The 230,686-nt window shown below is 55.7% G+C and carries 219 protein-coding genes, 4 tRNA genes, 2 rRNA genes, 1 other RNA gene, 3 pseudogenes and 1 riboswitch; of the genes and pseudogenes, 113 read left to right on the top strand and 116 right to left on the bottom strand.

Annotation, left to right across the window (positions count from 1 at the left end; all coding sequences use genetic code 11):
• Positions 1-94: 94 nt before the first annotated feature.
• On the top strand, positions 95-1,135 hold the full coding sequence (gene mgrA, locus BV390_RS08510; RefSeq protein ID WP_032697563.1) for an L-glyceraldehyde 3-phosphate reductase: 1,041 nt from the start codon (positions 95-97) through the stop codon (positions 1,133-1,135).
• A gap of 39 nt (positions 1,136-1,174) precedes the next feature.
• On the opposite strand, the gene BV390_RS08505 is transcribed toward mgrA, so the two are convergent.
• The 3 genes from BV390_RS08505 to exbB all read right to left on the bottom strand — a co-directional run bounded on the left by BV390_RS08505 (position 1,175) and on the right by exbB (position 2,967).
• A complete protein-coding gene (locus BV390_RS08505; protein WP_032690698.1) occupies positions 1,175-1,669 on the bottom strand; it encodes a TIGR00645 family protein in 495 nt (164 codons plus the stop codon).
• Positions 1,670-1,803: 134 nt separating this feature from the next.
• Entirely contained in the window at positions 1,804-2,229 is a 426-nt protein-coding gene (gene exbD, locus BV390_RS08500) for a TonB system transport protein ExbD (protein WP_032690697.1), read from the bottom strand.
• 6 nt (positions 2,230-2,235) lie between these two features.
• Positions 2,236-2,967 (bottom strand): tol-pal system-associated acyl-CoA thioesterase, encoded by a 732-nt coding sequence (gene exbB / locus BV390_RS08495; protein ID WP_032690696.1) that lies wholly within the window; start codon positions 2,965-2,967, stop codon positions 2,236-2,238.
• A gap of 251 nt (positions 2,968-3,218) precedes the next feature.
• On the opposite strand from exbB, the gene metC reads away from it, so the two are divergent.
• Both metC and yghB read left to right on the top strand, forming a co-directional pair.
• Positions 3,219-4,406, top strand: a complete 1,188-nt coding sequence (metC, locus tag BV390_RS08485; protein ID WP_032698770.1) for a cystathionine beta-lyase — start codon at positions 3,219-3,221, stop codon at positions 4,404-4,406.
• 130 nt (positions 4,407-4,536) lie between these two features.
• Positions 4,537-5,196 (top strand): DedA family general envelope maintenance protein YghB, encoded by a 660-nt coding sequence (gene yghB / locus BV390_RS08480; protein WP_032690694.1) that lies wholly within the window; start codon positions 4,537-4,539, stop codon positions 5,194-5,196.
• 62 nt (positions 5,197-5,258) lie between these two features.
• Here yghB and BV390_RS08475 read toward each other — a convergent pair whose 3' ends face one another.
• Positions 5,259-6,158 carry an AraC family transcriptional regulator gene (locus BV390_RS08475; RefSeq protein ID WP_032690693.1) on the bottom strand — a complete coding sequence of 300 codons (900 nt, stop codon included), beginning with the start codon at positions 6,156-6,158 and terminating at the stop codon, positions 5,259-5,261.
• 196 nt (positions 6,159-6,354) lie between these two features.
• Between BV390_RS08475 and yqhD the strand changes: the two genes are divergently transcribed.
• On the top strand, positions 6,355-7,518 hold the full coding sequence (gene yqhD / locus BV390_RS08470; RefSeq protein WP_032690692.1) for an alcohol dehydrogenase: 1,164 nt from the start codon (positions 6,355-6,357) through the stop codon (positions 7,516-7,518).
• A 144-nt stretch (positions 7,519-7,662) separates the two neighbouring features.
• Complete coding sequence (gene dkgA / locus BV390_RS08465; RefSeq protein ID WP_032698769.1) at positions 7,663-8,490, top strand: 2,5-didehydrogluconate reductase DkgA; 828 nt, start codon at positions 7,663-7,665, stop codon at positions 8,488-8,490.
• Between the two features lie 114 nt (positions 8,491-8,604).
• Here the strand turns inward: dkgA and BV390_RS08460 are convergent.
• The 6 genes and pseudogenes from BV390_RS08460 to BV390_RS08435 all read right to left on the bottom strand — a co-directional run.
• Positions 8,605-10,856, bottom strand: a pseudogene (locus tag BV390_RS08460) (YgiQ family radical SAM protein); the annotation flags it as partial.
• Between the two features lie 33 nt (positions 10,857-10,889).
• Complete coding sequence (gene ftsP, locus BV390_RS08455; RefSeq protein WP_032690690.1) at positions 10,890-12,302, bottom strand: cell division protein FtsP; 1,413 nt, start codon at positions 12,300-12,302, stop codon at positions 10,890-10,892.
• Between the two features lie 85 nt (positions 12,303-12,387).
• A complete protein-coding gene (plsC, locus tag BV390_RS08450; RefSeq protein ID WP_004867743.1) occupies positions 12,388-13,125 on the bottom strand; it encodes a 1-acylglycerol-3-phosphate O-acyltransferase in 738 nt (245 codons plus the stop codon).
• A 321-nt stretch (positions 13,126-13,446) separates the two neighbouring features.
• The gene (gene parC, locus BV390_RS08445; protein ID WP_032690689.1) at positions 13,447-15,708 is read right to left on the bottom strand and encodes a DNA topoisomerase IV subunit A; all 2,262 of its coding nucleotides are present in this window, start codon (positions 15,706-15,708) and stop codon (positions 13,447-13,449) included.
• A 121-nt stretch (positions 15,709-15,829) separates the two neighbouring features.
• The gene (locus tag BV390_RS08440; RefSeq protein WP_047663509.1) at positions 15,830-16,699 is read right to left on the bottom strand and encodes an AraC family transcriptional regulator; all 870 of its coding nucleotides are present in this window, start codon (positions 16,697-16,699) and stop codon (positions 15,830-15,832) included.
• A gap of 72 nt (positions 16,700-16,771) precedes the next feature.
• Positions 16,772-17,179, bottom strand: coding sequence for a YgiW/YdeI family stress tolerance OB fold protein (locus BV390_RS08435; protein WP_032690687.1), 408 nt, complete (start codon positions 17,177-17,179; stop codon positions 16,772-16,774).
• A gap of 151 nt (positions 17,180-17,330) precedes the next feature.
• Between BV390_RS08435 and qseB the strand changes: the two genes are divergently transcribed.
• From qseB to BV390_RS08415, 4 genes are all read left to right on the top strand, one after another.
• Positions 17,331-17,990, top strand: coding sequence for a quorum sensing response regulator transcription factor QseB (gene qseB / locus BV390_RS08430; RefSeq protein ID WP_032690686.1), 660 nt, complete (start codon positions 17,331-17,333; stop codon positions 17,988-17,990).
• The gene (qseC, locus tag BV390_RS08425; protein ID WP_032698766.1) at positions 17,987-19,327 is read left to right on the top strand and encodes a quorum sensing histidine kinase QseC; all 1,341 of its coding nucleotides are present in this window, start codon (positions 17,987-17,989) and stop codon (positions 19,325-19,327) included. The genes qseB and qseC overlap by 4 nt, the downstream gene beginning before the upstream one ends.
• A 104-nt stretch (positions 19,328-19,431) precedes the next feature.
• The gene (locus tag BV390_RS08420; RefSeq protein WP_032690684.1) at positions 19,432-20,013 is read left to right on the top strand and encodes an NAD(P)H-dependent oxidoreductase; all 582 of its coding nucleotides are present in this window, start codon (positions 19,432-19,434) and stop codon (positions 20,011-20,013) included.
• A 35-nt stretch (positions 20,014-20,048) separates the two neighbouring features.
• A complete protein-coding gene (locus tag BV390_RS08415; RefSeq protein WP_004867760.1) occupies positions 20,049-20,363 on the top strand; it encodes a putative quinol monooxygenase in 315 nt (104 codons plus the stop codon).
• Positions 20,364-20,433: 70 nt separating this feature from the next.
• On the opposite strand, the gene parE is transcribed toward BV390_RS08415, so the two are convergent.
• Genes parE through nudF form a run of 5 tightly spaced genes read right to left on the bottom strand, consistent with a single transcriptional unit; the run spans position 20,434 to position 24,838 of the window.
• Positions 20,434-22,329 (bottom strand): DNA topoisomerase IV subunit B, encoded by a 1,896-nt coding sequence (gene parE, locus BV390_RS08410; RefSeq protein WP_004867763.1) that lies wholly within the window; start codon positions 22,327-22,329, stop codon positions 20,434-20,436.
• A 30-nt stretch (positions 22,330-22,359) separates the two neighbouring features.
• On the bottom strand, positions 22,360-22,935 hold the full coding sequence (gene yqiA, locus BV390_RS08405; RefSeq protein ID WP_004867764.1) for an esterase YqiA: 576 nt from the start codon (positions 22,933-22,935) through the stop codon (positions 22,360-22,362).
• The gene (gene cpdA / locus BV390_RS08400) at positions 22,935-23,762 is read right to left on the bottom strand and encodes a 3',5'-cyclic-AMP phosphodiesterase (RefSeq protein WP_032697553.1); all 828 of its coding nucleotides are present in this window, start codon (positions 23,760-23,762) and stop codon (positions 22,935-22,937) included. The genes yqiA and cpdA overlap by 1 nt, the downstream gene beginning before the upstream one ends.
• Before the next feature lie 24 nt (positions 23,763-23,786).
• Positions 23,787-24,209, bottom strand: coding sequence for a DUF1249 family protein (locus tag BV390_RS08395; RefSeq protein WP_004867771.1), 423 nt, complete (start codon positions 24,207-24,209; stop codon positions 23,787-23,789).
• Positions 24,206-24,838 (bottom strand): ADP-ribose diphosphatase, encoded by a 633-nt coding sequence (nudF, locus tag BV390_RS08390; protein WP_032690681.1) that lies wholly within the window; start codon positions 24,836-24,838, stop codon positions 24,206-24,208. The genes BV390_RS08395 and nudF overlap by 4 nt, the downstream gene beginning before the upstream one ends.
• A gap of 195 nt (positions 24,839-25,033) precedes the next feature.
• On the opposite strand from nudF, the gene tolC reads away from it, so the two are divergent.
• The 3 genes from tolC (at position 25,034) to BV390_RS08375 (ending at position 28,515) form a co-directional block, all read left to right on the top strand.
• The gene (gene tolC / locus BV390_RS08385; RefSeq protein ID WP_032690679.1) at positions 25,034-26,506 is read left to right on the top strand and encodes an outer membrane channel protein TolC; all 1,473 of its coding nucleotides are present in this window, start codon (positions 25,034-25,036) and stop codon (positions 26,504-26,506) included.
• Positions 26,507-26,677: 171 nt separating this feature from the next.
• Positions 26,678-27,349, top strand: coding sequence for a DUF1190 family protein (locus tag BV390_RS08380; RefSeq protein ID WP_004867777.1), 672 nt, complete (start codon positions 26,678-26,680; stop codon positions 27,347-27,349).
• A gap of 5 nt (positions 27,350-27,354) precedes the next feature.
• On the top strand, positions 27,355-28,515 hold the full coding sequence (locus BV390_RS08375; protein ID WP_032690677.1) for a glutathionylspermidine synthase family protein: 1,161 nt from the start codon (positions 27,355-27,357) through the stop codon (positions 28,513-28,515).
• A 48-nt stretch (positions 28,516-28,563) separates the two neighbouring features.
• Here BV390_RS08375 and ygiD read toward each other — a convergent pair whose 3' ends face one another.
• Positions 28,564-29,355 carry a 4,5-DOPA-extradiol-dioxygenase gene (ygiD, locus tag BV390_RS08370; protein WP_085396806.1) on the bottom strand — a complete coding sequence of 264 codons (792 nt, stop codon included), beginning with the start codon at positions 29,353-29,355 and terminating at the stop codon, positions 28,564-28,566.
• Positions 29,356-29,549: 194 nt separating this feature from the next.
• Between ygiD and zupT the strand changes: the two genes are divergently transcribed.
• On the top strand, positions 29,550-30,320 hold the full coding sequence (gene zupT, locus BV390_RS08365; RefSeq protein WP_032697551.1) for a zinc transporter ZupT: 771 nt from the start codon (positions 29,550-29,552) through the stop codon (positions 30,318-30,320).
• Between the two features lie 57 nt (positions 30,321-30,377).
• Here zupT and ribB read toward each other — a convergent pair whose 3' ends face one another.
• Positions 30,378-31,031 (bottom strand): 3,4-dihydroxy-2-butanone-4-phosphate synthase, encoded by a 654-nt coding sequence (gene ribB, locus BV390_RS08360; RefSeq protein ID WP_085396804.1) that lies wholly within the window; start codon positions 31,029-31,031, stop codon positions 30,378-30,380.
• 105 nt (positions 31,032-31,136) lie between these two features.
• A riboswitch (FMN riboswitch) is annotated at positions 31,137-31,288 on the bottom strand.
• Between the two features lie 120 nt (positions 31,289-31,408).
• Here ribB and ubiK point away from each other — a divergent pair.
• Positions 31,409-31,678 carry a ubiquinone biosynthesis accessory factor UbiK gene (gene ubiK / locus BV390_RS08355; protein WP_004867791.1) on the top strand — a complete coding sequence of 90 codons (270 nt, stop codon included), beginning with the start codon at positions 31,409-31,411 and terminating at the stop codon, positions 31,676-31,678.
• A 31-nt stretch (positions 31,679-31,709) separates the two neighbouring features.
• Here ubiK and glgS read toward each other — a convergent pair whose 3' ends face one another.
• From glgS to BV390_RS08330, 4 genes are all read right to left on the bottom strand, one after another.
• Positions 31,710-31,919, bottom strand: coding sequence for a cell surface composition regulator GlgS (gene glgS / locus BV390_RS08350; protein WP_046853439.1), 210 nt, complete (start codon positions 31,917-31,919; stop codon positions 31,710-31,712).
• Between the two features lie 262 nt (positions 31,920-32,181).
• Positions 32,182-33,615 (bottom strand): bifunctional D-glycero-beta-D-manno-heptose-7-phosphate kinase/D-glycero-beta-D-manno-heptose 1-phosphate adenylyltransferase HldE, encoded by a 1,434-nt coding sequence (hldE, locus tag BV390_RS08340; RefSeq protein ID WP_015585701.1) that lies wholly within the window; start codon positions 33,613-33,615, stop codon positions 32,182-32,184.
• A gap of 58 nt (positions 33,616-33,673) precedes the next feature.
• A complete protein-coding gene (glnE, locus tag BV390_RS08335; RefSeq protein WP_162180067.1) occupies positions 33,674-36,511 on the bottom strand; it encodes a bifunctional [glutamate--ammonia ligase]-adenylyl-L-tyrosine phosphorylase/[glutamate--ammonia-ligase] adenylyltransferase in 2,838 nt (945 codons plus the stop codon).
• Positions 36,512-36,532: 21 nt separating this feature from the next.
• Positions 36,533-37,831 carry a CYTH domain-containing protein gene (locus BV390_RS08330; protein ID WP_032697549.1) on the bottom strand — a complete coding sequence of 433 codons (1,299 nt, stop codon included), beginning with the start codon at positions 37,829-37,831 and terminating at the stop codon, positions 36,533-36,535.
• A 214-nt stretch (positions 37,832-38,045) separates the two neighbouring features.
• Here BV390_RS08330 and BV390_RS08325 point away from each other — a divergent pair, with 214 nt between their 5' ends.
• Positions 38,046-38,666, top strand: coding sequence for a TIGR04211 family SH3 domain-containing protein (locus BV390_RS08325; RefSeq protein ID WP_085396802.1), 621 nt, complete (start codon positions 38,046-38,048; stop codon positions 38,664-38,666).
• Between the two features lie 61 nt (positions 38,667-38,727).
• Positions 38,728-39,969 carry a multifunctional CCA addition/repair protein gene (locus tag BV390_RS08320; RefSeq protein ID WP_032690670.1) on the top strand — a complete coding sequence of 414 codons (1,242 nt, stop codon included), beginning with the start codon at positions 38,728-38,730 and terminating at the stop codon, positions 39,967-39,969.
• Positions 39,970-39,996: 27 nt separating this feature from the next.
• Here the strand turns inward: BV390_RS08320 and bacA are convergent, their stop codons facing one another.
• Complete coding sequence (gene bacA, locus BV390_RS08315) at positions 39,997-40,818, bottom strand: undecaprenyl-diphosphate phosphatase (protein WP_004867807.1); 822 nt, start codon at positions 40,816-40,818, stop codon at positions 39,997-39,999.
• Positions 40,819-41,026: 208 nt separating this feature from the next.
• Positions 41,027-41,420, bottom strand: a pseudogene (gene folB, locus BV390_RS08310) (bifunctional dihydroneopterin aldolase/7,8-dihydroneopterin epimerase).
• 230 nt (positions 41,421-41,650) lie between these two features.
• On the opposite strand from folB, the gene plsY reads away from it, so the two are divergent.
• A complete protein-coding gene (plsY, locus tag BV390_RS08305) occupies positions 41,651-42,271 on the top strand; it encodes a glycerol-3-phosphate 1-O-acyltransferase PlsY (protein ID WP_032697633.1) in 621 nt (206 codons plus the stop codon).
• 213 nt (positions 42,272-42,484) lie between these two features.
• A complete protein-coding gene (locus BV390_RS08300) occupies positions 42,485-43,951 on the top strand; it encodes an MFS transporter (protein ID WP_085396801.1) in 1,467 nt (488 codons plus the stop codon).
• A gap of 67 nt (positions 43,952-44,018) precedes the next feature.
• Here BV390_RS08300 and BV390_RS31455 read toward each other — a convergent pair.
• Positions 44,019-44,105 (bottom strand): annotated as a pseudogene (locus BV390_RS31455) (short-chain dehydrogenase); the annotation flags it as partial.
• Here BV390_RS31455 and BV390_RS08295 point away from each other — a divergent pair.
• The 8 genes from BV390_RS08295 (at position 44,095) to BV390_RS08260 (ending at position 50,828) form a co-directional block, all read left to right on the top strand.
• Positions 44,095-44,919 carry an urease accessory protein UreD gene (locus BV390_RS08295; RefSeq protein WP_032697546.1) on the top strand — a complete coding sequence of 275 codons (825 nt, stop codon included), beginning with the start codon at positions 44,095-44,097 and terminating at the stop codon, positions 44,917-44,919. The pseudogene BV390_RS31455 and the gene BV390_RS08295 sit on opposite strands and share 11 nt — an antisense overlap.
• Positions 44,920-44,928: 9 nt before the next feature.
• Positions 44,929-45,231 (top strand): urease subunit gamma, encoded by a 303-nt coding sequence (locus BV390_RS08290; protein ID WP_004867816.1) that lies wholly within the window; start codon positions 44,929-44,931, stop codon positions 45,229-45,231.
• Between the two features lie 9 nt (positions 45,232-45,240).
• Positions 45,241-45,561 (top strand): urease subunit beta, encoded by a 321-nt coding sequence (locus tag BV390_RS08285; RefSeq protein ID WP_032697545.1) that lies wholly within the window; start codon positions 45,241-45,243, stop codon positions 45,559-45,561.
• Positions 45,554-47,257: an urease subunit alpha gene (gene ureC / locus BV390_RS08280; RefSeq protein WP_032697544.1), complete on the top strand. Its 1,704-nt coding sequence runs from the start codon at positions 45,554-45,556 to the stop codon at positions 47,255-47,257. Before BV390_RS08285 ends, ureC begins: the two co-directional genes overlap by 8 nt.
• A 9-nt stretch (positions 47,258-47,266) precedes the next feature.
• The gene (gene ureE / locus BV390_RS08275) at positions 47,267-47,767 is read left to right on the top strand and encodes an urease accessory protein UreE (protein ID WP_032690664.1); all 501 of its coding nucleotides are present in this window, start codon (positions 47,267-47,269) and stop codon (positions 47,765-47,767) included.
• Positions 47,768-48,442 (top strand): urease accessory protein UreF, encoded by a 675-nt coding sequence (locus BV390_RS08270; RefSeq protein ID WP_046853435.1) that lies wholly within the window; start codon positions 47,768-47,770, stop codon positions 48,440-48,442. It abuts the gene before it with no gap.
• Positions 48,443-48,450: 8 nt separating this feature from the next.
• A complete protein-coding gene (gene ureG / locus BV390_RS08265; protein ID WP_032690662.1) occupies positions 48,451-49,065 on the top strand; it encodes an urease accessory protein UreG in 615 nt (204 codons plus the stop codon).
• Positions 49,066-49,220: 155 nt separating this feature from the next.
• Positions 49,221-50,828, top strand: coding sequence for a purine-cytosine permease family protein (locus BV390_RS08260; RefSeq protein WP_032690661.1), 1,608 nt, complete (start codon positions 49,221-49,223; stop codon positions 50,826-50,828).
• 42 nt (positions 50,829-50,870) lie between these two features.
• Here BV390_RS08260 and tsaD read toward each other — a convergent pair whose 3' ends face one another.
• A complete protein-coding gene (gene tsaD, locus BV390_RS08255) occupies positions 50,871-51,884 on the bottom strand; it encodes a tRNA (adenosine(37)-N6)-threonylcarbamoyltransferase complex transferase subunit TsaD (RefSeq protein ID WP_004867835.1) in 1,014 nt (337 codons plus the stop codon).
• Positions 51,885-52,233: 349 nt separating this feature from the next.
• Here tsaD and rpsU point away from each other — a divergent pair, with 349 nt between their 5' ends.
• The 3 genes from rpsU to rpoD all read left to right on the top strand — a co-directional run bounded on the left by rpsU (position 52,234) and on the right by rpoD (position 56,366).
• Complete coding sequence (rpsU, locus tag BV390_RS08250) at positions 52,234-52,449, top strand: 30S ribosomal protein S21 (protein WP_001144069.1); 216 nt, start codon at positions 52,234-52,236, stop codon at positions 52,447-52,449.
• Positions 52,450-52,625: 176 nt separating this feature from the next.
• Positions 52,626-54,371 (top strand): DNA primase, encoded by a 1,746-nt coding sequence (gene dnaG / locus BV390_RS08245; protein WP_085396799.1) that lies wholly within the window; start codon positions 52,626-52,628, stop codon positions 54,369-54,371.
• 150 nt (positions 54,372-54,521) lie between these two features.
• Entirely contained in the window at positions 54,522-56,366 is a 1,845-nt protein-coding gene (gene rpoD, locus BV390_RS08240; protein ID WP_032690659.1) for an RNA polymerase sigma factor RpoD, read from the top strand.
• A 100-nt stretch (positions 56,367-56,466) separates the two neighbouring features.
• Here rpoD and mug read toward each other — a convergent pair whose 3' ends face one another.
• Positions 56,467-56,973 carry a G/U mismatch-specific DNA glycosylase gene (mug, locus tag BV390_RS08235; RefSeq protein WP_004867844.1) on the bottom strand — a complete coding sequence of 169 codons (507 nt, stop codon included), beginning with the start codon at positions 56,971-56,973 and terminating at the stop codon, positions 56,467-56,469.
• Positions 56,974-57,097: 124 nt separating this feature from the next.
• Here mug and BV390_RS08230 point away from each other — a divergent pair.
• A tRNA-Ile gene (locus BV390_RS08230) sits at positions 57,098-57,173 on the top strand.
• A gap of 686 nt (positions 57,174-57,859) precedes the next feature.
• Here BV390_RS08230 and BV390_RS08225 read toward each other — a convergent pair.
• The 3 genes from BV390_RS08225 to BV390_RS08215 form a co-directional block, all read right to left on the bottom strand.
• Complete coding sequence (locus tag BV390_RS08225) at positions 57,860-58,183, bottom strand: DUF1889 family protein (protein ID WP_072000068.1); 324 nt, start codon at positions 58,181-58,183, stop codon at positions 57,860-57,862.
• Between the two features lie 235 nt (positions 58,184-58,418).
• Positions 58,419-60,344 carry a dihydroxyacetone kinase operon transcriptional regulator DhaR gene (gene dhaR, locus BV390_RS08220; protein WP_032690655.1) on the bottom strand — a complete coding sequence of 642 codons (1,926 nt, stop codon included), beginning with the start codon at positions 60,342-60,344 and terminating at the stop codon, positions 58,419-58,421.
• Between the two features lie 94 nt (positions 60,345-60,438).
• Positions 60,439-61,536, bottom strand: coding sequence for a glycerol dehydrogenase (locus tag BV390_RS08215; protein ID WP_032690654.1), 1,098 nt, complete (start codon positions 61,534-61,536; stop codon positions 60,439-60,441).
• Between the two features lie 595 nt (positions 61,537-62,131).
• Here BV390_RS08215 and dhaK point away from each other — a divergent pair.
• From dhaK to BV390_RS08190, 4 genes are all read left to right on the top strand, one after another.
• A complete protein-coding gene (dhaK, locus tag BV390_RS08205) occupies positions 62,132-63,202 on the top strand; it encodes a dihydroxyacetone kinase subunit DhaK (RefSeq protein WP_085396797.1) in 1,071 nt (356 codons plus the stop codon).
• Positions 63,203-63,212: 10 nt separating this feature from the next.
• Positions 63,213-63,845 carry a dihydroxyacetone kinase subunit DhaL gene (gene dhaL, locus BV390_RS08200; protein ID WP_032690652.1) on the top strand — a complete coding sequence of 211 codons (633 nt, stop codon included), beginning with the start codon at positions 63,213-63,215 and terminating at the stop codon, positions 63,843-63,845.
• Positions 63,846-63,855: 10 nt separating this feature from the next.
• Complete coding sequence (gene dhaM, locus BV390_RS08195) at positions 63,856-65,277, top strand: dihydroxyacetone kinase phosphoryl donor subunit DhaM (protein ID WP_085396795.1); 1,422 nt, start codon at positions 63,856-63,858, stop codon at positions 65,275-65,277.
• 90 nt (positions 65,278-65,367) lie between these two features.
• Positions 65,368-67,020, top strand: a complete 1,653-nt coding sequence (locus BV390_RS08190; RefSeq protein WP_064385157.1) for a glycerone kinase — start codon at positions 65,368-65,370, stop codon at positions 67,018-67,020.
• A gap of 111 nt (positions 67,021-67,131) precedes the next feature.
• Here BV390_RS08190 and BV390_RS08185 read toward each other — a convergent pair whose 3' ends face one another.
• Entirely contained in the window at positions 67,132-67,905 is a 774-nt protein-coding gene (locus BV390_RS08185; protein ID WP_046853431.1) for a siderophore-interacting protein, read from the bottom strand.
• A gap of 237 nt (positions 67,906-68,142) precedes the next feature.
• Between BV390_RS08185 and BV390_RS08180 the strand changes: the two genes are divergently transcribed.
• Together BV390_RS08180 and ygjG are read left to right on the top strand one after the other, a co-directional pair.
• Complete coding sequence (locus tag BV390_RS08180) at positions 68,143-68,706, top strand: PadR family transcriptional regulator (RefSeq protein ID WP_032690648.1); 564 nt, start codon at positions 68,143-68,145, stop codon at positions 68,704-68,706.
• 265 nt (positions 68,707-68,971) lie between these two features.
• Positions 68,972-70,351, top strand: a complete 1,380-nt coding sequence (gene ygjG, locus BV390_RS08170; RefSeq protein WP_168185411.1) for a putrescine aminotransferase — start codon at positions 68,972-68,974, stop codon at positions 70,349-70,351.
• Between the two features lie 133 nt (positions 70,352-70,484).
• Here ygjG and BV390_RS08165 read toward each other — a convergent pair whose 3' ends face one another.
• From BV390_RS08165 to lsrA, 8 genes are all read right to left on the bottom strand, one after another.
• Positions 70,485-70,964 carry an Hcp family type VI secretion system effector gene (locus tag BV390_RS08165; protein WP_032690646.1) on the bottom strand — a complete coding sequence of 160 codons (480 nt, stop codon included), beginning with the start codon at positions 70,962-70,964 and terminating at the stop codon, positions 70,485-70,487.
• A 198-nt stretch (positions 70,965-71,162) separates the two neighbouring features.
• Positions 71,163-71,876, bottom strand: coding sequence for a hypothetical protein (locus BV390_RS08155; RefSeq protein ID WP_085396794.1), 714 nt, complete (start codon positions 71,874-71,876; stop codon positions 71,163-71,165).
• Positions 71,877-72,194: 318 nt separating this feature from the next.
• Entirely contained in the window at positions 72,195-72,488 is a 294-nt protein-coding gene (lsrG, locus tag BV390_RS08150) for a (4S)-4-hydroxy-5-phosphonooxypentane-2,3-dione isomerase (protein ID WP_032690643.1), read from the bottom strand.
• Positions 72,485-73,372 carry a 3-hydroxy-5-phosphonooxypentane-2,4-dione thiolase gene (gene lsrF / locus BV390_RS08145; RefSeq protein WP_004867885.1) on the bottom strand — a complete coding sequence of 296 codons (888 nt, stop codon included), beginning with the start codon at positions 73,370-73,372 and terminating at the stop codon, positions 72,485-72,487. Before lsrF ends, lsrG begins: the two co-directional genes overlap by 4 nt.
• An 11-nt stretch (positions 73,373-73,383) precedes the next feature.
• Positions 73,384-74,397: an autoinducer 2 ABC transporter substrate-binding protein LsrB gene (lsrB, locus tag BV390_RS08140; RefSeq protein WP_032690642.1), complete on the bottom strand. Its 1,014-nt coding sequence runs from the start codon at positions 74,395-74,397 to the stop codon at positions 73,384-73,386.
• Positions 74,398-74,521: 124 nt separating this feature from the next.
• Positions 74,522-75,499, bottom strand: a complete 978-nt coding sequence (lsrD, locus tag BV390_RS08135) for an autoinducer 2 ABC transporter permease LsrD (protein WP_032697474.1) — start codon at positions 75,497-75,499, stop codon at positions 74,522-74,524.
• On the bottom strand, positions 75,500-76,534 hold the full coding sequence (lsrC, locus tag BV390_RS08130; protein ID WP_004867893.1) for an autoinducer 2 ABC transporter permease LsrC: 1,035 nt from the start codon (positions 76,532-76,534) through the stop codon (positions 75,500-75,502).
• Complete coding sequence (gene lsrA, locus BV390_RS08125; RefSeq protein WP_032690640.1) at positions 76,531-78,018, bottom strand: autoinducer 2 ABC transporter ATP-binding protein LsrA; 1,488 nt, start codon at positions 78,016-78,018, stop codon at positions 76,531-76,533. The genes lsrC and lsrA overlap by 4 nt, the downstream gene beginning before the upstream one ends.
• A 217-nt stretch (positions 78,019-78,235) precedes the next feature.
• Here lsrA and lsrR point away from each other — a divergent pair, with 217 nt between their 5' ends.
• From lsrR to BV390_RS08110, 3 genes are all read left to right on the top strand, one after another.
• Positions 78,236-79,207 (top strand): transcriptional regulator LsrR, encoded by a 972-nt coding sequence (lsrR, locus tag BV390_RS08120; RefSeq protein ID WP_032690639.1) that lies wholly within the window; start codon positions 78,236-78,238, stop codon positions 79,205-79,207.
• Positions 79,208-79,244: 37 nt separating this feature from the next.
• Positions 79,245-80,837 carry an autoinducer-2 kinase gene (lsrK, locus tag BV390_RS08115; protein WP_085396792.1) on the top strand — a complete coding sequence of 531 codons (1,593 nt, stop codon included), beginning with the start codon at positions 79,245-79,247 and terminating at the stop codon, positions 80,835-80,837.
• A 191-nt stretch (positions 80,838-81,028) separates the two neighbouring features.
• A complete protein-coding gene (locus BV390_RS08110; RefSeq protein WP_085396790.1) occupies positions 81,029-83,050 on the top strand; it encodes an NADPH-dependent 2,4-dienoyl-CoA reductase in 2,022 nt (673 codons plus the stop codon).
• A gap of 101 nt (positions 83,051-83,151) precedes the next feature.
• Here BV390_RS08110 and rlmG read toward each other — a convergent pair whose 3' ends face one another.
• On the bottom strand, positions 83,152-84,288 hold the full coding sequence (rlmG, locus tag BV390_RS08105; RefSeq protein ID WP_032690635.1) for a 23S rRNA (guanine(1835)-N(2))-methyltransferase RlmG: 1,137 nt from the start codon (positions 84,286-84,288) through the stop codon (positions 83,152-83,154).
• 136 nt (positions 84,289-84,424) lie between these two features.
• Between rlmG and BV390_RS08100 the strand changes: the two genes are divergently transcribed.
• The 4 genes from BV390_RS08100 to sstT all read left to right on the top strand — a co-directional run bounded on the left by BV390_RS08100 (position 84,425) and on the right by sstT (position 88,738).
• Complete coding sequence (locus BV390_RS08100; protein WP_032690634.1) at positions 84,425-84,925, top strand: M48 metallopeptidase family protein; 501 nt, start codon at positions 84,425-84,427, stop codon at positions 84,923-84,925.
• Positions 84,926-84,998: 73 nt separating this feature from the next.
• Positions 84,999-85,988 carry a Gfo/Idh/MocA family protein gene (locus BV390_RS08095; RefSeq protein ID WP_032690633.1) on the top strand — a complete coding sequence of 330 codons (990 nt, stop codon included), beginning with the start codon at positions 84,999-85,001 and terminating at the stop codon, positions 85,986-85,988.
• Positions 85,989-86,268: 280 nt separating this feature from the next.
• The gene (locus BV390_RS08090; protein ID WP_085396789.1) at positions 86,269-87,237 is read left to right on the top strand and encodes a TerC family protein; all 969 of its coding nucleotides are present in this window, start codon (positions 86,269-86,271) and stop codon (positions 87,235-87,237) included.
• Between the two features lie 253 nt (positions 87,238-87,490).
• A complete protein-coding gene (sstT, locus tag BV390_RS08085; RefSeq protein WP_032697468.1) occupies positions 87,491-88,738 on the top strand; it encodes a serine/threonine transporter SstT in 1,248 nt (415 codons plus the stop codon).
• Positions 88,739-88,759: 21 nt separating this feature from the next.
• Here the strand turns inward: sstT and BV390_RS08080 are convergent, their stop codons facing one another.
• From BV390_RS08080 to uxaC, 3 genes are all read right to left on the bottom strand, one after another.
• The gene (locus tag BV390_RS08080) at positions 88,760-89,311 is read right to left on the bottom strand and encodes a YgjV family protein (protein WP_032697466.1); all 552 of its coding nucleotides are present in this window, start codon (positions 89,309-89,311) and stop codon (positions 88,760-88,762) included.
• Positions 89,312-89,460: 149 nt separating this feature from the next.
• Complete coding sequence (locus BV390_RS08075) at positions 89,461-90,948, bottom strand: UxaA family hydrolase (RefSeq protein WP_032690629.1); 1,488 nt, start codon at positions 90,946-90,948, stop codon at positions 89,461-89,463.
• Positions 90,949-90,966: 18 nt separating this feature from the next.
• Positions 90,967-92,379, bottom strand: coding sequence for a glucuronate isomerase (uxaC, locus tag BV390_RS08070; RefSeq protein WP_046853427.1), 1,413 nt, complete (start codon positions 92,377-92,379; stop codon positions 90,967-90,969).
• Between the two features lie 482 nt (positions 92,380-92,861).
• Between uxaC and BV390_RS08065 the strand changes: the two genes are divergently transcribed.
• The 11 genes from BV390_RS08065 to BV390_RS08015 all read left to right on the top strand — a co-directional run bounded on the left by BV390_RS08065 (position 92,862) and on the right by BV390_RS08015 (position 100,278).
• Positions 92,862-94,163, top strand: a complete 1,302-nt coding sequence (locus tag BV390_RS08065) for an MFS transporter (protein WP_032690627.1) — start codon at positions 92,862-92,864, stop codon at positions 94,161-94,163.
• Positions 94,164-94,292: 129 nt separating this feature from the next.
• Positions 94,293-95,069: a transcriptional regulator ExuR gene (gene exuR / locus BV390_RS08060; RefSeq protein WP_046853426.1), complete on the top strand. Its 777-nt coding sequence runs from the start codon at positions 94,293-94,295 to the stop codon at positions 95,067-95,069.
• A 336-nt stretch (positions 95,070-95,405) separates the two neighbouring features.
• A complete protein-coding gene (gene yqjA, locus BV390_RS08055; RefSeq protein WP_032690625.1) occupies positions 95,406-96,068 on the top strand; it encodes a DedA family general envelope maintenance protein YqjA in 663 nt (220 codons plus the stop codon).
• A 2-nt stretch (positions 96,069-96,070) separates the two neighbouring features.
• Positions 96,071-96,454, top strand: coding sequence for an EnvZ/OmpR regulon moderator MzrA (mzrA, locus tag BV390_RS08050; RefSeq protein ID WP_032690624.1), 384 nt, complete (start codon positions 96,071-96,073; stop codon positions 96,452-96,454).
• 150 nt (positions 96,455-96,604) lie between these two features.
• Positions 96,605-96,973, top strand: coding sequence for a DUF1090 domain-containing protein (locus BV390_RS08045; protein WP_032690623.1), 369 nt, complete (start codon positions 96,605-96,607; stop codon positions 96,971-96,973).
• 41 nt (positions 96,974-97,014) lie between these two features.
• Positions 97,015-97,320, top strand: coding sequence for an ElaB/YgaM/YqjD family protein (locus BV390_RS08040; protein WP_004867946.1), 306 nt, complete (start codon positions 97,015-97,017; stop codon positions 97,318-97,320).
• Positions 97,321-97,322: 2 nt separating this feature from the next.
• Positions 97,323-97,721: a phage holin family protein gene (locus tag BV390_RS08035; protein WP_004867949.1), complete on the top strand. Its 399-nt coding sequence runs from the start codon at positions 97,323-97,325 to the stop codon at positions 97,719-97,721.
• Positions 97,718-98,014, top strand: coding sequence for a YqjK-like family protein (locus BV390_RS08030; protein WP_032690622.1), 297 nt, complete (start codon positions 97,718-97,720; stop codon positions 98,012-98,014). The genes BV390_RS08035 and BV390_RS08030 overlap by 4 nt, the downstream gene beginning before the upstream one ends.
• 311 nt (positions 98,015-98,325) lie before the next feature.
• Positions 98,326-98,718 carry a DoxX family protein gene (locus BV390_RS08025; protein ID WP_004867955.1) on the top strand — a complete coding sequence of 131 codons (393 nt, stop codon included), beginning with the start codon at positions 98,326-98,328 and terminating at the stop codon, positions 98,716-98,718.
• Between the two features lie 77 nt (positions 98,719-98,795).
• Positions 98,796-99,782, top strand: coding sequence for a glutathione S-transferase family protein (locus BV390_RS08020; RefSeq protein WP_046853424.1), 987 nt, complete (start codon positions 98,796-98,798; stop codon positions 99,780-99,782).
• Between the two features lie 127 nt (positions 99,783-99,909).
• Entirely contained in the window at positions 99,910-100,278 is a 369-nt protein-coding gene (locus tag BV390_RS08015; RefSeq protein ID WP_032690620.1) for a DUF805 domain-containing protein, read from the top strand.
• Between the two features lie 38 nt (positions 100,279-100,316).
• On the opposite strand, the gene BV390_RS08010 is transcribed toward BV390_RS08015, so the two are convergent.
• A complete protein-coding gene (locus tag BV390_RS08010) occupies positions 100,317-101,213 on the bottom strand; it encodes a LysR family transcriptional regulator (RefSeq protein ID WP_004867964.1) in 897 nt (298 codons plus the stop codon).
• 104 nt (positions 101,214-101,317) lie between these two features.
• Here BV390_RS08010 and BV390_RS08005 point away from each other — a divergent pair, with 104 nt between their 5' ends.
• Together BV390_RS08005 and BV390_RS31115 are read left to right on the top strand one after the other, a co-directional pair.
• A complete protein-coding gene (locus BV390_RS08005) occupies positions 101,318-102,019 on the top strand; it encodes a pirin family protein (protein ID WP_046853423.1) in 702 nt (233 codons plus the stop codon).
• 57 nt (positions 102,020-102,076) lie between these two features.
• Entirely contained in the window at positions 102,077-102,211 is a 135-nt protein-coding gene (locus BV390_RS31115; RefSeq protein WP_369804304.1) for a hypothetical protein, read from the top strand.
• Between the two features lie 697 nt (positions 102,212-102,908).
• Here BV390_RS31115 and rnpB read toward each other — a convergent pair.
• From rnpB to garL, 4 genes are all read right to left on the bottom strand, one after another.
• Positions 102,909-103,285, bottom strand: an RNA gene (rnpB, locus tag BV390_RS08000) — RNase P RNA component class A.
• Between the two features lie 32 nt (positions 103,286-103,317).
• Positions 103,318-104,463: a glycerate 2-kinase gene (gene garK, locus BV390_RS07995; protein WP_032697460.1), complete on the bottom strand. Its 1,146-nt coding sequence runs from the start codon at positions 104,461-104,463 to the stop codon at positions 103,318-103,320.
• A gap of 63 nt (positions 104,464-104,526) precedes the next feature.
• Positions 104,527-105,417 carry a 2-hydroxy-3-oxopropionate reductase gene (garR, locus tag BV390_RS07990; RefSeq protein ID WP_085396787.1) on the bottom strand — a complete coding sequence of 297 codons (891 nt, stop codon included), beginning with the start codon at positions 105,415-105,417 and terminating at the stop codon, positions 104,527-104,529.
• A 28-nt stretch (positions 105,418-105,445) separates the two neighbouring features.
• Positions 105,446-106,216, bottom strand: coding sequence for a 2-dehydro-3-deoxyglucarate aldolase (gene garL / locus BV390_RS07985; protein WP_032690615.1), 771 nt, complete (start codon positions 106,214-106,216; stop codon positions 105,446-105,448).
• A 511-nt stretch (positions 106,217-106,727) separates the two neighbouring features.
• On the opposite strand from garL, the gene garD reads away from it, so the two are divergent.
• Positions 106,728-108,299, top strand: a complete 1,572-nt coding sequence (gene garD / locus BV390_RS07980) for a galactarate dehydratase (protein ID WP_085396786.1) — start codon at positions 106,728-106,730, stop codon at positions 108,297-108,299.
• Positions 108,300-108,364: 65 nt separating this feature from the next.
• Here the strand turns inward: garD and BV390_RS07975 are convergent, their stop codons facing one another.
• On the bottom strand, positions 108,365-109,186 hold the full coding sequence (locus BV390_RS07975; protein ID WP_032697456.1) for a DeoR family transcriptional regulator: 822 nt from the start codon (positions 109,184-109,186) through the stop codon (positions 108,365-108,367).
• Between the two features lie 238 nt (positions 109,187-109,424).
• Between BV390_RS07975 and kbaZ the strand changes: the two genes are divergently transcribed.
• From kbaZ to BV390_RS07925, 9 genes are all read left to right on the top strand, one after another.
• Positions 109,425-110,732, top strand: a complete 1,308-nt coding sequence (kbaZ, locus tag BV390_RS07965) for a tagatose-bisphosphate aldolase subunit KbaZ (RefSeq protein WP_085396782.1) — start codon at positions 109,425-109,427, stop codon at positions 110,730-110,732.
• Between the two features lie 19 nt (positions 110,733-110,751).
• Positions 110,752-111,225, top strand: coding sequence for a PTS N-acetylgalactosamine transporter subunit IIB (gene agaV / locus BV390_RS07960; RefSeq protein WP_032697453.1), 474 nt, complete (start codon positions 110,752-110,754; stop codon positions 111,223-111,225).
• Positions 111,226-111,235: 10 nt separating this feature from the next.
• On the top strand, positions 111,236-112,015 hold the full coding sequence (gene agaW, locus BV390_RS07955; RefSeq protein ID WP_032697452.1) for a PTS N-acetylgalactosamine transporter subunit IIC: 780 nt from the start codon (positions 111,236-111,238) through the stop codon (positions 112,013-112,015).
• Positions 112,005-112,883, top strand: coding sequence for a PTS N-acetylgalactosamine transporter subunit IID (gene agaE, locus BV390_RS07950; protein WP_085396780.1), 879 nt, complete (start codon positions 112,005-112,007; stop codon positions 112,881-112,883). The genes agaW and agaE overlap by 11 nt, the downstream gene beginning before the upstream one ends.
• Positions 112,884-112,900: 17 nt before the next feature.
• Positions 112,901-113,335: a PTS galactosamine/N-acetylgalactosamine transporter subunit IIA gene (gene agaF, locus BV390_RS07945; RefSeq protein WP_032697451.1), complete on the top strand. Its 435-nt coding sequence runs from the start codon at positions 112,901-112,903 to the stop codon at positions 113,333-113,335.
• Positions 113,332-114,465: an N-acetylglucosamine-6-phosphate deacetylase gene (gene nagA, locus BV390_RS07940; RefSeq protein ID WP_032697450.1), complete on the top strand. Its 1,134-nt coding sequence runs from the start codon at positions 113,332-113,334 to the stop codon at positions 114,463-114,465. Before agaF ends, nagA begins: the two co-directional genes overlap by 4 nt.
• 299 nt (positions 114,466-114,764) lie before the next feature.
• Positions 114,765-115,922: an SIS domain-containing protein gene (locus BV390_RS07935; protein ID WP_032697449.1), complete on the top strand. Its 1,158-nt coding sequence runs from the start codon at positions 114,765-114,767 to the stop codon at positions 115,920-115,922.
• 12 nt (positions 115,923-115,934) lie between these two features.
• On the top strand, positions 115,935-116,807 hold the full coding sequence (gene kbaY / locus BV390_RS07930) for a tagatose-bisphosphate aldolase subunit KbaY (RefSeq protein WP_032697448.1): 873 nt from the start codon (positions 115,935-115,937) through the stop codon (positions 116,805-116,807).
• A 93-nt stretch (positions 116,808-116,900) separates the two neighbouring features.
• Positions 116,901-118,790: an alpha-galactosidase gene (locus BV390_RS07925; RefSeq protein ID WP_032698742.1), complete on the top strand. Its 1,890-nt coding sequence runs from the start codon at positions 116,901-116,903 to the stop codon at positions 118,788-118,790.
• A 32-nt stretch (positions 118,791-118,822) separates the two neighbouring features.
• On the opposite strand, the gene rsmI is transcribed toward BV390_RS07925, so the two are convergent.
• The gene (gene rsmI, locus BV390_RS07920; RefSeq protein ID WP_032698740.1) at positions 118,823-119,683 is read right to left on the bottom strand and encodes a 16S rRNA (cytidine(1402)-2'-O)-methyltransferase; all 861 of its coding nucleotides are present in this window, start codon (positions 119,681-119,683) and stop codon (positions 118,823-118,825) included.
• A gap of 63 nt (positions 119,684-119,746) precedes the next feature.
• Between rsmI and BV390_RS07915 the strand changes: the two genes are divergently transcribed.
• From BV390_RS07915 to dolP, 4 genes are read left to right on the top strand one after another with little or no spacing between them, the layout of a single operon-like run.
• Complete coding sequence (locus tag BV390_RS07915; protein ID WP_085396778.1) at positions 119,747-121,855, top strand: penicillin-binding protein activator; 2,109 nt, start codon at positions 119,747-119,749, stop codon at positions 121,853-121,855.
• Positions 121,813-122,199, top strand: a complete 387-nt coding sequence (locus tag BV390_RS07910; protein ID WP_004868021.1) for a YraN family protein — start codon at positions 121,813-121,815, stop codon at positions 122,197-122,199. Before BV390_RS07915 ends, BV390_RS07910 begins: the two co-directional genes overlap by 43 nt.
• A 22-nt stretch (positions 122,200-122,221) precedes the next feature.
• Positions 122,222-122,812 carry a DnaA initiator-associating protein DiaA gene (diaA, locus tag BV390_RS07905; RefSeq protein WP_004868024.1) on the top strand — a complete coding sequence of 197 codons (591 nt, stop codon included), beginning with the start codon at positions 122,222-122,224 and terminating at the stop codon, positions 122,810-122,812.
• A 9-nt stretch (positions 122,813-122,821) separates the two neighbouring features.
• Positions 122,822-123,397 carry a division/outer membrane stress-associated lipid-binding lipoprotein gene (gene dolP, locus BV390_RS07900; protein WP_032690598.1) on the top strand — a complete coding sequence of 192 codons (576 nt, stop codon included), beginning with the start codon at positions 122,822-122,824 and terminating at the stop codon, positions 123,395-123,397.
• An 81-nt stretch (positions 123,398-123,478) separates the two neighbouring features.
• Here dolP and BV390_RS07895 read toward each other — a convergent pair whose 3' ends face one another.
• The 3 genes from BV390_RS07895 to BV390_RS07885 all read right to left on the bottom strand — a co-directional run bounded on the left by BV390_RS07895 (position 123,479) and on the right by BV390_RS07885 (position 125,734).
• Entirely contained in the window at positions 123,479-124,516 is a 1,038-nt protein-coding gene (locus tag BV390_RS07895; RefSeq protein WP_047663525.1) for a permease, read from the bottom strand.
• Positions 124,517-124,558: 42 nt separating this feature from the next.
• Entirely contained in the window at positions 124,559-125,203 is a 645-nt protein-coding gene (locus tag BV390_RS07890) for an NAD(P)H-binding protein (protein ID WP_032690596.1), read from the bottom strand.
• A gap of 93 nt (positions 125,204-125,296) precedes the next feature.
• Positions 125,297-125,734 (bottom strand): YhbP family protein, encoded by a 438-nt coding sequence (locus tag BV390_RS07885; protein ID WP_032690595.1) that lies wholly within the window; start codon positions 125,732-125,734, stop codon positions 125,297-125,299.
• 46 nt (positions 125,735-125,780) lie between these two features.
• On the opposite strand from BV390_RS07885, the gene BV390_RS07880 reads away from it, so the two are divergent.
• The gene (locus BV390_RS07880; protein ID WP_180889097.1) at positions 125,781-126,074 is read left to right on the top strand and encodes a GIY-YIG nuclease family protein; all 294 of its coding nucleotides are present in this window, start codon (positions 125,781-125,783) and stop codon (positions 126,072-126,074) included.
• Here BV390_RS07880 and BV390_RS07875 read toward each other — a convergent pair.
• A complete protein-coding gene (locus BV390_RS07875; RefSeq protein ID WP_085396776.1) occupies positions 126,061-126,564 on the bottom strand; it encodes a GNAT family N-acetyltransferase in 504 nt (167 codons plus the stop codon). The two genes, BV390_RS07880 and BV390_RS07875, sit on opposite strands and share 14 nt — an antisense overlap.
• A complete protein-coding gene (gene ubiT, locus BV390_RS07870) occupies positions 126,558-127,082 on the bottom strand; it encodes a ubiquinone anaerobic biosynthesis accessory factor UbiT (RefSeq protein WP_032690592.1) in 525 nt (174 codons plus the stop codon). The genes BV390_RS07875 and ubiT overlap by 7 nt, the downstream gene beginning before the upstream one ends.
• Before the next feature lie 221 nt (positions 127,083-127,303).
• On the opposite strand from ubiT, the gene ubiU reads away from it, so the two are divergent.
• The 3 genes from ubiU to BV390_RS07855 all read left to right on the top strand — a co-directional run bounded on the left by ubiU (position 127,304) and on the right by BV390_RS07855 (position 130,336).
• Positions 127,304-128,299: a ubiquinone anaerobic biosynthesis protein UbiU gene (gene ubiU, locus BV390_RS07865; protein ID WP_004868047.1), complete on the top strand. Its 996-nt coding sequence runs from the start codon at positions 127,304-127,306 to the stop codon at positions 128,297-128,299.
• A gap of 8 nt (positions 128,300-128,307) precedes the next feature.
• Positions 128,308-129,186: a U32 family peptidase gene (locus BV390_RS07860; RefSeq protein ID WP_046853415.1), complete on the top strand. Its 879-nt coding sequence runs from the start codon at positions 128,308-128,310 to the stop codon at positions 129,184-129,186.
• A 142-nt stretch (positions 129,187-129,328) separates the two neighbouring features.
• Positions 129,329-130,336, top strand: a complete 1,008-nt coding sequence (locus tag BV390_RS07855; protein ID WP_032697439.1) for a luciferase-like monooxygenase — start codon at positions 129,329-129,331, stop codon at positions 130,334-130,336.
• 186 nt (positions 130,337-130,522) lie between these two features.
• On the opposite strand, the gene mtr is transcribed toward BV390_RS07855, so the two are convergent.
• From mtr to BV390_RS07800, 12 genes are all read right to left on the bottom strand, one after another.
• Positions 130,523-131,767, bottom strand: coding sequence for a tryptophan permease (gene mtr / locus BV390_RS07850; RefSeq protein ID WP_032690586.1), 1,245 nt, complete (start codon positions 131,765-131,767; stop codon positions 130,523-130,525).
• A gap of 142 nt (positions 131,768-131,909) precedes the next feature.
• Positions 131,910-133,877, bottom strand: coding sequence for a DEAD/DEAH family ATP-dependent RNA helicase (locus BV390_RS07845; RefSeq protein WP_004868054.1), 1,968 nt, complete (start codon positions 133,875-133,877; stop codon positions 131,910-131,912).
• Positions 133,870-133,950, bottom strand: coding sequence for a protein YrbN (gene yrbN / locus BV390_RS30605; RefSeq protein ID WP_099001532.1), 81 nt, complete (start codon positions 133,948-133,950; stop codon positions 133,870-133,872). Before yrbN ends, BV390_RS07845 begins: the two co-directional genes overlap by 8 nt.
• A 102-nt stretch (positions 133,951-134,052) precedes the next feature.
• On the bottom strand, positions 134,053-134,937 hold the full coding sequence (gene nlpI / locus BV390_RS07840) for a lipoprotein NlpI (protein WP_004868058.1): 885 nt from the start codon (positions 134,935-134,937) through the stop codon (positions 134,053-134,055).
• Between the two features lie 108 nt (positions 134,938-135,045).
• On the bottom strand, positions 135,046-137,181 hold the full coding sequence (gene pnp, locus BV390_RS07835; RefSeq protein WP_004868062.1) for a polyribonucleotide nucleotidyltransferase: 2,136 nt from the start codon (positions 137,179-137,181) through the stop codon (positions 135,046-135,048).
• 242 nt (positions 137,182-137,423) lie between these two features.
• On the bottom strand, positions 137,424-137,693 hold the full coding sequence (gene rpsO / locus BV390_RS07830) for a 30S ribosomal protein S15 (protein ID WP_004868066.1): 270 nt from the start codon (positions 137,691-137,693) through the stop codon (positions 137,424-137,426).
• Between the two features lie 147 nt (positions 137,694-137,840).
• Positions 137,841-138,785 carry a tRNA pseudouridine(55) synthase TruB gene (gene truB, locus BV390_RS07825; RefSeq protein WP_032690585.1) on the bottom strand — a complete coding sequence of 315 codons (945 nt, stop codon included), beginning with the start codon at positions 138,783-138,785 and terminating at the stop codon, positions 137,841-137,843.
• Complete coding sequence (gene rbfA, locus BV390_RS07820; protein ID WP_004106092.1) at positions 138,785-139,186, bottom strand: 30S ribosome-binding factor RbfA; 402 nt, start codon at positions 139,184-139,186, stop codon at positions 138,785-138,787. The genes truB and rbfA overlap by 1 nt, the downstream gene beginning before the upstream one ends.
• A 218-nt stretch (positions 139,187-139,404) precedes the next feature.
• Positions 139,405-142,089, bottom strand: a complete 2,685-nt coding sequence (infB, locus tag BV390_RS07815; RefSeq protein WP_004868071.1) for a translation initiation factor IF-2 — start codon at positions 142,087-142,089, stop codon at positions 139,405-139,407.
• A gap of 24 nt (positions 142,090-142,113) precedes the next feature.
• Entirely contained in the window at positions 142,114-143,601 is a 1,488-nt protein-coding gene (gene nusA / locus BV390_RS07810) for a transcription termination factor NusA (protein ID WP_032690584.1), read from the bottom strand.
• 27 nt (positions 143,602-143,628) lie between these two features.
• Entirely contained in the window at positions 143,629-144,081 is a 453-nt protein-coding gene (gene rimP / locus BV390_RS07805; RefSeq protein WP_004868075.1) for a ribosome maturation factor RimP, read from the bottom strand.
• 206 nt (positions 144,082-144,287) lie between these two features.
• Positions 144,288-144,364: transfer RNA gene (locus tag BV390_RS07800), tRNA-Met, on the bottom strand.
• A 454-nt stretch (positions 144,365-144,818) separates the two neighbouring features.
• Here BV390_RS07800 and argG point away from each other — a divergent pair.
• From argG to BV390_RS07785, 3 genes are all read left to right on the top strand, one after another.
• Positions 144,819-146,162 carry an argininosuccinate synthase gene (argG, locus tag BV390_RS07795; protein WP_047663528.1) on the top strand — a complete coding sequence of 448 codons (1,344 nt, stop codon included), beginning with the start codon at positions 144,819-144,821 and terminating at the stop codon, positions 146,160-146,162.
• A 167-nt stretch (positions 146,163-146,329) separates the two neighbouring features.
• Entirely contained in the window at positions 146,330-146,959 is a 630-nt protein-coding gene (locus BV390_RS07790) for a winged helix-turn-helix transcriptional regulator (protein ID WP_032690581.1), read from the top strand.
• A gap of 689 nt (positions 146,960-147,648) precedes the next feature.
• The gene (locus BV390_RS07785; RefSeq protein ID WP_004868084.1) at positions 147,649-148,200 is read left to right on the top strand and encodes a YfaZ family outer membrane protein; all 552 of its coding nucleotides are present in this window, start codon (positions 147,649-147,651) and stop codon (positions 148,198-148,200) included.
• Between the two features lie 37 nt (positions 148,201-148,237).
• Here BV390_RS07785 and BV390_RS07780 read toward each other — a convergent pair whose 3' ends face one another.
• The 7 genes from BV390_RS07780 to rlmE all read right to left on the bottom strand — a co-directional run bounded on the left by BV390_RS07780 (position 148,238) and on the right by rlmE (position 154,463).
• Complete coding sequence (locus BV390_RS07780) at positions 148,238-148,639, bottom strand: hypothetical protein (RefSeq protein WP_032698732.1); 402 nt, start codon at positions 148,637-148,639, stop codon at positions 148,238-148,240.
• Positions 148,640-148,785: 146 nt separating this feature from the next.
• A tRNA-Leu gene (locus tag BV390_RS07775) sits at positions 148,786-148,872 on the bottom strand.
• A gap of 13 nt (positions 148,873-148,885) precedes the next feature.
• Positions 148,886-149,215, bottom strand: coding sequence for a preprotein translocase subunit SecG (secG, locus tag BV390_RS07770; protein ID WP_004868090.1), 330 nt, complete (start codon positions 149,213-149,215; stop codon positions 148,886-148,888).
• A 305-nt stretch (positions 149,216-149,520) separates the two neighbouring features.
• Positions 149,521-150,858 (bottom strand): phosphoglucosamine mutase, encoded by a 1,338-nt coding sequence (gene glmM / locus BV390_RS07765; protein ID WP_032690579.1) that lies wholly within the window; start codon positions 150,856-150,858, stop codon positions 149,521-149,523.
• A complete protein-coding gene (gene folP / locus BV390_RS07760) occupies positions 150,851-151,699 on the bottom strand; it encodes a dihydropteroate synthase (RefSeq protein ID WP_032690578.1) in 849 nt (282 codons plus the stop codon). The genes glmM and folP overlap by 8 nt, the downstream gene beginning before the upstream one ends.
• A 100-nt stretch (positions 151,700-151,799) precedes the next feature.
• Positions 151,800-153,734 carry an ATP-dependent zinc metalloprotease FtsH gene (gene ftsH / locus BV390_RS07755; protein WP_015585660.1) on the bottom strand — a complete coding sequence of 645 codons (1,935 nt, stop codon included), beginning with the start codon at positions 153,732-153,734 and terminating at the stop codon, positions 151,800-151,802.
• A gap of 99 nt (positions 153,735-153,833) precedes the next feature.
• Entirely contained in the window at positions 153,834-154,463 is a 630-nt protein-coding gene (gene rlmE / locus BV390_RS07750; RefSeq protein WP_004106110.1) for a 23S rRNA (uridine(2552)-2'-O)-methyltransferase RlmE, read from the bottom strand.
• A gap of 124 nt (positions 154,464-154,587) precedes the next feature.
• Between rlmE and yhbY the strand changes: the two genes are divergently transcribed.
• Entirely contained in the window at positions 154,588-154,881 is a 294-nt protein-coding gene (gene yhbY / locus BV390_RS07740) for a ribosome assembly RNA-binding protein YhbY (protein WP_004139797.1), read from the top strand.
• Positions 154,882-155,033: 152 nt separating this feature from the next.
• Here the strand turns inward: yhbY and greA are convergent, their stop codons facing one another.
• Positions 155,034-155,510: a transcription elongation factor GreA gene (greA, locus tag BV390_RS07735; protein ID WP_004868107.1), complete on the bottom strand. Its 477-nt coding sequence runs from the start codon at positions 155,508-155,510 to the stop codon at positions 155,034-155,036.
• Between the two features lie 235 nt (positions 155,511-155,745).
• Here greA and dacB point away from each other — a divergent pair, with 235 nt between their 5' ends.
• The gene (gene dacB / locus BV390_RS07730) at positions 155,746-157,179 is read left to right on the top strand and encodes a serine-type D-Ala-D-Ala carboxypeptidase (RefSeq protein ID WP_032690577.1); all 1,434 of its coding nucleotides are present in this window, start codon (positions 155,746-155,748) and stop codon (positions 157,177-157,179) included.
• Positions 157,180-157,297: 118 nt separating this feature from the next.
• Here the strand turns inward: dacB and cgtA are convergent, their stop codons facing one another.
• From cgtA to rplU, 4 genes are all read right to left on the bottom strand, one after another.
• Positions 157,298-158,476 (bottom strand): Obg family GTPase CgtA, encoded by a 1,179-nt coding sequence (gene cgtA / locus BV390_RS07725; protein ID WP_032690576.1) that lies wholly within the window; start codon positions 158,474-158,476, stop codon positions 157,298-157,300.
• A 15-nt stretch (positions 158,477-158,491) separates the two neighbouring features.
• Positions 158,492-159,457 (bottom strand): DMT family transporter, encoded by a 966-nt coding sequence (locus BV390_RS07720; protein ID WP_015585658.1) that lies wholly within the window; start codon positions 159,455-159,457, stop codon positions 158,492-158,494.
• Positions 159,458-159,552: 95 nt separating this feature from the next.
• Positions 159,553-159,810, bottom strand: a complete 258-nt coding sequence (gene rpmA / locus BV390_RS07715) for a 50S ribosomal protein L27 (RefSeq protein ID WP_003861831.1) — start codon at positions 159,808-159,810, stop codon at positions 159,553-159,555.
• A gap of 19 nt (positions 159,811-159,829) precedes the next feature.
• On the bottom strand, positions 159,830-160,141 hold the full coding sequence (gene rplU, locus BV390_RS07710; RefSeq protein ID WP_004106123.1) for a 50S ribosomal protein L21: 312 nt from the start codon (positions 160,139-160,141) through the stop codon (positions 159,830-159,832).
• Positions 160,142-160,401: 260 nt separating this feature from the next.
• On the opposite strand from rplU, the gene ispB reads away from it, so the two are divergent.
• Both ispB and sfsB read left to right on the top strand, forming a co-directional pair.
• Entirely contained in the window at positions 160,402-161,373 is a 972-nt protein-coding gene (gene ispB / locus BV390_RS07705) for an octaprenyl diphosphate synthase (RefSeq protein ID WP_032690575.1), read from the top strand.
• 200 nt (positions 161,374-161,573) lie between these two features.
• Positions 161,574-161,846, top strand: a complete 273-nt coding sequence (gene sfsB, locus BV390_RS07700) for a DNA-binding transcriptional regulator SfsB (protein ID WP_032690574.1) — start codon at positions 161,574-161,576, stop codon at positions 161,844-161,846.
• A gap of 79 nt (positions 161,847-161,925) precedes the next feature.
• Here the strand turns inward: sfsB and murA are convergent, their stop codons facing one another.
• The 7 genes from murA to mlaF all read right to left on the bottom strand — a co-directional run bounded on the left by murA (position 161,926) and on the right by mlaF (position 166,731).
• Positions 161,926-163,185, bottom strand: a complete 1,260-nt coding sequence (murA, locus tag BV390_RS07695) for a UDP-N-acetylglucosamine 1-carboxyvinyltransferase (RefSeq protein WP_032690573.1) — start codon at positions 163,183-163,185, stop codon at positions 161,926-161,928.
• 54 nt (positions 163,186-163,239) lie between these two features.
• On the bottom strand, positions 163,240-163,494 hold the full coding sequence (gene ibaG / locus BV390_RS07690) for a BolA family iron metabolism protein IbaG (RefSeq protein WP_015585657.1): 255 nt from the start codon (positions 163,492-163,494) through the stop codon (positions 163,240-163,242).
• Positions 163,495-163,630: 136 nt separating this feature from the next.
• The gene (mlaB, locus tag BV390_RS07685) at positions 163,631-163,921 is read right to left on the bottom strand and encodes a lipid asymmetry maintenance protein MlaB (protein WP_032690572.1); all 291 of its coding nucleotides are present in this window, start codon (positions 163,919-163,921) and stop codon (positions 163,631-163,633) included.
• The gene (mlaC, locus tag BV390_RS07680) at positions 163,921-164,556 is read right to left on the bottom strand and encodes a phospholipid-binding protein MlaC (protein WP_085396774.1); all 636 of its coding nucleotides are present in this window, start codon (positions 164,554-164,556) and stop codon (positions 163,921-163,923) included. The genes mlaB and mlaC overlap by 1 nt, the downstream gene beginning before the upstream one ends.
• An 18-nt stretch (positions 164,557-164,574) precedes the next feature.
• Positions 164,575-165,126 (bottom strand): outer membrane lipid asymmetry maintenance protein MlaD, encoded by a 552-nt coding sequence (gene mlaD, locus BV390_RS07675; RefSeq protein WP_032690570.1) that lies wholly within the window; start codon positions 165,124-165,126, stop codon positions 164,575-164,577.
• Between the two features lie 4 nt (positions 165,127-165,130).
• Complete coding sequence (mlaE, locus tag BV390_RS07670; protein WP_032690569.1) at positions 165,131-165,913, bottom strand: lipid asymmetry maintenance ABC transporter permease subunit MlaE; 783 nt, start codon at positions 165,911-165,913, stop codon at positions 165,131-165,133.
• Positions 165,913-166,731, bottom strand: coding sequence for a phospholipid ABC transporter ATP-binding protein MlaF (gene mlaF, locus BV390_RS07665; protein ID WP_004868142.1), 819 nt, complete (start codon positions 166,729-166,731; stop codon positions 165,913-165,915). The genes mlaE and mlaF overlap by 1 nt, the downstream gene beginning before the upstream one ends.
• A 211-nt stretch (positions 166,732-166,942) precedes the next feature.
• Between mlaF and BV390_RS07660 the strand changes: the two genes are divergently transcribed.
• The 11 genes from BV390_RS07660 (at position 166,943) to npr (ending at position 174,841) form a co-directional block, all read left to right on the top strand.
• Positions 166,943-167,920, top strand: a complete 978-nt coding sequence (locus BV390_RS07660; protein ID WP_032690568.1) for a calcium/sodium antiporter — start codon at positions 166,943-166,945, stop codon at positions 167,918-167,920.
• Positions 167,917-168,921 (top strand): arabinose-5-phosphate isomerase KdsD, encoded by a 1,005-nt coding sequence (gene kdsD, locus BV390_RS07655; protein ID WP_369804298.1) that lies wholly within the window; start codon positions 167,917-167,919, stop codon positions 168,919-168,921. The genes BV390_RS07660 and kdsD overlap by 4 nt, the downstream gene beginning before the upstream one ends.
• A 14-nt stretch (positions 168,922-168,935) precedes the next feature.
• Positions 168,936-169,502, top strand: coding sequence for a 3-deoxy-manno-octulosonate-8-phosphatase KdsC (kdsC, locus tag BV390_RS07650; RefSeq protein WP_032690566.1), 567 nt, complete (start codon positions 168,936-168,938; stop codon positions 169,500-169,502).
• Positions 169,499-170,074 carry an LPS export ABC transporter periplasmic protein LptC gene (lptC, locus tag BV390_RS07645; protein ID WP_032690565.1) on the top strand — a complete coding sequence of 192 codons (576 nt, stop codon included), beginning with the start codon at positions 169,499-169,501 and terminating at the stop codon, positions 170,072-170,074. The genes kdsC and lptC overlap by 4 nt, the downstream gene beginning before the upstream one ends.
• Positions 170,043-170,588 (top strand): lipopolysaccharide ABC transporter substrate-binding protein LptA, encoded by a 546-nt coding sequence (gene lptA / locus BV390_RS07640; RefSeq protein WP_032697434.1) that lies wholly within the window; start codon positions 170,043-170,045, stop codon positions 170,586-170,588. The genes lptC and lptA overlap by 32 nt, the downstream gene beginning before the upstream one ends.
• Before the next feature lie 6 nt (positions 170,589-170,594).
• Positions 170,595-171,320 carry an LPS export ABC transporter ATP-binding protein gene (gene lptB, locus BV390_RS07635; RefSeq protein WP_004206203.1) on the top strand — a complete coding sequence of 242 codons (726 nt, stop codon included), beginning with the start codon at positions 170,595-170,597 and terminating at the stop codon, positions 171,318-171,320.
• Between the two features lie 47 nt (positions 171,321-171,367).
• Positions 171,368-172,801, top strand: coding sequence for an RNA polymerase factor sigma-54 (gene rpoN, locus BV390_RS07630; protein WP_032697433.1), 1,434 nt, complete (start codon positions 171,368-171,370; stop codon positions 172,799-172,801).
• Positions 172,802-172,823: 22 nt separating this feature from the next.
• On the top strand, positions 172,824-173,111 hold the full coding sequence (hpf, locus tag BV390_RS07625; protein WP_004868168.1) for a ribosome hibernation promoting factor: 288 nt from the start codon (positions 172,824-172,826) through the stop codon (positions 173,109-173,111).
• A 72-nt stretch (positions 173,112-173,183) separates the two neighbouring features.
• A complete protein-coding gene (gene ptsN, locus BV390_RS07620; protein WP_015585655.1) occupies positions 173,184-173,672 on the top strand; it encodes a PTS IIA-like nitrogen regulatory protein PtsN in 489 nt (162 codons plus the stop codon).
• Between the two features lie 45 nt (positions 173,673-173,717).
• The gene (gene rapZ / locus BV390_RS07615; protein ID WP_004868172.1) at positions 173,718-174,572 is read left to right on the top strand and encodes an RNase adapter RapZ; all 855 of its coding nucleotides are present in this window, start codon (positions 173,718-173,720) and stop codon (positions 174,570-174,572) included.
• Positions 174,569-174,841: a PTS phosphocarrier protein NPr gene (npr, locus tag BV390_RS07610; protein WP_004868176.1), complete on the top strand. Its 273-nt coding sequence runs from the start codon at positions 174,569-174,571 to the stop codon at positions 174,839-174,841. Before rapZ ends, npr begins: the two co-directional genes overlap by 4 nt.
• 61 nt (positions 174,842-174,902) lie before the next feature.
• Here npr and mtgA read toward each other — a convergent pair whose 3' ends face one another.
• From mtgA to mnmL, 4 genes are all read right to left on the bottom strand, one after another.
• Positions 174,903-175,628, bottom strand: coding sequence for a monofunctional biosynthetic peptidoglycan transglycosylase (mtgA, locus tag BV390_RS07605; protein WP_032690562.1), 726 nt, complete (start codon positions 175,626-175,628; stop codon positions 174,903-174,905).
• Complete coding sequence (gene elbB, locus BV390_RS07600) at positions 175,625-176,278, bottom strand: isoprenoid biosynthesis glyoxalase ElbB (RefSeq protein ID WP_032690561.1); 654 nt, start codon at positions 176,276-176,278, stop codon at positions 175,625-175,627. Before elbB ends, mtgA begins: the two co-directional genes overlap by 4 nt.
• Before the next feature lie 232 nt (positions 176,279-176,510).
• Positions 176,511-178,850 carry an aerobic respiration two-component sensor histidine kinase ArcB gene (gene arcB / locus BV390_RS07595; protein ID WP_032697432.1) on the bottom strand — a complete coding sequence of 780 codons (2,340 nt, stop codon included), beginning with the start codon at positions 178,848-178,850 and terminating at the stop codon, positions 176,511-176,513.
• 84 nt (positions 178,851-178,934) lie between these two features.
• A complete protein-coding gene (mnmL, locus tag BV390_RS07590; RefSeq protein WP_049266998.1) occupies positions 178,935-179,870 on the bottom strand; it encodes a tRNA modification radical SAM protein MnmL/YtqA in 936 nt (311 codons plus the stop codon).
• Between the two features lie 672 nt (positions 179,871-180,542).
• Here mnmL and gltB point away from each other — a divergent pair.
• Together gltB and BV390_RS07570 are read left to right on the top strand one after the other, a co-directional pair.
• Positions 180,543-185,003 carry a glutamate synthase large subunit gene (gene gltB, locus BV390_RS07575; protein ID WP_049266964.1) on the top strand — a complete coding sequence of 1,487 codons (4,461 nt, stop codon included), beginning with the start codon at positions 180,543-180,545 and terminating at the stop codon, positions 185,001-185,003.
• Positions 185,004-185,012: 9 nt separating this feature from the next.
• Complete coding sequence (locus BV390_RS07570) at positions 185,013-186,431, top strand: glutamate synthase small subunit (protein WP_032697430.1); 1,419 nt, start codon at positions 185,013-185,015, stop codon at positions 186,429-186,431.
• A gap of 73 nt (positions 186,432-186,504) precedes the next feature.
• On the opposite strand, the gene nanQ is transcribed toward BV390_RS07570, so the two are convergent.
• The 11 genes from nanQ to zapE form a co-directional block, all read right to left on the bottom strand.
• Positions 186,505-186,969, bottom strand: a complete 465-nt coding sequence (gene nanQ, locus BV390_RS07565; protein ID WP_032697428.1) for an N-acetylneuraminate anomerase — start codon at positions 186,967-186,969, stop codon at positions 186,505-186,507.
• Positions 186,966-187,841, bottom strand: a complete 876-nt coding sequence (nanK, locus tag BV390_RS07560) for an N-acetylmannosamine kinase (RefSeq protein WP_085396772.1) — start codon at positions 187,839-187,841, stop codon at positions 186,966-186,968. The genes nanQ and nanK overlap by 4 nt, the downstream gene beginning before the upstream one ends.
• Positions 187,838-188,527, bottom strand: a complete 690-nt coding sequence (locus tag BV390_RS07555) for an N-acetylmannosamine-6-phosphate 2-epimerase (protein ID WP_032690554.1) — start codon at positions 188,525-188,527, stop codon at positions 187,838-187,840. The genes nanK and BV390_RS07555 overlap by 4 nt, the downstream gene beginning before the upstream one ends.
• A 49-nt stretch (positions 188,528-188,576) precedes the next feature.
• Positions 188,577-190,064 (bottom strand): MFS transporter, encoded by a 1,488-nt coding sequence (locus BV390_RS07550; protein ID WP_032698721.1) that lies wholly within the window; start codon positions 190,062-190,064, stop codon positions 188,577-188,579.
• A gap of 160 nt (positions 190,065-190,224) precedes the next feature.
• Positions 190,225-191,127, bottom strand: coding sequence for an N-acetylneuraminate lyase (gene nanA / locus BV390_RS07545; protein ID WP_032690552.1), 903 nt, complete (start codon positions 191,125-191,127; stop codon positions 190,225-190,227).
• Positions 191,128-191,267: 140 nt separating this feature from the next.
• Positions 191,268-192,059, bottom strand: coding sequence for a transcriptional regulator NanR (gene nanR, locus BV390_RS07540; RefSeq protein ID WP_015585646.1), 792 nt, complete (start codon positions 192,057-192,059; stop codon positions 191,268-191,270).
• Positions 192,060-192,179: 120 nt separating this feature from the next.
• Positions 192,180-192,677, bottom strand: a complete 498-nt coding sequence (gene sspB / locus BV390_RS07535; protein WP_032690551.1) for a ClpXP protease specificity-enhancing factor — start codon at positions 192,675-192,677, stop codon at positions 192,180-192,182.
• Positions 192,678-192,680: 3 nt separating this feature from the next.
• Entirely contained in the window at positions 192,681-193,319 is a 639-nt protein-coding gene (sspA, locus tag BV390_RS07530) for a stringent starvation protein SspA (RefSeq protein WP_004868218.1), read from the bottom strand.
• Between the two features lie 314 nt (positions 193,320-193,633).
• Complete coding sequence (gene rpsI / locus BV390_RS07520) at positions 193,634-194,026, bottom strand: 30S ribosomal protein S9 (RefSeq protein ID WP_003025138.1); 393 nt, start codon at positions 194,024-194,026, stop codon at positions 193,634-193,636.
• Between the two features lie 15 nt (positions 194,027-194,041).
• On the bottom strand, positions 194,042-194,470 hold the full coding sequence (gene rplM / locus BV390_RS07515; RefSeq protein WP_004868222.1) for a 50S ribosomal protein L13: 429 nt from the start codon (positions 194,468-194,470) through the stop codon (positions 194,042-194,044).
• Positions 194,471-194,760: 290 nt separating this feature from the next.
• Positions 194,761-195,888: a cell division protein ZapE gene (zapE, locus tag BV390_RS07505; RefSeq protein WP_032690550.1), complete on the bottom strand. Its 1,128-nt coding sequence runs from the start codon at positions 195,886-195,888 to the stop codon at positions 194,761-194,763.
• 190 nt (positions 195,889-196,078) lie between these two features.
• Between zapE and zapG the strand changes: the two genes are divergently transcribed.
• The 3 genes from zapG (at position 196,079) to degS (ending at position 199,164) form a co-directional block, all read left to right on the top strand.
• Complete coding sequence (gene zapG / locus BV390_RS07500; protein ID WP_004868227.1) at positions 196,079-196,477, top strand: Z-ring associated protein ZapG; 399 nt, start codon at positions 196,079-196,081, stop codon at positions 196,475-196,477.
• Positions 196,478-196,650: 173 nt separating this feature from the next.
• A complete protein-coding gene (degQ, locus tag BV390_RS07495; RefSeq protein ID WP_085396770.1) occupies positions 196,651-198,018 on the top strand; it encodes a serine endoprotease DegQ in 1,368 nt (455 codons plus the stop codon).
• Between the two features lie 87 nt (positions 198,019-198,105).
• On the top strand, positions 198,106-199,164 hold the full coding sequence (gene degS, locus BV390_RS07490) for an outer membrane-stress sensor serine endopeptidase DegS (RefSeq protein ID WP_032690699.1): 1,059 nt from the start codon (positions 198,106-198,108) through the stop codon (positions 199,162-199,164).
• 53 nt (positions 199,165-199,217) lie between these two features.
• Here degS and mdh read toward each other — a convergent pair whose 3' ends face one another.
• The gene (gene mdh / locus BV390_RS07485; protein ID WP_004868243.1) at positions 199,218-200,156 is read right to left on the bottom strand and encodes a malate dehydrogenase; all 939 of its coding nucleotides are present in this window, start codon (positions 200,154-200,156) and stop codon (positions 199,218-199,220) included.
• Between the two features lie 415 nt (positions 200,157-200,571).
• On the opposite strand from mdh, the gene argR reads away from it, so the two are divergent.
• The 3 genes from argR (at position 200,572) to yhcN-B (ending at position 202,028) form a co-directional block, all read left to right on the top strand.
• A complete protein-coding gene (gene argR / locus BV390_RS07480) occupies positions 200,572-201,042 on the top strand; it encodes a transcriptional regulator ArgR (protein WP_004868245.1) in 471 nt (156 codons plus the stop codon).
• Positions 201,043-201,395: 353 nt separating this feature from the next.
• Positions 201,396-201,659 (top strand): peroxide/acid stress response protein YhcN, encoded by a 264-nt coding sequence (gene yhcN, locus BV390_RS07475; protein ID WP_004868247.1) that lies wholly within the window; start codon positions 201,396-201,398, stop codon positions 201,657-201,659.
• Positions 201,660-201,761: 102 nt separating this feature from the next.
• Positions 201,762-202,028: a DUF1471 family stress response protein YhcN-B gene (gene yhcN-B / locus BV390_RS07470; RefSeq protein ID WP_004868249.1), complete on the top strand. Its 267-nt coding sequence runs from the start codon at positions 201,762-201,764 to the stop codon at positions 202,026-202,028.
• Between the two features lie 49 nt (positions 202,029-202,077).
• Here yhcN-B and BV390_RS07465 read toward each other — a convergent pair whose 3' ends face one another.
• The 4 genes from BV390_RS07465 to aaeX all read right to left on the bottom strand — a co-directional run bounded on the left by BV390_RS07465 (position 202,078) and on the right by aaeX (position 205,632).
• A complete protein-coding gene (locus BV390_RS07465; RefSeq protein ID WP_032690548.1) occupies positions 202,078-202,353 on the bottom strand; it encodes a barstar family protein in 276 nt (91 codons plus the stop codon).
• A 162-nt stretch (positions 202,354-202,515) separates the two neighbouring features.
• Positions 202,516-204,483, bottom strand: coding sequence for a p-hydroxybenzoic acid efflux pump subunit AaeB (gene aaeB / locus BV390_RS07460; protein WP_046853409.1), 1,968 nt, complete (start codon positions 204,481-204,483; stop codon positions 202,516-202,518).
• Positions 204,484-204,488: 5 nt separating this feature from the next.
• A complete protein-coding gene (aaeA, locus tag BV390_RS07455; protein WP_032690546.1) occupies positions 204,489-205,421 on the bottom strand; it encodes a p-hydroxybenzoic acid efflux pump subunit AaeA in 933 nt (310 codons plus the stop codon).
• Between the two features lie 7 nt (positions 205,422-205,428).
• Positions 205,429-205,632 carry a p-hydroxybenzoic acid efflux pump operon protein AaeX gene (gene aaeX / locus BV390_RS07450; protein WP_004868260.1) on the bottom strand — a complete coding sequence of 68 codons (204 nt, stop codon included), beginning with the start codon at positions 205,630-205,632 and terminating at the stop codon, positions 205,429-205,431.
• A 131-nt stretch (positions 205,633-205,763) separates the two neighbouring features.
• Here aaeX and aaeR point away from each other — a divergent pair, with 131 nt between their 5' ends.
• Entirely contained in the window at positions 205,764-206,693 is a 930-nt protein-coding gene (aaeR, locus tag BV390_RS07445; protein WP_032690545.1) for an HTH-type transcriptional activator AaeR, read from the top strand.
• Positions 206,694-206,767: 74 nt separating this feature from the next.
• Here the strand turns inward: aaeR and tldD are convergent, their stop codons facing one another.
• The 8 genes from tldD to csrD form a co-directional block, all read right to left on the bottom strand.
• Positions 206,768-208,213, bottom strand: coding sequence for a metalloprotease TldD (gene tldD / locus BV390_RS07440; protein ID WP_032690544.1), 1,446 nt, complete (start codon positions 208,211-208,213; stop codon positions 206,768-206,770).
• 88 nt (positions 208,214-208,301) lie between these two features.
• Positions 208,302-212,102 (bottom strand): AsmA2 domain-containing protein YhdP, encoded by a 3,801-nt coding sequence (gene yhdP, locus BV390_RS07435; protein WP_085396768.1) that lies wholly within the window; start codon positions 212,100-212,102, stop codon positions 208,302-208,304.
• A gap of 127 nt (positions 212,103-212,229) precedes the next feature.
• Positions 212,230-213,699: a ribonuclease G gene (rng, locus tag BV390_RS07430; RefSeq protein WP_032690542.1), complete on the bottom strand. Its 1,470-nt coding sequence runs from the start codon at positions 213,697-213,699 to the stop codon at positions 212,230-212,232.
• Between the two features lie 2 nt (positions 213,700-213,701).
• A complete protein-coding gene (locus BV390_RS07425; RefSeq protein ID WP_032690541.1) occupies positions 213,702-214,283 on the bottom strand; it encodes a Maf family protein in 582 nt (193 codons plus the stop codon).
• Between the two features lie 7 nt (positions 214,284-214,290).
• Positions 214,291-214,779: a rod shape-determining protein MreD gene (gene mreD, locus BV390_RS07420; protein WP_004868276.1), complete on the bottom strand. Its 489-nt coding sequence runs from the start codon at positions 214,777-214,779 to the stop codon at positions 214,291-214,293.
• Positions 214,779-215,771, bottom strand: a complete 993-nt coding sequence (mreC, locus tag BV390_RS07415; RefSeq protein ID WP_032690540.1) for a rod shape-determining protein MreC — start codon at positions 215,769-215,771, stop codon at positions 214,779-214,781. The genes mreD and mreC overlap by 1 nt, the downstream gene beginning before the upstream one ends.
• A 70-nt stretch (positions 215,772-215,841) precedes the next feature.
• Positions 215,842-216,885: a rod shape-determining protein MreB gene (gene mreB, locus BV390_RS07410; RefSeq protein ID WP_002918653.1), complete on the bottom strand. Its 1,044-nt coding sequence runs from the start codon at positions 216,883-216,885 to the stop codon at positions 215,842-215,844.
• 304 nt (positions 216,886-217,189) lie between these two features.
• Entirely contained in the window at positions 217,190-219,130 is a 1,941-nt protein-coding gene (gene csrD / locus BV390_RS07405; protein WP_032690539.1) for an RNase E specificity factor CsrD, read from the bottom strand.
• Between the two features lie 219 nt (positions 219,131-219,349).
• Between csrD and acuI the strand changes: the two genes are divergently transcribed.
• From acuI to BV390_RS07340, 12 genes are all read left to right on the top strand, one after another.
• Entirely contained in the window at positions 219,350-220,324 is a 975-nt protein-coding gene (gene acuI / locus BV390_RS07400; protein WP_032690538.1) for an acrylyl-CoA reductase (NADPH), read from the top strand.
• Between the two features lie 77 nt (positions 220,325-220,401).
• The gene (gene msrP / locus BV390_RS07395) at positions 220,402-221,403 is read left to right on the top strand and encodes a protein-methionine-sulfoxide reductase catalytic subunit MsrP (RefSeq protein ID WP_032697416.1); all 1,002 of its coding nucleotides are present in this window, start codon (positions 220,402-220,404) and stop codon (positions 221,401-221,403) included.
• Positions 221,403-222,002: a protein-methionine-sulfoxide reductase heme-binding subunit MsrQ gene (gene msrQ, locus BV390_RS07390; protein WP_032697415.1), complete on the top strand. Its 600-nt coding sequence runs from the start codon at positions 221,403-221,405 to the stop codon at positions 222,000-222,002. The genes msrP and msrQ overlap by 1 nt, the downstream gene beginning before the upstream one ends.
• Before the next feature lie 233 nt (positions 222,003-222,235).
• On the top strand, positions 222,236-222,688 hold the full coding sequence (gene aroQ, locus BV390_RS07385) for a type II 3-dehydroquinate dehydratase (protein WP_004868300.1): 453 nt from the start codon (positions 222,236-222,238) through the stop codon (positions 222,686-222,688).
• Positions 222,689-222,710: 22 nt separating this feature from the next.
• Positions 222,711-223,175: an acetyl-CoA carboxylase biotin carboxyl carrier protein gene (gene accB, locus BV390_RS07375; RefSeq protein ID WP_032690535.1), complete on the top strand. Its 465-nt coding sequence runs from the start codon at positions 222,711-222,713 to the stop codon at positions 223,173-223,175.
• A gap of 10 nt (positions 223,176-223,185) precedes the next feature.
• Complete coding sequence (gene accC, locus BV390_RS07370) at positions 223,186-224,535, top strand: acetyl-CoA carboxylase biotin carboxylase subunit (RefSeq protein ID WP_004868303.1); 1,350 nt, start codon at positions 223,186-223,188, stop codon at positions 224,533-224,535.
• Positions 224,536-224,643: 108 nt separating this feature from the next.
• Positions 224,644-224,886, top strand: coding sequence for a YhdT family protein (locus BV390_RS07365; RefSeq protein WP_004868304.1), 243 nt, complete (start codon positions 224,644-224,646; stop codon positions 224,884-224,886).
• Positions 224,876-226,327, top strand: coding sequence for a sodium/pantothenate symporter (gene panF / locus BV390_RS07360; RefSeq protein ID WP_049266991.1), 1,452 nt, complete (start codon positions 224,876-224,878; stop codon positions 226,325-226,327). Before BV390_RS07365 ends, panF begins: the two co-directional genes overlap by 11 nt.
• 11 nt (positions 226,328-226,338) lie before the next feature.
• On the top strand, positions 226,339-227,220 hold the full coding sequence (prmA, locus tag BV390_RS07355) for a 50S ribosomal protein L11 methyltransferase (RefSeq protein ID WP_032690533.1): 882 nt from the start codon (positions 226,339-226,341) through the stop codon (positions 227,218-227,220).
• Between the two features lie 359 nt (positions 227,221-227,579).
• Complete coding sequence (gene dusB, locus BV390_RS07350; protein ID WP_032690532.1) at positions 227,580-228,545, top strand: tRNA dihydrouridine synthase DusB; 966 nt, start codon at positions 227,580-227,582, stop codon at positions 228,543-228,545.
• A gap of 25 nt (positions 228,546-228,570) precedes the next feature.
• The gene (fis, locus tag BV390_RS07345; RefSeq protein ID WP_000462905.1) at positions 228,571-228,867 is read left to right on the top strand and encodes a DNA-binding transcriptional regulator Fis; all 297 of its coding nucleotides are present in this window, start codon (positions 228,571-228,573) and stop codon (positions 228,865-228,867) included.
• A gap of 1,032 nt (positions 228,868-229,899) precedes the next feature.
• A complete protein-coding gene (locus BV390_RS07340) occupies positions 229,900-230,121 on the top strand; it encodes a hypothetical protein (protein WP_032690531.1) in 222 nt (73 codons plus the stop codon).
• 223 nt (positions 230,122-230,344) lie between these two features.
• Here BV390_RS07340 and rrf (BV390_RS07335) read toward each other — a convergent pair.
• The 3 genes from rrf (BV390_RS07335) to rrf (BV390_RS07325) all read right to left on the bottom strand — a co-directional run.
• Positions 230,345-230,460 (bottom strand): 5S ribosomal RNA (rrf, locus tag BV390_RS07335).
• 37 nt (positions 230,461-230,497) lie between these two features.
• Positions 230,498-230,573: transfer RNA gene (locus BV390_RS07330), tRNA-Thr, on the bottom strand.
• A gap of 14 nt (positions 230,574-230,587) precedes the next feature.
• A 5S ribosomal RNA gene (rrf, locus tag BV390_RS07325) occupies positions 230,588-230,686 on the bottom strand; the annotation flags it as partial.

The raw sequence follows: 230,686 nt of genomic DNA, 5'->3' as shown, positions 1-230,686 counted from the left end.
CGCCAGCAATCTTACGCATTGTGATCCAGCAAACGCTGCCGGCGTGCCATACCAGTTAAAATGGAAACGACGTTTTAATTTATAAGGAGAGATCATGTCCTGGTTAGCTGACGCCACCCGCTACGATCGCATGCAGTACCGCTACTGCGGTAAAAGCGGCCTGCAATTGCCCCTCTTGTCGCTGGGGCTGTGGCACAACTTTAGCCACGGTCACGCGCTGGATGACCAACGCGCCCTGCTGCGCAAGGCCTTTGACCTGGGCATTACCCATTTCGATCTGGCGAATAACTACGGGCCGCCGCCCGGCAGCGCGGAGGAAAATTTTGGCCGCCTGCTGCGCGAGGATTTTGCCGCCTATCGCGACGAGCTGATTGTGGCGACGAAAGCAGGCTACTCCATGTGGCCAGGCCCCTATGGCAACGGTAGTTCGCGAAAATATCTGCTCGCCAGCCTCGATCAGAGCCTGCAGCGGATGGGACTGGATTACGTCGATATTTTCTATTCGCATCGCGTCGATGAAAATACGCCGATGGAAGAGACTGCCGCAGCGCTGGCGCAGGCGGTACAGAGCGGTAAAGCCTTGTATGTCGGCATCTCCTCCTATTCGCCGGAACGTACGCAGCAAATGGCCGCCCTTTTGCGCGACTGGAAGATCCCGCTGCTTATTCACCAGCCGTCTTATAACCTGCTCAACCGCTGGGTCGACACCAGCGGACTGCTGGATACGCTGGAGGAGAACGGCGTCGGCTGCATCGCCTTTACACCGCTGGCGCAGGGCCTGCTGACCGGTAAATATCTCCAGCAGATCCCGGAGGGTTCGCGGATGTTCTACGAAGGCAAAAGAGCGCGCGGCCTGACGGAAAATATGCTCAGTGAGTCAAATCTGAACAGTCTGCGTTTATTGCAGGAGATGGCCCACCGCCGCGGGCAGAGCATGGCGCAGATGGCGCTGAGCTGGCTGCTGAAAGACCGCCGGGTGACGTCGGTGCTGATTGGCGCCAGCCGCCCGCAGCAGCTGGAGGAGAACGTACAGGCGCTGAAAAATCTGACGTTTAGCGCAGAAGAGCTGGCGCAGATTGACCAGCACGTCGCGGATGGTCAGCTCAATTTATGGCAAACCTCGTCGGATAAATAAGTCACCAGCCCGGCGGCTCTGCCCCGCCGGGCTGGTGTATCAGTGCTTAACCTTGGTCAGACGATCGAGATAGCCCATCACAAACGCCGACAGCACAAAGGTCAGATGGATAATGACGTACCACATCAGCTTGTTGTCCGGTACGTTTTTCGCGTCCATAAACACCCGCAGCAGATGGATAGAGGAGATGGCGACAATCGACGCCGCCACTTTATTTTTCAGGGAGGTGGCATCCATTTTACCCAGCCAGCTGAGCTTTTCTTTACCTTCATTGATATCCAGCTGGGAGACAAAATTTTCGTAGCCGGAGAACATCACCATCACCAGCAGGCCGCCCACCAGCGTCATATCGACCAGCGACAGCAGCGTCAGAATCAGCTCCGACTCGCCCACGCTAAAGATGTGCGGCAGTACGTGGAAAATCTCCTGAAAAAATTTGATCGACAGCGCAATCAGCCCGAGCGAAAGACCAAAATAAACCGGCGCCAACAACCAGCGTGAGGCATACATAGCATTTTCCAGAAAGCGTTCCATAAGATCCTGTGAGTTAACAAAAAACGTTCGGCATTATATCGCAACCCGCCATGGCGATTGCAACCTCCCGCCGCGGCGTATCAGGCATAAAAAAGGCTGGCGCATGGCCAGCCTGAGGAGCGTCGTCGGGAGGGTTATTTCGCTTTTACGGTTTCTTCACCCACCAGACCAATCTTCAGATAACCCGCCTGGTGCAGGGTATCCATGACCTTCATCATCGTCTCATAATCCACGGTTTTGTCCGCGCGGAAGAAGACGGTGGTGTCTTTCTTCCCTTCAGTCAGCGTATCCAGCGCGCCGATCATGCTCTCTTCGGTAATGGCATCGTTGCCGAGGAACATCGTTTTATCCGCTTTCACCGACAGATAAATCGGCTTTTCCGGACGCGGCTGCGGCTGACTTGAGGAGGCCGGAAGGTTGACCTTCACATCCACGGTCGCCAGCGGCGCCGCCACCATAAAGATGATCAACAGCACCAGCATGACGTCAATAAACGGCGTGACGTTAATGTCATGCATTTCGCCGTTATCATCGAGGTTTTCGTTAAAATGCATTGCCATAAAGCATTAACCTACTCGTAATTTTTGCGCGGTACGGACCGGTTTTACGCCGCTGGCGCTCAGATCCAGGTCACGGCTTTGCAGCAGCAGCACCTGCGCGGCGACATCGCCGAGCGACGCTTTGTAGCTGCCGATCATGCGGGCAAAAATGTTATAGATAACCACGGCAGGAATCGCCGCAAACAGGCCGATGGCGGTCGCCAGCAGCGCTTCAGCGATGCCCGGTGCAACTACCGCAAGGTTAGTCGTCTGCGTCTGCGCAATGCCGATAAAGCTGTTCATGATACCCCAGACGGTACCAAACAGGCCGACGAACGGGGAAATCGCCCCGATGGTCGCCAGATAGCCGTTGCCGCGGCCCATATAACGGCCGACGAACGCCACGCGACGCTCAAGGCGGAAACCGGTACGCTCTTTAATCCCTTCGTTATCTTCGACGCCTTCAGAGAGCACCAGCTCGTTCTGCGCTTCGTTGATAAGCTGGGTGCTTAAGCTTTTCGGGTGGAAACTGTTTGCGATATCGCTGGCCTGATCGAGGGAACGAGCATCGCTGAGCTGCTGCTGTTCGCGCTTGAGGCGGCGCTTACTGGAGAGGATTTCAGCACCTTTGCCGAAAAAGATAGCCCAAGTGACTATCGACGCCAAAATCAGGCCAATCATCACGACCTTAACGACAATATCGGCATGATGATACATACCCCAAACGGACAGGTCCGCCTGCATCAAATTATTACCCACGCTGAATCTCCAGGACGTCAATCACAAAATCTGAGCACAATAATATCAAAAAAGCATCGAATTGATAGTGGTTCTCATTAGTATTTACACTGTGCAGCAAATCACGTTTAGATTCCTTGCGCTTACGCAGTAAAAAAGTGGCCGACCGCGGATTTCGCAAAATTTTTGCCCGTATCGGCCATTCCCCGGTACAGCTTGAGTCATTCATGCTAGTTTAGACGTCCAGACGTATAAAACCAGGTAAAAAAAACATGGCTGATAAACATCTTGATACCGCGCTGGTCAATGCCGGGCGCAGTAAAAAATATACTCAGGGCTCGGTCAACAGCGTGATTCAGCGGGCTTCATCGCTGGTGTTCGAGACTGTCGAAGCCAAAAAACACGCCACCCGCAACCGGGCAAAAGGCGAGCTGTTTTACGGCCGTCGCGGGACATTGACCCACTTTTCGCTACAGGAAGCCATGTGCGAACTGGAAGGTGGCGCCGGATGCGCGCTGTTTCCCTGCGGCGCCGCAGCCGTTGCCAATACCATTCTGGCCTTCGTCGAACAGGGCGACCATGTCCTGATGACCAACACCGCGTATGAGCCCAGCCAGGACTTTTGCACTAAAATCCTCGCAAAGCTCGGCGTAACCACCAGCTGGTTCGATCCGCTGATTGGCGCCGATATCGCCCGCCAGATTCAGCCGAACACCCGAGTGGTGTTCCTGGAGTCACCCGGTTCTATCACCATGGAAGTGCACGACGTTCCGGCAATCGTTGCGGCCGTACGCCGCGTTGCCCCGCAGGCGATTATCATGATCGACAACACCTGGGCCGCCGGCGTGCTGTTTAAAGCGCTGGATTTTGGCGTCGATATCTCCATCCAGGCCGGGACGAAATACCTGATAGGCCACTCTGATGCGATGGTCGGCACCGCGGTATCCAACGCGCGCTGTTGGGATCAGCTGCGGGAAAATGCCTACCTGATGGGACAAATGGTCGATGCGGATACCGCCTATATGACCAGCCGCGGCCTGCGCACCCTGGGCGTCCGCCTGCGTCAGCATCACGAAAGCAGCCTGCGTATCGCCGAATGGCTGGCGCAACATCCGCAGGTCGCGCGCGTCAACCACCCTGCGCTACCGGGCAGCAAGGGCCATGAGTTCTGGAAGCGCGATTTTACCGGCAGCAGCGGCCTGTTCTCTTTTGTCCTCAATAAGCGCCTGACCGATGCCGGGCTTGCTGCATATCTCGACAACTTCAGCTTGTTCAGCATGGCCTACTCCTGGGGCGGCTTTGAATCGCTGATTCTGGCTAATCAGCCGGAACAAATCGCCTCAATTCGTCCGGAAGCTGAAGTCGATTTCAGCGGCACGCTGATTCGCGTCCATATCGGTTTAGAAAATGTTGACGATCTGCTGGCGGATTTAGCGGCAGGCTTCTCCCGTATCGTGTAAAGTGACAGCGAGTGGCAACAATAGCGGACGTTCTGCGTAAGGCGGCCGCTGTTGTTGCGCCCGAGATCAAGGTGTTCGGGGCTCTTCAGGAGTACACTAATCAAAAATACGGTACCACTTAGGAAAGTCCATGGTTGTCATTCAAGAGATTGTCGCCGCCCTGTGGCAACATGATTTTGCCGCGCTGGCAAACCCCCAGGTCGTGGGCGTTGTATATCTGGTCATGTTCATGACATTGTTTCTGGAAAACGGTCTGCTACCCGCTTCATTTTTACCCGGGGACAGCCTGCTGCTGCTCGCCGGCGCGCTCATAGCCAAAGGCGTCATGGACTTTGTGCCGACTCTTGCCATCCTTACCGCCGCTGCCAGCCTTGGCTGCTGGCTGAGCTATCTGCAAGGGCGCTGGCTTGGCAATACCGAAACCGTCAAAGGCTGGCTCGCCCATCTGCCGCAGAAGTACCATCAGCGCGCGACCTGTATGTTTGATAAACATGGTCTTCTGGCGCTGCTGGCCGGTCGTTTCCTCGCCTTCGTGCGCACCCTGCTGCCAACGATGGCCGGCATTTCCGGGCTCTCCAACCGCCGCTTTCAGTTCTTCAACTGGCTCAGCGCGCTGCTGTGGGTCGGCGTGGTTACCGGTCTGGGCTATGCGCTCAGCATGATCCCGTTCGTGAAGCGACATGAAGACCAGGTCATGACCTGCCTGATGATTCTGCCCATCGCGCTGCTGGTGGCCGGGCTGGTGGGTACCGTGGTCGTGGTTATCAAGAAAAAATTCTGTAACGCCTGACAGAACCTTCCCGGGAGCGGCGCTGCCCGCCTTCCCGGGAATGAAACCCCGGCCCTTCTCCGTCACAGTCCCTGAATCATTCTGATCCGCGCCGCATCTTCTCCCGGCGTCATGCCAAAGTAGCGTTTAAACTCACGGCTGAACTGCGACGCGCTCTCGTAGCCGACGCGCATCGCCGCGGCACTGGCTTTCATCCCGTCATGAATCATCAGCATCCGCGCCTTATGTAAGCGATAGCTTTTGAGATACTGCAGTGGCGAGGTGCTGGTCACCGATTTGAAATTATGATGAAACGCCGAGACGCTCATATTGGCTTCCGCCGCCAGCTGATCGACGCTGAGGTTTTCGGTGTACTGGCTTTCAATGCGCTTCAGAACACGGCTAATCAGGCTGAAGTGGGTTTGTCGGCTGACCAGCGCCAGCAGCGCCCCGCCGCATGGCCCGGTGAGCACGTGATAGAGGATCTCGCGGATAATCTGTTTGCCGAGGATACGCGCATCCAGCGGACGTTCCATCACATCCAGCAGCCTTTCCGCCGCGCACAGGATCTCCTCCGATAAGGCTGCCGAGTTGATGCCGCTGGAGGCCATCGCCGGCTGAAACAGCTCATCCTCGCCTATGTCCATCAGCAGCTCCTGCAGCTGGAGAATATCCACATTCAGGCGCAATCCCGCCAGCGGCACCTCTGGCGTCGCGAAGGTCTCGCACTCAAACGGCAGCGGTACCGTCAACAGCAGATATTCATTGGTGTCATAGCGAAAAGTCCGCTCATTGATGTAGCCAATTTTATGACCCGAAAAGAGAAAAACAATGCCTGGCTGGTACATCACCGGCGTACGGGTACCCGGCTGCGTACCGTACAACAGACGAATATCTGGCAGCAGCAAGCTAAGATTTTCTTCGTTATCTTTCAGTGCATTAACCTTTTCCGTCAACAGCTGGCATATCTCGGCGCGGTTCATTTTCGGTGCTTCTCCAGACGTTTTTTCACCTCTGCATTGTGCGCATATTTCTGCCTTTTCTCCAGCCCAGTGGAGAAATGGGCAAGACAACGGCAGGAATGTGCATTGAGAGGAACCGGCGACAGGACCACAATGACCGTCATCTGGCCGAGGCATCCTCTCAGTCGGCAGTTTTCTTTTTTTGAGGGCACGAATAATGAACAATTTCGATCTACATACCCCAACCCGCATCCTGTTTGGTAAAGGCGCCATCGATAACCTGCGCGATCAAATCCCGGCGGATGCCCGGATTCTGGTGACCTACGGCGGCGGCAGCGTGAAGAAAACCGGCGTGCTCGATCAGGTCCTCAACGCCCTGAACGGCTTCGACGTTCTGGAGTTTGGCGGGATTGAACCAAACCCCTCTTACGAAACGCTGATGAACGCGGTGAAAATCGCCCGTGAACAAAACGTCACCTTCCTGCTCGCCGTCGGCGGTGGTTCGGTACTGGATGGCACGAAATTCATCGCCGCAGCGGCGCACTATGACGAAAACGTCGATCCGTGGGAAATTCTCGAAACCTACGGCAGCCACGTGAAAAGTGCGATCCCGATGGGCTCCGTGCTGACGCTGCCGGCAACCGGTTCCGAATCCAATAAAGGTGCCGTGGTTTCACGTAAAACCACCGGCGACAAACGCGCCTTCATGTCTGCTCATGTCCAGCCAGTGTTTGCGATCCTCGATCCGGTTTACACCTATACCCTGCCGCCGCGTCAGGTGGCCAACGGCGTGGTTGACGCATTTGTCCATACCGTTGAGCAGTACGTTACCTATCCGGTTGATGGCAAAATTCAGGATCGCTTTGCCGAAGGCATTCTGCTGACCCTGATTGAAGAGGGTCCGAAAGCGCTGAAGGAGCCGGAAAATTACGACGTTCGCGCCAATATTATGTGGGCCGCGACCCAGGCGTTAAACGGCCTGATCGGCGCTGGCGTTCCCCAGGACTGGGCAACGCACATGCTGGGTCACGAGTTGACCGCGATGCATGGCCTCGATCATGCCCAGACGCTGGCCATCGTGCTGCCAGTATTGTGGAATGAAAAACGCGATACTAAACGCGCGAAACTGCTGCAATATGCCGCTCGCGTCTGGAATATTACCGAGGGTTCTGAAGACGAACGTATCGATGCCGCTATCGCCGCGACGCGTAACTTCTTCGAACAGCTTGGCGTACCGACCCGTCTTTCCGACTACGGTCTGGACGGTAGCTCTATCCCGGCGTTACTGGCTAAACTGGAAGAACACGGCATGACGGCGCTGGGTGAAAATCAGGATATCACCCTTGAGGTCAGCCGTCGGATTTACGAGGCCGCACGCTAAGTTTCCCTTTATCCCTCTCTTCTTCTTGCCGCGAACTTGCGGGAAGGAGAAGAGTTTTACTACCGTTTTTAGCTATTTCGTCCAGACTTAATGCTACCCCTTAGCGGAATGTACACCGCTGAGTTTCATTAACAGGAGGAAGGCATGACACATCCAACCGTTATAAAACTGCACGACGGCAACCTGATGCCACAACTGGGTCTCGGCGTGTGGAAAGCAGGCAACGAGGAAGTCGTCTCCGCCATTCATAAGGCGCTGGAAGTCGGTTATCGCTCTATTGACACCGCCGCCGCATACCAAAATGAGACCGGTGTCGGCAATGCGTTGCGCAGCGCAGGCATCCCCCGCGATGAGCTGTTTATCACCACTAAACTGTGGAACGACGACCAAAAACGCCCTCGTGAAGCGCTGCAAGAGAGCCTGCGCAAGCTGCAGCTCGATTATGTCGATCTCTATCTTATGCACTGGCCGGTTCCGGCAATTGACCACTACGTTGACGCCTGGAAAGGCATGGTTGAGCTGCAAAAAGAGGGGCTGGTCAAAAGCATCGGCGTCTGTAACTTCCAGGTGCACCATCTCCAGCGGCTGCTGGATGAAACCGGCGTCGTGCCGGTGATAAACCAGGTAGAGCTTCATCCTTTACTCCAGCAACGTCAGCTTCATGCCTGGAACGCCACGCATAAAATTCAGACGGAATCCTGGAGCCCGCTGGCGCAAGGGGGAGAAGGCGTTTTCGATCGAAAAATCGTTCACCAACTCGCGGATAAATACGGTAAAACGCCCGCGCAGATTGTTATCCGCTGGCACCTGGACAACGGGCTGGTGGTGATTCCGAAATCGGTAACGCCGGCACGTATTGCGGAGAACTTCAACGTCTGGGATTTCCGTCTCGATAAAGACGAACTGGGTGAGATGGCAAAACTGGACCAGAACAAACGTCTGGGGCCGGATCCGGATCAGTTCGGCGGATAGAACGTAAACAGGCCGGATGGCGCTAACGCCTATCCGGCCTGTGGTTCACCGTTTTTACCGGCCCGCTAAGCGCCACCGGGCCATACAACAGACTTAACGGCTGGCAACCTTGCCACGTTTTACGGGCTTCTTCGCCGTCTCCCCGGCGTTCGAACGCTGATGCACAATGGGCGTATGTTTGGTTAACGCCGGGCGGGTGTTGCGGTTCTGACGACGCGCTTCGCGCATCTCATCCAGCGTTGGTGCAGGAACCAGACAGTCACGGCGCGATCCAATCAGATGCTTCTTGCCCATGCTCTCCAGCGCCTGACGAATCAGCGGCCAGTTCGCCGGATCGTGGTAACGCAGCAGCGCTTTATGCAGACGGCGCTGTTTGTCGCCTTTCGGCACCACAACCTCTTCACTCTTATAGCCAATCTTACCCAGCGGATTCTTGCCGGTGTAATACATGGTGGTCGAGTTGGCCAGCGGCGACGGATAGAAGTTCTGCACCTGGTCGAGACGGAAACGGTTTTTTTTCAGCCACAGGGCCAGGTTCACCATATCTTCGTCGCGAGTGCCCGGGTGCGCAGAGATAAAGTACGGAATCAGGTACTGCTCTTTACCCGCCTGCTTCGAATAGGTATCGAACAGCTCTTTAAAGCGGTCATAGCTTCCCATACCCGGCTTCATCATTTTTGACAGCGGGCCTTCTTCCGTATGTTCCGGGGCAATCTTCAGATAGCCGCCAACGTGGTGAGTCGCCAGCTCTTTGATATAGCGCGGATCCTCGACGGCGATGTCATAGCGCACGCCAGAGGCGATAAGGATTTTTTTAATCCCTTTCAGATCGCGAGCGCGACGATACAGATTGATCGTTGGCTCATGGTTGGTATCCATGTGCGGGCAGATATCCGGATAGACGCAGGATAAACGGCGACAGGTTTGTTCCGCACGCGGCGACTTGCAGCGCAGCATATACATGTTGGCTGTCGGACCGCCAAGATCGGAGATAACACCAGTAAAGCCGGGAACCGTGTCGCGAATCGCTTCGATCTCGTTGATGATCGAATCTTCGGAACGGCTCTGAATGATGCGACCTTCATGCTCGGTGATGGAACAGAAAGAACAGCCGCCGAAACAGCCGCGCATAATGTTTATCGAGAAACGAATCATTTCGTAAGCCGGAATACGGCTGTCGCCATATGCCGGGTGCGGGACGCGCTTATACGGCAGCGCAAAAACGCTGTCCATCTCTTCCGTCGACAGCGGGATCGCCGGTGGGTTAACCCAGATATAACGCTCGCCGTGCTTTTGCATCAACGCGCGCGCGCAGCCCGGGTTGGTCTCATGATGCAGAATACGTGACGCGTGGGCGTACAGCACCTTGTCCCCTTTCACCTTCTCAAAGGAAGGCAGCAGGACATAGGTTTTTTCCCACGGCTTCGGACGCGGCGGTTGAACGGTGACGCGTTTGGCTTCTTGTTTTGGCGGCGCGACGGTTTTGTTATCCGCGCACGGCAGGTCTTCGCCATACGGGTGCGGGATCGGGTCAATTTTACCCGGAGTATCCAGACGGGTAGAGTCCACGCCGCTCCAGCCCGGCAGCGCTTCTTTGACCATAATGGCGGTATTACGCACGTCGCGAATTTGGCCAATCGGCTCACCGGCAGCCAGACGATGCGCTACTTCAACCAGCGGACGCTCGCCGTTGCCGAACATCAGCATATCGGCCTTCGAGTCCACCAGCACCGAACGGCGCACGGTATCAGACCAGTAATCATAATGCGCGGTACGACGCAGGCTGGCCTCGATCCCCCCGAGGATAACCGGGACATCCTTCCACGCTTCTTTACAGCGCTGGGTATAGACCAGCGTGGCGCGGTCAGGACGTTTACCGGCAACATTGCCCGCGGTATAAGCATCATCGTGGCGCAGCTTACGGTCAGCGGTGTAGCGGTTGATCATCGAGTCCATATTGCCGGCGGTGACCCCGAAGAACAGATTCGGTTTGCCGAGGCGCATAAAGTCATTTTTATTGTTCCAGTCAGGCTGGGAAATAATCCCGACGCGGAATCCCTGCGCTTCCAGCATGCGTCCGCAGATCGCCATTCCGAAGCTCGGATGATCGACATACGCATCGCCGGTGACCAGGATAATGTCGCAGCTATCCCAGCCAAGTTGATCCATCTCTTCGCGTGACATTGGTAAAAATGGCGCCGGGCCAAAGCAGGCGGCCCAGTACTGCGGCCAGGAAAAAAGGTCACGATCCGGTTGGATCAGGGATATTGCGCTCATATTGCTTCCGGAAAAAATGATAAAAAAATAATCAAAGGGCGGCGATTATAAGCCGGATCGATGATGGAAATGAAGGGAGATTTTCTTATACCCTGACCGCGATTCAGTCAGGGTATGAGGCATTACGGCGCCGGATTGACCAGCATCTGGCCAATTGAACCCCGGTCGGCAAGCTCCAGCGTCTGGCTCAGGAACTGGAACGGGAAATGCGGCCAGGAAGGCTGCGCGTAGTACACCAGGAGTTCCACCTGCCCGTCGACCCAGACGGTATCTTTCCAGCCGCGATCCTCCGGGAACGGTGCGGACCCGTTCACGTTACGCACCTGGAACATCACCCCTTCGATATGGAACGACTGCGGCCGATCGGCGCGCACCGTCCAGCGCTCCCAGGTGCCCTGCTGGGCGGTGATATCAATGCGCTGCGGATCCCACAGATTACCGTTAATGCCCGGATCGTCGCCCAGAGAGATATCCCGTGAGCGAAGCGGCGTGCCGGACAAGAACTCCGTCGGCAGCAAACGCACCGGCAGACTATCGGTGACCAGCGGCAGCAGGCCCGTTGGACGCAACGTTAATAGCAGCGTAGAAATCAGGATACTCGACGGTTCGAAGAAGCCACGGATACGATCAACGATGCTCGCCGCTTCGCCGCAGGTAATCGACACCTCATCGCCGTTGGTCATATCCACCAGAATTTCTCGCCGCTCGCCGGGGGCCAGCGACAGCTGTTTCAGCGACACCGGCGCGGGTAAAAAGCCCTGGTCGCCGGAGATGACATGTATCAGCCGGCCATCGCTCATCTGCAGCTGATAGCGGCGGGAGTTAGAGGCGTTCAGCAGACGCAGGCGCACCCAGCCGCGCGACACTTCGACATACGGACTCTGTACGCCGTTTACCAGCAGCGTATCGCCGACAAAACCGCCGCTGCCGGGCTCGCTGTATTCCGGCGAACCGAAATTATCCAGCCGCTTGTCCTGAATAATCACCGGGAAGTCATCCACGCCATAGTGATTAGGAACCGGGAGGTTTTTGCTGATTTCATCTTCCACCAGCCACATACCCGCCAGACCGTTATAGACCTGTCTGGCCATATGGTTCGGGGTATTCGCCTGATACCACAGCGTGGCGGCACTCTGGCGAATCGGCAGCACCGGCGCCCAGTCAGCGTTCGGCGACATCATTCGCGCCGCGCCGCCAATCAGCGGACCGGGAACCTGCAGGCCCCGAATGGTCATGGCGACGTTTTCCGTCAGGCGGTTGCTGTAAATGAGCTTAACATCATCGCCATTCCACACGCGGATCGTCGGCCCGAGATAGCGGCCGTTCACACCCCATACCGAGGCGCGCGTTCCCGGGGTAAATGACCAGTGCGCCCGCTGCAGAGTTAAAAACAGCGGCTGACCGCGGCGGGATTCCAGCAGCGGTGGAACCGGCAAGGCTGGCTGCTGGCCGGCGGCATGTGCGTTCAGCGGCACGGCTCCCGCGCACAGCGCTACGCCTGAAGCCTTAATAAACTGACGCCGACTGAGTGACATATTAACTCCATGGAATACTAACTCATCAAAAAGGGAATTCGTTTCCCGCTAGCCCTGTGCTCGCGCTATCGCGGCAGTTCCTGGTTTATTTCTTTGCCGCTGCTTCGCGCTCAGCAACTTCGCGATCCAGCTCTTCAATCTTCGCCGCCATCAGCTCGCGGCAGTGCGTTGCCAGCGCACGTACGCCCTCTTTACCAAACTGGCTGGTATCGACCGGCGGCAGCATTTCGACAATCACCAAACCATTGTTCAGGCGATTGAGGTTAATTTTATTCGATGTATTGGAAACGCACACCGGAATAATCGGTACGCCAGCGGCAATAGCCGCGTGGAAAGCGCCGGTTTTAAAGGGGAGCAAACCGCGGCCGCGGCTGCGCGTACCTTCCGGGAACATCCAGAAAGAGATTTTGCGTTTTTTAAACGTATTGACGACCTGCGAGATAGTGCCATGCGCTTTCGCCCGGTTATTTCGGTCAATCAGCAGGTTCCCCGTCAACCAGTAGAGCAGACCAAAAAACGGGATCCACACCAGGCTCTTTTTACCCACGGTCACGGTCGGCGGCTGTACGATATTTGATGCCGTCACCATATCATAGTTGTTCTGATGGTTAGCGATGTAGATCGCATTGCCATAGCTCTCTGCATCAGCAGGCTTACGCGTTTCTACCTTCAGGCCGAATAGCGGAGAGAGTCGGCCAAACAGATGCCCGAAGGTGGCCACGTGTTTAGGATTACGCGGGCTGAACAAGCAGTAAATACAGCCAAATATGCACACAAAGAGACAATAAATAACAACAACAATTAGTCGAAAAATAAATAGCATAGCTACCTCTAAAACCCAAACCGCTTAGAATGATACCCGTTAAACTTCAGCTCGTATGCGCGCGAACGGCAATATCGCCCGGTACATCGTGACCGCACGTGCACGACACGCCTGACACGCTCGCCGTGGCATTTAAGCGCCGCTCACGTGTATAGGGTACTGACTCGCTGTTTAGCAGATTGCAGGCGTCGGGGGTCATTTGCTGGCCGCCCCGACGTATCTTGAATGATTTTGCGCCTATTGTTAATCGCAACACCTGAATAAACAACGATTTTGCGGCAAATTTTAGCCTCCCCTACCGGATAGCAGGGGAGGCTCATCTTACTCTTCGCTATCGCCCGCCGACGATGCCCGACGCGGTGAATCGATTTCCACACGATCGATTTTCTGCAGTCCGCGCATCAGCGAGCCGCGACGACCGCGCTCACCGGTGACTTTTTGCAGCTCTTCGGGACGCAGTTTAATCTTGCGCTTCCCGACGTGGATAGTCAGCGTGCTCTGCGGCGGCAGCACGAACAAGTGCGCCAGGCCATCCTGACCGGAAGCCGCTTCCGCCGACGGAATATTGATAATCTTATTCCCCTTACCTTTCGACAGCTGCGGTAAGTCGCTGACCGGGAACATCAGCATGCGTCCGGCAGCGGTGATCGCCAGCAGCATGTCTGAATCATCTTCAATCACCAGCGGCGCCATGACGCGCGCGTTATCTGGCAACGTAATCAGCGCCTTGCCTGCGCGGTTGCGCGCTACCAGATCGTTAAAGGTACAGACGAAACCGTAGCCGGCGTCGGAGGCCATCAGCAGCTTGCGATCGTCGCTTTCCATCAGCATATGTTCAACGCTGGCGCCCGGCGGTAGCGTCAGTTTACCGGTAATCGGCTCGCCCTGACCGCGTGCCGACGGCAGCGTAATAGGATCGATGGCGTAGCTACGCCCGGTGGTATCAATAAACACCACCGGCTGGTTGCTCTTGCCTTTCGACGACGCCTTCCAGCTATCGCCCGCTTTATAGCTCAGGCCCTGCGCGTCAATATCGTGGCCTTTGGCGCTTCGCACCCAGCCCATTTGCGACAGTACGATGGTCACCGGTTCAGACGGCAGCATGTCGTGCTCGCTCATCGCTTTTGCTTCTTCGCGCTCGCGCAGCGGTGAACGACGATCGTCGCCGAAGGTTTCGGCATCGGCCTGCAGCTCTTTCTTCAGCAGGTTGTTCATCTTCCGTTCAGAGGCCAGAATCGCCTGCAGCTGATCGCGCTCTTTTTCCAGATCGCTCTGCTCGCCGCGGATCTTCATCTCTTCCAGTCGGGCGAGGTGACGCAGTTTCAGCTCAAGGATCGCTTCCGCCTGGGTTTCGCTGATGCCAAAACGCGACATCAGGGCCGGCTTCGGTTCATCCTCGTGGCGGATAATTTCAATCACTTCATCGATGTTGAGGAACGCGACCAGCAAACCTTCGAGGATGTGCAGACGCTTGAGCACTTTCTCCAGGCGGTAATTCAGACGACGACGCACGGTATCGCGGCGGAAAGTCAGCCACTCCGCGAGAATCTCCAGCAGGTTTTTCACCGCCGGACGGTTGTCGAGGCCGATCATGTTCAGGTTGATGCGATAGCTTTTTTCAAGATCGGTGGTCGCGAACAGATGATTCATCACCTGTTCCATATCCACGCGATTCGAACGCGGGACGATCACCAGGCGAGTCGGGTTTTCGTGGTCCGACTCATCGCGCAGATCGTCAACCATCGGCAGCTTTTTGTTGCGCATCTGAGCGGCAATTTGCTCCAGCACGCGGGCGCCGGAAACCTGATGCGGCAACGCCGTAATCACGACCGCGCCGTCCTCTTTTTTCCATACCGCGCGCATCCGCACCGAACCGCGGCCGTTCTGGTAGATTTTGCGGATCTCCGCGCGTGGAGTAATGATTTCGGCTTCAGTCGGGTAGTCGGGTCCGTGAACGATATCCAGCAGTTCGTCGAGCGAGGTCTGCGGTTTTTCGATCAGGGTAATCGCCGCCTGCGCCACTTCACGCAGGTTGTGCGGAGGAATATCGGTTGCCATACCGACGGCGATGCCGGTAGTGCCGTTCAGCAGAATATTCGGCAGACGCGCAGGCAGCATTTTCGGCTCCTGCATCGTCCCGTCGAAGTTCGGCACCCAGTCGACAGTTCCCTGCCCCAGTTCGCCCAGCAGCAGTTCCGCATACTTCGACAAACGGGATTCGGTATAACGCATCGCGGCGAAGGATTTAGGATCGTCCGGCGCCCCCCAGTTCCCCTGCCCATCCACCAGCGGGTAGCGGTAGGAGAATGGCTGCGCCATCAGCACCATAGCTTCATAGCATGCGCTATCGCCGTGCGGGTGATATTTACCCAGCACATCACCCACGGTGCGGGCGGACTTTTTGAACTTCGCGCTGGCGTTCAGCCCCAGCTCAGACATCGCATAAACGATGCGACGCTGGACCGGCTTCAGACCATCGCCAATAAACGGCAACGCCCTGTCCATGATGACGTACATGGAATAGTTCAGGTAAGCATTTTCCGTAAATTCATGCAGCGCAAGGCGCTCTGCCATATCGCTCATTAATCGTGAATCCTCAATCTGCGTACCGACCGTGCGGGCGGCAAAACTACCGGCGATAATACCCGATCTCACGCCCTGAGTCACAGGCCGTGAGATCGGCTGAGGATTCCGCTGGCGCTAATCAGCGTAACGGCAGATAAATATCGGTCTGTAGCTCGTGTTCGCCGACTTCATGGACAAAGTTGAGGTAACGAAAAAACAGCGGAAAATCGCGTGGCGTTTCACCCGACGTCGGTAGCCAGTCGCGGTAGAGAGACCAGATGCTTTGCGCGAGCGTATCCAGAGAGCCGTGGTGGCGCGCCACTGCGCATCGCCCGCCCGGAATAGTGCCATTCACCACGCCAAAGGTGTTTTCCGCTATCGGTTCACTGACTGACCCGCAGATATCAAAACGGAAATCGTCAGCGGGGGTGGTCGCGGGATCGTCCCACGACACGCCCCAGGTCGCGCTGGTGGCGATCGGCGATAACCCGCTCGCCTTACGCCAGGCAATAAACTGCGCCGCCGTAGCATTGACCAAATCAGGACTGCCGCGGTGGCGCAACATCGCCACCTGCGTCTCAGGGAACTGGACTATTTTAACCACCATCGGATGTTGCTCCTGTAACGTATGTTTCGGAACGCGTCGGTGCCACTCCTGCCAGTCCGGCTGTTGACGGAACTGGCTGGGGCTTTGAGCGAACGCGGCACGGAAAGCACGACTGAACGATTCCGGATTCTGAAAGCCGGCATCAAGGGCAATATCGATGATTTTATCCTGCGGCCTGAACGCCAGTCGCCAGCAAGCGCGGCGCAGACGTAGCCACTGGATATAGCGATATAGCGGTACGCCGCTACAGGCAGTGAATTGCCGGTGAAAGTGGTACGGCGAGCTGTGCGCGATCGCGCTCAGCGTCTCCAGCGACAGGGGTTCATCGAGATGACGCTCAATGTATAAACACACTCGCTGGAAACGCCCGGCGTACGCCGGGCTGGTTCTGGTCTCGTTCATCGTCTCCTCCTGCGGACATACTCTGGCAGAGCGAGGATAGCGATTCCTGACCGATCTTGCGCGATGTCGAGATTACGGCGCGACTTTAGTGATTTGCTTCACATCGATTTCAACCGAGTTCCAGTCTTTGTCGACCTCCCCCTGGATCTCAACGGTGTCCTGCGGTGTGACGGTCAGGCCGTTCCAGCGCTTATGGTCAATATCCACATTCACCGTCCCGGAAGCATCCTGGAATTTATACAGATCGTCGGAAATCCGCTGCACGATTTTACCGCGCAGGGTCACCCAGGTGTCATCACGCAAGGATTTGGCGTTTTCCACCGTCGTTACGCTCCCGCTCGGGCCAATAAAACCGCCTTTTTGCGTAGACGTCTGGCTGGTTTGCGTCGCGCCCGGTCCGTTAAAACCACCTTGTTCAGCAGCCAGCACCGGCATAGAAATTAAAGCGACGATCGCGGTCATTGCAGCCATTTTCTTCATAAGATGTTCTCCCTTGTCTGGTTATATGACCATGATTACATCAGGCAAAACTTAACGACTTCTTAAGCAGAAAAAAGAAATTTTATTACTGTACAGCGCCTGCCGCAACGCGGTTTACTGCGCGTACACATGACAGCCACAGGAGCGGCCAATGCGCATTTTACTGGTGGAAGACGACAAGCTCATCGGCGATGGCATTAAAGTCGGGCTGACGAAAATGGGCTTCAGCATCGACTGGTTTACCCGTGGCGAAGAGGGCAAAGCCGCGCTCTATACGGCGCCCTATGACGCGGCGATCCTCGACCTGACGCTGCCCGGTATCGACGGGCTGGATATCCTGCGCGAATGGCGCCATCAGGGCCGCCACGAGCCGGTACTGATCCTCACGGCCCGCGATGCGCTCAGCCAGCGGGTTGAAGGGCTGCGCCTCGGCGCCGATGACTATCTGTGTAAACCTTTCGCGCTGATTGAAGTTGCCGCTCGTCTGGAGGCCCTGATTCGTCGCGCCCACGGCCAGAGCAGCAGCGAGCTGCGCCATGGCCACGTTGCGCTCGATCCCATTGGCCTGACCGTGACGGTGAACGGCGACAACCTGGCGCTGAAACCAAAAGAGTTCGCCTTGCTGGAGCTGCTGATGCGCAATGCCGGACGCGTTCTGCCACGCAAGCTCATTGAAGAGAAACTCTATACCTGGGACGACGATGTCTCCAGCAACGCGGTCGAGGTGCACGTTCATCACCTGCGCCGCAAGCTCGGCAGTGAATTTATTCGTACCGTTCACGGTATCGGCTATACCCTCGGTGATGCATGAAACGACTTAGCCTGCGCGTCCGCCTGACGCTCCTTTTTTTCCTGCTGACCAGTGCAGCCTGGGGCATCGCCTGTTTGATTGCCTGGCAACAAACCACGGAAAAGCTGGATAAGCTCTTTGATACCCAACAGCTGCTGTTTGCCCGCCGACTGAGCGCCATGAATTTCGACGAGCTGCATACGCTCACGGCGCCGGTGCGGACAAAAAAGAAGATCAAACACGGCCACCTCGATGACGACGCGCTGGCGTTCGCGATTTTCACGGCCGACGGCAAGCGTCTGCTTCACGACGGCGAGAATGGTCAGGACATCCCGTGGCAAAATCGTCGGGAAGGCTTCAGCGATGGCTATCTGAATAACGATGATGATGAATGGCGCTTCCTGCAGTTAACCACCGGCGATGGCCGCTACCGTATTGTCGTGGGTCAGGAGTGGGACTACCGGCGGGAAATGGCGCTGGATATCGTCACCTCCCAGCTGACCCCCTGGCTGGTGGCGCTGCCGCTGATGTTCCTGCTGCTGATTGTGCTGCTGAGCCGGGAGCTGGCGCCGTTAAAACAGCTGACCAGAACGCTGCGTCTGCGCGCGCCGGACTCGGCTGAATCGCTTAACGTCGACAAGGTGCCCAGTGAAGTCCGGCCGCTGGTCGATGCCCTGAATCAGCTGTTTGCCCGTACCCATGACACCATGATACGCGAGCGCCGGTTTACCTCCGATGCCGCACACGAGCTGCGCAGCCCGCTTGCGGCCCTGAAGGTGCAGACCGAAGTCGCGCAGCTGTCAATGGACGACCCGCAGGGGCGGGAGAAAGCGCTGGCGCAGCTGCATGAAGGGATTGACCGCGCAACCCGGCTGGTAGACCAGCTTTTAACGTTGTCGCGTCTCGATTCTCTGGCGCAGCTTGATGATGTGCATACGATTGCCATCGATGAGCTACTGCAATCGTCGGTCATGGAGATGTACCACTCTGCGCAGCAGGCGGGCATTGAGCTTCGCCTGCATCTGAACGCAACTCAGGTCATGCAGCCTGGCCAGCCGCTGCTGCTGAGTCTGCTGGTGCGTAATCTGCTGGATAACGCCGTACGCTACAGCCCCCCCGGCAGCCAGGTCGATATCACTCTTGATGCACGTGAGTTTTCCGTACGCGATAATGGCCCGGGCGTCAGCCCCGAAGCGCTGGCGCGGATCGGCGAACGATTCTATCGCCCTCCCGGTCAGGATGAGCCCGGTAGCGGGCTGGGATTATCTATCGTCCGCCGCATTGCCGCGCTGCACCGGATGACAGTAGACTTCAGCAACGCGCCCGGAGGCGGTTTCGCGGCGCGCGTGCGCTGGTAGCAATTATTGCAATTAACGCAAAAGACTTTGCACATTTTGCTCATTTTACCGCCCCGCCTCGCGGGGTAAAATCAGTGACAAACTCGAAACCTGAAGGGTAAAAAATGAGCAACATCCTGATTATCAACGGCGCGAAGAAATTCGCCCATTCAAACGGCCAGTTGAATGACACCCTGACCGAGGTCGCGGATGGTTATCTGCGCGACGCCGGGCATGATGTTAAAATCGTTCGTGCGGAAAGCGATTACGACGTCCAGCAGGAAGTACAGAATTTCCTCTGGGCCGACGTGGTTATCTGGCAAATGCCGGGCTGGTGGATGGGCGCGCCGTGGACCGTGAAGAAATATATTGATGACGTCTTCACCGAAGGGCATGGCTCGCTGTATGCCAGCGACGGGCGCACCCGCTCCGACGCCAGCAAGAAATATGGTTCCGGCGGCTTGATTCAGGGCAAGCAGTACATGCTCTCCCTGACCTGGAACGCACCGATGGATGCCTTTACCGATAAAGATCAGTTCTTCCACGGCGTGGGCGTTGACGGCGTTTATCTGCCGTTCCATAAAGCCAACCAGTTCCTCGGCATGACCCCTCTGCCGACCTTTATCGCCAACGACGTCATTAAAATGCCGGATGTTCCGCGTGACATAGCAGAATATCGCAAGCATCTGGCGCAGATTTTTGGTTAACTAAAGGTCTACATACAGAAGGAGTTGAGTTAATCATGTTAACAGTGATCGCAGAAATTCGTACACGCCCGGGCCAACATCATCGCCAGGCGGTACTTGATCAGTTTGCAAAACTTGTTCCGGTGGTTTTACAGGAAGAGGGCTGCCACGGCTATGCGCCGCTGGTTGACCACGCTGCCGGCGTGAGTTTCCAGAGCACTTCCCCGGATTCGATCGTCATGGTTGAACAGTGGGAAAGCGTTGCCCATCTTGAAGCGCATCTGCAAACTCCGCATATGAAAGCCTACGCTGAAGCGGTGAAAGGCGACGTGCTGGAGACCAGCATCCGTATTCTGCAGTCCGGCATTTAAGCCTGCGCGCGAAGAAAAAATAAGAAGTGAGTCAGAACTGGCGGAGCGCCAGTTCTGCTTAAACAGTAGGTCAGGCTTCCAGATCCGCCATATCCCCTTTCTCCTGCAGCCAGTTACGACGGTCTTCCGAACGTTTCTTGGCTAACAGCATATCCATCATCGCCGTGGTCTGCTGCTCATCCTCATCACTGATAATCAGCTGAACCAGACGGCGGGTATTCGGGTCAAGCGTGGTTTCACGCAGCTGCATCGGGTTCATCTCACCCAGCCCTTTAAAGCGCTGTACGTTCGGTTTGCCCTTCTTACGTTTGAGCTGCTCCAGCACGCCGGCTTTCTCTTCTTCCGTCAGCGCGTAGTAAACCTCTTTGCCGAGATCGATACGGTACAAAGGCGGCAGCGCAACGTGGACGTGCCCGTGTTTCACCAGCGTGCGGAAATGCTTCACAAACAGCGCGCACAGCAGCGTGGCAATGTGCAGGCCATCGGAGTCCGCATCCGCGAGAATACAAATCTTGCCGTAGCGCAGCTGACTTAAGTCGTCGCTATCCGGATCGATGCCGATAGCCACCGAAATGTCGTGGACCTCTTGCGACGCCAGCACTTCATCAGATGAGACTTCCCAGGTATTCAGGATTTTACCCTTCAGCGGCATAATCGCCTGATATTCCCGGTCGCGCGCCTGCTTGGCAGAGCCGCCCGCCGAGTCCCCTTCGACCAGGAACAGCTCGGTACGGTTCAGATCCTGGGCGGTACAGTCTGCCAGCTTGCCCGGCAGCGCGGGGCCGCTGGTCAGCTTTTTACGCACCACTTTTTTCGCCGCGCGCATCCGGCGCTGAGCGCTGGAAATGGCCATCTCGGCGAGCAGCTCCGCCGCCTGCACGTTCTGATTCAGCCACAGGCTGAAGGCATCTTTCACCACGCCGGAGACAAATGCCGCGCACTGACGCGAAGAGAGACGTTCTTTAGTCTGACCGGCAAACTGCGGATCCTGCATTTTCACCGACAGCACGTAGGCACAGCGATCCCAGATATCTTCCGCAGACAGCTTCACGCCGCGCGGCAGGATATTGCGATATTCACAGAACTCGCGCATCGCTTCGAGCAGACCCTGGCGCAGGCCGTTAACGTGGGTACCGCCCTGCATGGTCGGGATCAGGTTAACGTAGCTTTCGGTCAGCAGTTCCCCGCCTTCCGGTAGCCACAGCAGCGCCCAGTCGACCGCTTCGGTTTCGCCGGAGAAGTTACCGACGAACGGTTTTTCCGGCAGCAGCGGCAGGCCGTTCACCGCTTCACACAGATAGTCGGTCAGGCCGTCCTGGTAACACCAGCGCTGTTCGCTGTTGTTTACCTGGTCACGGAAGACAATCTCGACCCCAGGGCAGAGTACGGCTTTGGCTTTGAGTACATGCGTCAGGCGCGAGACGGAAAAGCGCGGACTATCAAAGAAGCTCTCATCCGGCCAGAAATGCACGCTGGTTCCGGTATTGCGTTTACCGCAGGTACCGGTGACGTGGAGATCTTCAACTTTATCGCCGTTCTCGAAGGCGATGCTGTAGATCTGGCCATCGCGGCGCACGTTCACTTCCACGCGCTTTGACAAGGCGTTGACCACCGAAATACCCACCCCGTGCAGGCCACCCGAGAACTGGTAGTTCTTGCTGGAGAATTTGCCGCCCGCATGCAGCCGGCACAGGATCAGCTCAACCGCCGGAACCCCTTCTTCCGGGTGGATATCAACCGGCATCCCGCGCCCATCGTCGATCACTTCCAGCGATTGATCGGCATGAAGAATGACCTCCACGCGTTTGGCATGGCCAGCCAGTGCTTCATCCACACTGTTATCAATAACTTCCTGACCGAGATGGTTAGGACGTGTTGTGTCAGTGTACATCCCCGGACGGCGGCGAACCGGCTCTAGCCCGGTGAGTACCTCAATGGCATCAGCGTTATATGAAGATTGCGTCATGGTGTGTATTCGTAGGTCATCCAGGGCCGCTTAACGCAGACCCAGAAAATCGATAATCTGAGTGAAATGATCTTCAAAGCCGACAAATGCGTGATTGCCGCCCTCCTCTACCGTCTGCCGGCATGAGGCGTAGTAAGCAACGGCCTGGCGGTAATCAAGCACTTCATCGCCCGTTTGCTGCAGCAGCCAGATTAAATCAGGCGCTTCCAGCGGGTCGATTTGCATGACTTTGAGATCGTAAATATGGCGTGACTCTAGCACATATTGCTGCCCCGTGTACGGATTCTCATTGGGGCCAAGGAAATTGTTCAGCAGTTCAAACGGGCGTACCGCCGGGTTAACCACCACCGTCGGCAGCATAAAACACTGCGATAGCCAGGTGGCATAGTAGCCACCCAGCGAGGAGCCTACCACCCCCAGCGGTTCCCCGCCGCGTTCCAGCACAATGGCTTCCAGCATCTCCGCCGCTTCTGCCGGATAGGCGGGTAGCTCAGGCACCACCATCGTAATCTCGGGAAAGGTCTGCGTCAGCCAGTCCTTCAACGCCGTCGCTTTTGCCGATCGCGGTGAGCTGTTAAAACCATGCAGATAAAGGAGCGTAGCCATCAGTATCCTTCTGAAGCGATATCCGGGTGAAACTTCACGCCGTTAAGGCGACAAACTTCCGTGGTCAAGGTACCGTCGGCGTGCAGTTCCAGCCAGCGCCAGCCGGGAGAAATGGTATCCAGGGTAAAATTGGCGCAATGCGGCTTAAACTGTACACAGGTCGAGGGAGTTGCCATCATCCGCCGCCCGTTCCAGTTGAGGTCCAGTTCCTGGTGAATATGGCCACAGAGTAAATGCCTTACGCGCGGAAAAGCGGCCAGCGCTCGATCCAGGGCCCCGGCATTACGCAGGCTGTGTTGATCCAACCAGCTACAACCCGAAGGGAGCGGATGATGATGCAACAGCAGCAGCGTATAACGCTCAGGCTCTTCCGCCAGCCTCTGCTCCAGCCACTCAAGCTGAAAGTCGCTCAGCTCGCCGTGGGGAACGCCAAACACCTGGCTGTCCAACAGCAATATTTGCCAATGATCGCCCAGCAAAACCCTTTTGGCCGGGGAAATACCTGATTCCTGCAGCGTGCTGTACATCGCCGGCTGGAAGTCATGATTGCCCGGCAACCAGACGCAGGGCGCGGCAAAACTCGCGATACCTTCAGCAAAGTGCTGGTAGGCCGCGGCTGAATGGTCCTGCGCCAGATCGCCTGTTGCTACTATAAGATCGCATGGACGCTGTGAGGCATGGATGGCATCCAGCACAGCCTGGTAGCTTTCCCAGGTATTGATACCTAACAGCGTTTCATGTTTTTCAGCAAACAGGTGAGTATCAGTAATTTGTAATATCCTGACTCTGGTCTCACCAGCCAGAGGCAGATTCAACAGGCTTTCCAAATGGTGTCCTTAGGTTTCACGACGCTAACAAACCGGAATCGCCATCGCTCCATGTGCTAAACAGTATCTCAGCCAGTCCGCCAGGAACTGATTAATTTGATGCTTTTCGTCGCGTTGATGCAACTTTTTATTAGGATAATCATACTTTGCTTTGAAGCGAAAGATCTGCTGAGTCGAACACACTTCAGCGACCATCGCATCATGATACAGACGTACCGTCATTGACGGTAAACTCCAGTAACTTACCGCCGGAACCGTCTGCTCAATTGACACTAATGTAGTGTAGCGGGTCGACTCGACGATAGTTAATCGATATTGCGCATTGCCCACCTGATAGCCCGCGACATCGCCGGCTGCATCGGTTCGAGGCAACAAGCGGCGCAACTGAGCAAAATTGGTTTCACACAGGCGCATCATTTCCGGGAAGTCAGGTGTATAACGCTTCATTTTGTCCACTCATTACGTAAATTGTGATAATGCAATTGCAGCCATTGCAGGGCGATGACAGAGGCCGCGTTGTCGATTTTCCCCTCTTCAACCCACTGATAAGCCTGCTCCCGGCTTACCACATGCACCCGGATGTCTTCATTTTCATCCGCCAGACCGTGAATCCCCTTTGCCGTCGTTGCATCGACTTCACCGACCAGAATCGACAGCCTTTCGCTGGTGCCGCCCGGGCTTGCCAGGTAGCTCAGGACCGGTTTTGTCCGCCCGACGATCAGCCCGGCTTCTTCTACCGCTTCGCGGCGGGCAACGTCCTCGGGGGTCTCGCCGTCTTCAATCATACCGGCGACCATTTCAAGCAGCCACGGGCTCTCGCTAGTATCATACGCGGCGATGCGGATTTGCTCGACCAGCACCACTTCATCACGTATCGGGTCAAAGGGTAGCAAGACTGCGGCATGCCCGCGCTCAAAAATTTCGCGCGTCACCTCGCCGCTCATCCCACCGTTAAACAGGCGATGGCGAAAACGGTATAAATCCAGCGAAAAAAAACCACGATAAAGCGTTTCGCGTGCAATAATTTCTACATCGTTTTTAGAGAAGGTAATTCCTTGCTGATTGGGCTTGCTCATTGTCTCTGTCCTGCGCATCCGAAAGTAAGGATTTATAAGCCGTTTGGCTATCGTTTTACAGTCTGTATGTTAGATTGGTGCAAATTACCGCCGGATGGCACGTAACGCCAACTTTTTACCGCGGCAGACTCGATACAATCAGCAAATATATTTAGAATTTGGGCAGCGCTTTATGCTTCACAACAAGGAATGCAAATGAAGAAACTTTTCCCCATCCTCATCGGTCTGGGCCTGACTGGCTTCAGCGCCATGAGCCAGGCAGAAAACCTGATGCAGGTTTATCAGCAGGCGCGCGTCAGCAACCCTGACCTGCGTAAATCAGCAGCCGATCGTGATGCTGCATTCGAGAAGATCAATGAAGCACGTAGCCCGTTACTGCCTCAGCTTGGTCTGGGCGCAGATTATACTTACACCAATGGCTATCGCGACAGCAACGGCGTGAACTCGAACGTCACCAGCGGCTCGCTGCAGTTAACGCAGACCCTGTTTGATATGTCGAAGTGGCGCGCCCTGACGCTGCAGGAAAAAGCGGCCGGTATTCAGGATGTCACCTATCAGACCGATCAGCAAACGCTGATTCTGAACACCGCGACAGCCTACTTTAACGTCCTCAGCGCGATTGATACGCTTTCCTATACCGAAGCGCAAAAGCAGGCAATCTACCGCCAGTTGGATCAGACCACACAGCGCTTTAACGTTGGCCTTGTGGCAATCACCGACGTGCAGAACGCCCGTTCACAGTACGATTCAGTGCTGGCAAACGAAGTAACCGCGCGCAACAACCTCGACAACGCGGTAGAAGCGCTGCGCCAGGTCACCGGCAACTACTATCCGGAGCTGGCATCGCTGAACGTAGACGGCTTTAAAACCAACAAACCGCAGACGGTAAATGCGCTGCTGAAGGAAGCGGAAAACCGTAACCTGTCGCTGCTGCAGGCGCGTCTGAACCAGGATCTCGCCCGCGAACAGATTCGTCAGGCGCAGGACGGCCATCTGCCGACCCTGGATTTAACCGCCTCGACCGGGGTCTCAAACACCTCCTACAGCGGTTCCAAAACCCACAACAGCACCCAATATAACGACAACGATGCCGGACAGAACAAAATCGGTCTGAGCTTCTCGCTGCCGCTGTATCAGGGCGGGATGGTTAACTCGCAGGTGAAACAGGCGCAGTACAACTTCGTTGGCGCCAGCGAACAGCTGGAAAGCTCGCATCGCAGCGTGGTTCAGACCGTTCGTTCTTCCTTTAATAACATCAATGCCTCTATCAGCAGCATCAATGCCTACAAACAGGCGGTGGTCTCTGCGCAGAGCTCCCTTGATGCCATGGAAGCCGGCTATTCCGTGGGGACGCGTACCATCGTCGACGTCCTGGATGCCACCACCACCCTGTACAACGCGAAGCAGCAGCTCTCCAGCGCACGTTATAACTACCTGATTAACCAGCTGAACATTAAATCTGCGCTCGGTACTCTGAACGAGCAGGATCTGGTTGCGCTGAACAACACGCTGGGCAAACCGGTCTCAACATCACCAGATAGCGTCGCACCGGAAACCCCGCAGCAGGATGCTAACGCTGATGGCTACAGCAGCAATGCAGCCCCGGCGGCAACACCGGCTTCGACCCGCACCACGAAAACCAGCGGCGCGAATCCTTTCCGCCAGTAATCGTCGTTGCGTCATGGCGCTTCGCTTAACGAATTCCGCTAAGCGAAGCGCTAAACGTAAGGCAACGTAAAGATCCCCTCCTTTCCCTCCCTCTTCGCTTCATTTTCCACCACTCATCCTCTATCCTGAGCGTTAACAAACCGCAATACCACTGGGTCCTGGAAGACAAATATGAAACGGACAAAAAATATCAATCATGCCTCGTTCCGTAAAAGCTGGAGCGCGCGCCATCTGACGCCGGTCGCCCTTGCCGTTACGGCCGTATTTATGCTTGCCGGTTGTGAAAAAACCGACGAGACGGTTTCTCTGTACCAAAACGCCGATGACTGCTCTGCAGCCAACCCGGGAAAAAGCGCTGAATGCACCACCGCTTTCAACAACGCACAGAAGGAAGCGGTACGTACCGCGCCGAAATATGCCACGCGTGAAGATTGCGTCGCTGAATTCGGCGAAGGCCAGTGCCAGCAAACGCCGGCTCAGGCAGGCGTCGCGCCAGAAAACCAGGCGCAGGCACAAAGCAGCGGCAGCTTCTGGATGCCGTTGATGGCAGGCTACATGATGGGCCGTATGATGGGTGGCGGCATGGGTGCACAGCAGCCGCTGTTCAGCTCGAAAAACCCGGCCAGCCCAGCTTATGGCCAGTACACCGATGCCGGCGGTAAGAGCTACGGCGCCGCACAGCCGGGCCGGACGATGAACGTACCGAAAACGGCGATGGCGCCAAAACCCGCCACCACCAGCACCGTCACCCGCGGCGGCTTTGGTGAATCGGTCGCGAAGCAATCTGCTATGCAGCGCAGCGCGGCAGGCACCAGTTCGACTAAACGCTCAATGGGCGGCTAAATCACATGGAAAGAATCAGCATCACGGAGCGCCCGGACTGGCGTGAGAAGGCGACCGAATACGGCTTCAACTTTCATACCATGTATGGCGAGCCGTACTGGAGCGAAGAAGCCTATTACAAACTGACGCTGGCGCAGGTTGAAAAGCTTGAAGAGGTCACCGCCGGGCTGCACCAGATGTGTCTGCAGGCGGTGGAAAAAGTCGTCGCCAGCGATGAACTGATGGCGAAGTTCCGCATTCCGAAACACACCTGGGGCTTCGTTCGCCAGTCGTGGAAAACCAACCAGCCGTCGCTCTACTCGCGTCTCGATCTGGCATGGGACGGCGTGGGCGAGCCGAAGCTGCTGGAGAACAACGCCGACACCCCGACCTCGCTGTATGAAGCCGCCTTTTTCCAGTGGATTTGGCTGGAAGATCAGATCAACGCCGGCCAGCTGCCAGCAGGCAGCGACCAGTTCAACAGCCTGCAGGAAAAGCTGATCGAGCGTTTTTCCGAGCTGCGCGAACAGTTTGGCTTCCAGCTGCTGCATATGGCCTGCTGTCGCGATACCGAAGAAGATCGCGGTACCGTTCAGTATCTGCAGGACTGTGCCGCAGAAGCGGGTGTGGCCACCGAGTTTCTGTATATCGAAGATATCGGCCTGGGTGAAAAAGGTCAGTTTACCGACCTGCAGGATCAGGTGATTGGCAACCTGTTCAAGCTCTACCCGTGGGAGTATATGCTGCGCGAGATGTTCTCTACCAAACTGGAAGACGCGGGCGTACGCTGGCTCGAACCGGCGTGGAAGAGCATCATCTCGAACAAAGCTCTGCTTCCGCTGCTGTGGGAGATGTTCCCGAACCACCCTAACCTGCTGGCGGCTTACTTCAGCGAAGATGCGCATCCGGAGATGGAGAAGTACGTCATTAAGCCGATCTTCTCCCGTGAAGGGGCCAACGTGTCGATCGTGGAAAACGGCAAAGTGCTGGAAGCGGTAGAGGGTCCATACGGAGAAGAAGGCACCATCGTGCAGGAGTTCTATCCGCTGCCGAAGTTTGGCGACAGCTATACGCTGATCGGCAGCTGGCTCATCAACGATCGGCCAGCCGGGATCGGCGTACGCGAGGATCGGGCGCTGATCACCCAGGATCTGTCGCGTTTCTATCCGCACATTTTCGTCGAATAAGATTTGCCCCGGCAGCGCTGACGCCTGCCGGGGTTTTTCCGCTATCTTCTACGCCCCAATCAGCACCGACAGCATGCTCAGCGATCCCATCTCCATCCCTTCCACCGGAATAGATATCGGCTCTTCGCCGTCCCAGGTACCCAGAACGTAGAGCAGCGGCAGGAAGTGCTCCGCCGTCGGATTAGAAAGCGATCCGCCCTCATGCGCCAGATAGTTCACCAGCGGATGCTCTGCAGCCGGTCCCTTCCAGCTCAGGTTGGTTTTGACGTAGTCATTGAATGATTCCGCCCACGGATAAGGCGTGCTCTCGCCATGCCAGCGTGCCGTTCTCAGGTTATGCACCACGTTACCGCTCGCCACCAGCATGATGCCTTCATCACGTAGCGCGGTCAGCTTGCGCCCCATCTCCAGATGCCAGGCTGCCGGTTTGGTGCTGTCGATGCTCAACTGCACCATCGGGATGTCCGCATCGGGATACATTTTTATCAGCACGCCCCATGATCCATGATCGAAGCCCCAGGCTTCTTTATCCAGGGTCACAGGCACCGGCGCCAGCAGCTCAACCAGACGCTGCGCCAGTTCAGGTGAACCAGGAGCCGGGTAATGCGTATCGTACAGCGCCTGCGGGAAGCCGCCAAAATCGTGGATCGTCTTCGGCGTTTCCATGGCCGTTACCCCGGTACCGCGAGTAAACCAGTGCGCAGAAACCACAACGATAGCTTTTGGCCGCGGCAATGTTTCGCCCAGCTGCCGCCAGGCGCGGGTATAGATGTTATCTTCCAGCACGTTCATCGGGCTGCCGTGGCCTAAAAACAACGCTGGCATTCGGATACGGGACATGGTGATATCCTTAAACAGAGGAATTGTGATGCCTTCACATTACGCGTTTTTGCGTCAGGATAAACTCAGATAAGCATGATGATGATCGTCAGAAAATTTGAATGTAATTCGCTGTAAAGGGTCGCATCTCCCTCTCGTCGTGAGCTGATAATCTGGATATCATTAATGATAATCATTATCAAAGGAAATGAATAATGTCGTCACCCTTAATATTGACGCTGCTGGCGGGTAGCGCCACATTCATCGGGGCTATTTTTGGCGTGCTGGGCCAGAAGCCATCCAACCGGCTGCTGGGATTCTCCCTGGGCTTTGCCGCGGGTATCATGCTGCTTATCTCACTGATGGAGATGCTGCCCGCTGCGCTGAACGCGGAGGGCATGTCGCCGCTGCTCGGTTACGGTATGTTTGTCATCGGCCTGCTGGGCTATTTTGCGCTCGACCGTATGCTGCCCCACGCGCATCCACAGGATCTCATGTCGCCAGGTATGCCGCGTCCGCGTAACCTCCGCCGAACCGCAATGTTATTGACTCTGGGCATCAGCCTGCACAACTTCCCGGAAGGGATCGCCACCTTTGTAACGGCCAGTAATAACCTTGAGCTGGGCATGGGCGTCGCGCTGGCGGTCGCTTTACACAATATTCCCGAGGGGCTGGCGGTGGCCGGCCCGGTTTATGCCGCCACCGGTTCACGGTATAAGGCCGTACTCTGGGCCGGGCTTTCCGGTATGGCGGAGATTCTCGGCGGCCTGCTGGCCTGGCTGATCCTCGGAAGCCTGGTGTCACCCGTCATGATGGGCGCCATCATGGCAGCCGTTGCCGGGATCATGGTGGCGCTGTCGGTCGATGAGCTAATGCCGCTGGCAAAAGAGATCGATCCGCAGAGCAACCCAAGCTATGGCGTACTGTGCGGCATGTCGGTGATGGGATTAAGTCTGGTTGCGCTGCAGGCAATGGGCATTGGCTGATGGCAAAAACAACAAAGCCCACGCAGAGGTGGGCTTTGCTATGACGCGGGGCCAGAATCAGCTGGCTTTGCGCTCATGTTCGCGGCGATAGGCCACCAGATCTTCAATGGTCACTACGGCCATATTATACTTCTGCGCGAACGCAATGCACTCCGGCGCGCGCGCCATCGTACCATCGTCGTTGGTCAGTTCACACAGCACGCCAGCCGGCTTAAAGCCCGCCAGCGTCACCAGATCGATGGTCGCTTCAGTATGACCACCGCGGGTCAACACGCCGCCCGGCTGCGCGCGCAGCGGGAAGACATGGCCTGGACGGTTGAGATCAGAAGGTTTAGCGCCGTCGGCAATGGCCGCGCGCACGGTGGTCACGCGGTCAGCGGCGGAAACACCGGTGGTGACGCCTGCTGCAGCTTCGATGGTCACGGTAAAGCCGGTGCCGTATGCGCTGGTGTTGTTTTCCACCATCATCGGCAGGTCAAGCTGCTTACGGCGTTCATCGGTCAGGCACAGGCAGACAATGCCGCTGCCGTGGCGAATGGTCAGCGCCATCTGCTCAACGGTCATGGTTTCGGCGGCGAAAATCATGTCGCCTTCGTTTTCACGGTCTTCATCATCAAGCACCATCACACCGCGGCCTTCGCGCAGTGCATTTAAAGCGTGTTCCACACGTTCAAAAGCGGTACCAAAAGAGGAAAGGAGCGTCTGATTCATGGTAAATAAACCTCATTAAAATTATGGTTACCAGAATCAGGGCAGTCTTAGGAGCGCCGGTTTAGCGGCAAAAGTCAACGCAAGCGGATCGAAACCCGACTGAGCCGTTACTCTCTCCCATCCGGACTTTAACCGTCGGCCCCGGAATTACACCGGATCTGCTGACCTTTCTGCTTTCACAGAAAGCGCTCGCGGGCTTTCAACGCTATGGTTGATTTACCGCCGGTGGGGAATTTCGCCCCGCCCTGAGAATAAGCGAGATCACTATAACGCTATTGATTATCATCGGCAATGCATAAGCTTCAAACATTTCTGGTTTATAGGTAGCGTCGATCGCACTACAATGAGCGATAAATCGACCAGAGCAGGAAACCACCATGATTGACCCGAAAAAAATTGAACAAATCGCCCGCCAGGTCCATGAATCGATGCCGAAAGGCCTTCGCGATCTTGGGGAAGATGTCGAGAAAAAGATCCGTCAGGTACTCCAGTCGCAGCTGACCCGCCTGGATTTGGTCAGTCGCGAAGAGTTTGATGTGCAGACGCAGGTGCTGCTGCGCACCCGCGAAAAACTGGCGCTGCTGGAGCAGCGAATCAGCGATCTGGAAAGCCGCGCGGCCGCCCCGACCGTCGAAGAAAAGCAGTAAAAAACAACGGGCCGTCAGGCCCGTTGTTTTATCAGTGTTCCAGCTCTGGCTCCGACGCCGCCTCTTCACTGACCTGACGGCAGTAGAGCTCATACCGTTGGCAAAACCATTCACGCTGAGCTTCATCCATATTGCCGACAATGGCCTGCAGATCAACGGCATGACCTTGTGCATACATTCTGGCGAAACTCAGGGCCAGAAAATCAAAGTTCTTCATTGAATACAGTTCGTGATGATTCATCCGCATACTCCTTCAGCCGTGTGTGTTCTGATTGGTCATATGCTTTCTACTGACTTCAGTATTTATACTTACGCTAACGCTTTCTGTACGAAAAATGCGCTCAGATCGCCTGTTTATTGCGCTGAATCATCTCTGTCATCAATAAATAAGAAAAGCCGGCGATCTTACGATCGTCGGCTTTCTTTGTCGGGCGTTATCCGGGGTTCTTCAGCCGCACGATACGCAGCCCCGATCTCCCAGAACGCCCGCCCGGCGTCACAAATTACTTCCCGCTGTCTTTCTGGATCTTCTTAATGATGTTGGTCGTAGAGCAACCATCTTCAAAGTTCAGCACCAGAACGTCGCCGCCGTTCGCCCAGACTTCCTCGCTACCCGCGATATCTTCCGGCTTATAGTCGCCGCCTTTGACCAACAGGTCCGGCAGAATACCGGCGATGAGGCGCTGCGGCGTATCCTCTTCAAATGAGACGACCCAGTCGACGGCTTCCAGCGCGCCGAGCACAATCATGCGCTGCTCCAGCGGGTTAACCGGACGAGACTCGCCTTTCAGACGTTTGGTCGACGCATCGCTGTTGACCGCAACGATCAGCCGATCGCCGAGCTTACGCGCATTAGCCAGATAAGAAACGTGGCCCGCATGCAGAATGTCAAACACGCCGTTGGTCATCACCACTTTCTCGCCGCGCTTACGCGCCGCCGCAACGGCCTGTTTCAGCTCGTCTTCGTTCATCACGCCGAACCCGGTCTCCGCGCGCCCGCGCACGGCGTTTTCCAGCTCGATAGGTGACACGGTGGATGTCCCCAGCTTGCCGACCACCACGCCAGCCGCCGCGTTGGCAAAGTAGCACGCCTCTTCCAGAGTGTTGCCGGAGGCGAGCGTCGCCGCCAGCACGCCAATCACCGTATCGCCGGCACCGGTGACGTCATACACTTCTTGCGCCTGAGTCGGCATATGCAGCGGCGGACGGCCCGGCTGCAACAACGTCATCCCCTGCTCGGAGCGGGTCACCAGCAGTGCGGAGAGTTCGAAATCCGCAATAATTTTCAGGCCGCGTTCGACAATGTCGGCTTCGTCTTTGCACTTGCCTGCTACGGCTTCGAATTCGGAGAGGTTCGGCGTCAGCAGCGTGGCGCCGCGATAGCGTTCAAAATCGGTGCCTTTCGGATCAATCAGCACCGGTACGCCGGCATCGCGCGCCAGCTTAATCATGGTCTGCACGCTAGCCAGCGCGCCTTTTGCATAATCGGACAACACCAGCGCCCCGATGGTACCCAGCGCCTGCTGAATACGGTCATGCATCGGCTGCGGATCGACGCCGGAGAATCCCTCTTCGAAATCCAGGCGGATCAGCTGCTGGTTGCGCGACAGCACGCGCAGCTTGGTGATGGTCGGGTGAGTCGGCACGGAGACGAAATCGCACTTCACGTTGACATCCGCCAGCGCCTTACTGAGCGCACGCGCGGCGTCATCAATCCCGGTCAGGCCGACCAGACGGGAAGTCGCACCGAGAGAGGCGATGTTCATCGCCACGTTTGCCGCACCGCCGGGACGCTCTTCGATATTTTCCACCTTGACCACCGGTACCGGGGCTTCGGGGGAAATACGGCTGGTGGGACCATACCAGTAGCGGTCCAGCATGACATCGCCAACCACCAACACTCCTGCACGTTCAAACTCCGGCAGCGTTACTTTCATGACTCTCTCCTGCGAGATACAAACTTTGCGCGCGATAATAGCACACCCGGTTTTTTAGTTAAGCCATCAACCACTTCTGCCAGCTGGCGCTCACCTGCTGACGTTCATGGGTAAAGGCGTCCGGGGCGACGTTCCCCGGCTGTTCCTGCAAGGCCAGATGATGCAGCGCATCGCGCAGCGTGGTGTATGCATGGGTCAACGCCCGCGCTTCTTCATCATCCATAATGTCATTTTGCGCCAGCAGTTCCAGAATGCGCACGTTATCAGACCAGCGCGTCAGCTTCGGTTTATCGTGCGCATAGCGTAGGACCAGATACTGGGTAATAAATTCAATGTCGGTAATGCCCCCGGCATCGGCTTTAATATCAAAGCGATCCCGGTGCTTATTGCCGAGATGCGCGCGCATCTTCTCCCGCATTTCCCGTACTTCGGTCTGCAGCGTCTCCCCTTCACGCGGGGTGCTGAGAATATCGCGCCGGATAGTATCAAAACGCACCTGCAGCTCAGGATCGCCATAGACCACGCGGGCGCGCACCAGGGCCTGATGTTCCCAGGTCCAGGCTTCATTTTTCTGATAATCGGCAAACGCATCGGTCGTGGTGACCAGCATACCCGCGGCGCCGGAGGGACGTAAGCGAGCATCCACTTCGTACAGAATCCCCGAGGACGTGCGGGTGCTGAAGAGGTGCATAATGCGCTGAGCCAGGCGCAGATAGAACTGGCGCCCGTCGATTTCGCGCTCCCCGTCGGTCATCACCTCCATCGGACAGTCATGCAGGAACACCAGGTCAAGGTCAGAACTGTAGCCCAGCTCCCAGCCCCCCAGTTTACCGTAGCCGACGACCGCAAAACCGCGCCCCTGACGGTCATGCAGGTGCGTCGGCTGGCCATAACGCGCCACCATCTGCATCCACGCCTGCTGGACCACCGCATCAATCATCGCTTCGGCCAACCACGTTAAGTGATCGCTCACTTTCATCACCGGCAGCGTACCGGCGATATCGGCAGCGGCAATATGCAGCAGCTGTGCCTGCTTAAACTGGCGCAGCGCCTCCAGCTGCTGCTCTTCGTCCTCTTCCGGCACGCGCAACAGATACTGGCGCAGCTCATCGCGATAGGCATCGGTCGCCGTCGGTTGATAGAGGGTATTGGGATCCAGCAGTTCATCCAGCAGCAGCGGATGGCGCGCCAGCTGACTGGCAACCATCGGCGAGGCGGCGCAGAGGCTAATCAGATGTTTCAACGCGCCGGGAAACTCGCTGAGCAATTCCAGATAGGTGGTTCGGGTGACGATACCGGTCAACAGCGGCGTAATCCGCGCCAACGGCACCGGCGCATCGGCCCGCGAGCACACCTCGCTGAGCAGATGCGGCATCAGTTGATCCAGCACCTGGCGCCCGCGCGGGCCGATAGTGCGTTTATCCAGCTCTTTACGGAAATCGGCAATCAGCGCCAGCACGCTGCGACGGTCGTCATCCGCAAGATGGGCCAGCGCCGGGCTGGCGTCATCCTCTTCCAGCGCATCCTGCCACAGCTCGCGCCAGTACTCCTCCAGCTGCTCATCCGGTGATTGCGTTTCATCATCGCCAATCAGCTCGTTGAACACCCGCCGTACGCTGGCCATTTTCTCTTCCAGCTGCGCGGTCAGCGTTTCCCAGTCATCAACATGCATCCCCCACGCCAGGCGAGCGCGATTAAGCGCATCCTGTGGCAGAGTTTGCGTCTGCTCGTCATTGATGCTTTGCAGCAGGTTTTCCAGGCGACGTAAGAACAGGTAGGCATCACGCAACCGGGCGGCATCGCCTTCCGGCAGCAGGTGCAGCTCATCGATCGCCGCCAGCGTCGGAAGCAGCGCCCGCAGCTGGAGCGCCGGTTCGCGTCCGCCGCGGATCAGCTGGAAGACCTGTACGATAAATTCGATTTCGCGGATCCCGCCCGCACCGAGCTTGATATTGTCCTTCAGCCCGCGACGACGAACTTCACGGGCAATCATCCCCTTCATGTTACGCAGCGACTGGATCACGCTGAAGTCGATGTAGCGACGGAAGACGAACGGCCGCAGCATGGCGCGCAGTTCGTTGGCGTAGGTGCCTTCGTTATCGCCCATGATCCGCGCTTTGACCATCGCGTAGCGCTCCCAGTCGCGCCCTTGTTCCTGATAGTAATCTTCCAGCGCGGCAAAGCTCAGCACCAGCGGCCCGCTGTCGCCGAAGGGGCGCAGGCGCATATCAACGCGATAAACAAAGCCATCCTGCGTCGGCTGATCGAGAACTTTAATCAGCCGCTGGCCGAGGCGGGTAAAGAACTGTCCGTTATCCAGCTCGCGGCGCCCGCCGCGGGTTGAGCCATGTTCTGGCCAGGCAAAAATCAGATCGATGTCCGACGAGAAATTGAGTTCGCCTCCGCCCAGTTTCCCCATCCCGAGGATCAGCAGCGGCTGCGCTTTACCTTCGGCACTGGAAGGGGTTCCCCACTCGTTACAGCAGGCGGTGTATAGCCAGTCGCGGGCGGCGACAATCAGCGTCTCCGCCAGCGCGCTTAGCTGCTGCAAACTGCTCTCTTCACTGACCAGCGACAGCGCCTGTGCCCAGGCGATGCGCACCATGATCCGGCGGCGAAACAGGCGCAGCTCACGCATTAGCGCCGCTTCGTCGTTGACCCCGGCCAGGGCGGCCTGTAGCCAGTCGGCATAGTGACGCCACTCCTGCGCCTCGGGGGGCGAGTTTTCAAGCTCGGCCAGCCACTGCGGCTGCGCCACCAGACTCTGCTGGACGAAATCGCTGAACGCCATCACCGACTGCGCCTGCGGACTTAGTGTGGATAATGGAAAATCCGCCGGCAGTCGGTCTACAACCGTCTGCCAGTGCTGCTGTAACTGTGAAGAAAGCGGCATTATAGGGGTCTCCCTGGCCTGAAATTATCGTTTTCCACTATGCAGCCAGAATGGCTCCGCGGCCAGCGCCTGGCGGCGGAAATATTCAATGACGCTACGATCTTTGTGCTCAATCGCACGACGGACCTCCAGCCAGTTCTCCAGCCAGGAGGCAGCAGCATCGGCATAGGCGCCGGCAAGCAGCTGAATACAGTCAATGTCGCGGGCCAGACGCGGCAGCTGGCCGTCGTAATCGTCCCCCAGCGTCTGCTGAAACGCATTTTTTAACTCCGCCGCCGCCCGCGAAAGCTGGATATCGGCGAAACGTTTAAAAGAGCCGGCGATCTTCTTCTGCGCGTTCTCATTTAAAAAGGCGCGCCAGCTGCGGCTCACCAGCCATTCGGTCAAGGCGAGCTTCGCGCTGACTGCGGCAATGCTGAACAGCGCCGACGGATCCTTGCCGGCCTCCGTCAGGACAGCTTCCGCTTCAGCGAGCTGTTCGCGCAGCTGCGCGGTGGCCTTACGCGGCACGATGCCGCCAAACAGCACCAGCGCATGACGTACCCGGGCGATAGCGCGGAGGATTTCTCCTTTTGCCATCGGATTACCGCGGCTCCAGACCTCATCATGATAGAGCCAGTGCGCCAGCGCGTTTTCCAGCGACGCCTCCAGCCCCTGTTCTACGCTGGCTTTTGGCGCCACCTGCAGAACGCCGAATGGCTGCACCGGGCGCGCTTCATTACCCTGGGCAAGATGGTAGCCGCGCGCCGCTTTGCTGAGACTTCCCTGGCGCAGCACGCCGGTTTCCAGCAGACGACGGGCGAGCGCCAGCACATCCTCCGTCTTGCCAGAGAGCAGTTCCAGCTCCAGCTCGCAAATCGCCTCCTGATGCTCAGGGGTTTTCACCTCCCCGCGATCGAGCGCGATTTCAATTTGGCTCTCTCCTTCGCTGAGCACCCATTTTTCACGTTCAAAATCGGTACTGAACAACGGCTGTACGTTTTGCGCCAGCTCCGTGGGCAGTTCGCCCTGCGGCCAGACCTCGGCAGGAAGGCGCTCCAGCGCCAGTTCCGGGCTTTCCAGCGGGATGTTGAATTCCGGACGCTGATGCAATCCGCCCACCACGCGCCCGGCGATTTTCAGGGTCATTTCATACCGACCGCGATCGCCACGGATGCGCAGCCCCATATCGTGACGGCGCAGCCAGTTATCCGCCGTTTCATAGTAAATATTGAGCAATTGACCCGCAGGCGTGTGCTGGGCATTAAGCGCGTTAAGGTGCTGGCGCAATGTTTCCACGCCGCTGTCGGAGACGATAAATTTTAATTCGATTTCTTGAGCCATGACTGAATTCTTCCGCTTCTTTGCGCTGCCGGGAAAATACGGCGAACTATCGCCGATATTTTTTGTCAGTAGATAGTATTTTGCGGCGATTCTCCATGCAATGCGCATTTTGCCGGGCCACCTCCCGGATGTTTCCGATTGTGGCAGAAAACTTTGCGTCGCTATGGCGATGCCACTACTATCGTTCAACTTTTTATGATCAAACGATGACCTGATGCCAAAATTACGCCTTATCACTTTTACTTTGCTGGCGCTCAGCGCCGTCACGGCGGTTCATGCAGAAGAAAAACGCTATGTTTCTGATGAACTGAACACCTGGGTTCGCACGGGGCCGGGCGATAATTATCGTCTTCAGGGCACCATTAACGCCGGGGAAGAAGTTTCTCTGCTGCAGACCAATGACAGCACCGGTTATGCCCAGATCCGCGACGGCAACGGCCGTACCGCCTGGATTCCGCTGAAAGAGCTGAGCACCGAGCCCAGCCTGCGCACCCGCGTGCCGGATCTGGAAAATCAGGTGAAAACCCTGACCGACAAGCTGAATAACATCGACACCACCTGGAATCAGCGCACCGCCGACATGCAGAAAAAGGTCGCCGGCAGCGATACCGTTATCAACGCGCTGAAAGACGAAAACCAAAAGCTGAAAAACGAGCTGGTTGTCGCCCAGAAGAAGGTGAATGCCGCGAATCTGCAGCTGGATGATAAGCAGCGCACCATTATCATGCAGTGGTTTATGTACGGCGGCGGCGTGCTTGGCGTCGGACTGCTGCTCGGTCTGGTGCTGCCGCATCTGGTCCCGAGCCGTAAACGTAAAGACCGGTGGATGAACTAATTCGTCTTCTCTGCCAGACTTACGTATCATCTTGAGCAAAGTGGATACGGGAGAGTCAGGCGTGAAGATTTATCTGGTCGGTGGTGCAGTTCGGGATGCGTTATTAGGGCTACCGGTCAAAGACAGAGATTGGGTCGTGGTGGGTGCCACACCTGAGCAGTTGCTTGATGCGGGCTACCAGCAGGTAGGCCGCGATTTCCCCGTATTTCTGCACCCGAAAAGCCGGGAAGAGTATGCTCTGGCACGTACTGAGCGTAAATCGGGTTCCGGCTACACCGGTTTTACCTGCTATGCCGCCCCGGACGTCACGCTGGAACAGGATCTGCTGCGCCGCGATCTGACGGTCAATGCGCTGGCTCAAGATACCGATGGCCTGATTATCGATCCCTACGGCGGCCAGGCCGATTTGCGTCTGCGCCTGCTGCGCCACGTCTCACCCGCCTTCAGCGAAGACCCGCTGCGCGTTCTGCGCGTGGCGCGCTTCGCCGCCCGCTATGCCCACCTGGGCTTTCGTATTGCCGACGAAACCATGGCGCTGATGCGTGCCATGGCCGACGCCGGCGAACTGGCGCATCTGACGCCGGAACGCGTCTGGAAGGAGACGGAAAACGCCCTTGGCACCCGTAATCCCCAGGTCTTTTTCCAGACCTTGCGCGACTGCCACGCGCTCGGCGTGCTGTTCCCGGAAATTGACGCGCTGTACGGCGTTCCGGCACCGGCTAAATGGCACCCGGAAATCGACACCGGTGTACATACGCTGATGACCCTGACGATGGCGGCAATGCTGTCGCCGGAAATTGACGTTCGCTTTGCAACGCTATGCCACGATCTCGGCAAAGGGCTGACGCCAAAAGCGCTCTGGCCGCGCCACCACGGCCACGGTCCGGCAGGCGTCAGGCTGGTCGAGCAGCTCTGCGCCCGCCTGCGCGTGCCGAACGACATTCGCGATCTGGCGAAGCTGGTCGCCGAATTCCACGACCTGATTCATACCCTGCCGATACTGCAGCCCAAAACGCTGGTCAAACTGTTTGATAATATCGACGCCTGGCGTAAGCCGCACCGGGTCATGCAAATCGCCTTAACCAGTGAAGCGGATGTGCGCGGACGTACCGGATTCGAAGCCCGCGATTATCCGCAGGGACGCCTGCTGCTTGAAGCCTGGGAGATAGCCCAATCGGTCTCTACGAAAGAGGTGGTTGCTCAGGGCTTTAAAGGGCCGGAGATTCGTGAGGAGCTGACGCGGCGCCGCATTCTGGCCGTCGCGAAGTGGAAGGAAGAGCGCTGCCCTCAGCCTTGCGACTGAGGGCCCGGTTTTACCGGCGCTTCAAACTCAGAAGAAGATAACGTAAACCACTGCCGCGACGACAAAACGGTAGATGGCAAACGGGATAAACGAGATACGTTTAATCAGCTGCAGGAAGGTTTTAATCGCGATCAGCGCCACGATGAACGCCATAATAAAGCCGACGGCAAACATCGGAATATCGCTGGCGTTGAGGAAACCGATGCTCTTATACACATCCAGCACGGTCGCCCCCATCATCATCGGCACCGCCAGCAGGAAGGAGAACTCTGACGCCGCATAGCGGCTTACGCCCATCAGCATCCCACCGGAAATAGTCGCACCGGAGCGAGAGAAGCCGGGCCACAGCGCCAGGCACTGGAAGCAGCCGATGATAAATGCCTGACGATAGGTCATATCATCAATGCCGACGGCACGCGGCTGTTTTGGCTTCAGCACTTCCGCCGCGATCAGCAGCAAGCCACCCACGATCAGCGCATACATGACGTTGACCGGGTTGAACAACGATTTGATGGTATCGTGGAACAACAGGCCCAGCACCACCGCCGGAACCATCCCGAGTAAAATATGAATCAGCGATAAACGGCCGCTTCCCTGGCCTTCATGTTCCGGTGGTTTACCGAAATGAATACCGATCAGACCAAACAGACGACGCCAGAACATGACGACAACAGCAAGAATAGAACCTAACTGAATGACCACCTCAAAAGTATTTGCCGTCTCGCCTTCAAAACCCAGAAGATGGCCGACAATAATCATATGGCCAGTACTGGAAACAGGTAAAAATTCCGTTAACCCTTCAACCACACCCAATATTGCCGCCACCAGCAGCGAGTGTATATCGCTCATCCAATAAACCCTTTAAAAGTAAAATGAAAAAACCAGATACGCTGAACCATTCCATCAGGTGATATTGATGCGGCCAGTCTGGAGACGGACGGCGCAGGAAACCGGAGCGTACACGGAGTACGCGTAAATTTCGAGTGCTGTCCTGACCCTGAGCGGCAATTAAATATCCCGATAGCCGGATCCTGTGACCGGTATAAACTCAATTTGTTTAACGAGTATGACCTGAAAAGTTTTGTTTCAGATTAAGGCTACGTCCGACTGCGCTCGATAATCACGCCCACGTTTGCCGCCCGGGCAACGGCGCCCGGTTTGCTGACTTTAATCCGCACCCACGGCGAGGGGAATTTTTCCAGCAGCAGATCGGCAATCTCTTCCGCGACGCGTTCAACCAGCGCAAAACGCCCGCCTTCAACGTGACCAATCACCAGCTCGCTGATATCAGCATAGCTGAGGCAATCATTGACATCATCACTGCTTGCCGCTTTGCGGTTGTCCCACGCCATTTCGATATCGAACACCAGCTTCTGTTCAATGGTTTGTTCCCAGTCGTAAACACCGATAGTGGTGATTACCGAAAGTTGCTCTATAAATACAATATCCATCACGACCTGCCTGCTTTTTGGCTAAACCGGATACCACTTCCGGCGAATTATGCGTATTATCCACAGATGCAAAGACATCCCCTAAATAATTCGCATTGCAGGAAAGCAGCGGCGCAGCAAGCGTTCTGGCTCAATGCACGCTCCGATGACGGCACGAAAGAAGTGCGCCAGCGCATCAGCGACGCGAAGGAGAGCGGGGACAAAATGACATTTTCAAAATGGAACAGCTGATGAGTGCAATCGCGCCTGGACTGGTTATCCTTGCCTACCTCTGCGGCTCAATTTCCAGCGCCATTCTGGTGTGTCGTCTCGCTGGCCTGCCCGACCCTCGCGATAGCGGTTCCGGCAATCCTGGGGCGACAAACGTACTACGAATTGGCGGCAAGGGAGCAGCCGTAACGGTTCTTATTTTTGATGTGCTCAAAGGCATGCTGCCCGTCTGGGGTGCCTGGGCGCTCGGCCTGACGCCTTTCTGGCTGGGCCTGGTCGCCATTGCGGCCTGCGTAGGCCATATCTGGCCGGTATTCTTTAACTTCCGCGGTGGTAAAGGCGTGGCGACCGCTTTCGGCGCAATCGCCCCCATCGGCTGGGATTTGACCGGCGTGATGGCGGGTACCTGGCTGCTGACCATCCTGCTCAGCGGCTATTCGTCGCTGGGGGCTATTGTCAGCGCGCTGATTGCCCCCTTCTACGTCTGGTGGTTCAAACCGCAGTATACCTTCCCGGTCTCTATGCTCTCCTGCCTGATTCTGCTTCGCCATCACGACAATATTCAGCGTCTGTGGCGCCGCCAGGAAACCAAAATCTGGTCCCGACTGAAAAAGAACAAAAAAACGCCTGAGCAGAAATAATCTTGCGCCCGGTGGCTCACGCCGGGCCCCCTTTATCCCGACATTCTCTTTGAATTGCCCTTTTTGGCAGCCAATCATTCTGAACCCACCGCTCAGCAAAAGATAATCATTTCACAACAATCACTTAGCTATGTCTTATAACCAAAAATAATTTATCCCTGCCTGCCACGATGTTTACTCTGAATCCTTTATAAAACAGCACAGAACAACATCATGACAGACGTAATCAACGCGGATCCGGCCGTAGCGGCGGGATCGCCTGGCGGGGAAGTACAGTGGATACGCGGCGCGGCCGATGTATCGCGTTTAATTAATGAGGGCAGCAGCGGGCGCAATAATGCGCGTATCGTCATGGGTATCGCCCTCGGCGGTATTTTTCTTGATGCCTACGATCTGGGCTCCCTGGCCTTCGGCCTGAAAGATATTACCCGCGAGTTCAATCTGACCCCTGCCGGTACCGGAATGGTGGCATCGGCCATCACCTTCGGGGCAATCGTCGGCGCGCTGCTGGGCGGCTACCTGACGGATAAAATCGGCCGCTACCGCGTCTTTATGGCCGATATGCTGTTTTTTGTGGTGGCCGCGATCGCCTGCGCGCTGGCCCCCAACGAATATGTGCTGACCGGCGCCCGTTTTGTCATGGGCCTCGGCGTCGGTATCGATCTGCCGGTGGCGATGGCCTTCCTGAGCGAGTTCTCAAAGCTTAAGGGGCCGGGCAACAAAGCGGCCAGCGTCGCCATGTGGTGCCCGACGTGGTATGCCGCCATCAGCATCTCGTATCTGCTGGTGCTCTTGTTCTACGCCGTGCTGCCAGAAAGCCACAGCGACTGGCTATGGCGGCTGATTCTGGGCTTCGGCGCGGTACCTGCGCTGGTGATTATCGCCATTCGCAGCCGCTATATGAGCGAATCACCGGTGTGGGCCGCCAATCAGGGTAACCTGCGCGACGCCGCCGCCATTCTCCGCAAGGCCTATAACATCAACGCCCACGTGGCGCAGGACGCGCTGGATAACCCGACGCCGGTGGTGAAAAAAGCGCAGTGGAGCAACTATTTCCGTCTGTTCCAGGGCGTCTATCTGCGGCGAACCACCCTCGCCACGCTGCTGTCGGTGGTCTCTTCCTTTGCCTATAACGCCGTCGCCTTCGGCCTGCCGGTGATCATCTCCAGCTTCTTTGTTCAGTCGATGCTGACCACGATTGTGATCTCGCTGGCGCTGAATCTGCTCTTCGCCTTTGTCGGCGGTCTGCTGGCGGTTCGGCTGGTGCCGCGTTTAGGGGCCTGGAAGATGTCGCTGGCGGGCTACAGCTGCCAGCTGGCGGCACTGCTGGGGCTGGCGCTGATCGGCCGTCCGCACGGCGCGGGCGAAGGCATCGCGGCCGTGGCGATGCTGGCGCTGTTCCTGTTCGGCCAGGGGTTTGGCCCCGGCGCCCACACCATGACCTTTGCCTCGTTGAGCTATCCGACCTCACTGCGCGGCGTCGGCGTTGGCCTGAATCAGACCCTGATGCGCAGCAGCTCAACCCTGTCGCTGTTCCTCTTCCCGCTGCTGGTTGCAGCCCTGGATACCCAGGTCTTTTGGATTATCGCCGCCGCGCCGCTGATTGGCCTGCTGTCGCTGCTCGCGATTCGCTGGGAACCGTCGGGTTATGACATTGACGCCGAGGATTATCAGGCGTAATAATCTTTTCGCTAAACGGCCGCCGCTCAGGCGGCTGTTTTCTTGTTTTTAATTCATAAGCTTTTCATATGATCGAGATACTTTCGCGCCGATCAATACTCATCGCTGCTGTTTTATCTTGATTTTGCAGGGGCGTAACAACATTGCACAGCACCGTGTTACCAGAGAATAAAAAAGGCTGGCAGGCTACGCTGGACCTTCATTTTCAACATCGCGGCGGCAAAACGGTACTCACCTCCGCCCGTCATGTCGGTCCGCTCACCGTCCAGCGTCCCTTTTACCCCGAAGACGATACCTGTCATCTCTATTTACTCCACCCGCCGGGCGGGATCGTTGGAGGCGACGAGCTAACGATTCGCGCCGCTCTCGATAGCGGCTGCCACACGTTAATCACCATGCCCGGCGCCAGTAAATTTTACCGCAGCAGCGGCGCGCAGGCCCATTTACATCAGCGCCTGACGCTGGCGGAACGCTCGACGCTGGAGTGGTTGCCGCAGGACGCGATTTTCTTTCCGGGCGCCCGGGCCAGTCTGCACACCGCCTTTCACCTTTGCGCCTCCAGCACGCTGCTGGCCTGGGATCTGCTGTGCCTTGGCCGCCCGGTCATCGGCGAAAACTTTAGCCATGGCGCCCTCAGCAACCGTCTTGAAGTATGGATGGATGATGCTCCGCTGCTGATCGAACGCCTGCACCTGGCCGACGGGCGTCTGGCCAGCGTGGCGCAATACCCGTGGGTCGGTACTCTGCTGTTCTATCCCGCCAGCGAAGCCCTGCTTGACGGCGTGCGGGAACGACTCACGACGCTAGGAAATTATGCCGGCGCCACGCTGACTGACGGCCTGCTGACGGTGCGCTTTTTAAGTGACGATAACTTACTTTGCCAGCGGGCGATGCGTGATATCTGGCGGTTTATGCGCCCGCATCTGACCGGAAAGTCCCCGGTCCTTCCCCGAATCTGGTTGACCTGAGAGAACGCTATGGAACTGACCCCCAGAGAGAAAGACAAGCTGCTGTTGTTTACCGCCGCGCTGGTGGCGGAACGTCGCCTGGCCCGCGGCCTGAAGCTGAACTACCCGGAAGCCGTGGCCTTAATCAGCGCCTTTATTATGGAAGGCGCCCGCGACGGTAAAAGCGTGGCGGCGCTGATGGAAGAAGGCCGCCACGTGTTAAGCCGCGAGCAGGTCATGGAAGGCGTACCCGAAATGATCCCCGACATCCAGGTCGAGGCCACCTTCCCGGATGGCTCGAAGCTGGTCACCGTCCACAACCCGATTATCTGAGGTTTCGCGATGATCCCAGGTGAATACAAGGTGCAACCCGGCCAGATAGCTCTGAACGTTGGCCGCGCCACCCGCAGCATTATCGTTGAGAATCATGGCGACCGGCCGATTCAGGTTGGCTCGCATTACCATTTTGCCGAGGTCAACCCGGCGCTGAAATTTGATCGGGCGCAGGCCACCGGCTACCGCCTGAACATCGCCGCTGGCACCGCGGTCCGCTTTGAGCCGGGGCAAAAACGTGAAGTGGAGCTGGTCGCGCTCGCCGGTCGTCGCGCGGTATACGGCTTTCGCGGCGAGGTGATGGGGAATCTGGAGGCAAACAATGAGTGATATTTCACGTCAGGCTTATGCTGACATGTTTGGCCCCACCACCGGCGATAAAGTGCGCCTGGCGGACACCGAACTGTGGATCGAGGTCGAAGACGATCTGACCACCTACGGCGAAGAGGTCAAGTTCGGCGGCGGCAAGGTCATCCGTGACGGTATGGGCCAGGGGCAAATGCTCGCTGACGACTGTGTCGATCTGGTGCTGACCAATGCGCTGATCGTCGATCACTGGGGGATCGTTAAAGCCGATATCGGCATCAAAGACGGGCGGATCCTGGCGATCGGCAAAGCGGGCAATCCCGATATCCAGCCTGGCGTCAATATCCCCATTGGCGCGGCGACGGAAGTGATTGCCGCCGAAGGCAAAATAGTCACCGCCGGCGGCGTCGATACCCATATCCACTGGATCTGTCCGCAGCAGGCGGAAGAGGCGCTGGTCTCCGGCGTCACCACCATGGTCGGCGGCGGCACCGGCCCGGCCGCGGGGACGCATGCCACCACCTGCACGCCGGGTCCGTGGTACATCTCGCGGATGCTGCAGGCGGCAGACAGTCTGCCGGTGAATATCGGTCTGCTGGGCAAAGGCAACGGCTCGAACCCGGACGCGCTACGCGAACAGGTCGCGGCAGGCGTTATCGGCCTGAAAATTCATGAAGACTGGGGCGCCACGCCGGCAGCCATCAACTGCGCGCTGACGGTTGCCGACGAAATGGATATTCAGGTGGCGCTGCACAGCGATACCCTGAACGAATCCGGCTTTGTGGAAGATACGCTGGCGGCGATCGCCGGGCGAACCATCCACACGTTTCATACCGAAGGGGCCGGCGGCGGCCATGCGCCGGATATTATTACCGCCTGCGCACACCCCAATATTTTGCCCTCTTCAACCAACCCGACGCTGCCCTATACCGTCAACACCATCGACGAACATCTGGATATGCTGATGGTCTGCCACCATCTCGATCCGGATATCGCCGAAGACGTGGCGTTTGCCGAATCGCGTATCCGCCGGGAAACCATCGCGGCAGAAGATGTTCTGCACGATCTCGGCGCCTTCTCGCTGACATCGTCTGATTCGCAGGCGATGGGCCGCGTCGGCGAAGTCGTTCTGCGTACCTGGCAGGTCGCGCATCGGATGAAGGTCCAGCGCGGGCCGCTGGCGGAAGAACGCGGCGATAACGACAACTTCCGCGTGAAGCGCTATATCGCCAAGTACACCATTAATCCGGCGCTGACCCACGGTATCGCCCATGAAGTCGGATCGATTGAAGTCGGCAAGCTGGCGGATCTCGTGCTGTGGTCCCCGGCGTTTTTCGGCGTTAAGCCCGCCACGGTGATCAAGGGCGGGATGATCGCCATTGCACCGATGGGCGACATCAACGCCTCGATTCCGACGCCGCAGCCGGTGCACTACCGCCCGATGTTCGGCGCGCTGGGCAGCGCTCGCCATCACTGTCGCCTCACCTTCCTGCCGCAGGCGGCGGTCGACAGCGGCGTGGCGCAGCGTCTGAATCTGCAGAGCGCCACGGCGGTAGTGAAAGGCTGCCGGACGGTACAAAAGACCGACATGATCCATAACGGCCTGCAGCCCAATATCACCGTCGACGCGCAAACCTATGAAGTGCGTATCGATGGCGAGCTGATTACCAGCGAACCGGCAGATGTCCTGCCGATGGCGCAACGTTATTTTCTGTTTTAAGGAGTCCGGATGCTCTATCTGACCCAACGAGTGGATTCACCTGGCAAACTGACCGCCAGCCTTACGCTACCGATCGATGTACGGGTGAAAAGTCGTATCAAAGTCACCCTCAACGATGGTCGCGAAGCCGGTTTGTTGTTGCCGCGCGGCCTGCTGCTACGCGGTGGGGATGTGCTCAGCAATGAAGACGGCAGCGAATTTGTGCAAATTATCGCCGCAGATGAAGGCGTGTCCGTGGTGCATTGTGACGATCCGTTCACGCTGGCGAAAGCCTGCTATCACCTCGGTAACCGCCACGTTCCGCTGCAAATTATGCCCGGAGAGCTGCGCTATCACCACGACCATGTGCTGGACGATATGCTGCGCCAGTTCGGCCTGGAGGTCACTTTCGCCCATCTGCCTTTTGAACCGGAAGCCGGCGCCTACGCCAGCGAAAGCCACGGCCATAGCCATAGCCACGGTCATAGTCACGATCATGGCCACGATCATCATCACGAGCACAGTCACTAAATGCCAACGTCGGAAAAACGCCTGCGGTTGATGCAGCTGGCCAGCAGCAACCTCCCGGTCGGCGGCTATAGCTGGTCGCAAGGGCTGGAGTGGGCGGTGGAAGCGGGCTGGGTGCCCGATGCCGCCGCTTTTGAACGCTGGCAGCTGCAGCAGATGGAACAGAGCTTTTTTACCGTCGATCTTCCTCTGTTCGCCCGGCTGTATCGGGCATGCGAAAACGACGATCTGCCGTCAGCACAGCGCTGGACCGCCTGGCTGCTCGCCTGTCGTGAGACCCGCGAACTGCGTGAAGAAGAGCGTAATCGCGGCGCGGCCTTTGCCCGTCTGCTGGCCGACTGGCAGCCGGATTGCCCGCCGGCGTGGCGCGTTTTGTGTCGGCAAAGCCAGCTCGCCGGCATGGCGTGGCTCGGCGTACGTTGGCAAATCGCGCTTCCCGACCTGGCGCTGAGCCTTGGCTACAGCTGGATCGAGAGCGCGGTCATGGCCGGCGTTAAGCTGGTTCCTTTCGGCCAGCAGGCGGCCCAGCAGCTGATTTTACGCCTGTGCGATCGCTACGCGGCGGATATGACCTGCGCTCTTGCGGCGCCGGATAGCGCGATAGGTTCATCCACGCCGCTGGCCGCCATTGCTTCCGCCCGGCATGAAACCCAGTATTCCCGATTATTCCGTTCCTAGGAGAGAGTATGCATAACTACAAACACCCGCTGCGCGTCGGCGTCGGCGGCCCGGTCGGTTCCGGGAAAACGGCCCTGCTGGAAGCGCTGTGTAAAGCCATGCGTGACAGCTGGCAGTTAGCCGTCGTCACCAACGACATCTACACCAAAGAAGATCAGCGTATTCTCACCGAAGCGGGCGCGCTGGCGCCGGAGCGCATCGTCGGCGTCGAAACCGGCGGATGTCCACATACCGCGATCCGCGAAGACGCCTCCATGAACCTGGCGGCGGTAGAAGCGCTGAGCGAAAAGTTCGGCAACCTCGATCTGATCTTTGTTGAAAGCGGCGGCGATAACCTGAGCGCCACCTTCAGTCCGGAGCTGGCGGACCTGACCATCTACGTCATTGACGTTGCGGAAGGGGAAAAGATCCCGCGCAAAGGCGGGCCGGGGATCACAAAGTCGGACTTCCTGGTGATCAACAAAACCGACCTTGCACCGTATGTGGGCGCATCGCTGGAGGTGATGGAGCGCGATACGATGCGTATGCGCGGCGACCGCCCGTGGACCTTTACCAACCTGAAAAGCGGCGATGGCCTGAACAACATCATCGCTTTCCTTGTCGACAAAGGCATGCTGCGCTAAGCGTCCCTGCACCATCCGGGCGCACCTGCGTCCGGATGGTGCACATCCTGCCCCCTCTTTATTCATCCCCGCCCCGCCAACGCCCGCCGCAGCTGTTCTACGAAGTGGCATAAGGTTTGCTAATTCCTGTCATGCCTGATCATTAAGGAATGACTATGTCATCACTGGATATTAAAACTGAGTTACCTGCCCAGACCGGAACATCCGGCTCCAGAGAAACCCTGGAAGACTATACACTCCGCTATGCTCCGCTGAGCTTCCGCCGTTGGGGACCCGGCGTCGTCGCCGTGACTGCGCTGGGCGGTATCGCCTATCTGGCGGACTTCTCCATCGGCGCCAGCATCGGCATGGCATGGGGCACCACCAACGCGATTTACGCCATCCTGCTGGCGGCGCTGGTGATCTTCCTCACCGGGATCCCGCTGGCGATTACCGCCGCCCGCTATAACATCGATCTCGACTTAATCACCCGCAGCGCCGGATTCGGCTATTTTGGTTCGGTCATCACCAGCATTATCTTCGCAGGCTTCACCTTTATCTTCTTCGCCCTTGAAGGCTCGATTATGGCCCAGGGGCTGCTGGTTGGATTAGGGATCCCGCTGTGGATGGGCTATCTCATCGCCACCCTGATGGTGCTGCCGCTGGTCGTTTACGGTATGAAAGCACTGACCCGCCTGCAGGTGTGGACCACGCCGCTGTGGCTGGTGCTGATGGTGGTGCCGGTGGCCTGGCTGATTGCCAAAGACCCGGCGCTGGTGGACGGCTTTATGCACTTCGCCGGCAAGAATAACGCGGCGCAGGTTGATTTAACTGCCATTATGCTCGGCGCCGGCGTCTGCCTGTCGCTGATTATGCAGATCGGCGAGCAGATCGATTACCTGCGCTTTATGCCGCCAAAAACGGCAGAGAACAGCAAAAGCTGGTGGCTGGCGGTCTTTTCCGCAGGCCCAGGCTGGGTGATATTAGGCGCAATTAAACAGATCATCGGCGCCTTCCTCGGCTTCTATCTGCTGACCCGCTTCCCGGCGGTGCACAATACCGAACCGGTACAGCAGTTCGTCAGCGTCTTTGATAACCTGGTACCCGGCTGGCTGGCGTTAACCCTGGCCGTCGTGCTGGTGGTCATTTCACAGATTAAAATCAACGTCACCAACGCCTATTCTGGCTCGCTGGCGTGGACCAGCGCCTGGACGCGCACCACCAAACGCTATCCGGGGCGGATTATCTTCGTCATCGTCAACCTCGCCATCGCGCTGGCGCTGATGGAGGGCGATATGTTCAGCGCGCTGTCGTGGATTCTTGGTTTCTACTCTAACTTTGCCATTGCCTGGGTGGTGGTGGTTGCCACCGATATCACCGTCAACAAAGGCCTGCTCAGGCTCGCCCCGGCGCAGCCAGAATATCGTCGCGGAATGATCTATAACGTTAACCCGGTGGGCGTGGTTTCGTTTGCTCTGGCGGCCGGGCTCTCCATCTGCGCCTTCTTCGGTCTGCTCGGCGCCACGCTGGCGCCCTTCTCGCCGCTGATTGCGCTGGTCGTGGCGCTGGTGATGACACCGCTGATGGGTATCCTCACCGGCGGGCGCTACTACATCAAGCAGTACGATGACGGGATTAGCGAGCCGCGCTACGACGCGCAGGGCAATGCGTCCATCACCGTTTACCAGTGCGTCAGCTGTGAAGAAGAGTACGAACGTCCGGACGTCATGCACTCGCACAAACATCAGGGCGCGATTTGCTCGCTGTGTAAAAGTATGGAGTAAAGCAGAAAGGCAGGCCGACAGAATGTCGGCCTGTGATGCAGATTACGCCGCCGGCAGTTCAGCGAGCGGCCAGCGCGGACGGACGGTCACGCCGAGATCCGGCTTAGCGCCGGTACGCAGGCGAACCATCCCGGCATAGGCGATCATCGCGCCGTTATCGGTGCAGAACTCCGGACGCGCATAGAACACTTCGCCGCCACGCTTTGCCATCATCTCCGCCAGCTTCGCGCGCAACGTGCGGTTGGCGCTCACGCCACCGGCCATCACCAGGCGTTTAAAGCCGGTCTGCTCCAGCGCGCGACGACACTTAATCATCAGCGTATCCACCACCGCATCTTCAAACGCACGGGCGATATCTGCACGGGTCTGCTCATCGTCGTCGTTATTGCGAATGGTGTTAGCCGCAAAGGTTTTCAGGCCGGAGAAGCTGAAATCCAGACCGGGACGGTCGGTCATCGGACGGGGGAAAACAAATCGTCCTTCTTTGCCCTGAGCCGCCATCTTAGACAGCATCGGGCCGCCGGGATAATCGAGCCCCAGCAGCTTCGCGGTTTTATCAAACGCTTCCCCGGCCGCATCATCGATAGACTCGCCGAGCAGTTCGTACTGACCAATACCGGTGACGCTAATCAGCTGGGTATGGCCGCCAGAGACCAGCAGCGCCACAAACGGGAATGCGGGGGGATTATCTTCCAGCATCGGCGCCAGCAGATGCCCTTCCATATGGTGCACCGGAACCGCTGGCACGTTCCAGGCAAACGCCAGTGACCGCCCTACCGTTGCGCCGACCAGCAGCGCGCCGACCAGGCCGGGACCTGCGGTATAGGCCACGGCATCGATCTCTTTTGCCGTCAGCCCGGCCTCTTTCAACGCCGCCTGAATCAGCGGAACGGTTTTACGCACGTGGTCGCGCGAAGCCAGCTCAGGCACCACCCCGCCGTAGTCAGCATGTAATTTCACCTGACTATACAATTGATTGGCTAGCAGGCCTTTTTCGTCGTCATAAATGGCGATGCCGGTTTCATCGCAGGATGTTTCAATACCCAGTACACGCATGTCTTGTTTTACCTCGCTCTAATACCGCGCAGTTTAGGACCAATGCGGGTTGATGTATACCCTCAGCGTGCCTGGTTGGCGCAGCGAGGCAACCGGGGCGCCCCGAAAACCCGCCCGGCCGCACGTTGCCCGCCATGCGGCGCCAGAAAGGCCTGCAGGCGGCGAAGATAAAACTTTGTTCGCCCCAGGAACAACCCTCGTGTATACTCCTCACCCTTATAAAAGTCCTTTCAAAAAAGGCAGCGGTGCTTTACAAAGCAGCAGCAATTGCAGTAAAATTCCGCACCATTTTGAAATAAGCTGGCGTTGATGCCAGCAGCAAACCGAATTAATCAAAGGTGAGAGGCACATGCCGGTAATTAAAGTACGTGAAAACGAGCCGTTCGACGTAGCTCTGCGTCGCTTCAAGCGTTCCTGTGAGAAAGCAGGTGTTCTGGCGGAAGTTCGTCGTCGTGAGTTCTATGAAAAACCGACTACCGAACGTAAGCGCGCTAAAGCTTCTGCAGTGAAACGTCACGCGAAGAAACTGGCTCGCGAAAACGCACGCCGCACTCGTCTGTACTAATCTGTTGAGGGCCAACGCCCTCAATTCAGACTGAGTTGTTGTTGTAAGGCCGTGCTTCCGGAAGGAATGCGCGGCTTATTTTCGTTTATGCATTAGCAGATACACCGCATCATGAAAGAACGTATTCAGCATAGGCTGAGGCCGTCTGGTGATCGTGTGTATAGTTTACGGGGCCTATGGCTGGACGAATCCCACGCGTATTTATCAATGATCTGCTGGCGCGCACCGACATCGTCGATCTCATCGACGCGCGGGTAAAGCTCAAAAAGCAGGGCAAGAACTACCACGCGTGCTGTCCATTCCATAACGAAAAAACCCCCTCTTTTACCGTCAACGGTGAAAAACAGTTTTATCACTGCTTTGGTTGCGGTGCGCACGGCAACGCCGTCGACTTCCTGATGAACTACGACAAACTCGAGTTCGTGGAGACGGTCGAAGAGCTGGCCGCCATGCACAACCTCGAAGTGCCATACGAAGCAGGCAACGGACCGAGTCAAATAGAGCGCCATCAGCGGCAAAGTCTCTATCAATTGATGGACGGTCTGAATGCGTTTTATCAACAGTCTCTGCTGCAACCCGCCGCCGACCCTGCGCGCCAGTATCTGGCGAAACGTGGCTTAAGCAGCGAGGTCATTGCGCGCTTCGCGATTGGCTACGCCCCACCCGGTTGGGATAACGTCTTAAAACGTTTTGGCGGCAATCAAGAAAACCGCCAGTCGCTTATCGATGCCGGCATGCTGGTGACGAACGATAAGGGGCGCAGTTACGACCGCTTCCGCGAACGGGTGATGTTCCCTATCCGCGATAAGCGAGGCCGGGTGATTGGTTTTGGTGGTCGCGTGCTGGGTGATGCCCTGCCGAAATACCTTAACTCTCCGGAAACCGATATTTTCCATAAGGGCCGTCAGCTGTACGGCCTGTATGAAGCGCAGCAGGATAACGCCGAACCACCGCGTTTGCTGGTTGTCGAAGGCTATATGGACGTCGTGGCACTGGCGCAGTACGACATCAACTACGCCGTCGCGTCGCTGGGGACCTCGACCACCGCCGACCATATTCAGCTTTTGTTCCGGGCGACCAATCAGGTCATCTGCTGTTACGACGGCGACCGGGCTGGCCGCGATGCCGCCTGGCGGGCGCTGGAAACGGCGCTGCCGTACATGACCGATGGTCGTCAGCTACGCTTTATGTTTCTGCCCGACGGCGAAGACCCGGATACGCTGGTGCGTAAAGAGGGGAAAGCGGCGTTTGAAGCGCGGATGGAGCAGGCTCAGCCGCTCTCCACGTTTTTGTTCAACAGCCTGCTGCCGCAGGTCGATTTGAGCACCCCGGACGGGCGCGCGCAGCTCAGTACCTTAGCGCTGCCGCTCATCACCCAGGTACCGGGCGAAACGCTGCGCATTTATTTGCGTCAGGAGCTGGGCAACAAGCTGGGGATTTTAGATGACGCTCAGCTTGAACGTTTAATGCCAAAACAGACAGAAAGTGGAGCTCCACGCCCCGCGCCGCAGCTAAAACGCACGACCATGCGTATACTGATAGGACTGCTGGTGCAAAACCCGGATTTGGCGCCGCTGGTTCCGCCTTTAGAGGGCCTGGATCAGCGCAAAATTCCCGGGCTTGGCCTGTTCAGCGAACTGGTCAAAACCTGTTTGTCTCAGCCAGGTCTGACCACCGGGCAACTTTTAGAACAGTATCGCGGTACAAATGAGGCCGCAACCCTTGAAAAACTGTCGATGTGGGACGATATAGCAGATAAAGATATCGCGGAAAAAACCTTCACCGACGCGCTCAACCATATGTTTGATTCACTGCTCGAACTGCGGCAAGAAGAGTTGATAGCTCGCGACCGCACGCACGGTTTAAGCAGTGAAGAACGCCGGGAACTCTGGACCATCAGTCAGGAGCTGGCAAAAAAATGAATTGCACGGCTTAAGTGCCGAATATCGTTCGGGAAGCCCCCGACAGCCGCGCTGAGGCGCAGCGGCAATAATATAAGTACGCCCTCGCTTTAAATGTTGGCAGTTTGTCTGTCGACACCAATCAAACGAATTAAGTGTGGATACCGTCTTATGGAGCAAAACCCGCAGTCACAGCTGAAGCTTCTTGTCCAACGTGGTAAGGAGCAAGGCTATCTGACCTATGCCGAGGTCAATGACCATCTGCCGGAAGATATCGTCGACTCCGATCAGATCGAAGACATCATCCAAATGATCAATGACATGGGCATTCAGGTGATGGAAGAAGCACCGGATGCCGATGATCTGCTGCTGGCTGAAAACAGCAACAACACCGACGAAGATGCAGAAGAAGCTGCTGCACAGGTGTTGTCCAGTGTTGAATCTGAAATCGGACGTACAACCGATCCGGTGCGCATGTACATGCGCGAAATGGGTACCGTAGAACTGCTGACGCGTGAAGGCGAAATCGACATCGCCAAACGTATTGAAGATGGGATCAACCAGGTTCAGTGCTCCGTTGCTGAATATCCGGAAGCCATTACCTATCTGCTGGAGCAGTACGACCGCGTTGAAGCTGAAGAAGCGCGCCTGTCCGATCTGATCACCGGTTTCGTCGATCCTAACGCCGAAGAAGACCTGGCGCCAACCGCGACGCACGTCGGCTCTGAACTCTCTCAGGAAGAGATGGATGACGACGAAGACGAAGATGAAGAAGAAGACGACGACAGCAGCGATGACGACAACAGCATCGACCCTGAGCTGGCGCGCGAGAAATTCGCTGAGCTGCGCACGCAGTACGAGCTGACCCGCGATACCATCAAAGCGAAAGGTCGTAGCCACGCCGCAGCGCAGGAAGAAATTCTCAAGCTGTCCGAAGTGTTCAAACAGTTCCGCCTGGTACCGAAACAGTTCGATTACCTGGTCGGCAGCATGCGTAGCATGATGGATCGCGTCCGTACTCAGGAACGCATCATCATGAAACTGTGCGTCGAACAGTGCAAAATGCCGAAGAAGAACTTCATCACCCTGTTCACCGGCAACGAAACCAGCGAGACCTGGTTCAACGCTGCGATCGCCATGAACAAGCCGTGGTCTGAAAAACTGCACGACGTCAAAGAAGACGTTCAGCGCGGCCTGCAGAAGCTGCAGCAGATTGAAGAAGAGACCGGCCTGACCATCGAGCAGGTTAAAGATATCAACCGTCGTATGTCCATCGGTGAAGCGAAAGCCCGCCGTGCGAAGAAAGAGATGGTTGAAGCGAACTTGCGTCTGGTTATCTCTATCGCCAAGAAATACACCAACCGTGGCCTGCAGTTCCTGGATCTGATCCAGGAAGGTAACATTGGTCTGATGAAAGCGGTTGATAAGTTCGAATATCGTCGCGGCTACAAGTTCTCCACCTACGCAACCTGGTGGATCCGTCAGGCCATCACCCGTTCTATCGCGGATCAGGCGCGCACCATCCGTATTCCGGTGCATATGATTGAGACTATCAACAAACTCAACCGTATCTCCCGCCAGATGCTGCAGGAAATGGGTCGCGAGCCGACGCCGGAAGAGCTGGCTGAACGCATGCTGATGCCAGAAGATAAAATTCGTAAAGTGCTGAAAATTGCCAAAGAGCCTATCTCCATGGAAACGCCGATCGGCGACGATGAAGATTCGCATCTGGGTGATTTCATCGAGGATACCACCCTCGAGCTGCCGCTGGACTCCGCGACCACGGAAAGCCTGCGTGCCGCCACTCACGACGTGCTGGCAGGCCTGACCGCTCGTGAAGCCAAGGTCCTGCGTATGCGTTTCGGTATCGATATGAATACCGACCACACGCTGGAAGAAGTCGGTAAACAGTTCGACGTTACCCGTGAACGTATCCGTCAGATCGAAGCGAAGGCGCTGCGCAAGCTGCGTCACCCGAGCCGTTCTGAAGTGCTGCGTAGCTTCCTCGACGATTAATCGTTGCCGGAAATAAAAAAGCTCCCTGCGGGGAGCTTTTTTTTGTCTTCAATTCACCCTGTTGCCGTCCGAGAGAGCCGGCGACGCGACTCACCGCAGGCTATCGACCTCGCGATGCCAGCGCATCATCCAGTTCACGATACGCTTCCACCAGCTTATCCAGCGTCGCCCGGTTCAACCCGCTAGGGTTTGGCAGCACCCACACTTCCGTATCGCCGATGGTCACCTGCTGTTTGCCCCAGCGCGCACCGCGCACCTGAAACGCTTTCTCAAAGGCCTGTTTACCGAGAATCGCCAGCGCCCGCGGCTGATACTGTTCAATTTTCAACACCAGCTCCCGCCCGCCGCTGCGTAGCTCCTGCAAGGCAACTTCGCTGGCCTGAACCGTCGGGCGCTCCACCAGCATAGTAATCCCGCAGCGCGTATCGAGCAGCTGCAGCTCCTCTTCCGGCTTCAGCAGACGGTCGGTAAAACCGGCCTGATAAATCACCTTCCAGAAGCGATTGCCCGGATGCGCGAAATGAAAACCGGTATGGGCAGAGGACTTCCCCGGATTGATGCCGCAGAAGACCACCCGCAGGTCCGGCGCCAGAATATCGTTAATCATCTTTCCACCCGTTCAATACCTAAAAGGCGATTATAAAGGATTGAAAATGCATTGTTTATAAAAACAGCAGCCGTGCGTTTTGCGCTGGATTGCGTCTGCCAGTTACTTTATAATCCCTCGCCACGGCCCCTTAGCTCAGTGGTTAGAGCAGGCGACTCATAATCGCTTGGTCGCTGGTTCAAGTCCAGCAGGGGCCACCAGATAAAACAAGGACTTAGATAAGAAATTATCTAAGTCCTTTTTCTTTGCATTGCATTTGAGCCAGGTCCCGTTTGGGCTTCAGACTTAAATCTCATTTTTTACCCTGAAGGTTCACCAGAACACTTTCGTTGCAGATAGCCATTACTTGCTTTAGCCATTCACCGGGGATGCCAATCCAAAACGGCCGTGACTGGCTGTTACCACAATGTTCACTTTCACCCCCTGAAGGGATGAATCAACATACATTCCACATGACTTTCAGCCAGACAGCCAGCCCGTCCTGTACGAGAAAACGCACTCAATTCAGAAAAGCGGGAGAGGTATTGTTGCTCAAATGTCGTCATCAGCGGCGGAATTCTGTCCGCCGCTGTAAACTGAAAGCCATCCTAGTCAGATTGACGTTACGGAACCGGCCTGCCCAGTCGTAGACACGACCTGGCCGTTGGCGATGCCACTTGCGAATATGCTCAAAAGCTAAAGTTGCCGGAAGATGATGGCGGATAAAGTGAAAAATACAGCATCATGTTCAGCCAGCGGCAAATACATCGCTTAGCGCGGCAATCTCAAATTATGCTGAATATTCATCGGCTGCAAAAATATAAGGAGCGACGTTAGCAACGTTGCTCCTTTTTTATACCATCCTGCAGGATATCGTCTTCAGAATCATTTTTTAAAAACGTGCCGCTTACACCAGCTCCCGGAGCTGCTCCCGCATATAGGAAGAGAAGTACTCTGGATTTTTAATTACGAGACGGTTGCCAGCGGCGATTTTTTCCGCCCATCCAGCGACTTTATTGGTGAACCCGGAATTCCATCCCTCCCGTTCGCCTCGCAGGATCACGTCTTCGGCGCTAGCCGGAACGCCTAACTCATGGAGATATTTTAAAATGCCCTTAGCCGTACTTTCATCCATTGAATGCGGAGCCGACGCCGATGTGTTCATTCCACCAATAAAATCTAATGCTTTATCTATCGCTGTTGGCATGCTCTTATCCTTAAAATTAACCATGTGATGAACATGTTTATAATATGGACCCAAGTCTGCGGGGATATCAAAGAGATCGTTGCCTTTCTTTGATTCAGACCTCAGTCAAACGTTTGCATGGCGTTTTTCTGCCCAATAAGTCCGGCGCAGCCCGCATAAACCGCCCCGTCATCGGTGACCAACAGCAAATCCCCGCTTAGATCGGGAAAAAACAGCAATTGCGCCCGCCAAATTGCGGAGAGCGCAGGAAAGCAGCAAACTAGTCGTGGTTTTTACGCTTGAACTGGCTGGCGTCGATATCGTACTGCTTCATTTTGCGCCACAGCGTCGTGCGCCCGATATTGAGCAGATGGGACATCTCCTGCACCCGGCCGCTGGTGACGCGGGCGGCATGGATAATGGCCTCTTTTTCAATGGCGCTGAAGGTCAGGCTGGCGGGTAACAGGGGCGAGGCGGTATCGCCGCCCGGCCGCTCGGAGAAGAGATATTCCGGCAAATTGCTCAGGCGGATATGGCCGTTATCGCTACTGATGGCGATATTTTCAATAATGCTGTTTAACTCAAAATCATTGCCCGGCCAGGAGTAGTTCACCAGCTGCGCCAGGGCATCGTCGTCCACTTTCAGGCGTGATGAAAAGCGTTTCTCCAGGCTACGCAGGCGGTTGTGCACCAGCGAGGGAATGCTGTTGCGCCGCGACCTCAGCGGCGGAATGACGATCTCAAACGAGTGCAGCGCGTAATAGAGCTGGCGACTAAAGCGGTTCTGCTCCACCAGATTAGCCAGATCAACGGTGGTGGTGGCAATCACCTTAACGTCCACCGGGATCAGGCGCCGGGCATCGAGTCGGGTTAATACCCCTTGCTTAATCACCTGCAGCAGCGCGGACTGCAGCTCCGGCGCCAGGTACTCTATTTTTTCCAGAAACAGAGTGCCGCCGCTGGCCAGCTCCAGGCGGCTCAGACGCCCGTTTTCGTCATCGGTGGGCGCGCTGCCCATAAAATCCTGCCCCAGCACGCTGTCGGCATACAGCTGACAGTTGACGGCAATATAAGGGCCGCCCGCCCGTTCGCTTTCATTATGAATGGCCTGGGCGACCAGCTCCTTACCCACCCCTTCTTCCCCACAGAGCAGGACCGGAAAACCGCCCCGCGCCGCCTGACGGCCAAAATGAATCAGCCGTCGCGTTTCCGGATCGTCCGAGGACATCTGCGCAAACGTGTGGCTCACTTTCCCTAACTGGCTGGTCATCAGCTGGCGCATCTGCTCTACCGGGTGCAGCAGTAAAATAAAGCTGTTGCCCTGCTCTTCGACGATGGGCTTGAGGGTAATCACGGCATCGATAAACTGATGCTGGCTCTCAAACGTCACTTCCGCATGGTTCAGCGCGCGCGCGTGCTTAATGGCCCGGCGCAGCAGCGCCGGCAGCGTCACCAGTTCATTAATATTTTTCCCCTGGCTGGTCTGGGCATCAAGATGTAAGAGCGTCGCGGCCTGCACATTAAGAAACTGCAATACCCCCTGCTCATTCCACGCCATCACGCCGTCATCCATACTCTCCAACAGGCCATACATCTGGTTGAGATGGCGGTTAGATTCGGCCAGCAGGCTGTCGGTCAACAGCGAGTTGCCCACTTCCCGGGCGATAGCCAGCGTCAGAGACAAATCAGAGGAGGCCTGCTGTTCTATCAAACAGCACAGCGAGATGGAGCCAAACAGGCGACCGTGGTTATCAAACACCGGCGTGGAGCTAAATGACCACCCGTGCAGCGCCTGTTTAAAGTGCTGCTCACCGGTAGTTTTCACCGGTTGCCCCAGCATCGAGGCCAGCGAGAGCGCGCAGCTGCCGATAATGCTTTCCGCGCAGTAGCTGCCGTCAAGAAAACCGAGTTCGGCGAGCTGCGCCAGCGTCTGCGGATCGCCGCAGCGACTGAGAATACAGGCGGACTCATCGAGGATAAACAACGCGCAGGGTCGGCTATCCATAAACTCCCAGGCATCTTCCAGCGCGGCCTGGCCGATGGTCAGCAGCGCGGTTTTACGTCGGCAGATCGATTCGAAGGTCAGCCCCTGCGCCTGATGCGGCGCCTGCCAGGTCTCCCTTGGCATAAACCGGCTGCAACGCTGCCATGACTGACTGATAACGGAAGATACTGTTTTTCCGGAGTCCTGAGTCTGCGCCGCCATTTCCTTTTCCGCTGTTTAAAATAGATAACCCCTCCGGCAGAGACTGTCGGAGGGGAGAATACGCTTCACCCTGCAAAAGCAGGTCAGCGAGACGTTAACGCGCCAGCCACTGCTGACCGAGCAAATCGGCCGTCAGGATCGCGGCGTAAACGCTGTCTGCCGTCACCGGGAATGGCATGTTATGGATCGTTTCACCTTCCGCGCAGGTCGCTTGCGCTACCGCCTGAATTTTCCCTTCAATGCCCTCTTTGACGCCCATTTGCGCCAGGGTCACCGGCAGACCGACTTTCTGGCAGAAGCCCAGCACCGTTTCAATCTCTTCCATCGGGCTGTTTTGCAGCACCAGCTGCGCCAGGGTGCCAAACGCCACTTTTTCGCCGTGGTACAGATGATGGCACTCTTCCAGAATAGTGAAGCCGTTATGAATGGCGTGCGCCGCGGCAAGCCCGCTGCTTTCAAAGCCAATTCCGCTGAGGTAGGTATTGGCTTCGACAATGCGCTCCAGCGCATCCGTCACTACGCCAGCCTGCGCTGCCAGGCGCGCTTTTTCGCCTTCGGCGAGCAGCGTATCATAGCACAGGCGGGCCAGGCTCAACGCCGCCGCCGTGGACTGTCCGCCGGCCATACTGGTCGCTCTGGCATCAAAGCAGGCCTTCGCTTCAAACCAGGTCGAGAGCGCATCGCCCATCCCGGCCACCAGCAGGCGCACCGGCGCTTTGGCAATAATTGCCGTATCCATCACCACCATATCCGGGTTTTTCGGATAGATCAGATACTCTTCAAACTCACCGGCTTCGGTGTAGATAACCGACAGCGCGCTGGTTGGCGCATCGGTAGAGGCAATCGTCGGGATCACCACCACCGGCAGCTTCTGGTAGAAGCCAATGGCTTTAGCGGTATCGAGCGTCTTCCCGCCGCCAATCCCTACCACGCCGCGGCAGCCGTGCTGCTGCAGAATGGCAATCAGACGGTTGATCTCCGCGTGGCTGCATTCACCGTTAAAACGGGCCGCGTGGCAGCTTAAACCGTGGTTATGCAAACCATTGAGTACTTTGTCCCCCGCCAGCTTCATCACGAAGTCATCGGCAATCACAAAAAAACTGTCCGCCAGATTTTTGGCATACTGACCAAAAAGCGTGGATGCGTCAGGACCCTGAAGATATTTGGCCGGAGATTGAATAACTTTTAGCATTCCTTTCACCCTCAAATAAGTGCATGTTTTACATGATGAGCCCTGGCGTCATCCTGTTCAGCCTGCGGTTGATGGCAGAAACGGGATCGTGGCCGGAGCGATGCAAACACTGTAGGGCGAGCGGTGAACAAAAAAATTTTTCCCGTTTTTGTTCTGATATGAAACAGAGAATATTTTTTACCGTTCCATATTGGAACATCAATTGCCGTAAAACTCCGGGATTGCGATCCCGATCCGTCCATTCGCCGTCATGCTACAAAAAAAAACGGATAATCTGCCAACACTGTTGCCCCCGACAGCAGAAAACAAATCAAAAAAGGATCCGCCGCCCCGGCTACCGCAGAAGAACGCAGGGCGAAAAAACAGCCTTAGCTCGCATTTTTCTCTTTTCATCGGCGATAACGTTTCATAACGGAACAAAAATAAATAACCACGTTCCGTTATGAAACTCGTTTTCGCGACATTTTTTTTTCCGTTAACTCAGCCAGAATCATAACGTCGCCGGGTCGTTCTTCACGCCAGACGATACCCCTACACGATGACCGCCTCCGCGGGTAGAGAGGCCGCATCGCATCACTCCGACGGAGCATAAATAATGAAAAAATTGATTAACCGTGTCGAAGATGTACTGAGTGAACAACTGCTTGGCCTCGCCAGAGCCCATCCTGAATTGACGCTGCATCAGGACCCGGTGTATGTCACCCGCGCCGATGCGCCGGTTGCCGGGAAAGTGGCGCTGCTCTCCGGCGGCGGCAGCGGACACGAGCCGATGCACTGCGGCTATATTGGCAAAGGTATGCTTGCCGGCGCCTGTCCGGGCGAGATTTTCACCTCCCCGACCCCGGATAAAATGTTCGAGTGCGCGATGAATATCGACGGCGGCGAAGGCGTGCTGCTGATCATCAAAAACTACACCGGGGATATCCTCAATTTCGAAACCGCCACCGAACTGCTGCACGAAAGCGGCGTTAAGGTGACCACCGTCGTCATCGATGACGACGTGGCGGTCAAAGACAGCCTCTACACCGCCGGACGCCGCGGCGTCGCCAACACCGTCCTGATTGAGAAGCTGGTCGGCGCGGCCGCCGAACGCGGCGATTCGCTGGAAGCCTGCGCTGAGCTGGGCCGCAAGCTTAACAACCTCGGCCACTCCATCGGTGTGGCGCTAGGCGCCTGTACCGTGCCGGCCGCCGGACAGCCATCGTTTGAATTACAGGATAATGAGATGGAGTTCGGCGTCGGGATCCACGGCGAGCCGGGTATCAACCGTCGCCCCTTCAGCTCTCTTGACCGCACCGTTGATGAGATGTTCGACACCCTGCTGGAGAACGGCACCTACAGCCGCACGCTGCGTCAGTGGGATACCGTCAAAGGAAGCTGGCAGGACGTCACGCAAAGCAAACAGGCGCTACAGAAGGGCGACCGCGTCATCGCGCTGGTCAATAACCTTGGCGCCACCCCGCTGTCGGAACTGTACGGCGTATACAACCGCCTGGCCACGCGCTGCGAGGAGAGTGGCATCACCATCGAGCGCAACCTCATCGGCAGCTACTGCACCTCGCTGGATATGGTGGGTTTCTCCCTCACGCTACTGAAAGTCGATGACGACACGCTGGCGTTATGGGACGCCCCCGTTCATACCCCGGCGCTGAACTGGGGCCATTAAGGAGCACGACATGTCACTGAACAGAACGCAAATCGTTAACTGGCTCTATCGCTGCGGCGACATTTTTACCAAAGAGAAAGATTTTCTGACCGGCCTGGATAAGGAGATTGGCGATGCCGACCACGGTCTGAATATGTATCGCGGCTTCAGCAAGGTGGTGGAAAAACTGCCGTCCATTGCCGATAAAGATATCGGTTTTATTCTTAAGAACACCGGAATGACGCTGCTCTCCAACGTCGGCGGTGCCAGCGGCCCGCTGTTCGGCACCTTCTTTATTCGCGCAGCCCAAGTGACACAGGCTCACCAGAGTCTGACCCTCGAAGAGCTGTACCAGATGATGCGCGAAGGGGCGGACGGCGTGGTCAACCGGGGGAAAGCGGAACCCGGTGATAAAACCATGTGCGACGTCTGGCTACCGGTCGTCGAGTCACTGCGCCAGTCCAGCGAACAGCACCTGTCGGTTCAGCACGCGCTGGATGCAGCCGCGACACAAGCAGAGGAAGCCGCCCGCTCTACCATCACCATGCAGGCCCGCAAAGGCCGCGCCAGCTACCTCGGCGAACGCAGCATCGGGCACCAGGATCCGGGCGCAACCTCGGTGATGTTCATGATTCAGGAGCTGGCTGCCGCAGCCAAAGAGTAAGGATAACGCGATGGTAAACCTGGTGATTGTTTCTCATAGCGCCCGACTGGGCGAAGGTGTCGGAGAACTGGCCCGGCAGATGTTAACTGGCGACGGCTGTAAGCTGGCGATCGCCGCCGGCATTGACGATCCTGAAAACCCGATCGGCACCGATCCCATTAAGGTGATGGAGGCCATTGAATCCGTCGCCGATACCGACCACGTGCTGGTGATGATGGATATCGGCAGCGCCCTGCTCAGCGCGGAAACCGCGTTGGATCTCCTCGATCCGGCGATCGCGGCGAAGGTTCGCCTGTGCGCCGCGCCGCTGGTCGAAGGCACTCTGGCGGCAACGGTCAGCGCCGCCGCCGGATCGGATATCGATAAAGTGATCGCCGACGCCATGAACGCCCTGGAAGCTAAGCGCGTACAGCTGGGGTTACCATCGCTCGCACAGAACGGCCCCGAGGCCACGCCGCTGGCCGACGATCTGAGCGGCGAGTCCGTCTCCGTGGTCATTAAAAACCATAACGGCTTACACGTTCGTCCGGCATCGCGGCTGGTGGCCGCGTTATCCGGATTCAATGCCGATCTGGTGCTGGAGAAAGGCGGCAAATGCGTCTCACCGGACAGCATTAACCAGATTGCCCTGTTGCAGGTACGCTGCAACGATACATTAAGGCTGCTGGCCCGCGGGCCAGATGCCGAAGCGGCGCTGGCGGCATTTCAGGCGCTGGCGGCGGAGAACTTTGGCGAGCAGCCGGACGCCGCGCCAGCGCTCTTTGCCCCGACCGCCGCGCGCGTTCAGGGCAAAGCGCTCCGCTATCCGCTGCCTGCCCCCCGGCCAGTCCAACAAACCGGCGCCGACATCGCCAACGAACAGCGGCGCCTGCAGCAGGCGATCGGCCAGACGCTGGACGATCTCAATGCGCTGACCACTCTGGCGGAAGAGCGCTATTCTGCCGATATCGCGGCCATTTTCTCCGGCCACCACACGCTGCTCGACGACCCGGATCTCTATGAAGCCGCCTGCGATATCCTGCGCCAGGAACAATGCAATGCGGAGTGGGCGTGGTATCAGGTGTTGGCCGATCTCAGCCAGCAGTACCGCCAGTTGAACGATGCCTATCTGCAGGCGCGCTATATTGATATCGACGATCTGCTTCACCGGACTTTGCGCCATCTGCAAGGCAGCAGCGAAGAGCCGCTGGCGGTGCATGAGCCGACGATTATCATCGCCGACGATCTCTTTCCTTCCACTGTCTTGCAGCTGGATCCTCGCCTGGTCAAAGGGATTTGTCTGCGGGAAGGGAGCGAGGCATCCCATGGCGCGATCATCGCCCGTCAGGCCGGGATCGTCTGCCTGTGTCAGCAGGGAGACGCTCTGCAGCAGATAGGCGATGGTGAATCCCTTACCCTGGATGTCGCCGGAAAACGCGTTATCCGCACGTAGCTGTCCATTTGTCACTCTCTGTACGCCATTCTTCACGCCGGAGGCTCCGCCTCCGGGGATTCTGTTTTCGCTCAACCACCAGGAACCGTTATGTCTCAATTCTTTTTTAATCAGCGCACCCGCCTCGTCGACGATGTTATTGAAGGAACGATCGTTGCCAGCCCGTGGAACAACCTGGCGCGTCTGGAGAGCGACCCGGCGATTCGCGTGGTCGTTCGTCGCGATCTCAACAAAAGCAATGTCGCCGTCATCTCCGGCGGCGGCTCCGGCCATGAGCCGGCCCACGTCGGGTTTATCGGCAAAGGGATGCTCACCGCCGCGGTGTGCGGCGATATTTTTGCTTCCCCGAGCGTGGATGCGGTGCTGACCGCCATTCAGGCGGTGACCGGCGAAGCGGGCTGTCTGCTGATTGTCAAAAACTATACCGGCGATCGCCTTAACTTTGGTCTCGCCGCAGAGAAAGCACGTCGCCTGGGTTACAACGTCGAAATGCTGATTGTCGGCGACGATATTTCGTTGCCGGATAACAAGCATCCGCGCGGGATTGCCGGGACTATCCTGGTGCATAAAGTGGCCGGTTATTTTGCCGAACGTGGCTACAATCTTGCCACCGTGCTGCGCGAAGCCCGATATGCGGCGGACAAGACCCGCACGCTGGGCCTCGCGCTCTCCAGTTGTCATCTGCCGCAGGAGGCTGAAACGGCGCCACGCCACCATCCCGACCGGGCAGAACTGGGCATGGGCATCCATGGCGAACCCGGCGCCTCGGTCATCGCCACTCAGAACAGCGCGCAGATTGTCCGCCTGATGGTGGAGAAACTGACCGCCGCCCTGCCGCAAACCGGCCGCCTGGCGGTGATGCTTAACAACCTCGGCGGCGTGTCGGTGGCGGAAATGGCGATTCTGACCCGTGAGCTGGCCGACACGCCGCTCCATCAGCGGATCGACTGGCTGATTGGCCCGGCGTCGCTGGTGACGGCGCTGGATATGAAAGGTTTCTCGATAACCGCCATCGTACTGGAGGAGAGCATTGAAAAGGCGCTGCTTTCCGCTGTGGAAACAGCCAGCTGGCAGGCGCCGGTACAGCCGCGGGCCATCGAGGTGATGCCCTCTTCGCTGCGTAGCACCCGCGTGGCGTTCCAGCCTTCGGACAATCACGACGTGGCGGGCTATGTCGGGCGGATAACCAGTACCCTGTCTGATCTGGAGACGCACCTGAATGCGCTGGATGCCAAAGTCGGCGATGGCGATACCGGCTCCACCTTTGCCGCAGGCGCGCGCGATATTGCCGACCTGCTGCGGCGCCAGCAGCTGCCGCTGGGCGATCTCGCGACCCTGTTCGCCCTGATCGGTGAACGTCTGACCGTGGTGATGGGGGGTTCCAGCGGCGTGCTGATGTCGATCTTCTTTACCGCCGCCGGGCAGAAGCTGGAACAAGGCGCCGGCGTCGCGGAAGCGTTAAACGCCGGTCTGGTGCAAATGAAGTTTTACGGCGGGGCGGATGAGGGCGATCGCACGATGATTGATGCGCTACAGCCGGCGCTGGCGTCGCTGCTTGTCGCACCGATGGATTTACAGGCGGCATTTGCCGCGGCGGAAGCGGGCGCCGAACGCACCTGCCACGCCAGCAAAGCTAACGCCGGGCGCGCGTCGTACCTTAACAGCGACAGCCTGCTGGGCAATATGGATCCGGGCGCCCACGCGGTAGCGCAGGTCTTCAAAACGCTGGCGGAACACCGCTAAGGCTGCGCCCTCAGCAGCGGAATATCCCGGCGACGCGACGCTGAGCCGGGCGAGAGAACGGAATAGCCGCTATCCCGGGCAACGTGCTGACGCCGTAGCCCGGGAATCAGGCTATTTACTGTGCCAGTAGGCCTGGGAACGCACCAGCTGAGGGTCAATTTGGTCATTTTCAAACCGCCCGAGCAGCGATTTCACCACCGCGCCTTCACCGGTCACCCAGATAAAATAATCTTCCGCGGGCACGCTCACCTGCGCCAGACGTTCAGCCACGACCGATGAATGATGGCCGACGATCCACTCAATATTAAAGCCCTGCAAATCTGCCAGATAATCTTTATACGATGCGTCGCCGATCGTCACCAGCGCCGTAACCTGCGGGCGCACGGGCAGGCGGCTGAGGCCCAGCAGACGGCGGCGTAGCGCAGGCATACCGGATTCATCGCAGACATACAGCTGCCAGGCATAATCCTCCGGCACCACCAGCGAACCGCGCGGACCACCAATCACCAGCTTATCGCCGACGTTTGCCGCCAGCGCCCAGCTGCTGGCGATACCGCCGTCGTGGATGAAGAAGTCATAGGCCAGTTCATGACGTTCGGCATCATACAGCGGCGTGTAGTCTCGGGTTGCCGGACGGACGCCGTCGCCCCAGTTAATGCCCTCTTCCGTCACCTGCGGCGGCGTAAACGCGGCGCCGGCTTCCGGGAAAAAGAGTTTGGTATGGTCGTCAAAACCCTGGGAGACAAAACCTTCCAGCGCCTCTCCGCCCAGCACAATGCGCTGGAAGGCGGCGCCGACGCGCTCAACGCGCAGCACGGTTAACTCGCGAAAACGCAGCTCATTGCGAACGCGTTTCGGGTACTGAGGTTCTTTCGTTTTTATCATTGTCATTCGCCTTCGTGAGATTTATAGATATATCTAAACTTTACCCAAATGATAATGATTGCCATTAAAAAAGAATGCAAGTTTTTTTTGATATAGCCGTCGCAAAAAGCAATAAAGTACAAACAACAAAATAAAATCATTTAAAATCAATAAATTATTAAAATATTGAGATTCATGCTTGCTAAGAATTATTTTTTAGATATAAATTAGACATATCAAAACATACAGGAGCAAACTATGCGACATCATCATGAAGAAGGTCGTGGGCCACGTGGCCACCACGGTGAACACAGCGAACGCGGGGAGCATGGCCGCCGGGGTGGCGGCGGTGGCGGACGCCGTCAGCGTTTCTTTGGCCACGGCGAACTGCGTCTGGTGATCCTCGACATCCTCACCCGCAACGCCAGCCACGGCTACGAGTTGATTAAAGAGATAGAAAACCTGACCCAGGGCAACTACAGCCCAAGTCCGGGCGTGATCTATCCCACCCTCGATCTCCTTCAGGATCAGGGTCTTATCAGCGTCGAAGAGGAAAATGGCCGCAAAAAAATCGCCATAACCGCAGAGGGCAGCCTTCTGCATGCCGAGAATCAGGAACAGCTCGGCCATATTCAGGAACGTTTGCAGGCCCGTATGGTCGGCTGTGAACTGCGGAAAAACCCGCAAATGAAGCGGGCGCTGGAGAACTTTAAAGCCGTTCTGGATTTAAAAGTTAATCAGCAGGCCATTAGCGAGACTCAGTTGAAACAGATTGTCGCCGTCATTGACCGCGCGGCCATGGAGATTTCCCAGCTCGATTAATCTCTTCGGGGGGATGCCAGTCCCCCCTCTGCCCCCATATTGGGCAATCTGCACCACCAGGCGGCACGCGGTGGAATGCCTCCAGACGGGTAGCGTCCCCCGCTCAGGAGTAAAACATGCCAAAAATATCGCCGTGAGATTAAATTTCGTTCAAATGCGCTTTCGCGCTGCGTTTATCCCGATTTTCAGCTGCCGTGCCGAAGTGGCGTAATCCCTGCAATACTTAATGCAGTATCATGTGATACGCCCGTCCCAGGAGCTCACTTTGAACAGGTTACCTTCCAGCGCATCGGCTCTGGCCTGCAGCGCACACGCACTGAATCTCATTGAGAAGCGAACGCTTGATCATGAGGAGATGAAAGCACTTAACCAGGAGGTCAGGGAATATTTTAAAGAGCATGTGAATCCCGGTTTTTTAGAGTACCGAAAATCGGTTACCGCTGGCGGGGATTACGGAGCCGTAGAGTGGCAAGCGGGAGGGTTAAATACGCTTGTCGACACTCAGGGACAAGAGTTTGTCGATTGCCTGGGTGGCTTTGGAATTTTTAATGTAGGGCACCGTAATCCAGTTGTGATTTCCGCCGTCGAGCATCAGCTCGCTAAACAACCTCTTCATAGTCAGGAACTGCTTGACCCGCTGCGGGCCATGCTGGCAAAAACGCTGGCCGCGTTAACCCCCGGCAAGCTGAAATACAGCTTCTTCTGTAACAGCGGTACAGAGTCGGTCGAAGCGGCGCTGAAGCTCGCTAAAGCCTACCAGTCGCCGCGCGGTAAATTTACGTTTGTGGCCACCAGCGGCGCTTTCCATGGTAAGTCGCTGGGCGCGCTATCGGCCACCGCGAAATCGACATTCCGTAAGCCTTTTATGCCGCTACTCCCAGGGTTCCATCACGTGCCGTTCGGCGATATCAACGCGATGCGTACGCTGCTGAGCGAGTGTAAAAAAACCGGTGATGATGTCGCGGCGGTGATCCTTGAGCCGATCCAGGGTGAAGGGGGCGTGATCCTGCCGCCGCAGGGCTACCTGCCTGCGGTGCGTAAGCTGTGCGATGAGTTTGGCGCGCTGCTGATCCTCGACGAAGTGCAAACCGGTATGGGGCGCACCGGCAAAATGTTTGCCTGCGAGCACGAAAACGTTCAGCCGGACATTCTGTGCCTCGCCAAAGCGCTCGGCGGCGGCGTGATGCCAATTGGCGCAACGGTGGCGACCGAAGAGGTGTTCTCGGTGCTGTTCGACAACCCGTTCCTGCACACCACCACCTTCGGCGGTAATCCGCTGGCCTGTGCCGCGGCGCTGGCCACGATCAACGTCCTGCTGACGCAGAATCTGCCGGCCCAGGCAGAGCAGAAAGGTGAGCTGTTGCTGAACGGCTTCCATCAACTGTCCCGCGAATACCCGGATCTGGTGAATGAAGTTCGCGGTAAAGGGATGCTGATGGCGATTGAGTTCGTGGATAACGAAATCGGCTACAACTTCGCCAGCGAGATGTTCCGCCAGCGGGTGCTGGTGGCCGGAACGTTGAATAATGCCAAAACCATTCGTATTGAACCGCCGCTGACGCTGACGATTGAGCAGTGTGAACAGGTCATCAAAGCGGCGAGTAAAGCGCTGGCAGCCCTGCGGGTATCTGTGGAGCAAGCCTGAAGATAGTCAACAAAAGCCCGGCGAAAACGATGTTCGCCGGGCTTTTTTACGCCTGCCATTCCGTCATACCGGCCAGACCAATGCCGTACTGCCCGACTTTCACCTTCATGTCATATGCCGTTTGCCTATACGGTTAATATGTCGCACGCTCATTCCATGAGTCTGTATAGACAATATTGCCATCGCAATGCTTCCAGGTAATTTTTTCATAGCGCATAAGCACCGTTTCAAGATGCGTTCCGGTATCTGCCCCTGGGTATAAATCCGGCGTGATTGATGTCAGCTTTACATTTTCAAGAATAATATTGAAGTACTCCTGCTCTAACCCGGCCTCAATAATCTGATACAGTTTGAACATCGCAGATTGCAAAGTTCTCCCGGTACTTAACGCCCGGTAAAGCATGGGAGTGACACGGTCAAATTCCTTCTGAAACATAATCGGCATATGAATACGCGTGCCGGTCAACTTTCCGGTATTGCCGTCAATCGGAATATTGACGTTATGGGTAAACGATTTCAGCTCGATAGCCCCTTCACGACCTGATACCAGCGACGGACCGACCATCGGTGAACCATTTTCATCCGTTAACCATAAATAGGCTGGATTAGACATAAAAATCCTTTTCGTAGAAATTATTTATCGTACTTATCGAATCGTTCCGTAAATTTAGGCAATATAATGATCAGTACTATCATTGAAAAAATGGTTAAAGCAAACCAGTAAGTCGGGAAAAATTCAAGATAAAAAAATCCAAACCCAATGTAGCAGACCAGAATAAGTCCTTCGTTAAAAATAAGTGACAGTAAAGTTTTAAACATGATACTTACTCTTTATGGCGTTATAACACTCATCGAAATCCTGATAAAATTTTATCTTAACATTTTTGATAACTTCGGATAGAACAGGTTCAAGGAAGTAATAAAGCATTTCTAGTTCTGCGTTGTAGAGTATCGCGAAGTATTTTGGATCCAGTGTTTTCAGCCTACGGGCAGCAAGGGCACATTTCTGATCGGTCCCGAATATCTGGAACATCCAAACAACACCTGGAACCCGTGCAGCGAGCCTTTCAACAACCGCACGAGACACTAAATCTGACATAGATAATGCCTCGGCCAGGGTAACAGCAAGACCCAACTGCACTGCTCTACTTTCTGGCATTCGGGCAACCACCCTTGTAGCTGTTGAACCAACAGAACGCACAATACCCTTTGAATTTCCGTTTTCCGTATCGTCTATGACCATTTGAAAGTAGAGATAGAATATATGGACTATCACGTCACGGTACCGATAGATGGAGCGAATGGAATACATCATCCTTTTTTCTTCGGAGTATAATTTCCCGCAAACATCATGATATCTGGGGATAAGACAAGAAGAATACCAACTTACCCGCTCAACCCCGGAGTAAATATCAGAACCAATGCCCTTCATTGCTTTCCATGTGGAGATTACGCCCTGTTGTCCATACACCGCTAGCTGCCTGTCGCTCTGCAACTTCATTTTTAAATAGTCCGAGGCCTTCATCGAGTATCCTTACTATTAGCATGGCTAACCCCGAATGTATGCAAAAAGAACAAACAACTCAAATAAAACAAACCAAAAAACTTTATTTATTTTGTACCAAACCGCCGGGAGCGCTAATTCATATTTAAATATACAGTTCCTTGCAGAATATATTAATACGTTGAATACATCGCGAATATAATGCACTCACCGTCCGGTTTATCATTGCGGTAAACCCTACCCACGATACAAAAGAAAGTTTAAAGCCCCCCCTCTCGCCAGAAACATGGCCTGCGATAATCCGCTCGCCGCAGAGATCCCGCAGGCAAGGGGGCAAGGCTATTCCGGCAATAACCCCACGAAACTGCGTTTCTTACGCGGCTCCGACATCATCTGGTCGAGCTTTTCCACGCAGGCCAGGTAGTGCGGGGTTTTCTTATGCGCCAGCACCGCCTCATCATCTTTATAAGCTTCGTAGATAAAAAAACGGGTCTTCACTTCCGGGTCCTGCAGCACGTCAAATCGCAGGTTGCCCGGCTCTTTTAGCGCCCCTTCATGGTTAGCCCGAAAGACGTCGAGAAACTCCGCCACCCGCTCTGGCCTGATATTAATCTCCACCAGCGTCACATTCATTTTTGCTCTCCCTGTTTCTCTTCCTGCCAGAACTGATACGCCTCGCGGGCGCTCATATTCTCATGGACCACTTTTTTCACCGCCTTTAACATCGCCCGCGGCGCGCTGGACTGGAAGATATTGCGCCCCATATCGACGCCGGATGCCCCCTGGTCAAGCGCCCGCCAGCACATCTCCAGCGCTTCATGTTCCGGCAGCTTTTTGCCCCCGGCGATCACAATTGGCACCGGGCAGCTGGCGGTGACTTTTTCAAACCCCTCATCGACAAAGTAGGTTTTGACAAACTGCGCCCCCATCTCGGCAGCAATGCGGCTGGCAAGCGAGAAGTAGCGGGCGTCGCGGGTCATCTCTTTCCCCACGCCGGTCACCGCCAGCACCGGCATACCGTAGCGGTTGCCCGCATCCACCAACTTAATGATGTTATTGATCGACTGGTGTTCGTATTCGCTGCCGATATAGACCTGCGCCGCCACCGCGCAGACGTTGAGGCGCAGAGCATCTTCCATCGCCACGGCAACGCACTCGTTGGAGAGTTCGCTGAGAATAGAATTGCCGCCGGAGGCGCGTAGCACCACCGGCTTGTTGGTGGCCGCCGGGACCTGGCTGCGTAGCACCCCGCGGGTACACATCAGCACGTCGGTCTCCTCAAACAGCGGCGCAATAGAGAGATCGATACGTTCAAGCCCGGTGGTCGGCCCCTGAAAGTAGCCGTGATCGAAAGCCAGCATGACCGTGCGGTTGCTCTGCGGATTAAAGATACGCGCCAGCCGGGACTGCATGCCCCACTCCAGCGAACCACAGCCTTTCAACGTATAGAGCGTATTCTTCTGCGGCCGGTCAAAGCCGAAGTCTTTTCCCTCTTTGATATCGTCTAAATCTGCCATCTCGTCCTCCATCAGAAGTCGTAGTGATTGATGTTCTCTTTGGTGAACACCACGCGCTCTGGCAGCAGTACGATACCGTTGCCTTGCGCTTCATACTGGTAGCCCTGCACGCTGTTTGGCTCAACCTTCAGCGTCCCGATGTCTTTGATATCCACGCTATCGCCAACGTTAAGATCGCCTTTTTTTAGCAGCCGATCGGCGACGTTCACCGCAATTTTCCCCTGCTGTACCACATCCCACAGGCCGAAGGCTTTGACCGTGCCGCGCTCGACATAGGGGCGCATCACATTCGGCGTGCTGAAGCCGACAATCGCCACGCCCTGGCGCTTGAGGTTCTCTGCCGCCTGCGCGGCGGCCGGCAGCGCGTTGGCGTCAGGGGCGATAATGGCGTCGAGATCCGGATACGCTTTTAAGATCCCCTCGGCGGTTTGCAGCGATTTGGTGGCGTCGTTATAGCCAAACTGCGTCGTCACCACCTCCCACTGCGGATGCTCTTTTTCGATTTTGGCTTTCGCCTCTTTCACCCACTGGTTCTGGTCGGTCACCGTCGGGCTGGAGTAGAAAAATGCCACTTTGGCGGCGGGCTTCGTCACCTGTTTTTCCGCCATCTCCACCAGCAGGCCGCCGAGCTGCTGCGGAGTGCCCTGGTTGATGTAGATGCTGCGGCACTCGGGTTTAGTATCGGAGTCCCAGGTCAGGACCTTCACGCCGCGCTGCATCGCCCGCTTCAGCGCCGGACACAGGCCATCCGGCGACACTGCCGAGACGATAATCGCGTTGTAACCCTGATTGACGAAGTTGTTGATCAGCTGCACCTGGCCGGACACGCTTGGTTCGGTCGGGCCGTCGTAGGTGACGTCCACGCCAAGCGCTTTGCCTGCTTCTTTCGCGCCGTTGCCGCCGCTGGTAAAGAAGCCCACGCCGACCAGCTTAGGAATAAAGGCGATGCGATCCGCCGCCTGAGCCACCGCGACACTCATGGCCAGCGCCAGGGCACTGATTTGCAGGATATGTTTTGCTTTCATCTTGTTATGCTCCGATTGTTTTAAACCGTCATACTTCAAGTTGCATGTGCGTTGGCTACCTTCGTTCACCCCGCAGCACCCGGGAACGCATAAACTTGCCGCCTTCTGGCAAAGTGAATGATGTCTATACGCGAGAAAGACGCCGCCAGGCCGTGCGTAGCCATTCGCGGTGCAGGCTCAGCGAACGCCCCATCACCACCACCACCAACAGTGCCCCTGACAACGCGCTCGACACCTGGTTGGGGATGCCGACCATCTGTAAACCCTGTTGCAGATACCCCACCAGCAGCGCCGCCAGCGCCGTACCGAGTATCGAACCCGACCCGCCATAGATATTCGCTCCACCGAGCACGGCAGCGGTCAGCGCCGGCATCAGCAGGTCGCGGCCTAAATCCGAACGCGCCGAACCGAAATAGGAGACCAGAATCAAGGCGGCAATTGCCGAGGCCACGCCCACCAGGCCATACAGCACGTAGGGCATACCGTTGACCGACAGTGCGGCATAGCGTGCTGCTCTGGGGTTTTGTCCAAGTAAAAAGAGGTGGCGGCCAAAACGCCCGCGATGGGTCAGCAGCCAGAAGAAAAAGGTGATGATGGCAAACATCACCAGCGGCAGCGGTAGGCCCAATAGCGTCAGGTTGGCAAAAGCTGTAAAGCTATCGGGAAAGCCGCCAATCCCTTCATAGCCCGTCGCCCCGGCCATTCCCGAAAGCAGCAGCGCCCCGCCGCCGTAGAGATACAGCGTGCCGAGAGTAATCACCAGCGGGCTGATGCCGGTGTAGTGAATCAACGCGGCATTCACCAGGCCGCACAGTAGCCCAATGGCAAGGGTGAGCGGGATCGCCAGTGCCAGCGGCCAACCCGCCTGCATCATCACCCCCAGCGCGATGGCGCACAGGCCAATGGTGGAGCCGAGGGAAATATCAATACCGCCGCTGATGATCACCAGAGTCAGCGGCAGTGCGACGATGCCAATACAGATAAAGTCGCTGGTGCTAAACAGCAGCATGTTGATATCCAGCATCCGCGGATTGATCGCCCCAAACAGCAGAATCTCCAGCACCAGTAATGCCAGCAGCGCGCTTTCCCAGTTGAGTTTCATCTACGCCACCTCTTTATTTTTACGTTTTTCGAACGGGGTGACGTGCTTTCCCCCTTTATTGCCGGGCTGAAAACGGCTGTACTTCAGCGCCCGCTGATGCCGCGCCAGCGCCTGACGCAGTCGCCCGTCGAGTACCAGTACGCCCAGCAGAACGAGGCCGGCAATAAAGTCGTTCCACCATGCCGGCAGCCGCAGCAGCACCAGTACGGTATCGATTTGAGTGAGGAAAAAGGCGCCGAGAAAAGCGCCGACGAGGGTTCCGGTCCCGCCGAGCAGCGAGATCCCGCCCAGTACGCAGGCGGCGATGGCTTTCATCTCCAGCCCGCTACCGGTCTGGTTGGGGACAAAGCCAATCTGCGCGGCAAAGACGATCCCGGCGCAGGCTGCCAGCATGCCGTTGAGCGTAAAGGCCAGCATCCGCGTGCGGTTGACCGCGACGCCCAGCTGACGCGCGGCGGCCAGGTTATCGCCCACGGCGTAAAAATCGCGACCAAAGGCGGTGCGAGCCAGCAGCCAGGTCCCGCTCAGCAGTAGCGCCAGCACCAGCCAGCCCAGCGGCGATACGCCGATAAAGAACGGTTCAGAAAGCGACTTCAGGCTATCGGGCAGCCCCTCGATCCACTTGCCTCCGGTCCACAGCAGCATCATTCCGCGATACAACCCCAGGGTGCCGAGCGTCGCAACAATCGCCGGAATGCGTAGGCCAACCACCAGCAGGCCGTTAAAGGCCCCCGCCAGTGCGCCAATCGCCAGCGCAAAGACAATCGCCGCCGTCAGACCATAGCCGCCGTTGAGCGCGGCGCCGACCGCAATCGCGCTCAGGCCGACGGTCGAGCCGACGGAGACGTCAATATTGCGGGTCAGCATGACCAGCGTCGCCCCCAGCGCCAGCAGACAGAGGATTTGCGAACTGGCAAAAATCATCGCCAGAATTTGCAGGTTGAACCAGGCGGGGTTGAGCGCAATCAGCAGCGCAAACAGCGCCAGAATCGCCAGCAACGCGCTCAGCTCGCGGTTTCTGAGTAACGTTTTCATGACTGCCCTCCAAAGGCCAGGGTCATCATGCGATCGACGGTGACCGCCTGCCGGAGCAGTTCCCCGCTCTGCCGGCCCTGGTGCATAACCACCACCCGGTCGGCCAGCCCGACAAACTCATCCAGATCGCTTGATATCATCAGCACCGCCACGTTTTGCGCGGCGACGCTTTTCAGCAGTTGATAGATGTCGGCGCGGGCGGAAACATCCACGCCGCGCGTCGGTTCATCGACAATCAGCAGCAGCGGATTGGCTTCCAGACAGCGAGCCAGCAGCACCTTTTGCTGATTGCCGCCGGAGAGCGTGCGCACGGTCTGATCGCTGTGATTGAGTTTGATGCCCAGCGCCCGATGGTAGCGCTCCACTACCGCCGCTTCGCGCTGGCGCTGCTGCCACCACGACGGTTGGTTAAACATCACCGTGTTCCAGCGCACCGGGGCATCGAGAAACAACCCGGAGACCTGCCGATCTTCCGGCAGATAAACCAGCCCGCTGGCGAGCCGCGCGCGCGTGCTGTCGCGACTGATATCGCGGTTTTCCAGCCATATCCGGCCAGCTCGCGGCGGACGCAGACCGTAGAGCGTCTCGGCAAATTCGGTGCGCCCGGATCCCACCAGCCCGGCGAGACCAACGATCTCTCCGGCATGGATCTCCAGACTGAGATCGATAAAACCTTCTCCGGTCAGATCGTCCACCCGTAGCACCGGGAAATCCTGCGGCTGGGTACGGCGATTCCCCGGCAGCGCCAACCATAGCTTCTGGGTATCGCTGAGATCGTGTCCACGAAGGGCGGGGGTCATGGCATTGATTAGCTGCGCGTCGCTGTAGCTCGCCGTGTCGCCGCTCAGCACCACCGCCCCGTCGCGCATGACCGAGATATGACTGGCGATCTGACGGATCTCCGGCAGCTTATGCGAGATAAACACGATGCCGACGCCGAGATCCTGCAGAGCGCGGATCTGACGAAACAGCCGATCCGTCTCCCCGGGGGTTAACGAGGCGGTGGGTTCATCGAGGATCAGGATCTGCGCATCGCGCATCAGACCGCGCAGGATCTCCACCATCTGCTGATCCGCCACTTCCAGCGTCCCGGCCACCGCCTCCAGATTGAGCTGACAATTCAGTTGCCGCAGCGTCTCCTGTAAACGCGCGTCGTTATCGGCGCGTTTCGGCAGGCGAAAGAGAATATTTTCCCGTACCGTCAGGTTAGGAAACAGCAGCGGTTCCTGGGGAACAAGGTAAACGCCCAGTTGATGAGCCAGAGCCGGGTTGAGACGCGCAAAAGCGCGGCCGCCAAGAGTGAGTTCACCGTCGTCGGGCGTTTCCACCCCGGCGATAATCTTCATCAGCGTCGATTTTCCCGCGCCATTACCGCCCATCAGCGCATGCACCTGGCCAGAAAAGAGCGTGAAATCAATGCCCTTCAACACGGCGATGCCGGAGAACTGTTTGCGAATCTGACGGGCTTCAAGCAGTGGCTTCATCATCGCGCCTCGTATGAACAAATGATTTTTTAATTTAATAATGTTCAAAAGCGTAGACGGTGAACTATATTTACAACCGTGCAAAGATCACAGTTTCATGCTTTAGATCGTTGGAAAAAACCTGCAAACAATGAAAGATCGGTTTTGCCGGACGGCTCACACTTTCCGACCGCGCAATAGCGAACATATGATCTAAATTTTTATAAGAGTTCACTTTATGAGCGAAAAACGCATTACGGAAGAGAACCGCTACGCAGGCCTGGCGTTAGCCGAAGAGGAGCTGGTGGCGCGGGTCGCCTGGTGTTACTACCACGATGGATTGACGCAGAACGATATTGGCGAGCGCCTGGGGCTGCCGCGGTTAAAGATCTCCCGCCTGCTGGAGAAAGGTCGCCAGTCCGGGGTGATCCGCGTGCAGATCAACTCCCGCTATGAAGGGTGTCTGGCGCTGGAAACCGAGCTGCAACAGCGTTTTGACCTGAAGATTGCCCGCGTGCTGCCGGCGCTCAATACGCCACCGATGAATACGCGGCTGGGGATCGGCGCGGCGCAATCGCTGATGGGGGTGCTGGAACCAGGACAGCTGCTGGCGGTGGGGTTTGGCGAAGCCACCATGAGCTGTCTGCAGCACCTGAGCGGGTTTATCAGTTCGCAGCAGGTGCGGCTGGTGACGCTTTCCGGCGGCGTGGGTCCCTATATGACCGGTATCGGCCAGCTGGACGCCGCCTGTCGCGTCAGCATCATTCCGGCGCCGCTGCGGGTCTCTTCGGCCGATGTGGCTGAAATTCTGCGTCGGGAGTCGAGCGTCCGGGATGTGATTCTGGCGGCCACCGCGGCGGATGCGGCGGTCGTGGGGATCGGCGCCATCGACCAGCGCCGCGACGCAACCATCCTGCGCTCCGGTTACATCAGCGAAGGCGAACAGTTGATGTATGCGCGTAAAGGCGCGGTGGGCGACATTTTAGGTTATTTCCTGCAGGCCGACGGCAGGCGGGTTGAGGATCTGGAGATTCACCGGGAATTACTCGGCGTCACCCTCGACGAGCTGGCGCAGCTGCCGACCATTGTCGGCGTTGCCGGTGGAACGGAAAAAGCGCAGGCGATTTATGCCGCCCTGACGGGCAAACGCATCAATGGCCTGGTAACGGAAGAGACAACAGCACGCGCGGTGCTCACGCTGGCCTCCTGATGGCCCTGCGCCGCGCAACAACCGCGAGGCGCATGTCATGAGTTACCTGTTAGCGTTAGATGCCGGGACCGGCAGTATTCGGGCGGTGATTTTCGATCTCAGCGGCCACCAGGTCGCGGTCGGTCAGGCGGAATGGAAGCACCTGAGCGTGGAAAATGTTCCCGGCTCGATGGAGTTTGACCTCACCACCAACTGGCTGCTGGCCTGCCAGTGTATCCGCCAGGCGCTGGCAAACGCGCACCTTCAGGCGGCCGATATTCAGTCCGTCGCCTGCTGTTCCATGCGCGAAGGGATTGTGCTTTACGACCGCAACGGCGAGGCTATCTGGGCCTGCGCCAACGTCGATGCCCGCGCCAGCCGCGAAGTCGCGGAGCTTAAAGAGATCCATGATTATCATTTTGAATCGGAAGTCTATGATGTCTCAGGCCAGACGCTGGCACTCAGCGCCATGCCGCGGCTGCTGTGGCTGGCCCATCATCGCCCGGATATTTACCGTCAGGCTGCCACCATCACCATGATTAGCGACTGGCTGGCGGCAAAACTCTCCGGTGAACTGGCCGTCGACCCCTCCAATGCCGGTACCACCGGGATGCTCGACCTGTTCAGCCGCGACTGGCGCCCGGCGCTGCTCGATATGGCCGGGCTGCGTGCGGATCTGCTCTCGCCGGTTAAAGAGACCGGCACTCCGCTCGGTGCGGTGACCGAGACGGCAGCGCGGCAGTGCGGACTACGTGCCGGCACGCCGGTGATCATGGGCGGTGGCGATGTCCAGCTCGGCTGCCTGGGTCTGGGGGTGGTACGCGCCGGCCAAAGCGCGGTGCTGGGGGGCACCTTCTGGCAACAGGTGGTGAATCTGCCGGAGGTCCGTACCGATCCGCAGATGAATATTCGCATCAACCCGCACGTCATTCCCGGCATGGTGCAGGCCGAATCGATCAGCTTCTTCACCGGCCTGACCATGCGCTGGTTCCGCGATGCTTTTTGCGCCGAAGAGAAGCTGGTTGCCGAACGCCTGGGAGTGGATGCCTATGCTCTGCTCGAAGAGATGGCCAGCAGGGTGCCCGCCGGTTCCCACGGCGTGATGCCGATCTTCTCCGATGCCATGCATTTCAAGCAGTGGTATCACGCCGCGCCGTCGTTTATTAACCTCTCCATCGACCCGGAGAAATGCAATAAAGCCACTCTGTTCCGCGCGCTGGAGGAGAACGCGGCGATTGTCTCTGCCTGTAACCTGGCGCAAATCTCCCGCTTCTCCGGCGTGACGTTCGACAGCCTGGTGTTTGCCGGAGGCGGATCGAAAGGGGCATTATGGAGCCAGATTCTCAGCGATGTCACCGGCCTGCCGGTGCGGGTCCCGGCGGTGCGCGAAGCCACGGCGCTGGGCTGCGCGATCGCCGCCGGAACCGGCGCCGGCTTGTACAGCGATATGGCCGGCACAGGTGAGAAGCTGGTGAGCTGGCATCGGGTGTTTACCCCCAATCCGGCACATCGCGAACTGTACCAGGGGATGATGGAGAAATGGCAATCGGTCTATGCCGACCAGCTGGGGCTGGTCGACAGCGGGCTGACCACCTCGATGTGGCAGGCGCCAGGCCTTGAGCGGCGCCCACCTGTCGTTCCGGCGCCCTGACCTCCAGCGAGCGTCTGCCGCTGGCACAAAAACCCCCTCTTCCCTTCGAGGAGGGGAACTTCCCGTCACCGTTATTTGAATCCCATCACAATCACCGCACGCCCTTTTTCACTTTTCGCTGACGACGGCTAAATTAGTAACTCATCCGACCACATAACAATAATGTTACATATAAGAGACTGGAAGCCATTATGAGCCACTACCCGTCGTTATTCGCCCCGCTCGACCTGGGATTTACCCAGCTGAAAAACCGCGTGCTGATGGGTTCCATGCACACCGGGTTGGAAGAACATGCCGACGGCGCGCAACGGCTGGCGGCTTTTTACGCCGAACGCGCGCGTCACGGCGTGGCGCTGATTGTCACCGGCGGGATTGCGCCGACGGCGTCCGGCGTCACAATGGCGGGCGGCGCGGTGCTCGACGATGCCCGCCATCTGGCGCAGCATCGGCACATTACCGATGCGGTCCACCGGGAAGGCGGCAAAATCGCCCTGCAAATTTTGCATACCGGCCGCTACAGCTATCAGCCGCGGCCGGTGGCCCCGTCGGCACTGCAGGCGCCGATTAACCGCTTTGCTCCGCACGCGCTCAGCCATGATGAGATCCTGCAGCTGATCGATGATTTTGCCCGCTGCGCGCAGTTGGCCCGGGAGGCCGGCTACGACGGTGTCGAAGTGATGGGCTCTGAAGGTTATTTGATTAACGAATTCCTCGCCGCGCGTACCAACCAGCGTGATGACCCGTGGGGCGGCGATTACGCCCGCCGCATGCGCTTTGCCGTAGAAGTGGTGCGTGCGGTACGCGAACGGGCTGGCCATGACTTTATTATTATCTACCGCCTGTCGATGCTCGACCTGGTCAACGACGGCAGTACGCTGCCGGAAGTGATTGAGCTGGCACAGGCCATCGAGGCGGCAGGCGCAACCATCATCAACACCGGTATCGGCTGGCACGAAGCGCGTATTCCAACTATTGCGACGCCGGTACCGCGCGGCGCCTTCAGTTGGGTCACCCGGAAGCTGAAAGGCGCGGTGTCGATCCCCCTGGTCACCACTAACCGCATCAACGATCCTGATGTCGCGGATGCGATCCTCGCCCGCGGCGACGCCGATATGGTGTCAATGGCGCGCCCGTTTCTGGCCGACGGCGAGTTCCTTTCCAAAGCCCAAAGCGGGCGCGCCGATGAGATCAATACCTGTATCGGCTGTAACCAGGCCTGCCTGGATCAGATCTTCGCCGGTAAAGTGACCTCTTGTCTGGTCAATCCGCGAGCCTGCCACGAAACCCTGATGCCGGTTATGCCTGCTGCCGCGCCAAAGCGCCTGGCCGTTGTGGGAGCCGGCCCCGCCGGCCTGGCCTTTGCCGTCAATGCCGCCGCGCGCGGCCACTCTGTCACCCTGTTTGATGCGCAGCAGGAGATTGGCGGGCAGTTTAATATCGCCAAACAGATCCCCGGCAAAGAGGAGTTTTACGAAACGCTGCGCTACTACCGGCGCATGCTGGATCTGCATGGCGTCAATCTGCAGCTGGGCCAACTGGTCACGGCGGATCGTTTGCTGGAATTTGACGAAACGATCCTCGCCACCGGGATCGCCCCGCGCATGCCGGCGATCGCCGGAATTACCCATCCGAAGGTGATGAGCTACCTCGACGTACTGCGCGACAAGGCGCCGGTGGGTCAGCGCGTCGCAATTATCGGCTGCGGCGGGATCGGCTTTGATACCGCGATGTACCTGAGCCAGCCTGGCGTTGCCACCAGCCAGAACATCGACGCGTTCTGCAGGGAATGGGGTATTGATACGACACTGCAGAGCGCGGGCGGACTGCGTCCGGAAGGACCGCAGCTGGAGAAAAGCCCGCGGCGCATCGTGATGCTCCAGCGCAAGGCCAGCAAACCCGGCGATGGGTTAGGAAAAACCACCGGCTGGATCCACCGGGCTACGCTGCTGGCCCGCGGCGTCAAAATGATCCCGGGAGTCAGCTATCAGAAGATCGACGATGAGGGATTACATGTCACGATCGGCGGCGAGGGCCAGATATTGCATGTTGATCAGGTGATTATCTGCGCCGGTCAGGAGCCGAAGCGCGAGCTGGCGGATCCGCTACGCGCGGCAGGGAAAGTCGTACATCAGATTGGCGGGTGCGATGTCGCGATGGAGCTGGATGCTCGCCGCGCCATCGCTCAGGGTACGAAACTGGCGCTGGAGATTTAACGGGGGCGCTGCGCTTGCCCGGGCTACGTGTTCAGGCTACATGATATGAGTAGCCCGGCTAAGGCGAAGGCCGCCAGCCGGGGTGTCCTGGCAGTCTGCGATTAGCGCAGCTTACGTACCTTCACCGCTTTCAACACCACAAATTTATTGTTGGTGGCGACGGTGGCGCAGTTACCGAAAATTTTCTTCAGCTTGTGGAAATAATCCAGATGGCGGTTGGCCACAATGTACAGCTCACCGTTGATCTTCAGGCAGCGGCGCGCGTGGTGAAACATCTCCCAGGCGATATTATCGGTTAACGCGTGTTTCTGGTGGAACGGCGGGTTGCACAACACGGCGTTGAAGCGGAAAGGCTCAACGCCGGACAGCGCGTTGTTAATCATAAACTCGCAGCGATCCAGCGCCTCGGGCATGTTGGTTTCCACGTTCAGACGACTGGAGGCGACGGCCATCGGCGACTCATCGACGAACACCACGTTAGCCTGCGGGTTCTTCTCCAGCAGCGTCAGGCCAATCACCCCGTTGCCACAGCCCAGATCGACAATCTCGCCTTCAAGATCCGACGGCAGGTGTTCGATAAAGAAACGCGCGCCAATATCCAGCCCGGTGCGGGAGAATACATTCGCGTGGTTGTGAATGGTCCAGTCGGTCCCTTCCAGCTTCCAGCTCAGCGTCTGCGGCGCATCGGCAAGCGCCGGTTCGCTGAACGTACAGTTGATCAGGCGGGCTTTCTTCCAGGCCAGGGTGGTGGTGGTCGGCCCCAGCACTTTCTCGAACAATTCCAGTGTGGAAGTATGGATATCACGTGCCTTTGCGCCGGCGATAATACGGGTTTGCGGCGTCACGACCTGGCGTAGCGCGCGCAGCTGCTGCTCGAGCAACGCCAGCGTTTTCGGAACTTTAATCAGGACAACGCCTGGCGCCGACGGATACTCTGCGGTGCTGTCGAGAAACTTGACGCTGGATTCCGCGATATCGTTATGGCGTAAATTCTCACGCGTCGCGAGCTCGGTGAGGTAAGAGTCACCGATGCTAAACGGCGTATGCTCCGCCAGCGCGCAGCTCAGTGCGCCAAAGGTATCGTTGAAAATCAGGACCGGGCCGTTAATCTCCGTGTCATCCAACTGCTGCAGCAGATATTCATCCGCCGCTTCCCACGCCAGCAGCGGGTTAACGTCATCCGTTTCCGGAAAACGTTTTAGTGTCAGTGAACGGAAACCGTTGTCTAAGTGGCTCATCGGCCCTCCTGAGTGGTAAAATTTCGGCGTTATCCCTGAAAGGGTGCGTGAGTATACCCTTTTTATACACAAAATCATTCAAGATGCGCCGATGCAGCCTGAAGGAGGATGTGAAGATCTTTTATCTGGAGCTGTCATGAGTCAACTCACTTACCTGCAGGGCTATCCGGAGAATTTGCTTTCCCAGGTGCGCACATTGATTGCCGAGCAGCGCCTGGGGGCGGTTTTGCAAAAGCGCTATCCGGAAGGCCACGACGTCAATAACGATAAGGCGCTGTATCAGTACACGCAGGATCTGAAAACCCGCTATTTACGCGGCGCGGCGCCGGTCAACAAGGTGATGTACGACAGTAAGATCCACGTCTTGAATAATGCGCTCGGCCTGCATACCGCGATTTCGCGGGTCCAGGGCGGTAAGCTGAAAGCAAAAGCCGAAATCAGGGTGGCCACGGTGTTCCGCGAAGCGCCTGAGGCGTTTTTACGCATGATTGTGGTGCATGAGCTGGCGCACCTTAAGGAGAAGGAGCATAACAAAGCCTTCTATCAACTCTGTTGCTATATGGAGCCGCAGTACCACCAGCTGGAGTTCGATACCCGTCTGTGGCTAACGCATCTTTCGTTAAATCGTTCTGCGTAGTCGCGCACTGGTTTTGTCATGATGGCATGTTAGAGTGACCAAAGGTCCCCTTTAACGGAGTTCGTCAACGTTTATGATACGTTTCGCTGTTGTTGGCACAAACTGGATAACAAAACAGTTTGTCGATGCCGCCCATGAAACTGGCAAGTATAAACTCACCGCAATTTACTCTCGCAGCCTTGAACAAGCGCAGGCCTTTGCGAGCGATTATCCCGTCGACCAGCTGTTTACGTCGCTGGACGATCTGGCGCAAAGCGATGCCATCGATGCGGTTTACATTGCCAGCCCGAACTCCCTGCACTTCCCGCAAACGCAGCTGTTCCTGAGCCATAAAAAGCACGTGATTTGCGAAAAACCGCTGGCCTCAAACCTGCGGGAAGTCGAAGACGCTATTCGTATCGCTCGCGAAAATCAGGTGGTGCTGTTCGAAGCCTTCAAAACCGCCAGCCTGCCAAATTTTCTGCTGCTGCAGCAGTCGCTCGGCAAGGTAGGCAAACTGCATAAAGCGTTTATCAACTACTGCCAGTACTCCTCCCGCTATCAGCGCTATCTCGACGGTGAGAACCCGAACACCTTTAACCCGGCCTTCTCGAACGGCTCGATTATGGATATCGGCTTCTATTGTCTGGCCTCGGCGGTGGCGCTGTGGGGCGAACCGCGCGCGGTTCACGCCAGCGCCAGCCTGCTGGACAGCGGCGTTGATGCCCAGGGTACCGTGATCCTGAACTACGCCGATTTTGACGTCACCCTGCACCACTCCAAAGTGAGCGACTCTACGCTGCCAAGCGAAATTCAGGGTGAAGCCGGCGCGCTGGTTATCGAAAAAATCTCCGAGTGCCAGAAGCTCTCTTTCATCCCACGCGGTGGGAAGGCTCAGGATCTGACGCAGCCGCAGCATATCAATACTATGCTGTATGAGGCGGAGGAGTTTGCGCATCTGGTGGAGAACAACCAGGTTGTTCACCCGGGGCTGGAAGTCAGCCGTATTACGGCCAGACTGCTGAGCGAAATTCGTCGTCAGACCGGCGTCGTATTCCCGGCCGATGGCCCGCAGGTGGCGTAAAAGAGTGTAAAGAGGCCGTCAGCAACCATTGACGCCCTTTATGACTTGTCATATTTTGTTACCTGCAAAGGGGAGTAACTTCCTTGCCGGTGGATCGTCATTACGATGCGTGCAAAACCGCATCCGGTCGCCGGGCAATAATAAAAGGTCCTGCCGTCATCGCGCGGTTCTTTTATTGTTGTAAGTGAGACCTTGCCGGAAGGCGAGGTCTATGCATAAACACGCAGCGGCTGCCGTCTTCCGACGTCAGCCGTTTTGTTTTTATGTAAGGAATTAAGTAATGAATACTGTCGGCACACCGTTGTTATGGGGCGCATTCGCCGTGGTCGTGGTGATCATGCTAGCCATCGATCTGCTTCTTCAGGGACGACGTGGTGCGCATGGCATGACCATGAAACAGGCCGCGGGTTGGTCAATTCTCTGGGTAACGCTCTCCCTTCTCTTTAACGCCGTTTTCTGGTGGTACCTGGCACAAACCGAAGGCCGTGCCGTTGCCGATCCGCAGGCGCTGGCTTTCCTCACCGGCTATCTGATTGAAAAAGCGCTGGCCGTGGACAATGTCTTTGTCTGGCTGATGCTGTTCAGCTACTTCTCCGTCCCGCCTGCGCTGCAGCGCCGGGTACTGGTTTACGGCGTACTGGGTGCGATCGTGCTGCGTACGGTGATGATCTTTACCGGAAGCTGGCTGATCTCCCAGTTTGAGTGGCTACTCTATCTCTTCGGTGCTTTCCTGCTGTTTACCGGCGTGAAGATGGCGCTGGCGAAAGAGGATGACTCCGGCATCGGCGACAAACTGCTGGTACGCTGGATCCGCAGCCACCTGCGGATGACCGATAAGATTGAAGGCGAGCGCTTCTTTACACGGCAAAACGGCGTTCTGTTCGCCACGCCGCTGCTGTTGGTGCTGATCCTGGTCGAACTGAGCGACGTGATTTTTGCGGTCGATAGTATCCCGGCAATCTTCGCCGTAACCACCGATCCGTTTATCGTGCTGACGTCGAACCTGTTCGCGATTCTCGGCCTGCGCGCCATGTACTTCCTGCTGGCCGGCGTCGCGGAGCGCTTCTCCATGCTGAAATATGGCCTGTCGATCATTCTGGTCTTTATCGGTATCAAGATGCTGATCGTCGACTTCTACCATATCCCGATTGGCGCCTCGCTCGGCGTGGTTGGCGGTATTCTGGCGCTGACGCTGCTGATTAACGCCTGGGTCAATAAGCAACACGACAAGAAGAAATTACAGCACTAAGCCTTAAATAACCGGGTGGAAGCCACTTTCACCCGGTCAGCAACGCCCGCCGCGTATTATTTCTCACCATGTCACAAAAACGTTAAGACATAGTTAAAAAATAAGATCTCAGCTAAATAAGCAGCATTTTACCCTTCCTACATGGCGCACTTTCCGTATACTCGACCAGGCAAACATTTATTTACATCCGGACATAAACGTAACAAATAATACGTACATGGGACGGGTAGCAACATCACAACAAGGAATCATTATGACGACACAAACTCCCCCATCGGGCCTGCTACAGCGCCTGGCTCAGGGCAGCCTGGTCAAACAAATTTTAATCGGTCTGGTGCTTGGCGTGCTGCTGGCGCTGGTTTCGAAACCGGCGGCGATCGCCGTTGGCCTGCTCGGTACGCTGTTCGTCGGCGCGCTGAAAGCCGTAGCGCCGGTGCTGGTGCTGATGCTGGTGATGGCCTCCATCGCTAACCACCAGCAGGGGCAAAAAACCAGCATCCGTCCGATTCTGTTCCTGTATCTGCTGGGGACGTTCAGCGCCGCATTAACCGCCGTGGTGTTCAGCTTTGTCTTCCCTTCCACGCTGCACCTGAGCTCCGCGGCCGGCGATATTACGCCGCCATCGGGGATTGTCGAAGTGCTGCGCGGGCTGCTGATGAGCATGGTTTCAAACCCTGTTGACGCCCTGCTCAATGCCAACTATATCGGGATTCTGGTGTGGGCCGTGGGTCTGGGCTTTGCGCTGCGTCACGGTAATGAGACGACAAAAAACCTGATCAACGATGTCTCTCATGCGGTGACCTTTATCGTGAAACTGGTCATTCGGTTTGCGCCGCTGGGTATTTTCGGCCTGGTCTCCTCCACCCTGGCGACCACCGGTTTTGAAACCCTGTGGGGCTACGCGCAGCTGCTGATGGTGCTGGTGGGCTGTATGCTGCTGGTGGCGCTGGTGATTAACCCGCTGCTGGTGTTCTGGAAAATCCGCCGCAACCCCTATCCGCTGGTGCTGACCTGCCTGCGCGAAAGCGGCGTGTATGCCTTCTTTACCCGCAGCTCCGCCGCCAATATTCCGGTAAATATGGCGCTGAGTGAAAAGCTGAATCTCGATCGCGATACCTATTCGGTGTCGATCCCGCTGGGTGCCACCATCAACATGGCCGGGGCCGCCATCACCATTACGGTGCTGACGCTGGCTGCCGTAAATACCCTGGGCATTCCGGTGGATCTGCCTACCGCGCTGCTGTTGAGCGTCGTGGCGTCGCTGTGCGCCTGCGGTGCTTCCGGCGTGGCGGGCGGCTCCCTGCTGCTGATCCCGCTGGCCTGCAATATGTTCGGTATCCCCAATGATATCGCCATGCAAGTGGTTGCCGTCGGCTTTATCATCGGCGTGCTGCAGGACTCCTGTGAGACGGCGTTGAACTCCTCTACCGACGTGCTATTTACCGCCGCCGCCTGTATGGCGGAAGACGAGCAGCTGGCGAAAAACGCGCTGCGCGATTAATCCCGACCTTCCCCTCCGCTGTTATGCGGAGGGGTTCTCTTTCAGCTCCGCCTCTTCTCTTTTAAACGGATCGATACCGCGTTTTTGCATGCGCCAGAAACGAATAATATTCAGGCCATTGACGATCAGGAAGCTGCCTTCAATCAACGTGCCACCAATCGACCCCAGCCAAAAGTTATGCGTGACCCAGCACGCCGTAGAACACCACATCACGCAGCGGGTGGTCAGCCCTTTACAGCGAAACAGGGCCCAGGTGCTGGCGACGGTCCCTGCCACCGGCAACAATTCCATCGCATGCTGGAGTTTTCCGAGGCCGAGAATCAGCGTCAGGGCAATAAATATCACCATGATCCACAGATTGCGGGTACGCAGCGAAATCAGCGTGCGCACGGCGTTAAGCCCGGCGCTCATGCCCGCAGGCAGCGCTCCCATCAGAATAAAATGCAGGCCGATAATGCCGCTGTACAGCGCCAGCTGCTGTTTAAAGCGCCGCTCATCGCGATTGATAAAGGTGGTGATTCCAATCAGAAAGGCGATGACACCTACGCCCTGGGCAAGCCAATACGCAGTCATGAAAGATCCTTGTCAAAACAGTTAAAAACAAACGGCGCCCTCTCCCCGAGTGCGCCGTTTTTTATCCACGCGACAAAAGCTCCATCATTCTCGCACACCGAGCAGGCGGTCGATCCGCCCGGGGTTGTGATGAGCCAGGATGAGGATCATTACAACGTGACGCCGCTTTTGAAGATCGCCAGTTCACGGAAATCATTGCGCTCATTGCAGGTCGGTTTGCCATTGATGATATCAACGAGGGTATCGACAAACTCTTCCAGCAGCTGAGGCATTGCTTTACCGTGAATCAGTTGACCGGCGTCAAAATCGATCCAGTGTTTCTTTTTCGCCGCCAGTTCGCTGTTGGTGGAGATTTTGACCGTCGGCACAAAACCGCCGTACGGCGTGCCGCGACCGGTGCTGAACAGCACCATATGACAGCCCGCACCGGCCAGCGCGCTGGTTGCCACCGCATCGTTGCCCGGTGCGCTCAGCAGATTGAGACCATGCACTTTTAAACGTTCGCCATAGCGCAGGACGTCCACTACCTCGCTGGAGCCCGCTTTCTGCGTGCAGCCCAGCGATTTATCTTCCAGCGTCGTGATCCCGCCCGCTTTGTTGCCCGGCGACGGATTCTCGTAAATAGGCTGGTTATGCGCAATGAAGTACTGTTTAAAGTCATTCACCATGGTCACCAGCTTGTCGAAGGTCTTTTCATCGCGGCAGTGGCTCATCAGCAGCTGCTCAGCGCCGAACATTTCCGGCACTTCCGTCAGCACGGTGGTGCCACCGTTGGCGATCAGGTAATCCGAGAAACGACCCAGCATCGGGTTGGCGGTAATCCCCGAAAGGCCGTCCGATCCGCCGCACTCGAGGCCAAACTTCAGCTCGCTCAGTTTGCCTGGCTCACGTTTGTCGTGACGCATCACCTCATAAAGCTGATGCAGATGCTCAAGTCCCGCTTCCACCTCATCGTCCTGCTTCTGGCAGATCATAAAGTGTACGCGCTGAGGATCGAACTCACCGAGGGTTTCACGGAACGCGTCGACCTGGTTGTTCTCACAGCCCAGGCCAATCACCAGCACCGCCCCGGCGTTCGGGTGACGCACCATGTTTTGCAACATGGTGCGGGTATTGATGTGATCATCACCCAGCTGCGAACAGCCATAAGTGTGACTGAAGAGAAAGACGCCATCGGTGCCTTCCGCTTCGTTGGTCTCTTTCAAAAACCGGTTCTGAATCTGACGGGCGATACCATTGACACAGCCGACGGTCGGCAGGATCCACAGTTCATTACGCACCCCGACCTCCCCGTTCGCACGACGATAAAGCTGCACGTCGCGGTCGGCCGGCTGCGCCGATGGCTCGGCAAGTTCCGGTTGATAGCGATACTCGTCAAGGTCGCTCAGGTTGGTACGCGTATTATGGGCATGAATATGTTCCCCTGGCGCAATATCCGCCAGCGCGTGGCCAATGGGCAGACCATACTTGATGACGTTTTCTCCCTTCGCAATCGCGCGTAGTGCGAACTTATGACCACGAACAACGTCCTGGCTTAAGGTGACCGCATCATCATCAATGGTGACCTGGGTACCCGCCGCCATATCTGCTAACGCGACAGCAACGTTATCCTGCGAATGGATTTTAATGTATTGCATAGCAACCGACCTCTGGTCTTAATTCAGTTCAATCGCGAAGTAATCACGCGCATTGTTAAAGCAGATATTTTTCACCATCTCGCCCAGCAGCTGAATATCCGCCGGCGCTTCACCCGCGGCAACCCAGCGACCGATCATCTGGCACAGGATGCGACGGAAATACTCATGGCGGGTATAGGACAAGAAGCTGCGGCTGTCGGTCAGCATGCCGACGAAACGGCTGAGCAAACCAAGCTGAGCCAACTGGGTCATCTGACGCTCCATGCCGTCTTTCTGATCGTTAAACCACCAGCCGGAACCGAACTGCATCTTGCCCGGCATCCCTTCGCCCTGGAAGTTACCGATCATTGTGCCCAGCACTTCGTTATCGCGTGGATTCAGGCAGTAAAGAATGGTTTTCGGCAGCAGGTTTTCTTCATTCTGCTTGCTCAGCAGACGGGACAGCTCTTCGGCCATCGGGCGATCGTTGATGGAATCAAAGCCAACATCCGGCCCTAACAGCTTGAACTGACGCTGGTTATTGTTACGCAGCGCGCCAATGTGATACTGCTGGACCCAACCACGACGGGCATACTCTGCGCCGAGGAACACCAGTACCGCGGTTTTGAACTGCGCCACTTCGTGTTCGCTCAGGGTCGAGCCGGCCAGACGACGCGCCAGGATAGTATCAAGTTCTGCTTCGCTGGATTCGGCAAACAGCACGACATCCAGCGCATGGTCGGAGACTTTACAGCCGTGCGCGGCGAAGTGATCCAGGCGCTTGACCAGCGCAGCCTGCAGATCGGCAAAGCGACGGATGTCGGTATCCGAGACTTCGCCGAGCTTCGCCATATAGTCGTTAAACGTCGCCTGCTCAATGTTAAACGCTTTATCCGGACGCCAGCTTGGCAGCACTTTGGTCGTGAAAGTCGCGTCTTTCGCCACCGCCGCATGGTGTTCCAGCGAATCAATCGGATCGTCGGTGGTGCCGACCATTTTCACCTTCATCTGCGTCATGATACCGCGAGCGGAGAAGCGATCCTGGGCCAGCAGATCGTTACACTGATTCCAGATTTCATCCGCGGTGGACGGAGACAGCAGCTTACCCGTAATCCCAAACGGGCGGCGCAGCTCCAGATGCGTCCAGTGATAGAGCGGATTGCCGATCGTATGCGGTACGGTAGCCGCCCATGCGTCAAACTTCTCGCGGTCCGAGGCATCGCCGGTACACAGGCGTTCAGCCACGCCATTGGTGCGCATCGCGCGCCATTTGTAATGGTCACCTTTCAGCCAGATGTCATACAGGTTTTTAAAGCGATAATTTTCGGCAATCTGCTGCGGCGGAAGGTGGCAGTGATAGTCGAAAATCGGCTGGTCTTTGGCGTAGTCGTGGTACAAACGGCGGGCAAACTCGGTATCAAGCAGAAAATCTTCGGTCATAAACGCTGTCATTTTCATTTCCTCTTCGCCCCATCGAGGAGCCTTTCAGATGATTGACTATCATGCTGACAAAGTTATCACACCAATTTCTACAGGCCGAAATCTTTTTCGTGAGTTAGATCAATAAACGCTGACAAAAAAAGTACCCTTTCTGGAGTAAACCCTCGTGCAAGCCGCGCCAGCACTGGCTTTGCTCGCGAGAAATAATACCCCCATAAACTTTCCCACTTTTGTGACAGTACTCAACTTTTAAAGTTGTATGACAAGTTATCTTTCTGCCGTCGCAACATATAAACCGTTGGAATGTATTCGCGATGATTCATTACATCGCATTGACCGGTACGGATACCGAATTAAGCAACACACATTGATGGCAAGGTTCGGGCCATATGGGTTTTCCCTCCTGAGCCCTCCGTTTCTCCTTCTCAATCCCTGTGCAGGGTTTGAAGATGGCCGCACTCGCTGCGGAGATATAACAAACGATGAGGTTTTACATGCGTAAAATTAAAGGGTTACGTTGGTACATGATCGCACTGGTGACAATGGGCACCGTGCTGGGTTACCTGACGCGTAACACTGTGGCTGCGGCTGCGCCGACTCTGATGGAAGAGTTACACATCTCCACCCAACAGTATTCCTATATCATCGCAGCCTATTCAGCTGCTTATACCGTCATGCAGCCGGTGGCAGGCTATGTCCTTGACGTGCTGGGGACGAAGATCGGTTATGCCTTCTTCGCGATCGCCTGGGCCGTTTTCTGTGGTTCAACGGCGCTGGCGGGCAGCTGGGGTGGATTAGCGCTGGCTCGTGGCGCGGTCGGCGCGGCGGAAGCGGCGATGATCCCGGCAGGCCTGAAGGCCAGCTCCGAATGGTTCCCGGCAAAAGAACGTTCTATTGCCGTGGGTTACTTCAACGTGGGCTCTTCAATCGGCGCGATGATCGCCCCGCCGCTGGTCGTCTGGGCAATTGTGATGCACAGCTGGCAGATGGCGTTCATTATCTCCGGTGTCTTGAGCTTTATCTGGGCAATGGCGTGGCTGGTCTTCTATAAACACCCTCGTGACCAGAAAAAATTAACCACCGAAGAACGCGACTACATCATCGGCGGCCAGGAATCGCATCACCAGACCAACAACAGTAAGAAAATGTCTCCGTGGCAGATTCTGCGCAACCGTCAGTTCTGGGGCATCGCGCTGCCGCGTTTTCTTGCCGAGCCAGCATGGGGGACCTTCAATGCCTGGATCCCGCTGTTCATGTTTAAAGTCTATGGCTTTAACCTGAAAGAAATCGCGATGTTTGCGTGGATGCCGATGCTGTTTGCTGACCTGGGTTGCATCATCGGGGGCTATCTGCCGCCGCTGTTCCAGCGCTGGTTCGGGGTTAACCTGATTGTTTCGCGTAAAATGGTCGTGACCATGGGCGCACTGCTGATGATTGGCCCGGGGATGATCGGCCTGTTTACCAGCCCGTTTGTGGCTATCGCCCTGCTGTGCGTCGGCGGCTTTGCTCACCAGGCACTGTCCGGTGCGCTGATTACGCTCTCTTCCGACGTATTTGGCCGTAACGAAGTGGCTACGGCAAACGGCCTGACCGGTATGGCGGCCTGGATGGCGAGTACCATGTTCGCCCTGGTGGTCGGCGCTCTGGCGGATACCATCGGTTTCAGCCCGCTGTTCGCCGTGCTGGCGGTCTTCGATCTGCTGGGCGCCCTTGTCATCTGGACCGTACTGAAGAACAAGTCTGCCGATGACGACACCCCGCCGCTCAAAACGACTAAGCCGGTGACGCAAAGCTAGTCCTGATACGGTTAGATCTGTTTACAAAGCCGCCTTATCGAAGGCGGCTTTTTCATGTCTGACGGTGGTGAGATGCGCGTAAAAGTGGTATAACAAATCCAATATTGTCGCCATCTTCCGGGAGCGAATATGGAAATCACAGAACCGCGTCGTTTGTATCAGCAGCTTGCTGCCGAGCTGAAGGCGCGTATTGAACAAGGTGTTTACCTTGTGGGCGATAAGCTGCCTGCAGAGCGGTTTATCGCCGATGAAAAGAGCGTCAGCCGCACCGTGGTTCGCGAAGCCATTATCATGCTGGAAGTGGAAGGCTATGTGGAGGTGCGTAAGGGCTCTGGTATCCACGTCATCTCCAACCATCCGAAGCATCAGCAGGTGGTTGATGAAACGCTGGAGTTCGCCAGCTACGGTCCCTTTGAACTGCTGCAGGCGCGTCAGCTGATTGAAAGCAATATTGCCGAGTTCGCCGCCACCCAGGTGACCAAGCAGGACATCATGAAGCTGATGGAGATCCAGGAGAAGGCGCGTAAAGAGAAATGCTTCCGCGATTCGGAATGGGATCTCCAGTTTCACGTCCAGGTAGCCCTGGCGACGCAAAATACGGCATTAGCCGCTATTGTTGAAAAAATGTGGACCCAGCGCGTGCATAACCCGTACTGGAAAAAGCTCCATGACCATATCGACCTGCGCACCGTGGATAACTGGTGTGACGATCATGACCAAATTCTGAAGGCGCTGATTCGCAAAGATCCGCACGCGGCAAAACTGGCCATGTGGCAGCATCTGGAGAACACTAAGCTGATGTTATTCAACGAGACCAGCGACGATTTTGAATTCAATGCCGACCGCTATCTGTTTGCAGAAAATCCGGTCGTTCATCTCGATACCGCCGCCAACGGCACAAAATAAGCGGTTATCTTCCTTTCAGGCAGGCTATCAGCGCCTGCCCGCAAACCCGCCTGGGTAAGCAAACATATATAGTGTCAGCCTGTGTAAAGAGACTCGCCACCCGCCACTGCAATCAGCAAAATCAACGAGCAACTGACTGCAATTTTTCTGACGTAAACTCAGTGCTTTTGTTACAATTAGATGCATTTTGACGTTCTGAAGTGGGCTTGCATTGATTTCACTTTTAACAGGGAACCGTTCAGAACGCACCAACAGCGACCATAATCTCATAAGAATCTATGTCGCAATACACACTGCGTTCAGACATACCGTTAACCGATGTACCAGGAATCGTGAATGGAACTATTAACCCAATTGTTGAATGCTTTATGGAGCCAGGATTACGAGACCCTCGCGAATCCCTCCATGATTGGCATGCTTTATTTTGTCTTATTTATGATTTTGTTCCTTGAAAACGGCCTGCTTCCCGCCGCCTTTTTACCCGGCGACAGCCTGCTGGTGCTGGTCGGCGTTCTGATAGCCAAAGGTGCAATGGGTTTTCCGGAAACCCTGCTTCTGCTGACGACGGCAGCCAGCCTGGGTTGTTGGCTCAGCTACATTCAGGGCCGCTGGCTCGGTAATACGCGGATTGTGCAAAACTGGCTTTCACATTTGCCCTCCCACTACCACCAGCGCGCACACCACCTGTTTCATAAGCACGGGCTCTCCGCCTTGTTGATGGGCCGCTTTATTGCCTTCGTTCGTACGCTGCTGCCGACCATTGCCGGACTTTCGGGTCTGAACAATGCCCGCTTCCAGTTCTTTAACTGGATGAGCGGCCTGCTGTGGGTTCTGATTCTGACCACCCTCGGTTACCTGCTGGGTAAAACCCCGGTATTCCTCAAATATGAGGATCAGCTGATGTCCTGCCTGATGCTGCTGCCGGTTGTGCTGCTGGTGTTTGGCTTAATCGGCTCGTTAGTTGTCCTGTGGAAGAAAAAATACAGAAGCCGGAGCTGATAATGGCCATAAAAAGCCTCTCCCGACGCCGGATTAGCTGGCTGCTGGGCGGTTCTGTTTTTTTGTGCGCGCTGTTCTGGCTATGGCTGGCGGTGCAGCAACAGGAATCAACCCTGACTATTCATCCTGTCTCTCAGGGCGTTGGCATGCCCGACGGTTTTTCCGTCTGGCATCATCTCGACGCAAACGGCATTCGTTTTAAAAGTATCACCCCGCAAAAAGACGGCCTGCTGATCAAATTTGATTCCAGCGCCCAGGGTATCGCTGCGAAAGAAGTGCTGGGCCGCGCCCTGCCGCATGGTTATATTATTGCTTTGCTGGAGGAAGAGAATACCCCGACAGCATGGCTCTCCCGTCTGCGCGATACCCCACACAGATTGGGATAAGTAGCCAAAATTCTGAATATTTTCACGCAGTTTGGTGGTTTCCCGTTTTCCTGACTATGCTTAAGACTGCGGGAGCCGCCGGGCTGACGTTTATCGACTGGATCGGGCATATCTCCCGGGTATGCCCTCACACAATGGAAGGTAGCATCCATGAAATACCGCATCGCTTTGATTCTGGTTTTGACTTCGCTGAGCTCCAGCGCCTTTGCCATCTCCCCCTGTCAGGAAAAAGAGCAGGATATCCAGCGGGAGATTAGCTATGCCGAAAAACATCACAACCAGAACCGGATTGATGGTTTGAACAAAGCGCTTCGTGAAGTCAGAGCGAACTGCAGCGACGGTAAGCTCAAAGCCGAACATCAGCAAAAAATCGCGAAACAACGCGAGGAAATTACCGAGCGTCAGCGCGATTTGAAGGAAGCTGAGCAGAAAGGCGATGCCGATAAAATCAGCAAGCGCCAACGCAAGCTTGATGAAGCGCAGCACGAGCTGAAAACGCTTGAGTCGCGTGATTACTGATAAGCCACACTTTACATGGACCCACTCTACAGGAGAGAAAGATGCCTAAAGACAACGTTGCAGACGATCTGCGTGCAGAACTGAAGACTCTGGCTGATACCCTGGAAGAAGTGCTTAACTCCTCCACGGATAAGTCAAAAGAAGAAATTGGCAAACTGCGTAGCAAAGCAGAGAGCGCACTGAAAGAGAGCCGCGTCCGGCTGGGTGAAACCAGCGATGCCATCGTCAGACAAACGCGTGAAACTGCCGCCCGCGCCGACGAGTACGTCCGCGAAAATCCGTGGACCGGTGTAGGTATTGGCGCAGCCGTCGGGCTGGTGCTGGGTGTCCTGCTGACGCGTCGTTAATTATGGCGGATTCTCAACACACGCAGGGGCCGGGCAAGAGCGTTTTCGGGATCGGCCAGCGGATCATTACGCTGCTGGTTGAAATGGTGGAAACGCGCCTGCGCCTGGTGGTCGTGGAGCTGGAGGAAGAGAAGGCGAACCTCTTCCAGCTATTTTTGATGCTGGGGCTGACGCTGCTGTTTGCCGCCTTTGGCCTGATGAGCCTGCTGGTTCTGATTATCTGGGCCATCGATCCCCAGTATCGGCTGTACGTGATGATTGCGACCACCGCTGTGCTGCTCCTCAGCTCGTTAATCGGCGGTATCTGGACGCTGCGTAAAGCCCGCCGTTCGACTTTCCTGCGCTTGACGCGCAAAGAGCTGGCTGAAGACCGCGCTCTGCTGGAGGACGAACGCCTATGAGCAGCAAACAGCAACGCGAGCAGCAGAAAACGCTGCTGTTGCGCCAGATCCAACAGCAGCGGCTGGATTTAATCGCCAGCCGTCGCGACTGGCTCGAAGCGACCGCCCCGTTCGACCGCGGCTGGCAGACCCTCCAGCACCTTCGCTCCTGGGCAATGGTCGGCAGCGGTATCATGGCAGTATGGTCCGTTCGCCACCCGCGCTTCTTACTGCGCTGGACTAAACGCGGCTTCGGTCTCTGGAGCGCATGGCGCATGGCAAAACGCCTGCTGCGCCAGACATCATCCTTCTAAACGCCCAGCCCACCACACGTCCATCATCCCTGTTTTCCTTGTTCCGGGGCGTCAACGCCTCGTGACTGGTGCTGCTCTTGGTCACCACTCCAGCCGATGACGACAGTGTTCATCCCTGCTCGTCGCCCTCCTCACGTCGCGTTTACTGATCGCGATCACTCAGAATCTTTGATGAAGATCTACAGTTTTCCTTGCTAACAATTCCTTTCGCGCCTCGCTAATATTCTCTCCATCGACAGCAACCCCGCGTAACTACGCAGGATTGCACCAAAAAACAAAATCGCCGCCCTTTGGGTTTTCTGGAGTAAGAAATGAAAAAATTAGAAGATGTTGGTGTACTGGTAGCACGCATTCTGATGCCAATCCTGTTTATCACTGCAGGTTGGGGAAAAATCACCGGTTATGCGGGTACTCAACAATATATGGAAGCCATGGGCGTACCGGGCGCATTACTGCCGTTAACCATTCTGCTGGAGTTCGGCGGCGGTCTGGCGATTCTGTTCGGTTTCCTGACACGTACCACCGCGCTGTTCACCGCAGGCTTCACCCTGCTGACCGCGTTCCTGTTCCACAGCAACTTTGCTGAAGGCGTGAACTCGCTGATGTTCATGAAAAACCTGACCATCGCAGGCGGTTTCCTGCTGCTGGCCATCACCGGTCCGGGCGCATTCAGCATCGACCGCGTGCTGAATAAAAAGTGGTAAGCACACTATACTGAGTGAACAACAAAGCGAGGAGACATCTCCTCGCTTTTGCTATCTGAAGTCTGAAGGAGGAAAAAATGGGACAATTAATCGACGGCGTCTGGCACGATACCTGGTATGACACCAAATCCACCGGAGGGCGTTTCAAGCGTTCTGTTTCTGCCTTCCGCAACTGGCTGACCGCCGATGGCGCACCGGGCCCCTCTGGCGACGGCGGCTTTGCTGCAGAAAAAGATCGCTATCATCTGTACGTATCCCTCGCCTGCCCGTGGGCGCACCGCACGTTAATCCTGCGCAAGCTCAAAGGTCTGGATCCTTTTCTTTCCGTCTCGGTGGTTCACCCTCTGATGCTGGAAAACGGCTGGACTTTCGACGACGATTTTCCCGCTGCGACCGGCGATACGCTGTATCAACATGAATTCCTCTATCAGCTCTACCTGCACGCCGATCCGCACTACACCGGGCGCGTCACGGTGCCGGTTCTGTGGGATAAAAAGCAGCATACGATCGTCAGTAATGAGTCGGCTGAAATCATCCGCATGTTCAATACCGCCTTTGACGACCTCGGCGCTACCGCCGGCGATTACTACCCACCTGCGCTGCGCGAAAATATCGATGCGCTTAACGGTTGGATCTACGACAACGTCAATAACGGCGTCTATAAAGCCGGGTTCGCCACCAGCCAGCAGGCCTATGATGAGGCGGTCGATGCGGTGTTCACCTCGCTGGAGCGCCTGGAGCAAATTCTGAGCCAGCATCGCTATCTGACGGGCAGCCAGCTGACCGAGGCCGATATTCGTCTGTGGACTACCCTCGTGCGTTTCGACCCGGTCTACGTAACCCACTTTAAGTGCGACAAACGCCGTATCAGCGATTACCCCAATCTGTATGGTTTCCTGCGCGATATCTACCAGATACCGGGTATTGCGGAGACGGTGAATTTTGCCCACATCCGCAACCACTACTATCGCAGCCATAAAACGATTAACCCAACCGGGATTATTTCCGTCGGACCTCATCAGGATCTCAGCGAGCCGCACGGCCGGGACCTTCTGTTCCGCTAACCTGCCGGGCGCCATTCCCGGCGCCCGATATTTTCAGATCCGGCATATTTACCCGTCTGCTATTCACGTCTATTCTTATTACGATCGCTTTAAAAACAAGTGATTGACCGTTAATCGAGGCGTAAAAATGGACTGGTATTTAAAGGTACTGAGAAACTATATTGGATTTGGCGGCCGCGCACGCCGTAAAGAGTACTGGATGTTTATTCTGGTCAACATCATCCTGACCGGCGTATTGAGCATCATCGATAAAATGCTGGGATGGCAGCGCGCAGGAGGTGAAGGCATCCTGACGACGATTTATGGCGTGTTGGTCTTTTTACCGTGGTGGGCGGTGCAGTTTCGCCGTTTACACGATACGGATCGCTCGGCGTGGTGGCTGTTGCTGATGCTGATTCCGGTGATTGGCTGGCTGATCATTCTGCTCTTCAATTGCCAGAACGGCACGCCTGGAAACAACCGTTTCGGGCCGGATCCCAAACCCCTGTCATCGTGAATGATGCGCTCCTCCCGCGGAAGGAGCGCATAGCGGATTTACTTCCCGGCAAACAGCTTAGGGATCTCGCGCAGACACCATGATTTCGCTTCGCCCATACTGTCGCGGCGCCACGCCATAATGATGTCGATTTCATTGGTATATTCCGGGCTGACAACCCGTAAGCGCCCTTCGGCAATGTCTTTCTCGACCAGCGGATAGGGCATCGTCGCCACCCCCAGTCCCGCCAGCAGAGCCTGACGTTTATCTTCAATGGTACTGACCGTTAAGCGCGGCTGTTTGTCGAGCAGTTGCACCGTCAGAACCGGACGCTCACGGGCGGTATCTGCCACCGCCACGCCGCGATATTTTACCCGCGTCACCTCGGAAAGCGGCTCCGGCTCCTGGTGAATAGGGTGATCCGGCGCAGCGACATAGACGTTCAGCACCGAATAGAGTTTGCGGGAGTTGATCTCCGATGAGGAACGAAAATGCATATCAGGGGCGACAACGATATCCGCACGTCCCTGTTCCAGCCGTTCCCACGCGCCGGCCAGCACTTCGGTAAGCACCGACAGCTGGGTATTCGATTTGGTCGCCAGCTTCTCAATCAGCGGAAAGAAGTCCTGGGTCGGTACCAGCGCTTCGGTCACGATGGTCAGATGCGTTTCCCAGCCGCGCGAAAGCGCTTCGGCATCGGTGGTGAGCTTATCGGCCGCTTCCAGCAGCACGCGCCCGCGTTCCAGCAGCATCCGCCCAACGTTGGTGAATTTTGTCCGATGACCTGAGCGGTCAAACAGCACCACATCCAGCTCCTCTTCCAGCTTTTGCATGGTGTAGCTGAGGGCTGAGGGCACCCGTCCGAGTTCGTCGGCCGCAGCAGCAAAGCTCCCACGCCTGTCGATAGCGTCCATTACGCGTAACGCTTCCAGCGTTAATGCTCTCTCTTTGGCCATAGCACTCTCATTCAGGAAATTTGAATATACCGGGCAGAATATCTGGCTAACAATACAGCGTCCATACCTTTACCATTGATTTAGTGTAAAGAGAGGTCAAGAAAATGATTACTACCCGAACAGCCAAACAATGCGGACAAGCAGATTTCGGCTGGCTGCAGGCCCGCTACACCTTTTCCTTTGGACACTACTTTGACCCTAAACTGTTAGGCTACGCCTCTTTGCGCGTGCTCAACCAGGAAGTTCTGGCACCCGGCGCGTCGTTTCAACCGCGTACCTACCCGAAAGTCGATATCCTGAACCTGATTCTGGAAGGGGAAGCGGAATATCGTGACAGTGACGGCAACCATGTGCAGGCAAAGGCCGGTGAAGCGCTGCTGATATCCACTCAACCAGGGGTGAGTTACAGCGAGCACAATTTGAGTAAAGAGGGTTCGCTGACGCGGATGCAGCTGTGGCTGGATGCCTGCCCGCAGCGGGAAAATCCGCTGCTGCAGAAGATGGCTATCGCGGATAGCGGGCAACAGCTGCTCGCTTCGCCTGACGGCGCGCACAACAGTTTACAGCTGCGTCAGCAGGTCTGGATCCACCATCTCGATCTCGCCAAAGGCGAGCAGGTTGATGTCCAGCTGCACGGGCCGCGCGCTTACCTGCAATCGATTCATGGAACGGTGCATGCCGTTGCCCATGAAGAAGAAAAACAGGCCCTGACCTGCGGTGACGGGGCATTTATTCGTGACGAAGCTAACATTACCCTCGTTGCCGACACGCCTTTGCGCGCTTTACTGATAGATTTACCGGTGTAATAACGGGAGTTATGGAGTCTGTCAGTGAGTAAGCATAAGAAGAAAGCAAAGAAAACCGTGTCGTCGCCCGAGCCGCTGTTAACGGAACCAACGCAGGCCGTAAGTTTTGGCTATGAAGAGATGCTAAGCGAACTGGAAGCAATTGTTTCAGAAGCCGAAATTCGGATTCAGGACGAAGAAAACACCGCCTGAACGGCCACCGTCAGAAACAGCAAAACGCCCATGCAGATTGCGCTATATGGGCGTTTTTGCATGAGTTAAAGCTGACCGCTAAGCCGCGTTCTTTTCATCGAGAACGGAGTGGAGAGTCATTCATTTGCTCTTTCCTCCCGGAACCGGAAAGTAAAAACCCCTGCCATTTCTGACGAGGGTTCTCTGAATGAGTTGAAGCTGGCCGATAAGCCGCTTTCTTTTCATCGAGAACGGAGTGGACAGTCATTCATCTGCTCTTTCCTCCCGGAACCGGAAAGTAAAAACCCCCGCCATTGCTGGCGAGGGTTCTCTGAAGAAGTTGAAGCTGACCGATAAGCCGCTTTCTTTTCATCGAGTACGGAGTGGACAGTCATTCATCTGCTCTTTCCTCCCGGAACCGGAAAGTAAAAACCCCCGCCATTTCTGGCGAGGGTTCTCTGAAGAAGTTGAAGCTGCCCAATAAGCCGCTTTCTTTTCATCGAGTACGGAGTGGACAGTCATTCATCTGCTCTTTCCTCCCGGAACCGGAAAGTAAAAACCCCCGCCATTTCTGACGAGGGTTCTCTGAATGAGTTGAAGCTGGCCGATAAGCGCTTTCTTTTCATCGAGTACGGAGTGGACAGTCATTCATCTGCTCTTTCCTCCCGGAACCGGAAAGTAAAAACCCCCGCCATTTCTGGCGAGGGTTCTCTGAAGAAGTTGAAGCTGACCGATAAGCCGGGTTCTGTCGTGGACAGTCATTCATCTAGGCCAGCAATCGCTCACTGGCTCAAGCAGCCTACCCGGGTTCAGTACGGGCCGTACCTTATGAACCCCTATTTGGCCTTGCTCCGGGTGGAGTTTACCGTGCCGCGAACTGTTACCAGTCGCGCGGTGCGCTCTTACCGCACCCTTTCACCCTTACCTGATCCCGCTTGCGCGGGCCATCGGCGGTTTGCTCTCTGTTGCACTGGTCGTGGGTTTCCCCCCCAGGCGTTACCTGGCACCCTGCCCTATGGAGCCCGGACTTTCCTCCCCTCCGCCCGTCTCCCCCGAGGAGGACGACGACGAAGCGGCGACTGTCTGGTCAGCTTCGGCGCGAAGTATAAAAGGTTTACCGCCGGTTGTCATCCTTCCATCACAATCCCGACCTGCAAAGTCGCAGCAACATTCCGTGAAGCGCGATAAATATTGTCCGAAGCGCCGCGGAAGGCCTCCTCCAGGCTCGTGATAGTGGTCAGCACGCTGAACACCGCATCGATACCATACTGATGCACCACGCCGACATCGCGGGTCAGGCTGCCAGCAATACCAATCACCGGCTTATGGTACTTTTTCGCCACGCTGGCAACGCCGACCGGGACCTTACCGCTAATGCTTTGACTGTCGAGCCTTCCTTCACCGGTCACCACCAGAGAACAGTCAAGAATATGCTCTTCCAGATTCAGCGCCTGGGTCACAATCTCGATACCGCTACGTAGTTCCGCATTCAGAAATGCCATCAGCGCCGCCCCCATGCCACCAGCGGCACCGGCTCCGGCGACCTCTTTGACATCGACACGCAGAGTTCGCTTAATCACATCCGCATAGTGCTCAAGATTACGATCCAGCTCGAGGATCATCGCTTCCGTCGCCCCTTTTTGCGGGCCGAAAATCCACGACGCGCCCGTCTCGCCAGTCAGTGGATTAGAGACATCGCAGGCCACGCGAATTGAACACTCCTGCAACCGAACATCCAATGCAGACAGGTCGATCGAGTTCAGGCAAGCAAGGCTGCCGCCGCCGTCACCAATATCAGCGCCGTTCGCATCATGAAGCCGCGCGCCCAGCGCCTGCACCATCCCCGCGCCACCGTCGTTGGTCGCACTGCCACCAATGCCAATAATGATATTTCTCGCCCCATGCTCCAGCGCCTGCAAAATCAGCTCACCGGTGCCACGCGAGGTCGTCAACAGCGGATTGCGCTGCGCGGGAGGCACCAGCCCCAGCCCGCTGGCCGCCGCCATTTCAATAAACGCGGTTTGACCATCCCCGGAAAGCCCCCAGCAGGCATCAACCGGCACGCCCAGCGGCCCCGTCACACAAGCGCTCATTTTGGTTCCCTGCGTCGCGGCGATCATCGCCTCAACAGTACCTTCTCCACCATCGGCGAGGGGGACCTTTACATAGAGCGCATCGGGGAAAATCTCCCGAAAACCTTTTTCTATAGCCTGTGCAACCTCAGTAGCTGAGAGGCTTTCTTTATAAGAGTCTGGGGCGATTACGATTTTCATAGTTATTAGCCTGACAGTGCCGCGCAAGGCAAGAATGACAGGGCGCCATCCGCGCCCTTCTTGTTAGCGAGTGACTTCCACTTTCGCCAGTTTTTCGTAGTAACACGCAAGCGCGCTGTGGTCGGCGGTACCCAGGCCGTCAACGCGCAGCGCCTGCATCATCTCCATCACCGCCGCGGTCAGCGGCAGCTGCGCCCCCACGCCGTGGGACGTATCCAGCGCATTCGCCAGATCTTTGATATGCAAATCGATACGGAAGCCCGGTTTAAAGTTGCGATCCATCACCATGGGCGCTTTGGCATCCAGCACGGTGCTGCCGGCCAGACCGCCGCGGATTGCCTGATACACCAGATCGGGGTTCACGCCTGCTTTGGTGGCCAGAGTCAATGCTTCAGACATCGCCGCGATATTCAGCGCCACGATCACCTGGTTGGCCAGCTTGGTCACGTTGCCAGCGCCGATATCGCCGGTATGCACGACAGAGCCCGCCATCGCTTTCAGCAGGTCATAATATTGTTCAAAAATCGCTTTATCACCACCAACCATGACGGACAGAGTCCCGTCAATGGCCTTCGGCTCGCCGCCGCTTACCGGCGCATCCAGCATATTTACGCCTTTCGCCTTTAACGCATCGCTGATTTCACGGCTCGCCAGCGGTGCAATAGAGCTCATATCAATCAGCACGGTGCCCGGTTTCGCGCCTTCAATAATGCCGCCTTCGCCCAGCGCCACCTCTTTCACATGCGGAGAGTTCGGCAGCATGGTGATGATCACCTCACACTGCTCAGCTATCGCTTTCGCCGAAGCGGCGGTTTCAGCGCCTGCGGCAATCACTTCTGCGATGGCTTCCGGATTACGATCGGCAACCACCAGCGAGTAACCCGCTTTGAGGAGGTTTTTACTCATGGGTTTACCCATGATGCCAAGGCCAATAAAACCAACTTTCATTGTCATGTCTTTATCTCTCTTGTTGCGGTGGCGGTTATTTCTTAAAGGAATCAGCCAGTTTCTGCGTGGCGGAGCGGAATACGCCCAGATCGCTGCCGACGGCGACAAAGGTTGCGCCCCATTCCAGATAGCGACGCGCATCCGCTTCTACCGGCGCCAGAATACCGCTCGGCTTGCCATGCTTTTTCGCGCTTGCAAAAATGTGCTGGATAGCCTGCTGGACCTGCGGGTGAGAGGCGTTGCCCAGATGTCCCAGCGCGGCGGCCAGATCGCTTGGGCCGACAAAAATACCGTCAACGCCCGCAGTCGCAGCGATCGCATCAACGTTATCCACCCCCTGCTGGCTTTCAATTTGTACCAGGATGGTGATGTTTTGGTTCGACTGCGCGAAGTAATCCGGTACCGTGCCAAACATATTGGCGCGGTGCGACACGGAAACGCCGCGAATGCCTTCTGGCGGGTAGCGGGTGGCGGCGACGGCGTTAATCGCTTCTTCTTCGCTTTCCACGAACGGGATCAAAAAGTTATAGAAGCCAATATCCAGCAGGCGCTTAATGATCACCGGTTCGTTGGTCGGTACGCGCACAACCGGCGCGCTGGCGCTGCCTTTCAGCGCCATCAGCTGGGGGATAAAGGTGGAGATATCGTTCGGCGCATGTTCGCCGTCCAGCACCAGCCAGTCGAAACCGGCCAGGCCTAACACTTCGGTCGTGATGGGGCTGGCCAGGGCGGACCAGCAGCCAATTTGAATCTGATGCGCCGCCAGGGCCGCCTTAAATTTATTCGGGAAGATATCGTTATTCATCACTTATACCTTGTCACTTAACCGTTAATTATTTCTGCAGTTCCACATATTGAATGTTGCCGACGATAAACGGATAGTAAATCATTGCCATCAGGCCAAACATCCGATGAAGATTAGCGCTGCGTTAAATGAGAGCATTGCACTTCATTTATTTATTTTTGGTGTGTCTCTTAATTATTTACAAACCGAGATCAAAAGCACTCGATTTACTCATCCGGTGCATAGCAAGCATGACTCAGTATAATCAGCTGACGGCCAGAGAACACCGTGCAAAAAACCCATAAAATGGAATGAATAATCATTAAAATTGTGCATCCGCCATAATCAGTGGGCGCTGATGCACAGTTCCAGCGTTTTCCCTTTGCCGCAATTTTGCTCCCGCAACAATGAGTGACAGGGATCACACATCTAAATCAAAACAGCTGACATTCTTTGCCGAGGAAATTCGTTCATCAGAAACTGAATAGCCGTTTTATTTTATTATTCGCACCTTGCTGGAGAATACTGGACAATGGCCGACATTGAAATCAGGCAGGAATCGCCGACGGCGTTTTATATAAAAGTACACGAAACGGATAATGTAGCGATTATTGTTAACGATCGCGGTTTAAAAGCCGGAACGCGTTTCCCTGACGGACTGGCGCTCATCGAACATATCCCGCAAGGTCACAAAGTAGCATTGGTTGATATCCCCATACATGGTGAAATCATCCGCTATGGCGAAGTCATTGGCTACGCGGTGCGCGATATCCCGCAGGGCAGCTGGATTGACGAATCGCTGGTCGAACTGCCGAAAGCGCCGCCGCTGAACACGCTACCGCTGGCAAACAAAGTTCCGGAGCCTCTGCCTGCGCTGACCGGCTACACCTTTGAAGGGTATCGCAACGCCGATGGCAGCGTCGGCACCAGAAACCTGCTCGGTATCACTACCAGCGTGCACTGCGTCGCGGGCGTCGTCGATTATGTGGTGAAAATTATTGAACGAGACCTGCTGCCGAAATACCCGAATGTCGACGGCGTGGTCGGTCTCAACCACCTGTATGGCTGCGGCGTGGCGATCAACGCCCCGGCCGCCGTGATCCCTATCCGCACGATCCATAACCTCGCGCTAAATCCCAATTTCGGCGGTGAAGTCATGGTGGTTGGGCTCGGCTGTGAAAAGCTCCAGCCGGAACGCCTGCTCCAGGGCACCGAAGATGTCCAGCCCATTGCCGTCGACAGTGCCAGTATCATCCGCCTGCAGGATGAACAGCATGTCGGGTTCCAGTCAATGGTTGACGATATTTTGCAGGTCGCAGAACGGCATCTGGCAAAACTGAATGCCCGCCAGCGTGAAACCTGTCCGGCTTCTGAACTGGTGGTGGGCATGCAGTGCGGCGGCAGCGATGCCTTTTCCGGCGTGACCGCCAACCCGGCGGTGGGCTACGCTTCCGACCTGTTGGTCCGCTGCGGCTCGACCGTCATGTTCTCTGAGGTCACTGAGGTTCGCGATGCTATCCATCTGCTGACGCCGCGGGCGATCAACGAGGAAGTGGGCAAGCGTCTGCTCGAAGAGATGGCCTGGTACGATAACTACCTCGATTCAGGTCAAACCGATCGCAGCGCCAATCCCTCCCCCGGGAATAAGAAGGGCGGCCTGGCGAACGTGGTGGAAAAGGCGCTGGGTTCGATCGCCAAATCCGGTAAGAGCGCGATTGCCGAGGTCCTCTCACCGGGCCAGCGCCCAACCAAACGCGGCTTGATCTTCGCAGCTACCCCGGCCAGCGACTTCGTCTGCGGCACTCAGCAGGTTGCTTCAGGGATCACGGTTCAGGTGTTTACAACCGGGCGCGGCACGCCGTATGGTCTGGTCGCCGTGCCGGTCATCAAGATGGCAACCCGCACCGAGCTGGCAAACCGCTGGTATGACTTAATGGATATCAACGCCGGAACTATCGCCACCGGTGAAGAGACGATTGAAGAGGTTGGTCAGAAGCTGTTTGGGTTTATTCTTGATGTCGCCAGCGGCCGTAAGAAAACCTTCTCCGATCGGTGGGGCCTGTATAATCAGCTGGCGGTGTTTAACCCGGCGCCGGTGACCTGATTGCCGGTCAGGCGGCGCGACGCCAGCCGCCTGACCGCAGACCCTCTCCCCCACAGGAAGGGGGTCTATGCCACGTTCTGGCGTTTTACCAGTCGCACATCAATCCCGCTCTTACGCAGCCCTTCCAGACTTTCCGTCGGAATGCCTTCATCGACGATGATCATATCAATTCGTTGCGTATCGATAATCTTATGCAGGCTCGAACGGTTAAATTTGGTGGAATCGGTGACGACGATAATGCGTTCCGCCACTTCACACATCCGCCGGTTCAGGCGTGCCTCATCTTCATTATGGGTGCTCACGCCGCGATCGAGGTCGATGGCGTCGACGCCGAGAAAAAGCATATCGAAGTGGTAATTCAGCAAAGACTGTTCGGCCTGATCGCCATAAAACGACTGCGACTGGCGGCGCAGATGTCCACCGGTCATTAACAGTTCCACCCCTTCGGCATCCAGCAGCGCATTTGCCACATTCATCCCGTTGGTCATCGCAATAATATCCGTATGCTGATGCAGCATACGGGCGATTTCATAGGTGGTAGTCCCGGAGTCGAGAATAATACGATGCCCCGGTTGAATCAGTTCTACCGCTGCCCGCGCGATGCTGCGCTTCACTGCGGTATTGAGCGAACTTTTATCTTCCACCGACGGTTCGGCAGCCGGCATTGTTCCATCGCAGATCAGCGCGCCACCGTAGGCACGAACCGCAATCCCCTGCTTTTCGAGGAAGGCCAGATCGTTGCGAATCGTCACCGTCGAGACACCGTATAAAAGAGAAAGATCGTTTACCTGCACGCTTCCCTGCTGCCGTAAGCGCTGGATAATCTGCTCACGCCTTTCACTGGTGCCGCTGATGCGCTTATCTGCAGAAGAGTCGGTACCGCTCATAAGTATTCCTTTCATCAAATCTTTCGTTTCATTTCGTTTGGTCTATTAACACCTTTCTTTTAACGGAATGCAAGCCCCATAACGCCAGAGAGCAGCGCAACGTCCACCGCTGAAACCTTTCATTATGTTTCTTTTGTGAAACAGATCGGAAAACCATTATCTTTCGTTTTATTTTTACATCACCATGATGCAGTATTAAATGAAACAAAACGAAAGATTAATCTCATTACCATCCGAAATGGAGAGGAAAGTGAAACATCTGACAAAAATGGTGGCGCAGCATAAACAAGGTGGAGGCAACGGTATTTATGCCGTCTGTTCCGCCCATCCCCTGGTACTTGAGGCCGCCATTCATTACGCCCGGGCGCAGCAGACCCCGTTACTGATTGAAGCCACATCCAATCAGGTCGATCAGTTCGGCGGTTATACCGGCATGACGCCGGCCGATTTCCGCGGTTTTGTCCACCAGCTTGCCGACTCGCTCGATTTTCCCCAATCACAGCTGATCCTCGGCGGCGATCACCTTGGGCCCAACCGCTGGCAAACCCTGCCCGCGGCCCAGGCGATGGCGAATGCCGATGATTTAATAAAAAGCTACGTCGCCGCCGGTTTTAAAAAGATCCACCTCGATTGCAGTATGTCCTGCGAAGGTGATCCGGTGCCGTTAACCGATGACATCGTCGCTGAACGCGCCGCGCGGCTGGCTCAGGTGGCGGAAGAGACCTGCCGTGAACGTTTCGGCAAACCTGACCTGGTCTACGTCATCGGCACCGAAGTCCCCGTCCCGGGCGGGGCTCATGAAACCCTGACCGAGCTACAGGTCACGACGCCTGATGCGGCGCGTGCGACGCTGGAAGCACATCGGCAGGCCTTTGAGCAACGCGGGCTGACCCACATCTGGCCACGCATCATCGGGTTAGTAGTACAGCCTGGCGTAGAATTCGACCACACGCATATTATCGACTATCAACCGCAGCGAGCCGAAGCGCTTAGCGCCATGGTTGAAGACTATGACGCGCTGGTCTTCGAAGCCCACTCTACCGATTACCAGATGCCGCAGGCGCTGCGGCATCTGGTTAAAGATCACTTTGCCATTTTGAAGGTTGGCCCGGCGCTCACCTTCGCCCTGCGTGAAGCGCTGTTCTCACTGGCGGCAATAGAGGAAGAGTTGCTGCCTGCGAAGGCCTGCTCCGGGCTGCGTCAGGTGCTGGAAAACGTGATGCTCGACCGCCCGGAATACTGGCAAAACCACTATCACGGCGATGGTCATGCGCGACGTCTGGCCCGAGGCTACAGCTATTCAGACCGCGTGCGCTACTACTGGCCGGATCGGCAAATCGATGAGGCGTTTGCACGCCTGGTGCGTAATCTCGCGGACTGGCCGCTCCCGCTGCCGCTCCTCAGTCAGTATATGCCGCTGCAGTACCTCAAAGTTCGCGAGGGCGATCTCAAGGCGGAACCGCGAGAACTCATCCTCGATCACATTCAGGACATACTGCAGCAGTACCACGCCGCCTGTGTGGGCGTTACGTCCCATAACGCATAACAACGAAGAGGAAAACGCGATGCCAAACATTGTCTTAAGCCGTATTGATGAACGTTTGATCCACGGTCAGGTGGGTGTCCAGTGGGTCGGATTTGCGGGAGCAAACCTGGTACTGGTGGCCAATGATGAGGTTGCTGAAGACCCGGTACAGCAAAACCTGATGGAAATGGTCCTGGCAGAAGGGATCGCCGTACGCTTCTGGTCACTGCAAAAGGTCATCGACAATATCCACCGCGCCGCCGATCGACAAAAGATTCTGCTGGTCTGCAAAACACCAGCCGATTTCCTACGCCTTGTCGAAGGCGGAGTTCCCGTCACACGTATCAACGTAGGAAATATGCACTACGCCAATGGCAAACAACACATTGCCAAAACGGTTTCTGTAGACGCTGGCGATATTGCGGCGTTTAACGGTCTGAAGGCCGCCGGGGTGGAATGCTTTGTTCAGGGCGTTCCGACAGAACCCGCTTTGGATCTCTTTAAACTACTCTGAGGGATTCATAATGGAAATCAGTCTGTTGCAGGCATCTGCGTTGGGCATTCTGGCCTTTATTGCGGGCCTGGATATGTTCAATGGTTTAACACATATGCACCGTCCGGTGGTGCTCGGCCCGCTGGTTGGCCTGATTCTGGGCGATCTGCATACCGGCATTTTAACCGGCGGTACGCTGGAACTGGTCTGGATGGGGCTGGCCCCGCTAGCCGGTGCTCAGCCGCCAAACGTGATTATCGGTACCATCGTCGGCACCACCTTTGCCATTACCACCGGCGTGAAACCTGACGTTGCCGTCGGTGTCGCCGTGCCCTTCGCCGTCGCAGTACAAATGGGGATCACCTTCCTGTTCTCGGTGATGTCAGGGGTGATGTCTCGCTGCGACCGGATGGCCGCGAATGCTGATACCCGCGGTATTGAACGGGTTAACTATCTGGCGCTGCTGGCTCTGGGGATTTTCTATTTTCTCTGCGCTTTCCTGCCGATCTATTTCGGCGCGGAACATGCGAAAACGGCCATTGATGTCCTGCCTGCGCGCCTGATCGACGGTCTCGGCGTGGCTGGCGGCATTATGCCTGCTATCGGCTTCGCTGTTCTGCTGAAAATCATGATGAAAAACGTCTATATCCCCTATTTTATCATCGGTTTTGTCGCCGCTGCCTGGCTGAAGCTGCCGGTGCTGGCCATTGCCGCCGCGGCGCTGGCAATGGCACTCATAGACCTGCTGCGTAAATCTCCTGAACCGACTGCATCTGCGGCACAGAAAGAGGAATTCGAAGATGGAATCTAATCAAACCACTCTGCCAGGCGTCTCCGCTCCTGAAGAGACGTTGCTTTCCGGCGTGAATGAAAACGTCTACGAAGACCAGAGTCTCGGTGCGGAGCTGACGAAAAAAGACATTAACCGTGTCGCCTGGCGGTCCATGCTTTTACAGGCCTCGTTCAACTATGAGCGTATGCAGGCTTCAGGCTGGCTGTACGGTCTGCTGCCCGCGTTGAAAAAAATCCATACCAATCAACGCGACCTGGCACGCGCCATGAAAGGGCATATGGGATTCTTCAACACCCACCCTTTCCTGGTGACTTTTGTTATCGGCATCATTCTCGCCATGGAACGTTCCAAGCAGGATGTAAACAGCATTCAGAGCACCAAAATTGCCGTGGGTGCCCCGCTCGGCGGGATTGGCGATGCCATGTTCTGGCTGACGCTACTGCCCATCTGCGGCGGGATTGGGGCCAGCCTCGCGCTACAAGGCTCTATCCTCGGCGCGGTGGTGTTCATTGTGCTGTTTAACGTGGTACATCTCGGATTGCGTTTTGGTCTTGCACACTACGCGTACCGTATGGGCGTAGCGGCTATCCCGTTGATTAAAGCCAATACCAAAAAAGTCGGACACGCGGCGTCTATTGTTGGCATGACGGTAATTGGCGCGCTGGTGGCCACCTATGTCCGCCTCAGCACCACGCTGGAGATCACCGCGGGTGATGCAGTCGTGAAGCTGCAAACCGATGTCATCGATAAGCTGATGCCAGCGTTTCTTCCACTGGTTTATACCCTGACCATGTTCTGGCTGGTGCGCCGCGGCTGGAGCCCGTTGCGCCTCATCGCGCTCACCGTTGTGCTGGGCGTTGTGGGTAAATTCTGTCACTTCCTGTAAAGGCAAAGAGGTATTCGATGTTAGGCATTATTTTGACGGGGCATGGCGGCTTTGCCAGCGGTATGGCAATGGCGATGAAGCAAATTCTGGGTGAACAATCGCAGTTTATTGCCATCGACTTTCCAGAAACCTCAACCACGGCCCTGCTGACTGCGCAGCTTGAGCAGGCCGTCAACGCACTGGATGCTCAGGACGATATCGTTTTTCTGACCGACCTCCTGGGGGGGACCCCCTTTCGCGTAGCCTCGACGCTGGCAATGCAAAAACCCGGGCGCGAGGTGATTACCGGCACTAATTTGCAGCTGCTGCTTGAAATGGTGCTGGAACGCGAAGGGCTGAACAGCGAGGCGTTTCGCCTGCAGGCGCTGGAATGCGGGCATCGCGGGTTAACCAGTCTGGTCGATGAACTGGCGCGCTGTCGCGAAGAGAAACCTGTTGAGGAAGGAATATGACGCAAATTCTGCGTGCCAGACGCTTGCTAACCGAGCAGGGCTGGCTTGCCGATCATCAGCTTCGTATGGAAGCTGGCGTTATCACCGCCATCGAGCCCGTTCCCATTGGCGTCACCGCTCGCGATGCCGATCTGCTTTGCCCGGCCTACATCGATACGCATGTCCACGGCGGCGCGGGTATTGATGTGATGGACGAGGCACCGGAAGCACTCGACAGGCTGGCGATGTATAAAATTCGTGAAGGAGTGGGAGCCTGGCTCCCCACTACCGTCACCGCGCCGTTGCAGACCATCCAGCGTGCGCTGGAACGTATAGCCCGGCGTACGCTTTCCGGCGGCCCCGGCGCCCTGGTATTGGGGAGCTATCTTGAAGGCCCCTATTTCACGCCAGAGAATAAAGGTGCTCATCCGCCTGAGTTGTTCCGCGAACTGGATATCGCCGAGCTGGATACGCTGATTGCTCGCTCCCGGCAAACGCTGCGGGTCGTGGCCCTGGCGCCGGAAAAACCGGATGCCATACGGGCTATTCGCCATCTTAAACAGCAGGGTATCCGCGTCATGCTCGGCCATAGCGCTGCTACCTATGCACAGACCCGAGCGGCATTTACCGCAGGCGCTGATGGGCTGGTGCATTGCTACAACGGCATGAGCGGATTACATCATCGGGAGCCTGGCATGGTCGGCGCCGGATTAACCACCCGGCAGGCATGGCTGGAACTTATCGCCGATGGCCATCATGTTCATCCTGCCGCCATGCAGCTGTGTTGCAGCTGCGCCAGAGAGAGGCTGGTCCTGATCACCGATGCGATGCAGGCAGCCGGCATGCCGGATGGCCACTATTCGTTGTGCGGCGAAGAGGTAGAAATGCGCAAGGGCATCGTACGCACCGCTTCCGGCGGCCTCGCGGGCAGCACACTCTCTCTTGATGCCGCCGTCCGCAACATGGTTGAACAAGCGGGGGCCACGCCGGAGCAGGCAATTCATATGGCATCGCTCCACCCTGCTCGTCTGTTGGGTATCGACGATCGGCTGGGATCGCTGCGTACGGGAAAATACGCGAACGTTATTGCACTGGACGACCGCCTGCATCTGCAAAAGATCTGGATTCAGGGACAGGCGCTCCCCCTTTAAATCTTTCGTTATGTATCACATTGGCCTTTGGCGTTGTACCGAAAGGCCTTTTCTTTCCTTTCTGAAATAACGGCAATCTGATAATAAAAACAGATAATCTATTGTTTATCAGTCACATAAAAACATCAAAACTTCAAAGATCACAGTTTTCGTTTTATTTCTAACTTCCTCCATTGAACTTTCGATTTCTTTCCTATAGATTTTATCTAACTGATTACATGAATAAGTGAAACGAAACGAAAGATAGCGACATTTTTGCCAGCGTCTGATGTGGAATTCACACGACTAAGGACTAAGTTATGCCTGAAACCTATACCGCCGCCTTTGCCTCGACCGGCACCTGGACTGAAGCAGAGATTCGTCAACAGCCCTCCTGCTGGCTTCGCTCACTCAACAACATCGACAATCATCGTGCAACGATCGACAGCTTCCTCGCCCCGCTGCTGCGCAAAAACGATCTGCGGATCGTCCTGACTGGCGCAGGCACCTCCGCCTTTATCGGCGAGATCATCGCGCCCTGGCTGTCGCGCCATAGCGGAAAAAATATCAGCGCTATCCCGACGACTGACCTGGTCACCAACCCCATGGACTATTTTAACGCCGCACATCCGCTGCTGCTGGTCTCCTTTGCCCGCTCCGGCAATAGCCCGGAGAGCGTCGCCGCCGTTGAGCTGGCCAATCAGTTCGTAGCGGAATGCTACCACCTGTCGATTACCTGTAATGAAGCCGGCAGCCTGTACCAAAATGCGGTGAGCAGCGATAACGCCTTTGCGCTATTGATGCCGGCAGAAACACATGATCGCGGCTTCGCAATGACCAGCAGTATCACCACCATGATGGCAAGCTGCCTTGCGGTATTCGCGCCGCAGACGATCAACAGCAATACCTTCCGTGACGTAGCGGATCGTTGCCAAAAGATTCTCACGTCGCTGGGTGATTTTAGCGATGGGGTGTTTGGTTATGAGCCGTGGAAACGAATCGTCTATCTTGGCAGCGGTGGATTACAGGGCGCGGCTCGTGAATCGGCCCTCAAGGTCCTGGAGCTGACCGCCGGCAAGCTGGCGGCGTTTTATGACTCTCCAGCCGGCTTCCGCCACGGGCCTAAATCGCTGGTGGATAATGAAACGCTGGTTGTGGTGATGGTGTCCAGCCATCCCTATACCCGCCAGTACGATCTCGATCTACTGGCCGAACTGCGTCGCGACAACCAGGCCATGCGCGTGGTGGCGATAGCGGCCGAAAACGACGCCGCCGTCGAAGCCGGCCCACACATCCTGTTACCGCCGTCTTCCCGCACCTTTAGCGATGTCGAGCAGGCGTTCTGCTTCCTGATGTATGCCCAGACGTTTGCGCTCGCACAATCTATCCGCGTTGGTAATACCCCGGATACCCCTTCCGCCAGCGGCACGGTTAACCGCGTGGTGCAAGGTGTTGTCATTCATCCCTGGAATGCTTGAGAGGAACGCATCATGAGTATCATTTCGACGAAATATCTCCTGCTGGATGCCCAGGCAAAAGGCTATGCGGTCCCGGCATTCAACATTCATAACGCCGAGACGATCCAGGCGATCCTCGAAGTCTGCAGCGAAATGCGATCGCCGGTGATCCTTGCAGGAACGCCGGGCACGTTTAAGCACATCGCGCTGGAGGAGATCTATGCGCTATGCAGCGCTTACTCCACCACCTACGACATGCCGCTGGCGCTGCATCTCGATCATCATGAATCGCTGGAAGATATTACCCGTAAAGTGAATGCCGGCGTTCGTAGCGCCATGATCGATGGTAGCCATTTCCCGTTTGCTGAGAATGTCCGGCTGGTGAAATCGGTCGTGGATTTTTGCCATGCCCGTGATTGCAGCGTCGAAGCAGAGCTCGGACGCCTGGGCGGCGTGGAAGATGATATGAGCGTTGATGCTGAAAGCGCTTTTCTGACCGATCCGCAGGAGGCAAAGCGTTTTGTTGAATTGACCGGAGTCGACAGTCTCGCGGTGGCAATCGGCACCGCCCACGGGCTCTATAGCAAAACGCCAAAAATTGACTTCCAGCGTCTGGCGGAAATCCGTGAGGTCGTGGACGTTCCCCTGGTGCTGCACGGCGCAAGCGACGTACCTGACGATTACGTTCGCCGCACCATCGAACTGGGGGTATGTAAAGTCAACGTCGCCACCGAGCTAAAAATCGCCTTTGCCGCGGCGGTCAAAAAATGGTTCGCCGACAACCCGCAGGGTAACGATCCTCGCTACTACATGCGCGTCGGTATGGATGCCATGAAAGAGGTGGTCAGACACAAAATCACCGTCTGCGGCTCAGCCAGCCGTCTGCTGCTCCCCGCTGAAGCCTGATAGCTTTCTCAGGCGGCCCTGCCCCCCAGCGTTATTCACGACAGGATAACGCTGACGACCGATGATAAAACGAAAATAAAGGACCTCTGCCCCATGAAAAAAGCGCTCAATGTTTCGTTGCTCGCCCTGTTTATGTCACCGGGCGCCTTCGCGGCGAACTATGCACTGAATAACGACAATATGGCTTTCTCATTCGATGATGCCAGCTCGGCTGTTGTCGTTAAAGATACGCATTCCGGCCATCAGTTGTCGCCTCAGGAACCATTCTTTCTGACGCTACCAGATGAGACCGTCATCCATACGGCTGATTTTAAAATCAGCCGCGTTGAGAAAAAAGAGAATACGCTGGTAGTGACGTACATCCATCCCGATTTCAACGTGACCATGACGCTGAATTTGCTGAAAGACAAGTACGCCAGTATCAATTACACCATTGCCGCGGTTGGCAAAGCGCGGAATGTCGCGAAAATCACCTTCTTCCCGACCAAAAAACAGGCACAGGCGCCTTACGTGGATGGCGCTATTAACAGTTCACCGATTATTGCCGATACGTTTTTCATGTTGCCGAATAAACCTGTCGTCAATACTTATGCCTATGAAGGCACCACCAACCTTAACGTTGAACTTAAAACGCCCGTTCAGCCAGAAACGCCGGTGAGCTACACCACCTGGTTTGGCACCGTGGCAGAAACCAGCCAGCTGCGCCGCAGCGTCAACCAGTTTATCGATGCCGTTCGCCCACGGCCTTATAAACCCTACCTCCACTACAATAGCTGGATGGACATCGGCTTCTTTACCACCTACACCGAGCAGGACGTGCTGGGACGTATGGATGAATGGAATAAAGCGTTTATTACCGGCCGCGGCGTACCTCTCGATGCCTTCCTGCTGGATGATGGCTGGGACGATCGTACCGGAAGATGGCTATTTGGCCCGGCATTCAGTCAGGGTTTCGGTAAGGTCAGGGAGAAAGCGGACAGCCTGCATAGTTCCGTCGGTTTATGGCTCTCACCGTGGGGCGGCTACAATAAACCGCGCGATATTCGCGTCTCTCATGCCAAAGAGTATGGTTTTGAAACGGTCGACGGTAAATTTGCGCTCTCCGGGCCTCGTTATTTCAAGAACTTCAATGAACAGATCGCCAGTCTGATTAAGAACGAACACATCACCTCCTTCAAACTGGACGGCATGGGCAACGCCAACTCGCATATTAAGGGTAGCCCGTTTGCTTCCGATTTTGATGCCTCCATCGCCCTGCTACACAACATGCGTAGCGCAAACCCGAACCTGTTTATCAACCTGACGACCGGCACCGATGCCAGCCCGTCATGGCTGTTCTATGCCGATTCGATCTGGCGCCAGGGCGATGATATCAATCTGTACGGTCCCGGAACGCCGGTACAGCAGTGGATGACCTATCGCGACGCGGAAACCTGGCGCTCAATCGTGAGAAAGGGACCGTTATTCCCACTTAATTCCTTGATGTACCATGGCATTGTCAGTGCAGAAAATGCCTATTACGGACTGGAAAAAGTGCAGACCGACGGCGATTTTGCCGATCAGGTGTGGAGCTATTTCGCGACGGGGACCCAGCTACAAGAGCTGTACATCACGCCGTCCATGTTGAACAAAGCCAAGTGGGACGTTCTGGCAGAGGCCGCTAAATGGTCGCGTGAAAATGCCCACGTGCTGGTGGACACACACTGGGTCGGCGGCGATCCGACGGCGCTTGAGGTATATGGCTGGGCATCCTGGAGCAAAGACAAGGCGATACTGGGACTGCGTAACCCTTCTGATAAACCGCAAAGTTACTACCTGAATCTGACAAAGGACTTTGAAATTCCTCAAGGCGAAGCAACCCGGTTCACCCTGACCGCTCGCTACGGCAGTAACCCAACGGTTCCGGAGCATTATCAGGACGCCGTGGTGATTACGCTACAGCCGCTACAAACGCTGGTTTTTGAAGCCACGCCGATCAAATAAGATCAATGGCCCGGTGTTCCCGGGCCTGTCTCTTATCCCTGCTGCTCCAGCGCATATTTATACAGCGCATTTTTCTTCACGCCGTGAATTTCAGCGGCCAGCGCGGCGGCTTTTTTCAGCGGCAGCTCCGCCTGCAGCAGGGCCAGCGTACGCAGCGCGTCTGCGGGCAGGGCCTCTTCCTGCGCTTTAAATCCTTCGACGATCAGTACCATCTCGCCTTTACGCCGGTTCTCATCCTCTTTCACCCACGCCAGCAGCTCGCCAATTGGCGCACCGTGAATGGATTCCCAGGTTTTGGTCAGCTCGCGCGCCAGCACCACATAGCGGGACTCTCCCAGCACCGTGCAGATATCTTCCAGGCTTTCCAGTAAACGGTGGGTTGATTCGTAAAAGATAATCGTACGCGGCTCTTCTTCCAGCGCCTTCAGCGTATCGCGACGCCCTTTTGATTTTGCCGGCAGGAACCCTTCGTAGCAGAAACGATCGGAAGGCAGGCCTGCCGCGCTGAGCGCAGCAATGGCGGCACAGGGGCCCGGAAGCGGCACCACGCGGATATTTGCCTCGCGACAGGCCCGTACCAGGTGATAGCCCGGATCGTTGATCAGCGGAGTCCCGGCGTCAGACACCAGCGCAATGTTCTGCCCGTCTTTTAATTTCGCCAGAAGTGTTTCAGCTTTTTGCTGTTCATTATGGTCGTGCAGCGCAAATAAACGGGCGTTAATCGCAAAATGCTGGAGCAGCAAACCGGTGTGGCGGGTGTCTTCCGCGGCAACTAAATCAACGGCTTGTAACACTTCCAGGGCACGCTGCGTGATATCAGACAGATTTCCGATCGGAGTGGGCACAATATAGAGCTGCCCCTGAGAATTATCTGCTGATTCGTGTTGTTTCATTGTCTCGTCCGTATTGCCGAATTAATATTGAGCATTGAGCCAAAAAAATATCACTGGATACATATGGTACCGTCAACATTTCTTCGTTCTAAACCCGCGCGTTGTCTGCCCGTACTGCTGGCTGCTTTGATCTTCGCTGGCTGCGGCACCCATACCCCGGATCAAAGCACGGCGTTTTTACAGGGTACGGCACAGGCAGATTCCAGTTACTACCTACAGCAAATGCAGCAAAGCTCGAATGATAGCAAGACCAACTGGCAATTACTCGCCATTCGTGCACTGTTACAGGAAGGCAAAAAGCAGCAAGCCATCGACCTGTTCAACCAGCTGCCGTCTAATCTCAACGGTACCCAGGCCCGCGAGCAATCTCTGCTGTCCGTCGAAGTGAAGCTGGCGCAGAACGATTTCCAGGGCGCTCAGGCGCTGCTGGCGAAGCTCGATCCCGCCAGTTTTGAGCACAATCAGCAGCCGCGATACTGGCAGGCGCAGATTGATGCCAGCCAGGGCCGCCCGTCAATTACGCTGCTGCGTGCCCTGATCGCCCAGCAGCCGCTGCTGAGTCAGGCGAAACAACAGCAGCAGAATATCGACGCGACCTGGAAAGCGCTCACCTCAATGACCCAGGATCAGGCTAACGCGCTGATCATCAATGCCGATGAAAACGTCCTGCAGGGATGGCTGGATCTGCAACGCATGTGGTTTGACAACCGTAACGATCCCACCCTACTCAAAGCCGGCGTGAAAGACTGGCAAACCCGCTATCCGCAGAACCCTGGCGCGAAAATGCTGCCAACGGCGCTGGTGAATATGCAAAATTATAAACCGGCTTCAACCAATAAGATCGCGCTCCTGCTGCCGCTCAACGGCCAGGCCGCGGTCTTCGGCCGTACCATCCAGCAAGGCTTTGAAGCGGCGAAAAATGGCGCGCCGACCGTCGCCGGAAGCGCCGTTCCTGCCCAGGTTGCGCAGGCCGCCAATGTCGCCAGTAGCGACGTCGTGAGCCCTTCGCAGGCGGAAGTGGGCGACCTGACCTCAGCCAATACCGCGCCGGTTCCTGTTCAGGCGCCAGCGGCCGATCGGGCGCCGGCTCCGGTGACGGCAGCGGCCGCCACTCAGGCCGCTGCTGCGCCGGAGCAGTCAGCCACCAGCGACGCCGCCGCGACGACCGCACAACCTGCGGTCAGCGCACCGCAGGCCCAGCCGGTTGCCACCACCCCGGCCAATCCTTCGGCTGAACTGAAAATTTACGACACCACCACGCAACCAATGAGTCAGCTGCTCGCGCAGGTACAGCAGGATGGCGCCACCCTCGTCGTCGGCCCGCTGCTCAAAGATAACGTCGAGGAGGTCATCAAGAGCAACACCTCGCTCAACGTGCTGGCGCTGAACCAGCCGGAGAAAGTCGAAAATCGCGCCAATATTTGCTATTTCGCCCTCTCGCCGGAAGATGAAGCCCGTGACGCGGCGCGCCATATTCACGATCAGGGCAAACAAACGCCGCTGCTGCTGGCGCCTCGCGGCGCGCTCGGCGATCGCGTGGTGAACGCCTTTGCCAACGAGTGGTTAAAACTGGGTGGCGGAACCGTTCTGCAGCAGCGCTTTGGTTCAGCTTCTGAGCTGAAATCCAGCGTCAACAGCGGTATCTCTCTGAGCGGAACGCCCGTTTCTACGCTGCCGTCAGCGTCTGACAGCAGCCTCGGCAACCCGGAAGATGTCCCGGTCAGCAGTAGCGGTGGCGTCGACGCCGCCTGGATCCTGGCGACGCCGGAACAGATTGCCTATATCAAACCGATGATCGCCCTGCGCAACGGCAGCCAGAGCAATGTCACCCTGTACGCCAGCTCCCGTAGCGCCCAGGGCACTGCCGGCCCAGATTTCCGCCTGGAGATGGAAGGTTTGCAGTATAGTGAGATCCCGATGCTGGCCGGCAGCAACCCGGCGCTGATGCAGCAGGCGCTCTCCGCCGTGCGCAACGATTATTCACTGGCTCGCCTGTATGCAATGGGCGCGGATGCCTGGTCGCTGGCTAACCATTTCGCCCAGATGCGCCAGACGCCGGGCTTCGAGCTGAACGGTAACACCGGCGATCTGACGGCCACGCAGGACTGCGTGATCAACAGGAAATTGTCATGGCTCAAGTACCAACACGGACAGATCGTCGCAGCCAACTAACCAAACAGACCGGAGATGCCTGGGAAAACCAGGCTCGCCGGTGGCTGGAAAGCCGGGGGCTGCATTTTATCGCCGCCAACGCCCGTGAGCGGGGCGGTGAAATTGACCTCATCATGCGCGATGGCGCGGTAACCGTTTTTGTGGAAGTGCGCTATCGGCGCAGCGCAAGCTACGGGGATGCCGCCTCCAGCGTCACGCAAAAAAAACAACAAAGACTCCTCCAGGCTGCTCGCCTGTGGCTCTCCCGGCAGAATGGGAGCTTTGACACTGTGGATTGCCGTTTCGATGTGGTAGCCTTCACCGGAAACGACATCCAATGGCTGAGAAACGCCTTTGGCGAATAGCGTAAATGAATTAAGGGATCCCGTGCTCGATAGAATTAAAGCCTGCTTTACTGAAAGCATTCAAACCCAAATTGCAGCAGCGGAAGCTCTCCCGGATGCCATCTCCCGTGCGGCCTTGACCCTGGTACAGTCGCTGCTTAATGGCAACAAAATCCTCTGTTGTGGCAATGGCACCTCTGCCGCCAACGCACAGCATTTTGCTGCCAGCATGATTAATCGTTTTGAAACAGAGCGTCCTGGTTTACCCGCCATTGCACTAAATACCGATAATGTGGTCTTAACCGCAATTGCCAACGATCGCCTGCACGACGAAATCTACGCCAAGCAGGTTCGCGCGTTAGGCCATGCAGGTGATGTTCTGCTGGCCATTTCCACGCGCGGCAATAGTCGGGACATCGTGAAAGCCGTTGAAGCTGCCGTCACCCGCGATATGACCATCGTCGCACTCACCGGCTACGACGGCGGTGAGCTGGCTGGCCTGCTGGGCCAGCAGGATGTCGAAATCCGCATTCCGTCTCATCGCAGCGCGCGAATTCAGGAAATGCATATGCTCACCGTTAACTGTCTGTGCGATTTGATTGATAACACGCTTTTTCCACACCAGGACGATTAAGGAGAACACATGAAGGCTCTCTCGCCCCTCGCCATCATTCTTTCTGCGCTACTGCTACAAGGATGCGTTGCCGCAGCGGTAGTCGGAACGGCAGCTGTCGGCACCAAAGCCGCCACGGACCCGCGTACGGTAGGTACTCAGGTTGATGACAGTACGCTGGAACTGCGCGTCAACAGCGCGCTGTCGAAAGACGAGCAAATTAAGAAACAGGCCCGGATTAACGTTACCGCCTATCAGGGCAAAGTCCTGCTGACCGGTCAGTCTCCGGTGGCGGATCTCTCCGCGCGCGCGAAACAAATTGCGATGGGCGTCGAAGGGACAACGGAAGTCTTTAACGAAGTACGTCAGGGCCAGCCGATTGGTTTAGGTACCGCCTCTTCCGATACCTGGATTACCACAAAAGTACGCTCTCAGCTGCTGGGCACCGATCAGGTCAAATCGTCAAACGTCAAAGTGACGACCGAGAATGGCGAAGTGTTCCTGATGGGTCTGGTCACGGACCGTGAAGGCCGTGCGGCGGCAGATATCGCCAGCCGGGTCAGCGGCGTGTCGCGCGTGACCACCGCCTTTACCTATATCAAGTAAGTAGCAAAAATAGTCCCGGCTCGCGCAATGCTGAGCCGGGTGACTAACCGGGCAAGGCGGTAGCCGCAGCCCGGGATTTCATCAGAGTAACGCCAGTCCGCCAACCACCGCACCACATAGCGCCACCAGCCCACCGGTCAGCCACAGCGCTTTCGCCGGAAAAGCCTTACGCAACATAATCAACGACGGCACGCTGACCGCAGGCAACGTGATGAGCAGCGCCAGCGCCGGGGCAAACCCCATTCCCGCCAGCATCATGGTCTGGACGATAGGGATCTCCGCCGCGGTAGGGATGACAAACAGACAGCCGGCTATCGCCATCGCCACCACCCAGAACAGGGTATTCCCCACCACGCCATCGGCATGCGGGAACAGCCAGACGCGCGCCGCCCCCAGCACCAGGACCGCCAGAATATAGACCGGGATAGTATTCCAGAACAGGGTCCAGAGCGCCCTCAGCCAGCGGGATAAAAAAGGTCCCTGCGCGGTATCACCGACAGCCGGAAGATCTGACGGTTGCGTTGCCGCCTCTTTGACCCATTTTTGCACCAGCGTCGCCACGATCAACACCGTTGCCAGCCCGGCAACCAGGCGAATCAACGCAAACTGCCAGCCCAGCACAAACCCCATAAACACCAGCGTTGCCGGATTCAGCAACGGGTTGCCCATCCAGAACGCCAGTGCGCCGCCCATCGATACCTGCTGCTTACGCATTCCCGCCGCAACCGGTGCGGCGCAGCAAGTACACATCATACCGGGCAGAGAAAACAGCACGCCTGAGAGCGTACCGCGAAATCGAGACTGGCCCAACGTACGCAGCAGCCAGTCGCGCGGGATCAGCACCTGAATCAGCGAACCAAGCAGGACGCCCAGCACCGCCGCTTTCCAGACAGCCAGGAAGTAGACCGCCGCGTAGTCCCATGCCGCTTTGAACGGATTGGCATCGGCCTGGGCGAGGATCGATTTACCGATACTGTGCGTTTCTGCGGCCGTAAACGCCTTGCCATAGTAAGGCTGCCATTTGACGAACCACAGGCCAACGATGACAACGAGAAAAAAGAGCGCGGGTTTCCACCATTGAAACGGTGATGCCGCCTGAGATGAAGACTGACCAGCCATAGCATTCCCCAGGAAAGATGTGGTGATGTGAAGCGCAGAATACTACGCTTCGCTGGCCGCAATTTCACGCAGTTTTGCCGATGGCAGAATCGTCACGCCCTCCCGGCCTGGGGTCAGCGCTTCGCTAAGCATCGCCTGCGCCACCTCATGGGCATGGATAGATTTCCAGTTTCCCGGCAGCAGTCGGAACAATGGCGCCAGCACCGCTTCATTGGCCCTTTTTTGCTCTCGATCGCCCAGCAGCATCGACGGTCGCAAAATCGTCAGACGCGTCCACGGCTGCGCGCGCAGCGCCTCTTCCATTTCGCCTTTAACGCGGTTGTAGAAGAACATCGAATGCGGATTGGCCCCCATCGCGCTGACCACCAGCATGTGCTTTGCGCCCAGCCGTAGCCCGGTGAGCGCCGTATCCACCACCAGCCGGTAGTCAGCCTGAATGAAGGCGGCTTTACTGCCCGCGTCTCGCAACGTGGTCCCCAGGCAGCAAAACACGATATCGACGGGGTCAACAACCTGCGCCAGCGCATCACTCAACTGAGGCGCATGAGGATTCAGCACGCCCTCGGCATCCGCCAGCGGGCGGCGGGTCGCTGCGGTTATCGCCGCAATGCCCGGCGCCTGGATCAGCATTCGAAGTAAGTGCCCACCAACTAATCCGGTAGCCCCTGTTATTAGCACCTGGCTCATTATGCCCCCTGAAAAATCAGCCCTTCAGCGGCGGACGCCGCGGTAACAAGAGTATGTGGGAAAGATGGGACTCTGCACGTCCGTTACGGGCTTTCACTCGCTATCGGAATGACGTAGCCAGTGTAACTTGGTGCCGAACCCCAGCGTGTTATCGGTGAACTTGAGCTCATCCGGACGGATTTCCCAGACCGGCGCCCGCAGCATCCTGGCGATCGGAAAGCGGTTGACGTACCGCGCACGCATCACCGCTTCCTCATCACCTGAAAGACGACGAATTTCACCTTTGAACTGGACGCCGCGAATACGGGCAACGGTTTTCGGCTGGCCATTTACGGTGCCGGCGACCTTTGCGCGCTGGCCGGTCATCTGCCCGTGGCGGGTATTGTCATCACTGAGGAGATAGAAGGCGACGTTTTGCGAGTCATACACATAGAACGCATTGGCGCACCACAGCTCTTCCTCGCTGGCAACGCACCAGGTAATCACATGCTGTTTGCCAAGCCAGCGGCTGATAGCAGCGAGCGTATCCATCTTTACTCTCCGGTATGTTATGGTGCATCTACCTTAACATACCGATATTTCTACCGTGCGCTGGTTTCTCTATTTGATACGTACCGCCGATAATCGCCTTTACACCGGGATTACTACCGATGTTGCGCGCCGTTTTTGTCAGCATCAGGATGGCAAGGGAGCAAAAGCATTGCGGGGAAAAGGCGAACTGCAGCTGGCGTTCAGCCAGGAAGTTGGTGAACACTCACTTGCACTACGAGTGGAGTATCGCATCAAGCAGCTAACGAAGCGCCAGAAAGAGCGCCTCGTTGCCGGAGATGGTTCTTTTGAGACTCTGCTGGAGAGCCTCAGAGACGGTTAAAGCGATCGCTGTACTCTACCAGCCCATGCACCCCTTCCAGCGCGTCATCGGCCAACGGGCGCACCTGGAACGCCTCGGCGGTATCCGCCCAGCGGCAACGCAGATCGAAGCGGGCTGCCGGCTCAAAGCCGAGGCGGCCGTAGAAGGCCGGATCGCCCAGTGTCACCACTGCGGCATAGCTAAACTCATTCAATGAATCCAGCCCTTCGTAGACCAGCTGGCTGCCGATTCCCTGGCTGCGATAATTTTCATCTACCGCCAGCGGCGCCAGCCCAACCCACTGCAGTTCTTCGCCTTCAACGGAGACCGGGCTGAAGGCGGCATAGCCAATAACCTGCCCTTCATCATCTGTCGCCACCACGCCCAGCGTGATCAGACCGTCTTCACGTAAATCGTGCACCAGCTGCGCTTCGGCATCGCTGCCAAACGTACGGCGCAATAACGCGTCGATTCCCGGTGCATCAATCCCAATTTCAACTCGAATCAGCATGCCTCACCTACCGATGTCTGTTCAGGTTTCCGCGGGCCGTTCAGCCCCGCTTCAACAAAGTCAGCCAGCTGCAGCAGCATCACGCGCAGCGCTTTTGGCATCTGCTCCAGCTCAATGGCATCCATCAGGTTTTTTACATACAGCCCCAGCTCAGTATCACCTTCGATGACCAGCCGACGCTGGAAGAACAACGTATCCGGATCCTGCTTACGCGCGGCGATCATCAGCAGATCGCTGGCATCGGCGCTGAAGCTCACATCCGCTTCGGCCGTAGAGCTGACCACCAGACGCCCTTCGCTCACCGAGGTATACCACAGCAGACCGATATCACGCACATTAATACTTAACCAGCGGCCTTCGAGAAAATCCAGTTCGCCATCTTCCAGAGCCTGACGAAACTGCCAGCTTAATACCTGCTCCAGCACCTGGCGCTTGAGGGCAAAAGGCGCCAGCTTAACCGGCACGCTCATCAAAGACGGGCCAAAGTGGACCAGCCGGGAACGCAATTTATCCAACACAAGCCTTACTCCATGAAAGCAATAGTTCCGCTATTGTGCCATATCAAATAAACGACATAGCGGCGTAAATCAACAAAATCACAACGACGGATACCTATTATTGGCGCCGTCAATACGCTTTTAACTGCCTCAAATCAAAAATTGTCACCAGAAGGTTAACTAAAATCCCTGCTCATTAACCCTATCAGCGTCCCTACGGGCCGCATTTTTCAGGAAAAATTATGGAGCTGCTCTGCCCAGCCGGCAACCTTCCGGCACTTAAGGCGGCCATCGAAAACGGTGCCGATGCCGTCTATATCGGGCTGAAAGATGACACTAACGCCCGCCACTTTGCCGGCCTTAATTTCACCGAAAAGAAACTGCAGGAAGCCGTTAGCTTTGTGCATCAGCACCGTCGTAAGCTGCATATCGCGATCAATACCTTTGCACATCCTGACGGTTATGCCCGCTGGCAGCGCGCGGTAGACATGGCGGCACAGCTGGGCGCGGATGCCTTAATCCTTGCCGATATCGCCATGCTGGAATACGCCGCGGAGCGTTATCCGCATATTGAACGCCACGTTTCGGTACAGGCGTCGGCAACCAACGAAGAGGCAGTGCGTTTCTATCACCGCAATTTCGATGTCGCCCGCGTTGTGCTACCGCGCGTGCTCTCGATTCATCAGGTAAAACAGCTGGCTCGCACGACGCCGGTTCCGCTGGAGGTCTTCGCCTTCGGTAGCCTGTGCATCATGGCAGAAGGCCGCTGCTACCTCTCTTCCTACCTGACCGGCGAATCGCCGAATACCGTCGGCGCCTGCTCACCTGCGCGCTTTGTCCGCTGGCAACAAACGCCGCAGGGTCTGGAATCACGCCTCAACGAAGTGCTGATCGATCGCTATCAGGATGGCGAAAATGCCGGTTACCCGACGCTGTGCAAGGGCCGCTATCTGGTAGATGGCGAGCGCTATCATGCGCTGGAAGAGCCAACCAGCCTGAATACGCTGGAGCTACTGCCGGAACTGATGGCGGCCAATATTGCGTCGGTGAAAATTGAAGGTCGTCAGCGCAGCCCCGCCTATGTCACCCAGGTGGCGAAAGTCTGGCGCCAGGCGATCGATCGCTGCAAAGCCGATCCGCAAAACTTTATTCCGCAATCCGCATGGATGGAGACGCTCGGTGCCATGTCCGAAGGGACACAAACCACCCTTGGCGCCTACCACCGTAAATGGCAGTGAGAAAAGTAATGAAATATTCATTAGGGCCGGTGCTTTACTACTGGTCGAAAGAGACGCTGGAAGATTTTTACCAGCAGGCCGCACGTTCCAGTGCCGATACTATCTATCTGGGCGAAGCCGTATGCAGCAAACGCCGCGCCACCAAAGTGGGCGACTGGCTGGAGATGGCGAAAGCGCTGGCGGGCAGCGGTAAGCAGGTGGTGCTCTCCACGCTTGCGCTGGTGCAGGCCTCTTCCGAACTCAATGAGCTGAAGCGCTATGTCGATAACGGCGAATTTCTGATCGAAGCCAGCGACCTTGGCGTCGTCAATATGTGCGCAGAGCGCAAACTGCCTTTCGTCGCCGGACATGCGCTCAACTGCTATAACGCCGTCACCCTGCGTCTGCTGCGTAAACAAGGAATGATGCGCTGGTGCATGCCGGTTGAGCTGTCTCGCGACTGGCTGGTGAACCTGCTCGCCCAGTGCGAAGAGCTCGGTCTGCGCGATCAGTTCGAAGTAGAAGTCCTGAGCTACGGCCACCTGCCGCTGGCCTACTCTGCCCGCTGCTTTACCGCACGTTCCGAAGATCGCCCGAAAGATGAATGCGAGACCTGCTGCATCAAGTACCCGAACGGGCGCAGCGTGCTGTCCCAGGAGAATCAGCAGGTGTTTGTCCTGAACGGTATTCAGACCATGAGCGGCTATGTCTATAACCTCGGCAACGAACTGGCGTCGATGCAGGGGCTGGTCGATATGGTGCGCCTGTCACCGCTGGGCAACGATACCTTTGCTATGCTCGATGCTTTCCGCGCCAATGAAAACGGCGCCTCGCCGCTGCCGCTGATCGCCAACAGTGACTGTAACGGTTACTGGAAACGACTGGCCGGGCTGGAACTGCAGTCCTGAAAATAGCTCGCTTTGTTAACAGCATGCTTCGTCTTTTCATGCAGTATGAAAGCTGCAGCTTTTCTGGCTGGCGCTCGCTGAATGCGCCAGGCTGGAAGAAGACCTTCAATCTGATGACGATGCTGTAACAAAGTGAGCCTTTATGACTGACAAATCTATTCCGTTCTCGGTGCTCGATCTGGCACCGATCCCCGAGGGTTCTTGCGCCAAAACGGCCTTCTCGCACTCTCTGGATCTCGCTCGCCTGGCTGAAAAACGCGGCTATCACCGCTATTGGCTGGCGGAACATCACAACATGGTTGGCATTGCCAGCGCCGCAACATCGGTGCTTATCGGTTATCTGGCAGCGAATACCACGACGCTGCATCTGGGATCCGGTGGCGTGATGTTACCCAACCATTCACCGCTGGTGATCGCCGAACAGTTCGGTACGCTCAATACCTTATATCCCGGGCGTATCGACCTGGGGCTTGGCCGTGCGCCGGGCAGCGACCAGCGTACGATGATGGCGCTCCGCCGTCATATGGGCGGGGATGTTGATAACTTCCCGCGCGATGTCGCCGAACTGGTGGACTGGTTTGATGCCCGCGATCCCAATCCGCACGTGCGCCCGGTTCCCGGTTACGGAGAGAAGATCCCGGTGTGGCTGTTAGGCTCCAGTCTGTACAGCGCGCAGCTGGCGGCGCAGCTTGGCCTGCCCTTTGCCTTCGCTTCGCACTTCGCGCCGGATATGTTATTCCAGGCGCTGCATCTCTACCGCACCCAGTTCAAACCGTCCGAACGCTTAGCGAAACCGTACGCCATGGTATGTATTAATATCATCGCCGCCGATAGCAACCGTGATGCCGAATTCCTGTTCACCTCGATGCAACAGGCATTCGTGAAACTGCGTCGCGGCGAAACCGGTCAGCTGCCGCCGCCGGTGGAAAATATGCATCAACTGTGGTCTGCCTCAGAACAGTATGGAGTCCAGCAGGCGCTCAGCATGTCGCTGGTTGGGGATAAAGCCAAAATCCGCCACGGGCTGGAATCCATTTTGCGGGAAACCCAGGCCGATGAGCTGATGGTGAACGGCCAGATCTTCGATCATCAGGCGCGCTTGCATTCGTTTGATTTAGCGATGCAGGTGAAAGAGGAGTTGCTGGGGTAGTTTTTTGCCGGATGACGGCGGCGTCTTATCCGGCCTGCTCATCCCCTGTAAGCCCGGTCAGCCTTGCGCCACCGGGCATTGTGGCTTCGAGTTGGCGGGGGCGTTTTTGCCGAATGACGGCGGCGCCTTATCCGGCCAGCTCATCCCCTGTAAGCCCGGTCAGCTTCGCGCCACCGGGCATGCTGTTTACTGGTAAACAGGCAACAGATTAAAGCTCGATAAGAAATGCACGATAATGTTACCGGCGCCAAACAGCAGAATCAGCACAATCATCGGCGTTCCACCCCAGACACGAAACTGTGGGCTGCCGAAGCGCTTGCGCGATGCGCGGGCCAGCAGCGCCGGGACAATCGCCGCCCAGATGGTTGCGGCCAGACCGGCATAGCCGATGGCATACAGGAAACCATTGGGCTGCAGCAGGCCGCCGATGATCGGTGGAACAAAGGTCAGGAGCGCGGTCTTAAAACGGCCGAGAGCAGAATCATCAAAACCAAACAGGTCCGCCAGGTAGTCAAACAGGCCCAGGGTTACCCCAAGGAAAGAGCTGGCAACGGCGAAGTTCGAGAACACCACCAGTAACAGATCCAGACTACGGCTGTTGAGCACCCCGCTCAATGCCTGTACCAGCACATCAATATTGCCGCCCTTCTGCGCGATACCGATAAACTCAGGGCGTGGAATGTTGCCCATCGTCACCAGTAACCAGACGACATACAGCCCCAGAGCCAGCAGCGTGCCGTAAACCAGGCAACGGGTTATGGTCCGGGGATCTTTGCCATAATACTTCATCAGACTCGGTACGTTACCGTGATAGCCAAAGGAGGCCAGGCAAAACGGGAGGGTCATCAACAGGTACGGCGTGTAGGATGCATTCTTTTCGGCGACGTTAAACAGTGTCGTCGGCTCAACGTGCCCCAGCAGACTTCCGAAGGTCAGGAAGAAGGTAATAACCTTGGCTCCCAGTACGATTGCCGTCATTCGGCTCACCGCTTTGGTACTCAACCAGACGATAAAAGCCACCAGCAGCGCAAAGCCAAAGCCCGCTGCCCGCGCCGGCACATGCAATGAAAGCTCCGAGAAGGTATGGTGCAGTATGGAGCCGCTGGCCGAGATATAGGCGTAGGTCAGAATATAGAGCACAAAAGCGATCGACAGACCGTTGACCAGATTCCAGCCTTTCCCCAGCAGATCTTTGGTGATGGTGTCGAAGCTGGAGCCAATACGGTAGTTCAGGTTCGCTTCCAGAATCATCAGTCCGGAATGGAGCATGCAAAACCAGGTAAAGATCAGCGCAGCCAGCGACCAGAAGAACCACGCACCGGACATGACCACCGGCAGCGAAAACATGCCTGCGCCAATGATGGTCCCGCCGATTATCACCACGCCGCCAAATAAGGACGGTCGGGTTGCCGTAGTGGTAAGTGTCGCCATTTGCCGAAATCTCCAGTCATTCATGCTTTTCGTTGTTAACGCGCAGCACTGTACCAGTACACGAGTACAAAAGAAATAAAAAAAGCCCCAATCATCACGATCGGGGCTGTATTATTTACTTTACGCTAGCGGAGTGCGCTAATTACGCATCGCCACCGAAACGACGACGACCAGCGGAATCATCACGGCGCGGAGCCGCAGCTGCATCATCACGACGCGGAGCACGAGCACCGTCACGACGTTCGCCGCTGAAACGACGACCATCACCACGGCCGCCTTCACGACGCTCACCACCACCGAAGTTGCGGCCGCCTTCACGACGTTCGCCACCGAATGCGCGACCGCCTTCACGGCGCTCACCACCGCCACGACGCTCGCCGCCACGGTCCGGACGCGGCTGAGCATCGCCCAGCAGCTGCATGTTCATCGGCTTGTTCAGGATGCGAGTACGAGTGAAGTGCTGCAGAACTTCGCCCGGCATGCCTTTCGGCAGTTCGATCGTGGAGTGGGTACCGAACAGCTTGATGTTACCGATGTAACGGCTGCTGATGTCGCCTTCGTTAGCGATAGCGCCAACAATATGACGAACTTCAACGCCATCATCGCGGCCCACTTCAATGCGATACAGTTCCATATCGCCCACGTCGCGACGTTCGCGCTTAGGACGATCTTCACCGCTACGCTCCGGACGGTCGCCACGCGGACCACGGTCGTTGCGGTCGCCACGGCGCTCGAAACGATCGTCACGGTCGCGGAATTCACGCTTAGGACGCATCGGTGCATCCGGCGGCAGAATCAGCGGACGTTCGCCCTGAGCCATTTTCAGCAGGGCTGCGGCCAGGGTTTCGATATCCAGCTCTTCACCTTCAGCAGACGGCTGGATTTTCGCCAGCAGCGCACGGTACTGATCCAGATCGCTGCTTTCCAGCTGCTGCTGAACTTTGGCGGCAAATTTTTCCAGACGGCGTTTGCCCAGCAGTTCTGCGTTCGGCAGTTCGACTTCCGGGATCGTCAGCTTCATGGTGCGTTCGATGTTACGCAGCAGGCGGCGTTCACGGTTCTCAACGAACAGCAGCGCGCGGCCAGCACGACCCGCACGACCGGTACGGCCGATACGGTGAACGTAAGACTCGGAGTCCATCGGGATATCATAGTTAACAACCAGGCTGATACGCTCAACGTCAAGGCCACGAGCCGCAACGTCGGTCGCAATCAGGATATCCAGACGGCCATCTTTCAGACGCTCCAGAGTCTGCTCACGCAGCGCCTGGTTCATGTCGCCGTTCAGCGCGGCGCTGTTGTAGCCGCTACGCTCCAGCGCTTCAGCCACTTCCAGGGTCGCGTTTTTGGTACGAACGAAGATAATCGCCGCATCAAAATCTTCCGCTTCCAGGAAACGCACCAGCGCTTCATTTTTACGCATACCGTAAGCAGTCCAGTAGCTCTGGCTGATGTCCGGGCGAGTCGTGACGCTGGACTGGATGCGCACTTCCTGCGGCTCTTTCATAAAGCGGCGGGTAATGCGACGGATCGCTTCCGGCATGGTGGCAGAGAACAGAGCGGTCTGATGACCTTCCGGGATCTGCGCCATAATCGTTTCTACGTCTTCGATGAAGCCCATACGCAACATTTCGTCAGCTTCATCCAGTACCAGACCGCTCAGTTTAGAGAGATCAAGAGTACCGCGCTTCAGGTGGTCCAGCAGACGACCTGGGGTACCCACAACGATTTGTGGTCCCTGGCGCAGAGCACGCAGCTGCACGTCATAACGCTGGCCGCCGTAAAGGGCTACCACGTTTACGCCGCGCATATGTTTAGAGAAGTCCGTCATTGCTTCAGCAACCTGTACCGCCAGTTCGCGGGTCGGCGCCAGCACCAGAATTTGCGGTGCTTTCAGCTCAGGATCAAGATTGTTCAGCAGCGGTAAAGAGAACGCTGCGGTTTTACCGCTACCCGTCTGGGCCATACCCAGAACGTCGCGGCCGCCCAGAAGATGCGGAATGCACTCAGCCTGGATCGGAGATGGTTTTTCGTAACCCAGATCGTTAAGCGCTTCAAGGATGGGAGCCTTCAGGCCCAGATCTGCAAAAGTGGTTTCGAATTCAGCCATGTAGTACGTGTGCCTCAAAATTAATGGCGGCCAGTCTACATAACTCAACGTGAAAATTTAGAGTAATTTTCATTGAAAAGTGTGAACCGGCTCAAAGTAGGTGTATTAACGAACAACAACGCCCTCACCCGTTAAGGTGATGGCAAACAAAAAAATGGGCTGATGTGTTCGTCAGCTATTGCTGGTCCGATTCTGCCAGGTCATCTTGCTCCTGGCCCAAGAGCGATAATTCCAACAATGCGTATCGGTGCTCAACGTAGTTGTGAACGTTGTTTGCGACCGCCAGTTTGAACAGTGCCGTAGCGCTGTCCTTGTCCCCCAGACTTAGGTAGTACTTACCTAAATAGAAGTTGGTTTCACTGAGATGCTCAGCGAGCGAGGTGTTATCCGTTGCGTCTGCCTTCAAACGGTCCATCAACGTTTTTTCGTTGATGTCGCTAAGGTAGAACTCGACAATGTTCCATCCCCATTGTTCTTTATCCGATTTGTCGAAGCGCTGTTTCAGTGCTTCAAGCGCCTGCTTCTCGTCGAGTTTACGCTCAGCGAGGTAAAGCCACAGGCTACGGAAAGGATCATTGGGATCGTCTTGATAAAACGCCAGCAGATCATCTTGCGCTAACTTAGCGCGACCGCCGTAATACAGGGCGATACCGCGATTCAAGTGCGCGTAGTTGTAAGTTGGATCAAGCTCAAGTACAGAATCAAACGCTTCATAGGCAGCATCAAAATTGCCTGCCTGCGTTAAATAAATGCCTAAGTAATTGAATACTTCAGGCATATCAGGTCGGATTGCCAACGCTTGTGAAAAATCATTTCGCGCTAATGCCCTCAGACCGAGACTATCATACAACACTCCGCGCTCATATAAAAGCTGTGCGCGTTCGTCATCGGTTAAAGCCCGACTGGCAAGAATTTGTTCCATGCGCGCCAGAATCACTTCTTGCTGCAAAGTCGGTTGCAATGGCACCGCGAGGACTGCGTCCTTACGCCAGGCAGAGTTGCTGCATCCTGCCAGCGTGAGAGCTGTCGCCACGAAACACCAGCGCAAAAAAGGCTTCATTTCCCACTCCCGAAGACAACGATTGGATGAACGTCCAGTTCCCCGGCTGCAAACAGGGCGTCCTGCCCGTAATACGCCCTCCGCCAACGCGGAGGGCAAACGGCAACCTTACTCGCCTTGCTCAGCAACCGGAGCTTCCGGTGCAGCGGCAGGCTGTGTCTGTTCAGCTGCTTCTTTAATGCTCAGACGAACGCGGCCCTGACGGTCAACTTCCAGAACTTTAACCGGCACTTCCTGACCCATCTGCAGGTAATCGGTCACTTTCTCTACGCGCTTGTCAGCGATCTGAGAAATGTGGACCAGACCTTCTTTACCGCCGCCGATGGCAACAAATGCGCCAAAGTCAACGATACGGGTCACTTTACCATTGTAAACACGGCCAACTTCGATCTCAGCGGTGATCTCTTCGATACGACGGATAGCGTGTTGCGCTTTGTCGCCATCGGTTGCTGCGATCTTCACGGTACCGTCATCTTCGATTTCGATGGTAGTACCGGTCTCTTCAGTCAGCGCACGAATCACAGAGCCGCCTTTACCGATCACGTCTTTGATCTTGTCCGGGCTGATCTTGATGGTGTGGATACGCGGTGCGAATTCGGAGATATCGCCGCGCGGCGCGTTAATCGCCTGCTCCATTACGCCCAGGATGTGCAGACGAGCACCTTTCGCCTGGTTCAGTGCAACCTGCATGATCTCTTTGGTGATGCCTTCAATTTTGATATCCATCTGCAGCGCAGAGATACCGTCGCGGGAACCCGCCACTTTGAAGTCCATATCACCCAGGTGGTCTTCGTCACCCAGAATGTCAGACAGAACAACGTAGTTGTCGCCTTCTTTCACCAGACCCATTGCGATACCCGCAACGGCAGCTTTCACCGGCACACCAGCATCCATCAGCGCCAGAGAAGCACCGCACACGGAAGCCATGGAGGAAGAACCGTTAGATTCGGTGATTTCAGATACCACGCGAACGGTGTACGGGAATTCTTCCGTGGTCGGCATAACGGCCAGTACGCCGCGCTTAGCCAGACGACCGTGACCGATTTCACGACGCTTCGGTGAACCCACCATGCCAGTCTCGCCGACAGAGTACGGAGGGAAGTTGTAGTGGAACAGGAAGGAGTCAGTACGCTCGCCCATCAGTTCGTCAATGTTCTGCGCATCACGTGCGGTACCCAGAGTGGCAGTCACCAGCGCCTGAGTTTCGCCACGGGTGAACAGTGCGGAACCGTGAGTACGCGGCAGTACGCCAGTACGAACATCCAGACCACGAATCATATCTTTTTCACGGCCATCGATACGCGGCTCGCCTGCCAGTACGCGGCTACGCACGGCATTTTTCTCGATAGCGTGCAGGATTTCACCCAGTTCGTTAGCGTCCAGGGTTTCGTCTTCAGCAATCAGCGTCGCGATGGTTTCCGCTTTGATCACGTCAATCTGAGCGTAACGCTCTTGTTTATCAGTGATACGGTAAGCATCGCTCAGACGCGCTTCGGCCAGGGCAGCAACGCGCGCATTCAGCGCTTCGTTGACGGCTTCCGGCTGCCAGTCCCAGCGCGGTTTACCCGCTTCTTTAACCAGGTCGTTGATGTTCTGAATAACAATCTGCTGCTGCTCGTGGCCAAAGACCACCGCACCCAGCATCTGGTCTTCGCTCAGCAGTTCAGCTTCAGATTCCACCATCAGGACTGCCGCTTCGGTACCGGCAACAACCAGATCCAGCTTACTTTCTTTCAGCTCATCCTGAGTCGGGTTCAGAACGTACTGGTCATTGATATAACCAACGCGAGCAGAACCGATAGGACCGTTGAACGGAATACCTGACAGGGACAGCGCTGCGGAAGCACCAATCATCGCCACGATATCCGGGTTAACCTGTGGGTTAACGGAAACAACGGTAGCGATAACCTGAACTTCGTTGACGAAGCCTTCCGGGAACAGCGGACGAACCGGGCGGTCAATCAGACGCGCGATCAGGGTTTCGCCTTCGCTTGGACGGCCTTCACGACGGAAGAAACCACCCGGAATTTTACCTGCTGCGTAAGTACGCTCTTGATAGTTAACGGTCAGCGGGAAGAAGTCCTGACCTGGCTTCGCTTTTTTCTGACCAACAACGGTAACGAATACCGCAGTGTCATCCATGCTAACCATGACAGCAGCAGTGGCCTGACGAGCCATCATGCCGGTTTCCAGCGTTACGGTATGTTGGCCGTACTGGAATTTACGAACGATCGGATTTAGCAAAATTCTATCCTTTATATCAATAGGTGACGCGATATCCACGACATAGCGTCAGTTGACCCGATCTCCTGCATCCTCGCGACTAATGACAACCTTTACCCGCCCCTGCGGATCAAGCCTCTCATTAGCCGCGCGAACCTCTGCACGAAGATCATTAATAGCAACAATACATGAGTTTTTAGTGAATTGCTGCCGCCTGGTCGAAAAAAGGGGCCCTGAGGCCCCTTTTTCTGAAACTCGCAGAATTAGCGACGCAGACCCAGACGCTCGATCAGCGAAGAGTAACGTGCAACATCTTTACGTTTCAGGTAGTCGAGCAGTTTACGACGCTGGGAAACCATGCGCAGCAGACCACGACGGCTGTGGTGATCTTTTTTATGCTCGGAGAAGTGACCCTGCAGATGGTTAATCTGTGCAGTCAGCAGTGCAACCTGAACTTCGGTAGAACCGCTGTCGTTTTCGCCACGACCAAACTCAGAAACGATTTTTGCTTTAGCTTCAACGCTTAGAGACATTTTAAAACTCCAGATTTAAAAGAAAGAAAGGGTGCCGATCTCTAATTCAGCGACCCCTGATGCAACGCCCGAAAATGTTAAAACACTTTTGCGGACGTTAAGCGGCGATATTCTACCCGCAGCCGGCTTTTATCGCAAGAACAGCACTCAAGCAGGGTATTCGACAACCAGACGACGCGGCGCCACGCGGCCTTCATCGTCAATCTCACCCATACCGAGAAACTTACCGTCTTCACCTTCAGTGACTCGCACCAGGCCCTGTAGCGGGGCACCTGTTGTACGGACCGGGTTGCCATTCTTAAAGTAAACCGCCGATGTTTCGGGAATATTAACCAGCGGATAATCTGACGCCGGGCTGTCCATAGGCATCAGCAGCGGATCGAGCAGCTGCGCGGCGGGAATATCCTGTGCCGCCGCCTGTTCAACCAGCGCCTGTAGCTGCTCCAGCGTCACCATCCGCTCAACCGGATATTTGCTGACGGCCAGACGGCGCAGATAAATAACGTGGGCGCCACAGCCCAGTTTCTCACCCAGATCGTCGATAATCGTCCGGATATAGGTGCCTTTGGAGCAATGAATTTCCAGCTCCAGCTCATCCCCTTCGTGGCGGATAAACAGCAGCTCATAGACGTTAATCGGCCGGGCTTCACGCGGAACGTCAATCCCCTGACGGGCATATTCGTAGAGCTTTTTCCCCTGGTATTTCAGCGCCGAATACATCGACGGTACCTGTTGGGTTTCGCCGCGGAAACTGTCCAGCGCCGCCGCCAGCTGTTCGTCGCTGAAGGTCAGCGGGCGCTCTTCCACCACCTGGCCATCGGCATCAGAGGTGTCGGTACGCTGTCCGAGCTTCGCAATCACACGATAACGCTTATCGGAATCCAGCAGATACTGGGAAAACTTGGTGGCTTCCCCGAGGCAAATCGGCAGCATGCCGGTTGCCAGCGGATCCAGCGCCCCGGTGTGCCCTGCGCGGTTCGCATTATAGATACGTTTGACTTTCTGCAGTACATCGTTGCTGGACGCGCCCTGAGGTTTATCCAGCAACAGCACGCCATGCACATCGCGACCGCGACGACGAGGACGACTCATCAGTCCTCCTTGCTGTCGTCCGGGTTCACACGACGCTCATCGTCATGCTTCACCACGCTGGTCACCAGGTTAGACATACGCATCCCTTCAACCAACGAGTTGTCGTAGAAGAAGGTCAGTTCCGGCACGATACGCAGCCGCATTGCTTTCCCCAGCAGGGAACGGATAAAGCCGGATGCTTCCTGCAATGCTTTGATGCCGGCTTTCACCGCGGCTTCGTCTTTGTCGTTCAGAAAGGTCACGAAGACTTTGGCATAAGCCAGATCGCGAGACATTTCAACGCCAGAAACGGTGGTCATCATGCCCAGACGCGGGTCTTTAATTTCGCGTTGCAGGATGATAGCAATCTCTTTTTGCATCTCCTGAGCCACGCGCTGCGGGCGACCAAATTCTTTCGCCATAATAAATTCTCCAGATAAAGACAAAAAAGGGGCCATAAGCCCCTTTTTAGAATTATTGCCGGGTGGCGCTATGCTAACCCGGCCTACGCTAGTCAATCGTCTAAGGATTTGGGGGCAACACAGGCGGCAGGCTCATCAATCCCCGGGAGCATAGATAACGATGCGACCGGGGTGAGCGAGCGCAGCCAACTCAGTGGCGGCCCAAAAGTCGACGAAGATTACGCGATGGTACGCTGAATCTCGATGATCTCGAACACTTCGATCATATCGCCAACGCGAACGTCGTTGTAGTTCTTCACGCCGATACCACATTCCATGCCGTTACGGACTTCGTTAACGTCATCTTTGAAGCGGCGCAGGGATTCCAGCTCGCCTTCATAGATAACCACGTTGTCGCGCAGTACGCGGATTGGGTTATGACGTTTAATCGTCCCTTCGGTAACCATACAGCCCGCGATAGCGCCGAATTTCGGCGATTTAAAGACATCACGCACTTCAGCCAGACCGATGATCTGCTGTTTCAGTTCCGGAGAGAGCATACCGCTCATCGCCGCTTTCACTTCGTCGATCAGGTTATAGATGACGGAGTAGTAGCGCAGATCCAGGCTTTCCGCTTCGATAACTTTACGCGCTGATGCATCGGCACGTACGTTGAAGCCTACCAGGATAGCGTTGGATGCCGCAGCCAGGGTCGCGTCGGTTTCGGTGATACCACCTACGCCAGAGCCGATGATCTTCACTTTGACTTCGTCGGTAGACAGTTTCAGTAAAGAGTCGGAGATCGCTTCCACGGAACCCTGAACGTCCGCTTTCAGTACGACGTTCACTTCGTGAACTTCGCCTTCAGTCATGTTAGCGAACATGTTCTCAAGTTTAGATTTCTGCTGACGCGCCAGTTTGACTTCACGGAATTTGCCCTGACGATACAACGCAACTTCACGCGCTTTCTTCTCGTCACGAACCACGGTCACTTCATCACCCGCAGCCGGAACACCGGACAGACCGAGGATTTCCACCGGAATGGACGGACCCGCTTCCAGAACTTCCTGACCCAGTTCGTTACGCATCGCACGAACGCGACCGTATTCGAAGCCGCACAGAACGATGTCGCCCTTGTGCAGAGTACCTTCGCGAACCAGAACGGTTGCCACCGGACCACGACCTTTATCCAGGAAGGATTCGATAACCGCACCGCTGGCCATACCGTTACGTACCGCTTTCAGCTCCAGAACTTCAGCCTGCAGCAGGATAGCATTCAACAGGTCATCAATACCGGTACCCGCTTTCGCAGAAACAGGGATGAACTGAGATTCGCCGCCCCACTCTTCCGGCATAACGCCGTACTGAGACAGTTCGTTTTTAACGCGATCCATATCCGCTTCAGGTTTGTCGATCTTGTTGACCGCAACCACTACCGGCACCTGAGCCGCTTTTGCGTGCTGGATAGCTTCGATAGTCTGTGGCATCACGCCATCGTCGGCAGCGACAACCAGAACAACGATATCCGTTGCCTGCGCACCACGAGCACGCATTGAGGTAAACGCGGCGTGGCCCGGGGTATCCAGGAAGGTGATCATCCCGTTTTCAGTTTCAACGTGGTATGCACCGATGTGCTGGGTAATACCACCCGCTTCGCCGGATGCCACTTTGGTTGAACGAATATAGTCCAGCAGAGAGGTTTTACCGTGGTCAACGTGACCCATGATGGTCACAACCGGTGCACGGGCTTCTGCCGCCGCGCCGGTATCACGGTCGCTCATTACCGCTTCTTCCAGTTCGTTCTCACGACGCAGGATAACTTTGTGGCCCATCTCTTCGGCAACCAGCTGTGCGGTTTCCTGGTCGATGACCTGGTTGATGGTCGCCATCGCGCCCAGCTTCATCATCGCTTTGATGACCTGAGAGCCTTTGACCGCCATCTTGTTAGCCAGCTCGCCAACGGTGATGGTTTCACCGATGATAACGTCACGGTTTACAGCCTGCGCAGGCTTCTGGAAGCCCTGTTGCAGAGAAGAACCTTTACGCTTGCCGCCTTTGCCGCCACGAACGGCTGCACGGGCTTCTTCACGATCGGCTTTGGATTCGGCGTGTTTGTTGCCTTTCTTCGGACGCGCAGCTTTGCTGTTGCGACCGCGGCCACGACCGCCTTCAACTTCGCGATCGTTATCATCTTCAGCCTGACGGGCGTGCTGAGACGTCGTCACGTGATAATCGCTGGTTTCTTCTGGAGCTTCTGGTGTTTCGGTCCAGTTCTTTTCGTTTTCTGCAGCCATACGGCGTGCTTCGTCCGCTACGCGGCGCGCTTCTTCTTCAAGCTTGCGACGTGCTTCTTCTTCCGCTTTACGTTTCAGCTCTGCTGCTTCGTTTTCACGGCGGATCTTTTCAGCCTGGGCGCTTTTTGTCATGTCGTCGGTTTGTTGATTGCTCACTTTGTCTTTTTCCGCAGCTTCACGTTTCGCTTTCTCAGCGACTTCACGTTTAGCTTGTTCTGCGGCCTCACGTTCAGCTTTTAATTGCGCCTCTCGCTTGGCAGCTTCTTCTGCCTCGCGATGGGCTTGCTCTTCCGCTTCACGCTGCGCCTGCTCTTCCGCGGCAAGGCGTTCTGCCTCTTGCGGATCGCGTTTCACAAAGGTGCGCTTCTTGCGGACTTCGATTTGTACCGATTTACTTTTACCACCGGTACCTGGAATATTTAACGTGCTGCGCGTTTTGCGCTGCAGCGTCAGCTTGTCGGGCGCCGAACCGTGTTCACGGTTCAGGTGCGTCAACAAGGTCTGCTTCTCTTGCGCCGTCACAGAATCATCAGCCGATTTGCGAATCCCTGCATCAGCAAATTGCTGTATCAGGCGATCCACAGAGGTCTGAATCTCTGAGGCCAGCGCTTTAATGGTCACATCTGTCATGCTGTTCCTTCCTGCTACAGTTTATTACGCTTCGTCGCCGAACCAACAAATATTACGGGCGGCCATGATGAGCTCTCCGGCTTTTTCGTCGGTCAACCCTTCGATATCAGCCAGATCATCAATGCCCTGCTCGGCGAGATCTTCCAGCGTACAAACACCACGGGCAGCCAGTTTGAAAGCCATCAAACGTTCTAAACCTTCCAGATTTAACAAATCATCGGCAGGTTTAGTATCTCCCAGGCTTTCTTCCTGAGCCAGCGCCAACGTGGTCAGCGCATTTTTCGCACGCTCACGAAGTGCTTCAACGGTGGCTTCATCCAGACCGTCGATTTCCAGCAGTTCTTTCACCGGCACATAGGCCAGTTCTTCCAACGTCGCGAAACCTTCTTCAACCAGCAGCGTGGCGAAATCTTCATCAATATCAAGATATTTCGTGAAGGTATCGATAGCCGCGTGGGCTTCAGCCTGATGCTTCGCCTGCAGGTCGTCAACGGTCATCACGTTGAGTTCCCAGCCGCTCAGCTGTGAGGCCAGACGGACGTTTTGACCGTTACGGCCAATCGCCTGCGCCAGATTGCCCGCTTCAACCGCGATATCCATGGTGTGCTTATCTTCATCCACCACGATAGAGGCGACGTCAGCCGGTGCCATCGCGTTAATCACGAATTGCGCCGGGTTATCATCCCACAGGACGATATCGATACGCTCGCCGCCCAGCTCGGTTGAAACCGCCTGAACGCGTGCGCCACGCATACCTACGCAAGCGCCAACCGGGTCGATACGCTTATCGTTGGTTTTCACCGCAATCTTGGCACGAGAGCCCGGATCGCGAGCGGCGGCTTTGATTTCGAGAACTTCTTCGCCGATTTCCGGTACTTCAATACGGAACAATTCAACCAGCATTTCCGGCTTAGAACGGGTCACGAACAGCTGAGCGCCGCGCGCTTCCGGACGAACCGCATACAGGACACCGCGGATACGGTCACCCGGACGGAAGTTCTCACGCGGCAACATATCTTCACGCAGGATCACGGCTTCAGCATTGCTGCCCAGATCCAGAGTGATGTTGTCGCGGTTTACTTTCTTCACCACGCCGGTGATGATTTCACCTTCGTGCTCGCGGAACTGATCGACAACCATAGCGCGTTCAGCTTCACGCACTTTCTGTACGATAACCTGTTTCGCGGTCTGCGTAGTGATACGGTCGAAGGTGACGGATTCAATCTGGTCCTCAACGTAGTCACCAGGATTCATGCTTTCGTCTTCGTAGCGCGCCGCTTCCAGCGTAATTTCGCGCGTCGGCTGGGTCACTTCTTCAACGACCAGCCAACGACGGAAGGTGTCGAAATCACCGCTTTTACGGTCGATTTCTACGCGAACGTCGATCTCTTGTTCATATTTTTTCTTGGTTGCCGTTGCCAGAGCACTTTCCAGCGCTTCGAAAATCTTTTCGCGCGGCAGCGCCTTTTCGTTGGAAACGGCTTCAACAACAGCCAAAATTTCTTTGTTCATCGGGGCCTTTCACCTCAATCCAGACTGTTAAAAGTGGGGAACCAGGTTCGCCTTCTGGATGTTACTCAGCGCGAACACTTCATCTTTGCCTTCGACGGTTACCGTGATCATTTCACCGTCTACCGCTTTGATAATGCCCTGCCATTTGCGACGGTTCTGTACCGCCATACGCAATACCAGCGCGACTTCCTCACCGGAAAAACGCTCATAGTGTTCGGCGGTAAACATCGGGCGATCGAGACCAGGTGAAGATACTTCCAGGTTGTAAGCTACGGTGATTGGATCTTCGACATCCATGACAGCGCTGACCTGGTGGCTCACATCAGCACAATCATCAACATTGATGCCATCATCACTATCAATATAGATGCGCAGTGTGGATGTGCGACCGCGAATGAATTCGATGCCGACCAGCTCAAAGCCAAGCGCTTCAACCGGCGCCGTGAGCATCTCTGTTAATTTTTGCTCTAATGTGGACAAACCCACCCCCAAGACATAAAAAAAGGGCGTATAGCCCAGTTATTCTGAAGTCAGATAACAAAAAACCCCGATAAATCGGGGTTTTAGATAACTGAACCCTGCGATCGCAACTGCGATCTGGAACACCTTCCAGGAGAATTCTTTCAAATTCGGATACGAAGGACCAGGTCCTCACAGTATATTTGAAAAAGTACTCAATGGGAAAGTGGTTGCGGGGGCCGGATTTGAACCGACGACCTTCGGGTTATGAGCCCGACGAGCTACCAGGCTGCTCCACCCCGCGCCTGAAACGTGGCATATTTTACTCTTATTGAGCAAAAGACGCAAATACTGCTGGGATTTGGTACCGAGGACGGGACATAAAATCGTGGTAAAGTTTATTGATAAACTCTATATTTTGTCAACCTGTATTTCGTCTCTCCCTGTTCTCGTTTGTGCTGCCATCTCGCTATTTTTTAGCAAAAAAGCAATGAAGCACTTCCTGTCATCCGCAAAAGATGATTAAATGAAAACTCACAATTAATGCATAAACATGCAATAAGAACTTGTTCCATTTGACGCCATTGCTACCGTATATTTGGGTACGGAAAGCGCGTAGTCGCCAGAGCAGCGTCAAAGCTCGTGAAGATTATGCACTTTGTCCGCAGAAAAAACGGCAGGCAGAATAGTCAAATGGGACAGGTTCTACGACTTGATAAACCGAACTCACAACAGTCTATCTAGCAGGGTTTTATTTTATGACGACGATTCTTAAGCATCTCCCGGTTGGTCAACGTATTGGTATCGCTTTCTCTGGTGGTCTGGATACCAGCGCCGCACTGCTGTGGATGCGCAAAAAAGGCGCAGTTCCTTATGCCTATACTGCAAACCTGGGCCAGCCTGACGAAGAAGATTACGATGCAATCCCTCGTCGCGCCAAAGAGTACGGTGCAGAAGGCGCTCGTCTGATCGACTGCCGTAAACAGCTGGTCGCAGAAGGTATCGCCGCGATTCAGTGCGGTGCTTTCCACAATACTACTGGCGGTCTGACCTACTTTAACACCACCCCGCTGGGCCGCGCGGTGACCGGCACCATGCTGGTTGCAGCGATGAAAGAAGATGGCGTAAACATCTGGGGCGACGGCAGCACTTACAAAGGCAACGATATCGAGCGTTTCTACCGCTATGGTCTGCTGACCAATGCCGAGCTGAAAATTTACAAACCGTGGCTGGATAGCGACTTTATCGATGAGCTGGGCGGCCGTCAGGAAATGTCCGAATTCATGATTTCCTGCGGCTTTGACTACAAAATGTCCGTTGAAAAAGCCTACTCCACCGACTCCAATATGCTGGGCGCAACGCACGAAGCGAAAGATCTGGAATTCCTCAACTCCAGCATGAAAATCGTTAACCCGATCATGGGCGTCAAGTTCTGGGACGAAAGCGTCAAAATCCCGGCCGAGGAAGTGACTATCCGTTTTGAGCAGGGTCATCCGGTGGCGTTGAACGGTAATACCTTCAGCGATGACGTCGAGCTGATGCTGGAAGCGAACCGCATCGGCGGCCGTCATGGTCTGGGCATGAGCGATCAGATCGAGAACCGTATCATCGAAGCGAAGAGCCGCGGTATTTATGAAGCCCCGGGGATGGCGCTGCTGCATATTGCTTATGAGCGTCTGCTGACCGGTATTCACAACGAAGATACCATCGAGCAGTACCATGCCCATGGTCGCCAGCTGGGCCGCCTGCTGTATCAGGGCCGTTGGTTTGATTCCCAGGCTCTGATGCTGCGCGATGCGCTGCAGCGTTGGGTGGCCAGCGCCATTACCGGCGAGGTGACGCTGGAGCTCCGTCGCGGCAACGACTACTCCATCCTGAACACCGTCTCCGATAATCTGACCTACAAAGCCGAACGTCTGACGATGGAAAAAGGCGACTCCATGTTCTCGGCGGAGGACCGTATTGGTCAACTGACCATGCGTAATCTGGATATTACCGATACCCGTGACAAGCTGTTTGGTTACGCGCAATCGGGCCTGCTGAGCGCCTCTTCGGCTACCGGCCTGCCGCAGGTAGAAAACCTGGAAAACAGAGAAAAATAATCTGTTTTCAACTACGCTTTCAGCCGACGTTAATCCGTCGGCTTTTTTTTGGTCAACACTCAACGCCAGAAAAATCTTAGCCTGTTAATTTTTACCTGTCGCAATTTCTTATAATTACTGTCTATAATCACCCGAATACATTTATCCTTGACCCCGTGAGGATCGCGATGAATATTAATCCCCCGGTCAGGCCAAACCAGGCGATCAACCGCCTTCTGGAAACGCTCGAACCGTATGCTACACCAATGAATGTCGTTGCCAGAAAAAGGCTGACGCCGAACTATAAAGGTAAAGCGCAGCTCTATCTTTTAAAAAAAGGTGAGCTGTCCATCATTCGTTCATCTGATAAATTATTGATCGTTACCGTCTATGAACCTCATCTGTTTGGCGTCGCCGAGATACTTCAGCCAAGCCATAGCCACGCTCTGCGTGCTGAGGTCGCCTCCGAGGTTCTGCGTATCGACAGCGAGCATGCCATCAAACTGTTCCGCGAGCATAACCTGTGGGAAGAAGTGACCCGCCTGCTGGCATACCATACTTCCTATCTGGTGTACCGGGACGATCTGGTGTTGCAGCAACGTACCTACTCGGTGATTCGCAATCATCTGCTGGAGATGCTGCTGTTGCCGCAAGAGACGCGCCTGCGGGTCTCCATCCTCGAATATATTCAGGACCGCACCCATCTTTCACGCAGCAGTATTCTCAATGTGCTGTCGGCGTTAAAAAAAGGGGGATATATTGAGTTCGCCCGCGGTGGTTATTTACAAAGCGTAAGCTCACTTCCTGAAAAATTCTAATCATCCATCGTACTATTTATCGCTTATCTATTGTTGTCGGCGCCGGGTCGACTGAAGAATTTAAATTTAAACAAACAAATGATAACGACAAGCGATAAATAATTTTATTCTGGGCTCCTGTATTTATCACACTGATTGTGTGTTGAAAACTGAACAACAAGCTCAGGAATGAAGATGGTTCTCCTTATGCCGTTCACCGTCAATGCCTGCTTCGTGCGCAGGTTAGTCTCCTTGCGTCCCGGTGCACGGTACGACAATACCTGTTTCTGCAGCTGGCACTATGACTCTCTTCTTTGACCGCAATTAATCAGCCTGGTGGCCGATGCGTTGGGAAAAGATGTCTGATGTGAGGATTAACCCTCATCTGGCTGCTGCAGGCGTTTATGCTCCTTCAGGCACGAGGATGGGGAGCAATCAGGTGTTTCAGCTGTCCCTGAAACGCCTGATGGATGGGCCGTCCGTCAGCAGAGGGGGCGCTATCCGTATGTCACACCAGACTGGGCTGGTCGTGCGATGTTTTAGCACGCCAGCAACGCTGGCAATAATCAGCAAAGCGTAAGTGTCGATACCTCTACCGCAATCGTGGCAATGGTTTCGCGCTTCAGTAAATAACGATTAAACCCAAAAACCCGTTAAATTTTTGCCCGAACGCCCGTATCGGGCATTTTTTTACCTGAAGGAATTCAACAATGAGCATGATCACTCCGAAATCAGTTCTGTTAGTTGCCGCTCTCGGTGCCAGCAGCGCCGCCTGCGCATCGGTAAACTTACACGGAGAGGCGGGGGAAGAGTTCACTAACCTTTCCGCCAGCTTCGGTGCAGAAGAACCGGGTATGACCTTTAACGGCAACTGGGCACACAGCGATAATGACGGCGACGTCGCCGGGTTAGGCATGGGCTATAACTTTAACCTCGGTCCGTTTCTCCTGACGCTGGGAGGCAAAGCGCTCTATCTGAATCCGCAAGATAGCGATGAGGGTTACGCCGTCGCACTGGGCGGCGGTGCACAGCTCCCACTGGGCCAATACTTTACGCTTTTCGGTGAAACCTATTATTCTCCGGACTCCATGTCCAGCGGCGTCGATGACTACGTGGAAGCTAACGCCGGCGTGCGGATTAACGTGATTAAATCGCTGAATATTGAAGCCGGATATCGCTATATTGATATGGCGGGGAAAGACGCCCATCATGACAACACGTTGGCTGATGGCGCTTATGCAGGTTTCAACTTCCGTTTCTGATGCAAAAGGGGATTGCCGCCGGCAATCCCTCATTCATTTATGCCGCCACAGGAACGCCTTTCAGCAAGCGGTTGATCACCTGTAGTCCTGCAATGTTGTTCTCTTTACGATAAACCTCATTCATCGCTGACATCTGTTCCAGTTTGGTCAGAGCGCTGTAGACGTGGAACGCCTCGCTGTCTTTATCAAATATGTCTTTTTTAGAGACATCCTGCAGGTAGTTGTCTTTTAACGACTGGCTCAGGTTGCCGATAATCGCGCTATTATCCTGGAAACAACTGACCACCGCCTGAGCACTCTGCCCTGAAGGCTGCGCGCCACTCTGCAATACCGGCACCGTTAAGGTATTAATGGTGTCCACGGTATCCCCCGACGGCGTAGCACTGCATCCGGACAAACACAGGGCGCCGGCAATGATAAACGACCTGATTTTTTTCATGGCGTCACTTCACCTCTTCTGAATAGATGAGCGCGACTTTAGCGATTGCGGTGGGTTCAAGACCAGTGAAGAGTTATTTATAAATAAATAAGCGCCTGTCGAAGGCAAAAAAAAAGACGCTTTTCAGCGTCTTTTTTTCGGAATATTGGTACCGAGGACGGGACTTGAACCCGTAAGCCCAATCGGGCACTACCACCTCAAGGTAGCGTGTCTACCAATTCCACCACCTCGGCACGGATATAACTATTAGTGCGGGATATCGCTGCTCGGCTGTGCCGGAGCTGTTGGCTGAGTCTGCTCGGTTTTCGGCGCGCTCAGATTATCCCACTCACTTCCTTTATTGGTCTTGTTGCTGTTGATATTGCCCAGCACCAGACTGATGATGAAGAACAACGCTGCCAGAATACCAGTCATGCGGGTCATGAAGTTACCAGAACCGCTGGATCCAAACAACGTGCCGGAAGCGCCTGCTCCGAAGGAGGCTCCCATATCAGCGCCTTTACCTTGCTGCAGCATGATCAGACCAACGAGGCCAATCGCTACAATAAGGAAAACAACTAAAAGAGCTTCTTGCATAATCAACCTGTTCCTTGCGGATTCGCCGCATACCAATTGCTTCAACCAATAAAGCGGGAGGTTTTAATGTTTCCCACTGAAGCGGGTGTGAATACTAACCAAAGCGAATGACCTTCGCAAGGGCAATTTCGGTGCATTGTATCAACTGCGGAAAAAAACAGCAAAAAACGATTTTTTGGCGAAGAAAAAGGCGGCAAGCGCCGCCTTTTTAAACACTTAGCACCCTGTCAGCCCGCATGATTATTTCACATTGCCTGGCGCTGACGGCAGCACTGCGCAGACGAGAAAATAAATAACCGGCTTAATCAGGCGTTTTTCACCGCATCGGCGATACGATGCGCGAACTCATGTACCTGCTCTTCATGCTCGCCTTCGACCATGACGCGAATAAGTGGCTCAGTACCCGATTTGCGCAGCAGCACACGACCACGATTGCCCAATGCCGCTTCCACTTCAGCCATCACCGCTTTCACGTTTTCATGTTCCAGCGGGTTACCACTGCCTTCAGTGAAACGGACGTTGACCAGAATTTGTGGGAACATTTTCATGCCGCTACACAGGTCATGCAGACTCATGTGGTTACGCACCATCGCTGCCACAACCTGCAGGCTGGCGACGATACCGTCACCGGTGGTGGTTTTATCCAGCAGGATAACGTGGCCGGAGTTTTCCGCCCCGATACGCCAGCCTTTCTCCTGTAGCTTCTCGAGGACATAGCGGTCACCCACTTTAGCCCGGGCAAACGGAATGCCCAGCTGCTTTAGCGCCAGCTCCAGCCCCATGTTACTCATTAACGTTCCCACCGCGCCGCCGCGCAGCTGGCCCTGCCGCAGACCTTCCCGGGCGATGATATACAGAATCTGATCGCCATCGACCTTATTACCTTCATGGTCGACCATAATGACGCGGTCGCCATCGCCATCATAGGCGATACCCAGATCGGCTTTTTCGGCCAGCACGCGCGCCTGCAGGGCGCGTACGTCGGTTGCCCCGACCTCTTCGTTGATGTTGAGCCCGTTCGGCTCACAACCCATCGCGATCACCTGAGCACCCAACTCGCGGAACACATTCGGGGCGATGTGATAGGTCGCGCCATGGGCGCAGTCGACAACCACTTTGAGCGCATTCAGACTCAGTTCGTTCGGGAAGGTGCCTTTGCAGAATTCAATATAACGCCCCGCGGCATCTACGATGCGGCTGGCTTTCCCCAGCTCAGCAGAATCAACGCAGGTGAGCTCTTTTTCCATTTCCGCTTCAATCGCCTCTTCTACGTTATCCGGCAGCTTGGTGCCTTCAATAGAGAAGAATTTGATCCCGTTGTCATAAAACGGGTTATGCGAAGCTGAAATGACAATCCCGGCTTCAGCACGGAAGGCTCGCGTCAGGTAAGCCACCGCCGGAGTGGGCATCGGGCCGGTAAAAGAAGCGGAAAGCCCCGCCGCAGCCAGTCCTGCCTCCAGCGCCGATTCCAGCATATAGCCAGAGATACGGGTATCTTTACCAATAATGATTTTGCGTGAACCGTGACGCGCCAGCACCTTGCCCGCGGCCCAGCCCAGTTTGAGCACGAATTCCGGGGTGATGGGCGCATCGCCTACGCGGCCACGGATACCATCGGTGCCAAAATATTTGCGGTTACTCATAACGTTTATTTTCCTTTGTGCTCAGGGTGGCTTCCACCACGCGTAGCGCTTCTACCGTTTCTTTGACGTCATGGACGCGAATAATCTGCGCGCCCTGCATCGCTGCAATCACTGCACACGCCAGGCTACCGCTGAGGCGTTCCGCCGGCCCGACGTTAAGCAGTTGGCCAACCATCGACTTACGCGACATGCCGACCAGCAGCGGGAGACCGAACTGGTGGAACTCGCCGAGTCGGGCAAGTAGCTCATAATTATGGGCAAGATTTTTACCGAAACCGAATCCCGGGTCGAGCAACAATTTCTCTTTTGCGATACCGGCCTGCTCACAGCGCACGATATGCTCGGTGAAAAAGCGCGCGACGTCGGCAAAAACATCATCGTACTTCGGCGCTTCCTGCATCGTTTTTGGCTGTCCCTGCATATGCATCAGACACACCGGTAGCCCGGTTTGCGCCGCGGCTTCCAGCGCCCCAGGCTCGGTCAGCGAACGGATATCGTTAATAATATGTGCGCCTGCCCGTGCGGACTCACGGATCACTTCTGGCTTCGAAGTGTCTACCGAAATCCAGACTTCAAAACGCTGGGCAACCGCCTCCACAACCGGAATCACGCGCGCCAGCTCTTCCTCGACGCTCACATCCAACGCTCCCGGACGGGTCGATTCGCCGCCGATATCGATGATAGTCGCTCCCGCGTTTATCATCAGGTTGGCATGCTTAACCGCCTCCACGAGCGAGTTATGTGTGCCGCCATCAGAGAATGAATCTGGCGTCACGTTAAGGATACCCATTACGTGAGGATGGGAGAGGTCGAGGGTTGAGCCCTGGGCTACGAGTTTCATCGCGAAATCCATGAATCCGGAAGGTTAATAAAAAGAAAAACCCCGGAGCGGCTGGCGCCCCGGGGTTTCAATAGACATAACAACATCAATAGCGGCTAACTTATTTGTCGCCCAGTTGCTCTGACATGGTGTTACCCGGGTTCGGCGTACGCGGTTCATCGACCGGACGCGGCGCACTCGGGGTGCCATTGTTGCCAGAATTATTGGTGCCGTTCGGATCTTCCCATCCCGCAGGTGGGCGAACTTCGCGACGAGCCATCAGGTCATCAATCTGCGGTGCGTCGATGGTCTCATATTTCATGAGCGCATCTTTCATCGAATGCAGGATGTCCATGTTGTCATTCAGAATCTGACGAGCACGGTTGTAGTTGCGTTCAACCAGCGATTTCACTTCCTGGTCGATGATACGTGCTGTCTCATCGGACATATGTTTCGCTTTCGCGACGCTACGACCGAGGAACACTTCGCCCTCTTCCTCTGCATACAGCAGCGGACCGAGTTTGTCAGAGAAGCCCCACTGCGTGACCATGTTACGCGCCAGGTTGGTCGCGACTTTAATGTCGTTCGACGCCCCGGTAGAAACATGTTCTACGCCGTAGATAATCTCTTCCGCCAGACGACCGCCGTACAGGGTCGAAATCTGACTTTCCAGCTTCTGACGGCTGGCGCTGATAGCATCGCCTTCCGGCAGGAAGAAGGTCACACCCAACGCACGACCGCGCGGAATAATCGTCACTTTATGCACCGGATCGTGCTCCGGTACCAGGCGGCCGATAATCGCATGGCCCGCTTCGTGGTAAGCGGTGGATTCTTTCTGCGCTTCGGTCATCACCATGGAGCGACGTTCCGCACCCATCATGATTTTGTCTTTCGCTTTTTCGAACTCGACCATCGATACCACGCGTTTGTTGCCACGGGCAGCAAACAAAGCGGCTTCGTTGACCAGGTTCGCCAGGTCAGCACCCGAGAAGCCCGGGGTACCGCGCGCAATGATTGCCGCGTCGATATCCGGCGACAGCGGTACGCGACGCATGTGAACTTTCAGAATCTGTTCACGACCGCGGACATCCGGCAGCCCCACGACAACCTGACGGTCGAAACGGCCTGGACGCAGCAGCGCCGGGTCAAGTACGTCCGGACGGTTGGTCGCCGCGATAACGATAATGCCTTCGTTACCTTCGAAGCCATCCATCTCAACCAGCATCTGGTTAAGCGTCTGTTCACGTTCATCGTGACCACCGCCCAGACCAGCGCCACGCTGGCGACCGACGGCGTCGATTTCATCGATGAAGATAATGCACGGTGCCGCTTTCTTGGCCTGTTCGAACATGTCACGCACGCGAGATGCGCCCACGCCAACGAACATTTCTACGAAGTCAGAACCGGAAATGGTGAAGAACGGTACTTTCGCTTCGCCGGCGATAGCTTTTGCCAGCAGCGTTTTACCGGTACCCGGAGGGCCGACCATCAGGACGCCTTTCGGGATTTTACCGCCCAGCTTCTGGAAGCGGCTCGGTTCACGCAGGTATTCAACCAGTTCACCCACTTCCTCTTTCGCCTCGTCGCAACCGGCAACATCAGCAAAAGTGGTTTTGATCTGGTCTTCCGTCAGCATACGGGCTTTGCTTTTGCCGAAGGACATCGCGCCCTTTCCGCCGCCGCCCTGCATTTGACGCATGAAGAAGATCCAGACACCGATCAGCAAGAGCATCGGGAACCAGGAAATAAAGATGGAAGCCAGCAGGCTAGGTTCTTCCGGCGGTTCGCCAACCACTTTGACGTTTTTCGTCAACAGGTTATCGAGCAGCTTCGGATCGTTGACCGGAATGTAAGTCGTGTAACGGTTACTATCTTTCTTGGTAACGTTGATCTCACGTCCGTTGATACGCGCTTCGCGAACCTGGTCCTGGTTGACCTCTTGCAGGAAGGTTGAATAATCCACCTTACGGCCATTAGACTCGCTGGGCCCAAAGCTCTGGAATACTGACATCAGCACAACGGCAATGACCAGCCAGAGTATTAGGTTTTTCGCCATGTCACTCAAGGGATTAACCTCTTATTACAACTGTGTTAAAAACAGCGTCAGGATACTCTATATCCAGCGTCTTTCAAACTTTCGTTTGAAATCTACCGGTTATGGTTTACGCCCGGTCGCTACAATGTACACTTCACGCGAACGTGCGCGAGAAGAGTCCGGCTTACGAACTTTGACCTTCGTAAACAGGGAGCGAATTTCTCTTAGATACTCATCGAAGCCTTCGCCCTGGAACACCTTCACTACAAAACTACCACCCGGCGCTAATACATCACGAGCCATTCCAAGCGCCAGCTCCACCAAATACATGGCCCGGGGAATATCCACCGCCGGTGTTCCACACATGTTTGGTGCCATATCGGACATGACAACCTGCACTTTACTGTCACCTACGCGTTCAAGTAACGCTTTCAGAACTAATTCATCACGAAAGTCGCCCTGAAGGAAGTCCACACCAACGATTGGATCCATAGGTAAAAGATCGCAAGCGATGATGCGGCCGCTGTTTCCGATCTGCGTAACCGCATATTGCGACCAGCCACCGGGTGCAGCGCCGAGGTCAACAATGGTCATCCCCGGTTTAAAAATCTTGTCACTTTGCTGTATTTCATCAAGTTTAAACCAGGCACGGGAACGTAACCCCTTTTTCTGTGCCTGTTGAACATATTTATCGCTAAAGTGTTCCTGAAGCCAGCGGCTTGAGCTGGCAGAACGCTTTTTACCTGTCATTTAACATTCCCGTTTCGGGTTCATCATACTTTGCGACGTAAAAATCGACACGGTAGTTTGGCGATATATGGGAGATGGCGGTAGAATGAACCGTTTTCAATCCCAACGTAAGCAAAAAAATACGATGAATCTGAGTACTAAACAAAAACAGCACCTGAAAGGTCTGGCACATCCGCTCAAGCCGGTAGTTATGCTTGGCAACAATGGTTTGACCGAAGGGGTACTGGCCGAGATCGAACAAGCGTTAGAGCACCATGAGCTCATCAAGGTGAAAATCGCATCGGAAGACCGCGAAACTAAAACCTTGATCGTGGAAGCTATCGTGCGCGAAACCGGCGCCTGTAACGTACAGGTCATCGGTAAAACGCTGGTCCTGTATCGCCCAACTAAAGAGCGTAAAATCTCGCTGCCACGCTAAGAATATCCTGAATCTCGACACAACTTTGTGTAAAACGAGGGATTTCTACGGGTAGACGAGCAAAATGCCATGCTCCGGACGTTGATAAAAGGCCGCTATGCGGCCTTTTTCCTTTCTTTACAATCCATCAACATGGTAGCGGGAAATACGGATTAAAGGTACTCGACCTTGATAATTTCGTATTCTACTTCGCCGCCTGGTGTGCGGATTGTCACTACATCGTCCTGTTCTTTACCGATCAAACCACGGGCAATCGGTGAATTTACAGAGATCAGATTTTGCTTAAAATCAGCTTCATCATCACCCACGATGCGGTAAGTCTGTTCTTCATCGGTATCGAGGTTCAGGACCTTTACGGTTGCACCAAAAATCACCCGCCCGTTGTTCGGCATTTTGGTGATATCGATAACCTGTGCATTGGACAGCTTAGCTTCAATATCCTTAATGCGGCCTTCGCAGAAACCTTGCTGCTCGCGGGCTGCGTGGTACTCAGCGTTCTCTTTCAGATCGCCATGTTCGCGCGCATCGGCAATAGCAGCGATGATTTCAGGACGACGAACGGACTTCAGAAAATCCAGTTCTTCGCGAAGTTTTTCAGCACCACGTAAGGTCATCGGAATAGCTTGCATTTGTTATACCTCTTTATCATTCCTTCATAGAACGGACGCCGCCGTTCCGCCACCAGTCAGGCATTGAGCAGGACAGGAGCAAAAAGAAAACCGACCCGGAAAACATTCCCCAGGTCAGCAGCAATTTTCAATTTGATACGTATTTTACCCTGAAGTTCACTATGGGTCATCGTTTACTTTACAGGGTGTTGCACCGTAGTATGACGACCTGGTTTCAGGTTGTTAGCGCGAGATTATGCGATTTCCCAGATTTATCATCGGATTGACCGCCGGTATAGCGTTTAGCGCTCAGGCGGCGAACATTGACGAATATATCACCCAGCTGCCTGCGGGTGCTAACCTCGCCTTCATGGCGCAGAAGGTTGGCTCCCCGACGCCGGAGATAGATTTCCACAGCCAGCAGATGGCACTCCCCGCCAGTACCCAGAAGGTGATCACTGCGCTGGCCGCTCTGCTGCAGCTCGGGCCGAACTTTCGTTTTACCACCACGCTGGAAACCAAAGGCAGCCTTGATGGCGGCGTGCTAAAAGGCGACCTGATTGCCCGTTTTGGCGGCGATCCCACGCTGAAACGTCAGGATATTCGCAATATGGTGGCGACGCTAAAAAAAGCGGGCGTCCAGCGGATCGAGGGGAACGTCTTGATTGATACCTCGGTCTTCGCCAGCCACGACAAAGCGCCGGGCTGGCCGTGGAACGACATGACCCAATGCTTTAGCGCCCCGCCTGCGGCCGCTATCGTCGATCGTAACTGTTTTTCTGTCTCACTTTATAGCGCGCAAAAACCTGGCGATCTGGCCTTTATTCGCGTCGCGTCGTACTACCCGGTGACGATGTTTAGCCAGGTGAGAACGCTGGCCCGCGGCTCCGCGGAGGCCCAGTACTGCGAACTCGACGTGGTGACCGGCGACCTGAACCGCTATACCCTGACGGGTTGCCTGCCACAGCGTAGTGAGCCCTTACCGCTGGCTTTCGCCATTCAGGATGGCGCAAGCTATGCTGGCGTGATCCTGAAGTCCGAACTGACCCAGGCAGGGATTACCTATAGCGGTACGCTGCTGCGCCAGACTCTGGCGAACGATCCGGGAACCGTGCTGGCTACGACGCAATCAGCTCCGCTGCACGACCTCCTGCGGATCATGTTAAAAAAATCAGACAACATGATCGCGGACACCGTCTTTCGCACCATTGGTCACGCTCGTCTTGGGGTACCAGGTACCTGGCGTGCCGGTTCGGATGCGGTGCGCCAGATCCTGCGTCAACAGGCCGGCATTGATCTCGGTAATACGATTATTGCCGACGGTTCCGGTCTGTCGCGGCATAACCTGATTGCTCCGGCAACCATGATGCAGGTGCTGCAATATATCGCCCAGCACGATAATGAACTCAACTTCATCTCCATGCTGCCGCTGGCTGGCCACGATGGCTCGCTGCAGTATCGTGCAGGCCTGAATCAGGCAGGGGTCGATGGTAAAGTGTCGGCCAAAACGGGTTCTCTGCAGGGCGTTTACAACCTCGCAGGTTTCATCACCGCCGCCAGCGGGCAAAAAATCGCCTTCGTACAATACTTATCAGGCTATGCGGTACCGCCTGCGGATCAGCGCAACCGCCGGATCCCGCTGGTACGCTTCGAGAGTCGATTGTATAAGGATTTGTACCAGAACAACTAATACAAAGGGCCGCATCAAATGCGGCCCTTTTTAGTGCGTTCTGCACCGCTTTCCGGCATATCCGGGCAGCAGTCCTGCCGTCGCCCCGATCGGCAATGTACCGGGGCGCTCCAGCAACTTAACGCTTATAGATGAACTCGACGCCTTCTTCGTCGTCTTCGTCCCAGTCGTCATCCCAGTCTTCGTCGTCTTCGACTTCAACTTCGGCTTCTTCAAGCTGCTGACGGTGGTAGTCGTCCCACATAAACTCGACTTTTTCAGGCGCTTTCTCTTCCTGTGCATGAACGATTGGGTTCTCGATGATAAAGGTCATCACGTCCCAGCACAGATCTTTCACGCCCTGCTGGCTTGCCGCGGAGATCAGGTAGAACTTATCTTCCCAGCCCAGCGCATCGGCAATGGCTTTCGCCTTCGCTTCAGCTTCCGCTTTATCCATCAGGTCAATCTTATTGAAGACCAACCAACGTGGTTTTTCAGCCAGCTTCTCGCTGTATTTTTCCAGTTCACCGATGATAATGCGCGCATTCTCAACCGGATCGGAACCGTCGATCGGCTCGATATCGATGAGGTGCAGCAGCACGCGGCAGCGTTCAAGGTGTTTCAGGAAGCGAATACCCAGACCTGCACCTTCCGCGGCGCCTTCGATAAGCCCAGGAATATCCGCAACAACGAAGCTCTTCTCGTTATCCATACGCACAACGCCAAGGCTCGGCACCAGCGTGGTAAACGGATAATCAGCCACTTTCGGCTTCGCCGCAGAAACGGCGCGGATGAAGGTGGATTTACCGGCATTCGGCATACCCAGCATCCCGACGTCTGCCAGCAGCATCAGCTCCAGCTGCAGATCGCGCTTGTCACCCGGCGTCCCCATCGTTTTCTGACGCGGAGTACGGTTGACGGACGATTTGAAACGGGTGTTGCCCAGACCGTGCCAGCCGCCTTTAGCGACCATCAGACGCTGACCATGCTTAGTCATATCGCCCATGACTTCGCCGGTCCCTTGATCGATAACGCGGGTCCCTACAGGCACTTTGACCGACACGTCTTTACCACGTTTACCGGTACAGTCGCGACTCTGGCCATTCTGTCCACGCTCAGCGCGGAAGGATTTTTCAAAACGGTAATCGATCAGGGTGTTCAGGTTTTCGTCCGCTTCCAGCCAGACATCACCACCATCACCACCGTCGCCGCCGTCCGGGCCGCCTCTCGGGATATATTTTTCACGGCGGAAGCTAACGCAACCATTGCCGCCATCACCTGCTACGACCAGGATTGTTGCTTCATCAACAAACTTCATTTTACTCTCCGAAAATCATTCGCCTGAGCGGGGCAGCGGTACAACCGCTTCACGCTTACGTAAGCCACCCCAAAGACGGTGGCCTATGGCGGAATACATCGCGCCCGCAACCACGACAAACGCACCGAGATAACCTAACAGGTTTAACATCGGTCTGGCGAAAACATCGGGCCAGGCCAGTGATAATAAATCTGAAAAAAGCAGCGTAAACAATGGCGTTAAGGTAATCAACGCGCTCACCTGAGCTGCCTGCCAGCGCGCCATGGCTTCCGCCAGCGCACCGTAGCCTACCAGGGTATTTAACCCGCAGAAAATCAGGCACGCCAGTTGCCAGTTGCTTAACGCCAGAACTTGTGAGAGCGTCGCCAACGGCAGCAACGCTATCGTACATAAAGTGTACAGCAAAAAGAGGATTTGCTGTGACGCCAGGCGGCGTAATAACACCTTTTGCGCGACGCCGTAGCTGACCCAAACCGCAGCCGCTGCAACGCCAAAAATTACCCCCCACGTGTAATCCGTCAGGCGGGTAAAAATCTCAATCAGGCTGGTGTTAAAGAACATCACCAGCCCGCAAATCAACATCAGTGCTCCCACGACCTGGGTACCACGCATTTTCTCCTTAAGGATGAATACGCTGGCCACCATCATACCGACCGGAGATAGCTGTCCGATCACCTGAGAAGCCGTGGGGCTAAGATATTGCAGGGAAGAGCTGAACAGAATGAAGTTACCAAACAGGCCGCCCGTCGCAATGGCCAGTAGAACCAGCCAGCGCGGTTTGCGAAAGAGGCGCAGCGGCGGCAGTTTACCTCTGATAGCGAGGATTGTGCCAAGGCCGATACTTGCCATCAAAAAGCGATAAAACACCACCGTCGGCGGCGCCATCACTTCAAGAACCTGCTTCATGGCAATGGGCAACGCTCCCCAGCACATCGCGGTGGTGAGGGCCAAAAGAATGCCAATGCCGGCCTGCTGCTTCATACCCGTTTTCCCTGCAGAAAAATATCCGGGATTCTAATGTAAAAAGCCCCGCAACACGTTGCGGGGCTTTAATCCGTTACCGGACCACGAAAAACTTACTCAGCAACGATGCTGATGTATTTACGGTTGTTCGGGCCTTTAACTTCAAATTTCACTTTACCGTCTGCTTTAGCAAACAGAGTGTGGTCACGACCGCAACCTACGTTGGTGCCTGCGTGGAATTTGGTGCCACGCTGACGAACGATGATGCTACCCGCCAGAACGGATTCGCCACCGAAACGCTTAACGCCCAGGCGTTTAGCTTCTGAGTCGCGACCGTTACGAGTTGAGCCGCCAGCCTTTTTATGTGCCATTTAAATCTCTCCTCAGGTCTTAGGCGCTGATGCCAGTAATTTTCACATCAGTGAACCACTGACGATGGCCCTGCTGCTTACGGTAGTGTTTACGACGACGAAACTTAACGATTTTAACTTTCTCGCCACGACCGTGAGCAACAACTTCAGCTTTGATTACGCCGCCCTCAACGAAAGGAACGCCGATCTTGATTTCTTCACCGTTTGCGATCATCAGCACTTCAGCGAACTCAACAGCTTCGCCAGTTGCGATGTCCAGCTTTTCCAGGCGAATGGTCTGACCTTCGCTTACTCGGTGTTGTTTACCACCACTTTGGAAAACCGCGTACATATAAAACTCCGCTTCCGCGCACCTCTTCGTGTGATTCAGAGTGCGCTATAAATATTCACAATAGGGCGCGAATATTACGCAAAACGCGAGCCTTTGACAAGAGCGATTAGCGATCAACGCAGAAAAAAAACACAACTTTCACGCTAACGTTTATCTATGGCAATTTTTCAGTACAATCATAGCTTCGTTTAATTCTATCTTAATCCTTCTGTGAACCCACCTGGATTCGCGGTAACAGGACATGTGGCCCGGCTTTTGCGATGAATTTAGAAAAAATCAATGAGTTAACCGCGCAGGATATGGCGGGTGTCAATGCGACAATCCTTGAGCAACTTGACTCAGATGTTCAGCTTATCAATCAATTAGGCTATTACATCGTTAGCGGAGGCGGTAAACGTATTCGTCCGATGATTGCGGTTCTTGCCGCCCGGGCAGTGGGTTACCAGGGCGACGCGCATGTCACTATTGCCGCACTGATCGAATTTATTCATACCGCCACCTTGTTGCATGATGATGTCGTTGATGAATCCGATATGCGCCGCGGCAAGGCGACGGCAAACGCCGCTTTTGGCAACGCAGCCAGCGTGCTGGTTGGTGATTTTATCTATACCCGCTCTTTCCAGATGATGACCAGCCTCGGCTCGTTAAAAGTGCTGGAAGTGATGTCTAAAGCCGTTAACGTCATTGCCGAAGGCGAAGTGCTGCAGTTGATGAACGTCAACGACCCGGACATCACCGAAGAAAACTATATGCGGGTAATTTACAGCAAAACAGCCCGTCTGTTTGAAGCCGCCGCACAGTGTTCCGGCATCCTGGCCGGTTGTACCGCAGAACAGGAGCAAGCGCTTCAGGACTATGGTCGTTATCTCGGCACGGCATTCCAGCTGATCGACGATTTACTGGACTACAGCTCTGATGGTGAGCGTCTCGGCAAAAACGTGGGTGATGACCTGAACGAAGGCAAACCGACGTTACCGTTATTGCATGCCATGCGTCATGGCACTCCAGAGCAGTCAGCGATGATTCGCGGAGCGATTGAGCAAGGCAACGGGCGTCACCTTCTCGACGCGGTTCTCGAGACGATGGCGACCTGCGGCTCACTGGAGTGGACCCGTAAACGCGCGGAAGAGGAAGCGGACAAAGCCATTGCGGTGCTTCAGGTCTTACCGGATTCCCCATGGCGTGAAGCGCTTATCGGTCTTGCCCATATTGCGGTACAACGCGACCACTGATTCCCCCTCCCCTGTTCCCGCGACGGCGCGGGAACAGGCCATAAAGTTCCAGTAAAATTCATGTCTCGCCTTATTTCCTGGTATATTCCGAATATCAAGACAACTTACAAGAACTTGTTAGAACTTAATTAAACCTGGGAGTATAGTCATTCCGTTGCTCATATATCAGGCAAGCGGGATCATCACCACCAGGAGAATTTATGGAAAAGTTCATCGACTGGCATCCGGCAGATATCATTGCTGGATTGCGCAAAAAAGGGACTTCGCTGGCAGCGGAGTCGCGGCGTAACGGCTTGAGTTCTTCAACGCTGGCGAATGCATTGACCCGGCCATGGCCAAAAGGCGAGCTGATTATTGCTCATGCGCTGGATACCAAGCCGTGGATTATCTGGCCCTCACGCTATCATGACCCGGTAACGCATCAGTTTATCGACAGAACGCAAATGATACGCCAGAAGAAAGAGAGCGAATGAAAGCGGTTCGCTGAGTGCAACAGGACGGAATAAAAAACAGCCCCCGGACACACGTCAAGGGGCTGTTATCACTACAGAGTTACTCGCCTTTTACGCGTTCGATATTTGCGCCCAGCGCCTGCAGTTTATCTTCGATGCGCTCGTATCCACGATCGATGTGGTAGATACGATCGACAATCGTGGTGCCTTCCGCGATACAGCCGGCCAGGACCAGACTTGCTGACGCACGCAGGTCGGTCGCCATCACCTGTGCACCGGAGAGCTGCGCCACGCCGTGGCATATCGCCGTATTGCTTTCGATCTCCGCGTGTGCACCCATACGGATCAGTTCCGGAATGTGCATGAAACGGTTTTCAAAGATCGTTTCGGTAATCACGCCGGTCCCTTCCGCAACCAGGTTCAGCAGCGTGAACTGCGCCTGCATGTCGGTCGGGAACCCCGGGTGTGGCGCGGTGCGTACATTGACGGCTTTCGGACGGTTGCCGTGCATATCCAGGCTAATCCAGTCTTCGCCGGTTTCAATATCAGCGCCCGCATCGCGCAGCTTGGCCAGTACGGCATCCAGGGTATCAGGCTGTGCGTTGCGGCAAACAATTTTACCGCCGGAGATTGCCGCAGCGACCAGGAAAGTACCGGTTTCGATACGGTCAGGCAGAACGCGGTATACGCCGCCACCCAGACGCGCTACGCCTTCGATGGTGATGCGGTCAGTCCCCTGACCTTTAATTTTCGCGCCCAGCGTGTTGAGGAAGTTCGCCGTATCGACGATTTCCGGCTCGCGAGCGGCGTTTTCAATAACGGTGGTGCCCTCCGCCAGCGTCGCGGCACTCATAATGGTCACGGTCGCGCCGACGCTGACCTTATCCATCACAATATGCGCGCCTTTAAGACGTCCGTTAACCGACGCCTTCACATAACCTTCTTCCAGTTTGATCTCTGCGCCCAGCTGCTCAAGGCCGATAATATGCAAATCGACCGGACGCGCACCGATAGCACAACCGCCCGGCAGTGAAACCTGTCCCTGACCAAAGCGCGCCACCAGCGGGCCCAGCGCCCAGATAGAAGCACGCATTGTTTTGACCAGATCGTACGGCGCGCAGAAGACGTCGACCGGACCCGCATCGATCCAGACTGACCCATTGCGTTTCACTTTGGCGCCGAGCTGGCTCAGCAGTTTCATCGTGGTATCGATGTCTTTCAGTTTTGGTACGTTCTGGATCTCAATCGGCTCATCTGCCAGCAGTGCAGCAAAGAGGATCGGCAGGGCGGCATTTTTTGCACCGGAGATGGTGACTTCCCCCTGGAGGCGTGTCGGCCCCTGAACACGGAATTTATCCATTGATTCTGTTCTCTGTTAAGAATTCACATACGCTGCGGGGAACATCCCTGCAGCTTAAAAGCCGTTGAGTTTGCGGTCCCGGGCCCATTCTTGCGGGGTAAATGCTTTGATCGACAGAGCATGAATGCGGTTGTCGGCAATGTATTCCATCAGCGGAGCGTAGACTGCCTGCTGTTTTTTTACCCGGCTCATGCCGTCAAACATCTCACCCACAGCAATAACCTGAAAGTGACTGCCATCGCCAGAGACGTGGACTTCCTGAAGGGAGAGTGCGTTCATCAGCACGGTCTGAATTTCATGATTTTCCATGGGTTCAAATTTTATCTGGTAGTGAAAATAGCCCAACATCTTAGAGGAAAGTGGCGCGGTCTTAAATAAGCAAAAAGCCCCATCGAAGATATTGATGGGGCTTTCAGGATAACCTCAGCAGTAACGCACTGAAAAACTATGGGATCATATCGGCGGGAAGGTTGTAAAGACTGACTAAAGTTTGCAGGTTGTCGCTCTTGCCAATCAGTTTCGCTTCCCGGCCCTGGTGGCGAATTAACGCCACAAAGTGCATCAGCAGCGCCAGGCCGGCGGTATCCACCCGGGTCAGCGCGCTCAGGTCGATAGTCGATACGCCATCGGTCGCTTGTGCACGGGCTTCCCAGAGCGGGACCAGCAGATCCTGGTCCAGCTCCCCGTGCAGCGCCAGTCGCTCGCCGTCGCGAGTCCAGCTCAGCTGCCCGGTCATTATTTTTTCTGTTCCAGAGTGATCGGCTGCGCGGAGATCGCTTTCAGTTGCGCGGTCAGGCCATCAACGCCTTTGGTGCGCAGCAGGTCGCTCCACTCGTTTTGTTTGGTGGTGATCATGCTCACCCCTTCGGCAATCATATCGTAAGCCTGCCAGTTACCTGTCTGGGTGTTTTTACGCCACTGGAAATCCAGGCGCACCGGAGGGCGGCCATTGGGATCGATGATCGTCACGCGAATAGGGATGATAGTTGCATCGCCCAGCGGTTGTTCCGGAGCAATTTGATAGGTTTGACCATGGTACATAGCCAGCGCCTGGCCGTAGGCCTGCTTCAGGTATTCACGGAAGGCGACAAAGTAGGCTTCGCGCTGCGTCGGGGTCGCATCTTTGTAATACCGGCCCAGCACCAGCGCGCCGGCATACTTCACCTGGACATACGGCATCAGCTCCTGGTCAACGATATCACGCAGATAGTTCGGGTTAGCCTGAATCTTCGACTGTTCATTTTTCAGACGATCGAAGGTCTTCTGCGCCGCTTCGTTCATCAGCTTATAGGGATTGGACTGATCCGCCGCCGTAGCAGCCGTCAAGGGAGCAATCACCAGCATGGCGATCATCATTAAACGTTTAAACATAGGGTGTCTCTCCTGAAATTAATGCGTCGTGGCGGCCGGTGGCGTCGCGCTAGTATGACTATCTGTCGCTGCCGAATCATCGCCAGAATTCTTATTGTCACTGCCCTTACTGCTATAAAGGAACTGACCAATCAGGTCTTCCAGAACCATGGCAGACTTGGTGTCCTGAATAGTGCTGCCATCTTTAAGGATAGACGTCCCCAGTTCCGGATCGTCGAAACCGATATTCAGCGCCAGATACTGTTCTCCCAGCAGACCTGAGGTACGAATAGCCAGCGAGCTGGAATCAGGAATATGGTTGTAGCTCTCATCAATATCGAGCGCGACCCGCGGCAGGTAGGTTTTCGGGTCAAGCGTAATATCCGCCACCCGGCCCACGACCACGCCGCCAATGCGGACCGGCGAACGCGCCTTCAGCCCACCAATATTGTCAAAGGTGGCATAGATACGATACGTCGGCTCGGTACGTAAAGAGGTTACGTTGGCGGCTTTGAGACAGACAAACAGCGCAGCCAGCAACGCAACCAGTAAGAACACACCTACCCAGATTTCACTTTTTTTCGTTTGCATGAACTCAATTCCCAAACATCAGCGCAGTCAGCACAAAATCCAGCCCCAGAACCGCCAGCGACGAATGCACCACGGTACGCGTCGTTGCCCGGCTAATCCCGGCGGAAGTGGGGATAGCGTCATAACCATTAAATAACGCAACCCATGTCACCGTAATGGCAAACACCAGACTCTTAATCAGGCAGTTAACCAGGTCCATTCGCCAGTCAACGGCATTTTGCATCGCGGTCCAGAAGAAGCCACTGTCGATACCCTTCCAGCTTACGCCCACCAGCGAACCGCCCCAGATACCCACGGCGACAAAAATAATGGTCAACAGCGGTAGCGAGATAACCCCGGCCCAGAAGCGAGGTGAAATCACGCGACGCAGCGGATCGACCGCCATCATTTCCATGCTGGAGAGCTGTTCGGTCGCGCGCATCAGGCCAATTTCCGCGGTCAGCGCTGAACCCGCACGCCCGGCAAACAGCAGCGCAGCGACCACCGGACCCAGTTCGCGCAGCAGGGATAGCGCCACCAGCATGCCTAAACTGGTTTCCGCACTATAGGTGGTGAGCACCAGATAGCCCTGCAGCCCCAGAACCATGCCGATAAACAGCCCCGACACGATGATAATCAGCATCGATAGCACGCCAACGTTGTAGAGCTGGCGAACCAGCAGCGGCGCATGCTTACGAAATTCCGGCTTGCCCACCACCGCATTGAAAAGCATTAATCCGGCACGCCCGAAAGCCGCGGTCGTTTTAATTCCCCGGTGTCCGAGTGATGCCAGCACGTTTAGCAGCATCAATTGCTCGCTCCCTTGCCTAATAAATCATGCTGATAGTCACCGGCCGGATAGCGGAACGGTACCGGACCATCGGCAATACCATCAATGAACTGGCGAACCCGAGGGTCGCCGTTTTCACGCAGCGACTGCGCGCTGCCGTGAGCCACGATTTTTTTGTCCGCCACGATATACGCGTAATCAGCAATGCTCAGCACTTCTGGCACGTCGTGTGACACCACGATACAGGTCACGCCCAGCGTGCTGTTGAGTTCTGAAATCAGCTTGACCAGCACCCCCATGGTAATGGGATCCTGTCCGACAAACGGTTCGTCGAACATAATCAGGTCCGGCTCCAGCGCGATGGCTCTGGCCAGGGCGGCGCGACGCGCCATCCCGCCTGAGAGTTCAGAGGGCATCAATTTCGCCGCTCCGCGCAGCCCGACCGCTTCAAGCTTCATCATGACGGTCGTATGCAGTAGCGCCTCCGGCAAACGCGTATGTTCACGTAGCGGATAAGCTACGTTATTGAACACGTTCATATCGGTGAACAGGGCTCCGGACTGGAACAGCATGCTCATCCGCTTACGCACGGTATACAGGCGCGAGCGTGACATCTGCGGCACGTTTTCACCATCGAACAGAATCTCACCTTTATCCGGCGGGATCTGCCCGCCGATCAGGCGCAGCAGCGTCGTTTTACCGATCCCCGATGGTCCCATAATCGCCGTGATCTTACCGCGCGGCACTGACAGCGAGATATCGTCAAAGATGACGCGATCGCCGCGAGAGAAGCGGATACCGCGTACTTCGACCAAATTCGCCAGAGTTTGGCTCATAAAATCATCCTTACTAAACATCCCTCGGGCTAAGCATGGCGCGTACCTTCGCCACAAACCCAACATTTTTACAGAATCTTACCTGCCTGGGTTAGCGAAAGCTGGCATTTGTTTTACTTTTGACAAACATAAAGTCAAAATTAAGAATTCGTTACGCTGCAGATGGACCGGTACAGCGAATCGACGATTATACCTGAAGAAAGGACTTTAGATGCTCTTAGCGACGGCTCTGTTAATAATTGGTTTACTGCTGGTAGTCTACAGCGCCGATCGTCTGGTCTACGCCGCTTCAATACTTTGCCGCATGATAGGGATCCCGCCGCTCATTATCGGGATGACGGTGGTCAGTATCGGCACCAGCCTGCCGGAGATCATCGTTTCCGCCGCCGCGTCTCTGCACGGACAGACCGATCTGGCGATCGGCACGGCGCTCGGATCCAATATTACCAATATATTATTAATACTCGGCCTCGCTGCCTTGTTGCGTCCATTTACCGTGCATTCTGATATCCTGCGCCGCGAGTTACCGCTAATGTTGCTGGTCAGTTTGCTGGCAAGCTTTGTGCTGTACGATGGGCAGCTGTCCCGTATGGACGGTCTTTTCTTACTGGCGCTCGCCCTGCTGTGGCTGCTGTTTACGATTAAAATCGCCCGGCTGGCGGAACGTCAGGGCAGCGATAGCCTTACCCGGGAACAGATGGCAGAGCTTCCACGAGAAGGTTCGCTTCCCGTGGCCCTGCTCTGGCTGGGCGTAGCCATGATTGTGATGCCTATGGCAACCCGAATGGTCGTGGATAATGCTACCGTGCTGGCAAACTACTTCGCTATCAGCGAGCTCACCGTCGGCTTAACGGTGGTGGCGATCGGCACCAGCCTGCCGGAACTGGCAACGACGATTGCCGGGGCACGAAAAGGGGAAGACGATATCGCTATCGGGAATATTATAGGCGCCAATATCCTGAATATCGCCCTGGTTCTCGGATTACCCGCACTGATCGCCCCGGGAGCATTCGCACCGGAGGCCTTTACGCGCGACTACACCGTGATGCTGTTCGTCAGCGTGATATTCGCCCTGCTATGCTGGCGTCGCAAATGGCAACCCGGTCGCCTGGTCGGTGCGCTGCTGGTCGGCGGTTTTGTGGTTTGGTTGGCGATGCTGTACTGGGCAGCACCGCTCTTCGTTGAATGAATCGGGATAACACTATGTCGCAAATAGATTTGCCAACGGATTTTGACTTTCAACGGGTAGGACGCGAGGTCCTGGAAATTGAACGTGAAGGTCTGGCTCAACTCGATCAGTACATTAATGAAGATTTCACCCATGCCTGCGAGAAGATCTTCCGCTGCGCGGGTAAAGTCGTGGTGATGGGGATGGGCAAATCCGGCCATATCGGGCGTAAAATGGCGGCGACGTTTGCCAGCACCGGTACACCGTCATTTTTCGTTCACCCTGGCGAAGCGGCCCACGGCGATTTAGGCATGGTGACGCCGAAAGATGTGGTTATCGCGCTCTCGAACTCCGGCGAGTCGAACGAGATCCTGGCGCTGATTCCGGTGCTCAAACGCCAGCAGGTTCCCCTTATCTGCATCACCAGCCGCCCGGAAAGCAGCATGGCGCGCGCGGCGGATATCCACCTTTGCGTGAAGGTACTGAAAGAAGCCTGCCCGTTAGGGCTGGCGCCCACTTCCAGCACCACCGCCGCGCTGGTGATGGGCGATGCGCTGGCGGTTGCTTTGCTGGAAGCGCGCGGCTTTACCGCTGAAGATTTTGCGCTGTCGCACCCTGGCGGCGCACTGGGCCGTAAGCTGTTGCTGCGGGTCAATGATATTATGCATACCGGTGATGAAATCCCGCACGTCAATGTGCAGGCCACCTTGCGTGATGCGCTGCTGGAAATCACGCGTAAAAATTTAGGCATGACGGCTATCTGTGATGATGACATGAACATCATCGGTATTTTCACCGATGGCGACCTGCGCCGGGTATTTGATACCGGTGTCGATATGCGTAATGCCCGTATCGCTGACGTCATGACGCCGGGCGGCATTCGCATTCGCCCCGGTATTCTTGCCGTCGATGCGCTGAACCTGATGCAATCTCGCCATATCACCTGTGTGTTAGTTGCCGATGGCGACCGCCTGTTGGGTGTGGTACATATGCACGATCTCCTGCGCGCAGGCGTAGTGTAAGTAAGGATAAAATAATGAATAATGCTGATGCTCTGCAGGAAACCTGCTACGGGCCAGTAAGCCCTGAGTTTATCGATCGGGCGGCGAAGATCCGTTTATTGATTCTCGACGTAGACGGCGTGCTGTCCGACGGTCTTATCTACATGGGCAACAGCGGTGAAGAGCTGAAGGCGTTTAATGTTCGCGACGGTTACGGGATTCGCTGCGCGCTGACCTCAGGCATTGAAGTCGCGATTATTACCGGACGAAAAGCTAAACTGGTAGAAGATCGTTGTCAGACGCTGGGCATTACGCACCTGTATCAGGGGCAGTCCGATAAACTGCTGGCATTTCGCGAATTATTGAGCAAGCTGGCCGTTCGCCCGGACGAAGTGGCCTACATCGGCGATGATCTTATCGACTGGCCGGTGATGGCCGAGGTCGGCTTAAGCGTGGCAGTGGCGGATGCGCACCCGCTACTGATACCGCGAGCGGATTATGTTACCCGCATCGACGGTGGACGCGGGGCGGTACGCGAAGTCTGCGATTTGTTACTATTGGCGCAGGGCAAGCTGGATGAGGCCAAAGGGCAATCAATATGAGTAAAACCAGACGTTGGGTTATCATTTTACTATCGCTGGTCGCGCTTATTCTGATCGGCCTGAATCTGGCGGGTACGGACGATACCATTCAGCAAGAGATCGGTCCTGATGACCCGACCTATACCAGTGAACATACCGACACCGTTGTTTACAGCCCGGAAGGGGCGCTTAACTACCGCTTAATCGCTGAGCATGTGGAGTATTTTTCCGCCCAGGAAGTATCGTGGTTCACCAAACCGGTGATGACCACGTTTGATACCAACAAGGTACCCACCTGGTCTATCAAAGCGGATAAAGCCAAACTGACTAAAGATCGCATGCTGTATCTTTACGGAAACGTCGAGGTGGACGCGCTGAGCGCGGACTCTCAATTGCGCAAAATTACGACGGATAACGCCCAGATAAACCTGGTGACGCAAGATGTTACCTCTGATGACATGGTGACGTTGTACGGGACGACATTTAATTCCAGCGGCCTGAAAATGCGCGGAAATTTACGCAGCAAAACTGCCGAGCTGATTGAAAAGGTTAGAACCTCTTATGAAATTCAGAACAAACAAACTCAGCCTTAAGGTTGCGCTCGCCAGCGCCTTACTGGCCGCCAGCCTGCCGGCACTGGCAAAAACCGGCGATACCGATCAACCGATTCACATCGAATCCGATCAGCAGTCACTGGATATGCAGGGTAATGTCGTTACCTTCACCGGTAATGTCGTCGTCACCCAGGGGACCATTAAAATCAACGCCGATAAGGTGGTGGTGACCCGTCCTGGCGGTGAAAAAGGTAAAGAAGTGATCGACGGTTACGGTAATCCGGCAACCTTCTACCAGATGCAGGACAACGGCAAGCCGGTGAAAGGCCGCGCGCAGAAAATGCACTATGAATTGCAGAATGATTTTGTGGTGCTGACCGGCAACGCGCACCTGGATCAGCTCGACAGCAACATCCAGGGCGACAAAATCACCTATCTGGTGAAAGAGCAGAAAATGCAGGCGTTCAGCAATAAAGGCGGACGCGTGACGACGGTTCTGGTTCCTTCGCAGCTGCAAGACAAAAGCACCAACCAGCAAAAGAAGGGTAACTAATTCGTTATGGCAACATTAACCGCAAAGAATCTCGCCAAGGCGTATAAAGGCCGCCGCGTGGTGGAAGATGTCAGTCTGACCGTCAACTCTGGCGAGATCGTTGGCCTCCTCGGGCCGAACGGCGCCGGTAAAACCACGACCTTCTACATGGTAGTCGGCATTGTACCGCGCGACGCTGGCAACATTATCATCGACGATGAAGATATCAGCCTGCTGCCGCTGCATGCCCGCGCGCGTCGGGGTATCGGCTATCTGCCGCAGGAAGCCTCCATTTTCCGCCGCCTGAGCGTGTACGATAATTTAATGGCGGTGTTGCAGATTCGTGACGATCTCAGCAGCGAGCAGCGTGAAGACCGCGCGAAAGAGCTGATGGAAGAATTTCACATCGAGCATCTGCGCGACAGCCTCGGTCAGGCGCTGTCCGGCGGTGAACGCCGCCGCGTTGAAATCGCCCGCGCGCTGGCCGCTAATCCGAAATTCATTCTGCTGGATGAGCCTTTTGCCGGGGTTGACCCCATTTCCGTTATTGATATCAAACGCATCATCGAGCATCTGCGCGACAGTGGTCTTGGCGTGCTGATCACCGACCATAACGTCAGGGAGACGCTGGCCGTCTGCGAACGCGCCTATATCGTCAGCCAGGGTCATCTGATCGCCCACGGCACCCCGCAGCAAATCCTTGAAGACGAGCAGGTTAAGCGCGTGTATCTTGGGGAAGACTTCAGACTCTGATAGGGTAGAGGTTACAGACGTTTTAGCCGGAGATATTAGCCCTGAATATGAAGCAAGGTTTGCAATTAAGGCTAAGCCAACAGCTTGCCATGACGCCACAACTGCAACAGGCTATTCGCTTGCTGCAGCTGTCCACGTTAGAACTCCAGCAAGAACTCCAGCAGGCGCTGGAGAGTAATCCGCTGCTTGAGCAAACCGATCTTCACGAAGAGGTAGAAACCAAAGAGGTCGAGGACCGCGAATCGCTGGACACCGTCGACGCTCTTGAACAAAAAGATATGCCGGAAGAGCTGCCGCTCGACGCCAGCTGGGATGAAATCTACACCGCTGGCACCCCGTCCGGAAACGGCGTTGACTACCAGGACGACGAACTGCCTGTCTATCAAGGCGAAACGACCCAAAGCCTGCAGGATTACCTGATGTGGCAGGTTGAACTGACGCCGTTTACCGACACCGACCGCGCCATCGCCACGTCGATTGTCGATGCCGTTGATGACACCGGCTATCTCACCATTCGGCTGGAAGATATTGTCGAGAGTATCGACGATGACGAAATTGGTCTCGAAGAAGTTGAAGCGGTGCTAAAGCGTATTCAGCGCTTTGACCCGGTCGGCGTCGCGGCAAAAGATCTGCGCGACTGTCTGCTGGTTCAGCTTTCCCAATATGCCAAAGAGACGCCGTGGCTGGATGAAGCCCGACTGATCATCAGCGATCATCTCGATCTGCTCGCCAACCATGATTTCCGCTCCCTGATGCGCGTCACCCGACTGAAAGAAGAGGTGCTGAAAGAAGCCGTTAATCTCATCCAGTCCCTCGATCCGCGCCCCGGTCAGTCGATCCAGACCAGCGAACCGGAATACGTCATTCCCGACGTACTGGTACGTAAGGTCAGCGGTCGCTGGGTAGTGGAGCTTAACTCCGACAGCATCCCACGCCTGAAGATTAATCAGCATTACGCGGCCATGGGTAACAGCGCGCGCAATGATGCAGACAGCCAGTTTATCCGCAGCAACCTGCAGGAAGCTCGCTGGCTGATCAAGAGTCTGGAAAGCCGCAATGATACGCTGCTGCGCGTCAGCCGCTGCATCGTCGAACAGCAGCAGGCCTTCTTCGATCAGGGTGAAGAGTTCATGAAACCGATGGTGCTGGCGGATATTGCTCAGGCCGTCGAAATGCATGAATCCACCATTTCACGCGTTACCACCCAAAAATATCTGCACAGTCCGCGCGGTATTTTTGAGCTGAAATATTTCTTTTCCAGCCACGTGAATACGGAAGGCGGCGGCGAGGCATCGTCGACGGCCATTCGTGCGCTGGTGAAGAAGTTAATCGCCGCGGAGAATCCCGCGAAGCCGTTGAGTGACAGTAAGCTGACCACCATCCTGTCCGAACAGGGTATCATGGTGGCACGTCGTACCGTCGCTAAGTACCGAGAGTCTTTATCCATTCCGCCATCTAACCAGCGTAAACAACTGGTTTGATACAACCGATAAGGAAGACACTATGCAGCTCAACATTACAGGACACAACGTCGAGATCACCCCTGCACTGCGTGAATTCGTTAATGCGAAGTTCAGCAAGCTGGAGCAGTTTTTCGACAGGATCAATCAGGTCTATATTGTGTTAAAAGTAGAGAAGGTGACGCAAATTGCGGATGCCAATCTGCATGTCAACGGTGGCGAAATCCATGCCAGTGCGGAAGGGCAGGATATGTATGCCGCTATCGATGGACTCATCGATAAGCTGGCAAGACAGTTAACAAAACATAAAGATAAACTAAAACAACACTAATTGTCCGGGCGCCGCCCTTGCCTGCTGCCGGCTTTCATCGGCGGCAGGCGAGGGGCGCGCTCAGGTGAAATTATGATGAACAACGATTCGGCTCTACAACTGAGCAACGTCCTTAACCAGGAATGTACCCGTAGCCAGGTTCACTGCCAGAGCAAAAAGCGCGCGCTGGAAATCATCAGTGAACTGGCAGCAAAACAGTTAGGTTTGCCACCGCAGGTGGTGTTTGAGGCGATCCTTACCCGCGAGAAAATGGGCAGTACCGGGATTGGCAACGGGATTGCCATTCCGCACGGCAAACTCGAAGAGGATACGCTGCGCGCCGTCGGCGTGTTTGTCCAGCTGGAGACTCCGATCGCCTTTGATGCCATCGACAACCAGCCGGTCGATCTGCTGTTTGCGCTTCTGGTCCCGGCTGACCAGACCAAAACCCATCTGCATACGCTGTCGCTGGTCGCAAAACGACTGGCGGATAAAACGATTTGCCGCCGCCTGCGCGCGGCGCAAAGCGATGAAGAGCTGTATGAGATCATCACCGAAGCAGGAAGCAACGATGACGTATAACGGCCGTCGCCCCCTACCCTTTATCGTACTGAGGAGAAACGGTACATGGTACTGATGATCGTCAGTGGCCGCTCAGGCTCGGGGAAATCCGTCGCTCTGCGGGCGCTGGAAGATATGGGCTTCTACTGCGTAGATAACCTGCCGGTAGTGCTGTTGCCTGAGCTGGCGAGATCGCTGGCCGACAGAAACATCTCTGCCGCCGTCAGCATTGACGTGCGTAACATGCCGGAATCGCCAGAGATCTTTGAACAGGCGATGAAAAATCTGCCTGAGGCATTTTCCCCTCAGCTGCTGTTCCTTGATGCTGACCGCAATACGCTGATCCGCCGCTACAGCGACACCCGTCGTCTGCATCCGCTATCAAGCAAAAATCTGTCGCTGGAAAGCGCGATTGACGAAGAGAGCGCCCTGCTGGAGCCGCTGCGTTCCCGCGCCGACCTGATCGTCGATACTTCAGAGATGTCGGTACATGAGCTGGCGGAAATGCTCCGTACCCGTCTGCTCGGCAAGCGCGAACGTGAGCTGACCATGGTCTTTGAATCCTTTGGCTTTAAGCACGGTATCCCGATTGATGCCGATTACGTCTTTGACGTACGCTTCCTGCCAAACCCGCACTGGGATCCGAAACTGCGTCCAATGACCGGTCTGGATAAACCGGTGGCCGCCTTCCTTGACCGGCACACGGAAGTTCACAATTTTATTTACCAGACCCGCAGCTATCTTGAGCTATGGTTACCGATGCTGGAAACCAATAATCGCAGCTATCTGACGGTGGCGATTGGTTGTACCGGCGGTAAACACCGTTCGGTCTACATTGCCGAACAGCTGGCTGATTACTTCCGCTCACGCGGTAAGAACGTGCAGTCTCGCCATCGGACGCTGGAAAAACGCAAATCATGACCGTAAAGCAGATCGTTGAAATCACCAATAAGCTGGGGATGCATGCCCGCCCGGCGATGAAGTTGTTTGAGCTGATGCAGAATTATGATGCGGAAGTCCTGCTGCGCAACGACGAGGGGACGGAAGCGGAAGCCAATAGCGTCATTGCCCTGCTGATGCTCGACTCTGCCAAAGGTCGGCAAATCGAGATTGAAGCCAACGGTCCGCAGGAAGTCGAGGCGCTGGCAGCGGTGATCGCGCTGTTCAACGCCGGTTTTGACGAAGACTAAGCATTCCCGCCTCTTCCCCGGCTGTACAACGCTGACCGGGGCTATTGTTTCTGCCGTGACCTCACTTCAGCTTGTTCGCCTGCATAAATCCTTCTCCGCCTAACTGACGCATCTGACGCAGGATCCACGCCTGCCGACTGCGGACATAGCCGGACGGCGCATCGGCGCGAAAGCGAATCGGGTTGGGCAATACTGCGGCCAGGAGCGCCGCTTCAGAAGCGGTTAACTTGCTCGCAGGCTTGTGAAAGTAGCGTCGGGATGCCGCTTCGACACCGAACGTCCCTTCCCCAAATTCCGCGATATTCAGGTAGACGGTCAGAATCCGTTTTTTACTCCATACCGTCTCAATCCCTACCGTTAACCCTGCCTCCAGCCCTTTGCGCAACCAGCTGCGGCCATCCCACAAGAACAGGTTCTTCGCCGTTTGCTGCGAGAGCGTGGAGGCGCCGCGCACGCGGTTTTCCTGACGTTCATTGTGCGCCAGCGCTTTCTCTATCGCTGATACATCAAAACCCCAGTGTTCGGGGAATTTTTGATCCTCCGCAGCGATTGCCGCCAGCCCCATCCACGGCGAGATCTCGTCCATCCCGACCCAGTCGGAATGGGCGACATAATGAAAATCACCGCTCAGCCATGCGCCGATTTGTCGCTCGAGCATAACGGCTGAAAACGGCACCGGCAGTATGCTAAACAGCGCGATGCCGCCTCCCCAAAAGGCTGTCGCAATCAGCAGAATGCGCAATAAAAAGCGTTTAATCATTCGCAACGGGGCCGAACGCACGCTCATTCAGTCAGAACCAGCACGCGAGCCACCAGCTTCTCAATCCCGCTTGCCGCTTCCGCAATGTTCTGCGCCAGCATCCAGGCCGGGGTCGTCACCACCTTATGCTCTTCATCGACGACGATATCATCGACCGGGCAAGGAACGTGTTCTGCCCCCATCTCTTCCACCACCTCAGCGGTATCAAGATCGGTGCCGATGGTTATCCGCAGCGGGATCGGGAAAATTTTTGGCAGCAGCGCCGGGGCGATACACATAAAGCCCAGGGGCTTGCCCGCTTCATGCATCGCCAGCGTCAACGCCTTCAGGTCGCTATCGATCAGGCATTCGGCCCCTTGCGAGGCAAAATTGCTGAGGTTCTTCGCCGCGCCAAATCCGCCAGGGACAATCAGCGCATCCAGATCTTCCGCCCGGGCCGCCGCCAGAGGCTGAATATCGCCACGGGCAATACGCGCGGCCTCAACCAGAACGTTGCGGCTTTCGGCCATCGGCTCACCGGTCAGGTGGTTGATCACGTCCGTTTGCGCTTTATCCGGGGCGAAACAGAGGGCCTGTGCACCGCTACGGGCGATCGCCAACAGGGTAATGACCGCTTCATGGATCTCCGTTCCGTCATAGACGCCACAGCCGCTCAATACCACGCCAATCTTTTTCATACTGCCAGCTCCTTAGTGCAACTTGCTGAAACCAGTCAAAAATTTTGATTTACACGCATTGCTTCACATATTTTACTGATTCACGTAACAAATTATTTAAGGTTTGCTATCTTAATGAGCGAGCAAACCAAATCCTCAGGTTGCGCTACGTAAAAATATCTCTAAAAATTCTGGCGCAACGACCAGTTCCCTGGTGTTGGCGCAGTATTCGCGCACCCCGGTTTATCCGGGGTCATTTTTTATGTGCCGCTGCAACCCATGCCTTCAGCACGGCCACATCGTTCTGCCACTCGGATTTCATCTCTTCCACCCATTCACCAACGTTATCCGACCACGCCGGCAGGTCCGGAGTCTGAATCTGCTGTCCAAGCTGTTGAATATGCCGCAGGCCAATAGACCCCGCCGCGCCTTTAATTTTATGCCCTTCATCGACGATCCCTTTCTGGTCGCGAGCGGTCAGATTAGACTCCAGTACCGCCATATAGCCCGGCATCATCTTCTCAAAAACCGCAAGGCCATCGTTGATAAGCTTTGGCCCCACCAGCTCGATATACTGCTCAAGCATTGGGATATCCAGCACGGATGCCGATTTACTCACATCCACGGTCGGCATTTCGCACTCATCCTCTTCCGGCGAATCCCAGAATTTTTTAATCATAGCCGTAAGCGCCGGCACCGATAGCGGTTTACTCAGGACGTCGTCCATTCCGGCATCGAGATACTCTTTTTTATTTTTCAGGACGTTGGCGGTCAGGGCAACCAGAGGCGGTAGCTCGTCGGCGGCAAAGTGCTGCTTAAGATGACGAGAAATATCCAGGCCCGTCATATCCGGCAGCTGGATATCCAGCAGCACCAGGTCGTACTCGCCCGGTTCAAACATCTCCAGCGCGGCCTTACCGGTCATCGCCACATCGACGCTGTTGCCCAGCTTCTCCAGCACCGAGCGCGCCACAATCACGTTGAGCTCGATATCCTCGACCAACAGCACGTTCAGCGCCGGCAGGGGCATCTCATCTTCAGTCAGCATATCTTCCACTTCTTCCGCCACCGCCGGCGCATGCACGGTCAGCGTAAACGTGGCCCCCTGGCCCGGCTGGCTGGAGACGTTAATGTCGCCGCCCATATTGCGAGCCAGACGACGCGATACGGCAAGACCGATCCCGGTGCCTGTCGCAGGCTTGCCACCGTGGCTGTCTTTCACCTGATAATACATCGCGAAGATCTTATCCTGCTCGGCTTCGGGAATGCCGATGCCGGAATCTTCCACTTCAAAATGCAGGATATCGCCTTCATCATAACGAACGCGAACGGTGACATTTCCACCTTGCGGGGTGAATTTCACGGCGTTACTGATGAGGTTCCACAGAATCTGCCGCAGACGCGTCCCGTCGGTCACCACTTTATGCGGCAGCGGCAGCGTCGGATCCAGGACAAAGCGCAGCCCTTTCTGTTGCGCCTGCAGGCCGGAGAGGTTTTCCAGATCGGCCAGGAAACCGGTGAAATCGACCTGCTGATTATCCAACTGGACTTTGCGCCGTTCCATTTTATCCATGTCGATAATATCGTTGAAAATATTCCCCAACGTGACGGCAGAAACATGGATAGTTTTGAGGTATTTTTCCTGCTCACCGGTCAGCTCGGTATCCAGCAGGATACGACTCAGCCCGACGATGCCGTTAAGCGGCGTGCGCAGTTCGTGGCTGATCGTTGAGATAAAGGTGGTCTTATCGCGGCTGGCGCGCTCCAGCGCATCCTGGTAGCGCTTACGTTCGGTAATATCGCGGCCAAAGCCCATCAGTCCACGGCGCTTGCCGACGCGGTCATAGTAAGGAACCTTGCGGATTTCAAAGCAGGCTTTACGCCCGTCCGGATAATCCAGCCACTGCTCGTAGGTCAGCGACACATTATGGCGGAAGACTTTTTCGTCAGTCTCCAGCACTTTAACCGCCGCCTCTTCGTTATAGACATCCTGAGGTTTCAGGTGGATAAGCTGCTTTTCACTTTTCCCGGTCAGTAGTTCCATCGCCCGGTTACAGCCAGAAAACTCTTTGTCTTCATTGCGATAGAATACCAGGTCCGGTGAGGCATCAAGGAAAGAACGGAGGAAGGAGGATTGCTGTTCCAGCTGAATTTGCGTCTCTTCACGCTCTTTCATCTCAATCTTCAGCTGTTCCAGCGTCGTCTCGCGTTCGGCTTCCGCCTTTTCACGCTCGCCAATCTCTTGATTGAGCTGCGCGATATTATCTTTGAGCTGCACGTTAAGCTGCAGGTCGCGCTCGCGCATCTCCTCCAGTTTTTCCACCAGCCGGGAGAGACGCTGCCGCGACTCTTCCAGTTGCTCCACCACCACCGACAAAAAGTAGACTGCCCAGGGGGTTATCAGCAGACCAAAGAAGATAGAGCGGATAACGTCGATGCTCTCAACCTGGCCATGCAGAACCATCGTGACGGCCATCTGTACCACAATCGCCAGCACCACCAGGGCAAGGGCCAACAGCATGGAAAAACGCACCAGACCCAGCTTCATCATCAGGTCGACATAGTACTGCGCCAGCATACGGATTTGCTTCATAAGGGATTCCTTCGCGACAACTCCGCACAATAATACCCAATTCTGAGCAATACGCTGTAAGTTGTGCAAAAAATGCGGGCGCCCTTACTCTAAAGCTGCGCGCGGCACCCAGGCTTGTCCCAGCGCCGAGCCCTGCACGCCATGTTGGTTGAGATAACGGTCAAGTTCAACCATCCCGGTCCAGCGATTCTCACACCACAGGGGGGCCAGCAGCGTCGGCCGCCGGGCGCTGGCGGAAATGCGGTGATAGATCACCTCAGGTGGCGTGTGGCGAATCATCTCCCCGGCAATGATCGTATACTCATCCAGCGCAATCGCCTGCAACCGCCCCGCCTGCCAGGCTTTGGCCATCGTACTGCCGGTGACGATATGCAGCGGATGCAGTTTGATACCATCCACGCCGGTATCCACAACCTGTTCCAGCGTTTGCAGGCAATGGCTCTGCGCCTCGCCCGGGAGCCCGACTATCAAATGCGCGCAGACCTTCAGCCCGCGCTCACGCGCCAGTCGGGTCGTACGCTGATAACAGGCAAAATCATGCCCACGATTAATCCGCTGCAGCGTTTTGTCATGCGCCGTCTGTAAGCCTAGCTCCAGCCACACTTCGTAACCCTGTTCCCGATAGCCGCTGAGCAGATCCAGTACCGCCTCCGGGACGCAGTCAGGACGAGTGCCCACGCACAGTCCAACGATATTGGCCTGACTCACCGCCTGCTGATACATCGAGCGCAGTACCTGAACTTCGGCAAAGGTGCTGGTGTAAGCCTGAAAATAAGCGAGATAGCGCTTTGCGCGATTAACCCGCTGCGCCTGATGTGCCAGCTGTTCAGCAATAGAGTGGTGCTGCTGTTCTTCGTCAGCAAAAGAGGCAACGTTGCAGAACGTGCAGCCTCCGCGGCCGATAGTGCCATCGCGATTCGGGCAGCTAAACCCGCCATGCAGCGTCAGTTTATGAACCTTTTCGCCATAGCGCCGCGAAAGATCCCCACCAAACATATTGACTAATTTCTGTAACTGCATAATCTGATAGACCGGCCTGAAGAAAGGGGCCAAGCCTGCCATTTTTAGCCACCGACGGCGATGACCTGGATCAATCGTCAGCGCGGCCGCTCAGCTCATTGCATAAACACTCAAGATAACTGCAATTTCATTCACTCACTCTGTGATGACTTTTCCTTATACTTAACCTCAGGTTTGCCATTATCTTCATCAGGGCAAAAAACAGTGTTATTTACCGCCTTCAAGGTAACAGGCAGATAAATACTCTGCGATAAATAGGCAGTTCAGCACAGATCGATAATGTTACGCTATCGATATAGTGAGACAGATCACACTAGATTATGCTTTCCGCTACGTTTCAGCGCCGCTTAAAACACAACTATTATCTTAATTATCATAACGTTAAACCCTGTATAGCACATTTTTGTATAAATAAGATTGCCATTTGACGTAAGTGCGGATTCCCGATAAGTTGGGAATCCGCTGGAAGCTTTCTGGATGAGCACTCTGCTCATCATATTTATGCAGTAATTGAGATTCCCTCTTACAGCAAGTCCTCAAACTTGCGTACCGATGCGAAAAGGATTTAAAGAGGGCGAATGCGAGGTGCAAACCCCGTCGCCATGCTCTTTCTGTGCCCGTGCGCAATCGGTATCGGAGGGTGTCCCGTAGAGCCTGGGGAGGTTCACTGATATGTTGTACGATAAATCCCTTGAGAGGGATAACTGTGGTTTCGGCCTGATCGCCCACATAGAAGGCGAACCTAGCCACAAGGTAGTGCGTACCGCTATACACGCACTGGCCCGAATGCAGCACCGCGGCGCGATCCTTGCCGATGGTAAAACCGGCGACGGTTGTGGCTTGCTGCTGCAAAAACCTGACCGTTTCTTCCGTATCGTTGCGGAAGAGCGCGGCTGGCGTTTAGCCAAAAATTACGCCGTCGGGATGTTGTTCCTTAATAAAGATCCTGAACTGGCGGCTACGGCACGCCGCATCGTTGAAGAAGAACTACAACGTGAAACCCTGTCCATCGTCGGCTGGCGCGAAGTGCCGACCAACGAAGGGGTTCTCGGTGAAATCGCCCTCTCCTCGCTGCCCCGTATTGAACAAATTTTTGTTAACGCCCCGGCAGGCTGGCGCCCGCGCGATATGGAACGTCGTTTGTTCATCGCCCGTCGCCGCATTGAAAAGCGTCTGCAGGAAGATAAAGATTTCTACGTTTGCAGCCTGTCGAATCTGGTGAACATTTACAAAGGTCTGTGTATGCCGGCTGACCTGCCGCGCTTCTACCTGGACCTCGCGGACCTGCGTCTGGAGTCGGCAATCTGCCTGTTCCACCAGCGCTTCTCCACCAACACCGTACCGCGCTGGCCGCTGGCACAGCCGTTCCGCTACCTGGCGCACAACGGCGAAATCAACACTATCACCGGCAACCGCCAGTGGGCGCGCGCGCGTACCTACAAGTTCCAGACGCCATTAATTCCGGACCTGCACGATGCGGCACCGTTCGTGAACGAAACCGGCTCCGACTCCAGCTCCATGGATAACATGCTTGAGCTGCTGCTGGCCGGCGGGATGGATATCGTGCGCGCCATGCGTCTGCTCGTACCGCCAGCCTGGCAGAACAACCCGGATATGGATCCGGAGCTGCGCGCCTTCTTTGATTTTAACTCCATGCATATGGAGCCGTGGGATGGCCCGGCGGGCATCGTGATGTCCGACGGCCGCTATGCCGCCTGTAACCTCGATCGTAACGGCCTGCGCCCGGCGCGCTACGTCATCACCAAAGACAAGCTGATCACCTGCGCTTCAGAAGTCGGGATTTGGGATTACCAGCCTGACGAAGTCGTCGAAAAAGGCCGCGTTGGCCCGGGCGAACTGATGGTTATCGATACCCGCGGCGGACGTATTCTGCACTCTGCGGAAACCGATGATGACCTGAAAAGCCGCCACCCTTACAAAGAGTGGATGGAGAAAAACGTCCGTCGCCTGGTGCCGTTCGAAGATCTGCCTGACGAAGAGGTTGGCAGCCGTCAGCTGGATGATGACACCCTCGCCAGCTTCCAGAAACAGTTTAACTACAGCGCAGAAGAGCTGGACTCCGTCCTGCGCGTTCTGGGCGAAAACGGCCAGGAAGCGGTCGGTTCAATGGGCGATGATACCCCGTTTGCCGTGCTCTCCAGCCAGCCGCGTATCATTTACGACTACTTCCGTCAGCAGTTCGCGCAGGTTACCAACCCGCCGATCGACCCGCTGCGTGAAGCCCACGTGATGTCGCTGGCCACCAGCATCGGCCGTGAAATGAACGTCTTCTGCGAAGCGGAAGGCCAGGCGCACCGCCTGAGCTTCAAATCGCCGATCCTGCTGTACTCCGATTTCAAACAGCTCACCACCATGGAAGAGGAGCACTATCGCGCCGATACGCTGGATATCACCTTTAACGCCGCGGAAACCTCGCTGGCCGACACGGTGAAGGCGCTGTGTGATAAAGCCGAACAGATGGTGCGTAACGGTACCGTTCTGCTGGTGCTCTCCGATCGTAATATCGCCAAAGATCGTCTGCCGGTTCCGGCACCGATGGCGGTAGGCGCGATTCAAACCCGCCTGGTGGATAAGAGCCTGCGCTGCGATGCCAACATTATCGTTGAAACCGCCAGCGCCCGTGACCCGCACCACTTCGCGGTGCTGCTGGGCTTCGGCGCCACGGCTATCTATCCGTACCTGGCCTATGAAACGCTGGCGAAGCTGGTCGATAACAAGGCCATTGAGAAAGACTACCGTACAGTGATGCTGAACTACCGTAACGGCATCAACAAAGGCCTGTACAAGATCATGTCTAAGATGGGCATCTCGACCATCGCCTCCTACCGCTGCTCGAAGCTGTTCGAAGCGGTTGGCCTGCATCGTGAGGTTTCCGACCTGTGCTTCCTCGGCGTTGTCAGCCGCATCGGCGGCGCGGGCTTTGATGACTTCCAGCAGGATCTGCTGAATCTGTCTAAACGCGCCTGGCTGGTCCGTAAGCCGCTGGATCAGGGCGGTCTGCTGAAATATGTTCACGGTGGTGAATATCACGCCTACAACCCGGACGTAGTCCGCACGCTGCAGCAGGCGGTTCAGAGCGGTGAATACCACGACTATCAGCAATATGCGAACCTGGTAAATGAACGCCCGGCCGCAACGCTGCGCGATCTGCTGGCGCTGAATCCTGGCGATGACGCCATCAGCATCGACCACGTTGAATCGGCCAAAGAGCTGTTCAAACGCTTCGATACCGCCGCCATGTCTATCGGTGCGTTAAGCCCGGAAGCTCATGAATCGCTGGCGGAAGCGATGAACAGCATCGGCGGCTTCTCTAACTCCGGCGAAGGCGGCGAAGACCCGGCGCGCTATGGCACCAACAAAGTGTCGCGTATTAAACAGGTCGCTTCCGGTCGCTTCGGCGTCACTCCGGCTTACCTGGTCAACGCCGACGTTATCCAGATTAAAGTTGCTCAGGGCGCGAAGCCGGGCGAAGGCGGGCAGCTGCCGGGTGACAAAGTCACGCCGTACATTGCCAAACTGCGCTATTCGGTCCCGGGCGTGACCCTGATTTCACCGCCGCCGCACCACGATATTTACTCTATCGAGGATCTGGCGCAGCTGATTTTCGACCTGAAACAGGTCAACCCGAAAGCGATGATCTCCGTGAAGCTGGTTTCCGAACCGGGCGTCGGCACCATCGCCACCGGCGTGGCCAAAGCCTATGCCGATCTTATCACCATCGCCGGTTACGACGGTGGTACGGGGGCCAGCCCGCTCTCCTCCGTGAAATACGCCGGTTGTCCGTGGGAACTGGGTCTGGTGGAAACCCAACAGGCGCTGGTGGCTAACGGTCTGCGTCACAAGATCCGTCTGCAGGTGGATGGCGGCCTGAAAACCGGCCTCGACATCATCAAGGCGGCGATTCTTGGCGCAGAAAGCTTCGGCTTCGGCACGGGCCCGATGGTCGCGCTCGGCTGTAAATATCTGCGTATCTGCCACCTGAACAACTGCGCAACCGGCGTAGCCACTCAGGATGACAAACTGCGTAAGAACCACTATCACGGCCTGCCGTTCAAGGTGACCAACTACTTTGAATTCATCGCCCGCGAAACCCGCGAGCTGATGGCTGAGCTTGGCGTGAAGCGTCTGGTGGATCTGATTGGCCGTACCGACCTGCTGAAAGTGCTGGATGGCTTTACCGCGAAGCAGCAGAAGCTGGATCTGAGCAAACTGCTGGAAACCGCCGAGCCGCATCCGGGGAAAGCGCTGTACTGCACCGAAAGCAACCCGCCGTTTGATAACGGCGTGCTGAACGCGCAGCTGCTGCAGCAGGCAAAACCGTTCGTGGACAGCAAGCAGAGCAAAACCTTCTGGTTCGATATCCGTAATACCGATCGCTCCGTTGGCGCGTCGTTGTCCGGCTATATCGCCCAGACCCACGGCGATCAGGGGCTGGCGGCAGACCCGATTACCGCGCACTTCAGCGGTACCGCAGGCCAGAGCTTCGGCGTGTGGAACGCCGGCGGCGTAGAACTGCATCTGACCGGTGACGCGAACGACTACGTGGGTAAAGGGATGGCAGGCGGTCTGCTGTCAATCCGTCCTCCGGTGGGCTCCGCCTTCCGCAGTCACGAAGCGAGCATCATCGGTAACACCTGTCTGTACGGCGCGACCGGCGGTCGTCTGTACGCAGCAGGCCGCGCAGGCGAACGTTTTGCGGTGCGTAACTCCGGTGCCATTACCGTGGTAGAAGGCATCGGTGATAACGGCTGCGAATACATGACCGGCGGCATCGTCTGCGTACTGGGTAAAACCGGCGTCAACTTTGGCGCAGGGATGACCGGCGGCTTTGCTTACGTCCTGGATGAAGACGGCGATTTCCGTAAACGTGTGAACCCGGAACTGGTGGAAGTGTTGGGCGTTGACTCTCTCGCTATCCATGAAGAGCACCTGCGTGGTCTGATTACCGAACACGTGCAGCTTACCGGTTCGTCTCGTGGCGAAGAGATCCTGGCCAACTGGCCGGCTTTTGCCGCGAAATTCGCGCTGGTTAAACCAAAGTCCAGCGATGTTAAAGCACTGTTGGGTCACCGTAGTCGTAGCGCAGCAGAGCTGCGTGTGCAGGCGCAGTAAGGAATTCAGATGAGCCAGAACGTATACCAGTTTATCGACTTACAGCGCGTTGATCCGCCAAAGAAACCGCTGAAGATCCGTAAAATTGAATTTGTAGAAATTTACGAGCCGTTTTCAGAAGGCCAGGCCAAAGCCCAGGCAGACCGCTGCCTGTCCTGCGGCAACCCGTACTGCGAATGGAAATGTCCGGTCCATAACTACATCCCGAACTGGCTGAAGCTGGCCAATGAGGGGCGTATTTTTGAAGCGGCAGAACTGTCGCATCAGACCAACACCCTGCCGGAAGTCTGCGGGCGCGTCTGCCCGCAGGACCGTCTGTGCGAAGGCTCCTGTACGCTGAACGACGAGTTCGGCGCGGTGACTATCGGCAACATCGAACGCTATATCAACGATAAAGCGTTCGAGATGGGCTGGCGCCCGGACCTCTCCGGCGTGAAACCAACCGGTAAAACGGTGGCGATCGTCGGTGCTGGTCCGGCAGGACTGGCCTGCGCAGACGTCCTGACCCGCAACGGCGTCAAAGCCGTGGTATTCGATCGCCATCCGGAAATCGGAGGCCTGCTGACCTTCGGTATCCCGGCGTTTAAGCTGGAAAAAGAGGTGATGACCCGCCGCCGTGAAATTTTCACCGGCATGGGGATTGAGTTCAAACTCAATATCGAAGTGGGCCGTGACGTTCAGCTTGACGATCTGCTGAAAGATTACGACGCCGTGTTCCTCGGCGTGGGGACCTATCAGTCCATGCGTGGCGGGCTGGAAAACGAAGACGCGAATGGTGTCTTTGATGCGCTGCCGTTCCTGATTGCCAACACCAAGCAGACCATGGGCTTTGGCGAAACGGCAAGCGAGCCTTACGTCAATATGGAAGGCAAACGCGTGGTGGTTCTCGGCGGTGGCGACACCGCGATGGACTGCGTGCGTACTTCCGTACGTCAGGGCGCGACTCACGTTATTTGCGCCTACCGTCGCGACGAAGAAAACATGCCGGGCTCCAAACGCGAAGTGAAAAACGCGCGTGAAGAGGGCGTCGAGTTCCAGTTCAACGTTCAGCCTCTGGGCGTAGAAGTGAATGCTAACGGCAAAGTGTGCGGCGTGAAAATGGCGCGTACCGAGATGGGCCAACCGGATGCCAAGGGGCGTCGTCGTGCGGAGATCGTCGCAGGCTCCGAGCACGTGGTCCCGGCAGATGCGGTGGTGATGGCGTTTGGTTTCCGCCCGCACAGCATGGAGTGGCTGGCGAAGCACGACGTTGAGCTGGATTCTCAGGGCCGTATTATTGCGCCGGAAGGCCATGAAAACGCATTCCAGACCAGTAACCCGAAAATCTTTGCCGGCGGCGATATCGTGCGCGGTTCCGATCTGGTGGTGACGGCGATTGCCGAAGGTCGTAAAGCGGCTGACGGGATCCTGAACTACCTGGAAGTGTAATCAATAAACCCGGATAAACTGTCTGTCCGGGTCTCTGACAGAGCCCGCTGGCGCAAGCCCGCGGGCTTTTTTATCATGCCAGCAGAGCGGCGCGGACCTTAATGACCACTTTTTTAATCCCGGCGCTGTGCCCGACCTGGCAACCGGGTTTGTGTGGTTCATCGGGCATGAAAACCGCAAACATATCCGGATGCAAGGTCAGTACCTGTTCCCCGCGTATCCGACGACAAAGCTGATAATCCTCATCAGGATGCGCTTCTTCGCACTCACAGGCCGACCCCGCCACGCCATAAAAGATCCGTTCCTCCCCCGCCAGTAAAATCTGGATATCGATAAACTGGCTATGCAGTTCGGCTTTTTTCTCTTCCGGCACACCGCTATGAAACTGCATGACGTTCATCAATACATTGTCGCCCTGCAGCTCATAACGCCCGGGGGCGATAGTGTGCAGATCGTGGGCCTGCGCCAGGGCGATAGCCCGGACCAGAACCGCCGGAAGACCGGCATGCGAAGGCTGCCGTAGATGACCCAGAATCATACCTTTCCTCCCTGTGCCCATAATGCCGCCCCTAACAGGCCCGCATCATGCCGATAGTAAGCTTCCCGCAGCGGAACATGATAGACCGCAGGTTCTTGTGACAAGTACTTCTCAACCCGCGGCAGGTAGCCGCCTGCAAGACCGATACTGCCGCCGATCACAACGCAGGCGCAGTCCGTAACGGCCTTCAGGTCAGCAATCAGTCGGGCCAGCGTACGTGCCGATCGCTGAATCAATATCTCCGCCTGCGGGTGTCCCTCGCTCGCCAGAGCAAATATCGCTTTTGCATCCAGCCCGCTGAGCTCACCGCCGGCCGCCGCCGCGATGCCGCGCCCGGAAGCGATAGCCTCGACACAGCCTTTCCGGCCGCAGCCGCAGAGTGGTCCATCAGGATCCGCCAGCGTATGGCCACAATGACCGGCCAGACCTCCGCGACCGGTCAGCAGCCTGCCCTGGCTGACGATCCCCCCGCCAACGCCGGTTGAAACGGTCAAAAAGAGCATCTCGCTGACTTTCTCCGGCAGCGCATGATATTCCGCCCATGCTGCGGACTGAGCATCATTGAGGGAAATACCGGGCAACGCCGTGAGGTCGGATAAACACGCCTGCAGGGGAAAATGCGCCAGTCCTCCCAGATTTTCTGGATTGATGGCCGTCAGAATGCCGTCCCGAATGATGCCGGTGGAGGCGATAGCAAAACGATCCGCGCGCGTCGAGAGAGGGGCCACCAGCGCCGCCAGCGCGGCAGCTAATGCCGCCGGCGTCTGACTGGCTGGCGTGGGGACTTCACGTCGCTCCAGGAGGGTCAATCGGCTGTCTATCAGTGCGGCGGCTAGCTTGGTGCCGCCAATATCAATCGCCAGCGTCGTCATTGCACCGCCTTTTTCAGCGCCGTATTGTACCACTCGCAAATGTGTTCCAGCCGCGTAATGGCGGAGCCTACGGTCACCGCCCAGGCGCCGTGACGCATGGCCTCTGCCGCCTGCGCTGGCGTGTTGTAGCGCCCTTCGGCAATCACCCGACAGCCCGCTGCGTGTAGCGCCTGTACCAGCGCCAAATCAGGCTCTTCCGGCGTGTGCGCCGTGGTATACCCCGACAGGGTGGTGCCGATAATTTCCGTACCGAGCTGCTGACAGAACACCCCATCTGCCACGGATGAACAGTCGGCCATTGCCAGCTTGTGCTGCTGATGGATACGGGCCAGCAGGGCTTCCACCGCCACCGGGCGCGGCCGACGGGTACCATCGAAAGCAATAATATCCGCCCCCGCCTGCGCCAGAGCATCAACATCCTCTAAAAATGGGGTAATGCGTACCGGCGAATCATCGAGGTCACGTTTGAGAATACCGATAATGGGTACGGTCACCCTTGCGCGGGTCGCACGCAGATTCTCAACGCCTTCGATACGCAATGCCACCGCCCCGGCCTGTTCGGCCGCCAGCGCCATCGCCGCGACAATCGCCGGCGTATCCAGCGGGCTACCGGGGACCGGCTGACAGGAGACAATTAACCCGCCGCTGGCGTGGATGCGGTTATCCAGTTGTTCAAGCAAAGACATAATAACTCCCTGAGTATGCTCAATGCCCGGCCCGAGGGCCGGGCGCAGATTACCTGGTTTTCATTAATTCACTTTTACCGGCACCGAACGGCACTGCGCCGCTCAGGGGCCTGCCATCAATCGCATCGTGAGTTCGCACCGCTTCCGGGCGGATCCAGCGCTGAACACGCGAGGGCATATCCAGCCCGATAAGCAGGATCACCACAAAGGTCAGGCCGAAAGAGAGCGATCCCAGCGTCGTGCCCAGATCCATCCGCTGCGCGATCAGCGCACCGAGAATCGGCGCGATCGCCCCACCTAAGGCCCCGACGTTATAGGTAAAACCCAGGCCCGCAGCACGCTGATCGGTATCGAAATAGCCGCCGATCAATTTAGGCAAGATCCCGGAGATCCCCTGCCCAAGCATCTGCTGGAAGAACAGTAACAGTCCCAACACCCACACGTTGGTGCCGCCGATAGCAAAGACGGGAATAATCAACAGCTGGGAAGCCAGCAGGCTACAGACATAGGCTTTGCGCGTTCCCAGCCAGTCACCGAGAAAACCGCCGACGCAACAGCCGACCGCCGCACCAAAACCGCTGAAGAACAGCACCTTCGCCACGGTCGTATGATCGTAAGCGAGCTCCGTTTTAAGATAGGTGGGCAAAAGCGCCTGGATAGGCCATGAATAGAGAAAGGCGAACAGGACGACTACCATCAGCGTCACGCCCGTTGGCCAGCGTTTACCGCTGCTTTGCACCATAAAGCTGATAAAGATCGTGGTGCAGAGCAGCCCCAGTGCGACCACGATTCCGGCATTGTTGAGCTCGCCGGCGAAACAGAACCACAGCGCCGTCGCCGCCACAATGGTCAGGAAAATATTGATCGCCCGGTGTTTACCGCAATAGAGGATATCCACCATGGTCCGCACCGGCGCCTTACCCTGATGCTTCTCTTTCCAGTCTTCGGCTTCCGGGATGTTTTTCCGCAGCCACAGCGCAAAAATAATCGGCACGATGCCAATGAAAAAGAGCGCACGCCATCCCCAGACCGGTACCACCAGGCTGTAGATTTGCGCGGCAATCACCGCCCCGACGGAAAAGCCGGAGATCAGAAAACCACTGGCCTTGTTACGCAGCTGCTTTGGCCAGCTTTCAATGACATAGGTCGCACTGGATCCATATTCCCCCGCCATCCCCATGCCAATCACCAGACGGGCGATAAACAGGGTGGTAAAACCGGTGGCAAAGCCGCAGGCCAGCGTGCCGACGGAAAAGAGAATAATACTGGTGACCATGGCCAGCCGCCGTCCGTAACGATCGCCCATTGCGCCCAGCATCAGGCCGCCAAACCAGCGAGAAATGAAGGCGGCTGAGATCAGACTCGCCGCCTCTACGGTTGTCAGACCAAAGTCAGCCTGGATTTCTGTCAACACCAGGGCAATCAGGACAAAATCAAAACCATCAAGCAAATATCCCAGCCAGGCGGCGGAGAAAGCCCGCCACTGCGCCCGGTTGAGATGGCGATACCACGGGATGTTCTCGGTCGTTGCGATCATTTTACTCTCCCGCGATGGGTCAGACCCACGCTTGGTTTGCCATACCAGATGTCGCTATCACCGCACCCGATATAGACCGTGTTGTGACCCGGACCGGGCGCATAGCGCCTCCATCCGGGAATATCCCCGCTCGCACAATGCGGCGGGGAAACCGCTAGCCTCAAGCCAGCCGCGCTTTCTCCTGCTGCAGCTGTTGCGCCAGCGCTTTCAGCTCCGGCAAGAACTGCTCAGCAACCGGAGCGAACGGTTTGCGACATAGCGGTTCAGCGACCACATCCATGTAGTGCAGCACGGTTTTCAGCCCCCGGAATACGCCGGTTTTAATCAGCAGATCGATCGCCTTGTTGCATTCACACTGCAGCCTTTGCGCTTCCGCTATATCGCCCGCCCGCAGCGCTTTCACGATCCCCTGATAGCGCCAGCCCATAATGTTATAGGTGCTACCGATCCCGCCATCGGCGCCGGCCAGCAAGCCAGAAGCAAAAATCTCGTCATAGCCGTTGTAAAGCACCAGATCCGGATGCGCCCGGCGGATCTGCTCCATCTGGTAAAGATCGCCTGAGGTCTGCTTCAATGCCCCCACGCCCGGCAGCCTCACCAGCGTATTGATCTGATCCAGGGAGAGCTTCACGCCGCTCAGTGCCGGGATGTTGTAGACCACCATCGGTAAGCCATTGGCTGAATCAATAATGGCCTGGTAGTGGGCGCAGTGCTCTTCAAAGCTGAAGGGATAGTAGAACGGCGTGACGGCGGACACGGCATCATAGCCATAGCTCTCCGCAGCTTCAGCCAGTCGCTGGCTCTCCAGCGTGCTGACGCAGCCAACATGGGCAATCAGCGTCATTTTTCCCTTCGCTTCTTCCGCTACGATCTCCAGCACTTGCTGACGTTCTGCACTACTTTGCACAAAAGCTTCACCGGTCGAACCGCCAACGTACAACCCGTCGATTCCCTGACTCAAATTGAAACGTACCAGCCGGCGCAGACTCTCTTTATCCAGCTTTTGTTCCCCGTCAAACGGCGTAAGCAGCGCTGCCATGACTCCACGTAAATTAACCGCCATATCTCACCTCGTATGCTATTTGTTATGATTAACTGTGTACCTTTATACCTGTTATACCAGACGAGTTGCGCGAAGACCTCATAGGGAACGCTTATTATGCGATCGGCTTCACTAAACGAGGATCCAGACGATCGGTCTTGTTACTTACGTGATTGTTTTTTCTGGCCGAAGGCGTGCCAGGTGGCGGAAACGCTATTGAGGTGGGTCTGCAGGGCGCGATCGGCCTCATCAGGATCATGGCGGCGGATCGCATCAACGATGTCGATATGTTGTTGATAGCTTACGTTATTATGTTCGTGAAGCTCGTGCTCCGGGACGGTAGGGCGTGCGGCGATGAGCCAGTCCAGCAGGGCGACATGGATAGCCAGGAAGATAGGATTACCGGGAATTTCCGCCAGCACGCGGTGAAATTCAACGTCTGAACGGATAAACAGCGCGTTATCATCCAGCGACTGACTGTTGATCTTCAGCGCCTGCTCCAGCTTTGCAACCTGCTCGTCGCTGGCGTGCTCCGCTGCATAGCGGACCAGGCTGGACTCGAAAAACAGACGCAGCTGTTCAAAATGCGCGATCCCACCGGGGTGAGAGAGAAAATCCTTCGCCATCCCCGAAAGTTCGCCAATGATGGTGTCGGCAGAAGGCCGGGAGACGCGGGCGCGTTCACCGTTGTTAATCTGCACCAGTCCTTTACGCTTTAACGCGGCCAGAGCTTCGCGCACAGAAGGTCGCCCGACGTTGAAAAAAGTCATCAGCTCACGTTCAGAAGGTAGCTGCTCGCCTTCGGCAAACTCACGGCGGCGAATCATATTCTCGAGCTCTTCTTCTACCATCTCCGACAGCTTTTTGCGCGCCAGAGGGCGGCGGTGCAGGCTGTTACCGATGGGGGTGGATGCTTCTTCTGTCTGGGGATCAAATGCGCTCATAGGGACCATGTGTGATGTGTGACAGCAAGTGACGACCGAACCATCTTAACACAAGAATGCCATGCTGGCGGCGTAGATAACAGAACAGGCCCCGAAGGGCCTGCAATATGAAATCCACGACCTGCTGGATTATTTCACGACGCGCAGCGCCGGACGCCCACCGCGCGGCGGCGGCGGCGTATCATCCGGGTCATCATCATGATGATCCGGCTTATCGCCGTCGATCACCGACATGACCGTCTCGCTTTCATTGCTTACCGATGCATCGTCATCATTCAGAGTGCTGACCTCTTCATCGTAAGCCGCTTCAGGCTCGAACATGGTACCCGCGCCGTTTTCACGAGCATAGATAGCCAGTACGGCAGCCATAGGCACGGAAACGTTACGCGGGACACCGCCGAAGCGCGCGTTGAAGCGTACTTCGTCATTAGCCAGTTCCAGATTACCCACGGCGCGCGGAGCAATATTCAGAACGATTTGCCCGTCGCGCGCATACTCCATCGGAACCTGTACGTTTGGCAGTGTCACATCCACAACCAGGTGTGGAGTCAGCTGGTTATCCAGCAGCCACTCATAGAACGCCCGCAGTAGGTACGGGCGACGCGGCGTTAGCTGCGATACATCCATCGGTTAGCCCCGACCGAGACGCATTTCACGCTCGGCTTCAGTTAAAGAAGCGAGGAAGGAATCACGTTCAAAGACGCGAGTCATATAGCCCTTGAGCTCTTTCGCGCCGGCACCAATAACTTCAACACCGAGAACCGGCAAACGCCACAGCAGCGGCGCCAGATAGCAATCAACCAGGCTGAACTCATCGCTCAGGAAGTAAGGTTTCTGAGTGAAGACAGGCGCGATCGCCTGCAGCTCTTCACGCAGCTGTTTACGTGCGGTATCCGCTTGCGCGGCGGTACCGGTCTGAATGGTGTTCATCAACGAATACCAGTCTTTCTCGATACGCTGCATGTACAGACGACTTTCTCCACGCGCTACCGGATAGACCGGCATTAACGGTGGATGCGGGAAACGCTCATCCAGATATTCCATAATGATGCGGGATTCCCACAGAGTGAGCTCACGATCCACCAGCGTAGGTACGCTTTGATTCGGGTTGAGGTCAATCAGATCCTGAGGTGGGTTGTCCTTCTCCACGTGCTCTATCTCAAAACTAACACCTTTTTCTGCCAGCACGATGCGGACTTGGTGGCTATAGATGTCAGTAGGACCAGAAAACAGCGTCATTACCGAACGTTTGTTGGCAGCGACAGCCATGAAAACCTCCAGGTATATTCAGAATTTTTGTACTGCTACCAGCCACGCGTGGCCAGCCAGATGTAAAAACCCCATTCGCGTGAAGTCATTATTGTTTATGCCTAAAAAACAAAAAATGAACAATCACCAGCATTTGGGCAGAAAATTGGATGATAGTTTACCAGATCTTGAAGGCATTGTGGTGAGGGGATTCTGGAAATGCTGAAAAAGTGGTAAAAACAGGCGATTTCCTTGTGGATAACCGCAGGTTTATGCATAAAAAAACCCGCCGAAGCGGGTTTTTTCGCAAATTGTTCTGCATAAGCAGAAAACAATTAACGTTTGGAGAACTGAGGACGACGACGTGCTTTACGCAGACCGACTTTCTTACGTTCAACCTGACGAGCATCACGGGTAACGAAGCCAGCTTTACGCAGTTCGCCACGCAGGGACTCATCATACTCCATCAGAGCGCGGGTGATACCGTGACGGATCGCACCAGCCTGACCAGAGATACCACCACCTTTAACGGTGATGTACAGATCCAGTTTCTCAACCATGTCGACCAGTTCCAGCGGCTGACGAACTACCATGCGGGCAGTTTCACGACCGAAGTACTGTTCCAGAGAACGCTGGTTGATAACGATTTTGCCGCTGCCTGGTTTGATGAAAACGCGAGCTGCGGAACTTTTGCGGCGACCAGTGCCGTAATATTGATTTTCAGCCATTGCCTATAATCCCGATTAGATGTCAAGAACTTGCGGTTGCTGTGCCGCGTGGTTGTGCTCGTTACCCGCGTAAACTTTCAGTTTACGGTACATAGCACGACCCAGCGGGCCTTTTGGCAACATGCCTTTAACCGCGATTTCAATCACACGCTCAGGACGGCGAGCAATCATCTCTTCAAAGGTCGCTTCTTTGATACCACCGATGTGGCCGGTGTGATGGTAATACATTTTGTCTTCACGCTTGTTGCCGGTTACAGCAACTTTTTCTGCGTTCAGAACGATGATGTAATCACCAGTATCGACGTGCGGAGTGTATTCCGCTTTGTGCTTACCGCGCAGGCGACGAGCCAGTTCAGAAGCCAGACGGCCCAGAGTTTTACCGGTCGCGTCAACAACATACCAGTCGCGCTTTACGGTTTCTGGTTTAGCTGTAAAAGTTTTCATTAAAAGCTTACCCAAATAATAAGTTACACGTTGGTGAACACCCAAACGTTTAGTCAGTTGAGGTTCACACGACATTGTCCAGCAAACCTACCCCTTCGAATAGCCTATGCCGGCACTATAGAAAGTTTTGGGAAAAAAACCTTCTTGTAACGTGGGGTCGCAAGATTATAGAGAAGTCGGGGCCAAAGATCGACCCCTTTATGTGATTTGAACCTGCTTTTTTCGACGGCGCGTTGCCGTGCGATATCCTTGTGCCCTGGCAACAGGATGCGCGGGGGAAAGCCCGCCAGTTAAGGCATATGCGGGCGTTTCAAATACTCTTCGCTTTGCATTTCCTGCAGGCGCGATAAGCAGCGCTGAAACTCAAACTTCAGTCGCTCTCCCTGATAAATGTCATACAGCGGCACCGCGGCGCTGACAACCAGCTTAACGTGCCGCTCGTAGAACTCATCCACCAGGGCGATAAACCGCCGGGCTTCGCTCTCCAGCTGCGTCGTCATCACCGGTACATCAAATAACATGACGGTATGGAACAGGCGCGAAAGCGCGATGTAATCGTGCTGGCTGCGCGCGTCCACGCACAATGTGGCAAACGAGGCCGCCAGCGTCTGGTTTTCGACGCCTAATGTCGGGAGTGGTCGATGGTTAATTTCCAGCGTCGGCGTCTGCTCGCGTTTCGCACCCGCTAATGCCAGCCATAGTTTATCCATCTGCTGCTGCGTCTGCGCATCGAGCGGCGACAGCCAAAGGTGGGCCTGCGTCAGCGTGCGCAGGCGGTAATCAATGCCCGCGTCCACATTCATAATGTCGCAATGCTGTTTAATCGCATCGATCGCGGGCAGGAAGCGGGCGCGCTGCAGGCCGTTGCGATAGAGCTCATCTGGCGGGATGTTCGAGGTGGCCACCAGCGTGATGCCACGTGCGAACAGGGCTTTCATCAGGCCGCCCAGCAGCATGGCGTCAGTAATATCGGAGACAAAAAACTCATCGAAACAGAGAACGTCGGTTTCCGCCTTGAAGCGGTCGGCGAGGATTTCCAGCGGGTCGCTGTGCCCCTGCAGGGCCACCAGCTCTTCATGGACGCGCAGCATGAAGCGATGGAAGTGCAGGCGCTGCTTACGATCGCCAGGCAGGCTATGATAAAAAAGGTCCATCAGCCAGGTTTTCCCTCGCCCGACGCCCCCCCACATATAGAGGCCACGTACGGCAGCCGTCTCGACGGCAGGTTCACGCTTACCCAGCAGCTTGCCGAATTTTGCCCGCAGGCCGCTGCTTTGCGGCGCCGGAACAGGTTTATTCTGCAGTTCATGATAGATAGTATCGAGGCGGCTTACCGCTTCTTGCTGGACGTCGTCAGGTTGATGGCTGCCCTCTTTGAGAGCTAAAAGGTAACGCGATGTTGGGGACAGGCTTTGCATGATCTAATTGTTATTCCTTGAAAACCGTAATGCTGAAGCTCACGATTGACGAAAAAAAGGCCGTTCTACACTACGCGATGATACGCCAGGATTCCACTTCTGTGGAATTAGCGGTTATAGTGGCACTATCGGGCGCAGGCGGAGAGCCTTACAGCCACCCTACGGAACCACAAAACAACGGGAGATGTACATGACCTGGGAATATGCGCTAATTGGGCTAGTTGTCGGTATCATCATCGGTGCCGTCGCCATGCGTTTTGGCAACCGCAAATTACGTCAACAACAGGCGCTGCAGTTCGAACTGGAAAAGAATAAAACAGAGCTTGAAGAGTATCGTGAAGAGCTGGTCAGTCATTTTGCCCGCAGCGCTGAACTGCTGGATAACATGGCCGATGATTATCGCCAGCTGTATCAGCACATGGCAAAAAGCTCCAGCAGTCTGCTGCCGGATACCATGGCGGACGCAAACCCGTTCCGCAATCGTCTGGCGGAATCAGAAGCCGGCAACGATCAGGCACCGGTCCAGATGCCGCGCGATTATTCTGAAGGCGCATCCGGCCTGCTGCGCGGTGGTGCAAAACGCGACTGATTTATCCCTGCCAGCAAAAATATTATCCGGGCGCACTCCCTGCGCCCGCCTCAACCCCACATCCCAGCTATTATTTAATCATTGACCGCATTGTTAGCCGGTTGAAAATTCAATAACATCAGGCCATTCGGGACGTTTTTCCATACACCTCAGGTTACGAGAGCCAGCAACTAATGAAGAAACAGACTTTGCTGTTGAGTGCGTTAGCGTTAAGCATCGGGTTATCGTTGTCGGTTTTACCTACGGCGACGGCATCGTTACCCACGCAGGTACCCGGTCAGGGGGCTTTGCCAAGCCTTGCGCCGATGCTGGAAAAAGTGCTGCCCGCGGTCGTGAGCGTCCAGGTTGAAGGGACCGCCGCCCCCACGCAAAACATGCCGGAAGAGTTGAAAAAGTTCTTTGGCGACAATGCGCCGCAGGAGCAGGCTCAGCCTTTTGAAGGCCTGGGCTCCGGGGTAATCATCGATGCCGCCAAAGGCTATGTATTAACTAATAATCACGTGATCAGCCAGGCACAGAAAATCAGTGTTCAGCTCAACGATGGGCGCGAATTTGATGCGAAGCTGGTCGGCAGCGACGATCAGAGCGATATCGCCCTGCTGCAATTACAAAACCCCAGCCATCTGACGCAAATCGCGATCGCCGATTCCGATAAACTTCGCGTTGGCGATTTCGCCGTGGCCGTCGGTAATCCATTTGGCCTCGGGCAGACCGCCACATCCGGCATTATTTCCGCACTCGGTCGCAGCGGTCTGAACCTTGAAGGGCTGGAGAACTTTATCCAGACCGATGCCTCTATTAACCGGGGTAATTCCGGCGGCGCGCTGCTGAACCTGAACGGCGAGTTGATTGGTATCAACACCGCGATTCTGGCGCCAGGCGGCGGCAGCGTCGGCATTGGCTTTGCCATTCCGAGTAATATGGCGCAAACCCTCGCTCAACAGCTGATCCAGTTTGGCGAAATCAAACGCGGCCTGCTGGGAATTAAGGGCATGGAAATGAGCGCGGATATTGCTAAAGCGATGAATATCGAAGCTCAGCGCGGGGCCTTCGTCAGCGAAGTCTTACCGAATTCAGGTTCGGCGAAAGCCGGGATTAAGTCCGGCGACGTGATTGTCAGCATGAACGGTAAACCGCTGAGCAGCTTTGCCGAGCTGCGTTCGCGAATTGCCACGACCGAGCCGGGCACCAAAGTGAAGCTGGGCCTGCTGCGCGACGGGAAACCGCTGGATGTCGAAGTCACTCTGGATAAGAGCACCTCGTCTACCGCCAGCGCCGATCTCATCATCCCTGCGCTTCAGGGGGCATCGCTGAGCGACGGTCAGATGAAAGACGGCACTAAAGGCGTCGCCGTCGACAATGTCGATAAAGGAAGCCCGGCGGCGCAGGTTGGCCTGCACAAGGACGATATTATTATCGGCCTGAACCGCGAGCGCGTGCGCTCTATTGCCGAACTACGTAAAGTGCTGGAGAGCAAGCCGGCGGTCATCGCCCTGAACGTCATTCGCGGTAACGAAAGCATCTATCTGCTGCTGCGATAACACGCATTTCCGGACATCGCCCGCAGTGCGATGTCCGGATAACTCGTGTTATGCTGCGCATGTCCATCCATCAACGATACCGGTATCATGCCTGGAAAGTTTTTACGTTCTGTACTCATTGGTTTGATCGTCGGAGGCCTGCTTCTGGCCGTAATGCCTTCGCTGCGTCAATGGCATCTGTCGACAACAACCCAGTACGATAGCGCGGACGAGTCGCCCGCCAGCTATAATTCTGCCGTTCGCCGCGCTGCCCCTGCGGTGGTCAACGTCTATAATCGCGCGCTGAACGGTACCAGCCATAATCAGCTGACTCTGGGCTCCGGCGTTATCATGGACCAACGTGGTTACATCCTGACCAACAAACACGTCATTAATGATGCGGATCAGATTATTGTCGCCCTGCAGGATGGTCGTGTTTTTGAAGCGTTACTGGTTGGCTCTGACACCCTGACTGACCTGGCGGTATTAAAAATTAACGCCAATGCCGGCCTGCCGGTCATCCCTATCAACCCGAAACGAGTGCCGCATATCGGCGATGTCGTCCTTGCGATTGGTAACCCTTACAACCTCGGTCAGACGATTACTCAAGGGATTATCAGCGCTACCGGTCGTATCGGCCTGAACCCTACCGGACGGCAAAATTTCCTGCAAACCGATGCATCAATCAACCACGGCAACTCCGGTGGCGCGCTGGTGAACTCGCTGGGCGAACTGATGGGTATCAACACGCTGTCATTTGATAAAAGTAATGATGGTGAAACGCCGGAAGGGATCGGCTTTGCGATTCCCTTCCAGCTGGCAACCAAGATCATGGATAAGCTGATCCGCGATGGCCGCGTGATCCGCGGTTATATCGGTATCAGCGGCCGCGAGATTGCGCCGCTGCATGCTCAGGGCGGCGGCATCGATCAGCTGCAGGGGATTGTGGTTAATGACGTTGCTCCGGATGGTCCGGCGGCTCAGGCCGGTATCCGCGCCAACGATGTGATCATTTCGGTGAATGACAAACCGGCGGTTTCCGCCCTCGAAACCATGGACCAGGTCGCGGAAATCCGCCCAGGCTCCGAAATTCCGGTGGTTATCATGCGCGATGACAAAAAAATCACTCTGCATATCGCCGTTCAGGAATATCCGGCGACCAACTGACCGACATAAAAAAACCGGAGCCGCGGCTCCAGTTTTTTTATCGCATCGCCATTTTATTTATTGACGAAATCTTCGCCCAGGGCGATATCTTTCTTCAGCGTATCGAGCATGCCTTCCAGCGCCTGTTGCTCAAAGGCGCTGAGCTTACCGAACGACTGACGCTCTTCGATGCCGTTTTTGCCCAGCAGTAACGGCTGTGAGAAGAAACGCGCGTACTGGCCATCGCCTTCAACATAAGCGCATTCGACCACGCCTTTCTCGCCCTGCATCGCACGCACTAAGGAAAGACCAAAGCGGGCGGCCGCCTGCCCCATAGAAAGCGTGGCAGAACCACCACCGGCTTTGGCTTCAACGACTTCGGTGCCGGCGTTCTGGATGCGTTTAGTCAGATCGGCAACTTCTTGCTCACTGAAGCTCACGCCAGCAATCTGCGACAATAACGGCAGGATGGTCACGCCGGAGTGGCCGCCAATAACCGGCACTTCAACGTCGGATGCGGATTTACCTTTCAGCTCAGCCACAAAGGTATTTGAACGGATGATGTCCAGCGTGGTAACGCCAAACAGTTTGTTCTTATCGTACACGCCCGCTTTTTTCAGCACCTCTGCCGCAATAGCCACCGTCGTGTTCACCGGGTTAGTAATGATACCGATGCAGGCTTGCGGGCAGGTTTTCGCTATCTGCTGTACCAGGTTCTTCACGATACCAGCGTTAACGTTAAATAAATCGGAGCGATCCATGCCTGGCTTACGGGCTACGCCAGCGGAAATCAGCACCACATCAGCCCCAACAAGCGCCGGAGTTGCGTCTTCACCGGAGAAACCTTTGATTTTTACATCGGTAGGGATATGGCTAAGATCAACCGCCACGCCCGGCGTGACCGGAGCAATGTCGTACAACGAGAGTTCTGAACCTGAAGGCAGTTGGGTCTTAAGTAGTAGGGCAAGCGCCTGGCCGATTCCACCAGCGGCGCCGAGGACTGCAACTTTCATCCTAAACTCCTTATTATGGTTAATATAGTCTTTCGTTACTCCGTCGCCTGGACCTTAATTCACAAGATGAACAATTACAATAAGTATGGTTGAAGAATGCGTTCTGGTGCGCAGCGATGCATCCGCTTCGCATTTTCATCCCTGAGACTGACCATCCAGCAAAACGTAGTACCGGATCGACTGTTGGTTACAATACACCCAGCTCACTCGGCAAAACAACATCATTCTCATAACATTTAGTTTACTTTTACAGCGATTTACGCGCTGTGATGAAGGCATGTTCCTTAGCAGGGTTATTTGCTAAAATATGCCCCCTTCATAACATTATTTACTTTATCCCCCTGCGGATTATTTGCATAAAAATTCATTACTATGCATAATGATGTTGTTTTTACCACCATAATTTGGGTGACTTATGCGAAGTTCGGCAAAACAAGAAGAACTGGTTAAAGCGTTTAAACTGCTGCTTAAAGAAGAAAAGTTCAGCTCTCAAGGTGAAATCGTCCAGGCGCTGCAGGAAGAAGGTTTCGATAATATCAACCAATCGAAAGTCTCCCGCATGTTGACAAAATTTGGCGCGGTTCGTACCCGTAACGCCAAAATGGAGATGGTCTATTGCCTGCCTGCCGAGCTTGGCGTTCCGACGACCTCCAGCCCGCTGAAAAACCTCGTGTTGGATATCGACTATAACGATGCCGTCGTGGTTATCCATACCAGCCCGGGCGCAGCGCAGCTGATTGCTCGCCTGCTGGACTCTCTCGGCAAAGCGGAAGGGATTCTCGGCAGCATTGCCGGGGATGACACCATCTTTACGACCCCGGCCAGAGGCTTCACCGTCAAAGATCTGTACGACGCCATTCTCGTTCTGTTTGAACAGGAACTCTGAGAGCCTCCCCTCTGGTTCCCACCAGAGGGTCTTTTCAAAAATATTGCATTTCTTTAACATTTAGTGTGGTTTTCGGCCTCTATACATACTTTTACCGAATGAACTCGCCGGAAGCGCACAAAATATCAAAACACCCTATCTATATGATTTTAATCGCTATATCAAACCTGAATGGCGAGTAAATGACATTTCTAATTCTTATATGTTATAAAAACGACAATTCTTTGTAATTATTTACTCATACAACCATTAGCAGGGTATTAATATTTTTGGTGATTAGTGTATACTTGATTTTGTGATGAGGGTCACGAAACGAAGAGCCCTCAATAATAAGATTCGACGAGGTGAACATCATGAAAATCAAAACAACTGTCGCTGCACTAAGCATCCTGTCTGTTCTGTCATTTGGCGCTTTCGCCGCTGACTCTATCAACAGCGATCAGGCACAAGGCCGTCAGTCAATCGGTACCATTTCCGTCGGCGCGGTGAGTTCTTCCCCGATGGATATGCATGAAATGCTGAACAAAAAAGCTCAGGAAGAAGGTGCATCTTCTTATCGCATCATCGAAGCCCGTACCGGTGACCACTGGCACGCTACGGCAGAGCTTTATAAATAAGACGTAATGATTGTCGGTTACAAACTCAATACGAATAATTTCCAGCGGCCCAGGCCCATATAAAGCCTCCCGCCGCTGCAACAAATGGTTGGAGTAAAGATTATGAAACGTTCAATGATCATCGCATCCCTGGGCCTGGCTTCCGTTCTCTCCTTCGGCGCGAGTGCCGCCGTACATCAGGTCAACGCGGAACAAGCTCAAAACCTGCAGTCGATGGGCACCATCTCTGTTTCTCAGGTAGGCAGCGCCCCGATGGATATGCGCCATGAACTGGCGGCTAAAGCCGAAAAAGAAGGCGCCAGCAGCTACCGTATTATTGAAGCCCGTACCGGCGATAGCTGGCACGCTACAGCTGAGTTGTACAAATAAACCCTCGTCGTCTTGTCCGACGACTTGCCCCCGCCCGTCGGGGGCTTTTTTATGCCTGCCTGGCGTTAAACCGTAGCTCCCCTTCCAGCTCTTCTTCCGCTTCATCAAACAGCAATATCAAGGCGCCAAAGCGCCGACGCTGCTTATCGCTTAAGTGAATAAACTCAATCTCCAGCGGCAGCGGCAGCAGACCGCCGGTTACGGCTTCCCACAGTGAGTCCAGATTGTTCACCTGCTCGCGGTTGAGCGAGAAGCTCTGTGAAAACTCACGATAGAAATCCTGCTGATCGGCTATATCATCAAAATCAAATGTATAGATAGTCATCGCCCACACCCTGTCAACATCGCGCTATTGCCACCCGCCAATACTGCCCATACTTGCACGCGCCGGGGTTTCTTTCCCTGCTTCCCTGAACGAAACGCGAATATCCCCGACGATTAAGTATAGTGATAAAAAAACCGACGCTTCAGCGTCGGTTTCAGGGAGTTAGTGATTGGTGAAGGCGTACTGGTATTTTCGCAACATCTCCACCAGCCGCCGGACCGGTTCGGTCACCTGCGGCGATGCCTCCCAGGCCTGCAGTTTTTCCTGATAAACGTCCAGCTCTTCAAGCAGACGGGCGAAATAGCGACGCCGCTTATCATCGTTGCTGGCGGATATCATATGGTCCGCGGTGCGTCGCAGCTGGCGATGGAATGCCGAGAGATCTTCGTTGACCGGTACCGGCGCGTCCCGCAAACGTTGATGGGCAATAATCAGCGTCAATGCGAGGCGGAAACGGGCAATGTCATCGGGAAACTTATTCAACAGTAAGAACAGCTGCTGATAAAGCGCGGGAAGATGGTTCTCTTTGCGACGAGCGGTGTTGGTGGTCAGCGATGAGACCGCCGCCGAAACAAACTGATTCAGCAGCACGCGCCCGGTACGCTCCCGAGAGTTATCCCGCACCAGCAGAATCACCATCAGCGCCAGGAAACAGCCGACGATTTGTCCCAGCGCACTATCGAGAAACTGGCTGAACTGAAACTGCATTGGGTTGTCCAGCACCAGAATATTGATGGTGCCTGCCAACGCCCCCATCGATCCCAGCCGGCGCTTCTGGACTTCAATCCCAATGAAGAATGCCATCACCGCCAGGCTGATGCACAGCAACAGCATGCTTTGCTGCGTCGCGGGCATAATCACGAGGAAAAACAGCGCCCCCAGTGGCAGGGCTACCAGCATCCCGTAGAGGAAATCGAGCGCCACCATCCGCGGGTTCGGTAGGCGCATCGCCAGCGCGGTCACCACGGCGATCATCACCATCGCCCCGCTGCCGGAGGTCCAGCCGGTCCACAGCCAGAACAACGTACCGAGGATGCAGGAGATGGAGGTGCGCCAGAAGTTGACCATCGCATGATGACGCTCGGCGGACCCTGCTTTGATCACCACTTCATCCTGCAGCACTTCATCTTCAATCCGGCTGATTTTGGTATTGCCGACCACGCCGCGTTTCAACAGCAGATAGCGCGTCGCCGCCCCCACCCAGCTGTAGATCGTCACCGGCGTGTTGTGCTCCCCTTTCCAGGTCAGAAAGCGGCGCATTCTCTTCAGCTGTCGGTGGACGTCCTGCACGGTTTCAACCGGCTCGGCAAACAGCTCGCGATAATCATCGGTCACCATTTCCGGGCGTGAATTCTGGATTAAATAGGTTTCACAGGCCTGAGTAATCAGCGTCAGGGAGATGGTGTTAATGGCCTTCAGGCGGCGGTTAACCTTTGCCCACCGCGACGACTCCATAATCAGGTTGCCGCGCATGCCTTCCAGGGCGTTAGTCCGGCGTACCAGCGCCCCCCATGCTTTGTCGACCACCTCGCTGTCGCCATGCGCCACACAAAGTTGCATCAGGCGGTACTGTTCTACCAGCAGGTTATCCAGTTCAAGATCGATCTCTTTCTTAATCGAGCGCGGGGAAAATAGCAGATCCGCCATGATGGCGCTGACAATCCCCACCACAATCTCGCTGCAACGCTCAACGGCAAACTGCGGCGCCAGCATCGGATCGGTATGAATGGTGATAATAATGATCAGCGCGGTATAGCCTGCCAGCCCCCACGCGTAGGAGTTTTCGACGCGAACCAGCGAGGAGATCCAGGTGCAGAAACCCGCCCACAGACAGCACACCAGCATCATCAGCAGCGGCGCGCGAATCATCAGAATGATTATCGCCAGCGCGGCAATACAGCCGATAAACGTCCCGACGATACGCAGCATCCCGCGATAGCGAATGGCGCCAGAATAGGGTTCTCCCCCGGCGGCGAATGCCGGACCGGCGGCAACAATAGCCGCCGTCAGCACCGCCCAGCGCGGGGTTTCCAGTTGAAAGTGGAAGCCGACGAATAACGCCAGCACCACCGCACACGCTAATTTAATGGCGAAGCGAAGGTGCCGGGGAGCAATGGTGAAGATCCCCATGGCGATTAACCAAACTCACGCAGGCGCATCGCCAGTTTCTGGAAGAAGTTCACCTGGGTCGTATCGCGGTCTTCTTTACCGGTAATCACCACCGTCGCGGTTGTCCCCGCTGGCCACAGATTGCCCTGCTGCTTATCGAGTCGAATACGGACCGGCACACGCTGCGCCAGGCGAACCCACTCAAGGTTAGAATCCACGGAAGCCATCCCTTTAGCGTCGCTGCTGCTGCTGGCGTTGGTCACCCCGGCGGCAATGCTGTCCACCGTACCTTTAATCGAGCGGCTGCTTCCCAGCGGGGTGATTTCCGCACGGTAGCCCTGACGAACCCCTTCCAGTTTGGTCTCTTCGAGGTAGGCCACCACGTAAAAGGTGTCTTGCTTAACCAGCGCCACGGCTGTCGAGCCACGGGTAATAAATTCGCCGCTGTATACGTTGAGGTTGGTCACCCAGCCATCGGCCGGCGCGCGGATAACCGTGCGTTCAAGATCGAGCTTCGCCAGATCGCGGGTTGCCATCGCTTTTGCCAGCTGATGCTCCACCGTTTGTAAGACGTTGTTGGCCTGGTCTATTTCCTCACGGGACATCGCCTGTATGCCAAGCCGGTTACGACGCCCGGCCTCGGTACGCTTTTCCTGCGCCAGGGTCTGGTAGTAAGCGACATCGGCCTGAGCTTCTTCGAGGGCTTTCTGATAACGCGGCTGATCGATCACGAACAAAACCTGGTCTTTCTTAACCAGCTGGTTATCCTTGACGTTGACCTGCGTAATCAGTCCTGACACATCCGGCGCGATCGCCACGATATCGGCGCTAAAGCGTGCGTCACGCGTCCAGGGCGATGCGGTGTAATAGACCCATGCGCGAAAAATCGCGACAAATGCGAGGATAACCAGTATCACAGTGATTGCGGTACGGAAGATATTTCTTGTTAGTGTTTTCACATCGACCTCAAACGAACAAACGCGATATCAGATAAAAAAGGCAGCAATATAACGCGGTATTAAACAGTGCAGGGTGCCAGACAAAATCATAGATGCCGGTAGGAACCAGCAGCCGATGTACCAACCAGAAAATGGCCAGCGATATTAGCAACTCAAAGAAGATCGGCGGAAATGACAAGCCGAAAATCACGATGACAGGAAACAGACTCATGATGACCTTGATAAGAAGCGTACAGGTGATATGCGTGAAGCGTTTATTATGTAGCTAACAATATAGTAACGTAACAATTGCAGCATGATCTATATTATGTGATCTAAATCACTTTTAAGTCAGAGTGAACAATGGAACGATTAAAACGCATGTCCGTTTTTGCCAAAGTGGTTGAACTGGGTTCATTTACCGCCACGGCACACCAGCTCCAGATGAGCGTTTCATCCATCAGCCAGACTGTCTCCAGACTGGAAGATGAACTCCAGGTGAAGCTGCTTAACCGCAGCACCCGCAGCCTTGGCTTAACGGAAGCCGGCAAGATCTATTACCAGGGCTGCCGACGAATGCTGTTCGAAGCGCAGGACGTCCATGAGCAACTGTACGCGTTTAACAATACGCCCATCGGTACGCTGCGCGTCGGCTGCTCTTCAACTATGGCACAAAATGTCCTCGCCCACATAACCGCTGGAATGCTGAAAGAGTACCCGGGTTTATCCGTCAACCTGGTCACCGGAATTCCGGCGCCGGATCTGATTGCTGACGGGCTGGATGTGGTGATCCGCGTCGGGGCATTGCAGGATTCCAGCCTCTTTTCACGCCGGCTTGGCTCGATGCCGATGGTGCTCTGCGCAGCAAAAAGCTACCTGCAGCAGGCGGGGATCCCGGAAAAACCGGCCGATCTCGCCAGCCATTCGTGGCTGGAGTACAGCGTGCGCCCTGACAATGAATTTGAAATTATCGCTCCGGAAGGGATCTCAACCAAACTGATCCCCCAGGGCCGCTTTGTCACCAACGATCCCATGACGCTGGTCCGCTGGCTGACCGCAGGGGTCGGGGTGGCTTACGTTCCGCTGATGTGGGCGATCGAAGAGATCAACCGCGGTGAGCTGGAGATCCTGCTGCCAAGCTACCAGTCAGATCCGCGTCCGGTGTACGCGCTGTATACCGAAAAAGACAAGCTACCGCTGAAGGTTCAGGTCTGTATTAATTCACTGACGGAGTATTTCGTCGAGGTGGCAAAAATTTACCAGGGGATGCACGGCCGGGGAATTGCCCGCTAGCGACGCGACACAAACGGCAACGATGTCCGGTGCAGGCTGCGCCTCCGCAAAATGCGGAAGCGCATTCAGAATACTCAGGCGGTTCCGCCAACGGTAAGGTTATCGACTTTCAGCGTCGGTTGGCCAACGCCTACCGGCACGCTCTGGCCCTCTTTACCGCACACGCCGACACCGCTATCAAGCTTCAGATCGTTACCGACCATGGAAATCTGCTGCATCGCTTCAATACCGGAACCGATCAGGGTCGCCCCCTTCACTGCTTTCGTGACCTTCCCTTTTTCGATCAGGTAGGCTTCTGAAGTGGAGAACACAAACTTACCGGAGGTGATATCGACCTGACCACCGCCGAAGTTAGGGGCATAGATACCGTAATCAACCGATTCGATAATCTCCTGCGGCGTCGATTTACCTGCCAGCATGTAGGTGTTGGTCATCCGCGGCATCGGCAGATGGGCGTATGACTCACGACGGCCGTTACCGGTCGGCGCAACGCCCATCAAACGCGCATTGAGTTTGTCCTGCATATAACCTTTCAGGATACCGTTCTCAATCAGCACGTTGTATTGGCCCGGCGTCCCTTCGTCATCAACGGCCAGCGAGCCGCGGCGATTGGCAATGGTGCCATCATCCACCACGGTGCACAGTTCGGAAGCCACCAGTTCCCCCATATGGCCGCTGAACACCGAGGTACCGCGACGGTTGAAATCGCCTTCCAGACCGTGTCCTACCGCTTCATGCAGCAATACCCCAGGCCAACCGGCCCCCAGCACCACCGGCAGCATGCCCGCCGGGGCGGCAACGGCAGATAAATTCACCAGCGCCATCCGCACCGCTTCTTTCGCCCAGGCATCGGCACGGACTTCACCGTCTTCGGCAGCCAGGAAATAGTCATAGCCAAAACGACCGCCGCCGCCGCTGGAGCCGCGTTCGCGTTTACCGTCGTCTTCCACCAGCACGCTGACCGACAGACGCACCAGCGGACGAACGTCCGCCGCTAACGTCCCATCGGTCGCCGCGACCAGAATCAATTCATACACGCCGCTCAGGCTGGCGGACACTTCCTGCACGCGTTTATCAGCGGCGCGAGCCGCTTTATCGACGCGGCGCAGGATATCCAGTTTCTCTTCGCGGCTCATACTTTGCAGCGGATCGATGCTGGTATACAGCGCGCTGTATTCTACCGCCCCCAGGGTACGCACTTTGCCGTCGCCGCTGTCGCGCACGATGGTACGAGCCGCCTGCGCGCTCTGCTCCAGCGCCAGTCGACTGATTTGGTCGGCATAAGCAAAACCCGTTTTCTCGCCGCTGACCGCACGAACGCCGACGCCCTGGTCAATATTGTACGAACCATCTTTAATGATGCTGTCTTCCAGAACCCAGGATTCGTGATAGCTCGACTGAAAATAGAGATCGCCGTAATCCAGACGGCGCTCGGCCAACTGGCCAAGAATGGCAAAAAGATCCTGATGATTCAGGCCATTTGCTGACAGTAATTGTTCACTTACCAGGTTCAGACTCATCGTTATGCTACTCGTTTGTTGCCGCCGGTCAGGCGGAAATAAAAAACGCTATCCATTGAGAGTGCGGTAATTCCCCGCAATCGTCAAATCATTGCTTTTTGTCACTGCGCGCCTGGCGCAGGACTTCATTGATCTGCGGCTGATCGATAGGGCCAGTAATGCGATAACGCAGGATAGATACTTTGTTCCACAGCGGCCCCAGCACTTTACTGGCGGCAAACACCGCGGCGCCGACTATCGGATTTATCACAAACGCTGTCGCAACGCCGACGGTCGCCGAAATTTCCGGGGCCACGACGGCCTGCATATCCAGCCGGCGGCGTACCAGGTCGACCGAGCCTTTCATCGCGATATCCGCCTCGAGGCCATCCACCAGCGTATCATCCGTATTCAGCACGCCATCTTTAATCCATGCCGTGCTGTTGATCGAATCAAAATAGAAGCCTTCGCTGAAGGTATCGCTAAAGTCGAAACGCAGCTTTCGCAGCAGCGCATCGACGCTCAGCAGACGCAACAGCTGCCCGGCATGACCGGTGCTGATGTCGGTAAATTCGCCTTTCCCGAGATGGCTTTTCAGCACCCCATTGAGCGATGCCACGTCCGGCTGCCACGGCGGTGCACGCCAGTGCAAATCGTAATCGACATCGAACGACGACCCTTTCACCGGCGTCGAAATACCGAAAAAGCTGGCGAAGGCATCCGTTTTATTCCCATGGAGTTTACCTTTCAGCGACGTCCGCACGCCGCCCGGGGCATTGACCCATACGCCGTCGGAAGTCAGACGGCCAAAACCGGTATCCACCAGCCCGTTAGCCAGCGTCAGGGTATCGCCTTTAATTGAGAAATCACCGTCGATGCGCCCGTATTTTTGCCCCCATAGCCAGCACTCTGCGCAGCGCAGCTGGAGATCCGGCCAACCGCGAAAATCAAGGCGGTTACTGGCAAGCGGGTTCGTCCCGCTGGACGCCTCACCACTCTTCTGAGCGGCAGCCGGGTTGTAATACAGATAGCGAATGGCGGCCTGCCAGGGGGCATTTTGCCGCATTGTCAAAGAGGCGTTAATTTCGCGCCCCTGGGCTTCAACCTTCGAGCCACCGGCATTCGGTTGACTCACCAGGCTCACGTTGTTCCAGCTTTGGCCAGCAAACGTCAGCGACGGCGTGCGCAACGTGATACGTTCCGGGAAGAGAATATTGCTGCTGACTTCATTGACTGCGCCACCCTGGAAAAGCGCCAGCCACTCCGCGCCATCCATCGCCGGCATATTCAGCTCAACGCCGGCCTGATCCGGCAGCGGAGAAATGGCTTTGCTATCAGAGGTTAAAATCGCCCGATCCAGCGTCAGCTTACGGTTCAACAGCCAGCGGCTGTTGAAATGATTTTTCGCACCAATAGCGCCGGTCAACTCGAAGCTGTTTAACCCGCCTTCAACATTAATTTTCACCGGCAGCGGCTCACCCGCTGTTTTATCGACCGGAGAAGGTAAGTCACTGCTTACATTTTTCAGATCGCCGTTAATATCAACCTTATAGCTCGCATTCCCATGGTACGGCAGCTCAATTGCCACCTTACCGTCCCACGGCACGCTACCGCTAACGGCATCATTGACCGCTTTTGGCAGGAGACCGGTACGCGATGGCTGCCAGCTGGCGTTCATGCCAACGTTGACAAGGAAGGCCTTAGGTCCCTCGGTGGTGGAAAAATCGAGATTCAACGGCTGATTAAACCAGCTGGCTTTCAGGGGCTCGCTTTTCAGATCGCCATTTGTAAAGCTGAACTTACCGGTCAGATCCTTCAGCGTTGTATCAATCGGTTTGATAAACAGGCTGTTATTCACCAGATTGACATCGCCTTTGGCGGTGGTCAGCTCGCCATCCAGCGGAATATCAAGATGTAAGCGAGCGCTCACATTCCCATCCAGTTGTAGCTCATCCAGTGCCGAACCCAGCGTCTCTTTCAGCGGCGTCTCGTTAAAATAGGGTCCGACATCTTTCCCTGGACCGTTGATATCGGCATCAATAAGCAGTTTTTCCCGCGAATAATCCGGGATAACCGCATCAAGGTTGCTGGCGGTGACGTTCCCCAGCATGACCTTATCGGCCTTCATCCACAAACCGTTATTGATAAAATCGAGGTTGATATCCAGCCCGGTTAATGCCGGCCAGTCGGGTTGAAAGGCAAAGGTGGCGTTGGTTAATGGCACCGAAACCTGGAACTGGCCTTCGTTATGCAGATACGGGAACAGGTGCGGATTACCGCCGTAAACCAGGGTGGCGTTGGTTGCCTGCCCGCCTTTTATCGCGCCGCTGAGATAATCCACCAGCTCTTTGCCCATCAGGTTTTCTGGAAAATAGCGCCATGCCTGACCACCGTCATTGGTGCTGATCCCCGCCAGAATCCCCAGCCACGGCTCATCACCCTGCGGCTGTAAATAGCGGAACCCTCCCCGCGCACGTACTCCGGTTGCCTGCACGTCAATGTTGCGCCCGTCAAGCATAAAGCCTTTGTCATTCTTCACCCAACTGAGGGTGGCATCACCTTTGGCAATTTCCAGCGGGGCGCGGAAGACCGTGGCATAAGGCATTTTGGCTTCTCTCATACTGGCGTGCAGCGAGCCGTTCTCCACGCTTCCGGCAGCGCTACCGGAGAAATGTTCGGCCCCCGGCAGCAGCTTCCACTGTTTCCAGGAGAGATCGCTCCAGCTTGCCTGAAAACGGGACTTTTCCGCTGCCTGCAGCGGAATATCCAGCGCCAGCAGATCGATTTTGCCGGCAGGTTGCGTGGTGCGCCAGACCTCGCCCAGCTCAGGGGCCAGCTTATCGGCAATCGGTTGCAGCCCGGTCAGGCCATTGAGATCGAGGTTACTGGCGCGGACACGCAGCTCATCGCTGCGCGAGTGGTTATCACCGCCGACATCCTGGGCCGGGATCCACGCCATCGCCAGCGCGCCGCGCGGCCAGGCTTTGCCGTCGATCGAGATCCGGGTATCCGGGATGTCGAAGCCCCAGCCCTGCTTCTCGCGGAAGATATGGGCCGTCAGATTATCTACCGTCAATCGATGGGGCTGACCATCACCCTGCCAGCTGGCGCCGCCCTTCTTCAACCAGACGTCACCGCTGGCGATATCGCCTTTGTCGATAGTCATCCAGCCTTCGAGGCTAAAGCGCGCAGTCTGCAACGCAATATTGTCCTGCATCCAGCGGCCCAGCCACGGCTTCACGTCAATATCATCCGCCTGCAGCCATACGCGCCCTTTGTTCAGCAGACCATTTTCATCACGCAGATCCATACGTACCTGCATCACCCCATGCTGGCCGTTCAGACTGGAGAGACTCAGTTGCCCTTCTGCACGATGGCGGTTATTCGTATTCAGCCAGGTGAGCTGCGGAACAGCTAATTCCGCACGTTGCCCGGAAATGGTCACGAAACTCAAATGGCTATCGCGCAGAATAAAGTGGTCGAACTGGCGCAGGAAGAGATCGCCAATATGGTCGGTTTTCAGACTCTCGCCGCCATCATTGGTCTGGATTGGCGAATTGGTATGGATTTTCAACTGCCAGAAGGTGAGGTCGCGGAATTGCCAGCGCATGTGCAGCAGACTTTGCCAGACATCCAGCGCCAGAGTGACCCGTTTAACCGAGAGCTGGCCGCCGTCTTTCAGACCCGCGGAGACATCGCGCACGTCGAGCGTCGGGCCAAAGTTTTCCCAGCGGGCCGTTAGCTGTGAAGCATTGACCGGGGAGCCTGAAAGCGCAGAGATTTTTTCCAGCAGCTGCGGGCGCCATGCGTCCAGCTGCGGCAGAACGAGACGCAGGCCGCTCACCAGCAGTGCGACGACAACTGTCAATGTTGCCGCGGTGAGCAGTAATATCCCGGGCAGTCGCCTCACGCCTCTCTCCTTGTCAGACTTTTACACGTCATCCGTCTATTTGCCTCCGCGTCGGCGGCGTTGACTTCCGGGATAAGCCGTCGTTCGGCCATACTCCCGGGTGCCAGAGCAGAAGCAAACCAGATGATTACATCATAACGACATCGAACTGCTCTTGATTATAGAGCGGTTCAATTTGTACTTTGACCTGTTTGCCGACAAAGATTTCGACTTCCGCCAGCGCGTGCGACTCTTCCCCTTTCAGGGTTTCCGCAACCGCAGGAGAAGCATAGACCAGGAAACGATCGGAATCGTAGGCATGATGCACACGCACAATCTCACGCATGATTTCATAGCACACCGTTTCCACCGATTTCACCGTACCGCGTCCGTGGCAGGTAGGGCAATCCTTACACAACACGTGCTCAACGCTTTCACGAGTCCGCTTACGGGTCATCTCTACCAGACCAAGCTGGGAGAAGCCGTTAATACTGGTTTTGACCCGATCTTTACTCAGCGCCTGTTCCAGTGAATGCAACACCCGGCGACGGTGATCTTCATTATTCATATCAATGAAATCAATAATGATAATCCCGCCCAGATTGCGCAGACGCAGCTGGCGGGCAATCGCCTGAGTCGCCTCAATATTGGTATTAAAAATCGTATCGTCGAGATTGCGATGACCGACAAATGCCCCGGTATTGATATCCACGGTGGTCATCGCTTCGGTTTGATCGATAACCAGATAACCGCCGGATTTCAGCTCCACCTTACGCTCCAGCGCGCGCTGAATTTCGTTCTCCACGTCAAAGAGATCGAAAATCGGCTGACGGCCGCTGTAATGCTCCAGCTTGCTGGTCATTTCCGGCATATATTCGGCGGTAAACTCCACCAGCGATTCATACGTCAGGCGGGAATCGACGCGTATACGGTCCAGATGCTCATCGGCAAAATCACGCAGCACGCGCTGAGCCAGCGCCAGTTCACCATACAGCTGATAACGGGTCTGCTGACGTTTTTTGCGCTCCATGACCTTCGTCCATACGCGCTTGAGGTAAGCCGCATCGGCGGCTAACTCCTGTTCATGCACCCCTTCCGCGGCGGTACGGATGATAAAACCGCCCTGCTCATCGCAGTAGTCGGCCACCACCTTCTTTAACCGCTCGCGTTCAGCTTCACTCTCGATACGCTGTGACACGCCGACGTGAGAAGCCCCCGGCATAAAGACCAGATAGCGGGAAGGCAGCGTAATGTCCGTCGTCAGGCGGGCGCCTTTGGTGCCGAGCGGATCTTTCACCACCTGAACCATCAGGTCCTGGCCCTGACGAACCAGTTCGGAAATATCGCGCACCGTAAACTGCTTTTGTTCTTCCCCGGCAACGCATTCGGTATGCGGCATAATATCTGACGCGTGCAGAAATGCGGCCTTATCCAGGCCAATATCTACAAAAGCCGCCTGCATCCCCGGCAGTACACGACTGACACGACCTTTGTAGATATTGCCTACGATTCCGCGCCGCGCTTCACGCTCAATATGAATTTCCTGCAGAATACCGCCATCAATGTACGCAACGCGCGTCTCCGATGGCGTTACGTTAACTAATAATTCAGCCGTCATCTTTATCCCTTTTCTTCACGCAGTGAGTTAAAGTTACTCAGCAACTCATACGTTTCTACCAGCGGTAAGCCGACCACGGCGTGATAGCTGCCATTAATCTTCCTGACGAAACAGCCACCCAACCCTTGAATACCGTATGCACCTGCTTTGTCCAGAGGTTCGCCGCTGGCCACATAGCTGGCAATATCCTGATCTGAAAGCAGGCGGAAGGTGACTTCCGTCACCACCAGGCAATCCAGCGTCAGCTGCTTATCCGCCAGCGCCACGGCCGTCATGACCTGATGCGTCTTACCGGAGAGCATGCGCAGCATCTCGGCGGCGTGGGCGGCATCGCGCGGTTTTTCCAGCACTTCGCCGTTCAGGATAACAATGGTATCGGCCCCCAGCACCGGCAGATCGCGCGGGGCCAGTGCGACCCCCGCCTGCGCTTTTTCACGCGCCAGACGCGCAACATAATGCCCGGCGCTCTCCTGTGGCAGGCGTCGTTCTTCAATACCGGGAACCAGACGTTCAAAAGATAACCCCAGTTGCGTCAGCAGTTCTTGTCGACGCGGAGAGCCTGAAGCGAGATACAGAGTCGTCATATCAACCTTATTGCACCGCAAATTGCTGACGGACTTTCCGCATCAGCAGGAATAACCATGGCCAGAGCACACCGTTTACTACACTACTCCAGAACACTTCCGGACGGAAAGAGACGTTGATCACTAAAAACTCTGCCCAGAAAACAACGATATCCACAGCAAGGGATAACATCATCACCACCAGCGCCTGCTGCCAGAGCGCCAGATTGCGAAACAGCTGATATTTCAGCGCCACCAGATAAGCGATGATACTTAACGATAGCGCGCGAACGCCCAGTGTCGACCCGCTGATCAGATCAAGGATCGCCCCCATGACGAAACCGGTGCCTACGTTCACCCGATGCGGTAAGGCGAGGATCCAGTAAAGCAGGATCAGGAATACCCAGTTTGGCCGGAAGACGGTCAGGTCCGCCGGCCAGGGCATGACCTGCAGCAATAGCGCGATAAGAAACGAGAGCCAGATAACCCAGCGTCCCTGGCTTCGATAACTTGCCACTATTGCCCCCCTGCAGGCAGAGGTTGCGAAGGCGGCGTCATGCCGGTTGCCGGCGCAGGCATTTGCGGCCCCATGGCATCTGGTGCCGGCAGAACCTGCGGCATCATCTGCATCAGACGTTCATTGGCAACGCGGTGCACCTCTTCCGGCGTCATCGGGTTGGCCCCGTTACGATCGGCTCCCCACAGCAGCAGGAGATAGCGCAGACGCTGCAGACCCGCCGTTGGGCGCGCCTGAATGACCGTATACGCACGCTGCGTGTCGAGCTTCACCGAGGAAACCACGCCGACCGGATAGCCTTCAGGGAAGCGGCCACCGAGACCGGAGGTCACCAGCACATCGCCGACGCGAATATCGGTGTTCGCCGGCAGGTGCTCCAGCTGCAAATCGTCAGTGCACCCGTTACCCGCCGCAATCACGCGAATATCATTGCGCAGAACCTGAATCGGCAACGCATGCGTCGCGTCGCAGATGAGCAGCACGCGGCTGGTTAACTTCGCCACCGCAACGACCTGACCAACCACGCCTTTGTCGCTGATCACCGGCTGGCCTTCGTATACGCCGTTAACGCTGCCCTTATCGATAACAACCTGATCGCTATAAGGATCGTTAACCGTAGAGATGACCTGAGTCACCATTTTTTGCTCATCCTGGCGCAGCGGCGAGCCCAGCAGCTCGCGCAGACGCGCGTTCTCCTGTTTATACTGACCCAGCATCAGCAAATCGCTGTTCTTCAGCAGCAGTTCCTGACGCAGCGCGCGGTTTTCCAGTTCGAGCTGATCGCGGGTTGCCAGCGTTTGCGATACGCTGTCCAGCAATTCCCGGGGACCATTTGAGATAAAGTAGAAAGGGCTGACGGCAGTGTCCATGTACGTTCTAATCTGACTGAACGTACCCAGGCGGCTGTCGGCGATAATCACGCCAAGCGCCACCAAAACCGCCAGGATAAGGCGAATCTGTAGCGACGGGCCACGGCTAAAAATTGGCTTCATAGGCTATGCGTATTCTCGTGTCAGTTAAGACCAAGGGTAGCTTTTGAGGCTACCCTGGACCTTCGGCTGACTACTCTTCGCTGAACAAGTCGCCGCCGTGCATGTCGATCATTTCCAGCGCTTTACCGCCGCCACGTGCGACGCAAGTCAGTGGATCTTCTGCAACTACGACAGGAATACCTGTCTCTTCCATCAACAGACGGTCGAGGTTGCGCAGCAGGGCGCCACCGCCAGTCAGAACCATACCACGCTCGGAGATATCGGAAGCCAGCTCCGGCGGACACTGTTCCAGCGCGACCATGACCGCGCTGACGATACCGGTCAGCGGTTCCTGCAGCGCTTCGAGAATTTCGTTCGAGTTCAGGGTAAAGCCGCGTGGCACGCCTTCTGCCAGGTTACGGCCGCGAACTTCGATTTCACGCACTTCATCGCCCGGATACGCCGAACCGATTTCATGCTTAATACGTTCAGCCGTCGCTTCACCGATCAGGGATCCGTAGTTACGACGCACATAATTAATCACGGCTTCATCGAAACGGTCACCACCGATACGAACGGAAGAGGAGTAAACCACGCCGTTCAGGGAGATAACCGCCACTTCGGTGGTACCGCCACCAATATCCACCACCATAGAACCGGTCGCTTCGGAAACCGGTAAGCCCGCGCCAATCGCAGCCGCCATCGGCTCTTCAATCAGGAAGACTTCACGAGCGCCAGCGCCCTGAGCAGATTCACGAATCGCACGACGCTCAACCTGGGTTGCACCGACCGGTACGCACACCAGAACACGCGGGCTTGGACGCATGAAGCTATTGCTATGCACCTGTTTAATAAAGTGTTGGAGCATTTTTTCGGTGACGAAGAAGTCGGCGATAACGCCGTCTTTCATCGGGCGAATCGCCGCGATATTGCCCGGTGTACGCCCGAGCATCTGCTTCGCTTCATGACCAACAGCAGCGACGCTTTTCGGCGAGCCGGCACGATCCTGACGAATGGCCACAACGGAAGGCTCATTCAATACGATGCCTTGTCCTTTTACATAAATCAGGGTATTCGCGGTACCCAGGTCAATGGACAGGTCATTGGAAAACATGCCACGAAATTTTTTTAACATACTAAGGGATAATCCTGAAAGCTGGGGCGGAAAACAAAATCCGCTTACTTTACCAACCACACGCAGCAGCGACAAGGCGCAAAAATCATCTGCTACGGTGAAAATTAGTGCAGCGCATTTCCTTCGTTACAAATTTACCGGGTCCATTCAGTGGCGAAATCGTCAACAGCGCTCCGCGCCTGAATCTGTAACCCGTCAAAGGTCATTTACTGGCATTTACATTGCGATAATCCGGCAGGTAGACAAGCACACCCCCTTCACTATGGCGCGCGTTATTCTACGTGAAATCACGCTAAACGGCAGATCAAACCGAGTATCTTTGCGAATATTTTTTCACATTTGTGTCAAGTGGCTGTGAGGCGGCAAAAAATTCCCCCTGACCACCCGTGACACCGCACTGAGACAGCACCTGCCATTCACTGCGACTGCGAACGCCGGTTGCAAAAACCTGGACCGGCATGCCCTTACAGGCCTCCACCAGGCTCTGAACCAGCAGCTGGTTCTCACTGCGCTTTTCGATATTGCGCGACAGTCCCTGGTGCAGCTTAATCACTTCGACATCCAACTGCTTGATCCAACTGGTTCCAACCAGCGTTAATCCGGCCTGCACGACGGCAACGCGAATACCCAGGGCATTGACCAGGCGCATTACCGGTTGTAAGCGGCCGATATATTGACAAACATCTGCCTCTGCAAGTTCAAAAATAATCCGTCGACGTTGCGATTTTTCACTCTGCATCAAAGTATCACGCAGCCAGCGCTGAAATCTCGGGCGGATCAATGATTCCACCGTCACCTGCAGCGCGAGGTTTTCCTCCGGCCAAAAACTTAAAAATGGCAGTAAGCGCGTGATCTGCAGGCGGTCGTACTCTTCCGCCAGACCAAACTGTTGCACCATAGGCATATATTCTGCCGCGCTCACCTCTTCCTTACCGTCGTACAACCGCGACATCAGTTCACGATGATGGACGCGTCCATCGCGGGTAACGGCCGGCTTCTGGTACAGTCGCGGCCCGCCGCGGCTGAGCATTTGTTCAATCAGCGTACGCCAGCGGACGTTACCGCGCCCTTTCTCCGGTAACGAGTCATCGTAGACTGCCCAGCTATTGCTGCCCTGTAGCACCGCATTGCGCGTCGCAGCCTCGGCGCGTTCCATCACCTGGGCGGTCGTCTGCCCACTGCGGAAAGCGCAAAGACCGATATGCATCATGTCATCGCGGTCAAGAATCCGCGTCGGCGGCAGTGCATCCACCGCTTTTAACAGCAACCCGGCGATGCTATCGGCCTCTTTTAAGGTACGGTGAGGAAGGAGTACGGCAAAATCACTGCGGTGGTAGCGCGCCAGCAGCGCCCCGGGATAGCGCATAATAAAAGTCGACAGCAGGTTGATGAGCGTGAAGTAGTGTTCTTCGGCAGCGGCTCGTCCCCAGTTATCACGTAACAGATCGAACTCCGGCAGGCGGATCATCATCACGATACCGTGCGAACCCACTTTTTCCTGATCTTCCAGCAAAGTTGCCAGCTGATTATCAAAGAACAGACGATTATTCAGCCCGGTTTTCGAGTCTTGCGCCGCATAAGAACGAATCAACGTATCCATACGACTACGCTGATCGCTGGCAAACTGCAGCTCGGAAAGCAGCATATCCAGCGCGCTGCTGGTGCTTGCCGGCCACTCATGTACCGACCCTCGTACCTGCGGCCCGCGTTCGCCGTTGAGGATCCGCGCAGCACGTACCTCAAGCAGCTCCTGGCCAGCAAGCTGACGGCGAATCCAGCGCACGGAGAAAAAGATAACCAGAACCATAAGGCCGATAGCTGTCGATAAGGGTCCGGTGATGTGTAGCGAGCGGAAATAATTCACCATCGGGTCGAGGTAGACCACGTGAATCGTCATACCGGGGTGTTTTAACGACGGTACCGTTATTTCACGATACTGATTCTTACTCCCCGGCGGACGATAGCTGTCGCTACGCGAGTGACCGTACACCGGCTTGCCGTTAAGCAGAAAATCGACCTGCACAATCTCCACCGGCGTCATCAACTCATCCATTTGCGGTTCAAGCTTATCGAACGAGGATGAGATCAGGCGGTTATCCAGCATCGTCGCCACGGCCTGGACGCGATTCTCCATCTTCAGCTGGATACCGTTATAAAAACTCAGCGAAGCACCTATAAGCGTGACAAAGATGGTCAGGCTGGTGAGCAGCGTGACAAATGCTGAGAACTTCGTCGTTAATCGCATCCCTGTGTTAACTCCGCGAGTGAATGACCGCCCGATAGATTTTCAGGCACGTGTACTAGCGCTTTACCTAAAGTAAGCGCTAACTTTCTAAAGCGCGAGGCATACTATCAAAGCTGGCGTTTCTGGCAATTTATTGCGTTATATCGGCGTAATAATGTCGATAGCGAGTATAGTCTGCAGAAAATTTTTTCCAATCTTTGTACAAATAAGGACCCGCATATGCAGGCTTTAATATTAGAACAGCAGGATGGTAAAACAATCTCCTCGGTGCAAACCATCGACGCCGACCAGCTGCCGCCGGGCGATGTCACCGTCGATATTCACTGGTCCAGCCTTAACTATAAAGATGCGCTGGCGATCACCGGCAAGGGAAAAATCATCCGCAACTTTCCGATGATTCCTGGCATCGATTTCGCCGGTACCGTTCATTCAAGCGAAGATCCGCGCTTCCACAGCGGCCAGAAAGTGCTGCTGACCGGCTGGGGCGTCGGTGAAAACCACTGGGGCGGTCTGGCCGAACGTGCGCGGGTGAAAGGCGACTGGCTGGTCGCGATGCCGGAAGGTCTTGATGGCCGTAAAGCGATGGCGATCGGTACCGCCGGCTTCACCGCTATGCTGTGCGTCATGGCGTTGGAGGATGCCGGCATCCGTCCGCAGGATGGTGAAATCATTGTCACCGGCGCCAGCGGCGGCGTCGGCAGTACTGCCATTGCGCTGCTACATCAGCTCGGCTATTCGGTCGTCGCAGTCTCTGGCCGCGAAAGTACCCATGAATATCTGAAAAGCCTCGGCGCACAGCGCATTCTCGGTCGCGAAGAGTTTGCCGAAACCCGTCCGCTGGAAAAACAGTTGTGGGCTGGCGCGATTGATACCGTCGGGGACAAGGTGCTGGCGAAGGTGCTGGCGCAGATGAACTATGGCGGCTGCGTCGCCGCCTGTGGTCTGGCCGGGGGCTTCGCGCTGCCAACGACGGTGATGCCGTTTATTCTGCGCAATGTTCGTCTGCAGGGCGTCGATTCCGTCATGACGCCGCCCGCGCGTCGCGCTGAAGCCTGGCAACGTCTGGTGCGTGATCTGCCGGAATCCTTCTATTCTGCGAGCGCCACGGAAATTACGCTCGCAGAGGCCCCGGCATTCGCCGCTAAGATCATGAACAATCAGATCCAGGGGCGGACGCTGGTGAAGATCGCCTAATCTGCAATTTTTCGTGACATATTCGCGATAAATCGCCGCCTCCGTCATGCTTAGGAAAAAGCATGCCGGAGGATGTCATGAAAGCCAAAAAACTCACGGAAGCCGATGTAACGGCAGAGTCCGTATTTATGCTACAGCGCCGCCAGGTTCTGAAGTCACTCGGGATCACCGCAACGGCCCTTTCTCTTTCCCCCACGGCGCGGGCCGATCTCCTGGACTGGTTTAAAGGTCACGACCGCCCGCCGGCCCCGGCAGGTAAAGCGCTGACGTTTAATAAACCCGCGGAGTGGCAAAGCTCGCTCGCCCTGACGCCGGAAGATAAAGTCACCGGCTATAACAACTTCTATGAATTTGGTCTTGATAAAGCTGACCCCGCGGCCAATGCCGGCAGCCTGCGTACCGATCCCTGGACCCTCACGATTGGCGGAGAAGTGGCCAAACCGCTGACGCTCGATCATGACGACCTGACCCGGCGCTTTCCGCTGGAAGAGCGTATTTACCGGATGCGCTGCGTGGAGGCCTGGTCAATGGTGGTGCCCTGGGTCGGCTTCCCGCTACATAAACTGCTGGCGCTGGTTGAACCCACCAGCAACGCCCGTTTTGTCGCCTTTAAAACTCTGTATGCACCGGACCAGATGCCGGGGCAAAAAGATCGCTTTATCGGCGGGGGGCTGGCTTATCCTTATGTAGAAGGTCTGCGGCTGGATGAAGCCATGCACCCTCTGACGCTGCTGAGCGTCGGCGTTTACGGTAAAGCGCTGCCGCCGCAAAATGGTGCCCCTGTCCGGCTGACCGTCCCATGGAAATACGGTTTTAAAGGTATCAAGTCCATCGTCAGTATCGAGCTGACGCGCGAGCAGCCCCCCACCACCTGGAATCTCGCCGGGCCGGAAGAATATGGCTTCTACGCTAACGTCAATCCGCACGTCGATCATCCGCGCTGGTCGCAGGCCACAGAGCGTGTTATTGGCTCTGGCGGCGTGCTTGATGTTAAACGCCAGCCGACGCTGCTGTTTAACGGCTATGCTGACGAGGTGGCATCGCTCTATCGGGGACTGAATCTGCGGGAGTATTACTAGTGCGTCTGAACGTAAAACAGATTACCTGGCTGAAGGGGGTACTCCATCTGGCCGGCTTCTTACCCTTTATCTGGCTCTTCTGGGCCGGACAACAGGGCTACTTTAGCGCCGACCCGGCAAAAGATATCCAGCATTTTACCGGTAGGATGGCTCTTAAATTTTTGCTTGCGACCTTGCTCGTCTCACCGCTCGCGCGCTACGCTAAACAACCTTTGTTGATTCGTACCCGGCGTTTACTCGGGTTGTGGTGCTTTGCCTGGGCAACGCTGCATCTCACCAGCTACACGCTGCTGGAGTTAGGTATCAACAATCTGGCGCTGCTGGGCTCGGAGTTAGTCAGCAGACCTTACCTGACTTTGGGTTTTATCAGCTGGTTGATTTTGCTGGCGCTGGCCGCCACCTCAACACAAGCGCTGCAGAGAAAACTGGGTCGCCGATGGCAAACTTTGCACAACTTCGTCTATCTGGTGGCAATCCTTGCCCCCATTCACTACCTGTGGTCGGTGAAGATTTTATCTCCGCAGCCGGTGATTTATGCCGTGCTGGCCGCATTGCTTTTAGCATGGCGTTACAAGAAGTTCCGTCAGTGGTGGCGATAATCATCGGATATGTGCAGTTTCCCGCAGATCTTTTATCAACCGCGACGCTTTGAACGATAGCGGTTGATAATCTTCCCTGATAAGACCAGTATTTAGCTGCCAAATGCTACGAAATCGTTATAATGTGCGACTTTGGTTTTCCTGACGGGGTTTTCGGGCCCTGAAAAGGTGACAAGCGCGCTTCGAAGGTATATTTTGTTTTTTACCCGAGAATGGCAGGAGATAGCCACACAATGGCTGACAAGTTTCGCATTTTGCTTTTAAACGGACCCAACCTTAACATGCTCGGCACTCGTGAGCCTGAGAAGTATGGCACCCTTAAGCTTTCTGAGATTGTTAACCGTCTGGAATCAGAAGCTTCGGCTCTGAACGTGGCGCTGGATCACCTGCAGTCCAATGCGGAGTTCGCGCTAATCGACCGAATTCATCAGGCTAAAGACACTGTGGACTATATCCTGATTAATCCGGCCGCGTTTACGCACACCAGCGTGGCTATCCGCGATGCATTACTTGCGGTCAGTATCCCGTTTATCGAGATTCACCTGAGCAACGTACATGCACGCGAACCGTTCCGTCACCACTCCTATCTGTCGGATATCGCCTCGGGCGTCATCTGCGGACTCGGTGCGGACGGCTATTCATACGCTTTACAGACGGCGGTAAAACGCCTGTCACAATCACACTAAACAAAGAGTACGGAACCCACTCATGGATATTCGTAAGATTAAAAAGCTGATCGAGCTGGTTGAAGAATCAGGCATCTCCGAACTGGAAATTTCTGAAGGCGAAGAGTCTGTACGCATCAGCCGTGCCGCGCCAAATGCGGGCTACCCGGTCATGCAGCAGGCTTATGCCGCGCCGATGATGCAGGCTCAGGCACCGGTTGCAGCAGCACCGGCCGCCGCTCAGGCAGACGCGCCGGCGAAAGCTGAAATCAGCGGTCACATCGTACGTTCCCCGATGGTCGGTACTTTCTACCGCACCCCGAGCCCGGACGCCAAAGCGTTCGTGGAAGTCGGTCAGAAAGTTAACGTGGGCGACACCCTGTGCATCGTAGAAGCGATGAAAATGATGAACCAGATCGAAGCCGATAAATCCGGCGTGGTGAAAGCCATTCTGATCGAAAGCGGCCAACCGGTAGAATTTGATGAGCCGCTGGTAGTCATCGAGTAACGAGGCGAACATGCTGGATAAAATTGTTATCGCCAACCGAGGCGAGATTGCACTGCGTATCCTGCGTGCCTGTAAAGAACTGGGCATCAAGACCGTCGCTGTGCATTCCACTGCGGATCGCGATTTAAAACACGTACTGTTAGCGGATGAGACGGTCTGTATTGGCCCGGCTCCGTCCGTAAAAAGCTATCTGAATATCCCGGCAATCATCAGCGCAGCGGAAATTACCGGCGCGGTGGCCATCCATCCGGGTTATGGCTTCCTGTCCGAAAACGCCAACTTTGCTGAGCAGGTTGAACGTTCAGGCTTCATCTTCATCGGCCCGAAAGCCGACACCATTCGTCTGATGGGCGATAAAGTGTCCGCGATCACCGCGATGAAGAAAGCGGGCGTACCAACCGTTCCGGGTTCTGACGGCCCGCTGGGTGACGATATGGATGCTAACCGCGCTCATGCAAAACGCATCGGCTATCCGGTTATCATCAAAGCCTCCGGCGGCGGCGGCGGACGCGGTATGCGCGTGGTACGCAGTGATGCTGAACTGGCCCAGTCCATCTCCATGACCAAAGCTGAAGCCAAAGCTGCATTCAGCAACGACATGGTATACATGGAAAAATACCTGGAAAATCCGCGTCACATCGAGATCCAGGTACTGGCTGATGGCCAGGGCAACGCTATCTATCTGGCGGAACGCGATTGCTCTATGCAGCGTCGTCACCAGAAAGTGGTCGAAGAAGCGCCGGCGCCGGGCATTACCCCGGAACTGCGTCGCTACATCGGCGAACGCTGCTCTAAAGCGTGTGTCGACATCGGCTATCGCGGCGCAGGCACCTTTGAGTTCCTGTTTGAAAACGGTGAGTTCTACTTCATTGAAATGAACACCCGTATTCAGGTTGAGCATCCGGTAACCGAAATGATTACCGGCGTTGACCTGATCAAAGAACAGCTGCGTATCGCTGCTGGCCAGCCGCTCTCCATCAAGCAAGAAGAAGTCCAGGTTCGTGGCCATGCGGTGGAATGCCGTATCAACGCCGAAGATCCGAACACCTTCCTGCCGAGCCCGGGTAAAATTACCCGCTTCCACGCGCCAGGCGGTTTCGGCGTACGCTGGGAGTCTCATATCTACGCAGGCTACACCGTACCTCCGTACTATGACTCAATGATTGGTAAGCTGATTTGTTACGGCGAAAACCGTGATGTCGCGATTTCACGCATGAAAAATGCGCTGCAGGAGCTGATCATCGACGGCATCAAAACCAACGTCGATCTGCAGATTCGCATTATGAATGACGAGCATTTCCAGCATGGTGGAACCAACATCCACTATCTGGAGAAAAAACTCGGTTTACAGGAAAAATAATTCTGTATTCGCAGCAAAAGGCCGGATTATCCGGCCTTTTTTCTTTTTCTCTCCCCTTGCCAGCCCCTTAAGGTACAATCCCCGCTTTAAATTGACCCCGGGAGCCTTATGGACGCGCGTTTTGTTCAGGCCCACAAAGAAGCCCGCTGGGCGTTGTGGCTTACCCTCCTCTATCTTGCAGCATGGTTAGCAAGTGCTTACATTCCTGGTTCTCAGCAGGGCTTTACCGGCCTGCCGCGCTGGTTTGAAATGGCTTGTCTGTTGATCCCGCTGATTTTCATTCTGCTGTGCTGGGCGATGGTGAAGTTTATCTACCGCGATATTCCGCTGGAGGATGATGATGCAGCCTGAAGTGATCCTGCCGCTTATTGCCTACCTGCTGGTGGTGTTTGGCCTGTCGATTTATGCGATGCGCAAGCGCTCGACCGGGGCATTCCTCAACGAGTATTTTCTCGGCAGCCGTTCTATGGGCGGCTTCGTGCTGGCCATGACCCTGACGGCCACCTACATCAGCGCCAGTTCGTTCATAGGCGGCCCGGGTGCGGCATATAAATACGGGCTCGGATGGGTACTGCTGGCGATGATCCAGCTGCCTGCCGTGTGGCTGTCGCTAGGGGTACTGGGGAAAAAATTCGCTATTCTGGCCCGCCGGTATAACGCGGTAACGCTCAACGATATGTTGTTCGCCCGCTATCAGAGCCGTCTGCTGGTATGGCTGGCGAGCCTCAGCCTGCTGGTTGCGTTTATCGGTGCGATGACCGTGCAGTTTATCGGCGGCGCGCGACTGCTGGAAACCGCCGCAGGCATCCCTTACGAAACCGGTTTGCTAATTTTCGGTATCAGTATCGCGCTCTACACCGCTTTCGGCGGCTTCCGCGCCAGCGTGTTGAATGATGCGATGCAGGGTCTGGTGATGCTGATAGGCACCATCGTGCTGCTCGTCGGTATCGTTCATGCTGCGGGTGGCCTGAGCATGGCGGTGCAGACCCTGGAACATATCGATCCGAAGCTGGTTTCTCCCCAGGGAGCGGACGATATTCTGTCACCGACTTTTATGACCTCTTTCTGGGTCCTGGTCTGCTTTGGCGTTATCGGTCTACCGCATACGGCGGTGCGCTGTATCTCCTATAAAGACAGTAAGGCGGTGCACCGCGGGATTATTCTCGGCACCATCGTGGTCGCTATCCTGATGTTTGGCATGCATCTCGCCGGAGCGCTGGGTCGTGCGGTGATCCCGGATCTGACCATCCCGGATCTGGTCATCCCGACGCTGATGGTGAAAGTACTGCCGCCGTTTGCCGCCGGGATCTTCCTTGCCGCGCCAATGGCGGCGATCATGTCGACGATCAATGCGCAGTTATTGCAGAGTTCCGCTACGATCATTAAGGATTTATACCTGAACCTGCACCCGGAACAGCTGGATAACGAGAAACGCCTGAAGCGGATGTCGGCGATGATCACGCTGCTCCTCGGCGCGCTGCTGTTGCTGGCCGCATGGCGTCCGCCAGAGATGATCATCTGGCTGAACCTGCTCGCCTTTGGCGGGCTGGAAGCGGTCTTCCTGTGGCCACTGGTTCTGGGCCTGTACTGGGAGCGCGCCAACGCGGCGGGAGCCCTGAGCGCGATGATCGTCGGCGGCGTGCTGTATGCCGTGCTCGCCACCCTGAAAATTCAGTACCTGGGCTTTCATCCTATCGTGCCCTCGCTGCTGCTAAGTTTGCTGGCTTTTGTGGTGGGCAACCGTTTTGGTCAGCCCGTTCCACCAGCCCCTGTTATGACTACTGACAAATAAAGAGTTTTGCTATGCCATGGATCCAATTGAAACTGAATACCACCGGCGCACATGCTGAAGACCTCAGCGACGCGCTAATGGAGGCCGGCGCGGTCTCCATCACTTTCCAGGATACCCACGATACGCCGGTATTCGAGCCGCTGCCGGGTGAAACTCGCCTGTGGGGAGACACCGATGTTATCGGCCTGTTCGATGCTGAAAGCGATATGCATGACGTGGTGGCTATCCTAGAGCAGCATCCGCTGCTGGGCGCCGGTTTCACCCATAAAATCGAGCAGCTGGAAGATAAAGACTGGGAACGTGAATGGATGGACAATTTCCACCCAATGCGTTTCGGCGAACGGCTGTGGATTTGCCCAAGCTGGCGCGAAGTACCGGATGCAAACGCAGTCAACGTGATGCTCGACCCGGGCCTGGCGTTTGGTACCGGCACGCACCCGACCACCTCGCTCTGTCTGCAATGGCTGGACGGACTGGATCTGACGGGTAAAACGATTATCGATTTCGGCTGCGGTTCGGGCATTCTGGCGATTGCAGCGCTGAAGCTGGGTGCCGCAAAAGCTGTCGGTATTGATATCGACCCGCAGGCAATTCAGGCCAGCCGTGATAATGCCGAGCGTAACGGTGTCTCCGATCGTCTGGAGCTCTATTTACCGCAGGATCAGCCAGAAGCGCTCAGCGCCGATGTGGTGGTCGCCAACATCCTGGCAGGGCCATTACGTGAGCTGGCCCCGTTAATCAGCGTGCTGCCCGTTTCAGGCGGTTTGCTGGGCCTTTCCGGTATTCTCGCCAGCCAGGCGGAAAGCGTCTGCGAAGCCTATGCCGATCGCTTTGCCCTCGACCCGGTGGTGGAGAAAGAAGAGTGGTGTCGGATCACCGGCCGCAGAAAGTAACTCTGGAATGCGGCCTGCGGGCCGCTTTTTTGTTTCCAGTAACCGCTGAATGACGTCAAGAAATGGGAGCCAGATCGCATTACGATGCGCTTTTTTGACTACAAAAACAGCGTTTTATGCCGTTAACAGTGCCCTTTTTCTAAGAAAAATCGAGAAGTTTTGCGATTTTATAAATGGACACAAATTATCCACCACCGATTAAGGTGATGATTAATATGATAATTTATCCATCTCTTTTCTATCGATGTGGGATTCATTGATCTGTGACAGAGGATTGCTCAAAGTTTGGCCTTTCATCTCGTGCAAAAAATGCGTAATATACGCCGCCTTGCAGTCACAGTATGGTCATTTCTTAACTCATGCGCATCGGACACTATCAGCTCAGAAATCGCCTGATCGCAGCGCCTATGGCTGGCATTACTGACAGACCATTCAGGACGCTGTGCTACGAGATGGGAGCAGGTTTAACCGTTTCCGAGATGATGTCCTCCAACCCGCAGGTTTGGGAGAGCGACAAATCCCGTTTACGGATGGTGCACGTGGATGAGCCCGGTATTCGTACCGTGCAAATCGCCGGTAGCGTACCGGAAGAGATGGCCGCAGCCGCCCGTATTAACGTGGAAAGCGGTGCCCAGATTATTGATATTAATATGGGGTGCCCGGCGAAAAAGGTGAATCGCAAGCTCGCAGGTTCAGCCCTCTTGCAGTATCCCGATCAGGTGAAGTTAATCCTGACGGCGGTCGTCAAGGCAGTGGACGTTCCCGTGACACTCAAGATTCGCACCGGTTGGGAGCCGGAACACCGTAACTGTGTAGAAATTGCCCAACTGGCTGAAGAGTGTGGCATTCAGGCTCTGACTATTCACGGACGCACCCGCGCCTGTTTGTTTAACGGAGACGCTGAATACGACAGTATTCGGGCAGTTAAGCAGAAAGTTTCCATTCCGGTTATCGCGAATGGTGACATTACTGACCCGCTTAAAGCCAGAGCTGTGCTCGACTATACGGGGGCTGATGCCCTTATGATAGGCCGCGCAGCTCAGGGAAGACCCTGGATCTTTCGGGAAATCCAGCATTATCTGGACACTGGGGAGCTGCTGCCCCCGCTGCCATTGGCAGAGGTTAAGCGTTTGCTTTGCGCGCATGTTCGGGAATTGCATGACTTTTATGGCCAGGCAAAAGGGTACCGAATTGCACGTAAACACGTCTCCTGGTATCTACAGGAGCACGCCCCAAATGACCAGTTTCGGCGCACATTCAACGCCATAGAGGATGCCAGCGATCAGCTGGAGGCGTTGGAGGCATACTTCGAAAATTTTGCGTAAACAGAAATAAAGAGCTGACAGAACTATGTTCGAACAACGCGTAAATTCTGACGTACTGACCGTTTCTACCGTTAACTCTCAGGATCAGGTAACTCAAAAACCCCTGCGTGACTCGGTTAAACAGGCACTGAAGAACTATTTTGCTCAACTGAATGGTCAGGATGTGAATGACCTGTATGAGCTAGTACTGGCTGAAGTTGAACAGCCCCTGTTGGACATGGTGATGCAATACACCCGTGGTAACCAGACCCGTGCGGCCCTGATGATGGGCATCAACCGCGGTACTCTGCGTAAGAAACTGAAAAAATACGGCATGAACTGATACTAATCAGTTAATTGCTTGTTATAAAAGGCGCTCTTCGGCATGGGGAAGCGCCTTTTTATTATCTGACATATCGAATTTCTCCGGCTGCCAGGGCGGATATCGGTATTTCGCATCGCTGAAGTGCAGATCACTGCTCAGCAGCATGACTCTGCAATGCCACTTTGCCAAAGAGAGTAATCTCAAATCCGGGCAGCCGTTTTATCAAATCACACCTGCCAGACCGTATACCCGAACGTAATAGAAAATAAAGCGAAAGCAAAGTCGCTGCGTATCTCTCTCCTGTCTGCGCGTTAAGCACTATCGCAACTTAATATATCAGCCGCGGGGGAATGAGACTCCTGTGCCTGCCTCCTGGCCATTATTGAACTCGCCAGGGCTACCAGTTTTAACTTTAAGCTTATCAATCGGGTGACCAGACTCATAGCGTACTGACACAGTACCTGCAATCAAATCCGGCCCCGCCACCGCCAGTGCGCATACGATCAAACGGGCTTGAGAACACACCCCATCTCCGGTTCGATATGCACCTGGAAAAGACCTTGCTCTCAGATTGCGACAAAACCCTCTCTGATGCACCAGGAGCGCATTGATGGCCTGCCTCAATGGAGATTTCATCTGGGCCCTGGCATCCTGTTGTAGTGGCTTCTGTGGCTGCATACCTGGGGCGGCATTTGGCCCTGATGTTAAGCCACGACCAATAAGCGGGGTAGAAAATACCGCCAACATAAGTAAGCACTTCGTTTACACGCAGGTTTCGCTTCACACTTTTTCGCCCGGCAACCAATATACGGATATGTTAGAAATCAATTTGTTATATTATCGGCCGACTAATAATATGGCTCTTACTTCTCTTTCGTTATTTTATTCTGCATATTTTCCTCATAATCCCAGTGCGATCTCCACGATATTTACCCTGAACATAAATTGATATTATTTCGGCCGCTGACCTTGATATTGTCGATGGTAAAATAGGCTATTCCGTCATATATCGACAGCGGTACAACCCGACGGATTATTCAGAGGCCTACCATGAACAAATTTATTTTAGTGACGCTGCTGACGACGCTGCTCGCCGGCTGTGCCCATGACTCCCCCTGCGTACCGGTCTATGATTCTCAGGGGCGATTAGTCCATACTAATACCTGTATGAAAGGGACCACTCAGGATAACTGGGAGACAGCAGGCGCCATTGCAGGAGGTGCCGCAGCCGTTGCAGGCCTGACACTGGGTATTGTGGCCCTGACCCGCTAATTTTTATCCTGGAAGCATGCAGAAACTGCAGCTAAAACAAAGGGCCCAGTCGAAGACTGAGCCCTTTTTAGTTTAATAGCCGTTCGTTTATCAGAATATTTGTGGCGACTATACTGGCCTGGCCGGGAGATATCTCGCTACTGTACAGTATCTCCGCGTGGTGCTGAAAATCAGAAAAGCAAAAAGGCCCAGTCTTTCGACTGAGCCTTCTGCTTTATTTGATGCCTGGCAATTCCCTACTCTCACATGGGGAGACCCCACACTACCATCGGCGCTACGGCGTTTCACTTCTGAGTTCGGCATGGGGTCAGGTGGGACCACCGCGCTCTCGTCGCCAGGCAAATTCTTTCTAAGTGCCGAACTTTAACCTAAAAACTGGTGCTGATACCCAGAGTCGAACTGGGGACCTCACCCTTACCAAGGGTGCGCTCTACCAACTGAGCCATATCAGCACGCTAAATTTGATGCCTGGCAGTTCCCTACTCTCACATGGGGAGACCCCACACTACCATCGGCGCTACGGCGTTTCACTTCTGAGTTCGGCATGGGGTCAGGTGGGACCACC

This window comes from Klebsiella sp. YJ (assembly GCF_002108615.1).
In the GTDB taxonomy this organism is placed as follows: domain Bacteria; phylum Pseudomonadota; class Gammaproteobacteria; order Enterobacterales; family Enterobacteriaceae; genus Klebsiella; species Klebsiella planticola.
Note: the sequence above shows the minus strand (reverse complement) of the source record. Positions and strands in the feature narration are given on the sequence as shown.

Coding starts and splice junctions, on each gene's coding strand:
- mgrA (WP_032697563.1), top strand. CDS start 95: ATGTCCTGGTTAGCTGACGCCACCCGCTACGATCGCATGCAGTACCGC.
- BV390_RS08505 (WP_032690698.1), bottom strand. CDS start 1,669: ATGGAACGCTTTCTGGAAAATGCTATGTATGCCTCACGCTGGTTGTTG.
- exbD (WP_032690697.1), bottom strand. CDS start 2,229: ATGGCAATGCATTTTAACGAAAACCTCGATGATAACGGCGAAATGCAT.
- metC (WP_032698770.1), top strand. CDS start 3,219: ATGGCTGATAAACATCTTGATACCGCGCTGGTCAATGCCGGGCGCAGT.
- yghB (WP_032690694.1), top strand. CDS start 4,537: ATGGTTGTCATTCAAGAGATTGTCGCCGCCCTGTGGCAACATGATTTT.
- BV390_RS08475 (WP_032690693.1), bottom strand. CDS start 6,158: ATGAACCGCGCCGAGATATGCCAGCTGTTGACGGAAAAGGTTAATGCA.
- yqhD (WP_032690692.1), top strand. CDS start 6,355: ATGAACAATTTCGATCTACATACCCCAACCCGCATCCTGTTTGGTAAA.
- dkgA (WP_032698769.1), top strand. CDS start 7,663: ATGACACATCCAACCGTTATAAAACTGCACGACGGCAACCTGATGCCA.
- ftsP (WP_032690690.1), bottom strand. CDS start 12,302: ATGTCACTCAGTCGGCGTCAGTTTATTAAGGCTTCAGGCGTAGCGCTG.
- plsC (WP_004867743.1), bottom strand. CDS start 13,125: ATGCTATTTATTTTTCGACTAATTGTTGTTGTTATTTATTGTCTCTTT.
- parC (WP_032690689.1), bottom strand. CDS start 15,708: ATGAGCGATATGGCAGAGCGCCTTGCGCTGCATGAATTTACGGAAAAT.
- BV390_RS08440 (WP_047663509.1), bottom strand. CDS start 16,699: ATGAACGAGACCAGAACCAGCCCGGCGTACGCCGGGCGTTTCCAGCGA.
- BV390_RS08435 (WP_032690687.1), bottom strand. CDS start 17,179: ATGAAGAAAATGGCTGCAATGACCGCGATCGTCGCTTTAATTTCTATG.
- qseB (WP_032690686.1), top strand. CDS start 17,331: ATGCGCATTTTACTGGTGGAAGACGACAAGCTCATCGGCGATGGCATT.
- qseC (WP_032698766.1), top strand. CDS start 17,987: ATGAAACGACTTAGCCTGCGCGTCCGCCTGACGCTCCTTTTTTTCCTG.
- BV390_RS08420 (WP_032690684.1), top strand. CDS start 19,432: ATGAGCAACATCCTGATTATCAACGGCGCGAAGAAATTCGCCCATTCA.
- BV390_RS08415 (WP_004867760.1), top strand. CDS start 20,049: ATGTTAACAGTGATCGCAGAAATTCGTACACGCCCGGGCCAACATCAT.
- parE (WP_004867763.1), bottom strand. CDS start 22,329: ATGACGCAATCTTCATATAACGCTGATGCCATTGAGGTACTCACCGGG.
- yqiA (WP_004867764.1), bottom strand. CDS start 22,935: ATGGCTACGCTCCTTTATCTGCATGGTTTTAACAGCTCACCGCGATCG.
- BV390_RS08395 (WP_004867771.1), bottom strand. CDS start 24,209: ATGAAGCGTTATACACCTGACTTCCCGGAAATGATGCGCCTGTGTGAA.
- nudF (WP_032690681.1), bottom strand. CDS start 24,838: ATGAGCAAGCCCAATCAGCAAGGAATTACCTTCTCTAAAAACGATGTA.
- tolC (WP_032690679.1), top strand. CDS start 25,034: ATGAAGAAACTTTTCCCCATCCTCATCGGTCTGGGCCTGACTGGCTTC.
- BV390_RS08380 (WP_004867777.1), top strand. CDS start 26,678: ATGAAACGGACAAAAAATATCAATCATGCCTCGTTCCGTAAAAGCTGG.
- BV390_RS08375 (WP_032690677.1), top strand. CDS start 27,355: ATGGAAAGAATCAGCATCACGGAGCGCCCGGACTGGCGTGAGAAGGCG.
- ygiD (WP_085396806.1), bottom strand. CDS start 29,355: ATGTCCCGTATCCGAATGCCAGCGTTGTTTTTAGGCCACGGCAGCCCG.
- zupT (WP_032697551.1), top strand. CDS start 29,550: ATGTCGTCACCCTTAATATTGACGCTGCTGGCGGGTAGCGCCACATTC.
- ribB (WP_085396804.1), bottom strand. CDS start 31,031: ATGAATCAGACGCTCCTTTCCTCTTTTGGTACCGCTTTTGAACGTGTG.
- ubiK (WP_004867791.1), top strand. CDS start 31,409: ATGATTGACCCGAAAAAAATTGAACAAATCGCCCGCCAGGTCCATGAA.
- glgS (WP_046853439.1), bottom strand. CDS start 31,919: ATGAATCATCACGAACTGTATTCAATGAAGAACTTTGATTTTCTGGCC.
- hldE (WP_015585701.1), bottom strand. CDS start 33,615: ATGAAAGTAACGCTGCCGGAGTTTGAACGTGCAGGAGTGTTGGTGGTT.
- BV390_RS08330 (WP_032697549.1), bottom strand. CDS start 37,831: ATGGCTCAAGAAATCGAATTAAAATTTATCGTCTCCGACAGCGGCGTG.
- BV390_RS08325 (WP_085396802.1), top strand. CDS start 38,046: ATGCCAAAATTACGCCTTATCACTTTTACTTTGCTGGCGCTCAGCGCC.
- bacA (WP_004867807.1), bottom strand. CDS start 40,818: ATGAGCGATATACACTCGCTGCTGGTGGCGGCAATATTGGGTGTGGTT.
- plsY (WP_032697633.1), top strand. CDS start 41,651: ATGAGTGCAATCGCGCCTGGACTGGTTATCCTTGCCTACCTCTGCGGC.
- BV390_RS08300 (WP_085396801.1), top strand. CDS start 42,485: ATGACAGACGTAATCAACGCGGATCCGGCCGTAGCGGCGGGATCGCCT.
- BV390_RS08290 (WP_004867816.1), top strand. CDS start 44,929: ATGGAACTGACCCCCAGAGAGAAAGACAAGCTGCTGTTGTTTACCGCC.
- BV390_RS08285 (WP_032697545.1), top strand. CDS start 45,241: ATGATCCCAGGTGAATACAAGGTGCAACCCGGCCAGATAGCTCTGAAC.
- ureC (WP_032697544.1), top strand. CDS start 45,554: ATGAGTGATATTTCACGTCAGGCTTATGCTGACATGTTTGGCCCCACC.
- ureE (WP_032690664.1), top strand. CDS start 47,267: ATGCTCTATCTGACCCAACGAGTGGATTCACCTGGCAAACTGACCGCC.
- BV390_RS08270 (WP_046853435.1), top strand. CDS start 47,768: ATGCCAACGTCGGAAAAACGCCTGCGGTTGATGCAGCTGGCCAGCAGC.
- ureG (WP_032690662.1), top strand. CDS start 48,451: ATGCATAACTACAAACACCCGCTGCGCGTCGGCGTCGGCGGCCCGGTC.
- BV390_RS08260 (WP_032690661.1), top strand. CDS start 49,221: ATGTCATCACTGGATATTAAAACTGAGTTACCTGCCCAGACCGGAACA.
- tsaD (WP_004867835.1), bottom strand. CDS start 51,884: ATGCGTGTACTGGGTATTGAAACATCCTGCGATGAAACCGGCATCGCC.
- rpsU (WP_001144069.1), top strand. CDS start 52,234: ATGCCGGTAATTAAAGTACGTGAAAACGAGCCGTTCGACGTAGCTCTG.
- dnaG (WP_085396799.1), top strand. CDS start 52,626: ATGGCTGGACGAATCCCACGCGTATTTATCAATGATCTGCTGGCGCGC.
- rpoD (WP_032690659.1), top strand. CDS start 54,522: ATGGAGCAAAACCCGCAGTCACAGCTGAAGCTTCTTGTCCAACGTGGT.
- mug (WP_004867844.1), bottom strand. CDS start 56,973: ATGATTAACGATATTCTGGCGCCGGACCTGCGGGTGGTCTTCTGCGGC.
- BV390_RS08225 (WP_072000068.1), bottom strand. CDS start 58,183: ATGGTTAATTTTAAGGATAAGAGCATGCCAACAGCGATAGATAAAGCA.
- dhaR (WP_032690655.1), bottom strand. CDS start 60,344: ATGGCGGCGCAGACTCAGGACTCCGGAAAAACAGTATCTTCCGTTATC.
- BV390_RS08215 (WP_032690654.1), bottom strand. CDS start 61,536: ATGCTAAAAGTTATTCAATCTCCGGCCAAATATCTTCAGGGTCCTGAC.
- dhaK (WP_085396797.1), top strand. CDS start 62,132: ATGAAAAAATTGATTAACCGTGTCGAAGATGTACTGAGTGAACAACTG.
- dhaL (WP_032690652.1), top strand. CDS start 63,213: ATGTCACTGAACAGAACGCAAATCGTTAACTGGCTCTATCGCTGCGGC.
- dhaM (WP_085396795.1), top strand. CDS start 63,856: ATGGTAAACCTGGTGATTGTTTCTCATAGCGCCCGACTGGGCGAAGGT.
- BV390_RS08190 (WP_064385157.1), top strand. CDS start 65,368: ATGTCTCAATTCTTTTTTAATCAGCGCACCCGCCTCGTCGACGATGTT.
- BV390_RS08185 (WP_046853431.1), bottom strand. CDS start 67,905: ATGATAAAAACGAAAGAACCTCAGTACCCGAAACGCGTTCGCAATGAG.
- BV390_RS08180 (WP_032690648.1), top strand. CDS start 68,143: ATGCGACATCATCATGAAGAAGGTCGTGGGCCACGTGGCCACCACGGT.
- BV390_RS08165 (WP_032690646.1), bottom strand. CDS start 70,964: ATGTCTAATCCAGCCTATTTATGGTTAACGGATGAAAATGGTTCACCG.
- BV390_RS08155 (WP_085396794.1), bottom strand. CDS start 71,876: ATGAAGGCCTCGGACTATTTAAAAATGAAGTTGCAGAGCGACAGGCAG.
- lsrG (WP_032690643.1), bottom strand. CDS start 72,488: ATGAATGTGACGCTGGTGGAGATTAATATCAGGCCAGAGCGGGTGGCG.
- lsrF (WP_004867885.1), bottom strand. CDS start 73,372: ATGGCAGATTTAGACGATATCAAAGAGGGAAAAGACTTCGGCTTTGAC.
- lsrB (WP_032690642.1), bottom strand. CDS start 74,397: ATGAAAGCAAAACATATCCTGCAAATCAGTGCCCTGGCGCTGGCCATG.
- lsrD (WP_032697474.1), bottom strand. CDS start 75,499: ATGAAACTCAACTGGGAAAGCGCGCTGCTGGCATTACTGGTGCTGGAG.
- lsrC (WP_004867893.1), bottom strand. CDS start 76,534: ATGAAAACGTTACTCAGAAACCGCGAGCTGAGCGCGTTGCTGGCGATT.
- lsrA (WP_032690640.1), bottom strand. CDS start 78,018: ATGAAGCCACTGCTTGAAGCCCGTCAGATTCGCAAACAGTTCTCCGGC.
- lsrR (WP_032690639.1), top strand. CDS start 78,236: ATGAGCGAAAAACGCATTACGGAAGAGAACCGCTACGCAGGCCTGGCG.
- lsrK (WP_085396792.1), top strand. CDS start 79,245: ATGAGTTACCTGTTAGCGTTAGATGCCGGGACCGGCAGTATTCGGGCG.
- BV390_RS08110 (WP_085396790.1), top strand. CDS start 81,029: ATGAGCCACTACCCGTCGTTATTCGCCCCGCTCGACCTGGGATTTACC.
- rlmG (WP_032690635.1), bottom strand. CDS start 84,288: ATGAGCCACTTAGACAACGGTTTCCGTTCACTGACACTAAAACGTTTT.
- BV390_RS08100 (WP_032690634.1), top strand. CDS start 84,425: ATGAGTCAACTCACTTACCTGCAGGGCTATCCGGAGAATTTGCTTTCC.
- BV390_RS08095 (WP_032690633.1), top strand. CDS start 84,999: ATGATACGTTTCGCTGTTGTTGGCACAAACTGGATAACAAAACAGTTT.
- BV390_RS08090 (WP_085396789.1), top strand. CDS start 86,269: ATGAATACTGTCGGCACACCGTTGTTATGGGGCGCATTCGCCGTGGTC.
- sstT (WP_032697468.1), top strand. CDS start 87,491: ATGACGACACAAACTCCCCCATCGGGCCTGCTACAGCGCCTGGCTCAG.
- BV390_RS08080 (WP_032697466.1), bottom strand. CDS start 89,311: ATGACTGCGTATTGGCTTGCCCAGGGCGTAGGTGTCATCGCCTTTCTG.
- BV390_RS08075 (WP_032690629.1), bottom strand. CDS start 90,948: ATGCAATACATTAAAATCCATTCGCAGGATAACGTTGCTGTCGCGTTA.
- uxaC (WP_046853427.1), bottom strand. CDS start 92,379: ATGACAGCGTTTATGACCGAAGATTTTCTGCTTGATACCGAGTTTGCC.
- BV390_RS08065 (WP_032690627.1), top strand. CDS start 92,862: ATGCGTAAAATTAAAGGGTTACGTTGGTACATGATCGCACTGGTGACA.
- exuR (WP_046853426.1), top strand. CDS start 94,293: ATGGAAATCACAGAACCGCGTCGTTTGTATCAGCAGCTTGCTGCCGAG.
- yqjA (WP_032690625.1), top strand. CDS start 95,406: ATGGAACTATTAACCCAATTGTTGAATGCTTTATGGAGCCAGGATTAC.
- mzrA (WP_032690624.1), top strand. CDS start 96,071: ATGGCCATAAAAAGCCTCTCCCGACGCCGGATTAGCTGGCTGCTGGGC.
- BV390_RS08045 (WP_032690623.1), top strand. CDS start 96,605: ATGAAATACCGCATCGCTTTGATTCTGGTTTTGACTTCGCTGAGCTCC.
- BV390_RS08040 (WP_004867946.1), top strand. CDS start 97,015: ATGCCTAAAGACAACGTTGCAGACGATCTGCGTGCAGAACTGAAGACT.
- BV390_RS08035 (WP_004867949.1), top strand. CDS start 97,323: ATGGCGGATTCTCAACACACGCAGGGGCCGGGCAAGAGCGTTTTCGGG.
- BV390_RS08030 (WP_032690622.1), top strand. CDS start 97,718: ATGAGCAGCAAACAGCAACGCGAGCAGCAGAAAACGCTGCTGTTGCGC.
- BV390_RS08025 (WP_004867955.1), top strand. CDS start 98,326: ATGAAAAAATTAGAAGATGTTGGTGTACTGGTAGCACGCATTCTGATG.
- BV390_RS08020 (WP_046853424.1), top strand. CDS start 98,796: ATGGGACAATTAATCGACGGCGTCTGGCACGATACCTGGTATGACACC.
- BV390_RS08015 (WP_032690620.1), top strand. CDS start 99,910: ATGGACTGGTATTTAAAGGTACTGAGAAACTATATTGGATTTGGCGGC.
- BV390_RS08010 (WP_004867964.1), bottom strand. CDS start 101,213: ATGGCCAAAGAGAGAGCATTAACGCTGGAAGCGTTACGCGTAATGGAC.
- BV390_RS08005 (WP_046853423.1), top strand. CDS start 101,318: ATGATTACTACCCGAACAGCCAAACAATGCGGACAAGCAGATTTCGGC.
- garK (WP_032697460.1), bottom strand. CDS start 104,463: ATGAAAATCGTAATCGCCCCAGACTCTTATAAAGAAAGCCTCTCAGCT.
- garR (WP_085396787.1), bottom strand. CDS start 105,417: ATGACAATGAAAGTTGGTTTTATTGGCCTTGGCATCATGGGTAAACCC.
- garL (WP_032690615.1), bottom strand. CDS start 106,216: ATGAATAACGATATCTTCCCGAATAAATTTAAGGCGGCCCTGGCGGCG.
- garD (WP_085396786.1), top strand. CDS start 106,728: ATGGCCGACATTGAAATCAGGCAGGAATCGCCGACGGCGTTTTATATA.
- BV390_RS07975 (WP_032697456.1), bottom strand. CDS start 109,186: ATGAGCGGTACCGACTCTTCTGCAGATAAGCGCATCAGCGGCACCAGT.
- kbaZ (WP_085396782.1), top strand. CDS start 109,425: ATGGAGAGGAAAGTGAAACATCTGACAAAAATGGTGGCGCAGCATAAA.
- agaV (WP_032697453.1), top strand. CDS start 110,752: ATGCCAAACATTGTCTTAAGCCGTATTGATGAACGTTTGATCCACGGT.
- agaW (WP_032697452.1), top strand. CDS start 111,236: ATGGAAATCAGTCTGTTGCAGGCATCTGCGTTGGGCATTCTGGCCTTT.
- agaE (WP_085396780.1), top strand. CDS start 112,005: ATGGAATCTAATCAAACCACTCTGCCAGGCGTCTCCGCTCCTGAAGAG.
- agaF (WP_032697451.1), top strand. CDS start 112,901: ATGTTAGGCATTATTTTGACGGGGCATGGCGGCTTTGCCAGCGGTATG.
- nagA (WP_032697450.1), top strand. CDS start 113,332: ATGACGCAAATTCTGCGTGCCAGACGCTTGCTAACCGAGCAGGGCTGG.
- BV390_RS07935 (WP_032697449.1), top strand. CDS start 114,765: ATGCCTGAAACCTATACCGCCGCCTTTGCCTCGACCGGCACCTGGACT.
- kbaY (WP_032697448.1), top strand. CDS start 115,935: ATGAGTATCATTTCGACGAAATATCTCCTGCTGGATGCCCAGGCAAAA.
- BV390_RS07925 (WP_032698742.1), top strand. CDS start 116,901: ATGAAAAAAGCGCTCAATGTTTCGTTGCTCGCCCTGTTTATGTCACCG.
- rsmI (WP_032698740.1), bottom strand. CDS start 119,683: ATGAAACAACACGAATCAGCAGATAATTCTCAGGGGCAGCTCTATATT.
- BV390_RS07915 (WP_085396778.1), top strand. CDS start 119,747: ATGGTACCGTCAACATTTCTTCGTTCTAAACCCGCGCGTTGTCTGCCC.
- BV390_RS07910 (WP_004868021.1), top strand. CDS start 121,813: ATGGCTCAAGTACCAACACGGACAGATCGTCGCAGCCAACTAACCAAA.
- dolP (WP_032690598.1), top strand. CDS start 122,822: ATGAAGGCTCTCTCGCCCCTCGCCATCATTCTTTCTGCGCTACTGCTA.
- BV390_RS07895 (WP_047663525.1), bottom strand. CDS start 124,516: ATGGCTGGTCAGTCTTCATCTCAGGCGGCATCACCGTTTCAATGGTGG.
- BV390_RS07890 (WP_032690596.1), bottom strand. CDS start 125,203: ATGAGCCAGGTGCTAATAACAGGGGCTACCGGATTAGTTGGTGGGCAC.
- BV390_RS07885 (WP_032690595.1), bottom strand. CDS start 125,734: ATGGATACGCTCGCTGCTATCAGCCGCTGGCTTGGCAAACAGCATGTG.
- BV390_RS07875 (WP_085396776.1), bottom strand. CDS start 126,564: ATGCTGATTCGAGTTGAAATTGGGATTGATGCACCGGGAATCGACGCG.
- ubiU (WP_004868047.1), top strand. CDS start 127,304: ATGGAGCTGCTCTGCCCAGCCGGCAACCTTCCGGCACTTAAGGCGGCC.
- BV390_RS07860 (WP_046853415.1), top strand. CDS start 128,308: ATGAAATATTCATTAGGGCCGGTGCTTTACTACTGGTCGAAAGAGACG.
- BV390_RS07855 (WP_032697439.1), top strand. CDS start 129,329: ATGACTGACAAATCTATTCCGTTCTCGGTGCTCGATCTGGCACCGATC.
- mtr (WP_032690586.1), bottom strand. CDS start 131,767: ATGGCGACACTTACCACTACGGCAACCCGACCGTCCTTATTTGGCGGC.
- BV390_RS07845 (WP_004868054.1), bottom strand. CDS start 133,877: ATGGCTGAATTCGAAACCACTTTTGCAGATCTGGGCCTGAAGGCTCCC.
- yrbN (WP_099001532.1), bottom strand. CDS start 133,950: ATGAAAATTACTCTAAATTTTCACGTTGAGTTATGTAGACTGGCCGCC.
- nlpI (WP_004868058.1), bottom strand. CDS start 134,937: ATGAAGCCTTTTTTGCGCTGGTGTTTCGTGGCGACAGCTCTCACGCTG.
- rpsO (WP_004868066.1), bottom strand. CDS start 137,693: ATGTCTCTAAGCGTTGAAGCTAAAGCAAAAATCGTTTCTGAGTTTGGT.
- truB (WP_032690585.1), bottom strand. CDS start 138,785: ATGAGTCGTCCTCGTCGTCGCGGTCGCGATGTGCATGGCGTGCTGTTG.
- rbfA (WP_004106092.1), bottom strand. CDS start 139,186: ATGGCGAAAGAATTTGGTCGCCCGCAGCGCGTGGCTCAGGAGATGCAA.
- infB (WP_004868071.1), bottom strand. CDS start 142,089: ATGACAGATGTGACCATTAAAGCGCTGGCCTCAGAGATTCAGACCTCT.
- nusA (WP_032690584.1), bottom strand. CDS start 143,601: ATGAACAAAGAAATTTTGGCTGTTGTTGAAGCCGTTTCCAACGAAAAG.
- argG (WP_047663528.1), top strand. CDS start 144,819: ATGACGACGATTCTTAAGCATCTCCCGGTTGGTCAACGTATTGGTATC.
- BV390_RS07790 (WP_032690581.1), top strand. CDS start 146,330: ATGAATATTAATCCCCCGGTCAGGCCAAACCAGGCGATCAACCGCCTT.
- BV390_RS07785 (WP_004868084.1), top strand. CDS start 147,649: ATGAGCATGATCACTCCGAAATCAGTTCTGTTAGTTGCCGCTCTCGGT.
- BV390_RS07780 (WP_032698732.1), bottom strand. CDS start 148,639: ATGAAAAAAATCAGGTCGTTTATCATTGCCGGCGCCCTGTGTTTGTCC.
- secG (WP_004868090.1), bottom strand. CDS start 149,215: ATGCAAGAAGCTCTTTTAGTTGTTTTCCTTATTGTAGCGATTGGCCTC.
- glmM (WP_032690579.1), bottom strand. CDS start 150,858: ATGAGTAACCGCAAATATTTTGGCACCGATGGTATCCGTGGCCGCGTA.
- folP (WP_032690578.1), bottom strand. CDS start 151,699: ATGAAACTCGTAGCCCAGGGCTCAACCCTCGACCTCTCCCATCCTCAC.
- ftsH (WP_015585660.1), bottom strand. CDS start 153,734: ATGGCGAAAAACCTAATACTCTGGCTGGTCATTGCCGTTGTGCTGATG.
- rlmE (WP_004106110.1), bottom strand. CDS start 154,463: ATGACAGGTAAAAAGCGTTCTGCCAGCTCAAGCCGCTGGCTTCAGGAA.
- yhbY (WP_004139797.1), top strand. CDS start 154,588: ATGAATCTGAGTACTAAACAAAAACAGCACCTGAAAGGTCTGGCACAT.
- greA (WP_004868107.1), bottom strand. CDS start 155,510: ATGCAAGCTATTCCGATGACCTTACGTGGTGCTGAAAAACTTCGCGAA.
- dacB (WP_032690577.1), top strand. CDS start 155,746: ATGCGATTTCCCAGATTTATCATCGGATTGACCGCCGGTATAGCGTTT.
- cgtA (WP_032690576.1), bottom strand. CDS start 158,476: ATGAAGTTTGTTGATGAAGCAACAATCCTGGTCGTAGCAGGTGATGGC.
- BV390_RS07720 (WP_015585658.1), bottom strand. CDS start 159,457: ATGAAGCAGCAGGCCGGCATTGGCATTCTTTTGGCCCTCACCACCGCG.
- rpmA (WP_003861831.1), bottom strand. CDS start 159,810: ATGGCACATAAAAAGGCTGGCGGCTCAACTCGTAACGGTCGCGACTCA.
- rplU (WP_004106123.1), bottom strand. CDS start 160,141: ATGTACGCGGTTTTCCAAAGTGGTGGTAAACAACACCGAGTAAGCGAA.
- ispB (WP_032690575.1), top strand. CDS start 160,402: ATGAATTTAGAAAAAATCAATGAGTTAACCGCGCAGGATATGGCGGGT.
- sfsB (WP_032690574.1), top strand. CDS start 161,574: ATGGAAAAGTTCATCGACTGGCATCCGGCAGATATCATTGCTGGATTG.
- murA (WP_032690573.1), bottom strand. CDS start 163,185: ATGGATAAATTCCGTGTTCAGGGGCCGACACGCCTCCAGGGGGAAGTC.
- ibaG (WP_015585657.1), bottom strand. CDS start 163,494: ATGGAAAATCATGAAATTCAGACCGTGCTGATGAACGCACTCTCCCTT.
- mlaB (WP_032690572.1), bottom strand. CDS start 163,921: ATGACCGGGCAGCTGAGCTGGACTCGCGACGGCGAGCGACTGGCGCTG.
- mlaC (WP_085396774.1), bottom strand. CDS start 164,556: ATGTTTAAACGTTTAATGATGATCGCCATGCTGGTGATTGCTCCCTTG.
- mlaD (WP_032690570.1), bottom strand. CDS start 165,126: ATGCAAACGAAAAAAAGTGAAATCTGGGTAGGTGTGTTCTTACTGGTT.
- mlaE (WP_032690569.1), bottom strand. CDS start 165,913: ATGCTGCTAAACGTGCTGGCATCACTCGGACACCGGGGAATTAAAACG.
- mlaF (WP_004868142.1), bottom strand. CDS start 166,731: ATGAGCCAAACTCTGGCGAATTTGGTCGAAGTACGCGGTATCCGCTTC.
- BV390_RS07660 (WP_032690568.1), top strand. CDS start 166,943: ATGCTCTTAGCGACGGCTCTGTTAATAATTGGTTTACTGCTGGTAGTC.
- kdsD (WP_369804298.1), top strand. CDS start 167,917: ATGAATCGGGATAACACTATGTCGCAAATAGATTTGCCAACGGATTTT.
- kdsC (WP_032690566.1), top strand. CDS start 168,936: ATGAATAATGCTGATGCTCTGCAGGAAACCTGCTACGGGCCAGTAAGC.
- lptC (WP_032690565.1), top strand. CDS start 169,499: ATGAGTAAAACCAGACGTTGGGTTATCATTTTACTATCGCTGGTCGCG.
- lptA (WP_032697434.1), top strand. CDS start 170,043: ATGAAATTCAGAACAAACAAACTCAGCCTTAAGGTTGCGCTCGCCAGC.
- lptB (WP_004206203.1), top strand. CDS start 170,595: ATGGCAACATTAACCGCAAAGAATCTCGCCAAGGCGTATAAAGGCCGC.
- rpoN (WP_032697433.1), top strand. CDS start 171,368: ATGAAGCAAGGTTTGCAATTAAGGCTAAGCCAACAGCTTGCCATGACG.
- hpf (WP_004868168.1), top strand. CDS start 172,824: ATGCAGCTCAACATTACAGGACACAACGTCGAGATCACCCCTGCACTG.
- ptsN (WP_015585655.1), top strand. CDS start 173,184: ATGATGAACAACGATTCGGCTCTACAACTGAGCAACGTCCTTAACCAG.
- rapZ (WP_004868172.1), top strand. CDS start 173,718: ATGGTACTGATGATCGTCAGTGGCCGCTCAGGCTCGGGGAAATCCGTC.
- npr (WP_004868176.1), top strand. CDS start 174,569: ATGACCGTAAAGCAGATCGTTGAAATCACCAATAAGCTGGGGATGCAT.
- mtgA (WP_032690562.1), bottom strand. CDS start 175,628: ATGAGCGTGCGTTCGGCCCCGTTGCGAATGATTAAACGCTTTTTATTG.
- elbB (WP_032690561.1), bottom strand. CDS start 176,278: ATGAAAAAGATTGGCGTGGTATTGAGCGGCTGTGGCGTCTATGACGGA.
- arcB (WP_032697432.1), bottom strand. CDS start 178,850: ATGAAGCAAATCCGTATGCTGGCGCAGTACTATGTCGACCTGATGATG.
- mnmL (WP_049266998.1), bottom strand. CDS start 179,870: ATGCAGTTACAGAAATTAGTCAATATGTTTGGTGGGGATCTTTCGCGG.
- gltB (WP_049266964.1), top strand. CDS start 180,543: ATGTTGTACGATAAATCCCTTGAGAGGGATAACTGTGGTTTCGGCCTG.
- BV390_RS07570 (WP_032697430.1), top strand. CDS start 185,013: ATGAGCCAGAACGTATACCAGTTTATCGACTTACAGCGCGTTGATCCG.
- nanQ (WP_032697428.1), bottom strand. CDS start 186,969: ATGATTCTGGGTCATCTACGGCAGCCTTCGCATGCCGGTCTTCCGGCG.
- nanK (WP_085396772.1), bottom strand. CDS start 187,841: ATGACGACGCTGGCGATTGATATTGGCGGCACCAAGCTAGCCGCCGCA.
- BV390_RS07555 (WP_032690554.1), bottom strand. CDS start 188,527: ATGTCTTTGCTTGAACAACTGGATAACCGCATCCACGCCAGCGGCGGG.
- BV390_RS07550 (WP_032698721.1), bottom strand. CDS start 190,064: ATGATCGCAACGACCGAGAACATCCCGTGGTATCGCCATCTCAACCGG.
- nanA (WP_032690552.1), bottom strand. CDS start 191,127: ATGGCGGTTAATTTACGTGGAGTCATGGCAGCGCTGCTTACGCCGTTT.
- nanR (WP_015585646.1), bottom strand. CDS start 192,059: ATGGTCCCTATGAGCGCATTTGATCCCCAGACAGAAGAAGCATCCACC.
- sspB (WP_032690551.1), bottom strand. CDS start 192,677: ATGGATGTATCGCAGCTAACGCCGCGTCGCCCGTACCTACTGCGGGCG.
- sspA (WP_004868218.1), bottom strand. CDS start 193,319: ATGGCTGTCGCTGCCAACAAACGTTCGGTAATGACGCTGTTTTCTGGT.
- rpsI (WP_003025138.1), bottom strand. CDS start 194,026: ATGGCTGAAAATCAATATTACGGCACTGGTCGCCGCAAAAGTTCCGCA.
- rplM (WP_004868222.1), bottom strand. CDS start 194,470: ATGAAAACTTTTACAGCTAAACCAGAAACCGTAAAGCGCGACTGGTAT.
- zapE (WP_032690550.1), bottom strand. CDS start 195,888: ATGCAAAGCCTGTCCCCAACATCGCGTTACCTTTTAGCTCTCAAAGAG.
- zapG (WP_004868227.1), top strand. CDS start 196,079: ATGACCTGGGAATATGCGCTAATTGGGCTAGTTGTCGGTATCATCATC.
- degQ (WP_085396770.1), top strand. CDS start 196,651: ATGAAGAAACAGACTTTGCTGTTGAGTGCGTTAGCGTTAAGCATCGGG.
- degS (WP_032690699.1), top strand. CDS start 198,106: ATGCCTGGAAAGTTTTTACGTTCTGTACTCATTGGTTTGATCGTCGGA.
- mdh (WP_004868243.1), bottom strand. CDS start 200,156: ATGAAAGTTGCAGTCCTCGGCGCCGCTGGTGGAATCGGCCAGGCGCTT.
- argR (WP_004868245.1), top strand. CDS start 200,572: ATGCGAAGTTCGGCAAAACAAGAAGAACTGGTTAAAGCGTTTAAACTG.
- yhcN (WP_004868247.1), top strand. CDS start 201,396: ATGAAAATCAAAACAACTGTCGCTGCACTAAGCATCCTGTCTGTTCTG.
- yhcN-B (WP_004868249.1), top strand. CDS start 201,762: ATGAAACGTTCAATGATCATCGCATCCCTGGGCCTGGCTTCCGTTCTC.
- BV390_RS07465 (WP_032690548.1), bottom strand. CDS start 202,353: ATGACTATCTATACATTTGATTTTGATGATATAGCCGATCAGCAGGAT.
- aaeB (WP_046853409.1), bottom strand. CDS start 204,483: ATGGGGATCTTCACCATTGCTCCCCGGCACCTTCGCTTCGCCATTAAA.
- aaeX (WP_004868260.1), bottom strand. CDS start 205,632: ATGAGTCTGTTTCCTGTCATCGTGATTTTCGGCTTGTCATTTCCGCCG.
- aaeR (WP_032690545.1), top strand. CDS start 205,764: ATGGAACGATTAAAACGCATGTCCGTTTTTGCCAAAGTGGTTGAACTG.
- tldD (WP_032690544.1), bottom strand. CDS start 208,213: ATGAGTCTGAACCTGGTAAGTGAACAATTACTGTCAGCAAATGGCCTG.
- rng (WP_032690542.1), bottom strand. CDS start 213,699: ATGACGGCTGAATTATTAGTTAACGTAACGCCATCGGAGACGCGCGTT.
- BV390_RS07425 (WP_032690541.1), bottom strand. CDS start 214,283: ATGACGACTCTGTATCTCGCTTCAGGCTCTCCGCGTCGACAAGAACTG.
- mreC (WP_032690540.1), bottom strand. CDS start 215,771: ATGAAGCCAATTTTTAGCCGTGGCCCGTCGCTACAGATTCGCCTTATC.
- mreB (WP_002918653.1), bottom strand. CDS start 216,885: ATGTTAAAAAAATTTCGTGGCATGTTTTCCAATGACCTGTCCATTGAC.
- csrD (WP_032690539.1), bottom strand. CDS start 219,130: ATGCGATTAACGACGAAGTTCTCAGCATTTGTCACGCTGCTCACCAGC.
- acuI (WP_032690538.1), top strand. CDS start 219,350: ATGCAGGCTTTAATATTAGAACAGCAGGATGGTAAAACAATCTCCTCG.
- msrP (WP_032697416.1), top strand. CDS start 220,402: ATGAAAGCCAAAAAACTCACGGAAGCCGATGTAACGGCAGAGTCCGTA.
- aroQ (WP_004868300.1), top strand. CDS start 222,236: ATGGCTGACAAGTTTCGCATTTTGCTTTTAAACGGACCCAACCTTAAC.
- accB (WP_032690535.1), top strand. CDS start 222,711: ATGGATATTCGTAAGATTAAAAAGCTGATCGAGCTGGTTGAAGAATCA.
- accC (WP_004868303.1), top strand. CDS start 223,186: ATGCTGGATAAAATTGTTATCGCCAACCGAGGCGAGATTGCACTGCGT.
- BV390_RS07365 (WP_004868304.1), top strand. CDS start 224,644: ATGGACGCGCGTTTTGTTCAGGCCCACAAAGAAGCCCGCTGGGCGTTG.
- panF (WP_049266991.1), top strand. CDS start 224,876: ATGCAGCCTGAAGTGATCCTGCCGCTTATTGCCTACCTGCTGGTGGTG.
- prmA (WP_032690533.1), top strand. CDS start 226,339: ATGCCATGGATCCAATTGAAACTGAATACCACCGGCGCACATGCTGAA.
- dusB (WP_032690532.1), top strand. CDS start 227,580: ATGCGCATCGGACACTATCAGCTCAGAAATCGCCTGATCGCAGCGCCT.
- fis (WP_000462905.1), top strand. CDS start 228,571: ATGTTCGAACAACGCGTAAATTCTGACGTACTGACCGTTTCTACCGTT.
- BV390_RS07340 (WP_032690531.1), top strand. CDS start 229,900: ATGAACAAATTTATTTTAGTGACGCTGCTGACGACGCTGCTCGCCGGC.